The sequence below is a fragment of the Exiguobacterium sp. JMULE1 genome (genome assembly GCF_013337175.1).
GTDB classification, from domain to species: Bacteria; Bacillota; Bacilli; order Exiguobacteriales; family Exiguobacteriaceae; genus Exiguobacterium_A; species Exiguobacterium_A indicum.
Map to the genome: position 1 here is coordinate 2,892,514 of NZ_SGWC01000002.1, position 219,426 is coordinate 3,111,939.

General features: G+C 47.2%; 208 protein-coding genes, 3 tRNA genes, 3 rRNA genes, 1 other RNA gene, 2 pseudogenes, 4 riboswitches and 1 other annotated feature (1 of these 222 only partly in view). Of the genes and pseudogenes, 109 read left to right on the forward strand and 108 right to left on the reverse strand.

What is annotated here, in order from left to right; genetic code table 11:
* Both EXW93_RS15215 and EXW93_RS15220 read left to right on the forward strand, forming a co-directional pair.
* Window positions 1–54, forward strand: partial view of a GGDEF domain-containing protein gene (locus tag EXW93_RS15215; protein ID WP_174316702.1) — the 3' portion only. It extends 1,623 nt beyond the left edge of the window; only the last 54 of its 1,677 coding nucleotides appear in the window; its start codon lies off the left edge, out of view; it ends in the stop codon at window positions 52–54.
* Window positions 55–69: 15 nt separating this feature from the next.
* The gene (locus tag EXW93_RS15220) at window positions 70–852 is read left to right on the forward strand and encodes an alpha/beta hydrolase (RefSeq protein ID WP_055969591.1); all 783 of its coding nucleotides are present in this window, start codon (window positions 70–72) and stop codon (window positions 850–852) included.
* A gap of 58 nt (window positions 853–910) precedes the next feature.
* Here EXW93_RS15220 and trhO read toward each other — a convergent pair whose 3' ends face one another.
* Window positions 911–1,825, reverse strand: a complete 915-nt coding sequence (gene trhO, locus EXW93_RS15225) for an oxygen-dependent tRNA uridine(34) hydroxylase TrhO (RefSeq protein ID WP_023469680.1) — start codon at window positions 1,823–1,825, stop codon at window positions 911–913.
* 238 nt (window positions 1,826–2,063) lie between these two features.
* On the opposite strand from trhO, the gene EXW93_RS15230 reads away from it, so the two are divergent.
* From EXW93_RS15230 to EXW93_RS15245, 4 genes are all read left to right on the forward strand, one after another.
* Window positions 2,064–2,711 carry a TVP38/TMEM64 family protein gene (locus EXW93_RS15230; protein ID WP_023469681.1) on the forward strand — a complete coding sequence of 216 codons (648 nt, stop codon included), beginning with the start codon at window positions 2,064–2,066 and terminating at the stop codon, window positions 2,709–2,711.
* A gap of 263 nt (window positions 2,712–2,974) precedes the next feature.
* The gene (locus tag EXW93_RS15235; protein ID WP_023469682.1) at window positions 2,975–3,301 is read left to right on the forward strand and encodes a DUF485 domain-containing protein; all 327 of its coding nucleotides are present in this window, start codon (window positions 2,975–2,977) and stop codon (window positions 3,299–3,301) included.
* Entirely contained in the window at window positions 3,298–4,854 is a 1,557-nt protein-coding gene (locus EXW93_RS15240) for a solute symporter family protein (RefSeq protein ID WP_023469683.1), read from the forward strand. The genes EXW93_RS15235 and EXW93_RS15240 overlap by 4 nt, the downstream gene beginning before the upstream one ends.
* Window positions 4,855–4,968: 114 nt before the next feature.
* Window positions 4,969–5,826, forward strand: a complete 858-nt coding sequence (locus EXW93_RS15245; RefSeq protein WP_023469684.1) for a sulfite exporter TauE/SafE family protein — start codon at window positions 4,969–4,971, stop codon at window positions 5,824–5,826.
* A gap of 55 nt (window positions 5,827–5,881) precedes the next feature.
* On the opposite strand, the gene EXW93_RS15250 is transcribed toward EXW93_RS15245, so the two are convergent.
* On the reverse strand, window positions 5,882–7,258 hold the full coding sequence (locus EXW93_RS15250; RefSeq protein ID WP_174316703.1) for an alanine/glycine:cation symporter family protein: 1,377 nt from the start codon (window positions 7,256–7,258) through the stop codon (window positions 5,882–5,884).
* Window positions 7,259–7,402: 144 nt separating this feature from the next.
* Here EXW93_RS15250 and EXW93_RS15255 point away from each other — a divergent pair, with 144 nt between their 5' ends.
* From EXW93_RS15255 to EXW93_RS15265, 3 genes are all read left to right on the forward strand, one after another.
* A complete protein-coding gene (locus EXW93_RS15255; RefSeq protein ID WP_035395605.1) occupies window positions 7,403–8,620 on the forward strand; it encodes a PucR family transcriptional regulator in 1,218 nt (405 codons plus the stop codon).
* Between the two features lie 121 nt (window positions 8,621–8,741).
* Window positions 8,742–9,866, forward strand: a complete 1,125-nt coding sequence (ald, locus tag EXW93_RS15260; protein WP_029342897.1) for an alanine dehydrogenase — start codon at window positions 8,742–8,744, stop codon at window positions 9,864–9,866.
* A gap of 173 nt (window positions 9,867–10,039) precedes the next feature.
* Window positions 10,040–10,900 (forward strand): tetratricopeptide repeat protein, encoded by an 861-nt coding sequence (locus EXW93_RS15265; RefSeq protein WP_055969596.1) that lies wholly within the window; start codon window positions 10,040–10,042, stop codon window positions 10,898–10,900.
* Window positions 10,901–10,903: 3 nt separating this feature from the next.
* On the opposite strand, the gene EXW93_RS15270 is transcribed toward EXW93_RS15265, so the two are convergent.
* Window positions 10,904–11,551 carry a diacylglycerol/polyprenol kinase family protein gene (locus EXW93_RS15270; RefSeq protein ID WP_055969599.1) on the reverse strand — a complete coding sequence of 216 codons (648 nt, stop codon included), beginning with the start codon at window positions 11,549–11,551 and terminating at the stop codon, window positions 10,904–10,906.
* A 116-nt stretch (window positions 11,552–11,667) separates the two neighbouring features.
* Between EXW93_RS15270 and EXW93_RS15275 the strand changes: the two genes are divergently transcribed.
* Window positions 11,668–12,291 carry a DUF1836 domain-containing protein gene (locus tag EXW93_RS15275; RefSeq protein WP_023469690.1) on the forward strand — a complete coding sequence of 208 codons (624 nt, stop codon included), beginning with the start codon at window positions 11,668–11,670 and terminating at the stop codon, window positions 12,289–12,291.
* A 45-nt stretch (window positions 12,292–12,336) separates the two neighbouring features.
* Here the strand turns inward: EXW93_RS15275 and EXW93_RS15280 are convergent, their stop codons facing one another.
* Together EXW93_RS15280 and EXW93_RS15285 are read right to left on the reverse strand one after the other, a co-directional pair.
* Window positions 12,337–12,813, reverse strand: coding sequence for an LURP-one-related family protein (locus EXW93_RS15280; RefSeq protein WP_023469691.1), 477 nt, complete (start codon window positions 12,811–12,813; stop codon window positions 12,337–12,339).
* Between the two features lie 171 nt (window positions 12,814–12,984).
* Complete coding sequence (locus EXW93_RS15285) at window positions 12,985–13,512, reverse strand: restriction endonuclease (protein WP_023469692.1); 528 nt, start codon at window positions 13,510–13,512, stop codon at window positions 12,985–12,987.
* A 159-nt stretch (window positions 13,513–13,671) separates the two neighbouring features.
* On the opposite strand from EXW93_RS15285, the gene EXW93_RS15290 reads away from it, so the two are divergent.
* Complete coding sequence (locus EXW93_RS15290) at window positions 13,672–15,807, forward strand: ATP-binding protein (protein WP_023469694.1); 2,136 nt, start codon at window positions 13,672–13,674, stop codon at window positions 15,805–15,807.
* Window positions 15,807–16,871, forward strand: coding sequence for an SDR family oxidoreductase (locus EXW93_RS15295; RefSeq protein WP_254606222.1), 1,065 nt, complete (start codon window positions 15,807–15,809; stop codon window positions 16,869–16,871). Before EXW93_RS15290 ends, EXW93_RS15295 begins: the two co-directional genes overlap by 1 nt.
* A 51-nt stretch (window positions 16,872–16,922) precedes the next feature.
* Here the strand turns inward: EXW93_RS15295 and EXW93_RS15300 are convergent, their stop codons facing one another.
* Entirely contained in the window at window positions 16,923–18,314 is a 1,392-nt protein-coding gene (locus EXW93_RS15300) for a TrkH family potassium uptake protein (RefSeq protein WP_174316704.1), read from the reverse strand.
* Between the two features lie 160 nt (window positions 18,315–18,474).
* Between EXW93_RS15300 and EXW93_RS15305 the strand changes: the two genes are divergently transcribed.
* The 3 genes from EXW93_RS15305 to motB all read left to right on the forward strand — a co-directional run bounded on the left by EXW93_RS15305 (window position 18,475) and on the right by motB (window position 20,340).
* Entirely contained in the window at window positions 18,475–18,714 is a 240-nt protein-coding gene (locus EXW93_RS15305) for a hypothetical protein (protein WP_023469697.1), read from the forward strand.
* Window positions 18,715–18,812: 98 nt separating this feature from the next.
* Window positions 18,813–19,598: a flagellar motor stator protein MotA gene (gene motA, locus EXW93_RS15310; protein WP_023469698.1), complete on the forward strand. Its 786-nt coding sequence runs from the start codon at window positions 18,813–18,815 to the stop codon at window positions 19,596–19,598.
* Entirely contained in the window at window positions 19,573–20,340 is a 768-nt protein-coding gene (gene motB, locus EXW93_RS15315) for a flagellar motor protein MotB (protein WP_023469699.1), read from the forward strand. Before motA ends, motB begins: the two co-directional genes overlap by 26 nt.
* A 43-nt stretch (window positions 20,341–20,383) precedes the next feature.
* Here the strand turns inward: motB and EXW93_RS15320 are convergent, their stop codons facing one another.
* The 6 genes from EXW93_RS15320 to EXW93_RS15345 all read right to left on the reverse strand — a co-directional run bounded on the left by EXW93_RS15320 (window position 20,384) and on the right by EXW93_RS15345 (window position 26,116).
* Window positions 20,384–20,917 carry a DUF420 domain-containing protein gene (locus EXW93_RS15320; protein ID WP_023469700.1) on the reverse strand — a complete coding sequence of 178 codons (534 nt, stop codon included), beginning with the start codon at window positions 20,915–20,917 and terminating at the stop codon, window positions 20,384–20,386.
* 3 nt (window positions 20,918–20,920) lie between these two features.
* Complete coding sequence (locus EXW93_RS15325) at window positions 20,921–22,348, reverse strand: dihydrolipoyl dehydrogenase family protein (protein WP_023469701.1); 1,428 nt, start codon at window positions 22,346–22,348, stop codon at window positions 20,921–20,923.
* Window positions 22,345–22,722: a DUF1499 domain-containing protein gene (locus tag EXW93_RS15330; protein WP_023469702.1), complete on the reverse strand. Its 378-nt coding sequence runs from the start codon at window positions 22,720–22,722 to the stop codon at window positions 22,345–22,347. Before EXW93_RS15330 ends, EXW93_RS15325 begins: the two co-directional genes overlap by 4 nt.
* A 93-nt stretch (window positions 22,723–22,815) precedes the next feature.
* Window positions 22,816–24,201, reverse strand: a complete 1,386-nt coding sequence (locus tag EXW93_RS15335) for a sensor histidine kinase (protein WP_023469703.1) — start codon at window positions 24,199–24,201, stop codon at window positions 22,816–22,818.
* Window positions 24,198–24,890, reverse strand: a complete 693-nt coding sequence (locus tag EXW93_RS15340; protein ID WP_023469704.1) for a response regulator transcription factor — start codon at window positions 24,888–24,890, stop codon at window positions 24,198–24,200. The genes EXW93_RS15335 and EXW93_RS15340 overlap by 4 nt, the downstream gene beginning before the upstream one ends.
* Window positions 24,891–24,910: 20 nt before the next feature.
* On the reverse strand, window positions 24,911–26,116 hold the full coding sequence (locus tag EXW93_RS15345; protein ID WP_254606223.1) for a hypothetical protein: 1,206 nt from the start codon (window positions 26,114–26,116) through the stop codon (window positions 24,911–24,913).
* 178 nt (window positions 26,117–26,294) lie between these two features.
* Here EXW93_RS15345 and EXW93_RS15350 point away from each other — a divergent pair, with 178 nt between their 5' ends.
* Complete coding sequence (locus EXW93_RS15350; protein ID WP_023469706.1) at window positions 26,295–27,125, forward strand: Cof-type HAD-IIB family hydrolase; 831 nt, start codon at window positions 26,295–26,297, stop codon at window positions 27,123–27,125.
* 50 nt (window positions 27,126–27,175) lie between these two features.
* On the opposite strand, the gene EXW93_RS15355 is transcribed toward EXW93_RS15350, so the two are convergent.
* Window positions 27,176–27,835 carry a uracil-DNA glycosylase gene (locus EXW93_RS15355; protein ID WP_174316705.1) on the reverse strand — a complete coding sequence of 220 codons (660 nt, stop codon included), beginning with the start codon at window positions 27,833–27,835 and terminating at the stop codon, window positions 27,176–27,178.
* 80 nt (window positions 27,836–27,915) lie between these two features.
* Between EXW93_RS15355 and EXW93_RS15360 the strand changes: the two genes are divergently transcribed.
* Window positions 27,916–28,641, forward strand: a complete 726-nt coding sequence (locus tag EXW93_RS15360) for a WecB/TagA/CpsF family glycosyltransferase (protein ID WP_023469708.1) — start codon at window positions 27,916–27,918, stop codon at window positions 28,639–28,641.
* Between the two features lie 404 nt (window positions 28,642–29,045).
* Here EXW93_RS15360 and EXW93_RS15365 read toward each other — a convergent pair whose 3' ends face one another.
* Window positions 29,046–29,678: an NAD(P)H-dependent oxidoreductase gene (locus EXW93_RS15365; protein WP_023469709.1), complete on the reverse strand. Its 633-nt coding sequence runs from the start codon at window positions 29,676–29,678 to the stop codon at window positions 29,046–29,048.
* 146 nt (window positions 29,679–29,824) lie between these two features.
* Window positions 29,825–30,283 carry a MarR family winged helix-turn-helix transcriptional regulator gene (locus EXW93_RS15370; RefSeq protein ID WP_023469710.1) on the reverse strand — a complete coding sequence of 153 codons (459 nt, stop codon included), beginning with the start codon at window positions 30,281–30,283 and terminating at the stop codon, window positions 29,825–29,827.
* 171 nt (window positions 30,284–30,454) lie between these two features.
* Here EXW93_RS15370 and EXW93_RS15375 point away from each other — a divergent pair, with 171 nt between their 5' ends.
* Both EXW93_RS15375 and EXW93_RS15380 read left to right on the forward strand, forming a co-directional pair.
* A complete protein-coding gene (locus EXW93_RS15375) occupies window positions 30,455–30,715 on the forward strand; it encodes a hypothetical protein (RefSeq protein ID WP_023469711.1) in 261 nt (86 codons plus the stop codon).
* Window positions 30,716–30,732: 17 nt separating this feature from the next.
* Entirely contained in the window at window positions 30,733–31,686 is a 954-nt protein-coding gene (locus tag EXW93_RS15380; protein WP_023469712.1) for a LacI family DNA-binding transcriptional regulator, read from the forward strand.
* A gap of 54 nt (window positions 31,687–31,740) precedes the next feature.
* Here EXW93_RS15380 and EXW93_RS15385 read toward each other — a convergent pair whose 3' ends face one another.
* The 5 genes from EXW93_RS15385 to cbpA form a co-directional block, all read right to left on the reverse strand.
* A complete protein-coding gene (locus EXW93_RS15385) occupies window positions 31,741–32,394 on the reverse strand; it encodes a C40 family peptidase (RefSeq protein WP_055969605.1) in 654 nt (217 codons plus the stop codon).
* 217 nt (window positions 32,395–32,611) lie between these two features.
* Window positions 32,612–35,818: an efflux RND transporter permease subunit gene (locus EXW93_RS15390; protein ID WP_174316706.1), complete on the reverse strand. Its 3,207-nt coding sequence runs from the start codon at window positions 35,816–35,818 to the stop codon at window positions 32,612–32,614.
* 14 nt (window positions 35,819–35,832) lie between these two features.
* Window positions 35,833–36,390 (reverse strand): TetR/AcrR family transcriptional regulator, encoded by a 558-nt coding sequence (locus EXW93_RS15395; RefSeq protein WP_055969608.1) that lies wholly within the window; start codon window positions 36,388–36,390, stop codon window positions 35,833–35,835.
* A 211-nt stretch (window positions 36,391–36,601) separates the two neighbouring features.
* A complete protein-coding gene (locus EXW93_RS15400) occupies window positions 36,602–37,372 on the reverse strand; it encodes a pyrroline-5-carboxylate reductase family protein (protein ID WP_023469716.1) in 771 nt (256 codons plus the stop codon).
* Between the two features lie 60 nt (window positions 37,373–37,432).
* The gene (gene cbpA, locus EXW93_RS15405) at window positions 37,433–38,071 is read right to left on the reverse strand and encodes a cyclic di-AMP binding protein CbpA (protein WP_023469717.1); all 639 of its coding nucleotides are present in this window, start codon (window positions 38,069–38,071) and stop codon (window positions 37,433–37,435) included.
* Between the two features lie 341 nt (window positions 38,072–38,412).
* Here cbpA and EXW93_RS15410 point away from each other — a divergent pair, with 341 nt between their 5' ends.
* The 9 genes from EXW93_RS15410 to queF all read left to right on the forward strand — a co-directional run bounded on the left by EXW93_RS15410 (window position 38,413) and on the right by queF (window position 44,570).
* Window positions 38,413–39,030 (forward strand): DUF47 domain-containing protein, encoded by a 618-nt coding sequence (locus EXW93_RS15410; RefSeq protein ID WP_023469718.1) that lies wholly within the window; start codon window positions 38,413–38,415, stop codon window positions 39,028–39,030.
* Between the two features lie 16 nt (window positions 39,031–39,046).
* Window positions 39,047–40,051: an inorganic phosphate transporter gene (locus EXW93_RS15415; protein WP_023469719.1), complete on the forward strand. Its 1,005-nt coding sequence runs from the start codon at window positions 39,047–39,049 to the stop codon at window positions 40,049–40,051.
* Between the two features lie 131 nt (window positions 40,052–40,182).
* The gene (gene pdxK / locus EXW93_RS15420) at window positions 40,183–40,998 is read left to right on the forward strand and encodes a pyridoxine/pyridoxal/pyridoxamine kinase (protein ID WP_023469720.1); all 816 of its coding nucleotides are present in this window, start codon (window positions 40,183–40,185) and stop codon (window positions 40,996–40,998) included.
* Between the two features lie 61 nt (window positions 40,999–41,059).
* Entirely contained in the window at window positions 41,060–41,428 is a 369-nt protein-coding gene (locus EXW93_RS15425) for a YojF family protein (protein ID WP_023469721.1), read from the forward strand.
* A complete protein-coding gene (gene bshB2 / locus EXW93_RS15430; RefSeq protein ID WP_023469722.1) occupies window positions 41,425–42,075 on the forward strand; it encodes a bacillithiol biosynthesis deacetylase BshB2 in 651 nt (216 codons plus the stop codon). Before EXW93_RS15425 ends, bshB2 begins: the two co-directional genes overlap by 4 nt.
* Before the next feature lie 171 nt (window positions 42,076–42,246).
* Window positions 42,247–42,903: a 7-cyano-7-deazaguanine synthase QueC gene (gene queC, locus EXW93_RS15435; protein ID WP_023469723.1), complete on the forward strand. Its 657-nt coding sequence runs from the start codon at window positions 42,247–42,249 to the stop codon at window positions 42,901–42,903.
* Complete coding sequence (gene queD / locus EXW93_RS15440; protein ID WP_023469724.1) at window positions 42,900–43,355, forward strand: 6-carboxytetrahydropterin synthase QueD; 456 nt, start codon at window positions 42,900–42,902, stop codon at window positions 43,353–43,355. Before queC ends, queD begins: the two co-directional genes overlap by 4 nt.
* Complete coding sequence (queE, locus tag EXW93_RS15445; RefSeq protein WP_023469725.1) at window positions 43,352–44,068, forward strand: 7-carboxy-7-deazaguanine synthase QueE; 717 nt, start codon at window positions 43,352–43,354, stop codon at window positions 44,066–44,068. Before queD ends, queE begins: the two co-directional genes overlap by 4 nt.
* 13 nt (window positions 44,069–44,081) lie before the next feature.
* Entirely contained in the window at window positions 44,082–44,570 is a 489-nt protein-coding gene (queF, locus tag EXW93_RS15450; protein WP_023469726.1) for a preQ(1) synthase, read from the forward strand.
* A 55-nt stretch (window positions 44,571–44,625) separates the two neighbouring features.
* Here queF and EXW93_RS15455 read toward each other — a convergent pair whose 3' ends face one another.
* Window positions 44,626–44,907 (reverse strand): helix-turn-helix domain-containing protein, encoded by a 282-nt coding sequence (locus EXW93_RS15455; RefSeq protein ID WP_023469727.1) that lies wholly within the window; start codon window positions 44,905–44,907, stop codon window positions 44,626–44,628.
* Between the two features lie 257 nt (window positions 44,908–45,164).
* Between EXW93_RS15455 and EXW93_RS15460 the strand changes: the two genes are divergently transcribed.
* The 5 genes from EXW93_RS15460 (at window position 45,165) to EXW93_RS15480 (ending at window position 51,196) form a co-directional block, all read left to right on the forward strand.
* Window positions 45,165–46,832: a PTS transporter subunit IIBC gene (locus EXW93_RS15460; protein ID WP_023469728.1), complete on the forward strand. Its 1,668-nt coding sequence runs from the start codon at window positions 45,165–45,167 to the stop codon at window positions 46,830–46,832.
* 86 nt (window positions 46,833–46,918) lie between these two features.
* Complete coding sequence (locus EXW93_RS15465) at window positions 46,919–47,722, forward strand: endonuclease/exonuclease/phosphatase family protein (RefSeq protein WP_023469729.1); 804 nt, start codon at window positions 46,919–46,921, stop codon at window positions 47,720–47,722.
* A 169-nt stretch (window positions 47,723–47,891) separates the two neighbouring features.
* Entirely contained in the window at window positions 47,892–49,304 is a 1,413-nt protein-coding gene (locus EXW93_RS15470) for a sucrose-specific PTS transporter subunit IIBC (RefSeq protein ID WP_023469730.1), read from the forward strand.
* Between the two features lie 127 nt (window positions 49,305–49,431).
* Window positions 49,432–50,274 carry a PRD domain-containing protein gene (locus EXW93_RS15475; protein ID WP_231681717.1) on the forward strand — a complete coding sequence of 281 codons (843 nt, stop codon included), beginning with the start codon at window positions 49,432–49,434 and terminating at the stop codon, window positions 50,272–50,274.
* On the forward strand, window positions 50,261–51,196 hold the full coding sequence (locus EXW93_RS15480; RefSeq protein ID WP_055969611.1) for a carbohydrate kinase family protein: 936 nt from the start codon (window positions 50,261–50,263) through the stop codon (window positions 51,194–51,196). Before EXW93_RS15475 ends, EXW93_RS15480 begins: the two co-directional genes overlap by 14 nt.
* A gap of 107 nt (window positions 51,197–51,303) precedes the next feature.
* Here the strand turns inward: EXW93_RS15480 and EXW93_RS15485 are convergent, their stop codons facing one another.
* Window positions 51,304–51,999: an alpha/beta hydrolase gene (locus EXW93_RS15485; RefSeq protein WP_082487248.1), complete on the reverse strand. Its 696-nt coding sequence runs from the start codon at window positions 51,997–51,999 to the stop codon at window positions 51,304–51,306.
* A gap of 158 nt (window positions 52,000–52,157) precedes the next feature.
* On the opposite strand from EXW93_RS15485, the gene EXW93_RS15490 reads away from it, so the two are divergent.
* Window positions 52,158–53,429 (forward strand): purine/pyrimidine permease, encoded by a 1,272-nt coding sequence (locus tag EXW93_RS15490; protein WP_023469734.1) that lies wholly within the window; start codon window positions 52,158–52,160, stop codon window positions 53,427–53,429.
* Window positions 53,430–53,473: 44 nt separating this feature from the next.
* Here EXW93_RS15490 and EXW93_RS15495 read toward each other — a convergent pair whose 3' ends face one another.
* From EXW93_RS15495 to EXW93_RS15510, 4 genes are all read right to left on the reverse strand, one after another.
* On the reverse strand, window positions 53,474–54,967 hold the full coding sequence (locus EXW93_RS15495; protein WP_023469735.1) for a peptide MFS transporter: 1,494 nt from the start codon (window positions 54,965–54,967) through the stop codon (window positions 53,474–53,476).
* 239 nt (window positions 54,968–55,206) lie between these two features.
* Window positions 55,207–55,842, reverse strand: a complete 636-nt coding sequence (locus tag EXW93_RS15500) for a Rossmann-fold NAD(P)-binding domain-containing protein (protein WP_023469736.1) — start codon at window positions 55,840–55,842, stop codon at window positions 55,207–55,209.
* The gene (locus EXW93_RS15505; protein ID WP_023469737.1) at window positions 55,839–57,062 is read right to left on the reverse strand and encodes a glutathionylspermidine synthase family protein; all 1,224 of its coding nucleotides are present in this window, start codon (window positions 57,060–57,062) and stop codon (window positions 55,839–55,841) included. The genes EXW93_RS15500 and EXW93_RS15505 overlap by 4 nt, the downstream gene beginning before the upstream one ends.
* A complete protein-coding gene (locus EXW93_RS15510; protein WP_174316788.1) occupies window positions 57,059–57,388 on the reverse strand; it encodes a hypothetical protein in 330 nt (109 codons plus the stop codon). Before EXW93_RS15510 ends, EXW93_RS15505 begins: the two co-directional genes overlap by 4 nt.
* A 147-nt stretch (window positions 57,389–57,535) precedes the next feature.
* Here EXW93_RS15510 and EXW93_RS15515 point away from each other — a divergent pair, with 147 nt between their 5' ends.
* The 4 genes from EXW93_RS15515 to EXW93_RS15530 all read left to right on the forward strand — a co-directional run bounded on the left by EXW93_RS15515 (window position 57,536) and on the right by EXW93_RS15530 (window position 60,745).
* On the forward strand, window positions 57,536–57,979 hold the full coding sequence (locus EXW93_RS15515) for a hypothetical protein (protein ID WP_023469739.1): 444 nt from the start codon (window positions 57,536–57,538) through the stop codon (window positions 57,977–57,979).
* A gap of 86 nt (window positions 57,980–58,065) precedes the next feature.
* Window positions 58,066–58,239 carry a hypothetical protein gene (locus EXW93_RS15520; RefSeq protein ID WP_023469740.1) on the forward strand — a complete coding sequence of 58 codons (174 nt, stop codon included), beginning with the start codon at window positions 58,066–58,068 and terminating at the stop codon, window positions 58,237–58,239.
* Window positions 58,240–58,270: 31 nt separating this feature from the next.
* Complete coding sequence (locus EXW93_RS15525; RefSeq protein ID WP_023469741.1) at window positions 58,271–59,827, forward strand: ABC-F family ATP-binding cassette domain-containing protein; 1,557 nt, start codon at window positions 58,271–58,273, stop codon at window positions 59,825–59,827.
* Window positions 59,828–59,959: 132 nt separating this feature from the next.
* On the forward strand, window positions 59,960–60,745 hold the full coding sequence (locus tag EXW93_RS15530; RefSeq protein ID WP_035395579.1) for an alpha/beta hydrolase family protein: 786 nt from the start codon (window positions 59,960–59,962) through the stop codon (window positions 60,743–60,745).
* Between the two features lie 9 nt (window positions 60,746–60,754).
* Here EXW93_RS15530 and EXW93_RS15535 read toward each other — a convergent pair whose 3' ends face one another.
* Genes EXW93_RS15535 through EXW93_RS15545 form a run of 3 tightly spaced genes read right to left on the reverse strand, consistent with a single transcriptional unit; the run spans window position 60,755 to window position 62,531 of the window.
* A complete protein-coding gene (locus EXW93_RS15535) occupies window positions 60,755–61,333 on the reverse strand; it encodes a ferric reductase-like transmembrane domain-containing protein (protein WP_055969614.1) in 579 nt (192 codons plus the stop codon).
* Window positions 61,321–62,211: an FAD:protein FMN transferase gene (locus EXW93_RS15540; protein WP_055969618.1), complete on the reverse strand. Its 891-nt coding sequence runs from the start codon at window positions 62,209–62,211 to the stop codon at window positions 61,321–61,323. Before EXW93_RS15540 ends, EXW93_RS15535 begins: the two co-directional genes overlap by 13 nt.
* Window positions 62,212–62,222: 11 nt before the next feature.
* Window positions 62,223–62,531, reverse strand: coding sequence for a hypothetical protein (locus EXW93_RS15545; RefSeq protein WP_023469745.1), 309 nt, complete (start codon window positions 62,529–62,531; stop codon window positions 62,223–62,225).
* Window positions 62,532–62,632: 101 nt separating this feature from the next.
* Here EXW93_RS15545 and EXW93_RS15550 point away from each other — a divergent pair, with 101 nt between their 5' ends.
* The 3 genes from EXW93_RS15550 (at window position 62,633) to EXW93_RS15560 (ending at window position 64,965) form a co-directional block, all read left to right on the forward strand.
* Window positions 62,633–63,310, forward strand: a complete 678-nt coding sequence (locus tag EXW93_RS15550; protein WP_035395573.1) for a response regulator transcription factor — start codon at window positions 62,633–62,635, stop codon at window positions 63,308–63,310.
* The gene (locus EXW93_RS15555) at window positions 63,303–64,472 is read left to right on the forward strand and encodes a sensor histidine kinase (protein ID WP_035395571.1); all 1,170 of its coding nucleotides are present in this window, start codon (window positions 63,303–63,305) and stop codon (window positions 64,470–64,472) included. The genes EXW93_RS15550 and EXW93_RS15555 overlap by 8 nt, the downstream gene beginning before the upstream one ends.
* Before the next feature lie 79 nt (window positions 64,473–64,551).
* Complete coding sequence (locus EXW93_RS15560; RefSeq protein ID WP_023469748.1) at window positions 64,552–64,965, forward strand: DUF2231 domain-containing protein; 414 nt, start codon at window positions 64,552–64,554, stop codon at window positions 64,963–64,965.
* Window positions 64,966–65,031: 66 nt separating this feature from the next.
* Here the strand turns inward: EXW93_RS15560 and EXW93_RS15565 are convergent, their stop codons facing one another.
* The 5 genes from EXW93_RS15565 to EXW93_RS15585 form a co-directional block, all read right to left on the reverse strand.
* Window positions 65,032–66,312 (reverse strand): DEAD/DEAH box helicase, encoded by a 1,281-nt coding sequence (locus EXW93_RS15565; protein WP_174316707.1) that lies wholly within the window; start codon window positions 66,310–66,312, stop codon window positions 65,032–65,034.
* Window positions 66,313–66,416: 104 nt separating this feature from the next.
* Window positions 66,417–66,716: a DUF3817 domain-containing protein gene (locus EXW93_RS15570; protein ID WP_023469750.1), complete on the reverse strand. Its 300-nt coding sequence runs from the start codon at window positions 66,714–66,716 to the stop codon at window positions 66,417–66,419.
* Window positions 66,717–66,794: 78 nt separating this feature from the next.
* On the reverse strand, window positions 66,795–67,760 hold the full coding sequence (locus EXW93_RS15575) for a ring-cleaving dioxygenase (protein ID WP_023469751.1): 966 nt from the start codon (window positions 67,758–67,760) through the stop codon (window positions 66,795–66,797).
* Between the two features lie 119 nt (window positions 67,761–67,879).
* On the reverse strand, window positions 67,880–68,080 hold the full coding sequence (locus tag EXW93_RS15580) for a cold-shock protein (protein WP_023469752.1): 201 nt from the start codon (window positions 68,078–68,080) through the stop codon (window positions 67,880–67,882).
* A gap of 274 nt (window positions 68,081–68,354) precedes the next feature.
* Entirely contained in the window at window positions 68,355–70,745 is a 2,391-nt protein-coding gene (locus EXW93_RS15585; RefSeq protein ID WP_055969621.1) for an immune inhibitor A domain-containing protein, read from the reverse strand.
* Between the two features lie 256 nt (window positions 70,746–71,001).
* On the opposite strand from EXW93_RS15585, the gene EXW93_RS15590 reads away from it, so the two are divergent.
* The 3 genes from EXW93_RS15590 to EXW93_RS15600 all read left to right on the forward strand — a co-directional run bounded on the left by EXW93_RS15590 (window position 71,002) and on the right by EXW93_RS15600 (window position 74,610).
* The gene (locus EXW93_RS15590) at window positions 71,002–72,489 is read left to right on the forward strand and encodes an HD-GYP domain-containing protein (protein ID WP_055969624.1); all 1,488 of its coding nucleotides are present in this window, start codon (window positions 71,002–71,004) and stop codon (window positions 72,487–72,489) included.
* Between the two features lie 19 nt (window positions 72,490–72,508).
* The gene (locus EXW93_RS15595) at window positions 72,509–72,940 is read left to right on the forward strand and encodes a GyrI-like domain-containing protein (protein WP_023469755.1); all 432 of its coding nucleotides are present in this window, start codon (window positions 72,509–72,511) and stop codon (window positions 72,938–72,940) included.
* A 173-nt stretch (window positions 72,941–73,113) separates the two neighbouring features.
* On the forward strand, window positions 73,114–74,610 hold the full coding sequence (locus EXW93_RS15600) for a M4 family metallopeptidase (RefSeq protein WP_023469756.1): 1,497 nt from the start codon (window positions 73,114–73,116) through the stop codon (window positions 74,608–74,610).
* Between the two features lie 105 nt (window positions 74,611–74,715).
* Here the strand turns inward: EXW93_RS15600 and EXW93_RS15605 are convergent, their stop codons facing one another.
* The 3 genes from EXW93_RS15605 to EXW93_RS15615 all read right to left on the reverse strand — a co-directional run bounded on the left by EXW93_RS15605 (window position 74,716) and on the right by EXW93_RS15615 (window position 77,530).
* Complete coding sequence (locus EXW93_RS15605; protein ID WP_035395562.1) at window positions 74,716–75,582, reverse strand: SH3 domain-containing protein; 867 nt, start codon at window positions 75,580–75,582, stop codon at window positions 74,716–74,718.
* A 68-nt stretch (window positions 75,583–75,650) separates the two neighbouring features.
* Window positions 75,651–76,634 carry a YhdH/YhfP family quinone oxidoreductase gene (locus EXW93_RS15610; protein ID WP_174316708.1) on the reverse strand — a complete coding sequence of 328 codons (984 nt, stop codon included), beginning with the start codon at window positions 76,632–76,634 and terminating at the stop codon, window positions 75,651–75,653.
* 128 nt (window positions 76,635–76,762) lie between these two features.
* Complete coding sequence (locus EXW93_RS15615) at window positions 76,763–77,530, reverse strand: hypothetical protein (RefSeq protein ID WP_174316709.1); 768 nt, start codon at window positions 77,528–77,530, stop codon at window positions 76,763–76,765.
* Window positions 77,531–77,671: 141 nt separating this feature from the next.
* On the opposite strand from EXW93_RS15615, the gene EXW93_RS15620 reads away from it, so the two are divergent.
* A complete protein-coding gene (locus EXW93_RS15620) occupies window positions 77,672–79,309 on the forward strand; it encodes a glycosyl hydrolase family 28-related protein (protein ID WP_055969635.1) in 1,638 nt (545 codons plus the stop codon).
* Window positions 79,310–79,349: 40 nt separating this feature from the next.
* Here the strand turns inward: EXW93_RS15620 and EXW93_RS15625 are convergent, their stop codons facing one another.
* The 3 genes from EXW93_RS15625 to EXW93_RS15635 all read right to left on the reverse strand — a co-directional run bounded on the left by EXW93_RS15625 (window position 79,350) and on the right by EXW93_RS15635 (window position 82,175).
* Window positions 79,350–80,171, reverse strand: a complete 822-nt coding sequence (locus EXW93_RS15625) for a DUF1028 domain-containing protein (protein ID WP_035395554.1) — start codon at window positions 80,169–80,171, stop codon at window positions 79,350–79,352.
* 99 nt (window positions 80,172–80,270) lie between these two features.
* Window positions 80,271–81,674 carry a YfcC family protein gene (locus EXW93_RS15630; RefSeq protein WP_055969638.1) on the reverse strand — a complete coding sequence of 468 codons (1,404 nt, stop codon included), beginning with the start codon at window positions 81,672–81,674 and terminating at the stop codon, window positions 80,271–80,273.
* Window positions 81,675–81,893: 219 nt separating this feature from the next.
* Window positions 81,894–82,175, reverse strand: a complete 282-nt coding sequence (locus tag EXW93_RS15635; protein WP_023469763.1) for a putative quinol monooxygenase — start codon at window positions 82,173–82,175, stop codon at window positions 81,894–81,896.
* Between the two features lie 156 nt (window positions 82,176–82,331).
* Here EXW93_RS15635 and EXW93_RS15640 point away from each other — a divergent pair, with 156 nt between their 5' ends.
* From EXW93_RS15640 to EXW93_RS15660, 5 genes are all read left to right on the forward strand, one after another.
* A complete protein-coding gene (locus tag EXW93_RS15640; protein WP_055969643.1) occupies window positions 82,332–82,817 on the forward strand; it encodes a cupin domain-containing protein in 486 nt (161 codons plus the stop codon).
* A gap of 86 nt (window positions 82,818–82,903) precedes the next feature.
* Entirely contained in the window at window positions 82,904–83,794 is an 891-nt protein-coding gene (locus tag EXW93_RS15645) for an aldo/keto reductase (protein WP_055969656.1), read from the forward strand.
* A 13-nt stretch (window positions 83,795–83,807) separates the two neighbouring features.
* The gene (locus tag EXW93_RS15650) at window positions 83,808–84,740 is read left to right on the forward strand and encodes an aldo/keto reductase (RefSeq protein WP_055969659.1); all 933 of its coding nucleotides are present in this window, start codon (window positions 83,808–83,810) and stop codon (window positions 84,738–84,740) included.
* 83 nt (window positions 84,741–84,823) lie between these two features.
* Window positions 84,824–85,273, forward strand: coding sequence for an OsmC family protein (locus EXW93_RS15655; RefSeq protein WP_023469767.1), 450 nt, complete (start codon window positions 84,824–84,826; stop codon window positions 85,271–85,273).
* Window positions 85,274–85,399: 126 nt separating this feature from the next.
* The gene (locus EXW93_RS15660) at window positions 85,400–88,564 is read left to right on the forward strand and encodes a DEAD/DEAH box helicase (RefSeq protein WP_055969662.1); all 3,165 of its coding nucleotides are present in this window, start codon (window positions 85,400–85,402) and stop codon (window positions 88,562–88,564) included.
* Here the strand turns inward: EXW93_RS15660 and mutT are convergent.
* The gene (gene mutT, locus EXW93_RS15665) at window positions 88,539–88,943 is read right to left on the reverse strand and encodes an 8-oxo-dGTP diphosphatase MutT (protein WP_023469769.1); all 405 of its coding nucleotides are present in this window, start codon (window positions 88,941–88,943) and stop codon (window positions 88,539–88,541) included. The two genes, EXW93_RS15660 and mutT, sit on opposite strands and share 26 nt — an antisense overlap.
* Before the next feature lie 183 nt (window positions 88,944–89,126).
* Between mutT and EXW93_RS15670 the strand changes: the two genes are divergently transcribed.
* A complete protein-coding gene (locus tag EXW93_RS15670) occupies window positions 89,127–90,311 on the forward strand; it encodes a class I SAM-dependent rRNA methyltransferase (RefSeq protein WP_055969665.1) in 1,185 nt (394 codons plus the stop codon).
* Window positions 90,312–90,395: 84 nt separating this feature from the next.
* Here EXW93_RS15670 and EXW93_RS15675 read toward each other — a convergent pair whose 3' ends face one another.
* Window positions 90,396–91,394, reverse strand: coding sequence for a zinc-binding dehydrogenase (locus EXW93_RS15675; RefSeq protein WP_055969668.1), 999 nt, complete (start codon window positions 91,392–91,394; stop codon window positions 90,396–90,398).
* 109 nt (window positions 91,395–91,503) lie between these two features.
* Between EXW93_RS15675 and pepT the strand changes: the two genes are divergently transcribed.
* The gene (gene pepT, locus EXW93_RS15680; protein WP_055969672.1) at window positions 91,504–92,739 is read left to right on the forward strand and encodes a peptidase T; all 1,236 of its coding nucleotides are present in this window, start codon (window positions 91,504–91,506) and stop codon (window positions 92,737–92,739) included.
* A 38-nt stretch (window positions 92,740–92,777) separates the two neighbouring features.
* Here the strand turns inward: pepT and EXW93_RS15685 are convergent, their stop codons facing one another.
* The 4 genes from EXW93_RS15685 to EXW93_RS15700 form a co-directional block, all read right to left on the reverse strand.
* Entirely contained in the window at window positions 92,778–93,797 is a 1,020-nt protein-coding gene (locus tag EXW93_RS15685; RefSeq protein ID WP_174316710.1) for a WxLIP family cell surface protein, read from the reverse strand.
* 21 nt (window positions 93,798–93,818) lie between these two features.
* Window positions 93,819–94,514 carry a WxL domain-containing protein gene (locus EXW93_RS15690; protein WP_055969678.1) on the reverse strand — a complete coding sequence of 232 codons (696 nt, stop codon included), beginning with the start codon at window positions 94,512–94,514 and terminating at the stop codon, window positions 93,819–93,821.
* Between the two features lie 16 nt (window positions 94,515–94,530).
* Complete coding sequence (locus EXW93_RS15695) at window positions 94,531–95,232, reverse strand: hypothetical protein (protein ID WP_174316711.1); 702 nt, start codon at window positions 95,230–95,232, stop codon at window positions 94,531–94,533.
* A gap of 1,089 nt (window positions 95,233–96,321) precedes the next feature.
* Entirely contained in the window at window positions 96,322–97,191 is an 870-nt protein-coding gene (locus EXW93_RS15700; RefSeq protein ID WP_035395536.1) for a prohibitin family protein, read from the reverse strand.
* A gap of 299 nt (window positions 97,192–97,490) precedes the next feature.
* On the opposite strand from EXW93_RS15700, the pseudogene EXW93_RS15705 reads away from it, so the two are divergent.
* From EXW93_RS15705 to EXW93_RS15715, 3 genes and pseudogenes are all read left to right on the forward strand, one after another.
* Window positions 97,491–99,112 (forward strand): annotated as a pseudogene (locus EXW93_RS15705) (ABC-F family ATP-binding cassette domain-containing protein).
* Window positions 99,113–99,176: 64 nt separating this feature from the next.
* Complete coding sequence (locus tag EXW93_RS15710) at window positions 99,177–99,419, forward strand: NUDIX domain-containing protein (protein WP_174316712.1); 243 nt, start codon at window positions 99,177–99,179, stop codon at window positions 99,417–99,419.
* Between the two features lie 248 nt (window positions 99,420–99,667).
* Window positions 99,668–101,548, forward strand: a complete 1,881-nt coding sequence (locus tag EXW93_RS15715) for a PhoX family protein (protein ID WP_055969687.1) — start codon at window positions 99,668–99,670, stop codon at window positions 101,546–101,548.
* Between the two features lie 40 nt (window positions 101,549–101,588).
* On the opposite strand, the gene EXW93_RS15720 is transcribed toward EXW93_RS15715, so the two are convergent.
* The 6 genes from EXW93_RS15720 to EXW93_RS15745 form a co-directional block, all read right to left on the reverse strand.
* Window positions 101,589–102,056 carry an SRPBCC family protein gene (locus EXW93_RS15720; protein ID WP_023469781.1) on the reverse strand — a complete coding sequence of 156 codons (468 nt, stop codon included), beginning with the start codon at window positions 102,054–102,056 and terminating at the stop codon, window positions 101,589–101,591.
* A 77-nt stretch (window positions 102,057–102,133) separates the two neighbouring features.
* Window positions 102,134–103,081, reverse strand: coding sequence for an ATP-grasp domain-containing protein (locus EXW93_RS15725; RefSeq protein WP_023469782.1), 948 nt, complete (start codon window positions 103,079–103,081; stop codon window positions 102,134–102,136).
* Window positions 103,078–104,136: an LLM class flavin-dependent oxidoreductase gene (locus tag EXW93_RS15730; RefSeq protein WP_023469783.1), complete on the reverse strand. Its 1,059-nt coding sequence runs from the start codon at window positions 104,134–104,136 to the stop codon at window positions 103,078–103,080. The genes EXW93_RS15725 and EXW93_RS15730 overlap by 4 nt, the downstream gene beginning before the upstream one ends.
* Before the next feature lie 74 nt (window positions 104,137–104,210).
* A riboswitch (SAM riboswitch) is annotated at window positions 104,211–104,313 on the reverse strand.
* Between the two features lie 112 nt (window positions 104,314–104,425).
* Window positions 104,426–105,064, reverse strand: a complete 639-nt coding sequence (locus tag EXW93_RS15735) for a DUF975 family protein (RefSeq protein WP_023469784.1) — start codon at window positions 105,062–105,064, stop codon at window positions 104,426–104,428.
* A gap of 63 nt (window positions 105,065–105,127) precedes the next feature.
* Window positions 105,128–106,393, reverse strand: a complete 1,266-nt coding sequence (locus tag EXW93_RS15740; RefSeq protein ID WP_055969690.1) for a DUF2325 domain-containing protein — start codon at window positions 106,391–106,393, stop codon at window positions 105,128–105,130.
* Window positions 106,394–106,480: 87 nt separating this feature from the next.
* On the reverse strand, window positions 106,481–107,266 hold the full coding sequence (locus EXW93_RS15745; protein ID WP_023469786.1) for a DUF817 domain-containing protein: 786 nt from the start codon (window positions 107,264–107,266) through the stop codon (window positions 106,481–106,483).
* Between the two features lie 152 nt (window positions 107,267–107,418).
* On the opposite strand from EXW93_RS15745, the gene EXW93_RS15750 reads away from it, so the two are divergent.
* The 5 genes from EXW93_RS15750 (at window position 107,419) to EXW93_RS15770 (ending at window position 111,412) form a co-directional block, all read left to right on the forward strand.
* On the forward strand, window positions 107,419–108,084 hold the full coding sequence (locus EXW93_RS15750; protein WP_023469787.1) for a YczE/YyaS/YitT family protein: 666 nt from the start codon (window positions 107,419–107,421) through the stop codon (window positions 108,082–108,084).
* Window positions 108,085–108,238: 154 nt separating this feature from the next.
* Window positions 108,239–108,694: a MarR family winged helix-turn-helix transcriptional regulator gene (locus EXW93_RS15755; protein WP_023469788.1), complete on the forward strand. Its 456-nt coding sequence runs from the start codon at window positions 108,239–108,241 to the stop codon at window positions 108,692–108,694.
* 1 nt (window position 108,695) lies between these two features.
* A complete protein-coding gene (locus tag EXW93_RS15760) occupies window positions 108,696–109,331 on the forward strand; it encodes a nitroreductase family protein (protein WP_023469789.1) in 636 nt (211 codons plus the stop codon).
* Between the two features lie 52 nt (window positions 109,332–109,383).
* Window positions 109,384–110,019, forward strand: coding sequence for a nitroreductase family protein (locus EXW93_RS15765; RefSeq protein WP_023469790.1), 636 nt, complete (start codon window positions 109,384–109,386; stop codon window positions 110,017–110,019).
* Between the two features lie 76 nt (window positions 110,020–110,095).
* Complete coding sequence (locus EXW93_RS15770; RefSeq protein ID WP_055969696.1) at window positions 110,096–111,412, forward strand: NAD(P)/FAD-dependent oxidoreductase; 1,317 nt, start codon at window positions 110,096–110,098, stop codon at window positions 111,410–111,412.
* A gap of 21 nt (window positions 111,413–111,433) precedes the next feature.
* On the opposite strand, the gene EXW93_RS15775 is transcribed toward EXW93_RS15770, so the two are convergent.
* The 5 genes from EXW93_RS15775 to EXW93_RS15795 all read right to left on the reverse strand — a co-directional run bounded on the left by EXW93_RS15775 (window position 111,434) and on the right by EXW93_RS15795 (window position 116,488).
* A complete protein-coding gene (locus EXW93_RS15775) occupies window positions 111,434–112,870 on the reverse strand; it encodes a DEAD/DEAH box helicase (RefSeq protein ID WP_055969697.1) in 1,437 nt (478 codons plus the stop codon).
* Window positions 112,871–112,933: 63 nt separating this feature from the next.
* On the reverse strand, window positions 112,934–114,007 hold the full coding sequence (rlmN, locus tag EXW93_RS15780) for a dual-specificity RNA methyltransferase RlmN (protein WP_023469793.1): 1,074 nt from the start codon (window positions 114,005–114,007) through the stop codon (window positions 112,934–112,936).
* A 124-nt stretch (window positions 114,008–114,131) separates the two neighbouring features.
* Window positions 114,132–114,938, reverse strand: coding sequence for an ABC transporter permease subunit (locus EXW93_RS15785; RefSeq protein ID WP_055969700.1), 807 nt, complete (start codon window positions 114,936–114,938; stop codon window positions 114,132–114,134).
* Complete coding sequence (locus tag EXW93_RS15790) at window positions 114,935–115,816, reverse strand: ABC transporter ATP-binding protein (protein ID WP_055969703.1); 882 nt, start codon at window positions 115,814–115,816, stop codon at window positions 114,935–114,937. Before EXW93_RS15790 ends, EXW93_RS15785 begins: the two co-directional genes overlap by 4 nt.
* Window positions 115,817–115,828: 12 nt before the next feature.
* Window positions 115,829–116,488 (reverse strand): SAM-dependent methyltransferase, encoded by a 660-nt coding sequence (locus EXW93_RS15795; protein WP_081637345.1) that lies wholly within the window; start codon window positions 116,486–116,488, stop codon window positions 115,829–115,831.
* An 89-nt stretch (window positions 116,489–116,577) separates the two neighbouring features.
* Between EXW93_RS15795 and EXW93_RS15800 the strand changes: the two genes are divergently transcribed.
* The 3 genes from EXW93_RS15800 to EXW93_RS15810 all read left to right on the forward strand — a co-directional run bounded on the left by EXW93_RS15800 (window position 116,578) and on the right by EXW93_RS15810 (window position 119,725).
* Entirely contained in the window at window positions 116,578–116,898 is a 321-nt protein-coding gene (locus tag EXW93_RS15800) for a heme oxygenase (RefSeq protein ID WP_023469797.1), read from the forward strand.
* Between the two features lie 124 nt (window positions 116,899–117,022).
* Complete coding sequence (locus tag EXW93_RS15805; protein ID WP_174316713.1) at window positions 117,023–117,760, forward strand: uracil-DNA glycosylase family protein; 738 nt, start codon at window positions 117,023–117,025, stop codon at window positions 117,758–117,760.
* Between the two features lie 92 nt (window positions 117,761–117,852).
* Window positions 117,853–118,031, forward strand: a riboswitch (Lysine riboswitch).
* Window positions 118,032–118,141: 110 nt separating this feature from the next.
* On the forward strand, window positions 118,142–119,725 hold the full coding sequence (locus EXW93_RS15810) for a Na+/H+ antiporter NhaC family protein (protein WP_035395513.1): 1,584 nt from the start codon (window positions 118,142–118,144) through the stop codon (window positions 119,723–119,725).
* 275 nt (window positions 119,726–120,000) lie between these two features.
* Here the strand turns inward: EXW93_RS15810 and htpG are convergent, their stop codons facing one another.
* On the reverse strand, window positions 120,001–121,863 hold the full coding sequence (gene htpG / locus EXW93_RS15815; RefSeq protein ID WP_055969711.1) for a molecular chaperone HtpG: 1,863 nt from the start codon (window positions 121,861–121,863) through the stop codon (window positions 120,001–120,003).
* Between the two features lie 82 nt (window positions 121,864–121,945).
* Window positions 121,946–122,815 carry a PDZ domain-containing protein gene (locus EXW93_RS15820; protein WP_055969714.1) on the reverse strand — a complete coding sequence of 290 codons (870 nt, stop codon included), beginning with the start codon at window positions 122,813–122,815 and terminating at the stop codon, window positions 121,946–121,948.
* Between the two features lie 135 nt (window positions 122,816–122,950).
* Here EXW93_RS15820 and EXW93_RS15825 point away from each other — a divergent pair, with 135 nt between their 5' ends.
* On the forward strand, window positions 122,951–123,781 hold the full coding sequence (locus tag EXW93_RS15825; protein WP_023469801.1) for an SDR family oxidoreductase: 831 nt from the start codon (window positions 122,951–122,953) through the stop codon (window positions 123,779–123,781).
* A gap of 139 nt (window positions 123,782–123,920) precedes the next feature.
* Entirely contained in the window at window positions 123,921–125,093 is a 1,173-nt protein-coding gene (locus EXW93_RS15830; RefSeq protein WP_055969717.1) for a M20 family metallopeptidase, read from the forward strand.
* 66 nt (window positions 125,094–125,159) lie between these two features.
* Here the strand turns inward: EXW93_RS15830 and EXW93_RS15835 are convergent, their stop codons facing one another.
* Window positions 125,160–125,507, reverse strand: a complete 348-nt coding sequence (locus EXW93_RS15835; RefSeq protein ID WP_035395505.1) for a hypothetical protein — start codon at window positions 125,505–125,507, stop codon at window positions 125,160–125,162.
* Between the two features lie 85 nt (window positions 125,508–125,592).
* On the opposite strand from EXW93_RS15835, the gene EXW93_RS15840 reads away from it, so the two are divergent.
* Window positions 125,593–126,018: a DUF1801 domain-containing protein gene (locus tag EXW93_RS15840; RefSeq protein ID WP_055969720.1), complete on the forward strand. Its 426-nt coding sequence runs from the start codon at window positions 125,593–125,595 to the stop codon at window positions 126,016–126,018.
* A gap of 49 nt (window positions 126,019–126,067) precedes the next feature.
* Here EXW93_RS15840 and EXW93_RS15845 read toward each other — a convergent pair whose 3' ends face one another.
* Together EXW93_RS15845 and EXW93_RS15850 are read right to left on the reverse strand one after the other, a co-directional pair.
* The gene (locus EXW93_RS15845; RefSeq protein ID WP_055969723.1) at window positions 126,068–127,306 is read right to left on the reverse strand and encodes an MFS transporter; all 1,239 of its coding nucleotides are present in this window, start codon (window positions 127,304–127,306) and stop codon (window positions 126,068–126,070) included.
* Window positions 127,307–127,332: 26 nt separating this feature from the next.
* The gene (locus EXW93_RS15850; RefSeq protein ID WP_055969726.1) at window positions 127,333–127,788 is read right to left on the reverse strand and encodes a CBS domain-containing protein; all 456 of its coding nucleotides are present in this window, start codon (window positions 127,786–127,788) and stop codon (window positions 127,333–127,335) included.
* A 182-nt stretch (window positions 127,789–127,970) separates the two neighbouring features.
* On the opposite strand from EXW93_RS15850, the gene EXW93_RS15855 reads away from it, so the two are divergent.
* Window positions 127,971–128,393, forward strand: a complete 423-nt coding sequence (locus tag EXW93_RS15855) for a MarR family winged helix-turn-helix transcriptional regulator (protein ID WP_035395500.1) — start codon at window positions 127,971–127,973, stop codon at window positions 128,391–128,393.
* A gap of 68 nt (window positions 128,394–128,461) precedes the next feature.
* Here EXW93_RS15855 and mmuM read toward each other — a convergent pair whose 3' ends face one another.
* The 3 genes from mmuM to EXW93_RS15870 all read right to left on the reverse strand — a co-directional run bounded on the left by mmuM (window position 128,462) and on the right by EXW93_RS15870 (window position 131,908).
* Complete coding sequence (gene mmuM, locus EXW93_RS15860; RefSeq protein ID WP_023469808.1) at window positions 128,462–129,397, reverse strand: homocysteine S-methyltransferase; 936 nt, start codon at window positions 129,395–129,397, stop codon at window positions 128,462–128,464.
* Window positions 129,372–130,775: an amino acid permease gene (locus tag EXW93_RS15865; protein WP_023469809.1), complete on the reverse strand. Its 1,404-nt coding sequence runs from the start codon at window positions 130,773–130,775 to the stop codon at window positions 129,372–129,374. Before EXW93_RS15865 ends, mmuM begins: the two co-directional genes overlap by 26 nt.
* Before the next feature lie 77 nt (window positions 130,776–130,852).
* Window positions 130,853–130,954: riboswitch (SAM riboswitch) on the reverse strand.
* 36 nt (window positions 130,955–130,990) lie between these two features.
* The gene (locus EXW93_RS15870) at window positions 130,991–131,908 is read right to left on the reverse strand and encodes a ketopantoate reductase family protein (RefSeq protein WP_174316714.1); all 918 of its coding nucleotides are present in this window, start codon (window positions 131,906–131,908) and stop codon (window positions 130,991–130,993) included.
* Between the two features lie 182 nt (window positions 131,909–132,090).
* On the opposite strand from EXW93_RS15870, the gene EXW93_RS15875 reads away from it, so the two are divergent.
* From EXW93_RS15875 to ahpF, 6 genes are all read left to right on the forward strand, one after another.
* Window positions 132,091–132,807, forward strand: coding sequence for a GntR family transcriptional regulator (locus EXW93_RS15875; RefSeq protein ID WP_023469811.1), 717 nt, complete (start codon window positions 132,091–132,093; stop codon window positions 132,805–132,807).
* The gene (gene gntK, locus EXW93_RS15880) at window positions 132,800–134,341 is read left to right on the forward strand and encodes a gluconokinase (RefSeq protein WP_174316715.1); all 1,542 of its coding nucleotides are present in this window, start codon (window positions 132,800–132,802) and stop codon (window positions 134,339–134,341) included. Before EXW93_RS15875 ends, gntK begins: the two co-directional genes overlap by 8 nt.
* A gap of 24 nt (window positions 134,342–134,365) precedes the next feature.
* On the forward strand, window positions 134,366–135,712 hold the full coding sequence (locus tag EXW93_RS15885; RefSeq protein WP_174316716.1) for a GntP family permease: 1,347 nt from the start codon (window positions 134,366–134,368) through the stop codon (window positions 135,710–135,712).
* Window positions 135,713–135,732: 20 nt separating this feature from the next.
* Window positions 135,733–137,133, forward strand: coding sequence for a decarboxylating NADP(+)-dependent phosphogluconate dehydrogenase (gene gnd, locus EXW93_RS15890; protein WP_035395489.1), 1,401 nt, complete (start codon window positions 135,733–135,735; stop codon window positions 137,131–137,133).
* Between the two features lie 221 nt (window positions 137,134–137,354).
* Window positions 137,355–137,918: an alkyl hydroperoxide reductase subunit C gene (ahpC, locus tag EXW93_RS15895; RefSeq protein ID WP_023469815.1), complete on the forward strand. Its 564-nt coding sequence runs from the start codon at window positions 137,355–137,357 to the stop codon at window positions 137,916–137,918.
* Window positions 137,919–137,932: 14 nt separating this feature from the next.
* Complete coding sequence (ahpF, locus tag EXW93_RS15900) at window positions 137,933–139,462, forward strand: alkyl hydroperoxide reductase subunit F (RefSeq protein ID WP_174316717.1); 1,530 nt, start codon at window positions 137,933–137,935, stop codon at window positions 139,460–139,462.
* Between the two features lie 43 nt (window positions 139,463–139,505).
* Here the strand turns inward: ahpF and EXW93_RS15905 are convergent, their stop codons facing one another.
* Window positions 139,506–140,075 (reverse strand): hypothetical protein, encoded by a 570-nt coding sequence (locus EXW93_RS15905; RefSeq protein WP_055969741.1) that lies wholly within the window; start codon window positions 140,073–140,075, stop codon window positions 139,506–139,508.
* 250 nt (window positions 140,076–140,325) lie between these two features.
* On the opposite strand from EXW93_RS15905, the gene EXW93_RS15910 reads away from it, so the two are divergent.
* A complete protein-coding gene (locus EXW93_RS15910; protein ID WP_023469818.1) occupies window positions 140,326–140,868 on the forward strand; it encodes an ECF transporter S component in 543 nt (180 codons plus the stop codon).
* A gap of 45 nt (window positions 140,869–140,913) precedes the next feature.
* Here EXW93_RS15910 and EXW93_RS15915 read toward each other — a convergent pair whose 3' ends face one another.
* The gene (locus EXW93_RS15915; protein ID WP_174316718.1) at window positions 140,914–142,407 is read right to left on the reverse strand and encodes a malate:quinone oxidoreductase; all 1,494 of its coding nucleotides are present in this window, start codon (window positions 142,405–142,407) and stop codon (window positions 140,914–140,916) included.
* 193 nt (window positions 142,408–142,600) lie between these two features.
* Window positions 142,601–144,106 (reverse strand): glycosyltransferase family 2 protein, encoded by a 1,506-nt coding sequence (locus EXW93_RS15920; RefSeq protein WP_174316719.1) that lies wholly within the window; start codon window positions 144,104–144,106, stop codon window positions 142,601–142,603.
* A gap of 179 nt (window positions 144,107–144,285) precedes the next feature.
* On the opposite strand from EXW93_RS15920, the gene EXW93_RS15925 reads away from it, so the two are divergent.
* Window positions 144,286–145,815 (forward strand): cryptochrome/photolyase family protein, encoded by a 1,530-nt coding sequence (locus EXW93_RS15925; RefSeq protein WP_174316720.1) that lies wholly within the window; start codon window positions 144,286–144,288, stop codon window positions 145,813–145,815.
* A 40-nt stretch (window positions 145,816–145,855) separates the two neighbouring features.
* Here EXW93_RS15925 and EXW93_RS15930 read toward each other — a convergent pair whose 3' ends face one another.
* Window positions 145,856–147,223: an amino acid permease gene (locus EXW93_RS15930; protein WP_174316721.1), complete on the reverse strand. Its 1,368-nt coding sequence runs from the start codon at window positions 147,221–147,223 to the stop codon at window positions 145,856–145,858.
* 160 nt (window positions 147,224–147,383) lie between these two features.
* Window positions 147,384–147,461, reverse strand: a riboswitch (glycine riboswitch).
* A gap of 209 nt (window positions 147,462–147,670) precedes the next feature.
* On the opposite strand from EXW93_RS15930, the gene EXW93_RS15935 reads away from it, so the two are divergent.
* Window positions 147,671–148,210 carry a histidine phosphatase family protein gene (locus EXW93_RS15935; protein WP_174316722.1) on the forward strand — a complete coding sequence of 180 codons (540 nt, stop codon included), beginning with the start codon at window positions 147,671–147,673 and terminating at the stop codon, window positions 148,208–148,210.
* On the opposite strand, the gene EXW93_RS15940 is transcribed toward EXW93_RS15935, so the two are convergent.
* Window positions 148,202–149,176, reverse strand: a complete 975-nt coding sequence (locus tag EXW93_RS15940; protein ID WP_174316723.1) for a PD-(D/E)XK nuclease family protein — start codon at window positions 149,174–149,176, stop codon at window positions 148,202–148,204. The two genes, EXW93_RS15935 and EXW93_RS15940, sit on opposite strands and share 9 nt — an antisense overlap.
* Window positions 149,177–149,397: 221 nt before the next feature.
* On the opposite strand from EXW93_RS15940, the gene EXW93_RS15945 reads away from it, so the two are divergent.
* Window positions 149,398–150,621 (forward strand): MFS transporter, encoded by a 1,224-nt coding sequence (locus EXW93_RS15945; RefSeq protein ID WP_174316724.1) that lies wholly within the window; start codon window positions 149,398–149,400, stop codon window positions 150,619–150,621.
* Between the two features lie 41 nt (window positions 150,622–150,662).
* Here EXW93_RS15945 and EXW93_RS15950 read toward each other — a convergent pair whose 3' ends face one another.
* Window positions 150,663–151,184 (reverse strand): NUDIX hydrolase, encoded by a 522-nt coding sequence (locus EXW93_RS15950; RefSeq protein ID WP_174316725.1) that lies wholly within the window; start codon window positions 151,182–151,184, stop codon window positions 150,663–150,665.
* A 17-nt stretch (window positions 151,185–151,201) separates the two neighbouring features.
* Window positions 151,202–151,696 (reverse strand): LURP-one-related/scramblase family protein, encoded by a 495-nt coding sequence (locus tag EXW93_RS15955; RefSeq protein ID WP_055969757.1) that lies wholly within the window; start codon window positions 151,694–151,696, stop codon window positions 151,202–151,204.
* A 142-nt stretch (window positions 151,697–151,838) separates the two neighbouring features.
* Here EXW93_RS15955 and EXW93_RS15960 point away from each other — a divergent pair, with 142 nt between their 5' ends.
* Both EXW93_RS15960 and EXW93_RS15965 read left to right on the forward strand, forming a co-directional pair.
* Complete coding sequence (locus EXW93_RS15960) at window positions 151,839–153,446, forward strand: FMN-binding glutamate synthase family protein (RefSeq protein WP_174316726.1); 1,608 nt, start codon at window positions 151,839–151,841, stop codon at window positions 153,444–153,446.
* A gap of 107 nt (window positions 153,447–153,553) precedes the next feature.
* Window positions 153,554–154,549, forward strand: a complete 996-nt coding sequence (locus EXW93_RS15965; RefSeq protein ID WP_174316727.1) for a tRNA dihydrouridine synthase — start codon at window positions 153,554–153,556, stop codon at window positions 154,547–154,549.
* Window positions 154,550–154,594: 45 nt separating this feature from the next.
* Here the strand turns inward: EXW93_RS15965 and EXW93_RS15970 are convergent, their stop codons facing one another.
* The 5 genes from EXW93_RS15970 to EXW93_RS15990 all read right to left on the reverse strand — a co-directional run bounded on the left by EXW93_RS15970 (window position 154,595) and on the right by EXW93_RS15990 (window position 160,638).
* A complete protein-coding gene (locus EXW93_RS15970; protein ID WP_174316728.1) occupies window positions 154,595–155,107 on the reverse strand; it encodes an SF0329 family protein in 513 nt (170 codons plus the stop codon).
* 31 nt (window positions 155,108–155,138) lie between these two features.
* Window positions 155,139–157,898 (reverse strand): glycoside hydrolase family 3 protein, encoded by a 2,760-nt coding sequence (locus EXW93_RS15975; protein WP_174316729.1) that lies wholly within the window; start codon window positions 157,896–157,898, stop codon window positions 155,139–155,141.
* Between the two features lie 16 nt (window positions 157,899–157,914).
* Window positions 157,915–158,994, reverse strand: a complete 1,080-nt coding sequence (locus EXW93_RS15980; RefSeq protein WP_254606224.1) for an alpha/beta hydrolase — start codon at window positions 158,992–158,994, stop codon at window positions 157,915–157,917.
* A 176-nt stretch (window positions 158,995–159,170) separates the two neighbouring features.
* Window positions 159,171–160,358 carry a DUF4317 domain-containing protein gene (locus EXW93_RS15985; RefSeq protein ID WP_174316730.1) on the reverse strand — a complete coding sequence of 396 codons (1,188 nt, stop codon included), beginning with the start codon at window positions 160,356–160,358 and terminating at the stop codon, window positions 159,171–159,173.
* A gap of 82 nt (window positions 160,359–160,440) precedes the next feature.
* Window positions 160,441–160,638 (reverse strand): hypothetical protein, encoded by a 198-nt coding sequence (locus EXW93_RS15990; RefSeq protein ID WP_023469832.1) that lies wholly within the window; start codon window positions 160,636–160,638, stop codon window positions 160,441–160,443.
* A 192-nt stretch (window positions 160,639–160,830) separates the two neighbouring features.
* Here EXW93_RS15990 and EXW93_RS15995 point away from each other — a divergent pair, with 192 nt between their 5' ends.
* Together EXW93_RS15995 and EXW93_RS16000 are read left to right on the forward strand one after the other, a co-directional pair.
* Window positions 160,831–161,451, forward strand: coding sequence for an HNH endonuclease family protein (locus EXW93_RS15995; RefSeq protein WP_369792036.1), 621 nt, complete (start codon window positions 160,831–160,833; stop codon window positions 161,449–161,451).
* 15 nt (window positions 161,452–161,466) lie between these two features.
* Window positions 161,467–161,706, forward strand: coding sequence for a hypothetical protein (locus tag EXW93_RS16000; protein WP_174316731.1), 240 nt, complete (start codon window positions 161,467–161,469; stop codon window positions 161,704–161,706).
* A gap of 118 nt (window positions 161,707–161,824) precedes the next feature.
* Here the strand turns inward: EXW93_RS16000 and EXW93_RS16005 are convergent, their stop codons facing one another.
* Window positions 161,825–161,986: a hypothetical protein gene (locus EXW93_RS16005; RefSeq protein WP_174316732.1), complete on the reverse strand. Its 162-nt coding sequence runs from the start codon at window positions 161,984–161,986 to the stop codon at window positions 161,825–161,827.
* A gap of 161 nt (window positions 161,987–162,147) precedes the next feature.
* Between EXW93_RS16005 and EXW93_RS16695 the strand changes: the two are divergent.
* Window positions 162,148–162,340 (forward strand): annotated as a pseudogene (locus EXW93_RS16695) (IS30 family transposase); the annotation flags it as partial.
* Window positions 162,341–162,405: 65 nt separating this feature from the next.
* On the opposite strand, the gene EXW93_RS16010 reads toward EXW93_RS16695, so the two are convergent.
* Complete coding sequence (locus tag EXW93_RS16010; RefSeq protein WP_174316733.1) at window positions 162,406–163,467, reverse strand: PD-(D/E)XK nuclease family protein; 1,062 nt, start codon at window positions 163,465–163,467, stop codon at window positions 162,406–162,408.
* Window positions 163,468–163,646: 179 nt separating this feature from the next.
* Here EXW93_RS16010 and EXW93_RS16015 point away from each other — a divergent pair, with 179 nt between their 5' ends.
* Window positions 163,647–163,877 carry a MerR family transcriptional regulator gene (locus tag EXW93_RS16015; RefSeq protein WP_255343809.1) on the forward strand — a complete coding sequence of 77 codons (231 nt, stop codon included), beginning with the start codon at window positions 163,647–163,649 and terminating at the stop codon, window positions 163,875–163,877.
* Window positions 163,878–164,170: 293 nt separating this feature from the next.
* Here EXW93_RS16015 and rlmH read toward each other — a convergent pair whose 3' ends face one another.
* From rlmH to EXW93_RS16105, 18 genes are all read right to left on the reverse strand, one after another.
* Complete coding sequence (gene rlmH / locus EXW93_RS16020; RefSeq protein WP_023469837.1) at window positions 164,171–164,650, reverse strand: 23S rRNA (pseudouridine(1915)-N(3))-methyltransferase RlmH; 480 nt, start codon at window positions 164,648–164,650, stop codon at window positions 164,171–164,173.
* A 72-nt stretch (window positions 164,651–164,722) separates the two neighbouring features.
* Window positions 164,723–164,884 (reverse strand): CxxH/CxxC protein, encoded by a 162-nt coding sequence (locus EXW93_RS16025; protein ID WP_082487265.1) that lies wholly within the window; start codon window positions 164,882–164,884, stop codon window positions 164,723–164,725.
* Between the two features lie 144 nt (window positions 164,885–165,028).
* Entirely contained in the window at window positions 165,029–166,318 is a 1,290-nt protein-coding gene (locus tag EXW93_RS16030) for a S1C family serine protease (RefSeq protein ID WP_174316734.1), read from the reverse strand.
* A 106-nt stretch (window positions 166,319–166,424) separates the two neighbouring features.
* On the reverse strand, window positions 166,425–167,216 hold the full coding sequence (locus EXW93_RS16035; protein WP_023469840.1) for an MBL fold metallo-hydrolase: 792 nt from the start codon (window positions 167,214–167,216) through the stop codon (window positions 166,425–166,427).
* Window positions 167,217–167,226: 10 nt separating this feature from the next.
* On the reverse strand, window positions 167,227–168,063 hold the full coding sequence (locus EXW93_RS16040) for a two-component system regulatory protein YycI (protein ID WP_023469841.1): 837 nt from the start codon (window positions 168,061–168,063) through the stop codon (window positions 167,227–167,229).
* A gap of 6 nt (window positions 168,064–168,069) precedes the next feature.
* Complete coding sequence (gene yycH, locus EXW93_RS16045) at window positions 168,070–169,386, reverse strand: two-component system activity regulator YycH (RefSeq protein WP_023469842.1); 1,317 nt, start codon at window positions 169,384–169,386, stop codon at window positions 168,070–168,072.
* Window positions 169,383–171,233 (reverse strand): cell wall metabolism sensor histidine kinase WalK, encoded by a 1,851-nt coding sequence (gene walK, locus EXW93_RS16050; RefSeq protein WP_055969786.1) that lies wholly within the window; start codon window positions 171,231–171,233, stop codon window positions 169,383–169,385. The genes yycH and walK overlap by 4 nt, the downstream gene beginning before the upstream one ends.
* 2 nt (window positions 171,234–171,235) lie before the next feature.
* A complete protein-coding gene (yycF, locus tag EXW93_RS16055) occupies window positions 171,236–171,943 on the reverse strand; it encodes a response regulator YycF (protein WP_023469844.1) in 708 nt (235 codons plus the stop codon).
* A 440-nt stretch (window positions 171,944–172,383) separates the two neighbouring features.
* Window positions 172,384–173,676 carry an adenylosuccinate synthase gene (locus EXW93_RS16060; RefSeq protein WP_023469845.1) on the reverse strand — a complete coding sequence of 431 codons (1,293 nt, stop codon included), beginning with the start codon at window positions 173,674–173,676 and terminating at the stop codon, window positions 172,384–172,386.
* 211 nt (window positions 173,677–173,887) lie between these two features.
* Window positions 173,888–175,240 (reverse strand): replicative DNA helicase, encoded by a 1,353-nt coding sequence (dnaB, locus tag EXW93_RS16065; protein WP_023469846.1) that lies wholly within the window; start codon window positions 175,238–175,240, stop codon window positions 173,888–173,890.
* A 19-nt stretch (window positions 175,241–175,259) separates the two neighbouring features.
* Entirely contained in the window at window positions 175,260–175,703 is a 444-nt protein-coding gene (gene rplI, locus EXW93_RS16070; RefSeq protein WP_055969789.1) for a 50S ribosomal protein L9, read from the reverse strand.
* Window positions 175,700–177,685, reverse strand: a complete 1,986-nt coding sequence (locus EXW93_RS16075) for a DHH family phosphoesterase (protein ID WP_035395443.1) — start codon at window positions 177,683–177,685, stop codon at window positions 175,700–175,702. The genes rplI and EXW93_RS16075 overlap by 4 nt, the downstream gene beginning before the upstream one ends.
* A 134-nt stretch (window positions 177,686–177,819) precedes the next feature.
* A complete protein-coding gene (gene rpsR / locus EXW93_RS16080; RefSeq protein ID WP_023469849.1) occupies window positions 177,820–178,050 on the reverse strand; it encodes a 30S ribosomal protein S18 in 231 nt (76 codons plus the stop codon).
* Between the two features lie 44 nt (window positions 178,051–178,094).
* Window positions 178,095–178,613, reverse strand: coding sequence for a single-stranded DNA-binding protein (gene ssb / locus EXW93_RS16085; protein ID WP_023469850.1), 519 nt, complete (start codon window positions 178,611–178,613; stop codon window positions 178,095–178,097).
* A gap of 23 nt (window positions 178,614–178,636) precedes the next feature.
* Window positions 178,637–178,924: a 30S ribosomal protein S6 gene (gene rpsF / locus EXW93_RS16090; protein ID WP_023469851.1), complete on the reverse strand. Its 288-nt coding sequence runs from the start codon at window positions 178,922–178,924 to the stop codon at window positions 178,637–178,639.
* 120 nt (window positions 178,925–179,044) lie between these two features.
* Window positions 179,045–180,145, reverse strand: a complete 1,101-nt coding sequence (gene ychF, locus EXW93_RS16095; protein ID WP_023469852.1) for a redox-regulated ATPase YchF — start codon at window positions 180,143–180,145, stop codon at window positions 179,045–179,047.
* A 228-nt stretch (window positions 180,146–180,373) separates the two neighbouring features.
* Window positions 180,374–180,562, reverse strand: coding sequence for a DUF951 domain-containing protein (locus EXW93_RS16100; protein ID WP_023469853.1), 189 nt, complete (start codon window positions 180,560–180,562; stop codon window positions 180,374–180,376).
* Window positions 180,534–181,463, reverse strand: a complete 930-nt coding sequence (locus EXW93_RS16105) for a mechanosensitive ion channel family protein (protein WP_023469854.1) — start codon at window positions 181,461–181,463, stop codon at window positions 180,534–180,536. Before EXW93_RS16105 ends, EXW93_RS16100 begins: the two co-directional genes overlap by 29 nt.
* Before the next feature lie 133 nt (window positions 181,464–181,596).
* On the opposite strand from EXW93_RS16105, the gene yyaC reads away from it, so the two are divergent.
* Window positions 181,597–182,262 (forward strand): spore protease YyaC, encoded by a 666-nt coding sequence (gene yyaC / locus EXW93_RS16110; RefSeq protein ID WP_254606225.1) that lies wholly within the window; start codon window positions 181,597–181,599, stop codon window positions 182,260–182,262.
* A gap of 37 nt (window positions 182,263–182,299) precedes the next feature.
* On the opposite strand, the gene EXW93_RS16575 is transcribed toward yyaC, so the two are convergent.
* The 8 genes from EXW93_RS16575 to rpmH all read right to left on the reverse strand — a co-directional run bounded on the left by EXW93_RS16575 (window position 182,300) and on the right by rpmH (window position 189,789).
* Entirely contained in the window at window positions 182,300–183,064 is a 765-nt protein-coding gene (locus tag EXW93_RS16575; RefSeq protein WP_035395440.1) for a ParB/RepB/Spo0J family partition protein, read from the reverse strand.
* Window positions 183,065–183,102: 38 nt separating this feature from the next.
* A complete protein-coding gene (noc, locus tag EXW93_RS16120; protein ID WP_023469857.1) occupies window positions 183,103–183,945 on the reverse strand; it encodes a nucleoid occlusion protein in 843 nt (280 codons plus the stop codon).
* A 48-nt stretch (window positions 183,946–183,993) separates the two neighbouring features.
* Entirely contained in the window at window positions 183,994–184,710 is a 717-nt protein-coding gene (gene rsmG, locus EXW93_RS16125) for a 16S rRNA (guanine(527)-N(7))-methyltransferase RsmG (RefSeq protein WP_023469858.1), read from the reverse strand.
* Window positions 184,711–184,715: 5 nt separating this feature from the next.
* A complete protein-coding gene (gene mnmG / locus EXW93_RS16130) occupies window positions 184,716–186,605 on the reverse strand; it encodes a tRNA uridine-5-carboxymethylaminomethyl(34) synthesis enzyme MnmG (protein WP_174316735.1) in 1,890 nt (629 codons plus the stop codon).
* A gap of 43 nt (window positions 186,606–186,648) precedes the next feature.
* Window positions 186,649–188,031 (reverse strand): tRNA uridine-5-carboxymethylaminomethyl(34) synthesis GTPase MnmE, encoded by a 1,383-nt coding sequence (gene mnmE, locus EXW93_RS16135; RefSeq protein WP_305798091.1) that lies wholly within the window; start codon window positions 188,029–188,031, stop codon window positions 186,649–186,651.
* Between the two features lie 147 nt (window positions 188,032–188,178).
* The gene (gene yidC, locus EXW93_RS16140) at window positions 188,179–189,033 is read right to left on the reverse strand and encodes a membrane protein insertase YidC (RefSeq protein ID WP_023469861.1); all 855 of its coding nucleotides are present in this window, start codon (window positions 189,031–189,033) and stop codon (window positions 188,179–188,181) included.
* A gap of 104 nt (window positions 189,034–189,137) precedes the next feature.
* Window positions 189,138–189,488, reverse strand: a complete 351-nt coding sequence (gene rnpA / locus EXW93_RS16145) for a ribonuclease P protein component (RefSeq protein WP_023469862.1) — start codon at window positions 189,486–189,488, stop codon at window positions 189,138–189,140.
* Between the two features lie 166 nt (window positions 189,489–189,654).
* Window positions 189,655–189,789 (reverse strand): 50S ribosomal protein L34, encoded by a 135-nt coding sequence (rpmH, locus tag EXW93_RS16150; protein ID WP_012371910.1) that lies wholly within the window; start codon window positions 189,787–189,789, stop codon window positions 189,655–189,657.
* A 737-nt stretch (window positions 189,790–190,526) separates the two neighbouring features.
* Here rpmH and dnaA point away from each other — a divergent pair.
* From dnaA to guaB, 11 genes are all read left to right on the forward strand, one after another.
* The gene (gene dnaA / locus EXW93_RS16155) at window positions 190,527–191,918 is read left to right on the forward strand and encodes a chromosomal replication initiator protein DnaA (RefSeq protein WP_023469863.1); all 1,392 of its coding nucleotides are present in this window, start codon (window positions 190,527–190,529) and stop codon (window positions 191,916–191,918) included.
* A 191-nt stretch (window positions 191,919–192,109) separates the two neighbouring features.
* Window positions 192,110–193,243 carry a DNA polymerase III subunit beta gene (gene dnaN / locus EXW93_RS16160; RefSeq protein WP_023469864.1) on the forward strand — a complete coding sequence of 378 codons (1,134 nt, stop codon included), beginning with the start codon at window positions 192,110–192,112 and terminating at the stop codon, window positions 193,241–193,243.
* Between the two features lie 162 nt (window positions 193,244–193,405).
* A complete protein-coding gene (gene yaaA, locus EXW93_RS16165) occupies window positions 193,406–193,627 on the forward strand; it encodes a S4 domain-containing protein YaaA (RefSeq protein ID WP_023469865.1) in 222 nt (73 codons plus the stop codon).
* A 1-nt stretch (window position 193,628) separates the two neighbouring features.
* Window positions 193,629–194,783 carry a DNA replication/repair protein RecF gene (recF, locus tag EXW93_RS16170; RefSeq protein WP_023469866.1) on the forward strand — a complete coding sequence of 385 codons (1,155 nt, stop codon included), beginning with the start codon at window positions 193,629–193,631 and terminating at the stop codon, window positions 194,781–194,783.
* A gap of 10 nt (window positions 194,784–194,793) precedes the next feature.
* Window positions 194,794–196,707, forward strand: a complete 1,914-nt coding sequence (gyrB, locus tag EXW93_RS16175) for a DNA topoisomerase (ATP-hydrolyzing) subunit B (RefSeq protein ID WP_200864062.1) — start codon at window positions 194,794–194,796, stop codon at window positions 196,705–196,707.
* 27 nt (window positions 196,708–196,734) lie between these two features.
* Window positions 196,735–199,347: a DNA gyrase subunit A gene (gene gyrA / locus EXW93_RS16180; protein WP_055969794.1), complete on the forward strand. Its 2,613-nt coding sequence runs from the start codon at window positions 196,735–196,737 to the stop codon at window positions 199,345–199,347.
* 101 nt (window positions 199,348–199,448) lie between these two features.
* Window positions 199,449–200,492: an HD-GYP domain-containing protein gene (locus EXW93_RS16185; protein WP_023469869.1), complete on the forward strand. Its 1,044-nt coding sequence runs from the start codon at window positions 199,449–199,451 to the stop codon at window positions 200,490–200,492.
* Between the two features lie 346 nt (window positions 200,493–200,838).
* Window positions 200,839–202,400, forward strand: a 16S ribosomal RNA gene (locus EXW93_RS16190).
* A gap of 166 nt (window positions 202,401–202,566) precedes the next feature.
* Window positions 202,567–205,480 (forward strand): 23S ribosomal RNA (locus EXW93_RS16195).
* Window positions 205,481–205,528: 48 nt separating this feature from the next.
* Window positions 205,529–205,644: ribosomal RNA gene (rrf, locus tag EXW93_RS16200) — 5S ribosomal RNA — on the forward strand.
* The 16S, 23S and 5S rRNA genes sit together here, the layout of an rRNA operon.
* A gap of 151 nt (window positions 205,645–205,795) precedes the next feature.
* A complete protein-coding gene (gene guaB / locus EXW93_RS16205) occupies window positions 205,796–207,262 on the forward strand; it encodes an IMP dehydrogenase (protein ID WP_029343029.1) in 1,467 nt (488 codons plus the stop codon).
* 42 nt (window positions 207,263–207,304) lie between these two features.
* Here guaB and pdxR read toward each other — a convergent pair whose 3' ends face one another.
* Entirely contained in the window at window positions 207,305–208,708 is a 1,404-nt protein-coding gene (gene pdxR / locus EXW93_RS16210; protein WP_023469871.1) for a MocR-like pyridoxine biosynthesis transcription factor PdxR, read from the reverse strand.
* A 116-nt stretch (window positions 208,709–208,824) separates the two neighbouring features.
* On the opposite strand from pdxR, the gene pdxS reads away from it, so the two are divergent.
* The 8 genes from pdxS to EXW93_RS16250 all read left to right on the forward strand — a co-directional run bounded on the left by pdxS (window position 208,825) and on the right by EXW93_RS16250 (window position 214,219).
* Window positions 208,825–209,712, forward strand: coding sequence for a pyridoxal 5'-phosphate synthase lyase subunit PdxS (gene pdxS / locus EXW93_RS16215; protein WP_023469872.1), 888 nt, complete (start codon window positions 208,825–208,827; stop codon window positions 209,710–209,712).
* On the forward strand, window positions 209,706–210,284 hold the full coding sequence (pdxT, locus tag EXW93_RS16220; protein ID WP_035395406.1) for a pyridoxal 5'-phosphate synthase glutaminase subunit PdxT: 579 nt from the start codon (window positions 209,706–209,708) through the stop codon (window positions 210,282–210,284). Before pdxS ends, pdxT begins: the two co-directional genes overlap by 7 nt.
* Before the next feature lie 91 nt (window positions 210,285–210,375).
* Window positions 210,376–211,611, forward strand: a complete 1,236-nt coding sequence (locus EXW93_RS16225) for a D-alanyl-D-alanine carboxypeptidase family protein (RefSeq protein ID WP_075643184.1) — start codon at window positions 210,376–210,378, stop codon at window positions 211,609–211,611.
* 12 nt (window positions 211,612–211,623) lie between these two features.
* Window positions 211,624–211,831 (forward strand) — a binding site (T-box leader).
* Window positions 211,832–211,892: 61 nt separating this feature from the next.
* Window positions 211,893–213,170 carry a serine--tRNA ligase gene (gene serS, locus EXW93_RS16230; RefSeq protein ID WP_035395402.1) on the forward strand — a complete coding sequence of 426 codons (1,278 nt, stop codon included), beginning with the start codon at window positions 211,893–211,895 and terminating at the stop codon, window positions 213,168–213,170.
* 136 nt (window positions 213,171–213,306) lie between these two features.
* Window positions 213,307–213,397: transfer RNA gene (locus EXW93_RS16235), tRNA-Ser, on the forward strand.
* A gap of 40 nt (window positions 213,398–213,437) precedes the next feature.
* Window positions 213,438–213,528 (forward strand) — tRNA-Ser (locus tag EXW93_RS16240).
* 34 nt (window positions 213,529–213,562) lie between these two features.
* Window positions 213,563–213,652 (forward strand) — tRNA-Ser (locus EXW93_RS16245).
* Between the two features lie 102 nt (window positions 213,653–213,754).
* Window positions 213,755–214,219: a DinB family protein gene (locus EXW93_RS16250; RefSeq protein ID WP_174316736.1), complete on the forward strand. Its 465-nt coding sequence runs from the start codon at window positions 213,755–213,757 to the stop codon at window positions 214,217–214,219.
* A 73-nt stretch (window positions 214,220–214,292) separates the two neighbouring features.
* Here the strand turns inward: EXW93_RS16250 and EXW93_RS16255 are convergent, their stop codons facing one another.
* Complete coding sequence (locus EXW93_RS16255) at window positions 214,293–214,970, reverse strand: deoxynucleoside kinase (protein ID WP_023469877.1); 678 nt, start codon at window positions 214,968–214,970, stop codon at window positions 214,293–214,295.
* Entirely contained in the window at window positions 214,967–215,596 is a 630-nt protein-coding gene (locus EXW93_RS16260) for a deoxynucleoside kinase (RefSeq protein ID WP_023469878.1), read from the reverse strand. The genes EXW93_RS16255 and EXW93_RS16260 overlap by 4 nt, the downstream gene beginning before the upstream one ends.
* Before the next feature lie 108 nt (window positions 215,597–215,704).
* Here EXW93_RS16260 and tadA point away from each other — a divergent pair, with 108 nt between their 5' ends.
* The 6 genes from tadA to EXW93_RS16290 all read left to right on the forward strand — a co-directional run.
* A complete protein-coding gene (gene tadA, locus EXW93_RS16265; RefSeq protein WP_023469879.1) occupies window positions 215,705–216,211 on the forward strand; it encodes a tRNA adenosine(34) deaminase TadA in 507 nt (168 codons plus the stop codon).
* A gap of 48 nt (window positions 216,212–216,259) precedes the next feature.
* Window positions 216,260–216,526, forward strand: an RNA gene (ffs, locus tag EXW93_RS16270) — signal recognition particle sRNA large type.
* Between the two features lie 95 nt (window positions 216,527–216,621).
* Complete coding sequence (gene dnaX / locus EXW93_RS16275) at window positions 216,622–218,307, forward strand: DNA polymerase III subunit gamma/tau (protein WP_023469880.1); 1,686 nt, start codon at window positions 216,622–216,624, stop codon at window positions 218,305–218,307.
* An 18-nt stretch (window positions 218,308–218,325) separates the two neighbouring features.
* Entirely contained in the window at window positions 218,326–218,646 is a 321-nt protein-coding gene (locus EXW93_RS16280; RefSeq protein ID WP_023469881.1) for a YbaB/EbfC family nucleoid-associated protein, read from the forward strand.
* Window positions 218,647–218,664: 18 nt separating this feature from the next.
* On the forward strand, window positions 218,665–219,264 hold the full coding sequence (recR, locus tag EXW93_RS16285) for a recombination mediator RecR (RefSeq protein WP_023469882.1): 600 nt from the start codon (window positions 218,665–218,667) through the stop codon (window positions 219,262–219,264).
* A partial coding sequence (locus EXW93_RS16290) for a DUF2508 family protein (protein ID WP_174316737.1) occupies window positions 219,261–219,426 on the forward strand: 166 nt, incomplete at its 3' end. The genes recR and EXW93_RS16290, both read left to right, overlap by 4 nt.

Below are 219,426 nucleotides of genomic sequence, written 5' to 3' on the forward strand. Positions count from 1 at the left end.
GTCGGCGGAAAACACAATGGACGCAATTGTACCGCGCATTATGCAAACCTTTGAAAGGTCGTGACTCTATTGTCGATTACGGAAATTGAAATGACGCTACCGACATCACAAACTCACCGGACGATTCGGATTCATCGTCCGCCCCATTTGGATCCTTCTGAAGCGTTACCAGTGATTTATATGCACGATGGACAAAACGTCTTCAGTGGAGAAACCGCCTCGTTCGGAAAAGGCTGGGAGATTCATCTTGCGCTACAACAGACACAGATTCCGGCAATGGTCGTCGCGATCGACAGTCCAGAAGACGGAATGGATCGTTACGATGACTACGCTCCTTGGAGTGATGAAGCTTTATTGATGCGGACTGCTTATCCTTCGTACCGGAAATCAATCGGGGGAAACGGTAAGGTCTACATGGACTGGATCATCCGCGAGTTAAAACCATACATTGATGCCAACTACGCGACACGCCCTGACGATACGACGATGATCGGCAGCTCGATGGGTGGCGTCATCTCGCTTTATGGATTATTCGCATATCCGGAAGTCATCACGCGCGTCGCTGCCCTGTCGACGGCCGGATGGGCAAACTTCTCCTCACTCCTTGAATTCATCGAGCGCAGTCCGTCGCTGTCTACTGCCCATCGCTGTTATATGGATGTCGGGACAAAAGAAGTGAGTGGTCCGATGACCGAAACGGATTATTTACACACAAATGATGTCTTAGCGCGAGCGGTCGAACAGAAACTTACTCAAAGTCGCTATACGATCATCCCGGAAGCGATTCATCATGAAACCGCTTGGGCGAAACGTTTACCGGATGTTTTGCGTTTCTTGTTTCCTTCCTCGTGAATACACAAAAAGCCGGGCGATTTCTACTAAAGAAATCCTCCGGCTTTTTACGCGTGCCTTATACTAATTCTTCTTGTTGCTCTTTTTCATAACGGTTGCGCGGATGCTCCCGGCATTCATCGGAACACGAACGCATGACTTTTGGTTCGCATTCTTCACAGCAGAAGTGCTGTCGATTACATTCCGGGTTTGCACAATTAACGTAGCGTGTCTCCGGTTTTCCACAGTAGTAACATTCTGAGACGACAGAAGGATTGACGGCATTGACAGGAACCTGTACACGCTCATCAAAGACGTATAGTTCGCCTTCCCAGTCTTCTCCTTGCGTCTGTTCATCTTTTCCGTACATGACGACTCCGCCTTTAAGATGGAAGATATCATCACTCTGTTGCCGTTTACGGAAGTACGCCGTGAATTTTTCACAACGAACGCCACCCGTACAGTATGTGAGAACCTTTTTCCCTTCAAACAAATGCTCGTTCTCGTCAAGCCACTCCGGGAATTCCCGTGAAGCATCGACATCCACTTTTACAGCATTCTTGAAGTGTCCGAGGTCGTATTCATAGTTGTTGCGTACATCGAGAATGACGACATCATCTTGTTTCATCATTTCTTTCCACTCTGCTGGTTCAAGATACGCAGCGTGTTCTTCTGGTACGTTGAATTCATCCTCAAAACGCCATGTGACGAGTTCTTTTTTGTAACGGACGAACGTCTTTTTGAAGGCGTGCTCTTCGACTTCATCGATTTTGAATTCGATGTCAGCGAATCGTGGATCCGCCGTCAAGTCCTTCATGTATTGTTCCGTTTGTTCGACCGTTCCAGAGAGTGTTCCGTTGATTCCTTCTGGTGCGATCAAAATCCGACCTTTAATACCGAGCTCTTTACAATAAGCAAGATGCTCTTTCGTTAGCTGTTCCGCATTTTCGATCGGAACATACTTATAAAATAATAGTACGCGATAAGGTTTCATATTCCTCATTAGCCCCCATGTCAGTTTTTTGCAGTAAAACGAACGTTGGCAAACGAAGCGTCTAGCTATTGACTAGCTGGGAACGCCTGCAAAACGCACCCATTTAAGTATAATACCAACTCCCTTTCGAATGTACAATCTACAATTCCTGAATCCCTTTCAAGGAATTTCATTCCCTTTCTCAATCAGAAAGAGGTAAAATAAAACACAGTAGTACATCTTGCAAGGAGGATTCCGAATGCTCCATACACTTCGTGACTGGATCGAGCAGATGATTTTCTTTCTCCAAGACTTACCTGGAGGAGCTGCCACCGGTTTGATTGCCCCGTTTCTTGAGTCTCTATTTCCTTTCCTGCCACTCGTCCTGATCATTTCCGCGAATGCGGCAACCTATGGTTTTGGTATGGGTGTTCTCGTATCATGGGTCGGGAGCATGCTTGGATCACTCGTCGTCTTCGCTTGTATTCGATATCTATTTCGTCGTCCGGTCACGCGTTGGCTTGAAAAACACCATGCCGCGCAACAGTGGATCGAACGTGTTCGTCACATGAGTCCCATCTCACTCGGATTCTTTTTTTCGCTTCCGTTCATGCCTGCGTTCATCATCACGTCCATTTCCGCCATGATTCAACTATCGCTGCGGACGTATTTGATTGCTGCTGGTGCCGGTCGTCTGATCGTCGTCATCATCTTCTCGTTGATCGGAAAGGAATGGTCCACGTTCCTTGAACGTCCGATGCGTCTTGTCCTTCTATTTTTGATTTTACTCGCCATCTGGGGAGTCAGTCGCGGGACGGAAGAATGGTTGAAGCGTCGTGCGCTCTCAAAACGTGCGGATCATTTACGGGAAATCGAAGATAAGATCGAACGTCCATCTGAAAAATGACTCAAGCCTGTCTATGATTCCATAGACAGGCTTTTTAAGCTGTTCTCATTTTTTGCGGACTAGGTCTTTTGAATCATTTTCCAATGTAATTAATATATAAAAATAACGTTCAAACAATGTTCAATATTGCAAACGCTTACATTAAATTGGTATGACCAATATTAATATAATAATGAGCTTTTCCTCATAAAAATTAGGATAGCTTTTCCAGAAACGACATCCTTATAATGAATTTACATTCATTCCTTAAAGGAGGCGGCCTCATGCATCAAGTGTCCGAAGTTCAAAAAAATGAAGCGACTCAATCCGCTCCAGCAATCGTCGAGAGTGCTACCTTTCAACAATTGATGCGTCAAAAGAATGGCTTCATTCTTCCAGCCATCAGTTTCTGTCTTATTTTTTATTTTACGCTTCCGATTTTGACAAGCTACTTTACGATTTTAAATCAGCCGGTATTCGGTGATATTACGGGTGCTTGGATCTTCGCTTTTGCTCAGTTCATCATGACGTGGACGTTCTGCATGATGTATAGCAAAAAAGCACGTGCCTTTGATCGACTCGTCGAACAAATCAAGGAGGAGTCGAAATGAATTATACTGCCGTTGCTTTATTTGCGGCGATCGTCGGTTTGACGCTCGTCATTACATACTTTGCTGCCCGTAAAACAAAAACAGCTAACGATTTTTATACAGCGGATGGCGGTCTCACTGGTGCGCAAAACGGGATGGCGATTGCCGGCGACTATATGTCCGCTGCCTCGTTCCTCGGAATTGCCGGGATGATTGCCTTAGCTGGATTCGACGGATTCTTCTACTCGATCGGCTTCCTCGTTGCCTATCTCGTTGTCTTGTATCTCGTTGCCGAACCACTTCGGAACCTCGGGAAATACACGATGGCGGATATGATCGCTGCTCGTTTTAACGCATCAAAAGTTCGTGGAGTTGCTGCCATGAACTCGATCGCGATCTCGATTTTCTATATGATTGCCCAACTCGTTGGTGCGGGTGCCTTGATTGAATTGTTATTAGGAATTCCTTACACGACAAGTGTCATCATCGTTGGTATCTTGATGACCGTCTACGTCGTCTTCGGTGGTATGACAGCGACCTCATGGGTCCAAATCATCAAAGCGATCCTTTTGATGGCAGGAACAGCTGTCATCTCATTCATGGTATTCGCCAAGTTCGATTTTTCGATCTTCAAGATGTTTGCAGAAGTCAAACAAGCGACACCGCTCGGTGATTCATTCTTGAATCCCGGAAACAAGTTCAAATTACCGCTCGATACGATTTCATTGAATCTCGCACTCGTTCTCGGAACGGCTGGATTACCACATATCTTGATTCGTTTCTTTACTGTTAAGGATGCTCCGACTGCTCGTAAATCCGTCGTATATGCGACGTGGATCATCGGTGCCTTTTATATCTTGACGATCTTCCTCGGCTTTGGTGCCGCTGCTTTCGTCGGTTCTGAAGATATCATTGCTGCCAATGCTGCTGGTAACATGGCGGCACCACTTCTCGCCCAAGCGCTCGGTGGTGATTTACTCTTTGCGTTCGTCGCTGCAGTCGCCTTTGCGACGATCCTCGCCGTTGTTGCAGGACTCGTCTTATCCGCAGCATCCGCCTTTGCCCATGACTTCTACAGTCATATTCTACGTAAAGGACAAGCAACGGAAAAAGAACAGATGACGGCAGCACGACTCGCGTCCATCGCCGTCGCTTTGATTTCGATGGTACTGGCATTGTTCGCACAAACGATGAACGTCGCGTTTCTCGTTTCGCTTGCCTTTGCTGTCGCGGCAAGTGCCAACTTGCCAGTCATTCTCTTGACGATTTTCTGGCGCCGTTTCAATACTGGCGGAGCTGTCACAGGTATGGTCGTCGGGTTATTCTCTTCACTGATTCTCGTCGCACTCAGTCCAAATCTTTGGGCAGTCGACGGTTCAGCCTTGTTCGTCGGGGAAGCCCTCTTCCCGCTGACGAATCCAGGAATCGTCTCTATCCCACTTGGCTTCCTCGGAGCCATCGTCGGGACATTGTTGACGAAATCGAACGAAGTTGCCGGTAACTTCGAACGTATCTTAGTCAAGGCCAATACCGGTATCGATGCTGCTGCAGAAGTCGCCGCGTCAAAAGAATAAGTTCCCCTTAACGGCTCCTTCAACCCCCTTGAAGGAGCCGTCCCCTTTTACATTCTTCTCATTCATTGCCATACTAAGTGGATAATAGAGAAGAAAAGGAAAGGAAGACTGTACATGGATCTCGCTTTTTATTATTTCTTAATCCTCGGATTTTTCATTGGAATCATCTCCGGCTTTTTCGGAATCGGTGGCGGTATCATCTTGACGCCCCTACTACTCATTTTAGGATATGCTCCAAGCGTTGCGATCGCGACCAGTCTCATGTTGACTCTCGGATCAACGGTTTCAGGTACGATCTCTCACTTACGTCTTAAAAATGTCGTCTGGCGCGATAGTCTTGTCGTCGGGGGCGTTGGAATCATCGGTTCGACGATCGCGACACCACTCGTCCTTCGTTTAGAGGAAGTCAACGGTGCCCATCTCGTCATCTCAATCGTTTATATCGGACTCTTACTCTACTTCGCGAATAAGTTCTTACGTCCGAAAGCGACGACCGGTGAACAGACGGGTTGGAAAAATCGATATCTTGCTCTTGCCTTCACTGGTCTGTTCGCTGGATTCATCTCTTCGCTTCTCGGTGTCAGCGGTGGATTCATCATCACACCGTTACTCGTCGGGATCGTTGGCTATGAGTTGAAACGTGCAGTCGGAACGAGTATTGCTTCTGCGTTACTGATCGTCCTATCGGGTCTCGTCAACTATACGGTCGCGAGCACGAATATCGATATCCTCGTCGGGATCATGCTGATTGTCGGCGCCTTGCTCGGAGCACCGATTGGCGCGAAGCAGTTGACGCATTTCGAAAGTCCGTTCGTCAAAAAGTACCTCGGTATCTTCTATTTGACGGTTGCGGTCAGTGTGTTACTCGAGATCATCGGCTGGAACGTCGCTTCACTCTCCGTTCTCGTTGCGCTTAGTTTGATTTTCTTACTGACACTCCTCATCTACAGCCGTCGTCGAACGAATGGATGAATCGTCTCATCAGAAAAGCGGTGATGCCCCTATCAGGCATCACCGCTTTTTTCCGTTAAGCCACTCGTTTGTGACCGGCTCGTTCATAGTCTCTCGTTTGTTCAATGACTAAGTGCGACAAGAACAACATTCCAACCAAGTTCGGAATCATCATCAGCCCGTTCGCGATATCTGCGACAAGCCACAACGGTTCTAATTGCGCGACCGCACCATAACAGGCTGCGAGCGCAAAGAAAACACGATATCCTTTGTTGAAACGTGTCGTGCCGCTCAAGTACTCCAAGCACTTCTCTCCATAGACATACCAACCGATGATCGTTGAATAACCGAAGAAGAAGACGGAGAAGGCGACAGTCCATTCTCCAAATGATCCAAGGACACTCGCAAAGGCGGTTGCTGTCAGTGCTGCCCCGGAAAGATTCGCATCATGCGTCATACCTGAATGTAGCCCGCCTGACGGATCCCAAAAGCCTGTCGTCAGAAGGACGAGTGCCGTCATCGTACAAACGATCAAGGTCACGATGAAGGTACTCGTCATCGAAATCAATCCCTGTTCGACCGGACGCTCACTTTTCGCAGATCCGGCAATCAAGGCTGCTGTCCCAAGTCCTGCTTCGTTCGTGAAAATACCACGTGCTACACCGACTTGCATCGCCATCATGATCGATACACCGGTGAAGGCTCCTGCAGGCGCAAGCGGCTGGAAGGCGTACTCAAAGATTAAACCAAAGGCTGGTAGAATCTGATCCGCCTTCAATATTAAAAGGACACAAGCGGCACCGATATAAAGTAAGCTCATGATCGGAACAAAGATCGTCGAGATCGCACTGACGCGTTCAAGTCCACCACGAATCGATACATAGACCGCAATCGCGAGCAGAATGCCGAACAATAGCAGCGGCACACGGAACGATTGCTCAAGCACCGTTGCCATCGCATTCGCTTGCACCGTGTTCCCGACACCAAACGATGCGATTAAACCAAATACCGCAAACAGGATGGCGAGTAGTTTAAATTTAGGTCCTAGTCCCTTCTCGATATAATACATCGGTCCACTGACGGCTTCGCCGCGTTCGTTTCGACTTCTAAAGAGAATGGCAAGGAGGCTTTCTGCATATTTCGTCGCCATTCCAATTAAACCGATGACCCACATCCAAAAAACTGCGCCCGGTCCGCCCATCGTCAAGGCGACTGCGATCCCTGCGATGTTTCCGTTTCCGATCGTCGCTGCGAGGGACGTCATCAACATCTGAAAGCTACTGATTTCACCTTCACCTTGCCCTGATTTTTGAACAGATAATTGAAACGCTTGTTTTAAACGTCGAAACTGAAGACCACGTAAGCGGATCGTAAAGTATACTCCTGTTCCTACCAACAACATCATACTCGGAATCCCCCAGACCCAAGCCGATATCAGACGTAATACTTCCATGCCATTTCATCCTCTCTGTCTTTTCCGAGGCTTACCGTAGCATGTAGTTGTGTTTTCTTACAATACAAAAGAATACTTTTTGTGATTTTACACAATAGAAGATATACTAAAACTATCGAGCGAAAGAGAAAGAAGGGAAATCCCATGTTAGAAGCTTCATATCATTCTTTAGACGACTTAGCGGAAGCGATCGGTATTGCCTTGAATGCCCCGATTACGATTGAAGATCGCAATCACCGCCTTCTTGCGTATAGTACGCATACGGCTGATACAGACCCTGCCCGTGTCGCAACGATCATTGGTCGCCGGGTACCGGAATCGGTCATCGACCAACTCTGGAAAGATGAAGTCATCCAGAGCCTTGCTACACAAGATGATCCACTCATTATTTCCGCACGCACGGATGTCGGATTGAACGATCGTGTCGCCATTGCAATCAAGCAAGATTCAGAAATTCTCGGCTATATTTGGTCGATTGCTCGAAGCACTCCTTTTACTCCATCGGAACTAGCGGATTTAAAGAAAGGAGCATTGCTTGCCCAACGTCAGTTACTGGCGATCGACATGCAGAAAAAACGGAAGGAAGAGCAAACGGAACAGTTTTTCTTCGAGTTATTACATGAAGAATTATCCGAGTCGGAGATTCTGAAGATGTTCTCTAAGCTCCATGTCGCACCACCCGGTATTAGCCGTTTGACGGTCATTCGTTTTTCGGAAGCAATCACACCACGACTTGCGGATCGCCTGCGCTATTTATTGACGATTCAGCAGACAGTTCGTCCGTTACTTTACGCGTATGATGAAACAGATTTCATCTTGTGGATCAGCACAAACGACCGCGACGCAGAACAAGAGCGTCTGCAGTTCGACGCCTTCATCCAATCATTTCGACAATTGCTCGCGGAGCGGTTCGATTATACGGACTTCGTCGCAGCAAGTAGTGAAGTCTTCACGGGCGTCCAAGCGATTCCGGAGCGCTATGAAGAAGCTGGCATCGTCTTACGTTTAAAGGACGCCTTTCCATTTGAGCTGAAGAACGTCACTCGTTACGAACGCCTCGGCTTATTCCAGCTCTTACCGATTTTCTCGGAGCGTCTGCGACGGCGGACGGTTCGCTTGGAAGAAATCGAACGTCTGCGTGCTTACGATGTGAAACATGCCTCCTCCTTATGTGAGACGCTAGAGTGGTTTCTTCATTATGATGGGAACGTCAAACAAGTCGCTTCCCATCTCCATGTTCATCCGAATACGATCCTTTATCGGATGCGACGGATCGAGGAGGAAGCGGGCATTCGAATGGAATCTTTACCTGAACGCTCCTTACTTTATTTGTACCTAAAAGCAGACCGATATCCTTTGTGATTTTACACAAAGGATATCGGTTATTTTTGAAGACGCCGATAAAGTAGAACGCTTTCATTTCTCGTATACTGAAGAAGAAGAGAAATTGATTTGTTTATTTGCGAAAGGGGATCGCGTTCACATGATCATTGGAGTATTAAAGGAAATCAAAAACAACGAAAACCGTGTTGCATTAACACCTGCCGGGGTAGCAGCGTTACATGCACAAGGACATCGTGTCATCATTGAATCGATGGCAGGTATGGGGAGTGGCTTCACGAACGAAGAGTACGTCAAAGCCGGTGCTGAAATCATCGCGACTGCTGCTGAAGTCTGGGCAACAGCCGAACTTGCTTTGAAAGTCAAAGAGCCGATCGCTTCAGAGTACCAATACTTCCGTCCAGATTTGACATTGTTCACGTATCTTCACCTAGCGGCTGAGCCAGAATTGACACGTGCGCTTGTTGATTCGAACATCACAGCAATCGCTTATGAAACGGTTGAAAAGAACCGCACCCTTCCATTGTTAACACCAATGAGTGAAGTCGCAGGACGCATGGCATCACAAATCGGTGCACAGTTCTTAGAAAAACCACACGGTGGTATGGGCATCCTGCTTGCAGGTGTTCCTGGGGTTCGTCGTGGAAAAGTCACAGTCATCGGCGGCGGTGTCGTCGGAACGAATGCTGCGAAACTCGCGGTTGGTCTTGGTGCGGATGTCACGATCATCGATGTCAGCCCAGAACGCCTTCGTCAGCTCGATGATATCTTCGGTAACTCGATCAACACGTTGATCTCAAACCCGTACACGATTGCTGAAGCGGTCGCTGAGAGTGATCTTGTCATCGGTGCTGTCTTGATTCCAGGTGCAAAAGCACCGAAACTCGTCACTGCCGACATGGTCAAACGCATGAAGCCGGGCGCTGTCATCGTTGACGTTGCCATCGACCAAGGTGGTATCTTCGAAACGGTCGATCGTATCTCGACGCATGATGACCCAACATATGAAAAATTCGGTGTCGTTCATTACGCAGTCGCGAACATGCCAGGTGCTGTTCCACGTACGTCTACACTAGCATTGACGAACGCAACGCTTCCGTATGTCCTTGAGCTCGCGAACAAAGGCACACACCGTGCGCTTGCTGAAAACGATGCTCTTGAAAAAGGATTGAACGTCGCGCAAGGATTCGTCACGTACGAAGCAGTCGCACGCGATCTCGGATACACGTACAAATCCGTTGAAGATGTGCTTCACCTACACGCATGATCTTGAAAGTAGAAATAGTTGATGATTCCTTTTCGAGGAACCATCGACTATTTTTTATGAAAAGAAGGAATCCCAGGCGAATCTCTTCATTACTTCTTGAGGCACCACCCGGCTTGTCATATGATGAGAAACGAAGACTTATGATTTTGAACTAGTAGAGGGGATCTCATTACATGACACAAACCATAACCGCCCATTCTCATGAACTCCAGAGCCACGTCGCTGAAGTGGCGTTACTCGAAGCACTGACATCCGATACAGAAGAAAGCGTACGTATTGTCGCAACCGAGCGCTTACGTGTTCTTGTCCCATCTCATCCATTGCTCAACATTGCTACAGCCCATTCCCTTTATTTCAAGAACGAACACACTCAAGCGCGCCGGCTGATCGAAGAGACACATCAGCAACTCGGCGAGCATGTGCAAGGATACATACTCCTCGGTATCATCAGTGAAGAGGAAGGGTATATGCACGAAGCAGAACAGTTTTTCCTATCGGCCATCACACGCTTTCCTGAAGAGCCAGCAGGACATCGTTTCCTTGCCGTCCATTACAATCATCGTCAATTTTATGGGGAATCAGCCGTCCATGCGTTTACATATTTAAAGAAGGTTGGCGCATCTGGAATCGATACGCTGATGGCCATTGATTCCATCCAACAATTAGACGGTCATTCGATCGACATGTTGGAAGCACTCTATGCATTAATCCTTGGCGTATCTCATCTCGACAAAACCACCGTCTTTCATGCGACAGCTTCTGTCAATCAAAGCATTCAATATGAGAAGCTGCATGCTACATTGCGCGAAGACAGCGAGGAGACCCTCTACGCTAAGCTCGACGAATGCCTTTCCAACATGCTCGAGCATGGCTTGTTCGCAGCTGTTTACGACGATTCCGAAGAAAAGATCTATCGCCATGTCTTTCAGGATATGTGTCGGGATATGACCATCCGTCATGCAGGTTGGCGTGCGTACCCGGACTATATTCGATTACGCTTTCTCTATTTCAAACAATTGTTGTTACGCGACTGAAAGTCAAAAAGCAAACGCGACGAGTGCCGCGATCGTCCATGGCAAGATCAAGTTGTCGAGATCGCGATATGAGATGGCTTCGATCAAGGCTGCGATGTTCGCAAGCAAGAAGCCATAACTGACAGCGAGCCAAATCGGTTGTCCATAAAACAAGAACGTCACGGTCAACACGAGGAATGACGCCAAAAATAGGGCGATACTTCCTTCAAAGGATCGTTTCGTCTCACCACGGACGTAAAACGTCTTTCCGTAGCGTTTTCCGACGAGAGCAGCGAGACCGTCGCCCCAAGCAAGCACCATGCTTCCCGCAACGAGCGCCATCGGCTGTCGCTCGAAGAAGAACAAGACGAGTCCCGCTAGAGCGAGTGGATAATAGACCGTTCCGTAAGAAGGACGATCGACATCGTGCATCTGACCGATTCCTTTTCGTAGTGTCACTAGATTCACGACAGCAAAGAATAACAACGGTACGATCGCAACGTACCAGTGATCCAGCCAGAGCAGCGCAAGAAATACCCAGTGACCGACAGCAATATGAATCCATTTCCGAACCGTCTCGGGAGAAAAGTCGAAACGGCGTCCAATGACTTCCAGGATGACGAGAACTAGCCCGACGATTCCAATCGTGCCAAGAGCAGCTATCCATTCCATCGTCATTCCCCCCTTTCTTTCCTATTATTGTACGTTGTTTCAGTTGCCATTTGCCCTATTGAACCTTCATTTGATAACATAAGGTCAAATGACGTCCTAGAGAGGAAGTTTTGGAAATGTATGATGCTCAAGCAGTCCAAACATTATCAAGTTGTCTGCAACGCTTGAACGAAGGAAAAGGAATCGAACCCCTCGTCGCAACGGAAGGTACAGAATTACCGAAGGTCATCAATCGCTTGAAGCAATTCGATCCATTAAAAAATGGTCTATCCATCAATGAAATCGTTCATTTGGCAAATGCCCTGATCGGCGAACATATGTCAGCGACGACGATCCAGAACTGGACGAAACGTGAAGTCCGGGACATCATCGGCGTACCGCATCGCGGAAAGAAGTACTCGATCAATCAGGCTTCGATCATCTATCTACTGGATGATTTAAAACACCTCTTCTCGTTAGAAGAAACACGAGAACTGCTGACGATCGTCTTCAAGAATCCGAATATTGATGAGGATGATTTAATCAGTCCGCTTAATTTTTATCTCGTCTACACGCAACACGCGGAGACAAGTGGTCCGATCGAATTGACGGAGAAGCGTCTCAGACGCTCGCTCGAGCGCATTAACGCTTATCGCCCTGAAACTGTCCACGTTCTCCAACTGTGTCTCTATGCCCGTCGTGTATCGCATTTAACGCACGAAGCGAAACAACGTCTCCATCATGTTCTGCAAACGACATGATGAAAAAAAGATGCCATCCATGTCATGGAAGGCATCTTTTTTTATTTAGACGGCTGTCAGTGATTTATAGTGGACGTTGTTCGTCAGACTTTTCAAGACAGAGAGTAGTTCGTACATCGAGAGTTTGTCAGCATCCTTGACGAGACGGTACTCATCACCGTCTTGCAACAATTCAGCAACGACTTCTCCAGCTGCACTCCGTACGGAGAATTTTCCTTTTGTCAGGTCGAAGGAAATCGTGAATGTACCACGCTCATACACGTTGTACTCACATTTCTTCGAGAAGAGCGAAAACTTCTCACGCATTTGACCTACCTCTTGTCCATCATGGTTCATCACGACCCACTTCTTACACGTCGGAATGAACTTACCAAACGCTACCCCTCTACCTTCACCATTCATTACTTGAACACGACCATTCTCGTCGTGTTGAACCGCACCGATCATTTGGTGCGCTTCATCATAAATCGCGGCATGACCTTGCGAAAAAACGCAACCCTGCACATAGACAACTTTGCGCAACAGAAATTCTCCTCTCACTGCTAAAACGTGCTGGTTTTTCGTCCCCAGTTTATTTAGACATCCTGTATAGTTTAACTTTCTTTATCTGTATGATATTTCGTTAACGAAAATGATTATTGCACCGTTTCTCCAAATTGACAACCCCCTTTTGTCGACAATCATTCGACATGTTCAATGCAGGTTCATCTCCTTTGCAAATGCGAGCAATTCTTCCCGATCAATGAGGCGAACCTGATTTGGTTCCGCTAGCTGATATGCAGCTTCCGTAAAGGTCGAATTCGTAACGACCCACCCCTCGTCCATCCCATAGAATGGAACCGAGGCAGCGACCTGTTGAACCGCTTCGAGCCCTACAGCCGCACTATATCGCTTTGCCTGGATGGCAATCTTATACCCTCGTTCATCCTCTATCAACAAATCTGCTCCGAAGTCGCGTGAAGCAGGTGTCAACTCGACTCGATATCCTGCTGTTTCAAATAAATCGGCAAGCCATTCTTCAAATTCTCGTCCTTCCATTCGATCGAGTCGTTTTTCAAGCGACGGCGTTAAAATGGACAAAAGAAGAAAAAGGATACACCCTACTATACTGATGATTAAGATTAAAGGTTCCCAAGAACTCGAAAAAAAATAAGTTCCGAAAATTCCTATCATTGCAAACAAAGCTGCTAGTAACAATCGTTTTCGTTTCAATCGTTTCATCGTGCTTTTCTCCTCTACTTCGTCGTGACCTTTTTTTCACTATACTAAAATTCTTCGTCGGTTGCTTCCTTCAACAGGAAACACGCCTCATCTTGCAGAAGTAAGCTGAGGAAAGACTGTCTTAAAATCCATGGTCGAAGACCAGTCAGGAGGTAGCTCATGGCAGAACATTCATCCCCTTCATCGATACGAATCATTCACGCGACGATACGTGCTATGAAAGACCCCGTTCTTCTAGTCGATGCAAATGGAAAGATTCAATTTCATAATGACGCGTTTCAACACCAGTTCATGAACGCTCCGAATATCGAAACCATTCAGGAGCTGTTTCCCATCACGGATGATTTCTTTCCATTACAGAAGGAAGCCGTCATTTCAACGACATATCAATTAACAGTCACAGCGATTGAAGCGACGGACTATTTTCTTGTCCATGTCGCTCCCCTGAAAATCGAGGACTTATTCAATTCAACACTAGATACTGCTCTATTCATCACCGACTCGGAGTTTCGGATTCAAACTTGTAACGAGGTGGCAAGCACCTTATTTCGTTTCGAGCATGCCGAAGACATCATGGGTCTCCAAGCGACGGTTCTACATGATGCGAAGGAAATCACTACCCGCCGTCAACATCTCGAACAATTGAACTTAAAAGACTTATCGGACGCGCAACTTTTTTTATTGCATGGACGGGAAGCCGAAAATGAATGGACCTATCATCGTTTGGATGGCTCAACGTTCCATGGGCGTCTTTATATGACACGGTTACCAAACGATACGTACTTCCTGCTCATTCAGGACATCACACCGCAAAAACAAATCGAATGGCATCTGACGAAAAGCGAACGCCGCTTCCGACTCTTCTCGGAATCCGTCGTTGAAGCCGTCATCTTTCATGACCACGGAATCATCATCGATGCCAATCGCGCAGCAGAAGTCATTTTCCGGACGAAACTCGAGAAAATGAAAGGCAAGACGACGCTTGAATTGATTCATCCGGATCATCACGCGCGTGTCTTGCAACGCATCGAGGAGCATCGAGAAGAACCATACGAAGTTCTCGGTCAACGTGCCGACGGAACCTCTGTCGAAATCGAAGTCTTCCCGCGTGAAATCATCTACAACAATATCCGGATGCGTGTCGCCGTCGTTCGTGATATTACCGAACGAAAAAAGATTGAGAAAATGCTTGAGCGCGAAAAAAATGCCATCATGCGTCAGCGTGATATCACACAATCGATTCTTCAAGCATCCAATGAAGGTTTCCTACTGACAGAAGAGGATGGAAGTTTCATCTTCATGAACGTCAAAGCACGCAAATTACTCGATGTCCCAGGCATTGCACCAAGTAAGATTCAAGAACGAATCAGTCTGATTCCGAATCTCGATTTGAACACTCGATTCGAGATGCTCCGACAAGTAGAAGAATTACTCGCCGGAAAACATTCTGAACTATCGTTTCGTTTCACGTTACAGCGACCAAATGAGTCCAGTCCACTTTATTTCGAATTTTATGCGACTGCGATCAAAAAGGAGAAGAGCCGCATTTCTCGTCATGGCTTCCTATTTGTTTTCCGTGACCGGACAGAGGAAGCGAAGATGGATCAAGTAAAAGACGAACTCGTCAGTACAGTATCGCATGAGTTGCGCACGCCACTGTCCTCCATTCTTGGCTATATGGAATTACTACGATATAAAAAACAATCGGCTGATCGAATCGAACGGTATGTTGAGATCGTCCACGAAGAGACGAAACGATTGACGACGCTATTAAATGAGTTTTTAGACATTCAGCGTCTAGAAGGTGGAAAACAGGAGTATACCTTCACGTCGTTCTCGTTACGCGATCTTCTCGCATCAACCGTCGATGCCTATGGTGAGACCGTCGAAACACATCGGATTGATCTAGAACTGCCAAAGGATCCTGTTCTGATTTTTGCGGACGAGCACAAAATCAAGCAGGTGATCTTGAACTTGCTTTCGAACGCCATTAAGTATTCTCCACAGGCGAATCATATTCGAGTCATTCTTTCAGCCAATCCGGAACAAGCAACGTTCTCTGTGACGGATTATGGACTCGGTATTCCACAAAATGCTTTTGAAAAGCTCTTTACGAAATTTTACCGGGTCGATAACTCAGACATCCGGAAAATCGGCGGAACCGGCCTCGGACTTGCCATCTGTAAGGAAATCATCGAATCACACGGAGGTGCGATTTCCGTTGAATCAGAAATCAATGATGGTTCGACGTTCACCGTTGTACTCGAACGTGATCCAAGAAAGGAATGGAATTGATGCGGACCTACTTCATGACGGGTTTCCCCGGTTTTTTAGCGACCAAACTGATCGAACAACTGGCACGTGTTCCGGACCAAATCGCTTGTTTTCATTTGCTTCATTTACCGTCAGAACGAAACGCAGCTGTTAAGCGACGCCAGGATCTTCTAGAACGTACATCCTTACGATCGGAGCAACTTGTATTGCACGAAGGCGATATCACGGTCGAACAGCTTGCTTTATCATCAGAGGCGCGGATGATGTTGCAACAAGACGTCACACACATCTTTCATCTCGCGGCGCTATATGATTTAGCAACAGCATATGAACCCGCCTTTCGAATCAATGTGATCGGTACCGCGAACGTGACACAGTTTGCTCATACGTGTCGGACCTTAGAGCGTTACATCTACTTCAGTACAGCGTATGTCTCGGGTCTCCGTTCCGGAATGGTTCTAGAAGATGAGTTACAAGCAAGTGCCTTTAAAAATGCTTATGAAGAAACGAAATACTTAGCAGAGGTGCGTTTCCGTAAAGAAATCGGAACGATCCCCTATACGATCATCCGTCCTGGGATCGTCGTCGGCCATTCCGAAACGGGCGAAACACCGAAATGGGATGGGGTGTATTTCGTTTTGAACGCGATGCGTCTCCTGCAATCCTTTGCTCCTCTTCCGTATCCAGGTCGAGCAAACGCACTCGTCAATCTCGTGCCCTATGATTACGTCATTGAAGCGACCGCTTATCTCAGTCATGCACCGGTCGGAAGAAATAAGACCTATCATCTGACGGATCCATTCCCACATGGCGCACGTGCGATTTTTGAGATGTTACACGTCGCCTATTATGGCCGTTATCCGCGCGGAATCGTTCCGTTTCGACTCGTCAGCACAGCATTGACTCCAGCTGTCGCGAAACGATTTCAGATGCAACGTCAGACACTCGATTATTTCATTCATCCCGTTCAATACGACACGACATATGCCTTACGTGACTTACGGGACACTGGTATTATTTGTCCAGACCTTGCAGAAACGATGCCTCGGCTCGTCCAGTATTACCAAATACATGCGACACACTAAAAAAGTCCAATCGTTCTTCCTCAAGGGAAGTCGATTGGACTTTTTCATCGGTTACCCGATCAACATATTCTCTTTTGGATAACGAATCGTCCGGTCTCGCTGCGTCGCGAACGTGAACAGAATCGTCAAGGAACCGACACGTCCGAGTAGCATCATGAACATGATTAAAAACTTACCAAAGCTATTGAGCTCAGCTGTTACGTTCAAAGAAAGACCAACTGTTCCAAATGCCGAAACCGTCTCAAAGAATAAACCAATAAAGGAAATGTTCGGCTGGGTCAACGCCAGGAACGTCGTGATCAAAGCAATGAACAGTAAACTGAAGACAGCAATCGCATATGCCTTTTGAATCGCTTGCGTCTGAACGGTCCGACGCATCAAAACCGTTTCACGCTGTCCGCGTATATACGTCCAGACATTCTTCAAGATGACCGCTGCCGTCGTGACCTTGATCCCGGAACCTGTCGATGCGGAACCTGCCCCAATGTACATCAAGACCATCATCAAACCGATCGAGAGCGGCACCATCGTCGTTAAGTCAATCGTTTGGAAACCAGCTGTTCGTGTCGTGACGACTTGGAAGAACACGATATGGAGTGCACTAAAGAACGATTCGTCTTTTAATGAACCCAAGTTCGATACCCATTCATAGAGCATCATTGCTAAAACACCTAGTCCATTGATGACGAGTAGTGATAGCACCATCAATTTAGAATGGAGCGAAATTTTCTTGAAGTTTCGTTTACCAGCGATATCCGCGATGACCGTAAAACCAAGACCACCAATCATCAAGAGCGCTGCAATCGTCAGAATGAACGTCGTATCCTGTTGGAAACCGATTAAATTATCGCCCCAAAGTGCGAAGCCCGCATTGTTAAAGGCGGATACGGCATGAAACAGACCGTAATAGAGTGCTTTCCCAAAGGTATACTTATATTGAATGAATAAATCGAGCGCAATCAAAAACATGCCGACGATCTCGACGAGGACCGTCGTGACGATGATGTTACGGACGAGACGAATCGTTCCGCCCGGACTATCGAGATTGAACATTTCTTGAATGATGATCCGCTGACGAATCCCGATTTTTCGTCCCGTGACGCTCAGCAAGACGAGCGCGATTGTCATGAACCCAAGCCCACCGACCTGAATTAAAAGCATCATGATGATTTGACCAATTAAATTATAGGATTCGGCAATATTGATCGGTGACAGTCCTGTGACGGTTCCTGCCGATGTCGCGACGAATAGGCAATCGATGAAAGATACGTCTTGTCCCTCTTGTTGTGAAATCGGAAGCCACAATAAAAAACCACCCAGTAAAATCGTCAATGTAAAGCCCGTTGCGATGAAACGTGCCGGTTTATCGAATAGCTGATGATACATCAATTCACCTAAACGCCCGAAGCGTGCGAGTCGTGAACGTCTTTTATGCGAGAACATCTTACTCCCCCTAGATTGTTTTCAGACAGAATTGTCTTTATCATACTCCCTCGAATTAAGAAGTTCTATCGAAATATGCAATCGACTAAACGTTTTCGTATTTTTTTGGTAAACTAGATAAAAGTGGACGTGTAATCATTAAAGGAGGTTGAGGGAAACAGTGGACCCTAAGACGGCTGATCATTCGATTGAGGATGTCTGGCGAAGGCTGGAACGACAATCACAATGGATGCCTGCGCAATTGTATTATCAATTCGAGGAACTCTTATCATTACATTTGGAGCAACCGATTCTAAATGAATTGTATCAAGTGTTAAAAAAATACGACGTACTGACCGATATAGAGCGTGACGAACGAAACGAAAGCATTCAAATGCTAATCGACGAAAACGGCGCTTGATTCTCGGTTTTTGGATTTCCGAGCAGAAGAAGTGTCTTCTGCTCTTTTATTTTTCGTTCCTATACGAATTACATACAGAAAGGTGGCACACATCAATCATGGATATCGTGTCGATCATCGGGATCATTCTTGGTCTCATCACATTAGTCGGAGGTATGATCTTAAAAGGTGCGCCTCCCGTCGCTTTGCTTAACCCCGCAGCCCTTGTCATCATCTTCGTCGGGACAGCAGCTGCCATCATGATTTCCTTCCCGAAGGAACGATTGAAAGTCTTACCTGCCTTATTTAAAGTCATCTTATTCGAACAAAAGCTGATGACAAAACAAGTGTTGCTCGGACAATTTCTGACACTCTCGACGCAAGCACGTAAAGAGGGTCTGTTATCTCTCGAGTCAGCACTTGAAGAAGTCGATAATGCCTTCATGAAGCGTGGCGTCATGATGGTCATCGATGGACAACCATCCGAATATGTCGAGGACGTCATGACACGTGATCTCGAAAATATGACGGAACGCCATCATGCGAACGCGAACATTTTCACGCAAGCCGGTACCTACGCACCAACGCTTGGGGTTCTCGGTGCCGTTGTCGGTCTCGTTGCCGCCCTATCCGATTTATCGGATATCGAAAAATTAGGTCACGCCATTTCAGGTGCCTTCATCGCGACGTTATTCGGAATTTTCACCGGATATGTCCTGTGGTTCCCGTTCGCAACGAAGCTGAAGCAAAAATCAGCAAGCGAGATTCAGTTGTATGAAATGATGATTGAAGGGATTCTCTCGATTCAAAATGGTGAATCCCCGAAGAACTTAGAAGATAAGCTACTCGTGTACCTGACACCGAAGGAGCGTGCGAACTATGAAGCGGAAAAAGAAGCCGCATGACGAACATATCTCCGAAGGCTGGTTAATTCCCTACGCCGACTTATTGACCTTACTTCTGGCACTCTTTATCGTTCTGTTTGCTTCGAGTAGTGTCGATGCCGTGAAACTAAAAGCGATGTCTCAGTCGTTTAGCTCCGTCTTCAACGGTGGATCAGGGATGATTACGAACAGCTCGCTCTCTACTCAAGAAGAAGAGGAATCAAAAAAGCTAGACGCGCGGACAAAAGCACAAAGCTATGAAATTGCGGAACTCGAAAAAATCAAAGAAGAAGCCAATGAATACATTAAGAATGAAAAACTTGAAAAAGATATCAAGGTCGAAATTACGAATGAGGGTCTCGTCTTTACGATTCGCGACCGCGCACTATTCTCACCAGCTCAGGCAGAAGTAAGAGGACGCTCGCTTCAAATCGCAGAGGGGATGAGTGCACTGCTCGTCAAAGCAGGGCAACGTCAGATTCAAGTGTCTGGACATACAGACAATATTCCAATCAACACAGCACGGTATCCGTCGAACTGGGAACTGAGTGCGGACCGGGCGATCAGTTTCATGCGTGCTTTGCAACGTAATCCGAAGCTCGAACCAAAACGGTTCACCGTCAGCGGTTACGGAGAATTCCAACCGATTGCGTCCAATCAAACAGAAACCGGTCGTAGCAAAAATCGCCGTGTCGAAGTTTTAATTCGACCATTGATCGACTTAAAAGCGAATGTACTCGATGAAACAAAAGTTAAGTCCTGATCATCAAAAAGACTCCTTCGTGGTAGACACGAAGGAGTCTTTTTTAATAATACGGACGAATCATGATATAGACGATGACGCCCGTTAAGCTGACGTATAACCAAAGCGGCATCGTAAAACGTGTCCACTTTTTATGCTTCTCGAAGTTTTGATTCACAGCGTGCGCGAGTGACATCAAGACGAGTGGAACGATGACTGCAGCTAGGATGATGTGCGTAATCAGGATAAAGAAATAGACAGGACGAACGAACCCTTCGCCTCCGAATTTCGTCGATTCACTGACAGCATGATACGTGACGTACGAAATTAAGAATAAAGTCGTCGTCGTCATCGCACCACCAATGAAGCGACGATGATTCACCCGATTGCCACGACGAATGGAAATCCAAGCACCGAGCAACAGCATGAAGGTAAAACTATTGAAGATGGCATTCAAAAAAGGAAGCAACGTCCAATCGAATCCTGAATCGACTTGGACAGGTGGCGCAAAGAATAAAAGCGCCACGAGCAAGTTGATGACAAGCGTCAACAGGATGACGAGCGGAACGAAATTCCGTTTAGTAGCAGGTTGTTGCATGAATCATTCTCCTTGTTTCCAGTCGAAATAACGTTTCAACCATTTTGGGATCGGACCAGCGAATAGACGTTCACGCCAGTAGACATCAGCAGCACGCTGAACAGCAGCACCACGAATTGGGTACGGGTGGACGACACGCGACAATTGACCGACCTTATCTTTACGTGCCATCGCATAGACGACTTCTTGCATCCATTCACCGGCTTGTTCTCCGATTGCATGTGCTCCAATCAGTTTTCCACGCTTATCAGCGATGAGCTTGACGCGTCCTTCCGTCTGACCATTGATGACGAAACGATCGACTTCATCGAGACCGGTCTGATAGACCTTGATCTCACCATGTTTCTTGCGTGCCTCGTCTTCTGTCAATCCGAGATGGAACAATTCAGGTGTCGTGAATGTGACCCACGGAACCGCCCGATAATCCGGCTTCGTCCGTAGACCGAATAAAGCATTCGTGACGACCGTTTTTCCTTCCAGTCCTGCGACATGCGTAAATGGGAGCGAGTTGATCGTATCTCCGACCGCAAAGATGTGTCGCTGACTTGTTCGAAGTGAACTATCGACTTGGACGAATCCTTTCTCGACGTGTACGCCAGCTCGGTCGAGACGTAGTGCTTCGATGCGTGGCTTACGACCGACTGCGACAAGCACGGCATCCGTTTCGATGACACGTGATTCGCCGTTTGCTTCAACCGTCACTTCGATGCCCCCCGCCGACTTGCGGACGTGCGTGACCTTCGTATCGAGATGTAACGTCAATTCTTGTTCGAGCTGACGTTGAATGACTTCGACCATGTCGCGGTCTTCTTTTCCGAGTAACGTCTTCATACCCTCGATGACCGTGACTTCTGTTCCAAGATGCGCATATGCTTGCGATAACTCAAGACCAATCGCTCCACCACCGATGACGAGCAGTCGCTCCGGACGCTCCGTTAATTCGAAGATCGTCTCGTTCGTTAAATAATCAATCGTATCGAGTCCATCAATCGGTGGAATGATGGGTTGAGATCCCGTCGAGATCGCAAACTTCTCACCTACGACAAGCTGTCCCGCCACTTCCACTTCATGAGCACTGAGGAATGTCGCTTCTCCGATATAGACATCGACGCCAAGGTCTTCGAACCGTTTCGTTCCATCGTGCGATTGAATGATGTTACGTGCCCGATCGACGCTTGCTTTCGTTTTCGAATAGACCGCGTCCCCGTTCAGCGTCACGTTGTATTTTTCAGCCGTTCGCTTCATGACATGAACATCGTGCGCGGCTTCGATCAACGCCTTTGAAGGAACGCAACCGTAGTGGAGACAATCTCCGCCTAGGTGCGTATGCCGTTCGATCAGGGCGACGTGCGCGCCGAGACTTGCTGCACCAGCAGCAATCGTCATTCCGGCTGCCCCACCACCAATGACAACTAATTGATAGGTCTTCATCGCAAGCCCTCCTCGTAACGACGTGTGATGTCTTCCATCCGTTTACGGTTGACGCCCCAGTCGGAGTATCCGACACGCGATGCCGAACGGAAATGAATCACTTGTGCGGCTTCATCGAAGTAAAATTCGACGTCATCCTTGAAGCGAAAGACTTTACTCGTGAAGATGGCATGGATGTATGCCCCTTCCTCCTTAACAACTTTGACGCGGTCGAGGCTTTGTAGGATACGTAAGAGTTGGAACTTCGAATCTGCAAGCGTTCCTTTGAACGGGAGCGGACGCATTTTCATATCCTGTAGATCGGTTTGAGTAGATACCGCGTTCGGTTTTCCAGAGAGCGGTTGAAGCGTACCATTTGAAACACCAAGTGCCATGACTGATTCCTCCGTTTCCTATCATCTGATCCATTTCGTACTATAATCCACTTAACTTTACCAGTTTCTGTTTGACTCTGCCCGTCTCAGTGTTTACGCTTTCGTGACAGGTAGCAGAATCGTCGCAATGACGCCGCCTTCCGGCTGATTATCAATGAATAGCTTGCCTTCATGTGCTTCGACGAGTTCTCGACAAATCGATAGGCCGAGCCCTGTTCCACCCTTTCCTTTTTGCACTTGATAGAATTTTTCTGTGACGTGACGTAAGTGCTCTTTCGGAATCCCGGGACCTTCATCACTGAAGGAGAGGAACAATACACGCTCTGAACGAACGAGTCGAATGGTGATCGTGCCACCGACTGGAGAAAAGCGGATCGCATTATCAAGCAGGTTCAAGAAGACTTGTTTCAATCGGTTTTCGTCGTATAGACCGACGACTTGTGCCGGTAACTTCTGTACGATCTGGACATTTTTTTCTTCCAGCTTTTGACGCAGTTGCGCCGTCACGGTCTCGATGATTTCCGTCAAGTTGACTTCCTGACGGTATAAGACGAGCCGACTCGTCTCGAGTTTCGAGAAATCGAGTAACTGCTCAACGAGCGAAATCAAACGCTCCGTCTCCGAATGAATGATGCCCATCCCAAGCGACGCCTCTTCCGGCAACTGATCCTGTTCGACGAGTAACGTTTCACTCCAGCCTTTGATTGATGTCAGCGGTGTCCGTAATTCATGGGAGATACCAGAAATGAATTCATCTTTCAGCGTTTCCTGCTGTTTAATCTGTTGTCCCATATAATTGATCGTCCGCGCTAGTTCTCCAAGCTCGAACGAGTATTCCTCGTTCACCTTGACGTCGTAATGCTGTTTCGCGATTTGATCCGATGCACCGATGACTTCTTGAATCGGTCGGACGATCGACGAGACGAGACGTGAGGAATAGATGAAGGCAAGTCCCCAAATTACTGTACCCAGGAGGACGATCGCTAAACAAATTTCGATCACACGTCGATCGATTCGCTCAAGCGACGTCGTATAACGAAGCGCTCCCGTCGTCTGACCGAACGACACGACAGGTTCTGTTACTTCCAGTAAATGTTCTCCCGTCGCCTCATCGTCATATCGTTTCGTGACAGTCTGCCCCGCTCTTACTTGATTGATCGCCGCTCGCGTCAACTTACGTTCCGAGATGAATCCGGTCGAAGAGTAACGCGGAATCCCTGTCGCATCCAACACTTCGATCTCAGCGTCTGGATAAGCGTAAGAATCAAGTACGTCATGGATCGTCGCTTCTGAATCGGCGTAATCATAAGCAAGGCCACTATTCGCAAATAAGACAGCACTCGCATTCGCATGACGTTTCAAGACATCCGTCGCCGTCACGTAGTAATAGTTATAGGTCACGAACGAGAGGATCCCGATGACGAGTAAGACTGTCACCGTGATAATCGTCATGAACCGCATTAATATCTGGCGCTTCATTCTTCGTTACGCCACTTGTATCCATGTCCCCACAATGTCTCGATGAACTTCGGTTCCGCTGGATTTTCTTCGATTTTTTGACGAAGACGGCGAATGTTGACATCAACCGTCTTCCGATCACCAAAGTAATTCTCACCCCATACCGCATCGAGTAATTCATCTCGCGACATAACTTGATCTTCGTTTTTAATGAAGTGGCAAAGTAAATCGTATTCAGTTGGTGTCACTTCGACGTCGACACCTTCTTTTTGGACGCGCTTCGCGCCTAAATCAATCCGAAACGGTCCAGAGACGAGTTCACGTGGCTGTTTTCTGCGACGTAATGTCTCTACCCGTCGCAGGAGCGACTGGATGCGCGCGAGTAGCTCTGCTGGACTGAATGGCTTCGCGATGTAATCGTCTGCTCCTACGCTCAGTCCCATGACTTTATCCTCTTCTCGTGTCCGTGCTGTCAACATGATGATCCCGACGACTTCATCCTTTGCCCGCGCCTGTTCACAGACGGCAAAACCGTCGACTTCCGGCATCATGATATCGAGTAACAGAATATCGAAGGTTTGTTGATCAAACTGCGCAAGCGCTTCTTTCCCATTTTCCGCCTCGATGACATCATAGCCTGCTCGTTTCAAATTAATGACGATGAAACTGCGAATCGCATGTTCATCTTCGGCTACTAGTATTTTGGTCATTCTTTTCTCCCCCTGATTCTTTATTCCACGAGTGTGACACGATTGACGAACACTTCATAATCCTTCGTCGCATCAATCACATAGACATAATCGATACCTTCTTTGATTTTTCGTTTTTGGTCACTAGCAATGTATTGATTCTTCGGAATGACCTCTAATTCGAAATCAATCTGCTTCGTTTCTCGATTGATGAACCGAACACGATTTTCGCGTTTCTCGATCGTTTCACGCGTCGCCCAGTTGGCAGGGAACCGCATGACGAAATTGTATTCTTGATCGATGTACTGCTCTTCTCGCAATTCGAACCCACTCTCGAGAAATGGCGAATTATCTGACCCATTCCATGTGTAGTATGCCGTGATGCGTGGTTTCGGTTCACCCTCACGCCCTTTACTGCCTGCTGGCGTGTATTGATGACCAAACTCGATGATTCCGTCTTGATCGACATCTTTCGGGAAGGTATACATCGGTTCGACGATCTCATCGACCTGACCGAAACGAACCTGTTCCAATGTATCGTTCGCTAAACGGAATAATGCGATGTGCATTTTTGCATCTCGTGTATACGATACGATCAAGCCTTTATTCCGAGCGGCATTGATCGTATCGACTTCAAATAAATCATGTTCTGCGAATAAATCGCCATCCTGCGTTGAAAGTGTCGTCTCTTGGTGCTCTTTCGACAGGATGTCTTTATAATAGATCAAACGAGACGGACTGCCCTTTTGCAGAAGCACCATATCCCGCTCTCGATCTTGATTCAAGTCATCTACCGACAGACGATCATACCGATCGACTTTCGTGACGTCTCGTTGCTTCGATAGTAACTGTTCAATGATGTATAACGTATTTTCACCATAACTGGTAATACCGATGACCAGGTGGTTTTGTTTATGTCGTGCGTCAGTTATGACTTCGAGTCGATCGATGGCTCGACCGTCAGCTACCGTCTGTCGCGCCACGAGTCGCCATTTTTCGCCTTGTCGTTCATGGACGAGCAGATGAATCGTGAAGCGCCCGTCCTGCTCGCTACGGTAGAAGGTGATCGCTTCATCTTTACCGTTTCGATCTAAGTCGACGAGTTCGTATAGGCGGGATACCGCTTGATTTCGTGGCGCCACGATCTCTGCCTGTTTCGGCAAATCGCGGTCAATCCGTTCTTTCAACGACTGCTCCCATGCCGGAAGGGACGGATGTTCGAGTAGAGAGGCAGGATGTGGAAACATCGTACTGCATCCTGCTAATAATAGACTTGATATGATCATGAAGAGATATTTCATAAAGTTGGAATCCTTTCCGTACGGGCTCTGTTTCCACTTTATCATACTCTCTTCGAGGAGAGTATATTGTCGAATGGGACACAAGTTGTTACGATATACAGATAATTGAAAGGGGTTTGAATGTATGACGTATAAAATGATTGTTCTCGATTTAGATGATACCTTGTTGACAAGTGACCATACGATTTCACCACGTACGAAAGAAGCTTTACTCGCTGCGCAGCGACGCGGGAAGAAGGTCGTGCTCGCTAGCGGTCGTCCGACTTTTGCCATGCTCGACCTCGCAAAAGAACTGGAACTCGCTCGCTATGGCAGTTACATCCTGAGCTTTAATGGCGCTTCAATCATTGATTGTAAAACGAACGAATCGCTCTTCCTCAGCACGCTTTCCCCGGAGACGGTCCACCGCCTCGACGATTTGAGTAAACGGGAAGGTGTCTACATCCACACGTATATCGGAGATGAAATCCTGACAGAACAACCAAACGAGTATACGACGCTTGAAGGACAACTGACAGGCATGGAAGTCATCCCTGTCGCTGATTTTAAAGCCGCGATTCAAACACCTGTCGTCAAGTGTTTGATGATGGCAGAAGAGACGCACCTCGCGCGCGTCGAACAGACGCTTCAACAGGAACTTGCGGGTGAACTTGCAGTAGCTCGCTCGAAGCCATTTTTCCTTGAATTCACGGAAGACGGTGTGACAAAAGGAACAAGCCTTGCCTTACTGTCTGAAAAACTAGGAATCGCTCAAGAAGAAGTCATTGCTTGTGGAGACGGTAACAACGATCTATCGATGATTGAATGGGCAGGTCTTGGTGTCGCGATGGCGAATGCAGCCGATACCGTCAAAGAAAAAGCACAGTATATGACCGCTTCGAACGATGAAGATGGTGTTGCTCTCGTCGTCGAAAAATTCATGATGGATGAGGAACCGGCGATCTCAAGCCGCTAAGTAACTCAAAAAGCGTGTGTTCCGCATTCAACGGGACACACGCTTTTAATTTACGACAAACACCAGTCGATCGGCTCTCTTCCCTGCTCTTTCAGCCAAGCATTCGTTTGCGAATACGGTTTACTACCGAAAAATCCACGACTTGCGGACAAGGGACTCGGATGGACAGCTTCAAGAACAAGATGACGATCCGTATCGATCAGCGTTTTTTTACTCTTCGCATGATTTCCCCAGAGGATGAATACGATTGGTTGTGTCTGTGTTCCTAATACTTCGATGACCCGATCCGTAAACGGTGCCCAACCTTTTTTAGCATGGGATCCCGCTTTCCCTTCTTCAACCGTAAGCGACGTATTGAGTAAGAAGACTCCTTGTCGTGACCATGCTTCGAGATTACCGGATGTCGGAGTCGGACAACCGATATCCGAGACGAGTTCCTTATACATGTTTCGAAGGGATGGAGGGATCGGCACTCCGTCATGCACGGAAAAGCTGAGTCCATTCGCCTGACGTGGACCATGGTAGGGATCTTGCCCTAAGATGACGCACCGGACATCTTCTGGAGCGACCGCATCGAACGCATGAAAGATCCGCTCTTTCGGAGGATAGACGGTCGTCGTTTGATAGGCTTCCTTCAAAAAAGCCCACAGTTCTTGAAAATAGGGTTTTTCCTTTTCTTCTTTTAACACGGTTTGCCAAGATGGATGCACGTGAATCCGCTCCTTTTTCAGTCTCAAGTCGCTGTTCGTCCGTCTTGATTCTGCTATGATGGATGATGAGGTGGAAAACTATGATTCAGACAAAACAAGTATTCGGACTACCATTCGTCGATGCGACACCTTCGCAATGGTATACCCATATTAAAACAATCTTACACGAACGTGGAAAAGCCTTTCTTGTCACGGCGAACCCAGAGCTCGTGTTGCGTGCATTGCGCGAACCTTCTTACGATGCCATCTTACGACGGGCGACGTTCATTACACCAGACGGAATCGGTGTGACGGCTGCCAGTAAACGGATGGGCGCACCGCTCACTGCGACATTGCCAGGAATCGAGACCGCACGTGAACTATTGCGGACGGCAGACGCACTCGAGAAGCGTGTCTTTTTACTCGGTGGACGTCCGGAAGTCATGAAATCGTTGATTCGTCAGTTATCGATTCGGTTTCCGAATATCCACTTCGTAGGAACGTTTCATGGTTTTGGAAAGACAGAAGAAGCAACGCAAGCCATTACAGAAGCAGACGCTGATCTTGTTCTCGTCGCACTCGGTGCACCGAAACAAGAAGAATGGATCGCTTCCGTCTATGATCACGTCGATCATGGCATCTTCATCGGTGTCGGTGGTGCGTTCGACGTTTGGTCAGGACACAGTAAACGTGCGCCTAAATTATTTCGTCGACTGAAGCTAGAGTGGCTGTATCGCATCTCGACGCATCCTCGTGGTTTTGAGAAACTTAAAGACTTGTTGTTCTTCGTAACGCTTGTACTTCGCAAAAAATCAACGCTCTCTTGAGTGCACACAAAAAGGGCTGACTTAAAAAATGACGCGTCCTTTCACGCCCTTTCCTCAGGCGAGACACAAGCCAGTTTTTCCGCTTCATTCAAGCAGAAAAACGGGTCTTGTTTGTCTGCTGACAGCGCAAAATCGCGCTTTTCCTGTAGGAGTGGCGTATGACGTGTCATTCTTTTTATCTCTAGAAAAAGGATAATCAGAGAATCGTTTTGTTCACTCGACATCGCTTCCTAGGGAAAACAAGCAAGAGCGACCCTGCAACGAAGTGAAGCGGCGCGATGCTTGTCCCAGGAAAACGATGCGAGATGAACAAAAAAGCGCAATCTTTCTCGTTAAGAGAAAAATTACGCTTTGTCTCCAGTCTCAAGGCTCCCGACACGGCGGGAGCCTTTTTGACGCTTATCTTATGCGTTGACAGTCGAGAATGAACGACCGAGTTCTTTCGCTTTAGCGATTGCTGCTTCTTTGATTTCTTCTGCTTTTTCTGGGTTCATTGCCATACCTTCGATGAAGAGTGCATCGTAGTCTGTTACACCAGTGAAAGCAAGCGCTTGACGGAGGTAGTCATCACCGAAGTTGAGACCAGATCCTGTGTAGACGCCACCTGTTGCTTGGATGTGGAGTGCTTTTTTGCCTTCCATCAAGCCTTTTGGACCTTCTGCAGTATAAGCGAATGTTTTACCTGCAAGAAGAACGCTGTCGATGTACATTTTGAGACGCGCTGGGAAAGAGAAGTTCCACATTGGTGTGACGAAGACATACTCATCTGCTTCCATGTATTGCTCGAGATGTTTTGTCATCGTACCGACTTTTGCGATCTCCACTTCTGTTAACTCTTCGCCTGTTGCGAATTTGCCCCATGCGCTTAGAACATCTGTATCGATTTCTTGAACTGTTTCGTTATATAGATCAAGAACTTCTACTTCAGCTGAAGGATTCGCTGCTTTGTAGCTTTCGAGGAATGCTTCACCGACTTGAAGGCTGAAAGAGTGTTCTGTAGCTTTCGGGTTAACAGTTACATAAAGTAATTTAGTCATTATTATTTCTCCCTTTTATTTAAAGTAAATTCTGTAACTAAACATACCAACCACCTTTTCGTTTGTCAATTAGTTTGACTTCCAAACGAATAAAAAAAAGCTCAAGTCCGTGACCTGAGCTTTCTTGATCTTATGAGTGCTAATTCTTACACATTTTCGAGCGGCGTATAATGTTCGGCTCGTAAACCGATTCGTTTCAACTGATCAATCAACTGTTCCTTTTCAGAAACCGACAAATCGTTAAATAAGTCTGCTAAAAAGGCTTCATGTTTCGGGAATGTCTCTTCCATTAGTTCGCGTCCAGCTTCCGTTAATGTCCCAAACGTGACACGACGATCCGTCGCACATGATTTTCGCGCAATCAACCCACGCTTTTCAAGTTTATCCACGACATACGTCACACTTCCGCTCGTTAATAGAATCTTATCGCCAATTTGTTGTAGAGGCGTGTCCCCTTTGTGGTACAACAATTCAAGAACTCCGAATTCTGATAAATTCAACTGATGTGTTTTGATGTCTGCCTTCACTTGCTCCGTCACCGCATGCATCGTCCGAGATAGAACAACGAGCATTTTTAATGCCAGCTTCGAGTCTGTCGATTCCATTTTACGTTCGCCCCTCTTTGTGTTGTATCGTCACAATCATAGACTTCTTTGTCTAACTGGTCAATTCTTGCTGAATTTTTCCAATCGATCCATTGCTCAAAAATAGTTCTTGCCGTGAAACGCGTTTCATAGCCTATCGTCTTGATATACACTAAAAAGGAGGTAATCATCATGTCGATTCATACACGGTTAACACAACTGTTTAAACGAAATGTTGCTTTTGAGTGGGCCATCGAACAATTGCATACACCAGCAGGCTATTATTTGTGTCAGCACACGTTGGTCGATCAATACCCTGATTTGTCTCCTCAAGAAAAAATAAGACTGCTCTCAAAGATCAATGAATTGGCTGAGCAGACAGCTCCATTCTCGGCTCCTGTCTCTCGACAGGATTGGCGCCGACTTGAACGACGATTATCTCGTAAGATGTAATCCAGGAGGGATGCGCGATGACGAACATCCGAGACTTGGCACGTGAAGCCAACGTGTCCGTTACGACAGTCTCACGTGTACTAAATGATCATCCTTACGTTGCGAACGAGAAGCGACAAGCTGTTCGAGAAGCTATCGAAAAACTCGGATATATCCGTAATCAGACTGCTGTCCATCTATCGACGGGTATGACAAAAACGGTCGGAGTCATGCTTCCGTTCGTTGATCATCCATATCACGCTGCCATTCTTCAAGGCATCGCGCAAGCCGCCTTTGACGCGAGCTATCGGTTCTTGACGTGGCAAACGAATTATGTGGAAACGCATGAGCAACTGGCACTGGATGCGCTGGCGCAACAGGAAATCGACGCACTCATCGTCGTGTCGCACAGTCTTCCCTTATCAGCGATTTTATCGTATGAACAATATGGTCCGATCGTCTTTTGTGAACATCATGAAGATGTCGCTGCCGTCTATATCGATCACTATACGGCCTTTCAACAAGGACTTGCACATCTACGACAACAGGGACATACGAGCATCGGCATCTGTCTCGGACGACCGGACAGTACGAATAGCTTGGCGCGTAAACATGCGTATCAAGAGGTCGTACGTGACGAATTCGTCTATGAACAGACCTTGACGATTGAAGACGGTGCGACCGTCGCAAGACGCTGGATGCAACAAAAACAACGACCGACCGCGATCTTGACCGCAAGTGATCACGTGGCAGCGGGTCTCATCTTAGAACTCCGAAAACAAGGCTATCAGGTTCCTGGAGACCTGTCTGTCATTGGTTTTGATGGAAGTGAACTCGCTGAAGTCTTAGCGATGACGACGATCGCGATCCCTTATGCCACGATCGGGCGACATGCTTTTCAATTAACCGTCCGCGAAGATCTCGTTGCTCGTCCACAAATCGAAGTACCCTCGACGTTCATTGCTGGAACGACTGTTCTTCCTCATACTTGAATCCATATAAAAAAGCGACGAGTTCATCGATTTGAATTCGTCGCTTCGTTTTGTTTAAAGAGTTCCTGCCGCTACATACCGTGATCCCCAGTAGCCACCACGGAACGATTCTTTGACGACTCTTCCATAATACGAGTTCGCATTGATCATCGTACCACCATCGACAGCGATTCCAACGTGTTGAATCCCACTTCCATGTGTAAAGAAGACGAGATCACCAGCGCCTGGTGCCGTACGTTTTGTTGCTGAGTATTGAGCCGCTGCCGTACGTGGGAGTGATTTTCCTAGTGCTTGATAAACGTAGCGTGTAAATCCAGAGCAATCAAAGCTAACAGGACCTGTCGCACCAAAAACATAAGGACGTCCTTTGAGACCTTCTGCTACCGAAACGATCGTTGATCCTGTTTTACTAAGACCTTTCGTCGCTTTAGTGTTATATGCTTTCGTGTATGTAGAAGCGATATATGCTGATTTTCCTTGATGACGGATTTGATACCATTCTTTGACCTGACCTACGACGGTTACAGCTTGTCCAAGTTTCAATTGCCCGACTCGTTTACTCGATACAGCAGCTTTTGCACGAATATTTAGCACATCCACTGACACCACTACTTTTTTACTTGTTGCAGCTTGCGTTGATGCTGGGACGAGTGTCCAACTACTGATGAGTAACGTTAAGGTTAACAAAACACGAGTGACAGCTTTCATCGATTCATTCTCCTCTTATGTATGAATGTTTTTTACGTCTGAATTGTCAGATAATTTCTGTATTTATCCTATCATGTTCCAGATTTTCATCATGTTACAATTCTTTAACGCTAATTCTTTTTCGTAATACTTTTGTAACAAAAAAAAAACAGGCTGTAGAACGGCTTAGGATAGCCATTTCTACATACCTGTCAGTTTGAGTCATTTAATCGTTTTTTCAAGAATCAATTGACTTCTTTTTACGGAAACGTGCTAAGAATTCATAGACAATTGGCACGATGAGGAGTGTCAACAACGTCGAACTCGTCAGTCCACCGATGACCGTCACACCTAACCCTTTTGAAATCAATGCGCCACCTTCGAGTCCAAGCGCAAGTGGTGCAAGTGCACCAATCGTCGCAAGCGCCGTCATCAAGATCGGACGTAAACGTGTACCTGCTGCATCGAGTAGTGCTTCACGCGTCGATAAACCTTCCGCTTCTTTATGAATGACACGGTCGATCAAGACGATCGCATTCGTCACGACGATTCCGATCAACATCAACGCACCAATCAAGGATGACACAGAAATCGTCTCTCCTGTAATCAACAGGGCAACCAGTCCACCGATGATGGCGAATGGAAGTGAGAACAAGATGACGAGTGGTGTCAATGCTCCTCCAAACGTAATGACGAGGACAAGATAGACGATCGCTACAGCTGCTGCCATTGCTAGACCAAGTTGTGTGAACGACTCTTGGATCTGCTCCGTGACTCCGCCTTGCTCATACGAGACGCCTGTCGGACGATCAATGTTTTTGACGGACTTTTCAATCGCTTGAGAAGCCTCGGTTGCTTTATCCGTTTTTAGTTCTGCTGTAACGGTAGCGACGAGTTTTCCATCACGTTCGTTGAGCGAATCAGGAGTCGTTCCTTTCTTCACTTCAACAAAATCGGACAGTTTGCGCACGCCAAGCGGTGTCACGACATCCGTCTCTTCCAAATCTTGAACGGAATCGTATGTCGTTTGTTCGTTTGGAACGATGACATCGAGTTCCTTCCCATCTACCTTAATAGTAGAAAGTGGTTTTTCTTCTCCTTGGACATTAGCAATGCCCTGCGCAAGTTGTGCTGTTGAAACGCCGAATTCAGCCGCTTTTTGCTGATCGACTTCGAACGTATATTGCGTATACGCTTCTTTTAAATCTGTCGTTACTTTTCGAACATACTTCGACTCACCTTCGATAGCATCGACGAATTTCGGTGTTACTGCTTCTAAATCTTCAATATTATTCGCAAAGATAGAGTACGAGACGCCTGACGAAGCTGCGCCACCACTAAAGTCTTGCTCTTTCCATTCTCCTGTCGGAATGTCAGCATTCAGCTGTTTGATGGCTGTCTGTTTAACATCTGCAAAATCTTCCGTGTCTGGATCGTATTGGACGATGAAGACCCCTTGTTTCGTATTCCCTGGATTCAATGGATTTTCTCCACCGACAGTAAATTGAAGATTATCGATATTTTTTTGTTTGTTGAAATAATCTTCTGCTTGATCAGCTGCTTTTAACGAATCATCCAGCGTTTGACCAGGTTTTGGATTGTACGTGACGTAGAGTGTCTTTTCTCCTTCTTGATTCAAGAAGTTGACACCAATCGTTGGTACGAGAGCAAAACTACCGATCAATAGCAAGACTGAAAGACCAAAGACGATGAGTTTATGGTTGAGAGACCAATTCAGCATACGGCGATATCCATTCGCCAACTTTCCGCCCTCTTCTTTTTCCGGTTTTGGTGCTTTACCACGCTTAAAGAGCGAATCAGCGAACATCGGAACGACCGTAACCGCAACGATCAAGGACGCGAACAGTGCAAAGACGACTGTCAAAGCGAATGGTAAGAAGAGCTCACCAACGAATCCCGTAACGAACCCGAGTGGTAAGAAGACCGCGATCGTAACGACTGTCGACGAAGCGATTGGAATGAATACCTCTCGTGTTGCACTGATGATCAGTTCTTTTCCTTTTAACTTTTCCGTCGGATCCGTCAAACGGCGATAAATATTTTCGATGACGACGATGGAATCATCAACGACTCGACCAATCGCGACCGTCATCGCTCCGAGTGTCATGATGTTTAAGGAAATATCCATCTGCTTCAACACAAGAATGGCCATCAGAAGCGATAATGGAATCGAAATAACAGCGATGATCGTTGATTTAATGTTTCGTAAGAACAGCAAGATGATGACGATCGCAAATAACGCACCAATCAATGCTTTACTGATCATCGTCGAAACAGATTCCTCAATTGGTTTTCCTTGATCAAGTGTCACAGATGCATTGACCGAACCGTTTTCTTTTTCAAAGTCTTTGATTGTCTGCTTGACTGCATTGACGACATCGACTGTATTCGCATCTTGCGACTTCGTTACTTGAACCCCAATCGATCGTTCACCATTCGAACGCGAGATTGATTCCTCGATCCCTTTATCTTCAATCGTCGCGACTTGTGACAACGTGACAGTTGGTACTTGCGTTGGTGCCGTCTGTGTTGCCTGATCTGACGCCGCACCTGTCGATGGTGTCGTTTGGGATGCTGCAGGGGCTGACGATGGAGCTTGTCCTGCTTGTCCTGCTTGTCCTGCTTGTCCTGCTTGTCCTGCTTGTCCTGCTTGTCCTGCTTCAGGAGTATTCGATGCTGGTGGTGTATAGGGGAGACGAAGATCTTTTAATTCCTTGACCGTCGTTGCTTTTCCATCTAATACGACTGCTTGTTCCTTATCCCCCAACTCGTATAAGCCAAGCGCTAAACGGGAATCATTAGCTTGAATCAATTGTTTCGCATTCTCTTCGGTTAAACCGTAACGTTCGAGTTTTTTCTCATCGAAGCGAATTTCGATCCGGCGAATCTCTTGACCCGCGACTTGAACCGTCTGCGCCCCTTCGATTCCTTCAAGCTTCGGTTGAAGTTCATTTTCAACGAGTTTCGTCAACTCAGACAGGGAACGCTCCTTATCCGAAACGGCAAAACCGATGACCGGGAATGCATCAAAGGAAATCCGTGATACTTGTGGTTCCTGAACACCTTCCGGTAATTCGACATTTGAAAGAGCTTCTTTTACTTTTTGCTCGGCTTCTTCCATATCCGTACTGAAGTTATAGTCGATTTGTAGGTTCGATGCATTTTGGAAGGACGTCGAGCGTACAGTATCGACTCCTGATAAATTTTCGACCTTACTTTCAAGTTCTCGACTGACTTCATCTAGAACCTGTTCTGGTGTAGCACCTGGATAAATCGTCGTCACCGACACGGTCGGTGTCGTGATGTCTGGCAATGTCTCGAGCTTCATCGATGTTCCCGCATAAATACCGGCAACCGTGATGATGATCGTCATGAGCCAGAGGGCAAACTTATTGTTCACCGAAAATTGGATGATCTTTTTCATCGTATGGTTCTCCCTCACTCTTCAATTTGTTTATCTAGTCGTCGTGCACGTTCTATTAATTGCTGAATTAATCGTTGTCGCACATTTGGAGACGGTGCACCGAACTGAAAATGCTCCGACAATTTCAAACCGTCTAATGTAAAGCGAATCGACAATACTTCAACCGGATCCATCTGTTCTGTCAGTTGGCGAAAGAACTGCTCCGCTTGTCGCTTTCGTTCCTCGACGAACGTCGCATGATCCTTTAATAAGGACAACAAGTAAAGAAGCGCGTCCATGTCGAGATGGAACTCCTCTTGTTGCTGGATTTGCAACGTCACGAACGCTTCCATCGGTCCCATCGTCAACTGATGCTGTTCATATAGTTCAAATTGTCGTGCTTCTTGCGCCTCGATGACCCCCATTAATAAAGCTTCCTTCGAAGCGAAATGATACAATAGTCCACCTTTTGAGACATTTGCTTGTTTCGCTACTTCTTCAAGCGTCAATTGGGTGAATCCTTGTTGCAAAATGATCGTCGTCGTGGCTGCAAGAATCCGACGACGAGTCTCTTGCGCTTTTGCACTGGCCAATAGTCTCCCCCTTCCCTCATATTTACTGTACCGTCTGGACGGTTTCTTTTTACAGTGTACGAATTCTTATTTGAAGATGCAATCGCTTTGTTTATGTTTCACGTGAAACTTTCGTGAACGAAAAAAAAGACTGACTCAAATGTCAGTCTCTACAAAGATAAGGACGTGAAAAGACGCGTCATTCTTTTTGAGTCAGCCTCTTTTGAATCCATTATTCGTCTGCTTCGCGTGAACTCTCTCGTAGTGCCGCTTGCATCGTATCGAATAAGTGACGCTCTCGTAGCACTTGGACGCCACGATCCGTCGGTCCACCAGGTGCCGCAACATCGGCAATCAGACGATCCGTACTTGCGTCGGAGCGCATGAGAATTTCAGCTGAACCTTTCATCGCTTGAGCAACGATTCGACGTGCATTTCCTTCTTCAAAACCAGCATCCGTCAAAACCGGCACCATACCAGCTACGACTTCATAGAAGAAAGCAGGACTACATCCAGCTGCCGCCATGAATGCAGGCATCGTCGATTCATTTGCTTCCGCAATTTCTCCGACACGTCCAAATAATGCCTCGACTACACTTCGGATCTCTTCATTCACGCGTGAGCCGAACCATAGTCCAGTCATTCCTAAACGGTGTGCGACTGGGGTATTTGGCATGGCAGCAACTGTCGGACGTTTTGCCAACTGTTCGATTTCATATGGTGTAATATGTGCAGCAATCGAAACGATCGTCTGATTCGTCCATTGTTGATTCGCTACATAGTCGAGTACACCATCGGGTTGCATGCCCAGCATGACGAGATCGTATAAGGAGACGTCCTCCTGCTCGACCGTTTGAACGCCGTGTCGCGCTGCGACTTCTGTCAAGCGTATCCCGCCACTCCGATTCGTCATCGTGATATCTTCTCGTGCAAATCCAGAAGCGACCCATCCTTGAACGAGTGCCTCACTCATCGCACCGGCTCCTACTATTAATAGTTTCATCATCTATCCTTCCTTTCCCTCAAAAAAAGACCAGTCATGAACTGGTCTTGTGCGGGTCCATTATACACGAACGGCTAAATCTTCGACAGCAACGACTCGAAGTCCCTTATCGTCAAGTTTCTTAACGATTTTTTTCTTTGTCTTCTCGTCACAATCCGTCGGTAATGTAATCAATACACGACGCATGACGCTACTCTTCGCATCGAGTGTCATCAGACTCGCGACCGTTGAATATTTGTTGACGATCTTCGAGATCTTCTCAAGTGCCCCTTTTTGTTCACTTAGGGCTACTGTCAGGACGTAACTTCCAGAATCACGGTTCCATGCTTCTTCAAGCATTCCAAGCATTTTTCCGTGTGGCAGGATACCGAAGAAATGACCGTCATCATTTAAGACCGCGATATACGGTAATTCCTTGATTGAGAAGAAGACTTCAAAGAAATTACTTCCTGTATAGATGTATTTGGATGTATTCTTAATCAGCGACATGACGTTGTCGTCTAAGCTGCCACCATTCATCCCATGCCGATAGATGTGCATCTTATAGATGTTCCCTTTAAAGTCCTGTCCTGATTGGTCAAGGACCGGGACACAGCGGTATCCGGTTTTTTCAAGTGTGTCGAGTGCTTCACGAATCGTCGCTGTCTCGGAAATCGTGACACATTGATGCTTCGGAATACATAAACTTTGTACGAGCATAATAAAATCCTCCTCTTTTACCTAATTACGCAGACTTAATCATATCATTCGATTTTCATGCGCCATATCCTCTTTTCCCACTTCTGATGCGCTTTTATTCTTACAATCACAAGACAATCCCTTGCAATCACAACGTAATCCAACTCATTTCAATCAAGTACACTTCACTTTTACCATTGTCAGACAATTTATTAAATCTACAATCACTTCCGTATTAAGATTTATTAAGATTTCGTAAAGACGCTTCATAAATGTATTCTTTTACAATACCGTCTGCTACAATCGAACTCGTGAAGTTACTTCACTATTCTATTCTTGTTCTTAATATGGAGGCAGAAGAAATGTTTAGTAAAAAACAAGATCCATTCGCAGTGAAATTATCCGAAATCGCAGGACACTTAAAAACGACTTCGCAATTCTTCGTTGACTTTAAAATCAACGGCATCGCGGATGTAAAAGAATTTGCACATAAAGTAAAAGACTTCGAAACAGCTGGGGACGATTTGATGCACCAGTTGATCATCGACTTGAACAATGCGTTCATCACGCCGATCGACCGTGAAGACTTACTCGCACTTGCTAACGCACTTGATGACGTCTTAGACGGTTTTGAAGAATGTTCAGCGATCTTCGAAATCTACAATATCGTTCAAGCAGACGAGCACATGATAAAGTTCGTCGATGAAATCAACATCGCTGTCACAGAACTCGCGATGTCAATGGATCTTCTTGTTGCACGTAAATTGCAACCGATGCGTGAACACGTCATCAAAATCAAAGAACAAGAGACGATTTGTGATAACCTACGCCGTAAATCGATCAAAGCATTGTTCGCAACAGAAACAGATCCAATTAAAATCATCCAATATAAAGAAATCTATGAATCGCTCGAATCAATCGCGGACTACTGCCAAGATGCAGCTAACGTCATTGAAACGATCATCATGAAAAACGCTTAAGTGAGGAGCTAACGAGATGGATAGCCTGTTTATCATCACCGCCATAATCGTGATTCTCGCACTTAGCTTCGACTTCATCAACGGTTTCCACGATACAGCGAACTCGATCGCGACTTCGGTGTCGACTCGTGCGTTGAAACCACGTCATGCCATCATCTTGGCTGCATCGATGAACTTCCTAGGTGCAATCACGTTCACTGGAGTCGCAAAAACGATCTCTGGTGACATCGTTGACCCGTCAACACTTGAACATGGTAGCTACGTCGTTATCGCTGCCTTGATTTCAGCCATTGCCTGGAACCTTTTGACTTGGTACTTCGGTATTCCGTCAAGTTCTTCGCATACACTGATCGGTTCGATTGCTGGTGCTGCTGTTGCCTCTGTCGGATTCGGAGGAATCGAAGCAAAAGGCTTCTTGAAAATCGTTCAAGCCTTGCTCATTTCACCAGTGCTCGCATTCACACTCGGTTTCATCGTTTATGCAATCTTTAAAGTCATCTTCAAAAAAGGAAACTTGGCGAAGACGAATCGTCGCTTCCGTCATGTTCAAATTGCAACCGCTGCTTTGCAGTCGTATACACACGGTACGAACGACGCACAAAAAGCGATGGGGATCATCACGCTTGCTTTGATCTCATCTGGTTATCAAACAGATCACGAAGTTGCGACTTGGGTTAAACTCTCATGTGCGATCGCAATGGGTCTCGGAACATCTGTAGGTGGATGGCGGATCATCAAGACCGTCGGTGGTCAAATCATGAAAATCCGTCCGGTCAACGGGGTTGCAGCTGACTTAACATCAGCAGCGATCATCTTTGGAGCGACAGCGATTCATCTTCCGGTTTCGACGACACACGTCATCTCTTCTGCCATCTTGGGTGTAGGTACATCACACCGTAAGAAAGGTGTAAAGTGGGGAACAGCACAGCGCATGCTCATTACATGGGTCATCACATTGCCAATTTCGATGGCTTTCGCTGCCTTGATCTACTATATTCTCGACTTCTTATTCATTAAATAAGTACTTGCCCCGCCTACTCAAAACAGGTGGGGTTTTGTGTACGTCAGAAGCGTCGATAGTTGTTGTTTTTCCCATAATTCGCTATGATGAAGAACAAGAAGGATTGTCTATTTCTTTAGGAGGAATGCCCCATGACAAAACGTAAAGCCTTAACGATTGCTGGTTCCGACACGAGCGGTGGAGCTGGTATTCAAGCTGATTTGAAAACATTCCAAGAACTTGGTGTCTATGGAATGAATGCTTTGACGGTCATCGTCGCCCAAGACCCTGATCACTCTTGGCACCATGCGGTTTACCCAATCGACACAGAACTCGTCCGGACACAAATCCACACGGTCCTTGGAGGTATTGGTGTTGATGCGATGAAGACGGGTATGCTCCCGACTGTCGAAATCATTGAAGCCGTTGCTGAGAAAATCAAATCATCCGGCGTTCAAAACGTCGTGATCGATCCTGTCATGGTCTGTAAAGGCGAAGACGAAGTGCTGAACCCTGATACAGCAAACGCACTTCGTGATGTCTTGACACCACTTGCGACGGTCGTCACACCGAACGTCTTCGAAGCCGGACAACTGTCGGGTCTTGGTAAAACACCAGCAACGATCGACGAGATGAAACTTGCAGCAGCGCGGATTCATGAAAAAGGTGCGCAATACGTTCTTGTCAAAGGTGGCAGCAAGATTGACCATCCACAAGCAGTTGACGTGCTTTATGACGGAAAAGAGTTTATCCTGATTGAGGACGAACGAATCGAGACACCGTACACGCACGGTGCTGGCTGCACGTACTCTGCAGCAATCACGGCCGAACTCGCAAAAGGTGCATCAGTAGAAGCTGCTGTCCGTACAGCAAAATCTTTCATCACTTCCGCGATTCGTCATTCATTCCGTTTGAATGAATACGTCGGACCAACTGATCACGCTGCACATCGTACAGTCCAGTCTTGATCCGCTTAAGAAGTCCGCGATATCCGCGGACTTCTTTCTGTATAGGAGAGGAGAAAAGTTTATGCAAGCCATTGATGTACAAGAAATACAGCGTTATATCGACGAACATGCGAATACACCGTTATATGTACACGTCGAGACGACGAACGGTGCTTACGCGACGCACCAAGATCCAACTTTCCATAGCGCAGGGATGTTTTTCCGTAATGCGGAAATCACTTACGAACGTGGTCTGATCACAGGAAACGGACCTTACCGGATCGGTTTGAAACTTGCCCACGGCTGGTTATACGGTGAAGGATTGACTGACTTCGAATTTGCTGGGGAACAATTGTTGATTGCCGGTCACGATATCGAAGGACGTCTTGCGATTGCTTTTGAACTTAGCCCGACACCATTCGCTCAAGGTGCAGAGGAGGTAGACGCATGACACACGAAGATCATTTACTCGTCGTCTTCCCTCACCCGGATGACGAAGCTTTCAGTTCTGCCGGTACGATCATCGAACACGCTGAAAACCGTGGTCCTGTCACGTACGCTTGTCTGACACTTGGTGAGATGGGACGTAACATGGGACGTCCTGTCTTTACGAACCGTGAACAGCTCGCAACGATTCGTAAACGCGAGTTGATTGATGCTGCTGCAAAAATGAAGATTTCGGATCTCCAAATGTGGGGACTTCGTGATAAGACCGTTGAATTCGAGGATGAAGCAGCACTTGCTGACCGTATTCTTGCCTTGATTCAACAGACACGACCAACTCGTTTGATTTCGTTCTATCCGGGTTACGCGGTCCATCCCGATCATGAAGCGACAGCTCGCGCCGTCGTTCGTGCCCTTCGGATGATGGATCCTGCTGATCGCCCAGAGTTTCTTGCGGTCGCTTTCGCGAACAATACGAAAGAAGAGCTCGGGGAAGGAACGTTCATTCATGATGTCAGTGCCTATACGGATCAAAAGATCAAAGCACTCGAAGCGCATGCTTCACAAACAGGTGGTCTGATGAAAGTCATCTCGGAAGATTCGAACATTCGAGATCTACTCGTCAAAGAACGCTACTATCACTATCCACTTTAATCTTCTTGCAAGAGATGCGTACCGTCCGATCGACGATACGCATCTCTTTTTTTGTCTTCATCAGAAAACGTCGACTTTTTCAATGGCTTCTGCTAGTGTGAATAGTTGAGACTACGTCTCCGGAGTTCGTAACCTCCTCCGTTACAAAAACTAGGAATGGAAGTGTACATTATGAAAAACGAACGTGCTCTTGTCGTCTTTAGTGGCGGCCAAGACTCAACGACTTGTTTGTTTCAGGCACTGAAACAATACGAAGAAGTCGAAGTCGTGACGTTTAATTACGGACAACGTCATGCACAAGAACTCGAAGTCGCACGCGACATCGCCTCTGAGCTTGGTGTCAAACACCATGAGCTTGATCTCTCTCTTCTCAGTCAACTGACGAGTAACGCTTTGACTGACCACAGCCAAACCATCACGACGAATGAAGATGGTCTTCCTTCTACTTTTGTAGATGGACGAAATCACCTGTTTCTTTCGTTCGCAGCCGTCCTTGCGAAAGGACGCGGAATCCGTCATATCGTCACTGGCGTATGTGAAACGGACTTTTCCGGTTACCCTGACTGCCGTGATGCCTTCATCAAGTCACTCAACGTGACATTGAACCTTGCGATGGACTATCCATTCGTACTTCACACGCCACTCATGTGGCTCGACAAAAAAGAGACGTGGGCGCTTGCCGATTCGCTCGGTGCGTTTGATTTCGTTCGAAATCGCACGTTGACGTGTTACAACGGCGTCATTGGAGATGGTTGTGGCGAATGCCCAGCCTGTGAATTACGGAAAAATGGATTAGATGCATACATCAAGGAGGTTCAACACACATGACATTCAATTACGAAGCACCTGAAACGGTCGAGCGCCCGACTGGCGACTCGCTTATCTATACGAAATCCCGCGTCATGATCGTTAAAAAACTGACGTTCGACGCAGCACACCACCTATATGATTATGATGGAAAATGCCGTGCCCTTCACGGTCATACGTACCATGTCGATATGGGGATCAGTGGTTTTTTGGATCACCGCGGTATGACACTCGATTTTGGTGATCTCAAAAAAATCTTCAAAACACATCTCGAACCACTGTTGGATCACCGCTACCTGAATGAATCGTTACCATACATGAATACGACAGCTGAAAACATGGCGGCTTGGATTTTCGAGACGCTCGGACAACACCTTCCGGATGAGCGTGGACTTCGTGTCGAATTCGTCAAGCTCTATGAGACACCGACTGCTTTTGCTGAAGTCCGTCGTGAGTGGATGAACGAAGCATGAGTGCCTTAACGAAAACACCAAAAATTCCGGTTCTCGAGATTTTCGGACCAACATTTCAAGGAGAAGGACGATCGATTGGTCAAAAGACGATGTTCGTCCGGACCGGCGGTTGCGACTACTCCTGTTCGTGGTGTGACTCCGCCTTCACATGGGATGGTTCTGAAAAACCTGAACTCTTGACGGCAGAGACGATCATAGAACGTCTTGATGCACTCGGCTCTTACGGACATGTCACGATTTCTGGTGGGAACCCGTTACTTCATGCATCAATCGGCACACTGGTTGCGGCACTAAAAGAACGAAACATCACGATGTCCGTCGAGACACAAGGCTCCTACTGGCAAAATTGGTTGCTTGATATCGATGACGTCACACTTAGCCCTAAACCACCTTCAAGTGGGATGAAGATTGATTTCGATCGCTTGGATGTCTTTTTTAAACGTCTACCGGAACAACAGCGTGCCGTTAAAATCGTCATCTTTAATGAGGAAGACCTCGACTTCGCGGCGATGATTTCAGAACGATATGCGCTAAAGACGCTTTATCTATCGCTCGGTAATCCTGATCCGCACGAAGAAGGAACGATCGCTCCACGCATGCTACACGATTTAAAAACACTTTGGGAACGCGTCGCCCGTGATGAACGCTTCAATCATGCGCGCGTCCTACCACAACTACATGCCCTCGTTTTCGCGAACGATCGTGGCGTCTAAGGAGAAATGATTCATGCGACCTGAAGATTTAAACGACTTATCGTTACTCGGCCAAAAAGCCGTACCATATATTTTTGAATACCAACCTGAAGTTCTCGAAGCATTCCCGAATCGTCACCCAGAAAATGATTACTTCGTGAAATTCAACGCACCAGAGTTCACGAGTCTTTGTCCGATCACGAATCAACCGGACTTCGCGACGATTTACATCTCGTACATCCCAGACGAAAAACTCGTCGAATCAAAATCACTGAAGTTGTACTTATTCAGCTTCCGTAACCATGGTGATTTTCATGAGAACTGCATCAACGTCATCGGAAAAGATCTCGTGAAATTGATGGAACCTCGCTACCTTGAAGTATGGGGGAAATTCACGCCACGCGGTGGAATCTCGATTGATCCATACTACAATTACGGGAAGCCTGGTACAAAATACGAACAAATGGCAGAGCACCGTCTATTCAATCACGATCTCTATCCTGAAACGATCGATAATCGTTAAGACGACTAAAAGAGGAACAAGGGGAAATCCCCTTGTTCCTCTTTTTTGATGCTCATCAACTAGATGGAAGGTCGATCAAGGACGGGCTATCATGCTGACGGATGACCTCAGGTGGCCAGATATGCCGAATTAAGTGATCCGAAGGGACATGTAAGACACGGGCCAGTCGCTCAATCATTGAAAATGAGGGATGGGCAATGCTACTTTCAATACGCTGGATCATCTCAGGTGTCGTCTCAGTTAACTCTGCTAATGTATTTTGATCTAACTGATGACGTTCTCGTAATGTACGAATCCGCTGTCCGTACTGTCCGATCGGTTGAATCCCTTCTTTCATCCGCTTCAAACATCCTTTCTTCTTTTAAAACTAAACAACGTTCACTGTAGTCTTATTCCCACTTTTTTAAAATCTGAATACCTTTCCGAACTATCAATTTCTAATCAAAATAAAATTTCAAATATTTTTCTTGTAAAACACTAGCTTTTTAAAAAGTTATCGCTTACAATTCTATATGCAAACGGTTGCATTAATCGCTTACATTATTGCACTGTTCTTACACACATATTAGAGAAAAAGAGATACAAAAGGAGTGAATGATCTTGAAAAATGCTATTTCGTTCGATTTTTGGCAAAAACTCGGTAAAGCCTTGATGGTCGTCATCGCGGTTATGCCTGCTGCAGGAATCATGATTTCGGTCGGGAAACTGATCGGCATGTATGGAGGCGATATCGCGTTAATGCAAACGATTGCTCGAATCGTTGAAGATTTAGGTTGGGCCATCATTACGAACCTTCATGTCTTATTCGCCGTCGCGATTGGTGGGTCATGGGCAAAAGAACGTGCTGGTGGTGCGTTCGCAGCGTTACTCGCCTTCATTTTGATCAACCGTGTCACAGGAGCTATCTTCGGTGTCAACGCTGACATGATCGCGGACCCAAAAGCAACGGTCGATTCATTGCTTGGTTCTGAGCTCATCGTAAAAGATTATTTCACTTCAGTTTTAGGGGCACCTGCTCTCAACATGGGAGTATTCGTCGGAATCATCTCTGGTTTCCTTGGTGCCGTTCTCTTTAATAAATTTTATAACTTCAGTAAATTGCCAGATGCGCTTGCATTCTTCAACGGAAAACGTTTTGTACCATTCGTCGTCATTGGTGGATCAGTCGTTGCAGCATTCGCCTTATCACTCGTTTGGCCGTTCGTTCAAGGCTTATTGAATGACTTCGGTCGCTGGATTGCCTCTTCACGTGATTCTGCACCGATCATTGCACCGTTCGTATACGGTACACTCGAGCGTCTATTACTTCCGTTCGGTCTTCATCACATGTTGACTGTCCCGATGAACTACACGGAACTCGGTGGAACGTACAAAATCCTGACAGGTGCTGCTCAAGGATCGACGGTTGCTGGTCAAGATCCGCTTTGGTTAGCTTGGATCACTGACCTCGTTAATTTAAAACAAGCCGGTAACACACAAGGATACAATGACTTAATCAACAGTGTCGTTCCTGCTCGTTTTAAAGAAGGACAAGTCGTCACATCACTTGCTTCATTGATCGGTATCGCTGTCGCAATGTACATGTCAGTTGATGAAGATAAGAAGAAAGCATACAAACCTGTCTTCTTATCTGCTGGACTTGCAGTTTTCTTGACAGGTGTCACGGAGCCAATCGAATTCATGTTCATGTTCATCGCTCCTGTTCTTTACGTCATCTATGCTGTGCTCACGGGTGTTGCTTTCGCACTAGCAGATGTCATGCATCTTCGGATTCACGCATTCGGTGCGATCGAACTCTTGACGCGGATTCCATTGATTGCAAAAGCTGGATTAATTGGTGATTTAATTCGTTTCATCGGTGTCTGTGTGTTCTTCTTCTTCTTGAACTTCTTCACGTTCCGTTTCGTCATCAAGAAGTTCAACTATGCGACACCAGGTCGTAACGGGAACTATCTTGACGATATCAACGTATCTACAACTGAAGCTTCAGGTGAGGCTGCTGCGACATCAGCTCCTGCCGACGGTTCGCAAGCTTCACAAATCATCGATTTGCTTGGTGGACAGCAAAACATCGAGGACGTCGATGCCTGCATGACGCGTCTTCGTGTCACTGTCAAAGATCCAGCGCTTGTTGCAAAAGAAGCAGACTGGAAAGCAAACGGTGCACTTGGTCTGATCCTTAAGAACAATGGCGTGCAAGCCATCTACGGTCCAAAAGCCGATATCTTAAAATCAGATATCCAAGACCGGATCGGCGCATAAACCTGCGAGATTAGGGAACTACCTAAAGGTGAAGCTCTTTTATAAGAGTTTCACCTTTCTTATTTGAAAAATCAGGAGGACCACTCATGCGTCTACTCACACTAAACTGTCATTCGTGGCAGGAAGAACAGCCACTCGAAAAATTAAACCAGATCGTTCAACAAATTCTCGCTCAAGATTATGATGTCGTCGCACTGCAAGAAGTGAGTCAATTGATGGATACACCCATCGTCTATGATGATGTGCGCAACGATAACTTTGCCTATTTGATCCAGCAAGCGTTAAAAGAACAAGGTCAAACCTACTCCCTCGTCTGGGATTTTGCTCATATCGGCTATGATAAGTATGAAGAAGGACTCGCTCTTTTGACGAAACACCCAATCTTAAAATCGGACAGTTATTATGTCAGCCGCAGTCAAGATACATTCGATTGGAAATCGCGAAAAATCGTCCGTGCGACGATCCAAGTCGACGGTACACCGATTACGTTCAATACATGCCATCTTGGCTGGTGGGCAGATGAAGTCGAACCGTTCCAGGAACAATTCAATCATTTGATGGCCCGGATGGATCCACTCGAATGGACATTCTTCCTCGGTGATTTCAACAACGATGCCTTAGAACGAAATACAGGTTATGACTATATGATGCAACGAGGATTACACGACGTCTTTCTGCTAGCTAAGGAAACGGTCGGAATTGAGACGATCAATGGCAACATCGATGGATGGGAAGACAATCAACAAGGATTGCGGATCGATCTCGTCTTATCGAATCGGAAAATTGACGTCGAACGCGTCGGGGTCGTGTTCGATGGGATTCACGGTCCCGTCGTTTCCGATCACTACGGTGTTGAGGTCGATATTCAGATTCAAAAAAATGAACATTAAGTATTGACAACGCTTTCTTTTCTCCTTTAAGATGAAATCAAATCAATAGTGCGGATTGTGACAGTACGGCTGGCAAGACCGAAATGACACCTCGTTAGGAGAGGTGTTGTTCGGTCTTGCCTTTTTTTGTCTCATTCAGCACGTTTCATGAAAAAGGAGGACTTTTCCGATGGATTATCAACAAACTGCTAAACGTGTGCTCGAACTCGTCGGTGGACGCGAGAACATCATCACTGCTGCTCACTGCGCGACGCGTTTACGTCTTGTCTTGCATGATGAATCAAAGGTCGATCAAGCAGCACTTGAAGACTTAGATGGTGTCAGCGGCGCCTTCTCAAGTTCTGGTCAATACCAAATCATCTTTGGAACCGGTACCGTCAACAAGGTATTTGCTGCGTTTGCACCACTTGCCGGTGTAAAGGTCGATGGAGAAGAACCACTCGACGTTAAAAAGGCTGCATCGCAAAAATTAAATCCGTTCGCCCGTCTTGCCCGCTCGCTCTCGAACGTCTTCGTTCCACTCATTCCGGCAATCGTCGCAGCCGGTCTCTTGATGGGATTACTCGGTATGATCAAGGCCTTCGGTTGGGTTGACGGTGATTCACCGATCGTCCAACTACTGGATATGTTCTCGTCTTCTGCCTTCATCATCCTACCGATCCTGATCGGTTTCTCGGCAGCCCGTGAATTCGGTGCGAACCCGTACCTCGGTGCCGTCATCGGGGGGATCATGACACACCCGTCCCTCTTAAACCCTTGGACGCTCGGTAATAGTGATCCGGAAGTCATGAAGTTCCTCGGAATGAACATCGAGTTGATCGGTTATCAAGGAACGGTCTTCCCGGTTCTCTTAACCGTTTGGGTCATGGCAAAGATTGAACAACAAGTCCGGAAACGGACACCCGAAACGCTTGACTTACTCGTGACACCGTTCGTTACGGTTCTCGTCACTGGATTCCTGGCATTGATCGTCATTGGTCCGATCGGAACGTTACTCGGAAAAGGCATTTCATTCGTACTCGTCTTCTTCTATGAACAGTTCTCAGTCGTCGCCGGTCTTCTCTTCGGTGGACTTTATTCGACAATCGTCATCACAGGGATGCACCATAGTTTCCATGCTATTGAAGCAGGGTTACTTGCAGATAAGAGTATCGGAAAGAACTTCCTCTTACCGATTTGGTCGATGGCGAATGTCGCTCAAGGTGGTGCCGGACTTGCCGTTTACTTCTTGACGAAGAACGTTAAACTCAAAGCACTCGCCCTACCGTCTGCGTTCTCAGCATTTCTCGGAATCACAGAACCCGTCATCTACGGTGTCAACTTACGTCTTGGAAAACCATTCATCGGTGGTGCCATTGGTGGTGCGATCGGTGGCGGTTATGTCGTCTTGACACAAGTCGCTGCGAACGCTTATGGATTAACTGGAATTCCGATGATTGCGATCGTCGCGCCACTCGGTGCGTCAAACTTGATCAACTATCTCGTCGGGTTCGCCATTGCAGTCGTCACTGCTTTCATCTCGACTGTCGTCTTGATGCGTCTCGATGCACGGAAACAAAAAGAAACGGACGTTGCTGCTTAATCCTTCATGCGACCAAACCGAGTCCTCGGGCTCGGTGGTCGCATTTGTCGGTTCGCAAAGCGCTGAAGTTCGCTTTATAATAAAAGAAAAGATCGGAAAGGAGGACGTCAGGCTGATTATTCATAAGATCCTCAATAACAACGCTGTTGTTGTCAAAGAAAATGGACAGGAACGCATCGTCATGGGACCAGGCATTGCTTTTGGAAAAAAGAAAAAAGATCCGATTCAAGCGACGAAGATCGAAAAAATGTTCATCCCTTCATTTGAAAATGCAGAACAGTTCAAAGAGATTCTGACAACGACACCACTTGAGATCATTGATTTATCGGAACGCATCATCTCACATGCAGAAGGTGAGCTCCAAACGCCGTTTCATGACTATATTCACGTCAGTCTGACGGACCACCTTGCTCATGCCGTACGATTAGCACGTGAACAACTCGTCGTGCATAATCGATTGGCAGAAGAGATTCGCCTTTTGTATGGACCGGAGTATGCGATTGGAGAATGGGCAGTTCTTGAGATCGAGCGTGCCTTACAGGTCACGCTACCGAAAGAAGAAGCTGCGAACATCGCGCTTCACTTATACAATGCACGCCAAACGCATCCGAATATGGCCACTGCGTTGCAGACGGTTACGTTACTCAATGAACTACGTGAACAGATCGAAGTCTTTTTTGGACAAACGATCGAGACCTCATCGATGACGTATTATCGTTTCTTTACGCACATGAAATTGGTCCTCGCCCGGATTGAACAAGGAGAAACCTTACACGACATGGATGATGTGATTTTATCTGCCGTCAAAACACGTTATGCTGAGGCTTATGCCTGTGCGAGTCAAATGGGCAATTGGTTGACTGTCGAACTCGATACACGTGTACCTGAATCAGAAATCGGCTATATGGCTTTACACATCGAACGGATTCGTCCGGATCTTGAAAGGAGTTCTACGTATGAAAATCTTTAGTTTAGGGGAAGCATTGATTGATTTGATTCCTCTTGATGCTGAAAACATGACGTTTCAAAAAAATCCTGGAGGTGCTCCTGCCAATGTCTCTGTCGGACTCGCTCGATTAGGCGCTGATAGTTATTTTCTTGGAGCTGTCGGTGATGATTCGATGGGACACTTCTTGAAAGATACGTTACATCATTATGGTGTTCGTACCGATCATCTCGTCCACGATTCGACGCAAAAAACAGGACTTGTGCTCGTTACAAACGGTCAGGATGGAGAGCGGTCGTTCGAGTTCATCAACGCGGAGCGCGCTGATATGCAATTCCACGAAACACATGTACCGGAGGATTTCACGTCCGTCGATTTATTACACATCGGTTCGATCTCTTTGATTACTGGAGAATCCGTCAACGCGACACGAAAAGCCATCGCACGTGCAAAAGCGCACCAAGTACCAGTCTCTTACGATCCGAACTTACGAGAGTCGTTATGGCCGAATCTTGACGAAGCGCGGACGACGATCCGGTCTGTCCTACCGGATGCACAAATCGTCAAACTTGCTGAGGAAGAATTGACGTTTCTAACTGGACAAACGAATCTTGATGACGGGGCTGCTGAATTGTTAGCTGAATATCCGATTCGTCTTCTTGCCATCACGCTAGGAAGTGAAGGATCGATTCTCTATACGGATCGTGCGATGGCTGTCATCGATGCGATTACGGTCGACGCAATCGATACGACAGGAGCTGGAGATGCCTTCATGTCCGGTTTACTCTACCAGTGTGCGTTACGCGATTTTTCGTTTGATTGGTCTGAAGATGAACTTCGCGACATCGGTCGATTCGCAGCGATTTCAGGCGGACTTGCTGCTTCCGTCAAAGGAGCGATGGCTGCTTTGCCAACGCTCGACGAAGTCGCTCATCGCTTGAGTTGAATCGATAACTCAGTAGAAATAAGGATGGAGAGATTCCGGACCCAGTGCCAGAATCTCTCCATCCTTTTCATTTGATTGATGAGTCGTTTATTCACTAAGAGAATTGATTAAGGTGTATCGATAAATCGTTTGATTTCATCTAACGACTCGTCCTGTTGTTCTTTTGGCGTTAATGGGCTGCTGTTATCCCCTTTTTGTCGACCGTACATACCAAAGTTCGCATGGTTCCCTTGCTTGATTTCATGGAATACCGCATCTTTTCGAACGTCCTGTTTACTTTTTTCGATATCAGCGACTGGTAAGACACCATCTCGTTCACCATAAATCGTCAACGAGGGCACATCAATCGAATCAATCGGATAGGACGCGAGGAAAACGATCCCCTTAATTTTCGGATGTTGTTCGACGATCGTCGAAGCTGCGCTTCCACCGAGCGAATGCCCGATCAGATACCATTTTTTGACTTGGGGATAATCCTCGATGATATCGAGTCCTTCGCTTGAGTCAAGCAACGCAATCCGAAACGGTAGCTTTGGGATGACGACGAAGTGCCCGTCTTTCGCTAGTTGCTTGCCGTAATAACTGTAGGCCGCTGCATCAACTTTTGCCCCTTGATAAAAGATGAATCCAACGTCACTCGTCTTTTTTCCAAATGTCACTTCACGTGGTGTAGCTGTCTCCACGTAAGATATCGCTTGGGGAGATGCATCATAATCGAACTGCGCCCAGATCATGAATGCAAATACGAGCAGTGCCAACAGCGCAGCAATCGTTCCAATGATTCTTATACTCCATTTTTTCATTTCATTCCCTCCCGTTACCGTTATACCCAATATTATGTGTTAAATCACATATGAAAACAAATATTAGAATTTTCAGTTATTGTAAGCATCCCTATCGCTTTTTCATGAATTGGTTTAAGATGAAACCAATATTGTTTTTTCGAAAGGAGATTTACGTTTTGCCGCGTACCCTTGTGTCTACGATTCAATGGTTTTTATTCATCATCTGTACTAACATTGCCCCGCCCCTTGCCATCGCAGCATCGTTTGAACTCTCGGGTGCCGAGACGCTTTCCTTCTTATCTCGTTGTCTATTCGTATTTGCCATCTTAAGTCTCTTTCAAGTCCTGCTCGGACACCGTCTACCGATCATGGAAGGTCCTGCTGGAATTTGGTGGGGTGTATTTGCTCTTTATTCGTCGATTGGTGTCACATTGTACGGCAGTTATTCAAACACATTACAGTCGCTTGGATTCTTACTCCTACTCAGCGGTATCATCTGTATCGTCTTGACGATGACGGGTGTCTTACGGCGCTTAGTCCCCCTTTTTACACCGCAAGTCATCGGAGTCTACATGCTGTTGCTGTCGGCACAGCTGTCCGGATCCGTCATGAAAGGATTACTCAATATCGAGGATGGACGAATTCAAGTATTACCTGCCGTCATCTCGATTCTGACGGTCTTGATCTCACTTTATTTAGAACGAAGCGATCGCTTACGCCAGTACGCTTTATTAATCACGTTACTCGTCGGTTGGAGCATGTTTGCATTGATTGGTCGTGCCGAGATGCCAAGCTTCGACGGTCCACTGTTCACTTTACCGAGCTTGTTGCCGTTCGGCGGTATTCATGTCGACTGGAGCTTATTACCGACAGCTCTCATCATCTCGTTGTTGTTAATGACAAACGTCTTAGCAAACATCAAGGTCATCGAACGGATTATCAGTGCCAAGCGTGGTGAAACCGTCAAAGGACAAGTCGGAACAGCTGGTATCACGGCTGGTATCGGACAACTCTTCGCTGGTCTGTTCGGTACGGTCGGTCCTGTCGCCATTTCCGGAACAGCTGGTTTCATTGCCTCAACAGATAACACGGACCGCAAAGCGTTCGTCTATGCGAACATCACGTGCCTTTTCCTCAGTATCGTGACACCATTCGTCGGGTTGATCGCTAAAATCCCCGTCGCTGTCGGTTATGCGATGGTCGCACCGATTGTTGCCGGGATGGCGATCATCGGCGTCACGGAAGCAGCCCGCGACTTGAATCGTCAAACGGCGATGATCACGGTCGGTCTCCCGGTCCTCGTCGGCATCGGTGCGTTGTTACTACCAAAAGGGGCAACGGCCGATTTACCGCCACTCGTGACGACCTTGATGTCAAACGGTCTCGTCCTCGGAACATTGGTCGCCTTGCTCGCAGAAGGGTTACGCCATATTCGGACGAATGATTAATAAAAAGACGCTTTCTCGATTGAGAAAGCGTCTTTTTTCATGCATCAGCGAATACCGCGCATGTATTTTTGAAGTTTTGGTGCGAAAGCGAACAAGAGTAATCCGAAGATGACGGCAACGATACCTGTGATACCGAAGTACAAAATCTCCGTATCATTCGTGTAGTATTTAACGATTTGTGCGTTGACCGCTTGACCTGTTGCGTTCGTCAAGAACCACAGACTCATCGTTTGCGCTGAGAAGGCTGCCGGCGCCAATTTTGTTGTTGCCGATAGACCGACTGGTGACAAGAAGAGCTCACCGATGACGACGAGGAAGAAGCTCAGTGCAAGCCAGAGTGGACTAACTGACGTCTCCACACCGAACAGGATACCTGGTAGTGTCATGACGATGAACGAAAGTCCGGCGAACAGAAGACCAAACGAGAACTTTTGCATCGTCGTTGGTTGACGGTCACCGAGTTTGACCCAGAAGCTCGCAAAAACAGGTGCTAATACGATGATGAAGAGCGGATTCAACGATTGGAAGAATGCCGGTTGAATCTCAAATCCTAAGAATGAAAGGTTCGTCCGTTCACTTGCGAAGATCGAGAGGACGTATGAACCTTGTTCTTGGATTGCCCAGAAAATCGCTGCTGCGATGAACAACGGAATATACGCAATCAAACGTGAGCGCTCATCATCCGTGATCTTTGGACTACGAAGCATGACTGTGAAGTAAGCGATCGGAATCAAGATCCCGAGAATCGTGACCATTAAAGTAAAACGAGAAATTGTCAACAGTCCTGTCATCGATGCAACGACACCGAGTACCGCAACGACGACGACAACGATTGATGCGATCGTGATGAAGCGTTTTTTCTCGTCCCCTTTTAATGGGTTCAAGACATACGTACCCGCTTGACCAAGGTTTTTCTTTTTCGTCAAGACGAAGACGACAAGTCCTGCGAACATCCCGATGGCAGCGAGTGCGAAACCAGCGTGATATCCACCGCGGTCAGCCACTTCACCGACGACGAGTGGTGAGAGGAATGCCCCAGCGTTGATCCCCATGTAGAAGATACTAAAACCAGCATCGCGGCGGTTATCCGTCTTGCTGTACAAATCACCGACGATATTCGATACGTTCGGTTTCAAGAAACCAGTACCGATGACGATAAGTCCCATCGAGATGAAGAGGGCTGTAATGCCTGCTGGTAAAGCAAGGACGATATGCCCTAGCATGATCAAGATACCACCATAGAAGACGGTGCGTGACGTACCGAGTAAACGGTCAGCTACCCATCCCCCAATGATCCCTGACATGTAGACGAGCGAACCATAAACGGCCATGATTGACGCAGCTGTCGTCTTATCGATACCTAGACCACCGTTGGCAACTGAATCGTACATGTAGAAGATAAGGATGGCACGCATGCCATAGTAGGAGAAACGCTCCCAAAACTCAGTGAAGAAGAGGGTGAACAACCCTTTCGGATTCCCAAAGAATCCTTTTTGCGGAACGGTCTTGTAGACCTGATCGCGATCAAACTCTGCCATATGATCGGCTCCTTTCATCAATCCTAAATAAGTGCATAATCCATCATCTTTTCCCGCTTTCCCCAAACGATAAGCGTGACGAAACAGATAGGATACGAATACACTGTTTTGCCTGAATTGTCTCACTTCTTTTTTTATATATGAGACAGCACTTTACCATTCAACCGCAAATCATTTGACGAGTCAAATATTATTTACGTTACAAGAATAACAAAAAGAGCAGTCGACTACTCGACTGCTCAGGATTGCATCTGTTTCGATTCAATGATTGTAATTCCAGGCGGTGCATGTAACGTTTCACGGATCATCGCCGCAGCGACTTGACCAGCTTCGATCGGAGCAATGGCACTCCGCTTCAACAAGGGGCGTAAAACCGTCGAAATTTTCGCAGCCGCTTGTTCGCCTAAGCGGAATTCATCTCGATCCCCTAGCAACAATGACGGTCTAAAAATCAATAACGCGTCATATCCGAGTACACGTAATCCGTTTTCCGTGTCCCCTTTTACGCGATTGTAGAAGGTTTTCGCATTCGGATGGGCACCGAGCGCCGAAATCAAGGCAAATCGTGTCGCCCCGAGGTCTAACAATTCACGACCAAGTTCAATCGGATATGTGTAGTCAACCTGACGAAATGCCTCTTGCGATCCTGCTTGTTTGATCGTCGTGCCCAGTGCACAATAGACATGGTCGACGACAGGTAGTTCAATTTCTGTCACACGATCAAAATCAATCACCCATTCTTCCAATTTCGGATGAAAACGGCGCATCGGGCGGCGAACGAGAACATGTACCTCGCTATACGCATCTTCTGCCAACAAACGATCGACGAGTTCTTGTCCGACTAGACCAGATGCTCCTAAAATTGCTGCTCTCATACGTTTCTCCCTCCTTCATGCTGTCGACCAATTGGTACGAAATAGGAACGGTTTCCGGTAATCCGTTCTCCGGCACGTACACCAATCGCACTTGGTCTTCCTCCTAAAATAAAGACACCATACATATACGCGACTTCTCCCTCTTCCTGAAGTGAGTACGTCGGTAATTCTTGATACGCTTGATAAACAGCCGGTTGATCACGAAACGTATGCTGTTCATTCTTTAGCATGATATGTCCTTGTCCATCATGGACCGTCACGGTATCTCCTTCACGCCCGAAGATTGGTTTTTTAACGAATGATCGCTGGCTTGAAATGAATGGATCAGCGGATAAGTACGTCGGTAAAAAGTAACGCGTAATCGTCATATGGTCCGTTTCGCTCAAGTACGGATGATTGGCTTCATGCAACATCCAGATCAATGCAAGAACCGACTTAGCTTGCATTAAAAAGGCAGACGGTGGATTGATGATTTCGAGTCGACCCGTCTCGACGAGTTGCAGGAGTAATTGTCCTAAATTTCTTCCGTCCTCATCCCGGTCAAGTAAGGCCATCTCGATCGGAAAGGTTTGACGATATAAGATATCGATTCTTTTACCAGCCTCATCGTACAGACCTTCTTCCGGACGAATCTCTAATGCATGAAGTGGACAATAGGTCGCATCACTCCAAAACGACTGCAAATACTCAGCTGTCAATCGATCCTCGATGTGGTCACCATGTGAGGTGAAGACGACATGCGGATGCTGTTTCGTCCGATGTATCGCGGCTTCGATCGCGCGACGGACAGTTGCCTTCAGCCATTTGTTTTCCCCATCGTTGACCCGTTCAAAACCTTGTTTTTCCGCTACGACATCATTGACTTCAAATACTTCTTTAATGAAAGTCGGCGTATCCGCGTTCCATTCCATGAGTGAGATACGATCTGCCGTCGCAATGAAATCAAAGCGTCCGATGACGGTCAACGGTCGCATCGTCTCGAGTCGTAAAAAAGCGAGACTTTCAACTGGAAAGCCCAGCTCGAGCAGTGCCTCATCATCCATCGATCGAAGAATCGGAAGTACTTTTTCAAATATCTTGTAAACTTCTTGCGCCGCGATATGCAGTTGGTCGATTCGTTCTTCCGAGATGGGCATGATTTCCGTCACAGCGTACGGTTCCCCGTCTAGCACATCCCAAAAACGATCGATGTCTCCGTAAAAGGTTTGTCGTCTATTCATCCGCCGAAAAAGCCGGAAGATGAGCCTGTTCCGAATCCCTTTGTCTTCGTGTTATAATTCTTTACTTCTTTTGATTTCGGCGTATACCCTTTCGTTCGCATCGCACTATGCATCAAGGCACGTGATGCGAAATAACTACCACCCCAGTAATAGTATCCTGAATGGGTTGATGAACTATCATCACAGTACCAAACGCCTTCATCATTATCATACTCATAGTCATCACAATCCGGATCATCTGGTCGTTCCGCTCGTGCATCATCCGATCCACACCCACTCAGTGTCGTTCCGATCAACATTGTTGCAGCTAGTGTCGCTTGTTTCATCCAATTCACCGTCTCAGTCCCCTTTCCTTTTACTCTCGTTATGGATAGTATACGCTTTTTTGGAGAGAAAAGTTTCTTTGTTCTGTCGGAACTTTTTTTCCTTCAATGTGGTAATAGTATCTATAGAACGAAAAGGAGGATTTACGCATGTCACTTGCCTACTACGTTGAAGAAAATGGTGAATTCCATCCGATCTATCAATATGATCGTTATGCGATTGAACCGGAAGAGATCATCGCCCACCAACTCTGCGAATTTCATATCATCGAAGGACATCAATACGAGCTTCGTTCCAATGAGATGGCAGGTGATTACGATCAATTGATTGTCGATCATATCAAGGCATCACCGCGTGCGACAGAAGAACGCGTTTATCCACCGCATCAAATTCATATCGAGTTCAGAGAGTATTTATCTGACAGCGCGCAACCGCTCTTAAAGACATCAACGGTTCCGAATCACGTCCAAGCGATGCGTTTTTTGATCAAGGACAAAATTGAAGTCGAAGGACACGGTGTGTTTGAGCGTGACAGCTGTGAAATCGATATCGACCGAAATTGTTACGTCGTCTATCTTGCTGATACACTTTGAGATGTAAAATCAGGTCTCTTCATTTCCAAGAGACGTTTTTTTTGGCATACTAGAAAGTAAGAACGAATCAATCGAGGTGAACGAACATGAGTGAACAACCAAAAAAACTATCATTGCAAGAGGCAATGATCGAACGCTTGAAAGCAAAAAAACAAGCGCAAACAAAACGTCCGACTGGCTTACAAGGAACACAAACGAAACAATTGACGAGCCAACAGACGAAAAAAGCAAACAACCAGAAAAAACGGACAGGCGTCTAAGTCACAGGAATTCATGAAATAAGGAGTAATTATGAGTATTTTAACGGTATCTAACTTAAGTCACGGATTCGGTGACCGCGCCATTTTCGAAAATGTCTCCTTCCGCCTGTTAAAAGGCGAGCACATCGGTCTCGTCGGTGCGAACGGTGAAGGAAAATCGACGTTCATGAACATCATTACGTCGCAACTTGAGCCGGATGAAGGAAAAGTCGAATGGGCGAAGCATGTACGCGTTGGTTATTTGGATCAGCACGCTGTCCTTGAAAAAGGATTAACCATCCGCGATGCACTTAAAGGTGCATTCCAGTACATGTTCGACATCGAACAGGAAATCAATGATTTGTACGGTAAAATGGGCGAAGTCGAGCCAGAAGAACTGGAAAAGATGCTCGAAGAAGTCGGCGTCTTGCAGGACATTCTGACGAATAACGACTTCTATACGATCGATGCAAAAGTCGAAGAAATCGCGCGCGGTCTTGGGCTCGATGAGATCGGACTCGACCGGGATGTACAAGAGCTCAGTGGTGGACAGCGGACGAAAATCCTGCTCGCCAAACTCCTTCTTGAAAAACCGGACATTCTCTTACTTGATGAGCCGACCAACTATCTCGATGTCCAGCATATCGAATGGTTGAAACGCTACTTGAATGAATATGAGAATGCGTTCATCTTGATTTCGCACGATATTCCATTCCTCAATAGCGTCATCAACTTGATTTATCATATGGAAAATCAAGAATTGAATCGTTATGTCGGTGATTACGACAACTTCGTCACGATCCATGAAGCGAAGAAAAAGCAACTCGAGTCCGCGTTCAAGCGTCAACAGCAGGAAATCTCTGAGTTGAAGGACTTCGTTGCCCGGAACAAAGCCCGTGTCTCGACACGGAACATGGCGATGTCGCGTCAGAAGAAGCTCGATAAGATGGATGTCATCGAACTTGCGCAAGAGCGTCCAAAACCAGAGTTCCACTTCCTCCAAGCACGGACACCAAGTAAATTGATGTTCGAAGCAAAAGGTCTCGTCATCGGATACGATGAGCCACTTTCGCGCCCTCTTGATCTGACGATCGAACGTGGGCAGAAGATTGCGTTGCACGGTGCGAACGGAATCGGGAAATCGACGTTGCTCAAGAGTTTGCTCGGTGAAATTCCAGCTGTCTCGGGTGTCGTTGAGCGAGGCGAGAACTTGCATATCGGGTACTTCGAACAAGAAGTTAAAGAGAAGAACTCGAATACGTGTATCGAAGAGATTTGGAATACGTTCCCGTCTCTGACACAACAACAAGTCCGTGCTATGCTCGCGAAGTGTGGTTTGATGACGAAACACATCGAATCGAAAATCGAAGTGCTCAGCGGTGGGGAAAAAGCGAAAGTCCGTCTTTGTAAATTGATGAATACGGAATCGAACATCCTCGTACTCGATGAGCCGACGAACCACTTGGACGTCGAAGCCAAAGAAGAATTAAAACGTGCGTTACAAGAGTACAAAGGAACCGTCCTGTTGATCTCACACGAACCAGAATTCTATGAAGCTGTTGCGACAGACTTATGGAACTGTGAATCATGGACGACAAAAGTATTCTAAGCTACACCATACAAAAGATGGGATGCCCAGAAGGGTATCCCATCTTTTTAGTTCATACACTTAATCATTGCATGATCGTGCATCTTCACGCACACTAAGACTTAGAAAATGATTATGAAGGAGCGTGTTTTTTTGGAAACGATCACGAAAAAGGCAACACTATCCTATCTCCATGTTCCAAGCGGTGGTTCAGAACAGTTGATTGCCCGTCTCTATTCACCTGAACATACAGCGAATGCTCCACTGATTGTTCTCTTCCACGGATTTCCCGGGAAACAGTTGAACATGGACTGGGCAGTTCAACTTCAAAGTGCAGGGTACCATGTACTCGTCACGTCGTATCGTGGAACGATCGGGAGCCCTGGAACCTTCCGATTCCAACATGTTTTGGAAGACGCGACCGCGACACTACAGCACGTCTGCTCAGAGTCTTTCACTGCCGAACATGGCATCAAGGCGGATCAGATTACCGTCGTTGGTCATAGCATGGGCGGTTTCGCCGGTCTACATGCTTTTGCTGAGACACCAGAGGCTGCACATTATGTCGGAATCTCTCCGTTTAATTTTGGTCTCGTCGGTCAGCTCGTCCTCGAACATCCGGAATACGAAGCTGCGCTACACGGTGTACTCGAACGAGGAGCTGGTTTCCTAAATGGTGCCGTTGCTGACGCGTTACTCGATGAGTTGAAGCACCATCATACGACTTGGAATTTACTGACGCTAAAAGAACGTCTAGCCGATCGCTCGATGTTGCTTATGACGTCAGAAAGGGACGAAACATCGATCAAAGCACTCCATCATGACTTATTGCTATCCGACAGTCCGTTCGAGGAAGCGATTGTCGATAGTGATCACAACTATATCGAGAATCGGGACGCTGCCTTTAACGAATGGACAGCTTGGCTCGCCCGACAATGAAAAGAGCGCTCAGCGTACGACTGAGCGCTCTTTTGCTGAAGTTCGAGTCCGTTGCACAGGACGGATCCGTATCCGATAAAGGACGAGCGTAAACATCGTCAGTGTTGAGATAGCGTACCAGATCGTCGTGAACAGGGTTCCGGTATCCGTACCGATGAAAAGACCATGTGCCGTCATTAATAGCCAAGCAGGTAAGACCAGCCAGTGTGTCAATTTCCAAAGCGTCTTGCCTAACGTCTCCTTTAAGAAATCCGAAGTCACGAGAACGAATCCGAATAAGTAGAGACTGATCGTTCCTAGCGCATTCCAGAGTGGTTCATAAGAAGCTTGGCCCGGAATCAGGACTTCAAAGATCGTCAGTGGTGCGTATGAATCGACGATGATGAGCGTCGCATGAAGGACGATTGCGAGCAAACCTGCCCAGCCACTATATAAGTGCACGTGATGCAGTCGTGCTTTTTGTTTTTTGAGTGCCGGGTAGGAACCGAGCAATCCCGCTAAGACAGAAATCGTCATGAAGAAGTGCCCACTTAATCCACTCAACCGGATCATCATCCATGTTGAGAACAACCATTTCATCCAGTCCATGTCTCACTCACTCCCTTCTGTTCACTTCGCCATTCCCCAGCAGTATCCAAAATCAATAATCGTCCTTTTGGAAACCAACGAAACAGCTTTTCTTGACGTTCTGTCTCTGTCATCTGAAAGGCAAGCTTCGTCATGACTTCGGCTTCATAGAGTTGTGGCGCAGATGCCGTCACTTGAAGAATCGGACTTCTCGTCGGACGTCCTGTTCGTCCATCTAACAAATGATGATGCGTCTGTCCGTCCGTCTTCCACGATCGATAGACACGGTTCGATGTCGCAATCGCACCTTGTCGTAATTGCATGTCAGCGACGCGTTGTTCGGTCTCGGGATGCGTGATCGTGATATTCCATGGTTCCTCCTCGGACCAGACGATGACGTCACCTCCCGCTTCAATCAATCCACGACTCCAGCTTTTTCGTAGTCGCTGCGCTGCGATCATCGCGGCAGCTCCTTTTCCGATTCCACCTAGGTCGATAAAACCGCCTCCGACTCGCGTCACGTCACATCCTTCAATGATGAACGGGGCGATCTCTGGTGGAGCAATCTCTTCATAAGCGACAGCTTGTGTGAAGGGAAATGATTGGCGATAGCCATTGGCTTGTTGTTGCGCCAGCAGGAATGGGGAAAAATAACGTTCGGTCTGCTCGAAGTATCGCGTGGCGCGGGCCAGTAAGCGGGCTAACGGTAAGGACACAGATAACGTGTCGCCGATCCGTAAGCGATTCAATCGACTGACTTCACTTTGCTTATCAAAGCGTGACCACTGCCGATCCACATAATGAAAGAATCGGACAAGTTCCTCCCATTCTGCTTCATCGATCGGCTGATCCGTCACGAACCGCACCTGATTATGCATCGCATACAATTGTCGCTCCATCTTCCTCCTCCTTACCTCGAATGGCTAGACTGACCGTCACTTGATCCACCGGGTTGACTGAAGCCAGACGATTCATCACCTTGCCATTGATCATCATCGTCATCTTCGTAATATCCATCATCCCCTTCGTATTCGCCTTCATCATCGCTATACTGATTCCCTTGAGATGGTAGCGTCGTATCGTTCGAATACGTATCGCCTGTCGAAACAGGTGTCGTAGAGGAATCGTTCGAACTGACACTCAACTGACCAATCGCAAGTCCGATGAAGACGGAACTACTAAGCCCGACGAGCCATTTCGCAAATGGTTTTGGTTTCATCTGTTTCCTCTCCCTTCTTGTTACGTTTACTGTATCGAAAAAAACTGACAACTAACTGACGGCAACTATGGGATAATGAGAAAAAAAGAGGAGCGATGTGCATGCGCGTTTTGGTAGCAGAAGATGATCAGCGTCTTGCGAAGATGTTACGCCTCCATTTGGAGCGGGCAGGATATCAGGTAGATGTTGCGCAGGATGGAGTGGAAGCGCTCCTCCAATGTCAGACGTATCGCTATGACTTACTCGTTCTCGATTGGATGATGCCTCGTAAGAGCGGAGTCGAAGTCGCCGCTACCTTACGGCAAGAACAGTTTGAAGGCGGCATCTTGATGCTGACTGCTCGCGATACGGAAATCGATCTCGTTCATGGTCTCGATAGTGGAGCCGATGACTATCTCGTTAAACCGTTTCAATCGAATGAATTACTGGCACGACTGCGCGCGCTCAGTCGTCGTCAACAAAAGGCATTCGTGTCGACGGTTTCTTTCAATGGACTACTCCTCGATCTGTCCTCACAAACGATTTCTTACGAGCGACATCCAATCGATTTAACACGACGTGAATTTGAATTCCTTTCCTTACTGTTAAGACGACCTGAACAGGTGATGAGTCGTGAATTGATCATCGAAGTCGTGTGGGGGATCGGGGCGGATATTACGGATAACGCGCTCGATGCGCTCGTCCGACTCGTTCGAAAAAAATTAGATGCGGTCGGTGCTCCTAATTTGATTCGGACAGTTCGCGGATTCGGTTATCGTTTAGGTGATCCGCATGCTTGAATCGATTCGAAAACGACTGACCTTGTTATTCAGTGGCTCGTTTTTTCTTGTACTAGTCCTTATCCTGATTGGTGTGTATGTCACGAACGCTCAATTGCTGAATCGAATGGAATTGAATCAATTGAAGAGCGTATCTGATCGAGATATCTTCGAACGGATCGAGCATGGGGAGGATCACTTCATTCGAAATCCGATCTACTTCCAGTTACTCGATGGTTCAGGAAACGAACGCTATGCAAGTCTGCCGCCAGACGTCGAGTCCAAAACACTGCGCCGTTTTTTAAGCTCGAATGATACGACGCAACAAGTGGAATGGGATGATCGACACTTCTTGCTGTATCAACGGAGTACCGAAGAAGGACGGCTACTACTGATGAAGGACATCTCTCCGACCGAAGACACCTTACAGCGATTGATTGCCGTTCTGGCGGGGATCGCGGTGCTCGCAACGATTGTCCTGACGCTAGTCGGATATATCCTTGCTGGTCGAGCCGTCATTCCGGTGCAACAAGCATTCGATCGTCAACGTCGTTTTACGTCCGATGCTTCACATGAACTACGGACACCTCTGACAATCGTCTACAGCGGGATTGAATTGCTAGAAGCGGAATCACTTTCGAATGAAGGGCGTACGATTCTAGAGGACGTTAAAGCAGAAACGGCAGGCATGCAGTATTTAGTCTCTGATTTATTATTGCTTGCGCGAGAAGGACAACCTTCACCGAAACAGGAAGTTGACCTTAGTTCGCTCGTTCAAAAGACCGTCGAACGTTTTCAGCACGCCTACTCGGATCGCGTCATCCACGCTTCGATAATGCCTGACTTACGCATGAAGGGAGATACCCATCAATTGAACCGCTTATTGACGGTCTTTCTTGAGAATGCTCTTGTCTACAGCGATGACGTCATTGATGTCTCTCTCGAAGAAACTACTACAGAACGCCAGTTGACGATACAGGACCGCGGAATCGGTATCGCTTCCAATCAACAAACTAAAATATTCGAGCGTTTTTACCGGGGGGACCATTCGCGTCACGGAACAGGAACCGGTCTTGGGTTATCAATCGCTCAATCCATTGCGGAGCAACATGGCGGAACGATTTCCATTGATTCCACATTAGGTGAAGGTACACGGTTCATCATTCATTTCCCAACTCTTTAAAACGGTGTCAGTTAACTGTCAGATAAGCAGGGTAAAGTGAAATTATGCTTTACCATACTTATCCAAGGAGGTTTTTGATATGTTGGGGAACGTACCGCTTCATCCACTTCTTGTCCATGCACCGATTGCACTTTTATTATTTGCGACGATCCTATTACTCATCAGTCTGAAGTGGACACAATTCAAACTGTTTGCCCTTTTTACGTTAGTCGTCGGTCTGATTTCCGGAGTCGCTGCCTATTTGTCTGGAGACGGAGCAGAAGAGTATGCGGAAGCGAATTTAAGCAGCGTTACCCATGCTGCCATCGAAAATCATGAGCATTTCGCGTTGTTCAGTCTCGTTGCCTTTGGTGTCTCGCTGTTATTTCTTTTGTTAGGTTACCGCTCGAACAAAAAAATGTTTTTATTACTCAGTTTCGTTGTTGCCATCGTCGGTAGCGGACTACTTGCTTATACTGGTCATCTCGGTGGTCAGATGGTCTACGCCAAATAAAACAAGAGCCGGTCTATTTTCTCTTTTGATGAGAGAAGTAGACCGGCTCTTTTATCTTGTTTCTGTTTATTTACGATGTGCACGTCCCGGGCGACGGTTATTCGAACGACGTGTATTTCCACGTCCTTCTGTCGTCTTCCGTGATCCTTTACTTTGATCGTGCTGTGCGCGAATCGCTTCTTCAGACAATTCGACGACGATCGGCGTGACCGAGATGTTCAATTCCCGTTCCATATCACGGAACGTCCGACCATCTTTTGGTGTTACGATGGAAACGGCAATTCCGTCGTTCCCAGCACGTCCTGTCCGACCAATCCGGTGAACGTAGCTTTCCGCATCATCCGGTAAATCATAGTTAAAGACGTGTGTCACACCTGTCACATCAAGTCCACGCGAAGCGACATCTGTTGCGATCAGGAATTGTGTTTTTCCTTGATAGAACTTCGCCATCGCTTTTTCACGTTTCCCTTGCGTTAGTCCACCGTGCAATTCATCCGTCGGATACCCTTGCATCTGCATTTCTTCGTTCAATTTACTAACGCGACGTTGTGTACGACAGAAAATAATGGCTGCGTACGGACGCATCTCGTCAAGCATCGTCCGCAGTGTCGCTTGCTTGCGGCGATCCGTTGTTTCGACGACGAACTGTTCGATCGCTTCAACAGTAATGCTTTCCGCCTCCACCTGTACTTCGACTGGATTACGCAAATACGTTTTCGCCAGTTCCTCTACTTTCGGTGGCATCGTTGCAGATAACATGACGAATTGACGATCAACCGGTGCTGCTTCGATGATGTCTTCAATTTCTGGCAAGAAACCGATTTGCAGCATTTGGTCCGCCTCATCCAAGACAAGCGTCCGTAATTCACTTAAATCAAGTGTACCGCGACCGACGTGGTCAAGAATTCGTCCTGGTGTCCCGATGATGATTTGTGGCATCCGACCGAGGCGTTGAATCTGTTTAAAGACGTCTTGTCCACGTAATCGCCGAGCGCGTGGTCCACCGTGATGACGTAGGATGATGTTTGCGTATACAGCAAGCGCACGGTACTGTTCCGTGTTCCGAATCAGTTTATGCGTCTCATCGGCAATTTGACGCGCAAGTTCGCGTGTCGGTGCGACGATCAATGCTTGTACCGTTTGTGATTCGACATCGATTTGCTCAAGGATTGGCAAGAGAAACGCTAATGTCTTCCCTGTTCCCGTTTGCGCTTGACCAATCAAGTCGCGTCCGTCGAGTAATGACGGAATCGCCTGTTCTTGAATCGGTGTTGGTTCCTTGATGCCTTGTTTTTGTAATTTTTTTATCCACAGGTCACTGATGTGTAATGTTTCAAATGTTGACATGATATATCCTCCTAAAAATTATCCACAGAAAAAAGCTGTGGATAACCTGCTTCGCATAGACAAAAACAGTTATCCACAGCCGTGCTCTATTCAGTATACACAATTTACGCGTTTGTTGCTTCCTGTTTTAGCTTCCAGTCGAGCACGAACGTACCAAACGGGATGAATGATGCGATGAACGCAATCCCCGCTTTGACGATCGACCAATCGTATTTGAATTTCACGACCGCGAGCCAGAGTGCATACATGACGAACAAGACACCGTGAAGTGCACCCACGACCGAAACAGCTTGCGGAATATCCGCCATATACTTCAACGGCATCGCAATCAACAGTAAGACTAAAAACGAGATTCCTTCTAGTATCGCAATCATTCGGAATTGCCCAAGCGTAGTTCTTAACATCCCGTCACTCCTTTTTCTTGATTCCTGTTCTTAGTATACGGGATGGACGATCCTTCTGTGACCTGTGTCACAGGATTGTCAGATTTCAAGTGGACGTAACCGCGCTTCGATGGCAGCTCGCTTTGGTTCAAGAAATGGTGGTAACGCAAGCGTCTCCCCTAACGTTTCAACCGACTCATCCGTCGCGAATCCCGGTGTATCTGTCGAGAGTTCGAATAAGATATGGTTCGGTTCCCGGAAGTAAAGAGCTTGGAAATAGTGACGATCGACTTTACCAGAGTTCGGTAAGTGATAGGCATTCAGGCGTTCGACCCACTTTTCATATTCATCACTGTTCGGTACTCGGAACGCGACGTGATGGACGCCACCACGACCAAGACGTTCTCGGTCGAGATCTGGACGTGCCTCGATATGAACCTCTGCTCCGATACCACCTTCTCCCGTTGCATAGACTTCAATCGGTGCAAAGTCACCTGCTAAAGATGGATAAGAACCTACTTTTCGGAATCCCATGACTTCCGTCAGTACACGGATCGTCAACGTCGGATCGTTGACCGTCAATGTGACGGCTCCTAGTCCAACGATTGCATGCTCCGATGGAATTTCTTCTTGCGGCCATGGTACACCACCTGTGACACCTACCTCACCATCTTCTGCGACGAGAATCAAACGTGTTCCTTCCTGATCACGAAAGGCGAGTGTTCGACGCCCTGCTCGCTCGACGATTTCATCGTGATCCACACCTTTCGCTTCAAAACGTTGTTTCCAAAAATGAAGTGCAGCCGTTGTTTTGACACGAAGCGATGTCGAAGAGATACTCGATGCCCCCGGTACGCCCGTTCCAAGATGCGGAATATCAAAAAACGTCAAGTCCGTTCCTGGATTCCCTTCCGCATCTCCATAAAACAAATGATACGATGTCGTGTCATCTTGATTGACAGTCTTTTTGATCAGACGCATGCCAAGTATTTGTGTGTAGAATTGATAATTGCGTTCCGCCATGCCTGTTAAGATCGATACATGATGAATTCCGAGTAATTCCATCTTCCTCACTCCTTGTCAATGATTTGGTAATTGGAGTATATCTCACATTTATCTTGAATTCAAGATATTAGTCTAATAAAAAACCGCCCCTCCGAAAAGGGACGATTGAATAGTTGAAATTAAAGTTTTACGACGTTAGCAGCTTGTGCTCCACGTGCGCCTTCAGTGATTTCGAACTCAACTTCTTGACCTTCGTCAAGAGTTTTGAAGCCTTCACCAGTGATTGCTGAGAAATGTACGAATACGTCTTCTCCGCCTTCAACTTCGATGAAACCGAAACCTTTTTCTGCGTTAAACCATTTTACTTTACCTGTGTTCATGGGAACAACCTCCAAAAATAAATTACTTAATACATATGCTGGGCATATGAAAAGAATTCATTATTGTCCCGAAATACATGGAGCAACGAAAAGATTGTTCGTGACACGATGTGAATCCGTAATGACAATAACAATATTAAGCTAACGTAAGTATAGAATGGATGCGCTTTAAAAGTCAAGTTGTCAGACCAATGTTTTTTCCAATTGATTCCACTTCTTCTACATAACTAAAACAAAAAACAGGTTCAGCCGAAACTGAACCTGTTCTTCTGTTTTAACGGTGGATCCAGACAGCTCCAGCAGAGTTATCTTTTGCTTCACCGATGACTTCAATCTTCAAACCATTGTTCGGGAGTAGTTTCCCTGCATCCGGAATCAACTGGTTGATATACGATTTCGAATCATCGAACTTTGTCACACCTGGGAGACCTTTATAATCGTATGTTCCACGTGATGGCGAATCAATCAACCATGCAGGTGCTTTATCAAAGCTAAACGCAGCATCTGCGATTTGGTAACGTGTGCTTCCTGTCGTGACCGGTTTACCATTGAGTGTTCCGACGATTGCTTCAGGATGTGAGTCAACGACTCCAAGGAATCCTTCACCTGGGTGAACACCTACCCAGTTATCGTCAAAGCTCGAATCACCGTACCAGACGACAAGCCCTGTGTTATACTTCACGCCGCGTGCATGCTCGAGTGCTTTATCCGAGCCTGCATAGTTACGCCATTCGAGGTAGTATGCGTTATCTGCGTAAGAGAAACCGTCTGATGCGACGAAACCGTCAAGCGTGAATTTCGGCGTACCTTCTGCATCATCTTCAAAGACGACTTTACCGTCAACCGTTAGCTTCGCGTTATCAAGTGCGAATCCATCTAGCGCAAGACCAGCGTCTCCGACGTAATCAAATTTCAATGTCACTTTTTTACCCGCGAATTCGCTGAGATCGTACGATTTATCTACCCATGCTCCTTTAGTAGAATCAGCGCGCTGATCTCCATCTGTATCTTCATCACCGATTGTATCGATGACTTTTGATTGTCCATCCGCCGTCGCTGTAACAGTCAAGAAGTCGTAGTTATATTCAATATCATACAATGTTTTGAAGTCGAACTTCGCTTCTTTCGCATTCGTCAAATCAAACTCCGGGGATGTCATGGATGTATGCAAGTCGTTCCCTTTTGTGCTGTAGTAATACTTTTTACCAAATGCCGGTGCGATGCCTTTTACCGGTTTTTTCGGTAAGTTGACTTTGATGATTCCTGGATTTTTCGATTTCGTGACGCTCTGATCGAGGTACGAAGCTGTTCCTAGCTTATCTAAGGAATCAAAATCAACTTGTTGGATATTCGCCCAGTTTCCACCCATCACATTTTGGAAGAACTCTTTGTTTTGTGGTGAGAAACTTGTTGGTTCTGTTCCGGCGATATTTCCGTTCCAGCTACCACCACTCATGATGGACCATGAAGCGACTGGTTCACCTTGACCCGTGTACTTCGTATCGTACTCATCAGGAAGTCCAAGATCATGACCAAATTCGTGCGCGAAGACACCAACCGCACCATCTTCAGGCTGCACCGTGTAATCATAAGCAGCCATTTTTCCACCCCAGTAATCAACACTTGCTGTCGTATTTGCTACCGGATGAACACCATCTAACGTCCAGCGGTGTGACCAGATTGCATCGTCACCAAGAGTACCGCCACCTGCTTCTTGTCCCGTACCCGCATGAATGATCATCAAGTGATCGACGAGACCATCTGGTTCGTTCAAGTCACCGTCTCCATCCATATCGTACTGGTCGAACTTATCGTAATCTGCTAAGTTAATGCCGGCTTGGACAGCTGCCGCTAACGAATCCTTGACGAGACCACGTGGTCCTTTTGATCCCGGTAAGTTATCGTTTCCACCAGCAGGATTATCTGAACCGTAATCCTTCGCTGTACCAGGAACCGTCAACCAGTTCGATACCGTACCATCGACTGAATAACTACCACCTGATTGTTCTTCATAGTATTGTTTGAACGTCTTTACTTTGTCACCATTGAAAAGTTCGAATTCTTTATCACCAAACATTAAATCTTGGTAATGTTTTTGATTGAAGTCATCTGAGTACATATATCCAGGTTCTTGAACGACGTTGTTGTGCTTGAAGTCGCTGTACTCGACGAGGAGGACAAGGACTTTATCCGTCCGTGTTGCACCGTTATAGGCTGCCTGTTTCGCTTTATCTACTTTGACGAAGCCGTTTGGATTGCCTTTTTTGTAGTTTCCGTGTTTTTTCTTCAATTGTTTAGCAAGTTTTTCCTTTTGCTTTGTTAAGAAGTCTTTTGTCTTCTTATCAAATGCTGCTTCTTTACTGGATTCATGATCATGATCGTGATCAGCAGCCGGTTTTCCGTTCGCCTTTTTGTCCAGATACTTTTGAACGGCTTGTTGTTTTGCTTCTGTTGAAGCTGCTTTTGAAATGACCCCACGTTTTTCAAGCACTTTTGCTAATCGATCCTGATCGACCGTGTTTAAATCCATCGGTGCACCAGGTGCTACTTTTTCGGCTGCTTGTACGGACGTTACCTGCCCACCAGGTAACACCGGACCAACAGCAAAAGCAGCTGCCGTAATTCCAGATAGAACGGCTAGACTAAGCTGTTTCTTTTTCCCCACGTGAATTGACCCCCTATGTAGTAGTGAAAAGCATGTGATTACTATACTTTTCTGAATATTCAAATCATAGGTTATTTTATTTCGTTAATCAATCGCTTTTAAGATAATTAGTTCTTTTCGACCATACCTATTTTTTGGAATTTAAATTAATCAGTTATTTTAAAAATCACTCTCCTTTTTTGTAAAAATGACCGGATTTCTTCTTTTGTTTCACGGTACGCTGAAATCACTCTGATGATTACATAAGGAGGATACAATGAGCGCTATAAAACGTTTTGAACGTCATTTGCTTAGAAACTATTTAATTGGTTCATTTGTCGCTGTGTTCGGCGTCGGATGTCTATTTATTTTTGAGACACTGACTTTTACCGGTACAGAACAACTCATTCTAATTGGTATCATGTTTTTTTCTGTTAGTTTAATGGTTTTATTAGAATATCTCGTCTACTCAAAGCATGTTCGCTCTTTACGATACTTCTTTCAAACTGACTTTCCTTCGCTGTCTTCTTTTCAAAATGCTTATCGGACAGCGCATCGGTTTCCGGTTCTGACAGTTCAGCGAATCATGGGACCACACTTCTTAGGTCTCTCGGTTCCTTCGTCACTTTTAACGGCACTCGCGATCTCTCAAGGATGGTTACGAATGCCGTACTATTTGATCGGTCTCGCCTGTTTTGGTGCTGTCCTCGTCGCAATTCTCCACGCTTTGATCGAGTTTTTTCTGACTTATCGTGTCACGGAGCAGATGCTACTTACTTTAGAGAAACATGCTCTTGATCGCAGATTCGATGTTCCGAAAAAAACGACGGTTGTCACGTTAAGACACAAGATGCTCATCAGCACCTTGATCATCGGCGTTTTTCCGGTCATGCTGTTCGTTCTCGCCTCAGCTGTACAACTAACGGAAAATGAGAGCCTTCGTTCCTACTGGAGTTGGGCGACACTCATCTTAGTCGTCATCTTGTCCGTCGCGACGTTTTGTAGTCTTCTTCTTTATGAAAACATCCGAAAGCCGATTGCGATTCTCCAGCAAGGGATTCAAGATGTCGAAAATAATCGACTCATCTCGTTACCGAATCCCTATTCTGATGAATTTTCTCATCTCGTCTCCGGCTTTAACCTGATGATGGAAGGAATCAAAAAACGCGATGAACAAAATGAGCAATTGCTCGATAGTCTGTTTACGTTATTTGCGGCAACACTCGATGCCCGGGATCCTTACACGGCCGGACACTCGCTTCGCGTTGCTGCCTATTCCGTCGAAATCGCTACTGCTGCAAACCTGCCGCACGAACAAATCGAGTTGTTACGTAAATCAGCGCTGTTACATGATATCGGAAAGATTGGGATTCGAGATGATGTGTTGTTGAAAGAAGGACGCTTGACTGACGAAGAATTTCAGATCATCCAACAACATCCTGTCATCGGTGTGCACATTCTATCGCAAGTTCAGCTCCCAAAGACGTTACAACCGATTCTTCCTGGGGTAAAGTACCATCACGAACGCTACGACGGAAAGGGGTATCCGGAAGGTCTCGTAGGAGAAGACATTCCACTGTTCGGTCGAATCATGGCCATTGCCGATGCCTACGATGCGATGACATCCGATCGTCCCTATCGTAAGGGAATGCCTGTTGAGAAAGCTTTATCTATCTTAGAAGAAGGCATGGGTACACAATGGGATGCTACCTTTACGCGTCTTTTTCTAGACTTGAAACGTTCGCTAATCAAAGACGTGTCATAAATACGGAAAGGAGATTCTCATGCATCCGAAAATCGTGGAACGTCATGAATTTTATTTTGTTGGTCTTGGACTGACTTGCGAAGAAAACGAACTGCATACGTTGATGCCGGAACTCTGGCGTGAATTTTCAAGACGTTCACATGAGATTCCTGCAAAGCCAGATAGCTATCCGCTTGATATCTCACTCGAACGAAATGGAACCAAATACTCCCAATGTGTCGGGTATCCCGTCTCCTCACTCGATGGCATCCCAAAAGGAATGAAAGGTCACCGGATTCCAGCTGCACGTTATGTCTTCTGGAAGCACGAAGGACCGGATATCGAAATTTGGAAATCATTCGAGAAAATCCAACGCTTTGCTTCAAAGCAAGGAATCGAGCTTGATCCACATGATTTTAAAATTGATGAGACCCGAGATGACGTCCACCATCTCTACCAACGTATTCGCTGAACCATTCTCTTGAATGGTTCTTTTTTCGTCTTGAAATATCTTTTACAGTTAATAATTCAGTCCAGGTACTACGGACTATATTCAGAAAATTCGATTTAATTCGAATGACTTATTCTCGCTTCTCTGATTCTTTGGCATAGTTAGACTCAACCCAAACAAGGAGGCGATTTATTTTGAAAAAGTTTCTCGCTACATCGCTTGTCGCAAGTGTACTTGTTGTTCCTACAGTCGTAGGTGCAGAAGGTCTTCAGTCTGGTAAACTCACGAAAGCTTCGTCAGAACCAGCTGCAACGATCGTTAAAGATTTCGTGAACAAAAAAGGTGACTTTGCTGTTCAGAACGTCGAAAAAGACGGATCTTCACAGATCGTACGTCTCCAACAAGAAGTGGATGGCGTCCCTGTCTTTGGTAGTGTCGTCGTCGGGAACGTCGCGAAAGACGGTACTTTGAAAGCAGTCGTAAACGATGCGATCAACGTTAAAGGAAAACCAGGTCTCGCGAAAAAAGCAACGCTCTCTGAAAAGAAAGCGATCAAGCTTTATCAAAAAGCAATCAAGGCTTCTAAATTCGAAGTCGCTCCAAAAGCAGAACTCGTCATCTATCCAGTAAAAGATGATGCTGTGTATGCATACAAAGTCACATCGACTGTCCTCGCGGGCAAAGAGCCATCACGTTGGACATACTTCATCGATGCGAACTCAGGTAAAGTACTTAACAAGTTTGACCAACTCGCTCACGCAACAGGTACGACAGTACTTGGTACAAGCGCAACATTCAATACGACGTTGAGCGGTTCAACGTACTATCTTCAAGATACGACGCGTGGTAAAGGTGTCTACACATACGACGCGAAAAACCGGACATCACTCCCAGGAACACTCTGGGCAGATGCAGATAACGTCTTTAACGCGACATATGACCGCGCTGCTGTCAGTGCACACGTCAACGCTGCAAAAACATATGATTTCTATAAAAACACATATGGTCGTAACAGTTACGACAACGCTGGTGCACGCTTGAACTCAACAGTTCACTATTCAACGAACTACAACAACGCATTCTGGGATGGCACGAAGATGGTCTATGGTGACGGAGATGGCACGACATTCGTCGCACTCTCGGGCGCACTTGACGTCGTCGCTCACGAATTGACACACGCTGTCACAGAATACACAGCTGGTCTCGTGTACCAAAACGAATCTGGTGCGATCAACGAAGCCGTTTCAGATATCATGGGTACAGTAGCTGAGTATACAGTCGGATCGAACTTCGACTGGCTCGTAGGAGAAGACATCTACACACCTGGAGTTAGCGGTGACGCACTCCGTTCGATGTCGAACCCAGCTGCTTACGGCGATCCTGATCACTACTCAAAACGTTACACAGGTACACAAGATAACGGTGGTGTCCATATCAACTCTGGTATCATCAACAAAGCTGCTTACCTCCTCGGTAACGGTGGAACGTTCTACAACGTATCTGTCACAGGAATCGGTGTACCGAAACTCGGTGCGATCTACTACCGTGCCCTCAACACGTACTTGACTCCGAACTCGAACTTCAGCTCACTCCGTGCAGCAGTCATTCAATCGGCAAAAGACCTTTACGGTTCAACAAGTGCGGAAGCAACAGCTGCAGCGAAATCATTTGATGCAGTAGGCGTCTACTAAGAAAATCTCCTCCCAAAGGATTTTCATATTTCCTCCCGAGTGTCGGACTCGGGAGGTTTTTTGCGCAAAAAAGACGGATTCGCTTGAAGCGAATCCGCCGTTCATTCATTCTTGTCCAGGATCACGCGCAAGACGTAGACGCATCTTGCCGTTGTCCGGGAACACTTTTAGTTGTAAGGATTCTCCCTCGTACCATGTACCATAGCTCGTATCGACGACGGGTTCACCCAGTGTCGATAATCCACCAGTCGACGCATTCGTCCAGTCGATTGCTTCAATGATTCCGTCCGAGACAACAAGCAGATATCCAGCATTCGAGAAGTAGTACGTATTGACGGCATCCTTTTGTGTATTACCGACGGCACCGTACTTCTTTTCGAATTCAGCGATCGGTTTTCCGAGATACTGCTCCGGCTTGTCGATCGGTTGGTTGGCGACTGCTTGTGAGAGCGCCGCAAGAACGGCTTTGTCTGATGTCCCTTTTGGTGCTTCTAAACGAACTTCACTTTCCGGTAAGTACCCTTCGATACTGTCATTGAGTTTGAGATGAACCATGCCGTCCTTCGCATCTAACACCTCATAGACATCACCTAAATCTGCTTTGTAGATGACACTACTACGACTCGCATCGCTATAGACATTCGCGAACGGACGTGTCACCCAAGCCGCTTGCGCATACTCTGCTGCTTTTTTCTTTGATTTTTTCTTTTCTTTTTTCGCTTCTTTTTTATCTTTCGACGCTGCTGTTTCTTTCTTCGACTCATCGTTTTTCGTTGCTTGATCGGTCGTTTTCGGCTTCTCGAGCGTCGATGTTGCTTGAGAGGCGTCGTTGTTCGTCAACATATATAACCAACCACCGACGATGAATACCGTCGCGAGAATACCACCAAAGGCAATCCCTCGACGATTTCGTTTTTGTTTCCGTCTTTCTCGACGCGACTGTCGTTCTTGTTCTTGTTGGTGTTCACTCATGTATGGTTCCTCCTGAAAAAGTCGACACAGTTTTTCCCCACTATACCACCAATGTTTACTCGAAATATTTAAATTTCGATGACAGTTCGACCACGATGACGTGAAGTCAGCAAGGCTTCTGCGACTTCAGGTAAGTCGTTTAGTGTTTTGACGTCGACTTCTGACGCAAGATCGACCTGCCAGTCACTCGCTAAACGTTGCCATAGCTCTTCGCGATAGGTAATTGGTGTTTGCACCGCATCGATTCCGATCAAGCGGACGCCACGTAGGATGAAAGGATAAACTGTCAACGTCATTTCTGCCCCACCGACGTTCCCACACGTCGTGACGACACCACCATATTGTACGAAGCGAATGACGGACGCGAGCAATGGTCCCCCTACCGTATCAATGACACCGGCATAAAGCCCCTTTTTTAGAGGACGATCGGTTTCTTCTAGGAACGTAGCACGATCTAGTACCTCAGCCACTCCCTTTTCAAGCAACCGTTCTTGTTCTACTCGTTTTCCGGTCACGGCATGTACCGTGTACCCTAAGCGAATCAGTAAAGCAATCGCAACCGTACTAACGCCACCCGTCGCTCCCGTCACGAGGATCGGTCCTGCATCTTTCGAGACAACTCGCGACAATTCATCAACCGATTGCGCTGCCGTCAATCCAGCCGTTCCATATTGCATCGCTTCTAATGGATGAATGGATTCTGGAAGTGGCGTGACCCAATCAACTGGTACACGTATGTATTCTTGAAATCCGCCCGAAGTGTTCATCCCGAAATCAAAGCCATTGACGACGACAGCTTGACCGATGTGAAATCGTTCATCTGTCGTTTGTTCGATGTATCCTGCTGCATCAACGCCTGGTGTATGCGGATAGGATTTCGTCACCCCACGATTACCCGACATCGATAAAGCATCCTTATAGTTGACGCATGAGTGCGTGACACGAATCAGGACGTCTCCTTCTGGTAAATCATCGATGTGCTTTATCTCGATGTTCCCCTCATACGATCCATCGACTTCTCGAACGACGAATGCTGAAAAAGTGTGTTCCATAATCTCTCTCCTTTCGCTTGTGCTTCTCTATACCCTGTTGTTCCCATCGACACACTAAAAATCCCTGCCATTTCTCAAAGAAGCGACAGGGCATGAAGATTGTATACAACAGCAAGTCTCGAGCGTTTTCAATCAAACTGATGCATAAATGCTCCAAATTCTCCCTGAATCGTTTGCTTGTCCCTCTCCGATAACGTAGTAGCTTTTTCTGTGTATCGTTCTAAGAGATAGGCTTTTATTAAGAGATGAGAAGGTTGAAATCCGATACGCAGGAACCATTCCTGAAACGTCTCTGTATCATGCCGCTGTAAACGGACCGGTAGGATCTGATTGAACTGGATGAGCTGTTTGCGAATCCAGGCATCTGGTAGATTGATTTGTTCCTCTGTCAAAATAAAGTCATTATGGGGAGGCTGTACTTGGAGGTCAGTTTTTATCAGTTCTTCACTGTGCTTCTTGGTCTTTCGACGTTTCCGCCAAACGATATAGCTTATGATGAATAGAGGGAGAACAAGCAGACTCATCAGTAACATCGATGAGGACGATCCTCCTTTTTCATTCGTACCTCTCTTAGCATTTTCAACCCCTACAACGATCACCTTACTCTTTTTCGGTTTAAGATCTTTCTGTTTTTTTGGCTTTTCGTTCGTGTCCCAAACACGCAAATCTTCATCATTTTTCATCTTCTTTTTCGGCAACCACGAAAGAAAAGGAATGTTTAACAATTTTCCATTTTTATTGCAGTTCGGTTTACATGATCTATTCATTTCGATTCCAGACGTCTGAACCGCTTTTGGCTTCATTGCTTGAAAAGCCGCTTCTGTCAGTGGCTTACCGATTCCTAAGATTAGCAAAATCAGTCCGATACCAATTACGAGTCGTTTTCGAAGTGACATCAGAAGACCCCCTCTTTTAAATACCATTATAATCCATATTAAAAATTTTTGTGTATTTTTATGGATGTCTTGAAACGAGGAATGATTGTGTAAGGAGAGGGGAAAAGGTAGACAGACCTATTCAGAGAGGGGAACCATTTCATGTTAAAACTCGATCACACGCATGATCCGTATCAAAATGCGGCGTTGATTCAGGAATACGTTGAAACGTCAACCAACGAACAAGCAGTTCGACAAGCGGAGCAACTGCTACACGATAGTGCATTCATTGCACCACGACGCAATCCTAACCTCAGTCGAACGCTTCGTTCGATGATTTCACCATTATTTTTGACGAACCGTGATAAACATATTCTACCGCTGACACCCGCTTTCGTAACACCAAGCGATGAGGTTCGACCGAGTTGGTTCGGTCGTCTCAATCATGAGTTCGAACGTTTGATCAGCGATGTCGAAACCGTCGATGTTACTGCTTTTGGCGCAGTCGGTGATGGACAGACGGATGATACACAAGCGTTTATCGACGCGCTTGGTGATGGACATCGACAAGTCCATGTCCCGGCCGGTACGTACGTCGTTCAGGGGATTCGCTTACCTAGTTACACGATCTTAACGGGGGCAGGCAAAGGGAAGACAATCTTAAAGATGCACGATAAGGCACCAAAAGGCCGTCGTCTCGTGACGAATCAAAATTATCTTCTCGGCAATCATCATCTTCTTGTCGAGAAAATGACGCTCGATTGGAACATCAAACGCATCGGTGACGCGAAAAAAAGTAGCACATGGGGCAACCACTCCAGTTGTCTCACATATGCGCATGTCACCTATGCCTGGGTCTTTGATGTCGAGGCCGTCAACCCGGGGCTTCACTGTTTCGATATCTCGACGCCCTATTACAATTACAACGGGGACGGCGCCCGCGCGAACTTAAGTAGTTCATTCATCTGGTTCGACGGATTGACCGGTTCCGGATTCGGCGATGACGGAATCACGACGCACCACAGTGACCATCTTTTCATCTCGAACTGCTTCATGCATGACCCAAGTGGACGTGCCCATGCAGAAGGCTTCTCCAATTCAAATGGAATCGAGATCGATGATGGATCACGCGACGTCTGGTTGTTCAACAACGCAACAAGTCGGTGTTTCGGTGGACTCGAAATCAAGGCACATGCGACCTCTTCTGCTGCCTCAACCGTCAAAATCGTCGGTCACCTATCGATTGATGATCATCGCGCCTTTAACTTCCGACATATCGGTCACCATCAAGCGACTGATCCGACGTCTCAGACGGCTTATAATATCATCGCAACGCGTTTGATTGCTCAGACCCCCAAATATACGGAACTCTATGCGAATTCAAAACCGCGTGCGCTCGTCGTTTCCGCTTACCGTAATGTCGTCATACATGATTTTACGGTGCTCGGTGATCCGTATTATGACTATCAAGAACAACCGATGATCGGGATTCAATATAAGGCACGGAACGTCACGCTCAGTCAGTTGAAGATGAGCGGATTCCGACAAGCGAAAACGGACATCCAAATCTTTGGTGGAGAAAATGGAGCTGAAGACGTGCGCCTTCGTGATATCCGCATTGAGGATTCCGCCAAACACGGGATTACGATCGGTCCAGACATCACGCATGTCAAGCTGACGAACGTGGCATTAAAAGGAGACGGAACAGTTGGCTTGAACGCTAAATCGGAACCGGAAATGGAACGGTTCATCGCGACCGGATTCAAAATACCAATTCGCGCCCAGTCGTCACAAGTATGAACAAAATGACAGGATGGACCGCGGTCCACCCTGTCATTTTTCATTGGGATCGAATATACGCGAGAACGCGTGTATCAATCGCACGATCCGCTTGTTCGCGCATCTCGAAGTTTTCCGTATGCAGATATGTCCGAAACGCGTCTTCGAAATCACCCCGGTAGCCGAGCGCTAGTAATTTATCCATCAACTCTGACTCTAAGACATCATCGATCGGCTTGATTTCTTCCGGCTTACTCGGTTGCAGATACAGTGTATGCAGTTGATAGATACGTTCGAGCTCCTCAATCGGACTCGGATGATCGTCAACGCGTAAATCAATATAGCGGTCGTTGAATCCACCGTATCCGCCACCCTCCTTGACGACGAGCAGTGCCGCTGATTGCATTCCGCGTGAGTCCCCGCCTGCTGCTTGACCAGCTGCTAACGCACGCAACAAACGTTCTGCAAGCGGACCTTGCGTTGATTCAAAGACACGTGCCATCTCTTTTACCGTATTGCCGTCTACAAGAATATTCCCTTGCGCTGCAAAGTGTTTACCGGCAATCCCACCTGCCCAGTCGTTACATCCCTCACCCGTGAATGTCGCACTCTTGCCATTCGCATCGATGATACCGACCTGGCGATCCGCTCGTCCTTCATCTGCTTCCGTTAATCGACGTAGTACTTCGTCCGCTGAAGCGCCTTGTTCGATCATCCGCAATCCTTCAGGACCATACGTCGTGTTTGCAAACGATTGTGTTGCTACCGCACCCACTCCCGCCTTTGCAAATGGTACAGCACTCCCGACCGCTAAAAACTTCGACTGAACGGCAACGCCCCACGCTTGTTCTTTTTCACAATACCCAACGATTGAATATGTCACTTCAGTTCCCCCTTTAGTCATTACCTATTCCGTTCGTGATAACGCTTCCCGATTCCTGCAACTGAAAAACCTTCCGGACACCTGTCCGAAAGGTCGACTTCATTGAATACCAAGCGTCACGGCAAGTAATAAGGCAGCACATGCCAAGGCAATCCAAATCGCGAAAAGCTTCCAGACAAAACGAAGCCATTTTTCATACGGAATGCCTGCGATTGCGAGAAATGCCATCAAATGCGCGCTCGTCGGGAAAATCATATTCGTCAATCCATCTCCGTATTGGAATGCTAAAACAGCTACTTGACGCTCGATCCCGAGTAAATCGGACAATGGTGCCATGATGGGCATCGTCGTTGCCGCCTGTCCACTCCCGGATGGAATGAAGAAATTCGTAATCAATTGCACGGCGTACATCCCGATGACAGCAAAGAACGTCGGTAAATGTCCTACGGCATTCGATAAGCCGTAAATGACCGTATCGATAACACGTCCTTCTTCGAGAATGACGACGATTGCTCGAGCAAACCCAACAATCAAGGCGCCGAACGTCACAGCTTTCGCACCGTCAATCAAACTCTCGAACGTTCCGTTTACACCAAGCGTAACGATTCCCGCAATCATCCCGATGATCAAGAAGGATGCGGTTAATTCCGTCAAATACCATCCCCATTCAAAGATTCCGATTACATTGAGCGTAATTCCACCGATTAAAACCAGTAAGACGAAAGCATGACGTTTCGAAAAGCGTGAAATCGTTGTCGCTGCTTCTTCCGAGCGACGTTGTTCAAGATCATAAACCAGACTGCGCGCCGGATCATGTTTGACTTTCCGTGCGTAGTTCATGACATAAAGAATCGTCACTGCTAAAAATACGATATACACAGCCGTTCGGTACCCAAGACCACTAAAGAGCGGTACTTCCGCAATTGATTGAGCGACACCTACCGTAAACGGATTCAACATCCCGCCGGCAAAACCAACCGCCGCCCCTAGACTGACGATCGCGGCTCCTGTCATCGCATCATATCCAAGGGCACGCGCTAACATGATCCCAATCGGCACGAAGATGATCGTTTCCTCTGCCATCCCGATCGTCGCCCCGGCAATCGAAAAGACGAACATCGTCATCGGAATCATGATGTGCCCTTTTTGACCGAATCGGCGAATCAATTGATTGATTCCTGCTTCAATGGCGCCGGTTTGACGAATGATGCCGAAGACACCACCGACAAGAAAGATATAGAAGATGATCGCAGCACCCGCTTCCATGCCTTGCGGGATTGCTTCAAATAAACCAAAGAGATTGACAGGTGCAGACTCTACCGCGCGATATGTGCCATCGATGACGACGGTTTGTCCGTCTTGTTTTTCACGGTCGAATTGCCCTGCTGGAAGTGTATACGTCAAGATGACTGAGATGATGAGAATCGCCATGATGATGGCATATGTATGAGGCATCTTGAAGAATGATCGCTTCGACTCTGGTGCATTCGTTCGTTCATTCATGATAAAGGCCTCCTTTTTTGTGTCATTATAAGAATAATGCCCTAATCAGGGAAAAACTAACAGTTTCAATGAAATGTCATACGATTGTAAAAGAAAAGTGGAATACTTCTAACTTAAATAGAGGCTTTAATCGATCATATCGCATGAAACAAAAAAGGAAGATATGCTAGGTCATGAACCTAGAATACCTTCCTTATGTGTCATGTCAATCGCTTATGATTATGCTTGGAACGATTGAACGTCTAATGGTTTAGCGAGAGCCGTTTGTGCAAACGCAACGAACTGTCCGAAATGAGCACTTGTGTTGTGTGCTTCGATTGCAGCTTGGTCTTCCCATTTTTCAATCATCATGAAGACATTTTCGTCTTCTGTGCTTTGGAACAAGTCATAGCTGATGTTTCCTGCTTCAGCACGTGATCCTGCCACTAGTGTTTTAGTTGCTGCTAAAAATTCTTCTCGTTTTGCGGGTTGTACTTCTAATTTTGCTTCGATGGCGATCATCGGAAAGCCTCCTTTGTAATTTCATTAACTTAAGCATCTTAGCACCTACGAATTCGTTACGCCATAAAGATGCTCGGACGATTGATGATATTTAATTACGGGTAATTAAAGATGTAATTATTACTTTGTGCCACACCAGAGAAAGGAGCAACGAAGATGCGCGTTGAGGTATTTTATTTTGAGGATGACGGGCACATTCCGAACAACCCGACATTCCCCGTGTTGATTTATCGGCACGCATTTACAGAGCCATCACATATCGAACAGACCTTCCATGCACATGACTGGCGTAATAGCTGGGTGGATGGCATTTTTGACTTTCATCATTATCATAGTATCGCCCATGAAGTGATCGGGATTCTCGAAGGGCATGCAACCGTTCAGCTGGGTGGTCCGCTCGGTAAGACCTTCACTTTGACGAGCGGAGATATTCTTTTACTTCCTGCAGGTACGGGACATAAAGCACTTGATACAAGTCGACACTTTCGAGTGATCGGTGCCTATCCGGATGGTCAAGACTACGATACGCTGACAGGTCAAACAAGTGAACGCCCGGAAAATCTTCAACGTATTCGTCAGGTGATGCGCCCAACTCAAGATCCTGTATTCGGTGATCACGGTCCTTTGTTTGAGCATTGGTGACGTCTCCTTCTCTTGAAGAAGACGTTTTTGTTCGGAGTTCGCGTGGTAAACCCTACTATTGTCTCTCTACTAAAGGAGGAAGAACGATGAACGCAACAGAAAAGACGTTGATACTTGCTGCATTAAAGCAAAAAACGGTGACGTTTCCCGATCAGACGCATGTTCGGGCACTCGGACAAGGCACATGGCGAATGGGAGAAGAGTCGGAAAAGCACGAAGCAGAAATCGAAGCACTCCGTGTCGGTCTCGATAGTGGAATGGAACTCATCGATACGGCAGAGATGTACGGGGAAGGTGCTTCTGAAGAATTGATTCGCGACGCGATTGCAGATCGACGCGAGGAAGTTTTTCTTGTCTCGAAAGTCTATCCGCATCACGCTGGCGGAGAAGCATTGAAGCAGGCTTGTTCCAACACACTTGAACGCCTCGGCACCGATTACCTTGATTTGTACCTCCTTCACTGGCGTGGTGATATTCCACTCAAAGAAACGGTCGAAGGGCTGGAAGCTTTAAAACAAGAAGGCAAGATTCGCCGTTGGGGTGTATCGAATTTTGACGTATCAGACATGAAAGAACTGTTGGCACTGCCAGGTGGTGATCAATGCGCTGTCAATCAGGTACTCTATCACCTTGGATCACGGGGAATCGAGTATGAACTATTACCGTTACTACGTGAGCATGGAATTCCAGTGATGGCGTATTGCCCACTAGCAGAAGGTGGTTCATTACGTGATCAACTTCTGAATCATCCGACCGTCGAGGAACTCGCTGAGACACATGGTGTTGAACCGGCACAGATTCTACTCGCATGGGCGATGCGTGAAGGCGACGTCATCGCGATTCCTAAAGCCGGACAAGCACATCATGTCGAAGCCAACGGTCGCGCCGCGCTCCTGAATTTAACAAAGGAAGAGCTCGCTGCACTTGATCAAGCGTTCCCAGCACCAACAAAAAAAGAACCACTCGATATCGTTTAAGGAGGTCATTTTCATGACAAAACATGTTCAACTTGGTCAATCTAACCTATTCGTTCACCCCATCGGTCTCGGTACGAATGCTGTCGGTGGACACAACTTGTATCCGAATCTCGATGAGCAAACCGGACGCGATCTCGTTCGTGTCGCTTTGAAGCAAGGCATCAATTTCCTCGACACAGCCTTCATCTACGGACCAGAACGTTCGGAGGAACTCGTCGGTGAGGTCTGGAACGACACAGTCGCTCGAGAAGATGTCGTTCTCGCGACGAAAGGTGCGCATCAGTTCGTTGACGGAAACGTCGTCATGAACAATTCACCAGACTTTCTCCGTCAATCGGTCGAAGAGAGTTTAAAACGTCTTCAGACAGACTATATCGATTTGTATTACATCCATTTTCCGGATGAATCGACACCAAAGGATGAAGCCGTCGCAGCACTCGCAGAACTGAAGAAAGAAGGAAAGATTCGTGCAATCGGTGTCTCGAACTTCTCACTCGAACAACTGAAGGAAGCGAACAAAGACGGACATGTCGACGTCTATCAAGGGGAATACAACCTATTCAAACGAGATGCGGAAAAAGAGTTACTCCCGTATATCGTTGAGAACGGCATGTCGTTCGTCCCGTACTTCCCACTCGCTGCTGGATTATTGGCAGGGAAATATACGAAAGAGACGACGTTTGATGATTTACGAAAAAACGATCCTTTGTTCCAAAAAGATGTCTTCGAGGAAAACCTCGCAAAAGTCGATCAACTACGTCCGATCGCAGAAGCACATGATGCGGAAGTCGCACACATCGTACTCGCGTGGTATTTGGCACAAGACGGCATCGATGCCATCATCCCTGGTGCGAAACGACCGGATCAGGTGACGGATACGTTGCGTACGTTAGATGTTCAGTTGTCACAAGAGGATATCGAAAAAATCGACCAGATTTTTAGCTGATTGTTCTCTTCGTATGTACATGAGCAGAATAGGCGAAAAATCATGCTGAACTTCGTATGATGGAGGCATGGAGGCGATTGATCATGAAACACCATTTTCATTTAACCGCAGACTGGCCGGGCAATCGCAATGATGTCGGTCAAATCGAGACGGGTGAACTAAAAACAAAAATCTCAATTCCGGACGCCATGGATGGTCCAGGGGTTGGTACGAATCCAGATGAGATGTTACTTGGGGCTGCTGCTACGTGCTATATCATCACGCTTGCCGCGATGCTTGAGCGTAGTCACATTCCAAAAGTCTCGTTAACGATGGAATCTGAAGGCATCGTCGATGTCACGAACGGTGTCTTCACATACGACGCGATCATTCATCGTCCGAAACTCTTATTGCCATCCGATCTGTCGGATCGTGATCTGGAGAAGGCGCAACGTCTTGCTGAAAAAGCGGAAAGTTCGTGTATGATTACGCGGGCACTGGCTGGTAATGTTAAAGTATCGCTTGAGGCTGTTGTGGAGCGAGTCTCAAATTAACAAACTAAAATCATCGTTTAACTTTTTAGTTAAATGATGATTTTTTACTTTATTTAGCTATTTATTGGTATATTATTGATGATTTACTTATTATAAATACCATTTAATATCATTCGGAGGATAACCATGTCTTATTATGAAACACTACGTTCTTCAACTGAAGCTAACTCACAATCCGATACAACAAGTGTCTCTGTACCAGCACATGACTACACAACAGAATTACTTACGCACCTTAATCAAGTACTATATCAATCTTTAGACCATTTACAAAAACAAGATAAACCTGATCAAATGGTTGAAACGGTCAATGAATGGCTCCTGCATTTAAATCAACCTCCGATCGACTCGCCGCTTCATCGTGAACTCACTACTAGCACAACTCATGCTTTACCTACACAATATAAAAATTCTTTGCGTGCTTGGGAACTCATTGCTCCTGGCCAACTTGAACAAGAACAGTTATTGCATCACATCAATCAAGAATTATGGACAGCATCTGCTGCTGATTGGATGGTGAGTTTTACACGACATTCTGGAATTCAGACGCTTGTCCCAGCCTTAAAAGAAGCAGAAGCTCAAAACAAACCAATTCGTATATTGACTTCATTCTATATGAATATTACAGAAGCGAAGGCTATCCGACAGTTGATGGAATTCAGCAATATCGAAGTAAAAATTTATGAACCGATTAAAAAAAATCATGCGTTTCATCCGAAAGCCTATTTATTTTCTCGTCCTGATCAGTTGGATAGTGCTATTGTTGGATCTTCTAATTTATCAAAATCAGCTTTAACGAACGGCATGGAATGGAATATTCGTATACCTTCTACACCCGTCACAACATTAGTCACTCAAGCGAAAAACTTATTTGAACAGCTTTGGAACAGCCACGAAGCGACTATATGTACAGAAGAATTATTAGTTCAATACGAACAGTACCAACAAGAAACACCACCTATAAGATCATTTTCTATCCGCGATACAGTTGCCGAACCCGCTGTCGATTACACCGTTATTGAACCAAACCTCATGCAGATTCCAGCTTTAGAAGAACTGAATCGTTTGCGCGAGCGAAAAGAAACAAAAGCAATGGTCATTGCGGCAACAGGAACAGGGAAAACGTATTTAGCAGCATTTGATGTCCGTCAAGCTCACGCTAAAAAAGTATTATTTGTTGCACATCGTGGAAAGCTACTATCACAAGCTGAGCATACATTTAGGCAAGTTTTTTCAAATGAAAGTTATACATTTGGTAGATATTCAGGATCACAACAAATTCAAGATGCACAATTTACCTTCGCTACCGTTCAAACACTTTCAAAAGAGGTTCATCTTAATCAATTTTTACAGGATACGTTTGACTACATCATCATTGATGAATTCCATCACGCTTCATCTGCTTCTTACCAAAACATTCTTAACTATTTTACACCTCAATTTTTGCTTGGCGTAACGGCAACACCAGAACGAATGGATGGTCAAAATATCTTCCAGCTTGTTGACTATAATGTCGCTTACGAAGTTCGTCTGTATGATGCCTTAGCACAAGATTTACTTTCACCATTCCATTATTTTGGGATTCAAGATGATGAATCGATTGATTATTCTCTTATTCCTCAGCAAAACGGCTTTTATGTAGAACAAGATCTTGTTGTTGCACTCGAACGATCAACACGAACAGATTATATTGTTGAAATGATTCGTAAATTTGGGTTTAGTGGTAATCAGGCTGTTGGATTAGGATTCTGCGTCAATATCAATCATGCAGAGTTTATGGAGCAAGAATTTAAACGACATCAGATTGAAGCAATGGCCGTTACAAGTAAACAGTCCGAAGATGAACGCGAAGAGGCCATTCGCCGACTAGAGGACGATCAAGATCCACTGCAATATATTTTTACAGTTGACTTGTTTAACGAAGGAGTCGATATTCCAAAAGTCAATCTAATGCTATTTTTACGTCCAACGGAGTCTCCTACAATTTTTATTCAACAATTGGGGAGAGGCTTACGTAAACATAGCTCAAAAGAATTTGTTACGATTTTAGATTTTATCGGAAATAGTCAAAAGGCTTTTGTTGCACCGCTTGTGTTGTCTGGTCAACAATCGTTTCATTCTATTGATCGTTATAAAATTGCTACTGCTGTAAAACAGCATTTTCCGATTTTACCGGAAGGTTCTTTAGCCATTCTAGATTCAATTACAGAAAGATTTATTATTGAACAAATGAAAAAAATAGAGTTTTCAGCTAGCAAACAGCTCCGTGAAAGTTATCAAAGGCTGACACGCATGATCGGAAATCCTCCGAGTTTAAATGATTTAGTTACACATAAAGAGGCGCCAGCTGTTGAAAGTATTGTTCAGCAATGGAGAAGTACATTACGTCTTAAACAACTTGAAAAACATGCTACCGATGAAGAACTACGTTTATTGCTCGATGACACTACACGCAAAATTGTTGAACAGCTCGAAGGACTATTTCCAATTCGTGAGCCCTTCAGCTTACTAATTTTAAAACATTTACTGCATCACCCCTCTGCTTCAGTACAAGATATTGAACAAGAAGTTTTCAAAGAATTCGCCTTATCACCGAATCACTCTTTTTCAAAGCGACCAATTATTCATCATCTTTTTAAACGCTGGTCTACTGCGTTTAAAAATGATCGTATTCAATTGCTAGATGCTGTATCAGAAGAACGCTATCGCTTTTCAAATACAGTCGTTCAAGCACTTCAACAATTAACTGAATTACGTTCATATATGATGCATTTTATCCAAGCAGGTCTACTTGCATTTCACCAACTACCAGATCGAATTAATTGGTTGATCGAAGATCAGGCGTTTCTATTACATCAAACATACAATCGTTCTGTTATCCAACGTCTCCTATGTTCACCAAGTCAGGAAGGTTCTTGGCGTGAAGGCGTAGCTCAAGCTGGTGACGACTACATTTTATTCGTGAATTTACACAAAGATGAAGCCATTGATGAGCAACTAAAATATAACGATTATTTCTTAGATCAATATCGTTTCCACTGGCAGTCTCAAAGCAATGCAACCGCTACAGGTAAAGCGGGTACTTTATATCAAAACCATGAGAGCGAAGGAATTCGTATTCATTTGTTCATGCGCAAAGCAGATAAAGAACAAGGAAGAGCGCTACCGTTCACATACTTTGGCCAGTTAAAGCATCTTCAAAGTACAGGTTCTAAACCGATTAGTGTGACTTGGTCACTTCATTCTCCACTATCAATTGAACTGTTTAAGGAGTGGCAAACTCTTTCTTAATGTACTCAACTGCAGGAATATCAGCAGGAGCCCATTCAAGCTGATCAAGGTCTGAAACAGATACCCAGCGAAGCTCTGCATGTTCTACGGCAATCGGTTCTCCTGTTACGATTTCAGCTTCAAACGTATGCAGTGTAACAATAATAGCATCGTACTCGTACGTCGTTTTTTCGATTGGTTGTTTGACCTTAATGTTACATTTTAATTCTTCATTGATCTCGCGAACTAAAGACTGTGAAGGCGTTTCATGTAGCTCAATTTTCCCCCCAGGAAACTCCCATAAGTTGGGCAATGACATTTGGCTACTACGAAGTGCACACAATATTTCATTATGATCATTGCGAATGACAGCCCCTACGACTTGAATATGTTTTTTCATTTTTATGTTTCACTCCAAATCACTGTAGATTTTTCAGTTCTTTGCTTATCATAACAAAAACCGTTAGTCCTTTTACTTACATAAGGATTAACGGTTTTATTTATATCAAGTTATCCACATGTGGATAACTCTGTTTATGATATACTAATCACACTTATCCACAAGTAGAAATGAGGAAATTAGATGCCCCGTGAACTCTATCCGATCGTCGTCAAATCCGAATGGATTGAATTGATTCGAAGCGGTTATCCCGCGTTACGTAAAGAAATGTTTGAATCCTTGCAACATATTAAAGAAGCAGGTGGACTGCTTCATCTGATGACAGAACATAAAGAATACCTTGCAACTGGCTATTTTGGCAAGCAAGAAAAGGGTGTCGGTTGGACACTCTCGATGGATGAACAAGACACGATCGATGTTGCTTTCTTCAAACGCCTTTTCGAACAAGCTCTAGACAAAAGAAACGACTTTTTTGAAGAAGAGTCCGAAGCTTTCCGTATTTTTAATGGTGCAGGTGATGGTATTGGTGGACTGACGATTGATTGTTATGACCATCATTACCTCATCCTCTTCGAAAATGAAGGCATCTATACTTTTCGCCCGATGATTCTCGAGGCGCTTGAATCGCTCGTTCACTATAAGAGCATTTATGAAAAACGAGATTTTCTTATCGATCTTCAACCCGTCAAAGGCGACGATTTTTTAATGGGTGAACGCGGTGATTTTCCAGAAATGCTGCAGGAACATGGTGCACGGTATGCATACGACCTTGACGCTGGCATGCGGACTGGCTTCGATATCGCGCAACGCGAACTTCGTAAAGTTCTGATGGATTCAGTTAAAGAAAAGAACGTACTTAACCTCTTTTCTGATACAGGAACGCTGACGGTAACTGCCCTTTATGGTGAAGCCGCCCGAACAACAAGCGTTGATTTCTCGACACGTAGTCGAAATAAAACAACAGATAATCTTGTGTTGAACAGTTTTACTCCTGAAAAACAAAAGATTGTAGTTCAGGATGCGTTCGACTACATCGAACAAGCAGATAAAAAGACTCGTTTTGACGTTGTCTTGTTCCATCCGCCCGTACAAGTGAATACACGGACGCGTCAGTTTCGAACGGAACAGGATCTTTCTCCTTGGATCCAAAAAGTCATTCATCTGACGAATCGCGGAGGATTGCTTGCGATTACGACAGATAGTCCTGCTCTTGATGCGTCACAATTGAAAAAAGCTATCGAGCAGGCCTTCAACAAATTGCGTCAAAAATTTGAAGTCGTATGGGAGCAACCGGAGCAGAAAGATTTCCCGACTCCTCCTTCTATGCCGCAACTCGCTCAAAAAAGTATTCTTGTTCGCCGTAAATGATCTGTTATCTAAAAAATCCGCTACCGAAAATTTCAGTAGCGGATTTTTTATGTTTTTAACAGGAAATGTAAAATAAATGAAGAATCATTTTTTAAGACTTGGACGCACACTCACTTTACCAAAATGTGATGCTTGATCAAATCGTTGGTAGAGATCATTTAACACATCGCGCTCATAAGGAATCTGCTCTTCGATCCGAATCTCGATTGTGCCTTCTTTTACTAAATGAATAAGTTCTGCTAAGTGATGTTGCTGTCGCTTCATCTCATCTACTTTTCCTTTTAGCAAAGGAAGTGCGACGAACACAGCTTCAAGTGATAAGGCTTTACTATGCATCATCGTTAAATCTTGTGTCGTCCGTGTCGCGATCGAAATGATGCGTCCGCGTTCTTTAGCGAGTATGAACGATTCTTGTAAATGATCGCCACCCACCGTATCAATGATGACATCGAATCCGTCAAAATCCAGTCGTTTGAGCAATGCTTCAGCTGATTCTTCCTTATACCGATGAACGCGAATCCCTCTCGCTTCTAACCAAGCTGCCTTCTCGTCCGAAGAGGCGCTCGCTGTGACGTCGCACCCATAATGACGCGCAAGTTGAACAGTCAGGTGTCCCACTCCGCCCGTTCCACCTGCTACATACACACGAATTCCTGGTGTAATTACGATCCGTTCTTTTAAAATCTCCATCGCCGTTAACCCGATCACCGGTAAACAACCAGCAATCTCAGCTGAGACCTCTTTTGGTCGTAAGACTGCCATCTGTTCGGGCACAAGCATTTCCTCCGCTAGCGCACCGGCACGTGTTCCAAGCCCACCACCGAATGCGACGATGCGATCGCCGATAGAAAAAGACGTCACACCCTCGCCGATTTCAATGACTCTCCCCGTTACATCGCCCTGGAGAATTCCAGTCGTCGATGCTGCTGCCACGTGTCCGAAGAACATCTTCGTATCAAGTGGATTGATACTCGACCCCTCGACTTGAATGCGTAATTCGTACTTCCCCGCTTTTTCAGGTGTGACGTCTTTTTCTATAAGTGATGCGTCTTTTCCGTACTGATCGACTACGAATGCTCTCATGAAGAATTCCCCCTTTTTCATTATTAGTCTATCATGATTCAGAATTCTCTCACATTAGGTCTTCATGCTATGATGAAGGTATCTTATGACGAGAAGGGACGTTTTTGATTTGAAACAAGAATTGATTGATCGTCTAACTACATACGTGAAAATCGATACACAATCGAACTACGAGAGTACGACTGTTCCAACAACTGAAGGACAATGGACACTGGCTCGTTTGCTTGTAGAAGAATTAAATGCAATCGGTATGGAGGAAGTCACAGTCGATGACAATGGGTATGTCATGGCGACGTTACCTGCTAATACAGATGCAGACATTCCGACAATTGGTTTCCTTGCTCACCTGGATACAGCGACGGATTTCACGGGCACGAATGTCCGTCCGCAACTCGTGGAAGCATATGACGGAAATCCGATCACGTTGCGTGAAGCACCGTCTGTCATCCTATCGCCTACTGATTTTCCTGCACTTCACAACTATGTCGGTCACACATTGATGACGACGGATGGTGCGACATTACTCGGTGCCGACAATAAAGCCGGAATCGCAGAAATCATGACAGCCATGCACCATTTGATTTCGCATCCGGAAATCAAACATGGTCGCATTCGTGTTGCCTTTACGCCAGATGAAGAAATTGGTCGTGGACCACATCATTTCAATGTCGAAGCATTCGATGCAACGTATGCTTATACAGTCGACGGCGGTCCGCTGGGTGAACTCGAATACGAGAGTTTCAATGCAGCGGCTGCTAAAATCGTTTTCCACGGAACGAACGTTCACCCGGGAACAGCAAAAGACAAGATGGTCAATTCGCAGAAACATGCGATGGCATTTCACGATCGTCTTCCTGGAGAAGAGTCTCCTGAATTCACAGATGGTTTTGAAGGATTCTTCCATCTGATTTCGTTTGACGGTTCTGTTGAAAAAACGACGCTCGACTACATCATTCGTGATTTCGATCGTGAAGCATTTGAAGGACGGAAACACTTCTTATCTGCTCTCGTTGAGGAGTGGAACAAAAAGTATGGAGCAGGCAGCGTTGAAATCGACTTGCATGACCAGTACTACAACATGCGTGAAAAAATCGAACCTCACATGCACATCGTTGATATCGCTCATGCCGCGATGGAATCCCTTGATATCCGACCAATCATTAAGCCGATCCGTGGTGGGACGGATGGATCACAGCTTTCATACATGGGTCTTCCGACACCGAACATCTTTACCGGTGGCGAGAACTATCACGGCAAGTTCGAATTCATCTCCGTTGATAACATGGTAAAAGCGACGCAAGTCATCATCGCCATTGTTCAAGGGTTTGAACAAGCTGCTCGCTAATCAAAAAGCAGATTCTCAGCGCTGAGAATCTGCTTTTTTTATGCTTGGCGTTGCTGCTTTTTCAAACGATAGATATAATCGATTAATAAAAAGATGATTAAGGTCGATGCCATCATAAGTTCCTTCGACCATTCTCCGACAAAGGAGTTCGAATTTTTTTCGATATCCCGATTGGGTATCTGCTCTTTCATCTGATTTGCTTGACGCTTCGTAATCTTAAAGCTGTCTTTCCACTTCCACGTCTTGCCTTCTCCGTCAACGCGGATCTTAATGTGATACGTGCCGGGTTCTAAGATTCCTGTCGTTTCAATCGGTGTTTTCATATAAATCGATGGTGCGAATCGAACGTCCATTTGTTTTCGAACCACGACTTTTTTTCCTTTCGTGACGATTGCTTCGAATTTCATCGTTTTACTAATGGTCGGTGCTTGATTTGCTAATTTAACGAAAACAGTAGGTCTTGAAAAAGAGGATTTTGCCTGTACCCCCTCATATGTGATGATGGGTGCAGTCTCTTTGATTGAAGAACGGACTTTTAATCCAATGACATAAGCATGCCGATTTTGAATGCCGATGGTATTGTCGTTAGTCGTTTCACCTTCCGGCTTGCTCTCAATCCGAATACCGGCAAGCAATGTCCCATCCAACTCATTTGACACTTCAAGTGGTAAAGAAACGATTTTCGACTCTCCGCCTTTAATGAATGTTGATTGCGTATTCGGTTTAATGAGATCCGTCAACGAAGTCGACGCTAATGGAACGGATTTTTTCTGATCATAGACGATCAAACCGTTATTATTCGTTGTGGCATTTCGGATTGAAGTTAAAAACGTATGATCAGCGGGTCCGTGATTATAGATTCGAACTTGAAGATTCGTCTTTTGTTGCGCTGGCATCCTTAAATCGAAATAGGTTACACCGGAATCGACCTGATACGCATTCGGAACCGCTTCGACTGAAAAATTAACACGATCTTCTGCAAAACTGTCTGAAGGTGTCATCCAGACAAGTAATCCATAAAGCAAAACGATTAGACAACCGACTCCCCATCGTTTCATCTCTCTCCCCCCATTTTCTCATCAATTCACGACGTCAGAGAGCGTCCAATCGAGCGTAGCGGTATGTTTTCCTTCGACTTGAACACCGACAGGAACGTTCAGCGTAATGCGATCGTTATCTGTCCCGTTTCCCTTCCAATAAATTTGCCACGTTGAAAACGTTCCAGCAGCTGATGCTAAAATAACTTTTGCATCTCCCGGATTTCCAGGTGTTAAGGTAACATTTCCTGTCGTAGGTGCTGCATTAATTGGTAATCCAATCAAGGTTTGTACATCACCCGCATCGATCGTCAACGTGGATCCAGCCAAGGAATCTTTCCCACCGCTATCTTTAAAGGTACTGAGTTTTACTTTAACATCCCATTTCGTAGGGAGAATACGTCGATCCGTTACTTGTAAAAAAGGCTTTTGATCTTTTGCTTTGAAGAGTGCTTTATTAACAAGTACTTCGTTCGAGCCAAAATTGAAGTTAGGTGCATAATCGAGTGTGAGTGGTCCTGTGTTTCCGGTTGGCGTATTTCCTCCGTTATCCTGAGGTCTATAGGGAGTATTCGGATTAGGTGAGTCTGGATCGACGATGATCGGTGCTGCATTCGTCGTAAATGTGATTTCAGCCTTGGATGTTCCCGTTGAGGTATTCGCAGCCCACGCAGAGGTCGTTCCTAACATTAAAGCAGTACTTATCAAGATCGTTGAAAAAGCAAAGCGTTTTTTCATCTTTGTTCTCCCCTTTTCACGGTGCATCGACTAAACTCCATTGAATGTCTGCGCTATACGATAAAGGTTTCGGAAATTTTCCTGTTAAATCGAGAACGATGCCTTCATTTTCAGCGTACGTCAACGGTGTCTGATTTGAACTCGCCGACATCGTTCCCGTAGCCACTTCAATTGCGGTTGTTTGCAGTAATTGGGTTTTCGAAGCGGTCTTAAAATAAAGAACATCGGTTAAGACATCACCTGTCGTACTCGTCAAAGGGCGACTGAGACTCGCTTGTAACTTCCAGTTATATCCTGTGGCATTTTCGTGAGAAATCGCAATCGTCATTGGGGATACACGAGGAATAATCTTCTCTCGCCCCGTCAACTCATGACTACCAAAATCAAGAGTGGTCGGAGTCGTCAAACGAAGTGTTGAGCCAATCATTAAATCTGCTGATGCTGTACTATTACTTAAAATATTTAAATCAATCGCTTCATCGATGACAGCACTTTTGAAAGTGTATTGATTTGTAGAATTGATAGGTAAATTATTTATTTCGAAAACAAGTTTATATTCGATATTGTTTAATAACCCTAGCAACCCTACTGAAATAATCGAAGACGTATTCCAATAAATTAAATTATTTGTTTTATCAATGGTAACACTTTCCTTTTTAACAATATTTCCCGACTTGGAATATTCTAAATAAACACTCTCTGCTTTAATTTTATCCATGATACTTGGTGGAATGATAAAAACAATATATTGTTTATTAGAAAGCCCCAATCCTAGAAATGCGGAAAATCGATTCGTTAATTCAATCGTTTTTCTAGTACCGTCATTTTCAATTTGAACCTCTTGATAGCTTGCACTTAAGCTTGAAGTACCTAATAAGCTTATGGAAAGTAAGTTAGGAACTGCTGTATTTTTTCCTTTGTCTGACTTCGATGTTTCAGAATTAGGTGTACTTTCTTCGTTATCATCTGACTGAGGTTGCTCAATTACTGTTGTTTCATCTTCTTCAGTTGACGAAGTCTCAGATGTCGGTGGATCTTCACTCTCAGGTGGGGTTGTCTCGGATGTTGGTGGGTCTTCACTCTCAGGGGGAGTTGTCTCGGATGTTGGTGGGTCTTCACTCTCAGGTGGGGTTGTCTCGGATGTTAGTGGATTTTCGCTCTCAGGTGGGGTTGTCTCGGATGTTAGTGGATTTTCGCTCTCAGGTGGGGTTGTCTCGGATGTTAGTGGATTTTCGCTCTCAGGTGGCGTTGTCTCGGATGTTAGTGGATTTTCGCTCTCAGGTGGGTTGTCTCGGATGTTAGTGGATTTTCGCTCTCAGGTGGGGTTGTCTCGGATGTTAGTGGATTTTCGCTCTCAGGTGGGGTTGTCTGCTCTAGTTCTAAGAGTTCTTCGCATTGTATCCGTTCTTCTTTTTTTAGCAAGTCCTCTTTCGTTGGATCATTCAACGTCTCTTCACAAAACGATGACGTCAAAGGGCCTGGTATTTCTAGCTCGTCGGTCGTCGCATGACTGTGCGGAATCGAAAAACTTGTCGCAAATAGAATCATGAAGATAATAAATGTATTTGGTGATCGATTTTTATACAAAAATTATCCCCCCTATTTTTTGATACTTATTTTCAATTGAATAATGCTCTTTTACGTTCGTTTCCCTTCTAAATAAGGGAATTAAACCATAAATTTTACATTTAAAAAATATAAAATAAAAGTTTTTTTATCTCTATACTAAAATTAAATAATACATCTATCTTTAATCTACTGATTTATTATTACAGCATAAAAAATAGACCTATAAATTAGGTCTATTTTATTTCTTTTCTTCTGTTGTAGCATCTGGAATCGGTAATTGAACCATACTCCCCGATCCACTGACGAGTGGTGACTTCCCGTCCCATTTCTTGACAGCTTCGTATTGAATCATTTCTTCCGTCAATGTCTTCTGTAGTTCTTTTTGAGCTTTTGCCAACCCTTGAGCTTCGATCAAACGGGCATCAGCTGCTCCTTTCGCTTCTACGCGAAGACGCTCTGCTTCTGCTTTAGCGATTTCAAGATCCGTCTTCTTTTTATCGAGTTCCTGCGACGCTTTGACACGCGCATCGATCGCTTCCTGTGTCTTTTCATCTGGTTTCGGTGCACCGAGTGCGACATCTTCGATAATGAAACCGATGTCCTTGACGTCTTCTGCAAACTGCGTTTGAATGCTCGTTGAGACATTCCCTGATTTTTCACCGAATAGTTCAAGGACGGTGACTTTTGAGATTTGCTCACGCGATGCATCATAGAGACGTTGTTTCAGATATCCTTTTGCAATCTCATCGATTTCAATCGGTCCGAACTTATTGAAGACTTTCGTCACCTTATCCGGTGAGACGGAGAAGCTGTATGTAAAGTCAACGACGATGTTCTTTCCGTCCTTAGTCGCAAGCGTCATGTTCTCAAGCGCTTTTGTCTGTGTCCGAATCGGATACTCTGTCACCCGTGTGATCGGTGAAACAACATGCCAACCTTGCGATAACGTCTCATCTTTGACACCGCTTGACGGTGTATAGACGACCCCAACTTGTCCAGGTTCGATTTGTTCAACGATGAACGGTGTTGTTGCAAGCAACGCTAGTACGAGAACACCTGCGATGATCATCGATGGGCGAATTTTTTTCTTCGGTTTGATTTCTCTCATTCTGAATCTCCTTTATCGATCTTTTCTTGGATATAGCGGTAGAGTTCCATGCCAAGCAAAACGATGAGGGCGAAAAACAATAATGTGAAAAAGATGGCCATCTAACCCCTCCTCTAACGAATTCCTTACTTTGTTCTACGTATCCATCTGGAAAATGTTTCATTTTTTTAAATGTCCGGTTGCTTATTTTTAATTTCTGTCCTAATATGGAGGGAACTTTGCCTGCTCTACGACAGATCACGATTTGTGGTACACTCGAATGAGCACATCACTTACTAGAAACGAGGGTTCATCTCTATATGATTACAGTACAAAACGTCGGTCTTCGCTTTGCAGATCGAAAATTATTCGAAGACGTCAACATTAAGTTCACACCAGGTAACTGTTACGGTCTGATCGGTGCAAATGGCGCTGGTAAATCGACATTCTTGAAAATTCTCGCTGGTGACATCGAAGCACAACAAGGCGATGTCATCATCACACCAGGCGAACGTTTAGGCGTTCTCCGTCAGAACCATTACGAATACGAAGAATTCCAAGTCATCGAAACGGTCATGATGGGACACAAACGTCTCTATGAAGTCATGAAAGAAAAAGATGCCATCTATATGAAAGAAGATTTCTCGGACGAAGACGGCATGCGTGCTGCTGAACTCGAAGGTGAATTCGCTGAGATGAACGGTTGGGAAGCGGAGTCGGAAGCCGCAATGCTTCTTCAAGGACTCGGCATCAAGGAAGACCTTCACTCGAAGACGATGGCTGAGCTGACAGGATCGGAAAAGGTCAAAGTTTTGCTTGCGCAAGCGTTGTTCGGTAAACCAGACATTCTCTTACTCGATGAGCCGACGAACGGACTTGATTTGAAAGCCGTCAAATGGCTCGAAGAATTCTTGATCGGATTCGAGAACACGGTCATTGTCATTTCCCACGACCGTCACTTCTTGAACAACGTCTGTACGCACATGGCGGATCTCGATTACGGTAAGATTCAACTGTATATCGGAAACTACGATTTCTGGTACGAGTCAAGTCAGCTTGCTTCGCGTATGGCAAGTGACCAAAACAAGAAAAAGAAGAGAAAATCAAAGAACTTCAAGCCTTCATCGCGCGTTTCAGCTCAAACGCTTCAAAAGCGAAACAAGCGACGTCGCGGAAGAAATTGCTTGATAAAATCACACTCGACGACATTCGTCCATCGTCACGCCGTTATCCGTTCGTTGGTTTCACACCGGAACGTGAAATCGGAAATGACCTCTTGATGGTCGACGGCATCTCGAAGACGATCGATGGTGTCAAAGTCCTTGATAACGTCCGCTTCTCGTTGAACAAGACGGATAAAGTCGCGTTCATCAGTCAGAGCGATATCGCAATCACGACTCTCTTCAAGATCCTTATGGGTGAGATGGAACCGGATAGCGGTACGTTCAAATGGGGCGTAACAACTTCGCAGTCGTACTTGCCAAAAGATAACTCGGAATTCTTCGAAGGCTCGGACAAGACGATCCTCGATTGGCTCCGTCAGTACTCACCGGCAGATGAGAGCGATACGTTCCTCCGTGGATTCCTCGGTCGGATGCTCTTCTCAGGAGAAGAAGTCATGAAAAAAGCTTCTGTCTTATCTGGGGGCGAAAAAGTCCGTTGTATGCTTTCAAAAGCAATGCTCAGTGGTGCTAACGTCCTCGTCCTCGACGATCCAACGAACCACTTGGATCTCGAATCGATCACAGCACTCAACGATGGCTTGATTGCTTACAAAGGCGCGATGCTCTTCAGCTCGCATGACCATCAGTTCGTCGAAACAATCGCGAACCGGATCATCGAGTTGACGCCGAACGGTATCGTCGATAAAGAAACGACATACGATGAGTACTTGAACAATGATACGATCCAACAGCAACTAACAGCGTTATACGCGCAATGATTTTGAGGAGACCGGAACTGTCGTTTCGGTCTCTTTTTTGAACACGTTGAAGGAGGAATACGACATGAGGCACCGCGTATGCGCTGCGTTGATCGAAGAACAACAGATTCTAATGGTCGAATTACACACGCCTTCCCGGACATTTTGGACGTTACCGGGCGGAGGTGTCGAGAGTGGCGAAACAAAAGAACAAGCCGTCATGCGGGAAGTATTAGAGGAGACACACCTTCACGTCACAATCGAACGGCAACTCTACGAGATTTCAATTGATCAACAGAGACATGCTTTCTCGTCCGAAGTGCCTTAGGCAGTTCTGTACCTCGACTCGGGATTGATCCCGAACTCCCATTCGACCAACAAGAATTACGAACCGTCCGTTTCCGACCATTAAAGGAACTTCACGATGATCCACAGATTGCTCGTTTACTGACCTTATTGTAAAGGAAAGATTAACTAACTGAGATAAAACTGACCAGGCTTCTTTACACCCTCTACATAATCGACTGATTAAATGGAAATGTAGCAACAACACAAACTCATTTGGGGGAAACGAAAATGAAACGAACACTCATGGTTGGTCTATCAGCAGCGGTCTTGTCATCAAGTATGGTCCCGATGTTCGCGGATGCCCATAGTTCTTCTCATAGTACACGCAACATCAAGAAGGTCGAATTCTTGTCGATGGATGCACCGACGAAAATCGATCAGATGGTAAAAACCTATACAGAAGCAAAAGTTAAAGTCACGTATACGAACGGTAAAACAGAAGTGAAACCGTTGAACTATAATCAACTGTTCCTGTCGCAAGATAAAATCGTCGAAAACAAAGGAGAGATGATTGCAGCAGGTACACCAATCGATGCTATAGGTAATCCGATCATCGACCGCAGTGTACCGGACAAACCGGAAGCTTTCGTCTCAGATGCACCCGACTCGAACAGTCTGCTTGAAGTCCACGGAAAAAAATACATGGTTTCTCACTTCGAGTATGACTCGATCGACAACGCTGGTAATGAAGTCAAGGGACTTCCAGCATCGATGACATTAACAGAAGTCGTACAAGATAAAAAGACAGGGAAACTTGCTGTCAAAAAAGCCAGCAAGATTGATTTTGAGAACGTCAATGGACTCTGGACACCATGTAACGGTTCGACGACGCCATGGGGAACGCACCTTGGGTCAGAGGAATATGAACCAGATGCTCGTGCGTTTGAGTCAGACAAAACGTCAGCTGCTTATAAAGAAGTAAATGCCTTCGCTGAGCACTATTTCGGAACGACCGAAAAAGCAAATCCTTACTTCTACGGCTTCACACCGGAAATCTCGGTCGACCGAAAAGGGAAAGCGACAGCAGTCAAACACTACAGTACAGGTCGTTTCTCGCACGAGATGATGCAGATTCTGCCGGATCAAAAGACAGCGATCTTCGGTGACGACGGAAACAATACGATGATGTTCATGTACGTCGCGGACAAAAAACGTGATTTCTCAAAAGGAACACTTTACGCGGCGAAGTTCAAACAAACACGCGCAACAGAAGGCGGAGCGGGTGATCTCGAATGGATCAAGCTTGGTCATGCTTCCGATAAAGAAGTCAAACGCTTGATTGATAAAGGGACGAAGTTCAGCGACATCTTTGAGACAGCCGATGCGCCAACTCCGGGCTTTAAAGCGGTCAAAACAGCTGCTAGCAAAAAAGTCGAATACTTGAAGCTCAAGCCTGGTAAGGAAAAAGAAGCTGCCTTCCTTGAATCACGCCGTTATGGTGCGTTGCTTGGCGCAACATCAGAATTCAACAAGATGGAAGGCATCACGGTCAACGAGCAAGACAAAAAAGCCTACATCGCCTTGTCTTATGTGTCAGGCAGTACCGAAAAACAAGAAGGTGCTGTCCAAGACGACATCCAGCTTGAAAAACGCGAATCGGGTGCAACATTCGAAATCGATCTTGGCCGTGCAACAGGCATCGACAGCCGTTACGTACCAACGAATATGCAGGCACTCGTCATTGGTGAAGATTTGAAGAAGCCGGATGCTTACGGCAACACAGCGAATCCGGATCTCGTCGCGAATCCAGATAACCTCGCTTATTCCGCGACATCTAATACGCTCTTTATCGGTGAAGATAGCTCCTTGCATACGAATAACTTCGTTTGGGCCTATAATCTGAAGACGAAGAAGCTTTCACGGATTCTGTCCGTTCCAGTCGGAGCGGAAGCAACTGGTCTCCGTTCACTCGATCATGTTGGTGGGTATAGCTATCTCTTGAGCAACTACCAGCACCCAGGTGAAGCATTGACAGGGAAACAAATCACGGCCGTCGATCCAAAAGCGCTCGAACAAGCGATGAAAGACGGCATCGGGATTCAAAAAACAGGTGGTGTCGGTTACCTCTCTGGTTTACCGAGCGGTCATAAATCGTATACGCATCGATAAGATACTAAAAACGGATTCCCAAGCGCGGGAATCCGTTTTTTTATGCGTTGTTCTTCTTTTGTTTTGCTGCCTCTTCTTCCACACGTTGCAGCAGTCCATGAACGATTTTCTCGTTCTCCCGCTCGCCACCGAGTGACAAGAGACTTTTTCCAACAAAGTTCGCCCCCTCATTTTTTCCCGTATAGATCAACAGACAGCGATCATGGTCGATCGGTTTGAGCGTAAAGGTCATCTCGATCTTGAATATTTTAGCCAATGTGAATCCAATCGTATTTTGCTTGAAGTCCGGCTCGTTCGTATAGGCTAAATCGGTCACGATATAGGTTTCGAGTCGATTGCCCTGCATATACGTTTGGCGATAGGTCGAACCGACGACACCCGGTTTTCGTTCAATCACCTCGTGCTGGACGACATTTGGAATCAAACGCTGCAGTCGCGTGTGATCAAACAAGTGCCATGCTTCTTCAATCGGAATATCGAGCTGTCGTTCTTCTCTCCACGTAATCATACACCTGCCCCCTTTTTCTATAGAAATACCCTGTCATCCGGTCTTGTAACGTCCGGCGACAGGGCGAGAGCAGATTCTTATTTTACTGTGCTTGTTTCAAGGGCTGCACCGAGGAACTTCGCTAGTTCGAGCATACCGTAGCGTCCTGCAGCTGCCTCAGCATCCGAATTATAGTTCGTATTCGTATTGACGTCATACGTATAGATCGTACCTGACGTATCCTTAATGAACTCGATACCGGCGACCGCGATTTGGTTCGCTTGGAGGAATGCTTCATATTTTTCAATGATTGGGTCATCGAAGCCTTCAACGATTTGGAACTTCATCGGCGTTTGTGGCGCTTCTTCACCGACTGGGCAGAACAAGTCGTCGATCACACATGCATCCGCTGGGCAAAGCTCAAAACCTTCTGACGTATCGACTCGAACCGCATAGACGAATTTTCCACCCACGAACTCACAGCGCGTGATGTACGGTTCAGGTGCTTGAATATACTCTTGAATCAACGTGATGCCATCGACTGGTTCGTCGAATGTCGGACCGTCGAGATAAGCTTCAAGTGCTTCAATCGAGTGGAATAACTGGACGCCGAGACCTTTCCCAGCCCGGTTATGTTTCGTGATGAATGACGAAACGCCAATTTCTTTTGCTGCTTGTACGATTTGATCGCGTCCGACGGCAGCCGTCGTCTTCGGTACACGAATCCCAGCCTTACGCAACGCCGTGTATTGATTGACTTTGCTGACTTCTAAACGAAGCGCACGCGTTCCATTAAAGACAGTCCGGTCATGCTCTTCTAACCAAGCGAGCACTCCTTCCGTCAACTCCGGCGCGTAACGGTGCCCCCGCGTATGCGAAGAGGCACTCATGCGGCTGTAAAAGACGCCTTCTGGCGGCAGTTCATCCAGCGGAACAATCCCTTCATTCAAGTGCCACTCTTCATACGGTAACTCGAGTTCTTCGAGACGTTTGATGAGATGGTCCGTCCATTCTTGGTTTTCGTGGAGAATATGAATTTTTGTCATGATTGTTGACCTACCTTTCGTTTCGCTTCGACCAGTGGCATTACGTCACGGGCAAAGCGTTCCATTTCTTCGAGTTGTGGTGAGAATTGTAATAAGAGTAACGTGACACCAACAGCTTCGAATGCCAGAATGCGTTCAGCAATTTGTTCTGGTGTTCCGATTAAATTCGGACGTAGACCACGGTTCGAGACGGAATAATCGTTTCGTTCGACCTGTTGCTCCAGTTGCGATTTACTGATGAAATCCTGATAACCGGCATAACCAGCGCTGTCTTCCTTAACGTCCGTGATGCGTTGCCATTCAAGAAGTGCTTCTTCTTCCGTATCCCGACAAATGATGTAGGCAGCAAGACCGAAGCTCTCAAGCGGCGTTTGTCCCGTCGTTTCCCGGCGTACTTTCATGTCATTGATTTTATGGGCTACTTCTTCAACAGTACCCCCATGCATGACATAAGCGTCACAGTGTTCGACGATCGTCCGTTTTCCAGCTTCACTCTCTCCACCGGCGTAGAGCTTGATCCCTGGACGCTGGACTGGCTTCGGATGGAGTTCTGCTTGCTCGATCGTGTAGTGATGACCGGAGAAGCTATACGGTGACGCATCTGCCCATAGTCCCTTCATGACCGTGACGAACTCTTCCGTCCGAGCATAGCGTTCATCGTGTGCTGTGAAGATACCATTGTATTGTTTCGCTTCCTCTGCCCACCACGCTGAAACGACGTTGAGCGTAAAGCGTCCACCACTCAACTGATCGATGTTTGCCGCCATCTTCGCTGTCGTCGCTGGATTATGGAACCCGGGACGAACCGCTGTCATGATCTCAAGGCGTTCCGTCGTTGCAGCAATCGCTGCTGCCGTCGTCCATGCCTCAAGACTCGGTTCCTTGATGCCTTTGATATCATTCAAGTTCAATTCCGCAATCAACGTCGTCGAGAAGCCGATCCGTTCTGCTGTTTGTGCGACTTGTTTCGCATAATCGAAGGTCGGTGGCATCTGTTCATCCTCGACGTTACGTAACCATCCCCCAAAAATCGGTAACCAAAAACCATACTCCACTCCATCGTCCCCCTTATCATAAAAAAACGCTCTTTTCGAAGTTCGAAAAGAGCGACGGTATCTTGTCCTGTCCGCTCTTATCTTCGGAAGGTATCCCTTCCTGGAAGTAGCACCTTCCGCCACGGCGGGGTTGCTGAAGTGTCTTCGGGCCAGTCCCTCGACTTCTCTAGATAAGATGTGTTGCATTCATCGTACAAAATTCACTGAACTAAAGCAACCATTAAACCGTCTTTTCCAATCGGAATTATTTCGAGCATAAAAAATCCCGACATCGTGTCGGGATCCGGTATTAATATGGTGCGACGAAATCTGATGTTGGCTCTGGCGTTTGTTCACCACGAACACGATCATAGAATTTTGCAAAGGTAACACTGAAATATGGTGTAATCCACAAGAATGCTAGGCCGAGGGTAACGATTCCTAAAAGAGCCCAACCAATAAACGACAGTAGAAGAAGGAATGCTTCCATTTTATGCCCGTCCATCATTTTTCGGGAGCGTGTAATGGCCTCTAAGATACCAATCGATGGTTCATCTCGCAAAATATAGAACGTTAGCATGTAAGAAAATGATTTAATGATTCCCGGTACGACTAATAGCAGTAACCATAAGAAGATAAAAAAGAGTTGTACGATGGCTAGACCAATCACTTTGAAAAACATACCATATGGTTCAAATAAATCCGTCACTTTCGTTTCTTCTCCGCGAGCAATCGACATCGCAATCCAAGTCCAACCGACTCCGACCGGGATCAATAAAATCGATACCAACGATACGACGAGATCCATCGTATTAGCTGGTTCATCTATATCTGATCCAAATAATCCAGGCACACCTTGAATGATACTAAACAGAATAACTGTTAGGACTGCGAATCCCCAACGACCGCTGAGCGACTCCTTCGCTGCTTTTTTTAATTGAGATGACATGAGTAAGGTCCTCCTTGAAAAATAAGTTCTCACCTTACTCTACGGCTAATAACTTCTAATGTTTCACTGATTTTTCAATAATTTCCCCTCTTGTTTCTGTTTCAACCAAGCGCGCTCAAGTTGCCGCTCACACGCTGTATATAACGAACGTCGACCGTCGAGGCGTTCCATCGCGAATGGAATACCATGCTTTTTCGCCTGAGCGATGACATGTGCACTCGCTGCATGAGAGACACGGCTCGTCACGACGACGATCGCGTCCGTCTTTTTGGCGAGACAAGCAATCTTTTTCGCGGACTGTGCGTCCCCTGCTAGATGAATTAATTCGATCCCCGTCGGCACAAAGAACTCACGATAGACAGCGGTCTGTTGTTCGTTTCCAACGATAACAAGACGCATGCCTGTGAAGCGCGTGAAATCTAACGGTGTCTTATCAACGAAATCCATCAATTGTCCCGGTACGGCTGTTGTTACGATCGGTTCAATCGTTTGCTCTTTTGGCATACGGACGCGACGCTGCGCTTTTTTAGCTTTCGGCACTGGTTGCCGTTTCATTTTTCGTGCATACCGATTTGACTTTTTTGTTGTCACAGGCGTCTTCACTACCTGTTGTTCTATCGCTGACGGACGGTTGGATGATGCGTTGACGATCGGCTCTTCATACGTGAACGGATGCTTCCAAGCAATCGTTAATGTATCCTTCCGCCCCCGCCACATGACGAGATCGACAAGTTGCCCTGCTTCTAGTCGGAAATAGCGCATGTCTTCTACCGGTACAACATAATAGAACGATCTGCCCGACTCATCTTGCAGTGGACCATTCACCGTTTCCTCAATGATTCCATGTGCTTTGACGATTGCTTGTTCAAACACGACACGTTCCGGATTCTCTCTCATTCGCTCCGTCGAGACGACGGCTTCGATACGGCATATCTTTTTTTGATCATCCTGACGATCGACACGGACCCGAACTTCCATGCCGTGCTCGAGATTCCAATCGCGGACGTCTCGTTCAGAAATATGACTGCCCGACCATTCTAGTAAAGTACCGCCTTTTAACCCCCGCTGAAACGTATAGGCATAACGTTGCTTGCGTACTGGCTCGACCGGTACTTGCGGTGGAATGACGATGGTCTGCTCTAGCTCTATTGCTTCATCGATGACCAATGTTTCTTGAACGTCGCGCGGTGCATAATACGCTGACATCTTGACCCATTCATCGATTCCGTTTACTTCGTCGAGCCAGAGTTGCCAATCTTCATACCGCTCCACGGCCGCTAATTTCATCTGTACCAATTCAGTTGCTCGTTCCATCACCTGTTGCATCATCCATGACCACTTCCTTTGCGTTTTTTTCACTATAGCAACGAAAAAACGCGGAAGTAGTTCAAAAAAACAGCCTGGTTGTTTTTTTGTTTAGGTACGTTGTTGAATTTCCACAGCCGGATCCTGACGCTTATATTTTGCGACGATGACGATCAAAACCGTAATGATCACAAGCAGGAACCAAGAAGACAATTTTCCAAGATCAACGACTGCCCATCCGCCTTCTTGATGCGGATAGACCCATCCTTTAAAGAACGTTACGATGTTCTCCGCGATCCAAATGAAAAAGGCGATCAATAAAAAGGACAGGACGAGCGGCATCCGGTAGATCGTTTGCTCGATCGTAAAATGAACCCATGACTTATAGAAGACGAGAACGACGAGGACCATCAATAGCCAGCGTGCATCGAAGATCCAGTGGTGGGTGAAGAAGTTGAGATAGACGAGACTCCCGACGCTGATCGCAAGCCAAGGTGGTGGAAATGCTATAAATCGTAAATGAAATCGCCGAAACGCCTGGCAGACATAACTCGCAACGCTTGCGTACATGAATCCTGCATACAAGGGAACACCAGCCACTTTCGTCAAAGCGTCTTCCGGATAACTCCAAGATCCGACGTTCACTTTAAACAGTTCAAGGGCTAGACCAATGACGTGAAACAATAAGATCAGTTTGAATTCTTCCATCGTTTCATAACGCGTGACGAGTAAGACGATTTGGACGAGAATACACCAAAGCAACAAAAGATCATATCGAGCAACCGGTTCAGTAGGAAGATAACGTGAAAGAGCAAGCGCCGCAAAAATCATCACGGGAAAGACGCAACAGATGGCTTCTATGTATGTAAAACGAATCAGGTGCCGGATCGCTTTCATTTTTCTCCCTCCTTTTTCTTCAGTATACGTTTCTCTTTTATCCTTCCCCTCCTACTTAGGATGTAAAAAACGGAAAATTTCGTCTTTCTTCTTCCACTTTCCTCATGATACAGTTAACAAATCAATTATTTTTAAGAAATGAGGTGCCAGACATGACGCGTCATCGTGCTTCCTGGTTGTTACGCGCTACGTTAAAGTGGGGGCTCTTCCTACTTGGTTTATTTTTACTCGCCCTTGGCTCATCGATGATGATCACAGCTGAACTCGGTGTCTCGACGTGGGATGTATTGCATCTCGGTCTCCAAAAAAAGACGCCGCTATCCGTCGGAACGATCATCTTGCTTGTCGGTCTATTACTCGTTTTCGTTAAGTACGCATTAGACCGCGTCACACCGCAAATCGGAACGCTCGTCAACGCGATTTTCGTTGGTGTCTTCATGAATCTTGTGCTTGGTTCTCATCTCTTACCCTCTTTTGAATCGATCTGGTTGAATACGCTCTGGCTGATTTTCGGTATCTTCATCATTGGGATGGGCGCTGGTCTGTATGTCGCTGTCGGATACGGGGCTGGTCCACGTGATGGGTTAACGCTGACACTTGCAGAGCGCTTCGGAACGTCGATTCGTCTGATGCGGACGATCATGGAAGTCACGGCATGCGGCATCGGTTGGTTGCTTGGGGGACCTGTTTTCTTCGGTACGATCCTCTCGATTTTCCTGATTGGACCGTTTCTGCAATTTTGGTTGTTTTATTTCCGCCGGATCATTGCAGCGATTGATGCAAAAGGAATTCCAGCGTCTGAACGCCAAATTAGCTAAGTCGCCTGACTCGATATCATTCTGCGTGAATGATATCTTTTTTTATGTCAGAAGCAGATAAGTTGCGCCATCAAAATAAACAAGTTATATTCGTTTACATATCAATCTTTGATACGTCAAAGGTTTCTTCGAACGAAGGGAAGGATGTGATGGATTGAGTATTTCCTGCACCGAAAAAGGACGTTTGATCTATGCACTCGTCTCCGTCAATAAGACGATTGCTCAAAAATTCGATCTCTGTACGGATGGTTTCAGTCAGACTCGAATGGACCTACTTGCTCAACTACAAGTCGATCAAACGATCAGTCAAAAAGAATTGCAAAAACGCGTCAATGTCGATCATGCAGCAGTGACCCGTCATCTCAAACATCTGGAATCGACCGGGATGATTGCTCGCGAGCGGTCAGCCGCTGACAATCGGGTGATTCTTGTTTCCTTAACGGAACAAGGGGCGACGCGCATTGCACGATTACGCGAACAAAAAGATGAGTTCCTCGAGAACTTACTCGAAGGATTCTCCGCTGAAGAACAACGGACGCTAGCTGAGATGATTCAACGCATCGAAGCGAACGCCGACACATTACCTAAATTAAAAGAGGAGTCGATTTAATATGGCAACGCAAACTCAAACAGACTTCATGGAAATCGTCAAAGGACGTCGCTCGATCCGTAATTACGATACAGACGTGAAGATCTCAAAAGAAGAAATGACACAGATTCTTGAAGAAGCAACACTCGCACCTTCTTCCGTCAACATGCAACCATGGCGTTTCCTCGTCATCGATAGCGAAGAAGGCAAAGCAACACTTGCACCACTCGCGAAATTCAACCAAGTCCAAGTCGAGACATCTTCTGCTGTCATCGCGGTCTTCGGTGACATGAACGCTGTTGATCAACTCGAGAACATCTACGATACAGCTGTCGCAAAAGGACTCATGCCACAAGAAGTACGCGATCGCCAAGTACCAGCGATCCAAGGGATGTACAGCAGTGTATCGGCGAACGATTTGAAAGACAGCATCTTGATTGACTCGGGTCTCGTCTCGATGCAATTGATGCTCGTCGCTCGTGCACACGGATATGATACAAATCCAATTGGTGGTTACGAGAAAGATCAAATCGCGGAAGCATTCGGTCTTGAAAAAGATCGTTATGTACCGGTCATGTTGCTATCGATCGGTAAAGCGGTGGACGCTGGATATCCATCAGTTCGCCTACCAATCAACGACATCGCAGACTGGAAATAAGTTTTTTTACACTATAAAAAAAGAAAACACACACAAGGGAGATTGAATAATTATGACTACTCAAACAACAACGGACTTCATGGAAATCGTCAAAGGACGCCGCTCGATTCGTAACTACGACACAAACGTAAAAATTTCAAAAGAAGAAATGACACAAATCCTTGAAGAAGCAACACTTGCACCATCTTCAGTTAACATGCAACCATGGCGTTTCCTCGTCATCGATAGCGAAGAAGGTAAAGCGACACTCGCACCACTCGCAAAATTCAACCAAGTTCAAGTCGAGACATCTTCTGCTGTCATCGCCGTCTTCGGTGACATGAACGCAGTCGATAGCATCGAGACAATCTATGATATGGCTGTGGAAAAAGGTCTTATGCCGCAAGAAGTACGTGATCGCCAAGTACCAGCTATCAAAGGGTTCTACCGTCCAGAAGACGTTGAAACATTACGTGATAGCATCTTGATCGACTCAGGTCTCGTTTCGATGCAATTGATGCTCGTTGCTCGTGCACACGGTTACGATACAAACCCAATCGGTGGTTACGAAAAAGACCAAATCGCAGAAGCATTCGGTCTTGAAAAAGAACGTTACCTCCCAGTCATGTTGCTTTCAATCGGTAAAGCAGTGGACGCAGGATACCCATCGGTTCGTCTACCAATCGCTGACATCGCAGAGTGGAAATAAGCGATTTCACCTAGTCCGGATTCCTTTCATAGGAATCCGGCTTTTTTGTATACTCAAAGAAAAGGAGGTGTCAGCGATGTATGATGTGACGATTATCGGAGCTGGTGTAGCAGGAATTTTCCTCGCCCATCAGCTCGTTGAAGACGGACAACGCGTCCTACTGCTCGATGCCGGAAAACCGATTCGCGAACGAACAGCAGAAGATGCGTATCTTGGATTCGCAGGGCTTGGCAAATCAGAAGGAAAGTTTAATTATGCGACGGGATTCGGTGGAGAACTCGTCTCAAAAATCGGTGAAGAGACGACTCGACGACTGTTCCAAGAAGTCGATGATCTTTTATGTACATATGGTGGAGGTACAGTTGAGACCTATTCGACGCATTCCCCTATTGTAGCGTCTCGCGCCCGCCGCGCCGGTCTACATTCGGTCGAGACGACCGTCCGTCATTTAGGCACAGTACGGACAGCTGCTGTCTTCACGGCGTTTGAGGACGCCTTATTACCGCGTCTCGATGCCCGATTCGAAACGACAATCGAGCAGATCACGAAGTCGAAGTCGTTTACGATCAAAACAGCGGACGAGACCTTCGTCAGTCAACGGATCGTGTTCGCGACAGGTCGTTCAGGTGCAGACTTTACGTTGCACCAGTTAGCGACGCTTGGTGTCACCCCACAGCGAACTCGACTCGATCTCGGGGTGCGAATTGAGACGGATGAGGGACTATTTCGGACATTGTTACAGGAGACGTTCGAGACGAAGCTCGGTTACGACTCGCCTTACGGTCAAGCCGTCACCTATTGCATGAATCCGCGCGGACGGATCATCCGCAAATATCAAGAAGGACTCGTCATGCCGGACGGTCAAAACGTCCACGAGACGGCAGACGGCTCGACGAATCTGAACTTTACACTATTTCTCCCGCGGTATTTTTCGACACTAGCGAAAGCGAATGCGTATGCCGCGCGCATCATTGGCGGAATCAACCAAGGTGGTGATCGCATTCTCATTCAGCGACTCAGTGATTTCCGAACATCGCGAGCGACGGCACACGATCAATTGAGTCGTAACACGGTCATCCCTTCCCTAACCGCGTCTCCCGGTAATTTGCATGCAGAAGTACCTGCAGAAGACCTGCTTGTCTTAGAAGCGTTTTTAGAGCGCCTTGAGCAACTCCTTGAAGTGGAACTTCCAGGAGATACGTTGCTTTACGGATTAGATGGCAAGTTTTACGCACCGATGCTTGAGACGTCAGAGACGTTTGAGACGACATGTCCCGGTGTCTATGCGATTGGTGATTGTTCCGGTGCGACACACTCGCTTGCCCAAGCAGCTGCTAGCGGACTCCATCTTGGCTATGCCTTGACGCAAAACAGCCGGTCCCTCTTCGCTTAAGCGGAGAATGACCGGCTTGTCTTATTTCTTGAATGCTTCGTACACTTTCAATTGTTTCCCTTTGACCTTCGTCGTCTTCATCGCCCGGAGGACAAGCGGACCTTTCCCGTTGAGGATATCCACATACGTCAACGTATCCTGAATCGAGATGATGCCGATGTCGTCTGCCGTGACGCCTTCAATCTTAGCAATCGTTCCAACAAAGTCGACGGCACGGAGTTTTTTCTTTTTCCCGCCGTTAAAGAATAATTTCATGATGTCCGCATCAAGCTGTTCCGTTTTCGAAGAACGCGTATCTTCCGTCGCCATCTTCTCCTCGAATGCATCCGCTGTCCGCATCAAGTCCTTTTCTGTCGGTGCTTGGCGACGTGTCAGCTTCCCGTGATACTGCTCGATTTCCTTTAGGCGACGTTCGTCTGCCGGCGTGACGAGACTGATTGCTTGTCCTGCTGCTCCTGCACGCCCCGTCCGACCGGTCCGGTGAACGTAGCTTTCTCGTTCGACAGGGAGATCATACTGGATGACGTGCGTGATGTTCTCGATATCGATCCCACGTGCTGCGACATCTGTTGCGACAAGAATTCGGAACTTCCCGGCACGGAAGGCTTTCATCGCATCGAGTCGATCGTCTTGTTCCATTCCACCGTGAATTGCTTCAACCGGGTAGTCATGGGCGCGGAGACCATTCGCGACGAAATCGACGTGTTCTTTCGTCCGACAGAAGATCATGCAGCGATCCGGGTTTTCAGCGACGAGAACATCTTTCAAAATCGCGAATTTCGTCTTATCCGTTACCGGAATATAACTATGCGCAATCGTCGAGACGACGGTCTCACCCGCTTCGATTCGTTTTGGTGCATCCATGTAGCGGTTGCTCAACTGTTCGATATCTTCCGGGAAGGTCGCAGAGAACAACAGTGTCATCCGCTCTTTTGGTAACTCGGACAAGATGGCATCGACTTGATCGAGGAAGCCCATGTTCAGCATTTCATCCGCTTCATCTAAAACGACGTAACGGACTTTCTCAAGTGATAACGTGCCCCGCTCGATATGATCGCGTACGCGTCCCGGTGTTCCGACGACGATGTGTGTCTTTTGTTTGAGCTCCGTGACTTGCCCGCGGAACGGTTGCTTGCCGAAGACGGCTGTCGCTTTGATCCGCTTATAGCGTCCGATGTTCATGATATCTTCTTTGACCTGCAAGGCAAGCTCACGTGTTGGCGTCAAGACTAAGACCTGTGGTTTATTTTCTTCCCACTCGACGAGTTCACACAGTGGAATCGCAAACGATGCCGTCTTTCCGCTCCCCGTCCGTGATTTGACGATGACGTCTTTTCCGGATAATACGACCGGAATGACCGATTGTTGGACTTCGGTTGGTGTCGTGTAACCGAGTTGCTCGATTGAATCGAGAATCGGTGTGCTTAAGTTAAAATCATTGAATCGTGTACGTGTCATAGAATGTCCTCATTTCTTATCGTAAAAAAAGCTTCCCACCGAAACGATGAGAAGCCCAACGAATTATTTGGATGCTACTTTATCTTTTTTGATTTGCTTACTACGTAATTGACCACACGCCGCATCGATGTCTGTTCCGTGCTCAAGACGAACACCACAGTTCAAGCCGTTCTTTTTCAACGTATCGTAGAACGTCGTGATATCTTCAGACGTACTGCGCTGATATTGACCGTGCTCATCGACCGGGTTGTACGGAATCAAGTTGACATACGTCAAGTGACGTTTGTCTTCGAACAGTTTTGCGAGTTCGACTGCGTGTTCCTTTTGGTCGTTGACGCCACGAAGCAAGATGTACTCGATCGTGATTTTACGGTTCGTTGTTTGAACGTAATAATCGATTGCTGGCATCAATTTCTCAAGCGGGATCGCCCGGTTGATTTTCATGATTTGCGTACGCAATTCATTGTTTGGTGCGTGAAGCGAGATCGCCAAGTTGACTTGGAGTTTCAAGTCAGCGAACTTGTAGATTTTATCTGCCAAACCACTTGTCGAAACCGTGATGTGACGCGCACCGATTGCAAGACCATTGTGGTCCTTGATGACGTTTAAGAAGTCGACCATGTTGTCGAAGTTATCGAACGGTTCACCGATACCCATGACGACGACGTGGCTGACACGTTCTTCGTTACCGACTGCATCGAGGTGATGCTGGACGTTCATGATCTGCTCAACGATTTCGCCTGCTGACAAGTCGCGGCTCTTCTTGATCAGACCACTTGCACAGAAGCTACAGCCGATGTTACAGCCGACCTGTGTCGTAACACAGACAGAAAGACCGTACTTATGACGCATTAGGACCGTTTCAATCAAGTTGCCATCATATAATTTGAAAAGGAACTTGATTGTTCCATCTGCTGATTCTTGCTTGACCGCTTCTGTCATCGAGTCAATCGTAAAACTCTGATCTAACAACTCAAGGCAATCCTTGTTGACATTCGTCATTTCCGCGAAAGTCGTGACACGTTTACGGTAGAGCCAATCCCATACTTGTTTGGCACGGAATGGTTTGTGCCCTTGATTCGATAACCATTCTGTCATCTGCTCAAGCGTTAATCCATAAATGGATGGTTTATTCATTTCGAAAGACCTCATTTCTTTTTCCAGAACTACAACATTCCTTTATCTTAGTAAAAATCAGCGCATGACGCAACGTTCAAATCCTAAATGTTCACTTTCTGTAAAGTTTTTGCGCCACTTTCGATCAAATCGACAGACTCCGACGTCCGAATTGAACGACTGCTCCAGTCAAGAACACGAGACAGAGGACAAGTAAAAGAATCGAATGAAGAAGAAAATGATTCGTTCCTTCTAGTAATTGCGTCGTGTTAAATAAGGAGAAGACGGATAGATAACGGAGCCACTCCGTCTTGTCACTTAGTTCCGACAGAATCGTCAAGACGATCGATAGGACAAGCACACTACCAGCAAGCGAAAAAGCACGACGTTCTTCGTCAAATAACGTCGCAACGAATAACGTAAAGGCACCGATCGCCAAGAGTAACAATAGCGCATTGAGTTGAATCCGCCATAAGATGACGTCATTGATCGAAATATCTGTCATCCACCAGTCGGATACCATCAAGACGAGTCCATTCAGTCCTACGAGAACCATACTTGCGATACCCATGACGATCGCGACAGCAAACGTATACGCATTCCGGGTGATCGGGGCTGCGAGATAGACAATCAGCTCTCCATTGTCGATTGGTCGCGCAACGAGTCGCGCTGCTAATGAGAGCAAGAATAGACTCGCAATGACTTGAAAAATCAGTCCGTAATAGTTTCCCCCGAGCAGATCCAGTACATTCTCGAACCCTGTCACCTTATCGTATTGAAATGCTTTTAAGACTTCCGGAGGTAACGCTTCTAGTTTTGCTTCTAGTAAACCGGTCTTCATCATCGATGGATATAGCAACGCAAGCATCAATAAGTAGAGACTCGTTCCAATCGCATAAGCAAGCACGGGCTTTCTGACCTGCTTGAATAAAGAGCGGATCAGCAATATCACGACGATTCCTCCTCCCCATAATAATGCAAAAAGACCTGTTCTAAATCATCTGCTGACGGACGAATCAGCCGTACATCATACTGGGTTAAATAAGCGATCACCTGATTTAAGCTCAGCGTCTCGTCCGTTTGAAAACTGACTTCCAGCCGCTTCGGTTCAACACCGACTTGCATCGCGAACTGTGCCGCCTCCACCTCTGTTCGGAAGACGATCGTGTACGTCTTTCGACTCGATCGAACCAACTCATGAATATCCGATTCGACGATGATGCGCCCTGCTTTGATTAAAGCCGCTCGATCGCACGATTTTTCCATCTCCGGAAAGTGATGTGAACTCATCAGAATCGCTTTTCCAGCATGCTTCTCCTGTTCGATCCACTCTAAAAAACGCTCTTGCATCAAAGGATCGAGTCCACTGGTCGGCTCATCAAGTAGATAGACGGGTGCATCCTTCATGAAGCAACCGACAAGTGCCAGTTTTTGTTTCATTCCCTTTGACATCTTGCGGATTTTCGTCTTCGTCTCAAAAGGAAATCGTTTCAACAACAGTTGTCGTCGTGCCGGATCGCTACCGTGTAGTCGTTGCATCAAATCCAGCATGTCTGCTCCCGTCATGTCTCCAGGTAAACTAATCTCCCCCGGCAAATAACCGACCAATTTCTTCACTTCTTTACTTTGCTTCCAGCAATCAAAACCGCCGATCGTCGCCTTTCCACCGTCCGCAGCCAGTAGTCCCATCAGATGTCGGAGTGTCGTTGATTTTCCAGATCCGTTTGGTCCGATGAAACCGAATATCGTCCCCGGATCAACTGTAAAACTGACATCGAATATTCCACGCCCCGGTGCAAACTCTTTCGTGACATGCTCTAAACGGATCATCATCCGACCTCCTTATCTTTTATTTCTTTCCTCACTGTATTCATACCCGTTTTGAAGCAGTTTGTTCGGATCAAAGCGATAGATGACGAACCGCTCGTCATGATTTTTTTCATAGAGGTCTCGTAATCGAATCTCATCGACTTGCTCGAATACGGTATGACGCTCCAGGTACTCCCGGTATTCATCGGTCGGGTAATACAAGATGAGATCAACCGAACGCGGGGAACGTTCGACCGAACTTAAAATGTGATCAATCACTTTCATGAAAATTTGTGAAGAGAATGGATTGAAGAAATAAAACTTATTCGTCTCATCCGGAATGGCATACTGCTCGGCATACGTCTGTTCAAATCGCAAACTTCCGGAACGCCGCTTCCGTCGACTTTGGTAGTTCGCCATATTCCGGAGTGCGTCCTCGTAAAATTGTCCGTTCATCTCGATTCCGATGACGGAACAATCGAATCGGTCGTGTAAGTAAAAGTTCAAACGCCCTTTCCCACACCCGAAATCAATGACCGTGTCCTGTTTTTGAAACAAATACGTTTCGCATAATTCGTCTAGTGCCGCATAAGGCGTTGGTTCATATCGATTGTAGTGACTAAACACACCATAGAGGTGTTGCATCTCAATGGTCTCGATTCGTAATCGTTGATCGTATTCCTGTTCATTCATTGTCGTTTGTTCCTTCTTTCCGGCATTCTTGCCTTCATCGTACTATACTGAAGAAGTACGTTACTCGTTTTTTGAAAGGGGATTTTATGATGATCGTCGTTACGAACCGGATTAAAGTCAAAAAAGGGATGGCTGCAGCTCTCGCTCCTCGTTTTACGCGTCCAAGTGGACTTGATACGATGGACGGATTCATCCGCGTCGAGGTCTTATTGACGCAAAACATCGAAGAACATGATGAAATGAACGTCAACATGTATTGGGAAGACATGAAGAGTTTTCAAGCATGGCGGGAGAGTGACGATTTCAAAGCGTCACATAGTCGACCTGCGAGTAGTGAGGCAGGAGAATCGCCAATGCTCGGCAGCGAGATTCTGACATATGAAGTTGCTTCGGTCAAAGAACGCGCATGATGCACGAAAAGGACTCGTCTCGAGTCCTTTTTTATATACCTATACACAAATAGTGAAAGGGTGTAATTGTCTCAAATGGTATTATTTGTTATTATAGTGCCAATACAGAGAGAGAGGGTTCTTCATGAATTCATTAACTATATTTGAACAAGCCATTCGTAGCTTACCTGATGATCGTACGTTACGACGTGATGAATTATGGACGGACGATTTTTTATTGCAACAGGAGAACGAGCTGACCGTCTATTACTCTCCGATTGGCGAATATGTCAATACTGAAGCAAAAGTCGTCATCATCGGGATCACACCAGGTTTTGAACAGATGCGAATCGCTTTCGAAGAAGCAACGGATGCCCTCCATCATGGGGCTTCACTAGAAGGGACGGCACGCATCGTCAAATATACAGCAAGCTTTGCTGGAACGATGCGACGTAATCTCGTCCAGATGCTTGATACACTCGAGCTTCCAGCATTACTCGGAATTGAGACGGCTACTAGCTTATTCCATCAACATCAGAAATTATTGCATCCAACATCACTGTTAAAGCAACCCGTCTTTTATCGCGAAAAGAATTACTCGGGTCATCAACCGAAAATTAGTCGTAGTCCTTTATTGAGGCACTACGCGGAAGAACACTTCGTCGCTGAGATCAATCAGTTACAAAAACCAGCGTTATTAATTCCACTCGGTCGGGTCGTCGAGACGCAAGTCCGTGGATTGATTCAGGATGGACGAATCGAACAACATCAGCTTCTTTCCAACTTCCCCCATCCATCTGGCGCGAACGGTCATCGAAAAAAACAATTCGAAGAAAACCAAGCCTATTTGATGAAACAGCTCATTCAACATTTTGCCGAATGAGCAACTTTGTCTTAAATTATCAGAATATATGGTTGAATCTTTTTTGAAATACGTGATAAAGTGTCCATAAGAACAGAATATGACTATTCTATCGATGAGGTAGAGGCGCGATTTCAATCAGTACTTGGTCCGAGGATGACAACGAAGACGACTACAGGAAAGGTGACATCGCCGAAATGACAGTATGCGTCGAGCATACCGTCGTTGGTCGATTCGGGAAATACCCGATCGATTGCCATACATAACAGTTGTATGGAGCGCTCCAATTCGGCTAAGAAAGACGCATCCAGCGAGGGTGTCGGCTTTGTTGCCGGTGCCCTTGCTTTTTTTGTGCCGCGGGGTCTCATCTTTAAGCCATTTTTAAAGAGGAGGATATTTTTCATGGTCAACTATTCAGATTCCATTATTGCCCTTGTACCTGCTTTACTAGCTATCTTATTAGCCATCTTTACCCGAAAGGTCGTTCTTTCGTTAGGTGTCGGCATTCTCGTCGGTGCCCTGTTACTTCACCGTTTTAACCCGATCGATACGGTAACCTATCTCGGCAAGAATATCTTTAGCCTCTTTTGGGCGGATGGTGCCTTGAACGAGTGGAACGTTTTATTACTTGTTTTCTTGTTATTGCTCGGTGTCCTTTCCACATTAATTCAAACATCTGGTGGCGCTCGCGCCTTCGGTGAATGGGCTTCTACACACGTCAAGACAGCGCGTGGTGCACGCTTAGTCGCCTTCGGTCTCGGTATCTTGATTTTCATCGATGATTACTTCAACAGTCTCGCTGTCGGCAATGTCAGTCGTCCGCTAACGGATCGCCGTGGTGTCTCACGTGCGAAGCTTGCCTATTTGATTGACTCAACAGCTGCGCCTGTTTGTGTCATCAGTCCGCTTTCGAGTTGGGGCGCATTCATCATTTCCATCATCGCCGGTATCTTAACGACGCACTCGATTACGGATTACTCAGCGTTTAGTGCTTTCATGATGATCGTTCCAATGAACTTCTATGCGATTTTCGCGTTACTTTTAACACTTTACATCGCTTACTCTGGCGTCTCTGTCGGACCGATGAAACAGCATGAACGCCGCGCTGCGAATGGTGAACTTTTTGATGCGTCAAAAGGAACACCGATGGGGATGGCAAAAGAGGTCAACGAACATACGAACGGAAAAGTCCGGGATCTCGTCGTTCCGATCGTCGTTCTCGTCATTGCTACGATCAGTGCGTTACTCGGGACAGGTGCTCAGGCACTTGCAGCCGACAACCGTCCGTTTACTTTAATTGGAGCATTTGAGGCAACAGACGTCACACGCTCACTTGTCGCAGGTGTCGTCATCAGTTTAATCGTCGCTTTCTTGATGCTGATCGGACGAAAAATTCCGGGTCGCGATTACCGTGCAAGCATCGTCGCTGGTATGCGTTCGATGTGGCCAGCAGTCGTGATTCTATTATTTGCTTGGACGATCATCGCTGTTATTGGTGATATGAAAACAGGCGATTATCTCGCAAGCTTCATCAGCAACTCGATTTCTGCTTCGTACTTGCCGTTCTTATTATTCTTGATTGCCGGCTTGATGGCATTCTCGACAGGAACAAGTTGGGGCACATTCGGGATCATGTTGCCAATCGGTGCGGATCTCGTCATGGCTGTCGATGCCTCACTCTTATTACCGACGCTTGCTGCTGTTCTTGCTGGATCTGTCTTCGGTGACCATTGTTCACCGATTTCCGATACGACGATCCTCAGTTCGACAGGGGCTGGATCCCATCATATCGATCACGTTACGACACAGTTACCGTATGCGCTAGTCGGTGCCGTCACTGCGGCAGTAGGTTATTTAGTCATCGGTTTCACGGAGTCTTCGGTCTTCGGTTTCATCGGAGCTCTTGTCACATTCGTACTCTTCGTCGTCGTCTTGAACGTTCTCTCGAAAAAAGGCGAAACTGCTTCGGATTTACAAACGGATTGATGAAATGAAAAAGGGACTGACTCAAAAAAGAATGACGCGTCTTTTCACGCCCTTTCCTCAGGCGAGACACAAGCCTGTTTTCCTGCTTAAATGAAGCAGGAAAACGGATCTCATTCGTCTCTGACAGCGCATAAATGCGCTTTTCCTGTAGGAGTGGCGTGTGACGCGCCATTCTTTTTGTTACGAGATAAGGGTGGCAGATCATCATTCTGCCACCCTTATCTTTGTAGAGACCAACTTTGAGTCAGCCCCTTTTTTCGACTTCATGTCATGTCTTATACCATAAGTTCACACACATCATTCGCGAACGCTACCGGATCCTCGAGTGGAAGCCCTTCGACAAGTAATGCTTGTTGATACATCAGTTTGGTATAGCGCTCGAATTTCGAACGATCGTTTTGATACGCTGCTTCAAGAGATTGGAACACCGCGTGTGACGGATTCAATTCAAGAATCTTGACCGCTTCTACCCCTTCGTTATTCGGCATCGCCTTCAAGATTTTCTCCATCTCGATCGAGACGGCGCCGTCCGTCGCAAAACAGACGGGATGCGATTTTAGACGCGTTGATGCTTTGACTTCCTTGACTTGTCCACTTAACACTTCCTGCATTGCTTGGAACATCTCCGCTTGTGCGTCCGTCGTCTCTGCCGCTTCTGCTTCAATCCCTAGATCGCTACTCGTGACTGACTTGAACGTCTTCTCGTTATATGTCACGAGCATCTGGATCGCGAACTCATCGATCTCTTCGGTGAAGTACAAGATGTCGTACCCTTTATCACGCACAAGTTCGGATTGTGGTAACTTGTCTAAACGATTCGTACTCTCACCAGCGGCGTAGTAAATATGTGCTTGATCTTCCGGCATCGCTGCGACGTATTCCGCAAGCGTGATCAACTTCTTCTCCTTCGCTGAGTAGAAGAGGATGAGGTCCTGCACCTGTTCTTTATGCATGCCGTAATCATTGTACATACCGAACTTCAGCTGACGTCCGAACGCTTGATAGAACGTTTCGTACTTCGTGCGATCCTCGCGCAGAAGTGCTTCGAGTTGTGTCTTGATCTTACTTTGGATGTTTTTCGCGATCAATTTCAATTGACGATCGTGCTGCAGTAACTCACGCGAGATGTTGAGCGATAAGTCTTCCGAATCGACCATCCCTTTGACGAAACTGAAGTGATCCGGCAACAAGTCGCTGCATTTTTCCATGATCAAGACACCATTGGCATAGAGTTCAAGACCCTTTTCAAATTCCTTCGAATAATAATCGTACGGTGCTTGCTCCGGAATGAATAAGATCGATTGATAACGAACAACGCCGTCGACACTGATATGAATATGTTTCGCCGGTGTGTCGAAACCATACCGCTTCTCTTGGTAGAAGTTCGTATAGTCTTCGTCTGTCAATTCCCGTTTATTCTTCCGCCAGATCGGCACCATGCTGTTGATCGTCTTGACGACTTCGACCTCTTCCGTCTCGTCACTGCCTTCGATCGGCTGACGTTCGAGTTCCTTCATCTCGATCGGATAACGGATGAAATCCGAGTATTTTTTGATGATGCTACGCAGACGATATGTCTCGAGGTATTCATCATACGATTCTTCTTCCTCGTTCGCCTTGATGTGGAGTGTAATCTCCGTTCCGACGGTTTCCTTGTCGACTTCCTCGATCGTATAACCTTCGACACCACGCGATTCCCATTTATAAGCGACCGCACCGCCGAATGGTTTCGTAACAACAGTGACGACGTCTGCGACCATAAATGCAGAATAGAATCCGACACCGAATTGACCGATGATATCATGACCATCTTGTGCTTCGTTTTCTGCTTTGAAGGCAAGCGATCCACTCTTCGCGATCGTACCGAGATTTTCTTCTAGTTCTTCCTTCGTCATTCCGATTCCCGTATCACGAATGATGAGTTGACGCGCTTCTTTATTTGGTTCGATCGTAATTTTGTAGTGTTCCTTTTCGAACGAAATCGTCTCGTCCGTCAATGCTTTGTAGTACATCTTATCCATGGCGTCACTTGCATTCGAGATCAATTCGCGCAGGAAAATCTCCTTATGCGTATAGATGGAATGAATCATCATCTCCAGCAATCGTTTTGATTCCGCCTTAAATTGTTTCGTTTCCATGCTCATTCTGCCTCCCTTTTTTAGCACTCAATCATACAGAGTGCTAATTCATCTCCTATTATTAGGGAGTTCGAAATATCTGTCAATCACCTTTTTCACTGTATGTCACGACTTTTTCACGGACGATTTTTCCGATTTGACGTAAGTGTTCTGCTGACCCATAGGTGCCATGGCTGACACCGTTTTCATCCTTTCGATTACCGAGACCGATGAACTGCTCACTCGGTTTGAAGTGGAGTCCGACGACGGATACCTGAAATCGTGACGAGAAGCCGATTTGAAAAATCGCGTCCGGATAATCCGTTGGTCGATAGGTCGTCCAAGCGATGTCTGGTTCGAGCTTCGCAAATCGTTCCGTGTGTTCCTTACCGAGCAGGATGATTCCTTTTATCGAGAACAGTTCAAGCAGGCGTAACAAAAATGTCTGACCGAACGGACTATCTTCCAACACGCTGCGTTCTTTGATCGCTCCCATGTAGTGGTGTGTCGGAAACGGGAAAAAATCCAGATGAATGACCGGATCAAACGTCGTCTCGTAAAACGACGCACCGAGTCCGTTCAAGAATCCTTCGAGCTTACCGCCACCTGGTCGACCGAACCAGGTTCGGTACACATTTGGTTGTTTGAAGTAACGATTGAAGCGTCGGATCGATTCCGTCAATGTCTCTTCTTGTAAATACGCATTCCACGTCATGGATTGTGGACGTATGAAAAGTGGACCGTGCTCGTCAAATCGTAATGCACCTGTTCGGTCTAAAAACTGCGATCGGGATGGGTTCGTCGCGATCGTCACCCAACTGCTACGCGTCGCATCACCAAACCAGAGGACAGGTGTCGTTTGGTCGATCAATTCACTTGCAAATGCACTCTTCTCGAGTGTCATTTGGTACTGGACGGCTTCGTGTAATAATTTTTTGGCAAGTTGCCATTGATCGGATGTCAGCGTTCTCATCTCCCTCTATACAGCGATTGTGCTGTTGTAGATGTACCCCCTATCCTCTAACACTAGACGCATCGATGGGTTTAATCTCCATTTCTCCGGGAATGTTTCATAAGGTGAACGATACGACTTAGGAGGGATTTAATAATGGGTAGACTCGATCAAAAAGTAGCTGTCATTACCGGCTCGGCAACAGGGATTGGACAAGCGACTGCACTTGTCTTCGCAGAACAGGGAGCAACGGTCGTCTGTGCCGATGTCTCACTTGAAAAAGCACAACAAACAGTAGAACAGATTACACAACAAGGTGGGAAAGCGGAAGCCGTCCATGTCGATGTCTCAGACGTCGAGAGTGTCGAGCAACTTGCGAAGCACGTCAAAGAGACATACGGTACGATCGACGTCCTCTTCAACAATGCCGGAATCGATGAACAAGGCGGGAAAGTCCACGAGTATCCAATCGATCTCTTCGACCGGATCATCGCGGTCGACTTGCGCGGTACATTCCTCGTCAGTAAATTCTTGATTCCACTCATGCTTGATAACGGTGGTTCAATCATCAATACGTCATCGATGTCTGGTCGCGCAGCTGACTTGAACCGATCCGGTTATAACGCAGCGAAAGGTGGGATTGCGAACTTCACGCGCGCGATGGCAATCGATTATGCGCGTCATGGCATTCGTGTCAATTCGTTATCACCAGGAACAATCGAAACACCACTCATCGATACACTCGTCGGTGAAAAAGAAAAAGAGCAAGGCAAACAGTTCCGCGATGCGAACGCTTGGATTACACCACTCGGACGACTCGGTAAACCACGCGAGATGGCAACAGTCGCCCTCTTCCTCGCTTCTGACGACAGCTCATATGTTACAGGTGAGGATATCACAGCAGACGGCGGCATCATGGCTTATACATGGCCGGGAGAGATGTTAATCGATTCGAAGTGGAAAGACGAAGCAGAAAAAAGTGAATGAGTAAGGTACGGTGTAACCTTCTGGTTGCACCGTTTTCTTTTATCTCAAGACGTTCAGCTCCGTAAATTATTTTCCGAATTCGTTTACCTCCCTGAAGTATTTTTATCAGGGTACAGGATAGGTAAAGGAGGAAATACTTATGCAAACAGCAATTACTTACTTACAACGATGTCTTCAAATTCCAAGCGTTAATCCGACGGACGGAGAGGAAGCCGTCGCACGTTATGTGTACGATGTACTGATTGATCATCACATCTCGACAGAATGGATCGAAGTCTCACCGAAACGGATTTGTCTCGTCGCGACCGTTCCTGCGAGTGAAGAGGTTTCACGCCCTTCCGTACTCGGGCTATCTGGTCATCTCGATACGGTTCCGGTCCAAGGAGACGGCTGGACGAAAGATCCATACGGTGGTGAAATCGAAGACGGACGCATTTATGGTCGTGGGGCTTCGGATATGAAATCAGGTGTCATGGCGATGGTGCAAGCGCTCATTCAATACAAGGAACGTCAAGACCGTCCGAACACCGTCAAACTTCTGATTACATCCGATGAAGAGAATGGCATGACGGGTGCTCGTCATTTGACCGAACAAGGACACGCGGATGATTTAGATGCTTTACTGATCACAGAACCAACGAGCGGGATGATTGGATATGCACAAAAAGGAGTCGTTGGGATTGAAGTGACGTGCCGCGGGAAAAGTGCGCACAGCTCTGCTCCGCAACTCGGTCGTAACGCGATTGATGACGTGTATCGCATCATTCAAGAAGTGAAGTCAGAACGTTTCTCGATCACAACGAATCATCACCCGGCACTCGGTCCGGTCGTCGCGTCAATCACATCCATAAAAGGAGGCGAAGGACCGAATGTCGTTCCGAGTCAGGCTTCGTTTTATATGGACATCCGGACGATTCCTGGATTCGGTCGGGCGGACGTTCTTGCTGCCTTTACGGATATTGAGCGTCGACTTGTTGCAGAAGATCCTAACTTTGACATGAGCGTGACCGTCATCAAGGATATTCCTTCTTGTGAAACCGATGAACAAGCGCCTTTCTTGCAACAGGTCGCAGATACGATGGAGCAGGTCAGCGGCGTGACACCACGAAAAATCGCCATCCCAGGTGGAACGGATGGTGCGATGTTCAGCCAAGCGAAAAAGTCATTTCCGATTGCAATCGCTTCTTTCCATGATTTCCGCCTTGCGCATCAAGTCGATGAGTCAATTCTGTTATCCGAGTATGAACAAACGATTGCGTTTTGCTTTAACTTGATCAACACACCATTACATCAATCGCTTCCATCACTTTAAATAAAAAAGGGACGACTTTCGGGTGCAATACCCAGAGTCGTCCCTTCTACTTTTACTGTGTTTAGTTTAGTACACACCAAGCTGTGCCAACGCCTCACTTAAATAACTTTGATCACTGCGAAACTGATGACTCGTTTGTCCGTCAGACCAACTGATGAAGACACGACCAAGGCGGTCATATCGTAAACGGAGACGAATCACGCCCTGCTCGAATACGACTTCACCGTATAACGACTCATGGACGCGAGCAAAGTTACGGATGAACGCATCATATTGATTAAATGTAACTGAAAACTCGTGTTCACTATCTTCTCCCGTCATTTGAATCGTTAGTTCCTCTTGCTTTGGATATACGTGTAAGATGTCCCACGATACGCTGCTTTCTTCTCCTCGAAACACGATGCGATGCTTCATTCGATTTCCTCCTTTATGTACAAGGATTTTCGCTTTCTTTTCTCGAAAGTAACCGATATCTTCTTCATCCGAAAGGAGTCTGCTTATGTCTGATACGCCAAAGACAGGTCCTACTGAACAGTCCGTTGATGCCTTTCTGGCACAAGTCGAACCGCCACTACGTCAAGCAGATGGTATCACGTTACGTCAGTTCTTCGAAGATGTCACGGGATACGAAGCCGTCATTTGGGGGTCTTCCTTGATTGGTTTTGGTTCCTATCATTATCACTATGCCTCCGGTCACGAGGGCGACAGCTTTTATGTTGGCTTTTCTCCGCGCAAGACGAACCTCGTCCTTTACCTCGCGCTTGGTGAAGACGATGTATCGGAACGACTGCTTGCCACTCTTGGTACGCATCGACGTGGTAAATCCTGCCTCTACGTAAAACGACTGACTGACATCGATTTAAACGTCCTTCGGGAAATGATTGAGCACTCGATTCGCACGTTAAGAGACATGTACCCGTCTTGATTTCAATCAAAAACAGCCGAAGCGGATTCGCTTCGGCTGTTTTTTGAAATTAATGTCCGCCTTCTGTCCGATCGATATGGCGAATGTGTTTGAGATTGACCCCGATGATGATGACGGATAAGAGGACAAAGCCACTTCCGACATAAAACGGTAAGTTTGCGTTGAAGATTTCAGCCAATTTACCGGCCATGAATGGCGCAATGGCTGCCCCGAGAAAACGTAGGAAACTGTATGCCGCAGATGCTGTCGAACGTTCAACAGGTGCTGCGTCCATGACAGCTGTCGTGATGAGCGTGTTGTTATTCCCAAGCACGGCTCCCGCCAAAATGACACAGACGATGACGACGGCTGGTGTTTCCGTAAAGATCCCCATTAACAGAAGCAAGATTGCGAATATGATCAACATCATGACCATCGCTTTGATTGTTCCGAACCATTGTTTCAGTTTCGGAGCCGTTAAGACCGATGTGATCGCAAGCAACATTCCCCAGCCGAGGAAAACGAATCCGAGTCCTTGCGCTGGTAGTTTCATGACGAATGGTGCATAGGCCATGATCGTAAAGAACCCAACGTTATAAAGTGCCGCTACGATTCCGAGCGTCAAGAGCGAACGATGCTTCATCGCTTGGAACGGTGCTTTTAATGATAACTTCTGTTTCGGTGCTGCAGATGCTGCTGGTTTTGGCATCAAGAAGAGCAAGACGAGAAACGCGATGACCATGATTGTCGCAACACCCATGAATGGTGCGCGCCATGTGATCGAACCGAGTGTTCCGCCTAATAGCGGTCCAATCGAAATCCCAAGACCAACGGCTGCTTCATACAAAATGATGGCTTTTGCTGTTCCGCCTGACGACAGCGAAACGATCGCAGCCAGTGCGGTTGCGACGAACAAAGCGTTCCCAAGTCCCCATCCACCGCGTAACGCGACGAGCGTCCAAATGCTGTCTGCTTGTGAAGCAAAACCAGCAACGGTTGCGATGACGGCAATCCCGAGCATCAATGTTCCTTTTTGACCAATCCGTGATGAGATCGCGCCTGTAATTAACATCGCGAATGCCATGACGGCGTTATAACTTGTAAATAAGAGCGTTACTTCACTTTTTGACGCTTCTAAATTCTCGGCAATCGTCGGTAAGACGGGATTGACGAGACCCATTCCCATGAATGCTGTAATACTGGCGAAAAAGACTGCCCAAACAGCAACCGGTTGATGGAATAATCCCTGTTTACTTTCTGCTAATACCGTTTCCGGCTCAAGCGTCGTTGTTTTTTCAGCAAGTGCCATAGTGTCCCTTCTTTCTATTGAATGTGTTACATGAACTGTTTAAACGAATGGCGAATGACGTCGCCTCGACTAATGATCCCAACAAGCCGTCCTGCTTTCAGGATCGGAAGCTTTTTGATCCGTTTTGCGCCAAGTGTCGCCGCAATCTCTTCTATTTCTGTTTCAGCGTCCGCTGTTACGACTTTCCGACGTGCCAGTTCCATGACAGGTCGATTCAAGATATGACGAATCCGATCTTCGTAATCTTCTTCGTCTCCTTTGATGACATCTACATATAAGAATGTATCGACGATGATGTCCTTGTGTTTTCCAATCGCGCGCATGATATCTCCGTCACTGATATACCCGACGACCTCTTGCTCAGCATTAATGACAGGTACGCCGCTAATACCAGATTGAATGAATCGTTCGATGACCGTACGAATCAGATCTGTATCGTTTACTGTGATGACCTCTTGTTTCATCGACTCATAAGCTTTCATCTGAATTCTCCTTTGTCGTTCGTTTCTCATATGAAAAAGTTGTATGATACAATTAAAAGAACAAAAATGATTGTATAATACAACTACAACTCTGTCAAGCCTCCTGCTTTTCGCATTGACAGCTTATCCACATTGGGTAATCATGAGGGACAGAGAGACCTTATTGAAAGGGGAGATACCCGATGTCTCAACAAGCACTCGAAACCATTGAATTAGAGTTAGCAATTCTGATCCGGCGCTTGACGACAGCGACGGCAGACAATCGTAATTTGGATCGTGCTTCCTACCTTTTACTGCGACAACTAGCGGATTCCGGCAACGTCGGTGTCAAAACACTTGCTCGTGAACTCCAGCTTGATGTCTCGACCGTCAGTCGCCAAGCTGCAGCGCTCGATCAGAAGCAACTTGTGGAAAAAGTAAAAGATCCGACAGATGGTCGTGCCTTCTTCTATCATATTACGGATAAAGGACAAGAAGAGCTCACGATTTACCGGACAGCGCGCCTCGCGAGCATCGAACGTCTACTGACGGACTGGCCATCGGATGATGCCGAAGATTTTGGACGTCTATTGCAACAATTCAACCGTGCCTTGCGCGAGCGGTAACGAAATCACACCATTTAAAGGAACGGACGCGAAATCAATCGATTTCGCGTCCGTTTTTTCATCATTATTCATGATGTATGAGAAACCTGACAAACCGAACGAATTTGTGCGATATGTTCAGGTGACGTTCGGCAACAACCACCGATCAATCGTGCCCCTGCCTCATACCATGTCTTCGCGACGGTTTGGAACGATGTACACTGATTCGTACCTGACCACGTTTTTGCGACCGGATCATAGACCTCACCAGAGTTCGGATAGACGATGATTGGCACATCCGTCAACGCCTTGACGTGACGGATAAAGTCGGTCGCGTAAGATGCCGGAAAACAATTTGCACCGATTGCTGCGAGCTGTGGATGTTGTCCGACCGTTTCAATACACGTCGCAAGTGCCGTTCCTTCACTAATGTGTGTCGCATCTTGAAGCGAGAACGTCAGCCAAGCAGACACTTCCGGATACGCTTCGAGAATCCGGAACAACACGACAGCTTCCTCGAGCGACGGAATCGTCTCAAATGCCAGCAGATCAGCCCCCGCTTCAATCAATGCTTCGATCCGTGGTCTGTGGAAGGCTTCTAGCACATCTGCTGACACCCCATAATGACCGCGATACTCAGAACCATCTGCTAAGTAGGCACCATAAGGACCCACTGATCCTGCGATTAATGCGTCACGCTTTCCGCTACGCGTGCGTGCGTTTTGCGCCAAGGTGACCGTTTGTCGAATCAGCGCCTGTGCTTCCTCTGTCGTGATATGACGTTGCTTGAACCCTTCGATACTTGCTTGATAGCTTGAAGTGATGGCAACATCAGCACCTACTTCAAAGTAGTCACGATGGACGTGTTCGATTTGTTCCGGTGCTTCGATTAAGAGACGTGCTGACCAAAGCGGATCGTTCAGGTCGAATCCCTTCTGTTCAAGTTCGGTTGCAAGGGCACCATCTAAAATGAGAAAGGGAACTTCCTGTAATCGTTGATCAACTGGATTTTTGATTCGGGACATCTTCAACACTCCGTTTCTGAGAAGAATTCGTGAACGCATGTACGACATAACAGATCACGATGAATGGAATACCACAGTACAAGGCGATTCGTTGTGTCGGATCAAATCCGATACCAATCAGGGAAATCAAACAGACGACGAAAGCGGCGATTGGCACGAATGGAAAGAGTGGTGTGCGATAGACCAATTCGTCGACCGTATGCCCTTCGCGGAGAAATTGTTTCCGGAAGCGATACTGAGCAATGCTGATACTCATCCAAACGACGACGACAGCGAGACCGGAAATCGAGACGAGCGCGATATAGACACTCCCTGCTGCATAGATGCTAGACAGCAAGGCAAGTCCTCCGCCAAGCATGCTGAACAATACAGCTCGAAGTGGAACCCCACTTGGTGTCACTTGGGCGAAGAAGCGTGGAATCATACGTTCGTTCGCAAGCGACCAGAGCATCCGAGAGGCGGCGTAAAGTCCAGAGTTCGCTGCCGACAAAATCGCTGTCAAAATGACGAAGTTCATCACGTCTGCTGCGTAGGGAATTCCGATCCGTTCGAACACGGCGACGAACGGACTTTCGAGTACACCTTTCCCATCCGTTGGCAATAAGACGGCTAACACGATGATCGTACCGACGAAGAAGAGGACGAGTCGCAAGATCGTCGTCCGGATCGCAAGCGGAATCGTCCGTTTCGGATCGACTGCTTCACCCGCTGCGACACCGATCAGTTCCGTTCCCGAGTAAGCAAAATTCACGGCAAGCATCGTCATGAAGATGACGAAAGCACCATTTGGGAATAATCCACCTTCCGTTAAGGAAGAAAAGAATGGGGCTGGGCTACCATCTTGCAGTGGAATGAAGCCGACGATCGCTCCCGCACCAAGTAAAATGAACGCAATGATCGTCACGACCTTAATGGCGGAGAACCAAAACTCGACTTCAGCGAACACGCGAACCTTCAAGACGTTGATACCAAGGATCATCGCAGCGAATAAGGCACTGAACACCCAAACCGGAATCGATGGGAACCAACGTTGCATCAAAATGCCTGCTGCCGTGAATTCTGAACCAAGGGCGACCGTCCACGTCAGCCAGTAGAGCCAGGCTACTGTATAACCGGTGCCAGGTCCAATGTACTTCGTTGCGTACTTATGGAATGATCCGGTTTCCGGCATGTGCACGGCGAGTTCACCGAGACTTAACATGACTAAGTAAACGACGACGGCTCCGATCAAATACGATAAAATCGTTCCGACACGTCCTGCTTGTTCCAACGTATAACCTGTACTTAAAAATAATCCTGTTCCAATGACACCACCTAACGACAGCATGATCAGATGACGTGATTCCATCTTGCGTCGAAATGCTCCGCTCGTTTTCATGAATCCATTTCCTCCTCGTTCCACCTATTTCAAACAAAAAACGCATCCTCACGGATGCGTCGGTCGACAATTCGGAAATCTTATCGATCGGGTGCAGCACCCGCAGGAATTAGCACAGTATCTTTCGACCTGTTGCTGAGGTTTCATAGGGCCAGTCCCTCCACCTCTCTGGATAAGTATGTAATTGTTCCTAACCATATCAGAATGCAGATAATTCAGTCAACAGGCATTTCCCGATTTTTTTGATAGATCCATAAATTAGATTCAATCAGTTGAAGATGACGTGAAGAGCGTGTTTCGAGCAACGTACTAAAGAAATGTTTCACTTCGACGGGCTGACCCTTTTCCATGTCCCGTAACATTGACGATTTCATCGTGTCTTCCATTGCATGCATCTGCTTCAGCAAGACCGCTTCTACATCGTCATTAAAGACTGCGCCTTGTTCTTCCATCGCTTGCTTCGCTTCCTTCATGACGTCTTGAATCATCTGATGACCAATTGGGTCCTTGCGAATTGGACCGATGGCAGAGCGAAATAGTGTCGTCACGCCCGCAAATGTCGAAATGAAGAGGTACTTTTGCCACATGTCATCCATGATATGCATCGAGTACGCCATCGGTGCCTTCGCTTTCGCAAAACGTGTTGCAATCTCCTCTAAACGCGCTGTTGGTTTACCGGTTCGTGAACCAAACAATAGCCGATGCGACGGGCTTGTCTGTACAATACGCCCTTCTGCATCAAGCGTCGATTCAATGAAGCAAAGCCCGCCCAGTACTCGATCTTCTCCGAAGACTTCTGTTAACCGTCGTATATGCTGCATGCCGTTCAACAAAGGAATGATGTACGTCTCGCTCGAAACAAATGGCGCAAGATCCTGTAGGACATCATCCAAGTGATAGGCTTTCGTCGAAAGTAAGACGACATCAAATGTGTGATTCAGTCGCATGTCTCGTGTCACTAACTGAGGCGTGATCATAACATCACCATGAGGACTAGTGATCTGTAACCCTGTCTTTTGTAATTGTTCATAGCGCTTCGGACGAACAAGGAATGTCACCTGTTCCCCTTGCTCAGCAAGACGTCCCCCGAAATAACCTCCAACTGCTCCGGCACCTACGACTAAAACATGCATATGCATTACCTCCTTTTTAACTAATCGATTCGTTACTTACTCCTTCACCCTAACATATCGGAAACCATTTTCCTGATTCCTGCTTGAATCACTAAAATGTAAGTTAAGCGTTTGCATTTTAGAAAAAAACGTTTATACTAACTTGTATACAAGTATACTCACTTTAGAAATCAGGTGATTCCATGTCAGAACTGTTATACCCCTTGAAGTGGTTAGCAAAAGCTTCCGCTGGAGATCGTGTCGCACACGAGCTACGGATGCGCATCATTTCAGGAAAGATTGAAAGCGGTACCATTTTATCCGAAAACAAATTAGCCTCTGATTTTTCAGTCAGTCGCTCGCCCGTCCGTGATGCGTTAAAGGTCCTTGCATCCGAACAATTGATTCGTCTCGAACGAATGGGAGCGGTCGTCGTCGGTTTGTCTGAGCGCGACATTCAGGAAATCTATGATGTCCGGCTACTCATTGAAACGTTCGTCTTCGAACGACTCGTCAAAATCGAACGGGCAGAACTCGTCCGTGAACTCAGTAAAATTCTCGAAATGATGAAAGTTGCCATCAAATACAAGGATGCCGATGAATTCTCCTTCCAGGACGTACTGTTTCACGAAACGATCATCCGCTCGATTGATCATGGATATGTCAGCATGATTTGGCAAAATCTCAAACCGGTCATGGAAAGTTTCATCCTCCTATCGATGCGGGTACGATTCGAGGAAGACATCGAAGACTTCGAACGCATCCTCGCGAACCACGCCTTGTACATCGAAGCGATCGAGACAGGGGACCGTGAACGGATGGTTGCTTCCTTACATCAGAACTTTGATGACGTCCAGGAAGTCGAAGATCTCTGGAAAACGCAACAAATGATGTCGAAAGGAGTCGATTCACATGACTGAATACATGTTAGGCGTCGATATCGGAACGACGAGTACGAAAGCGGTCTTATTTACGACAAAAGGAGAGGTCATCGGACAAACGAACGTCGGTTACCCGCTCCATACACCAAATCGCTCGACGGCGGAGCAGGATCCGGAAGAAATTTTTGATGCTGTACTCGAATCGATCCGCTTGATCACGAAACGTCATCCGATCATGCCACCAAAGTTCGTCGCGTTCAGTAGTGCTATGCACAGCTTGATCGCAATGGACGCACAGCATCAACCATTGACTGCCTGCATCACGTGGGCAGACAGTCGGAGTGAAGCATGGTCGAACAAGATCAAGGAACAATATGGTCTATCGATCTATCACCGGACCGGAACACCGATCCATCCGATGTCACCGCTCAGCAAAATCAGTTGGCTCGTCGAAGATCGTCCGGAGCTCCACGCTCAAACGAAAAAATATGTCGGGATCAAGGAATTCGTGTTCCAAAGACTGTTCGGCAGATATGTCATCGACCACTCTCTCGCTTCAGCGACCGGTCTCTTCAACATTCATGAATTAGGCTGGGATACGGGCGCGTTACACGTCGCAGGGATCGATGCAAGCTACTTATCGGAACCCGTACCGACGACGACGACATGTACCGGACTGAACGCTGATTACGCACGACAAATGGGACTCTCCGCCGATACGCCGTTCCTAGTCGGTGCCAGTGACGGTGTCCTTTCTAACTTAGGTGTCAACGCGATTCGCAAAGGGGAAATTGCGATCACGATCGGAACGAGCGGTGCCATCCGAACAATCATTGATCGTCCGCAGACCGATGAAAAGGGACGGACGTTCTGTTACGCGCTGACCGAGGACCACTGGGTCATCGGCGGACCCGTCAATAATGGTGGAATGGTCTTACGGTGGATCCGAGACGAACTCGCTTCAGCCGAAGTCGAGACAGCAAAACGCCTTGGCATCGATCCGTACGCTGTTTTGACGAAGATTGCCGAACGCGTCCGTCCTGGATCCGACGGGCTATTGTTCCATCCTTACTTGTCCGGTGAACGAGCGCCGCTCTGGAATCCGGATGTCAGCGGTTCGTTCTTCGGTTTGACGCTCTCACACAAAAAAGAGCATATGATCCGGGCGGCACTAGAAGGCGTCATCTACAATCTCTATACCGTCTTCCTTGCTCTGATTGAGTGCATGGACGGTCCCGTGACACGGATTCAGGCAACGGGTGGGTTTGCTCGGTCCGAAGTCTGGCGCCAAATGATGGCGGACATCTTTGAATCGGAAGTCGTCATTCCGGAAAGTTTTGAAAGTTCATGTCTCGGTGCGTGTATTCTCGGACTGTATGCGACGGGGGAAGTCGATTCGTTCGAAGTCGTCTCCGAGATGATCGGGGAAACGCATCGTCATGTACCAAATGAAGAAGCGATGCATGAGTATCGTCAGCTCTTACCGATTTTCATTAGTCTAGCGCGGACGTTATCCGCGGATCATAAACGAATCGCTACGTATCAACGGAGCTTGATTCAAGAAGAAAACTAACTTAATCTTTTGGGGGAAGTCATCATGCCTTTAGTCATCGTAGGAATTGGGATCGTCGCGTTGCTCGTTCTCATCATGGGGTTGAAATTAAATACGTTCGTCTCACTCATCATCGTTTCCTTTGGCGTTGCACTACTGCTCGGCATGCCGCTCGATCAGATCGTCAAAACGATCGAAGCTGGTATCGGAGGAACGCTTGGTCACCTCGCATTGATCTTTGGTCTTGGTGCCATGCTTGGAAAGCTGATTGCTGACGCCGGGGGGGCGCAGCGAATCGCCATGACGCTTGTCGCCCGATTCGGGGAAAAGAACATCCAATGGGCAGTCGTCGTCGCTTCGTTCATCATCGGGATCGCCCTCTTCTTCGAAGTCGGACTCGTTTTGTTGATTCCAATCGTCTTTGCGATTTCACGTCAACTTCGTGTCTCGATTCTATATCTCGGGATCCCGATGGTCGCTGCCCTATCCGTCACGCACGGATTCTTACCACCTCACCCAGGTCCGACCGTCATCGCTGGTGAGTATAAAGCCAATATCGGGGAAGTCTTATTGTATGGTTTCATCGTTGCTGTTCCGACCGTCATCATCGCCGGACCAATTTTTACGAAAATCGCGAAACGACTCGTACCTGAATCGTTTACACGGACAGGAAACATCGCGTCACTCGGGGAACAAAAAGAATTTGATTTAGAAGAGACACCAGGCTTCGGTATCAGTGTCTTCACGGCGATGCTACCGGTTCTTTTGATGTCGGTCGCAACGATCTTCACGCTCTTACAAGAAACACTCGGTTGGGGTGAAAACAGTGTCATCTCGGCGATTGAATTCATCGGGAACGCTTCAACGGCGATGTTGATTTCATTACTCGTCGCGGTCTACACGATGGGGATCGCGCGTCAGATTCCGATGCAAACGGTCATGGAATCGTGTACGACGGCGATCGCCCAAATCGGGATGATGCTATTGATCATCGGTGGTGGCGGTGCCTTCAAACAAGTCTTGATTGACGGTGGTGTTGGGAAATACGTTGCGCACTTATTTGATGGATCAGCGTTATCCCCAATCCTACTCGCTTGGTTGATTGCTGCGATTCTGCGGATCTCACTCGGTTCCGCAACAGTCGCTGCCCTTTCGACAGCAGGTCTCGTCATTCCGTTACTGGAGCAATCCGACGTCAACTTAGCGCTCGTCGTTCTCGCGACTGGTGCAGGTAGTCTGATCGCTTCACACGTCAATGATGCAGGCTTCTGGATGTTTAAAGAGTATTTCGGATTATCATTAAAAGAAACGTTTGCGACATGGACTGTGCTTGAGACGATCATTTCCGTTTGTGGACTTGGGTTCGTTCTTCTCCTCAGCCTCGTCGTCTAAGAAAAGGAGTCGTTCTACTTATGCAACATTCTATCGGAGTCATCGGGCTTGGCGTCATGGGACGCAACCTGGCACTGAATATGGCAAGTCATCAAGAAGAAGTCGCCATCTATAACTACACACGTGATTTAACAGACGATCTCGTCGCACATGATGAAGGACTACCCCTTCATCCGTACTACGACATTGAAGCATTCGTTCAATCACTCGCTCGCCCACGTAAAATCTTCATGATGGTCACGGCTGGTAGCGCGATTGATTCAGTCATCGAATCGTTGCTTCCGCATCTCGAAACAGGCGATATCATCATGGATGGTGGGAACTCTCACTTCCTCGATACAGAGCGTCGTTTCGACGAGTTACAACGCCATGGGATCGAATACATCGGCGTCGGTGTATCGGGTGGTGAAGTCGGTGCGCGGACCGGTCCTGCGATCATGCCTGGTGGATCGAAAGAAGCTTACGAACATGTCGCACCGATCTTGACGAAGATCGCCGCTCACGTCGAAGGAGATCCATGTTGTGTTTATATTGGTCCGAAAGGCGCTGGTCACTTCGTCAAGATGGTCCATAACGGAATCGAGTATGCGGACATGCAACTGATTGCTGAAGCGTATAGCTTCCTCCGTTTCCGTCTTGGACTCGACGTCACGGAAGTCGCGGATATCTTCGCTGAATGGAACGAAGGTGAACTGAAAAGTTACTTGATTGAGATCACAGCGGATATCCTCCGAAAAACGGATGACGAGACAGGGCAACCGTTGATTGATGTCATTCTCGATCAAGCCGGTCAAAAAGGAACTGGAAAATGGACGAGCCTGCAAGCCATTGATAATGGGATCGCCTCTTCGATCATTACAGAAGCCCTGTTCGCGCGTTACCTTTCAGCTATTAAAGAAGAACGCGTCGCAGCGTCTGCTGTCCTAAAGGGACCAGAAGACTTGTCAACGCTTGAGCGAGACGCGTGGGTCGAACGGATTCGTCAAGCGCTTTATATGGGGAAAGTTGCCGCATACGCGCAAGGCTTCACCCAGTACCGAACGTCGTCTGAGTTGTATGACTGGAACTTACGCCTCGAGGAAATCGCCTTGATCTTCCGTGGTGGATGTATCATCCGGGCCGACTTCTTGAACGTCATCAGTGAAGCGTTCAAAAATGATGCGAACCTCTCGAACTTGATGCTCGCCCCGTTCTTCGCTGAGAAAGTACAGGCGTATCAAGAATCGTTACGTCACGTCGTTGCCGAGGGTGCATTATCTGGTTTTGCACTCCCATCTCTATCGACGTCACTGACGTATTACGATAGCTACCGGACAGCGAATTCGAATGCCAACATGTTGCAAGCACAACGCGATTATTTCGGTGCTCATACGTACGCTCGGACAGACCGCGAAGGGATCTTCCACACGGACTGGCAATAAAGAATACAGCTCCCGACTCCTGTTTCATTTAGGAGTCGGGATTTCTTTTTTTGTTCACACAATCTTTCCTGAAATAAGAAATTGCCGATTATACCTTGACAAAAGTGTTGGTCTATATGAAATTAGTATTAGATTAGAATTATTCTAGTGTGATAAATACAGATTCCTTGTATGCACTAGAACAGATTCTAAAAATAGAACCCTTGAGGAGGATTTTTATCATGTCTTTAATCGGAAGTGAAGTAAAACCATTCAGTGCATCAGCATTCCACAACGGAGAATTCGTTGACCTAACGGATGCCAACCTTCGCGGTAAATGGAGTGTCGTATGTTTCTACCCTGCAGACTTTACATTCGTTTGCCCGACAGAACTCGAAGATCTTCAAAACCAATACGAAACACTCAAAGCGCTTGACGTTGAAGTTTACTCTGTTTCAACAGATACGCATTTCACACATAAAGCATGGCACGAAACATCAGAAACAATCGGTAAAATCGAGTACGTCATGATCGGCGACCCATCACACGTCATCTCACGTAACTTCGAAGTCTTGAACGAACAAGATGGTCTTGCTGACCGCGGTACGTTCATCATCGACCCAGACGGCGTCATCCAAACAGTTGAGATCAACGCAGGCGGTATCGGTCGTGATGCGAGCACCCTCGTCAACAAAATCAAAGCGGCACAATATGTACGTAACAATCCAGGCGAAGTCTGCCCAGCGAAATGGGAAGAAGGCTCTGCAACACTCACACCAAGCCTTGACCTCGTCGGAAAAATTTAAGGAGCGGATTCGCGATGGCTTTAGCACCAGACATTAAAGCACAACTCGCGCAATACCTCGAGCTTCTCGAAGGCGATCTCGTCCTAGCGGTTAGCGCTGGGACAGACGCCGTCTCGCTTGAGATGAGCGCACTCGTCGAAGAGATCGCAAGCATGACACCACGCATCTCCGTCGAGCAGGCAAGCCTTCCCCGGACACCAAGTTTCACAGTCAACCGTGTCGGTGAGACAAGCGGAATCACGTTCGCGGGAATCCCACTCGGTCATGAGTTCACGTCCCTCGTTCTCGCTCTGCTACAAGTCAGCGGTCGAGCACCGAAGGTCGATGCGGAAGTCATCAAGCAGATTCAAGGCATTCAAGAAACGTACCACTTCGAGTCGTACATCAGCTTGAGCTGCCACAACTGCCCAGATGTCGTACAAGCATTGAACGTCATGAGCGTCCTCAACCCGAACATCAGTCACACGATGATTGATGGTGCGGCATTTAAGGAAGAAGTCGAACAAAAAGAGATCATGGCTGTTCCGACGGTCTTCGTCAATGGCGAAGCGTTCGGTAACGGACGGATGTCACTTGAAGAAATCTTGGCGAAGCTTGGCACAGGTGCCGATGCTTCTGATTTCGCTGATAAAGATCCATACGATGTCCTCGTCGTCGGTGGTGGTCCAGCTGGATCGAGTGCTGCCATCTATGCAGCCCGTAAAGGTATCCGGACAGGAATCGTCGCAGAACGCTTCGGTGGACAAGTCATGGATACGATGAGCATCGAAAACTTCATCAGCATGAAGTACACGGAAGGACCAAAACTCGTCGCAAGTCTTGAGGAGCACGTCAAGGAATATGGCATCGACGTCATGAACCTACAACGGGCAACTCGCCTTGAGAAGAAGGACCTCCTTGAGCTCGAGCTTGAGAATGGTGCTGTCTTGAAAACGAAGAGTTTGATCCTTTCAACAGGTGCACGCTGGCGTAACGTTGGTGTCCCAGGCGAACTCGAATTCAAGAACAAAGGCGTCGCCTACTGCCCACACTGTGATGGTCCGTTGTTCGAAGGAAAACGTGTCGCAGTCATCGGTGGCGGAAACTCAGGAATCGAAGCAGCCATCGATCTCGCAGGAATCGTCAAGCATGTCACGGTCCTTGAGTTCGCACCGGAATTAAAAGCAGACGCTGTTCTTCAAGAACGCCTCGCTTCACTTCCGAACGTCACGGTCGTCGTCAACGCACAGACGAAGGAAATCACAGGAACGGACAAAGTGAAAGGTATCACGTACATCGAGCGCGAAACGAACGTCGAACGTCACGTCGAGCTCGAGGGTGTCTTCGTCCAGATCGGTCTCGTACCGAACACAGACTGGCTCGGTGAAACGGTGAACCGTAACAAGTTCGGTGAAGTCCAAGTCGATCGCCACGGCGCAACGAACGTACCAGGCGTTTTTGCTGCAGGAGACTGCACAGATAGCGCGTATAAACAGATCATCATCTCGATGGGATCTGGTGCAACAGCTGCACTCGGTGCTTTCGATCACTTGATCCGGAATTAATGAAAAAGAGCGGAACTCAAACGAGTTTCGCTCTTTTTCTGCCTCAATAGTAGATTTCACCGTACCATGAACAATGATATTCTTTCGTGATGTGATGTCTTGTTAAGATGCCTTGCTTCGCGTATGTACCACTGACCGTTACGACCATCGTTTGCAAAGCATCGATTGGAGTACCGGAGAATCCGGTTTGCATCCACTTTCCACCATCGATCGCAAGAGACGTCATCGAAAAGACATCGGATAATCGTTGGCGTTTACTCTGTTCCAAGAGTTCCGTCTCGAAATTTCCGATGATCCGGACATCGTTTCCACGTTCCGTACGTTCAAGCGTTCGTTCACTATCCCACTCTAAGCTCGTTTGGACACGTAGCGGCTTCAACCGTTCGAGTGCCCGTTCTTGAAAACGTTCCGGCGAAACCCAGTCCTCGTCTGCGAATTGATTTGCTGCAAGCAACGTGACGTCCGCATTTTCATGTGTCCGATTTATGTTTTCCACGATTTTTTCATATGCTGCGTAATAACGTTGGTGTTGTGTCGTCTGGTCCTTTGCCTCTGATGTGACTGATGACAATGAAGCGAATAAAAAAACAGCTGTCGCAATCTGATATTTCACTGACTTCCCCTCCCTTTCGCTGTTCATTGTACGAAAAAAACGAGGAATAGATTCGAAAACGACAACCGTTTTATGGATTTTTTCATTCAAGAGTGTATCAATAGATCGTACTCTTATGGAATTAAGAACAGATCAAGATTTGTATTCAAAACTGACCCCTATAAATAATTCAAAGTTGACACTTTTGACTAGTCCAGTCATCTGATAGATTGAAGATATCTTAAAATCTATCATAAAGAAGGTTAGCCACATGCAAAAAGCAGCACCGTATTCTAGCACTCGTACCCGCCAGCTCGTCATCACTGCGATGTCAATCGCACTTGTTCTTGTTGCAACGATGTTCATCAATATTAAATTACCCATCGCTCCAAACGGTGGTCTCATTCATATGGGAACAGCGATGCTCTTTCTTGTTGCCATTTTATTCGGTCCACGGACAGCATTGATTGCCGGTGCTGTTGGAATGGGCTTATTTGATCTTCTATTGGGCTATACGATTTGGGCCCCTGGTACGATCATCGCACGTGGACTTCAAGGGCTGATTGTTGGTTACATCGCGTGGTCAGGTGGTCGCAACGGAACGAATGTCACATTCAACTTGATCGGGATGATCGCTTCCGCTCCTGTCATGCTGCTCGTCTACTTCGTACATGAAGGGATTATGTTCAGCAACTGGGTCGCACCATTCGGTTCCATTACAGGAAACATTATTCAAAACGTCCTCGGAATCCTTGTCGCGATTCCAGTCGGGATCGCACTGAAGAAAACACGCTTCTTCCGTAACTTCCGCTAAATCAAAAAAACCGTCCGGCTCCTCTTAGAGTCGGACGGTTTTCGTTTAGCGAATCGGTTGACCTTGTTCGAGTTCGAGCGTTTTTGCTGTTTCGGCATGGATCTGTTCGAACAGCTCCGGATGTTCAACGAGTGAGATTCCGTAAGACGGAATCATCTCCTTGATTTTTGCTTCCCACGCCGGTAATTCGGACGGGAAACATTTTCCGAGTACTTCGAGCATGACTGGAACCGCTGTTGAGGCACCTGGTGACGCCCCGAGTAAGGCAGCGACAGATCCGTCGGCCGCACTGACGACTTCTGTTCCGAACTGGAGTGTCCCTTTTCCTTGTGGTGTATCCTTGATGACTTGGACACGTTGACCAGCGACGACGACATCCCAGTCTTCTGTCTTCGCATTCGGAATGAACTCTCGTAATTCGTTCATCCGTTGTTCCGTCGACAAGAGGACTTGTTCGATCAGATACTTCGTCAATCCCATCTCTTTAGCTCCCGCAGCAAGCATCGTCAAGACGTTGTTCGGTTTGACGGACGCGATCAAATCCAGATTTGATCCTGTCTTGAGGAACTTCGGTGAAAAGCCAGCGAACGGTCCGAAGAGGAGTGATTTCTTCCCATCGATATATCGTGTATCCAAGTGCGGTACTGACATCGGTGGTGCTCCGACTTTCGCTTTTCCGTAGACTTTCGCATGATGCTGTTCAATGATTTCAGGATTTTTACAGACGAGGAACAAGCCACTGACTGGGAAACCACCGATCTGCTTCGATTCCTCGATGCCTGTTTTTTGGAGCAATGGTAAACTACCGCCGCCACCCCCGATGAAGACGAACTGAGCCGTATGATGCTCGATCCGGTGATCGCGCTCATTCTTCACTTTGACTTCCCAACCTCCGTCAACACGTTTCAAATCCTCGACACCGTGCTGATAGTTGATCTCTACATCGTGCTGTTCGAGATATTCAAACAGGATTCGTGTCAACGCACCAAAGTTGACGTCCGTTCCTGAATCGATTTTTGTCGCAGCGATCGGCTCAGGTGACGTCCGACCGTTCATGATGAGTGGAATCCACTCGGCTAATTTCGTTGGATCCTCTGAATATTCCATTCCCGCAAACAACGGATTCGCTGATAGCGCTTCCAATCGTTTTTTCAGAAATTCGACGTTTTCTGTTCCTTCAACCATACTCATATGTGGAATCGGCATGATGAATTCTTTCGGATTCGGCAAGACACCTTCCTTGACGAGATGCGACCAGAATTGACGTGACAGTTGGAACTGTTCGTTTACTTTGACCGCTTTACTGATATCGATCGAACCATCAGCATTTTCCGTCGTATAGTTCAGTTCGCATAATGCGGCGTGACCTGTTCCTGCATTGTTCCACTCGTTCGAGCTCTCTTCCCCGGCACTCGCGAGTTTCTCGAATACCTTGATGTTGATCTCAGGCGCGAGTTCTTTTAATAAGACCCCTAACGTCGCGCTCATGACTCCGGCACCAATTAAAATAACGTCTGTTTTTTTAGGCATACTGCTCATGATATCCTTCCTATCCCCGTTGATATTATGGACTACCTGTCATGAAAAACTTCCCCCTCATGACGACAACTTACCTTTCCATTATAACCCTATCATAGCTTGCGCAGAAAGGAACTTCTTTTACATTCAGAAATGTGCCGAGGCAGCTGATTTTACAAAATCGTCTGCCTCTTTTCGAAGCAGACGATTCCGCTCATTTGATGCGTAATCCTAAGTTTCCTTTAATGGTTTCATACCAACGATAGGTGTGATAGCTTTTTTGAATCACTGGCTCCTCCATCGAAATAGCCATTACCTGCTGCCCATAGTCATCAAAGCGTAGATAAACAAGATAACTCCCCCGCTCCATTTGTTTGGGTAGCTCTACCCGCAAGCGATAATAATGATTTTCAAGATCTATGACATCTGTCTTTAAAAGATGCGTTTCTTCCATCCAATTACGATGTTGTAACGAAATCCCTTCTACACGAATTCGACGATCTCCAAGTGTTTGAACCGTTAGCTCGAGTCCCTTTTCTGTCAGTTCTAATTCGTGCACCTTCACATATAGAGGGAGAGCTAGCATTTGTTTCTGACCACTGCCTAATGGAATACTCCAGTAAGGTTGATCATCCACCCATTCGATTTCCTTTGTTTCTTTCGATTTCGACCACTTGACAGCATCCATGAAATCATCAAAACGTCCGGTGTTCCAGTAATGATACAACAGACGATTGAACGGCTTTTCAATCAATGAATCGATGGGATAGGAACGGTGTTGCGTAAATAAGGCAACGACGCGCGCAAACATTTGATGATAGGTTGACGGATCATGACTTTTGAGAAAGTGCTTACGATCATATAAGCGTGTGATGCAGTCAAACTCAATCAGTCGATTGAGGATGAGACGTTCCTTTTCAACAGGTAATTTATATTCCAACACACGTCGTAAGACGATAAGATTCGTTTCCATCTTTTCCATGATATCAGTCTGCTTCGTTAATGAGTCATTTTCCTCGAGACGGTTCAAATAATAGATGGGAGCAGTGACCGTTGATATCGCATCCGTTCGTATTAAGACATCGATAAAAAATTGTTTATCTTCGGCGAATTTCATCGAAGGAAATTGAATCGCATGACGTAGCAGAAAGTCTCGACGCATCATACGGGCACGTGGACCGAGATGATAAAACGCATGCTTTAACGTATAAGGAGAAACGTGATCACGATTACGATTCGATTCGTGAACACCGATGATTCGGTTCGGTTGATTCGTAGACACTTGAATCGTACGTCCGACGGCGTAGTCCACTCCGGTTCGATCCATCGTCTCATTCAAAATTCGTAATCCATCATGCGCTAACCAATCGTCCGCATCCAAAAACGTAACATATTTCGATCGTGCAAGAGCCAAACCTAGATTACGTGGCATCGCAGGCGTGCCCGTATTGTTTTTCAGCAGTATGCTGACAAGTTGAGGATATAAGGAAGATAAGCGTCTTAACAGACGGCGTGAGCCATCTGTGGATTTATCATCTACCGCAATGATCGTCACGTTTCGAATACCGATCGTCTGTACTAAAACGGAGTTAATCGTTCGTTCAAGATAGATAATCGCGTTGTACACTGGAATAACGACTGTAACAGCAACATGACGTCTTAGACGTTTTGCATTTAAAACCTCATAGTCTTTTGGTACTGATGAAATCTTTGACCTCACTTGATTCACTCCTCATCCTCAAAGGTGATTCAATTTATCAACTATATTGGTTTTTAATGTAAAATACTTATAGTATAAACAAAATTTAATTGTCCTGCAAGTATCGTTTGGAACACACACGAACGTATGAATTTATTCAAAAACGGTAATCATATAACAAAGATAAAGGAGGGACTCTCATGGCGACACGCTGGATATTTGGTAATCAATTGAATCACGATCTCCCCTTATTGCAGGAAGCAAACAAACAAGATGACGTCATCCTAATGGTCGAAGCGTCCTCACGCTCCAAATGGAAGACGTATCATAAACAAAAACTTGTCCTCGTCTTCTCGGCGATGCGGCATTTCGCGGAAGAACTACGCGAGAAAGGCTTCACCGTTGATTACCGGGAAGCCGAATCGTTTGATCAGGCATTCAAGGCGCACCGGAAAGATCATGATCCGGATCATGTATTCTATACGGCGATTACGGACGAACCGATGCGCAAGGCAATGCACAAGTGGCAAGACGCCTTACCGAAGAAGATCACGGTCGAGGTCTGTTCTGACGTTCCGTTGTTTTTACTGACACAGGAAGAAGCGATTGAAGCAATCGGCGACAAACCATACAAGATGGATCGGTTTTATCGCAAACTGCGTAAGGAACGAAACGTTCTCATGAACGGCTCTAAACCGATTGGTGGAAAGTGGTCGTTTGACGCCGAGAACCGGAAACCGGCGAAGTCGGGGACGACGTTTCCGGATCCCGTTCAGTTTCGTCCCGATCGCATCACAAAGGACGTCATCGACAAGGTCGAGCGTGATTTTTCCGATCATCCGGGAGCACTTGATTCCTTCCATTGGCCGGTTACGCGAAAGGAAGCGACGCGGGCTCTCCATCGTTTCGTCGAAGAACGACTCGAGACGTTCGGGACATATCAAGACGCTATGCTGACCGGTGAAGATACGTTATCGCACTCACTCTTGTCAGCAGCAATCAATCTCGGCTTGCTGACACCGGAAGAAGTCATTCGTCAAGTCGAATCCGCCCTCGAAGATCAAGATGCTCCGCTTAATGCAGTCGAAGGTTTCATTCGGCAAATCCTCGGCTGGCGTGAATACATGCGCGCTGTTTACTTAGCCGAGATGCCGGACTATGCTTCCGTCAATACGCTACGTCACGAAGCGGATCTACCGGACTTTTTCTGGACCGGGAAAACGAACATGAACTGTGTCGCAGAATCGTTACGTCCCGTCGTCGAGCATGCCCACAATCACCATATCCAACGCTTGATGGTGCTCGGGAACTTCGCTAATCTGTTTGCGATCTCGCCGCAACAGACGGCAGATTGGTTCAACGAGATGTACATCGATGCCTATGACTGGGTCGTCTTACCGAACGTCCTCGGGATGGCGCTTCATGCCGATGGGGGAACATTATCGACTAAACCGTACATCGCTTCGGCGAATTACATCCATAAGATGAGTGATTATTGCAAAGGATGTCCGTTCCATCAAAAGGACATGCTCGGAGAGGATGCCTGTCCGTTTAACGCTCTGTACTGGGACTTCATCGACCGGCACGAAAAACGGTTCGCTGATAATCCGCGGATGTCGATGATGTATCGGCAATGGGGAAAGCGCGATGCGGACAGCAAACGCGATATTCGAAAGAAAGCGAAAGCACTCCGGAAACAGTTACAGGACGGTGCTTTTGATACACCATAAAACAAGCCGCTCGGATTAAATCCGACCGGCTTGTTTTGGCTTACGCACTTTTTTGATTAGCTGCTTGTTGTTTCTTTTTCCGGAGGTGATACAGTCCGAATAGTCCGAGGAACCAGACCGGTGTCAGCAACAAGGCAGGACGTGTATCGTCAGCAAACAGCATGACGACGAGAATGACCGCAAACAATCCGAGCACGAGGTAATTGACGAGTGGTGTTAATGGTGCTTTGAATGTCGACGCCGCATGTAATTCCGGATTTTGTTTCTTGTACCGGAGATGACAGACGAGGATGACACCCCAGACCCAGATGAAACAGATCGCACTGATCGTCGTGACGATACTGAACGCTTGTCCTGGTAACAGTTTACTGAGCAAAGCACCGACTGAGACGACGATCGTCGAGACGAACAAGGCGTTTGCCGGAACATGGTTTTTGTTCAACTTCGAGAACTTTTTCGATGCTTGCTGTTGATTTCCCAGGTTATACAGAATCCGGCTCGTCGAGAACATTCCGCTGTTACATGCAGAAGCAGCAGACGTCAGTACGACGAAGTTGATGATTCCTGCTGCGAGCGGAATCCCGATCAGACTGAACGTCTTGACGAACGGACTTTCTGTCGCACTTAATCCTGTCCATGGGTTGATCATCAAGAGGACGAGTAAGGCACCGACATAGAAGAATAAGATCCGAAGCGGAATCTTATTGATCGCGGATGGAATGTTCTTCTTCGGATCTGCTGTCTCTGCTGCGGATACCCCGACGAGCTCGACGCCAACATAAGCGAAGACGACCATTTGGAACGATAGCAGGAATCCTGTAATTCCATTTGGCATCCAGCCGCCATGTGACCAGAGATTCGAGACCGTCACGGGACCCGCGTCTGTTTTAAACCCAATCGCGAGCAGGACGATTCCGACACCAATCAAGGCAAGGATCGTCACGACCTTGATCAAGGCGAACCAAAACTCGAGTTCACCGAACAATTTAACGGTTAATAAGTTAAAACCAAGTAAAATCAAGAGAGCAAGAACGGCTGGAATCCATTGCGGGATATCAAACCAATACTTGACGTACACACCGACGGCGATGATGTCCGCCATCGCTGTCATGATCCAACAGAACCAGTACGTCCAACCGGTCACGAATGCGGCACGTGGTCCGAGATAATCTTCTGCGATATCCGTGAGTGACTGATAACCTGCTTTTGACAATAACAATTCCCCAAGTGCGCGCATGACGAAGAAGATCGCGATCCCGACGAGTAAGTAGGCAAAAATGATCGATGGTCCGGCGAGTTGGATCGCTTTTCCTGATCCTAAAAACAAACCCGTTCCGATCGTTCCACCAATGGCAATCAACTGTACATGACGATTCGATAAATCCCGCTTTAATCCTTGCTGTTCCAAACCTGAACTCCTCCTTATGATGGCTTCTCTACGCTTCAGACCGTTCTGTCGGTCCTGAAAAAGAAAAAAAGAGACTGGACGAATGTCCAATCTCAACAAAATCAAAGGAATAACCCATACACGCCACTACGACATTCCATGAATGCCCGTCGCTGCATGTGATTACTCTTCTGTCCGTTTGCCTGAGATTGTGAACCCTTCGGCGCCGTGTCGACACGGTCTCTCCAGAAGCTGCTCCTGCCATAGTGTGACCCATGACAATCATAGCTTTCTCTTTATTTGATTATCCGATGCGTCGCTGCATCGATGAATTGTTTCTAATTCTAGTAATCTCTAAAGCGTTTGTCAACGCCTTTTTCAAAATGATTTTTCAACTTATGAAAAGGACTTTACCATCTTTTCCAGAAATCATACAGTACCACTTGATCACGAAAGGATGGAACATTCATGTCGACGATTTACTTGATTCGTCATTGTGAAACGACCGGTCAGGCACCCGATGCCTCGTTAACACCTCGTGGGGAGGAACAGGCGCAACGACTGTGTACGCAGTTATTTGAGCTTCCGATCACACATCTTATTTCGAGCCCATATCGCCGTGCGCTCGACTCGATTCAACCACTTGCGACTGCTTTGAAACTTCCCGTTGCACAAGAAGAAGACTTAAAAGAACGACGGTTAAGTGCTGTTCCACTTGACGATTGGCAGGACCATCTTCGTCGAACGTTCATCGACCCCGATTATACGTGTCCTGGTGGTGAATCCAGTCGGGTAGCGACGCGGCGTATCACACGCGTCGTTGAAAAAGCGTTGCAACAGCATGATGGAGCCATTCTCGTGACGCACGGGAATCTGTTATCTTTATATCTACATTCGATCGATCCAACGTTCGGATTCGAAGAAAGTTTACAGCTGAAAAATCCGGATCTTTTTAAGGTGACGCAAGTAGATGATGTAATATCTTTTCAATCGATCGATCTATACTGACGGAGCCTGATTCAAATATGCATAACGCTTCAATTCGAATACGGTTTGTTCAAAATTAACTGTTTGATCATCAAAGACTTGTATGTAATCGGGGCGTTGTGCAATCGTCATCGTTTTTCCGCTACGAACACTTTTCGGTCGACTTAAATTCAAATCATTTTTTTGAGAATACTCCAATAATGCTTGCATGCACTGATCCCGATACGCTCTCATATTTTGACTGTCAGCAGCTTCTATCTTAGCTTTTAACGTTGATTCTTCTAACTGCCAATAGTGCGGTTGACTATCATCTCCCTTCCACCAGAATGCCCAAAATCCACCGCGGGCATTTTCCACACGCCCCCAGTTTCCGTGCTTCAATTCTTTTTGCAGATCTCTAAAGAATCCTTGCCAAGAGAAATTGCTCCATTCCGTGAGAGGTAATGATTTATAGGATTCGATCGAGGTGTCAATCTGCTTGAGATACTGAAGATAATCATTCAAAATATCATTTCTCGTCGAAGCAGGAAAGCCGCTCAGTACTTCAATCATCTTCGTTCGCGTAAATACTTGATATCCTGCTCCTGTCACGCCGGAGTAGTCGCCTTGTTCTACGATTTTGTAATAAATCGGTATCGGCTCCAAATACCATGTTTCAGGATGCGTTTTGACCATATCAAGATATCGCTTTAATTGGTTGGAATGATGTTTCGTAAAGACTTTATCCTCGATCAAAATGGCATATGTCTCATTAATGATCGCTAATATATCTAGACTATTGAACTGTCTTCTAATACGGACACTGTGAATAGGCTCCGGCAATGAGCAATCATGAAGGTAAAACATTTCGCGTACGAATCCATTCGCAATCGTATGGAGTTGCGGATCGTGACTTCGTGCTCCTTCTTCCGCCCACTTCAATAACCAACATAGAAAAGCATCTTGTGATAGCTCACTTGTGGCATAATCAAAAATATTAGGTTTCAAATGAATACCTCCTTTTATTACAATTATAACCATTTAATTTCCTTTTATTATTCATTTGAAGAATAATAACGAACTCTACTCATTCAATTTGATTATAGATTTCATAAGAACTATCTATTTTACTTCCCTTTGGAACGGCTTTATATTGAATGAATTGATAATAAAGTTAAGTAGTTTTCGATTCAGGTATGAAGCGGAACTTCAGAAAAGAAGGGATTTTTATGTCTACCACAAAAAAAGGCTATTTCATGATGATCGTCCTCTGGTTCGCCTATGCGACCTTCGCCATGAACTGGGTCGCGGGTTCATCGTTGACGCCACAAATCACGGCGCATTTCTTCGGTAATCAGACCGTTGACCCCCTCATCTCACAACTCGTCAACTATTCGATTACGACGGCGCGTGTCTTCGCGAACATTCTCGCTGCGCTCATCTTGATGAAGCTCGGTCCGAAAAAAGCACCGTTGCTCGCATTGTTGTTCCTGATGATGTCGATCGTTGCCATCTATCTGCCGAACTACTGGGCGTATACGGTCGCTCGCATGGTCATGGGACTCGGTGGTTCGATGGTCATCGTCTACATGAATCCGGTCGTGACACGTTACGTCCAAGATCCGGCTGAAAAATTACGGATCAACGCCTTCAACACTGTTTCCTATAACGTCGGTGCATTCGTCGTGTCACTCTTGTTCACCTTGTTTGCCGATCAATTCGTCAGTGACTGGAAACTGACGTTGACGATTTTCGCGAGTCTGACAGCGATTCTCTTCTTCGCATGGTGGATTGGTAGTGAGTCGTTCGAGTTGAACGATGCTACGGACGCGGACGAAACGCCTTACGGTTACGGAGATGCTGTTCGTGATCCATTCCTCTGGAAATATGCGGTTGCTTTCGGCGGTTTCCTGACGCTCTATATCTTATCGCTCGTTGGCTTGAAACCTGTGTTCGATACGTACACGCAGTTGAACGGTTCGCTCGTCAATCTGCTAGTCTCCGGTGCCGGAATCGTCGGAACGTTCGTTGGTCTACGGATCGGTAACAAAGGAACACCTCGTAAACCGATTCTGTTGATCAGCGGGACGGTCATGATCGCGAGTTTCCTCGTCACGGTCTTGTTCGGAAACATCTCGCCACTCGTTTCGTATGTCTTTGCGTTCATTTCCGGATTTGCGATGTACATCCAGTATCCGATCTTCATGAACTTGGCACACGAACGAAAAGGGATGACACCGCAAAAGATTACCGTCTTATTCGGTCTCTTCTGGGCAATCGCTTATGCGACGCAGACGATCTTTACGATCATTTGGAGTTACGCACTCGGCCATGCGGGATATACGGTCTCGATGATCGTCTTCTTCCTCTGCTGTTCCGTGTATCTGTTCTTTACGTTCTTCTTACCAGAAACAAAACCAAAACGGACGAATGCACTTCGCAAATCCGCTTAATCAAGCAACAAGCCCTTCCGAATTACCGGAAGGGCTTGTTTTTATGTCTCGTTATGCGCGCCGTAACTATGGCGAAGGGCAAATAACAGCCGAATCAATGATTCATGATAACCGATGAACCATCCTTCTTCGATTCCGTTGACGATGGCTTCTTCTGTCATCCAAGCGACGCGTTGGACTTCTTCTTCCTGCAACGTCAGCGTCGTCAAATCCACTTCCTGCTCGACGAGATAATAATCATCAAAACCGATTTCAAACGGAATCGTCAGATGAGGACGAATGCCTGTGAAATCGATATCGAGTCCAAGCTCTTCCAACAGTTCCCGTTGCGCTGCCATCTGACTCGTATCCCCGCTGATTGCACTGCCTCCGACCGTCACATCCCACATGTTCGGCCAACCGGATTTGAACGGTTGCCGTTGTTGGACGAGCATCTCTCCTTTGGCGTTAAAAACACAGACGTGAATCGTCATGTGATAATCGCCGGCTGTATGTGGCGTTCCCCGTGTCCAGAGCCGTCCTGTTTTCTTACGATCTGCTGTGTATACGTCCCACTGTTCCATCCTAAATCATGCCCCTTTTAATCAATGAAAGATGTAGAGTTTGAACTTTCCTCCGCCTTGACGCAATCAATCGCGACGACGAGGGCGATCAACAATTCTTCCATTGCTTCATCTTCGACTTCAATGATGTACTGATCGGTCCAAGAAATCCATTTTTTCTGCACGCGACCAATCCGTTGTCCCTGTTGTAGAACTTCAAAATCGACATCCCACCAGTCACCCGTCACTTCGAACTGATCCGAGTTAATCGTATAGCGGTCCTTGAAGAACGTGAGCTCTTTAATAATTTCAAATGATTGCCCTGCTGCTTCGACATAAAAGACCGGTCGGAAACTGAACGTTTTCTTCTCGATTTCGGCGACGACTTCTCCGTTTCGGTTCGTTACGGTAAAGGTCTTCGGTAATTTCATAAAACTACCCTCGATGTGATAGGCATCGTGCCCTACCTCGTCTTGAATCGAGAATCGTCCACGTAAACTGAACGCTTTTTCTTTCATATAGAGTGTATGCATACCGGTCTCCTCCTTTAGTGTATAGTCTCATTTACGCGATCATCGACGGAAAAGATTCAATATCTGGAAATTATCGTTTGTGTCCGGAATTTCGGTGGTATCAACTTACATATCACGAATCTACGGGAAAGAAGGAATTTTGATGTCTATCGATACGATTGTTCTCTTCATTTTACTCGCCATCGCCCTGTTGATCATACTTGTCCCACCGCTTCTCTTTTGGCATGTCTGGCGCGCCGATCGTCGTCAGCAAGAACACGCGGTCCTGCGAAACTTCCCTGTCCTCGGAAAAATGCGCTATATCCTCGAGAACATGGGACCGGAACTCCGCCAATACTTATTTCTCAACAATAACGAAGGGAAACCCTTCTCCCGTAATGAATACAAGACGGCCGTCCTTTCCGGCAAATATCAAAGTCGGATTCTCGGTTTTGGATCGGAACGTGATTTTGAAGAAGCTGGTTTTTATGTACAAAACGCCCTCTTTCCAACGAATCGTCAGGAATTACGCATCGACCAGTCGGAACGTGTCGACACACACATCTATCAGATTGACCGCGATGAACTATTTACACGTAAAGAACATCTCGTTGCGAAGCAAATTTCACCATACCTCTTAAAAGAGGAGGATGCTCCGGTCATTGGCGCGACGACGTGTCGGCATCCCTATCAAGTGAAAGGACTGATCGGTCAATCCGCGATGAGCTTCGGGGCACTCGGTGACCGGGCGATCACTGCGCTCTCGATCGGACTGGGTCGCGCTAAAGGCAGCTGGATGAATACCGGTGAAGGTGGGCTATCCGATTTTCATCTAAAAGGTGACGTCGACATCATCTGTCAGATTGGTCCCGGTCTGTTCGGTGTCCGAACGGAAGACGGTGACTTTTCGTTCGATGAGTTCCAGAAAAAAAGTGAGTTACCGCAAGTCAAAGCCTTCGAACTCAAGCTCGCCCAAGGGGCTAAGACACGCGGTGGTCACCTCGAAGGATCAAAGGTTACGGAAGAGATTGCTGCTGTCCGGAAGGTCAAAGTCGGTGTCGGCATCGATAGTCCGAACCGCTTCAACGAATTCACGACACCAGAGACGATGCTCGACTGGGTCGAACGTCTACGTGAGATCGGCGGGAAACCGGTCGGAATCAAAGTCGTCGTCGGTAATCTTGAAGACATGCGGCAGTTGATTGCTTATATGAAAGAATCCGGACGTCATCCGGACTTCATGACGGTCGACGGAGGTGAAGGAGGAACAGGCGCGACGTTCCAAGAACTCGCGGATGCTGCCGGTCTACCACTCTTTTCCGCCTTACCGTTCGTCCACCAACTCCTGACGGAAGCTGGTTTACGCGACAAGGTCAAAGTGTTTGCGTCCGGTAAGCTGATCAGTGCCGATAAGATTGCGATAGCTCTCGCCCTCGGTGCCGACTTCGTCAATATCGCACGTGGTCTGATGTTTAATGTCGGCTGTATCCAAGCGCAAGTCTGTCACACGAATCACTGTCCGGTCGGTGTCGCGACGACCGACCCGAAGCTGCAAAAGGCGCTGATCGTCGACGAAAAAAGTTTCCGCGTGACGAACTACATCATTTCGTTACGAGAAGGTCTTTATAACCTGACGGCGGCAGCAGGACTCGTCTCGCCGACGGAACTTCGCCCAGAACACGTCATCTACAAGGACGAAGCCGGACACCTGATTCCGGGACCGGACTGGATGACACGGCATATGATGGATCGCTCTCTTTCCTCACGGTAACGAATAGCACTCACTTGCACTTTTTAGCCAGAGCGCTTAAAGTGTATAGTTGATGAAATTCTTTAACCACACATGTGCATTACCTTAAGGAAAGGGTTTAATATACTATGAAAAAGAACTTTTGGCAGGACTTACCACGACCATTTTTCGTCTTAGCACCGATGGAAGACGTCACCGACGTCGTCTTCCGCCACGTCGTCGCAAAAGCGGCGCGTCCGGACGTCTTCTTCACGGAATTTACGAATACAGAAAGCTATTGTCATCCGAAAGGCAAGCAGAGCGTCCGCGGACGTCTCGAGTTCACGGAAGATGAACAACCAATGGTTGCTCACATCTGGGGCGACAAACCAGAATATTTCCGCGAAATGAGTATCGGCATGGCAGAGATGGGCTTTAGCGGGATCGACATCAACATGGGCTGTCCCGTCCATAACGTCGCCGTGAACGGAAAAGGCTCCGGCTTGATCAATCGTCCGGAAGTCGCGGCTGAACTGATCCAAGCTGCAAAAGCGGGCGGTCTCCCAGTCAGCGTCAAAACGCGTCTTGGCTACACGAAGGTCGAAGAGTGGTACGATTGGTTGCGTCACATCCTCGAACAAGATATCGCGAACCTCTCGATTCACCTCCGGACACGTAAAGAGATGAGCGCCGTTCCAGCGCACTTCGAATTGATTCCGGAAATCAAAAAGTTACGCGATGAGATCGCACCACAGACGTTACTGACGATCAACGGGGATATCAACGATCGCCAGCACGGGCTTGAACTCGTCGAGAAATACGGTGTCGACGGTGTCATGATTGGTCGCGGGATCTTCCACAACCCGTTTGCGTTCGAAGTCGAGAAAAAAGAACATTCGAGCCAAGAACTCCTCGATTTGTTACGTCTCCAGCTTGATCTGCACGATCATTACTCGGCTCAATTCGAGCCACGTCTCTTCAAACCATTACGCCGGTTCTTCAAGATTTACGTCCGCGGATTCCGCGGCGCGAGTGAACTGCGGGTCAAATTGATGGAGACGAACTCAACAGATGAAGTACGTGCCTTACTCGACGCTTTCGTTGAAGAAGAAGGAATTCACGAGGTCAACTCGTTTTCAATTTAACAGCAAAGCACGCCTCCTCGTCTCGAGGAAGCGTGCTTTTTCGTGTCACCAGTGTTCGACGGTTTGCCGCGTATCCGCACACCACTGTTCAAAGTCAGACTGATGCGTCAGCAACAGGAAGCGCCGTTTACCGAGTCGTCGGTCGAGACGTGCGATGCCGCGGATGAAAGGATGTGGATGAACAAGCGCTTGTTCGAACGCGAGGTTCGGGTACTGCAACAAGTCCTGTTGCATCTCGTAGTTCTCCATATACCCGTCTTGTTTGACCTGTCGTTCAATCTCAGCGGATAACGCATGCGACTGCTTCAACCAGTCGGACTGCCATAACGATCCGGCTGGTTTTTCCGGTAGCTGTGCAGCTTGTAATGCATAACGCCGCTCGACTTCCCGCTCGAAGTGAAAGTCGTCTGCTCCGAGAATCTCTTCTCCGTCAAACGTCACCCAGACGCGACTAGGACTATCTTGAATCCGGTAGACAGCTACATGAAAAGCAATCCGTCCCTGTAACGACGGGGCAAGCAGTTGCTCGACCCGTTTTTTGATGATGGAAAACTGCACGCAATCCGTCCTTTCCGTCCGGCTAATCTAATCAGCCGTTCTTCATATGAAACGATTCCGCAAGCGTAAACGTCAACTCTTTTAACTCGAGACCACCGAGTGCAAAGTAGAGTTTCAGATAGTTGTGTGGGTTGAAGACGAAGACGTCCTTCGTCTGACTGACCCACTCGCCGTTCGTTCCGTTGAAGGTGAAGGTCGCGACCGGCATATTGTTCGCAAACAGCGTCACTGGCATCTGCGCCAGTTCACCAGCATTCGAACGCGCCGTCAACGTGACCTGATACATCCCTGTCTCTTCTGCCGTGACAGCGAAGACATGACTACTGCCTGTCGTCGTCGTGACGTCCGTTAACGGGAAGGCATCTCCACTGACGAGACGCTGGTGTGAGACCGCTTGCTCTTCGAGCGTCTCTTCTTCGACCGGTGCCCCGAGAACTTCGACCGGTGATCCTGTTCCCATCACACGATCCATGACCGGTGAGCGTAACAGGAACTGACAGATGTTCGCAGCACTCCGCAGTAACTCGGAACGTCGAAGTGTTCCGTCAGCGAGAGCCGTCAACGTATCATCCTCGAACGGATTCGTTCCTGGTTCGCCGACGACCATGTAGAGGTCGTTTTGCGAACGGATCATCGTCGCCGTTTGCTGACGGTTTGCTTCCAAACCTTCCGCATTGATTTTCGCCCACCAGTCGGTCATGACGATTCCGTCAAAGCCCCACTCATCGCGCAAGATGCGTGTGTTCTGATCGTACAAGCCAGCAGTCCAGATTCCATTGACGGCACCATACGTCGTCATGATCGAGTAGGCTTTTCCGTCCTTGACTGCCATCTCGAATCCTTTCAAGTACAACTCACGTAACGCCCGTTCTGATACGATCGAATCCAGATCGTGCCGGTGGAACTCTTGGTTGTTGGCACTGAAGTGTTTCAATGTTCCCGTCACACCAACCCGGTGCATCCCGTCGAGCTGTGCCACGGCCATTTTTCCAGTCAGATACGAATCTTCCGAGAAATACTCGAAGTTCCGTCCGTTGAGTGGATGACGGTGGAGGTTCATCCCGGGTCCAAGCAACGTATCAATCTCGTTCTTCCGTAACTCAAGACCGGTCATCTCAAATAGATCGGCAATCAACGTTGTGTTGAACGTCGAAGCAAGCAACGTTCCGTTCGGTAACGAGAAGGCTTTCGTCCCGATGTCCATCCGGATTCCAGATGGACCATCTGCACAACAGCCTGCTGGAATGCCGAGTGCTTCGAGTTCTGTCGTCACGCCACCGAAGGCGCCCGCCGTTCCCGGTGTGACGCGCGGTGAGTTCATCCCTTCCCCCCGGACGATCGCCGCGAGATCCGCATCCGTCAATTGATCGAGGAACGTCTCGAGCGTAACACGCTCTTCTTTGACGTCGCGTAACTTCCAACCGGCATCTTCCGTCTGCATCCGTTCAACAGGACGCTCCTGTTGACGACGTTGTTTCGGATCGATCGTCCGCAGTGGTGTCGCTTCATACGTCACCGTATATCCCGTTTCGGTCGCTTGCGGTTTGATACGTTCAAACGCCGTCACCGGTGCCATGTTCTCCGTTAAGACGTCCGTGACGTCAAGCGTCTCGACGGAATGGCTTGCGACTAGAATCGCCGACCGGACGTCCGTTCCGAAATACAACTGATACGTGCCAGGTTCGATGACATAAGACGATTTATGCCCGGTGACACCACTATCGTCATAACTCGCAAACGAGGCGAACGGTACGACGAGTGTGAGAGATTCTTGCTCGCCTGGTGCGAGTTCTTTTGTCTTGCCGAACGTAACGAGTTGGCGCGTCGGGTTCCCGAGTTGTCCTTGTGGTTTCTCGAGGTATCCTTGTACGACTTCCTTCCCACTCGTCTGACCGGTATTCGTCACCGTCGCCGTAACCGTCCAAGCATCAGCTGACGTCGTCACATCTGTCGTCAGGTTGAACGACGTATACGATAATCCATACCCGAACGGATACAAGACCGCTTCCGGTGCGAACGTCTCGAAATAACGGTACCCGACATAGATGTCTTCTTGATACAGCGCACGATCCGCATGACCGAAGTGTGGTGTTGACGGATAATCATCGAGTGAACGGACGATCGTATCCGGTAGTTTTCCGGACGGCGAGACGCGGCCGAGCAAGAGATCACTCAGTCCAGTTCCGCCTTCCATCCCTCCTTGCCACGCGTAGAGGACAGCACTTGGCGCCGTCTCTTCGACCCAGCGCATATCGATGATATTCCCGACGTTCAAGACGACGACAGTTTGTTTGAAGTGTGTCGTCACGAGTCGGAGCATCTCCTGTTCCGTCTCCGTTAAAAAATAACTCCCTGGATCCGCTGTATTGTCGCGGTCTTCCCCAGCCGTACGACCGATCATGATCAAGGCAACATCGGAGTCAAGCGCTGCTTGCTGAACGAGTGTCGCGTCAAGCGGCATCTCTTCTTGCGACCACGGCTCGGCTGCCCAGCCTTCGCCTTGGTCAAACGGATGGTCTTCAAGCCAGTTCTCGTATGCCTTGAGGACGTCTGCGTTCAGCGTCACGTCTTCGCGCAGCATGTCGAGCGGACTGACGACGTTCGTGACGTTGACCATCCCGCCTGATCCTGTTCCACTTTTATAGTAGTTGAACTGATTACGTCCGAAGACAGCGACCGTCGATGCGGGTTGCAACGGGAGCACACCATCATTTTGTAAGAGGACCGCCCCTTCCGCGACGGTTTGTCGTGCGAGTTTTGTATAGGCTTGCCAATCGAGCGTGTATGTCATGCGTCATCCACCTTTGTTAGTTAGTTTGAGAAAAAAGTCGTTTTAAGTCCTTCGCGATTTCGTCTAAGCTGTCTTCGGCTTGCGGATACAGACCGAGTTTATCAAGAAAGGCATGTTCCATCCCGCGGTACTGGAGATAACGAGTCTTGACGCCGGCGCGCGCCAGTTTTTTCGCATACGCTTCCCCTTCAAGACGTAAGTAATCAAACTCTCCCGTAATGACGAGTGCCTCTGGTAGATCATCGAGCGTCGCGAACAACGGTGAGATCCGTCGATCCTTCGAATCACTTGCTTGAACGTACCATTGCTCGAGGACACCTTCTTCATCTTGAAGCGACAAAATGATCCGTTCGAGTAGCTCCGATTCCGTTTGTCGGTCATACGCTTCAAGCGTCCAGTCATATTCCGAATTCGGATGTTCCCCGACATTGACGACTGGATAATACAAGACTTGATAGCGGATATACGGTGTCGGACGCTCGCGGTCGAGCAAACAACAGACCGTCGCTAAGTTCCCACCGGCACTATCACCGGCAACAGCGATTGCACCTGGATCAATCCCAAGTCGATCAGCGTGCTCGACTGCCCAATCGATCGCTGCATGACAATCCTCAAGTCCTGTCGGAAACGGATGCTCTGGCGCCAATCGGTAGCCGACCGACAAGACGGCGACGTTCCCCTTATCGGCTAATGCCTTACATGGATTCTCGACCGTCTCAAGCGTGCCACCGAAAAAACCACCGCCATGGAAATAGACGACGAGCGGGAGCGGACGCGCCGCTTCCGGACGATACAGCCGTGCTTCGATCGTGGTACCGGGTCTTGGGATCGCGATGATATCCGTCGCAATCTGTCGGGTCGTCACGTCTTCGTTGTCCCAGCCCATGCCGGCACGTGCCAGTTCAACTGGCGACGCCTCTTCTGGAATCGAGACCGATGGACGCTGCGTGAGGACGACCTCACGGACACGCGGATCGAGTGTCCCTGGAGTCGAGACATCAGGAATCGGCTTATCGACGATTTCGAGTCCGTCTTGATGGATAGATGAACGATTTCGTAACGTCCGCAGTAAATCTTGCATCGATGCGGTAGACAAGTGGATCGCTTCCTTTCTAGTCAAACCGTTATCGAAAGCGCTTTCGATAACAGTTAAAAAAATTTCGAATGCCTCTTTTCCAAAAAAGAGACCGCTTACATCACAATATACCTGTCTTTGACAGGAGAAGCAAATGTTTCACCTAAAAAAACCAGCGCAGTCGCCTGCGCTGATCCTCATCGTAATTGTTCTTGGGAAACGATCGTAAAGCCATCGATGACCGTGTCTTCCTCGACCTCGATCAACAGGCATCGTTTCCCTTGATAGTTGACTTGTTTGACGTACTTCAAGTCTTGCGGACTGATCGCGATATTTGCGACCTTCGTATTGATTTTAATCGATTTCGCTTCATAGTTCGGGACGATGTTACTTGCCTTCATCTCGTATGTTGGATCGTCAACGACCGTCTTGAATGCCCGTTCGACTTGTTCTGTACTGACGTCTTCGACACCGCTTGCCTTGAGGACACGCTCGACTTCCTGAACGTCGAGCATCGGTACTTCTTCTTCATCCTGATCCTCTTCGACGACGATCAACTGGTTGATGTTTTCATAGACACCGGCTAATGTCTTCGTATCCATCGATTCACCGACGACTGATTTGACGATTTCCTCGAAGATCGCTTTATCCTCATCTGCCGTGACGATCGGTTGACCGTTCAAGACATTTTCAAGGAACCCAAAATCCGGTTTATTCGGTTTGCCTGCCGCATACAAGACATGATTGACGTCTGCTGCATTGTCGGTGAAGGTCGGGAAGAGGAATCCACCGATCGGCGACGCCAGTTTGATGACCGGATTGATGAATAAGTTCGACTTGAATTCGCGTTCGACAAAATCAAAGACGAGTGATTGTTTCGGTAACTCCGTTAAGTTAAGGCTACCGAGGATGAACGGCGTCGTATAGACGTCGTCATTCGGATCGATCTCTGTCTCATCCGCTTGGCGCTTCGTCGTTTTATAGTATTGTCCGCGAATAAATGTGACGACAAGGTCGTTCTCGTACTGGACGTCCTGAACCATCTTCAACGCCATCGTCTGCATCTGTTCGACCCAGTCCTCCGGCTCTTCCGCATACAGTCCTTCGTAAAGGAGCTGTTGTGTATGACCCGTCTCTTCTTCTTCCGGATGCGTGAACTTGACCTCGAACAGCTTGACGTCGAGTTTTCCACCTAGTACCTTCTTGAAGTTCGCAAGGAACAGCTCCTGTTGTTCCGGATCAAGCAACGGAAACGGTCGGGCTTCCTCATGATAGATTTCGCTCGTCTCTTTTCGAATATAGACGTTGTAGATTTCATGGATTTTTAGTAAATCGGCATCCATCTTGAAGTGACGACGGATGTCGGCGATGTCTTTTTTATTCATGCATACCAGCTCCTCGAATCATTAAAATCCTGCTTCCTGAAAAGCGTACCATATGCGAGATGACCCGACATCTTTTAGAAAATCAATGCGCACGGAATGAATACGCGCGTGTGACAGGATTAACGATCTCATATTCATATTCTTGGTGGGCAGCGCGAGCTTGCGCGATGCAATTATCTAGTTCTTTTGTGTTGAAATAACGTTGCGCTTCCGTCAACGTACCACTTACGACTAAAAATACGCCGAACACGATCAACCATCCTCTAATTCGTTCGTTCATGATGTAGTCTCCTTTCTTCTCCACCTAAATCCTAACATCAGACCCTTCTATATAATGACAAAAGTTTAATTTTAATAACATTTACACGATATTCATTTTTTCCTAAATAAGTGATGCCATACTAAAAATTGTGAAGGGTGTCTTCACATCATCTCGTCTCATACATAGGAGGAATGACACGTGTTCAAAGCCATCAAGTCCATCGTCATCACTACGCTCGTCTGCCTGACCGCTTTCCAATTCGATACGACATCTGTTTCCGCGTTACCATCGGGCATCTCATCGAAAGCGACGGCCCAGTCTCAACTCGATGCCTTAACGGTTAAAACAGAAGGCAGCATGACCGGTTATTCACGTGATTTGTTCCCGCACTGGAGCAGTCAAGGAAGCGGGTGTGACACACGACAAGTCGTCTTAAAACGTGACGCCGATTCATATGTCGGATCGTGCCCCGTCACATCCGGTTCTTGGTATAGTTACTATGACGGACTGACATTTACGAATCCGTCTGACCTCGACATCGATCACGTCGTACCGCTTGCCGAAGCATGGCGCTCAGGAGCAAGCAGCTGGACGACGACGACACGTCAAGCATTCGCAAACGATTTGACAGGTCCACAATTGATTGCTGTCTCTGCAAGCTCGAACCGTTCAAAAGGGGATCAGGATCCGTCGACATGGAAGCCGACACGGGCAGGTGCGAGCTGCGCCTACTCGAAGATGTGGATCAACACGAAGAGCCGCTGGAACCTCAGCTTACAGTCGAGTGAAAAAACAGCCTTACAAACGATGTTGAACACATGTACATACTAAAAAGGAGTCGATTCGATGGAAACGAAAACCTCTATCTTTACCGCCACATATGGTGTCATGACGCAAGAAGTTGGTGTCATCAGCGGTGAACTCGAACTCCGAACGACCTGTCAGGAGGACGGAACGTTGGAACTGAAGATTGCTTACGTCGGAGCAATAGACGTCTATACGTTACCCGGAAGTTATCGTGTCCACGATGTCCGGGATCATGACGTCATCCATCAGATGCTCGTCAATGTACTAGAGCGAACATAATGAAAAACAGACACCGTCCAAGTTAATGGACGGTGTCTGTTTTGTTCTCAACTATTTTAAATGAGATTGTTATTATTTGGTTCATCACCATAACGCTTGGTCGTTAATTTAACGACCCTCAAGGCGCTGCATCCAGAAAGACAGAAGTGACTGCTTTCGCCATCCCGGGTGCAAAATCACTGACGATAGAACGAACACCTCCCAGTACATCTTGGAGCACAGCCGTAATCGCCGATGCGTCCCGGTCCGAGACGATGTATAGAAGACGTCCACTTGGCATCAAGAATGATTCTCGTATGGTGTCCTTTTCTCGTGGCGAACTCATCGACAAGGATGTGTGTCACCTGTCCCACTGTATCGACTGAAGCGTACTGATAAAACAACCGTTCCATAGTCGTATAAGGGAGTTCATATTCACGTGCTACATCTGAAATCGTCCAAACATGGCAATGTGGCAGCAATGAGAACGTCGATGACCTTCTGCATGAATTCTTCCCAAAAGAAACGAACTTCGGATAGTTGACTTAGAGAACTAGATCACGCACTCTCTCGAATCAACAATCGTCCACGAAAATGTCTCAATTGGAAAACAGCATATGAGGTCTTTTCTGAAAAAGTGTTGCGCTTAATTTGACAAACCATCTTAATAAAAAAGTAGATGGTTTTGAAATCCATCTACTCACTTAGCATCACTTCGTCTTACTCGACCACAATCCAATTCAATTGTGACAAACTTTGCTTGAGTTCATTCAATTTTTTCAACCTTTGAATGAAAAATATCTCAATCTCATCTATGTGGTCTTGTGCACTTAAGAAATGCGTCAAAGATTGGTCAGTGCGCAACATAAACCAGTCATTTCGCTCTTCTGGCGCTTCATAAATCCATCCTTCATTCACTTCTGCGAATTGTTTGAATGCATCCATCAAAATTGATCTGTGTTTACTGTTCGGGTGAACCTCTATATAGACAGACACTTCTGGATAATCAGCTTGTTCAAAACTAAATCCACAGCCGATAAATTTCCAATCACTTTGATCATTTTGAATGACGTACCGATTATAATCACGAAGTTCAATCGTACGATTTCCCCATGGTTTCGGCTTTCCAAATAAATTCGTAAACGTGTGCATCGTCTCTTCATTGAGACATTGATCTAACATCGAAATGGTTCTTCCTAAGTTTTGAATCGCATACACATCTTGAGGTAGGAATGTTCTTGATTTATTCAATTCAATATCCTCCATATATTTGAGTACTTGTTTGTAGTACAAATCCTGTTTGTTATTTTCCTGCAGCATCATGTAAAGTTGAAACCATTGCAATTGAAAGAACTTGGTTGAGAATGTAGCAACTTGTTTGGGATCAAAATATTGAGTGATATAAAACAGGTATGTCGAAAATCCTTCTTCTTCACTTTGCTCAAGATGTTCTCGATAACGTTGCAATTGATGATGTCCTTCGCCGCTACCTAACTTATTCTCGATAAATACAATGTGTGGAGTTTCCCTTTCACTAAACGTGATGACGAGATCGGGTCGACTGTCGGTATCATGTGTGTGTAGTTTATTATACGTTTTTTGTGTATATGCCTTCACATGACTAATTTCATACAAATCCACATTTGCAAACCGTTTAAAAAAATTCGTCAATAAATCCGGTTGTTCGAAAATCGGAGCAATGATTTCGGTCAAATAATCTTCGTAGGGATTAGATTCAGATTGACGTAACAGGTTATAGATTTTCGAATACGATGACAACATCAGCTTCGCTCCCTTCGCAGAGTTTTAGCATTTTACCAACATATATTAAAACATTTTTCAAAAATCTTTACCGTTAGTCCTTTAGAATACTGATACATTATATATTTCAAAAATACATATTCATTTAATCCATTTTATTCTATGGTAATCCAGAAAGGAGAATAACGTCGGACTATTCCATTAGTCAAGCTACCAAAACGAATAATTCATCCATTTCTCAATTACGCTATTATGATAATCAAGGACTCTTGCCTTTTCTAAAGCGTATCCCAAAAGGAAATCGTATCTTTGATGAAGATGCTATGATTAAACAACACGAAACCAATGTTATCCGTAAAATGCGTGAAACAGAAGAGTGCTTAAAAAATCCAAGTAAAATCACCCGGCTAGAAAAAGAATTAGATAAGTAAGTATGTTGTCCCCCCTAAGCTACATTGCTTAGGGGGGACAGTTTATATGTGTTCAACAAAACTAGCTTGTCACATTTAATCTATTAATCTTACTTAAATTAGGGCAAGCTCATTGTATTTGATTTAAGTGATATGGTCCATTTCTATACTCACTTCATTTTTCCTTACATCTTCATTTGAATAGGAGATAGAATTCAATCCAATTAATTCAATACCATTCTTTCTTTAAATAAAATTTAATAGATCTGTCGAATAGTAATCATAATGATGCTTCCTGACTTTTGTTTAGAAATTTACTTATGATACGGCTCATTCCGATTAATCCGGTACGCCCGATAAATCTGTTCACAGAGGATCATCTTCATCAACTGATGCGGGAATGTCATCTTCGAAAACGAGATTGTATCATTTGCACGCTGCATCACTTCTGGTGCAAGACCGAGTGATCCACCGATGACGAAGGCAATCTTGCTCTTGCCGTATGTCGCGAGTTGATCGAGTTCTTTTGCGAACTGTTCACTCGTCCGTTGTTTTCCTTCGATAGCAAGTGCGAGGACATGAACGTCTGGTCCAATCTTCGCTAAAATCCGTTCGCCCTCTTTTTTCTTCACTTGCGCCATCTCCGCTTCACTCAACTGCTCCGGTGCCTTTTCGTCCGCGACCTCGATTTCTTGGATCGAACAGTAGGCGCCGAGACGCTTCGTATATTCGGCGATGCCTTGTTTCAAATACTTCTCTTTTAGCTTTCCGACCGTAATGATGGTAATTTGCATCTTTTTTCTCGCTTTCTGACAGAAAATTCAGGAGTTATCCACAGAGTTATCCACAAATCCACATGTTGATATTTATTTTTTGCTTGACACAAGATATGTTGCCGGTGCCTCGCAGTATTCACAGATGATGTTTTTTTCTGGATTTAGCTGATCGAGAATCGGGTATTGTTCTGTTTCATCTACGATTTCGTCAAGCGCAAGCTCGACATGTTCTAAGCAAACGTACTTATCCACAGGTTGTCTCCTCCTTTCACTTATCCACATTTATCCGCTTCCAGTATAACAAATATCGACCTTCCTGACCGAAAAAGCCGCAGGTTTCCATACTCAAAAAAACCATCCACAGGTCGGACCTGTGGATGGTTTTTAGGTGATACCTTACTGAACGGTTGGCGACTGAGCCGACAACTTCACATCTGCTGTCTGTTTTTCACCGCCACGGTAGAACGTGACTTTGACCGTTTCGCCAACTTTTGCATCCCGGTAGAGAACACTTTTTAGATCAGCGAACGATGCGATCGCTTTTCCGTTGATCTCGACGATGACATCATTTGCCTTCATACCCGCTTTTTCGGCTCCACTATTACGGGTTAGACCAACGACGACGATTCCTTTCGTGACATCATCCGGTAATTTCAGACGATCTTCGCGGTATCCGCTTGGGAATTCCTGCACGTCACGAATCTGAATCCCAAGCTGTGGACGAACGACTTCACCATTTTGCTCAAGATCACGCATGATTGGTAACGCTTCGTTGATCGGAATCGCAAATCCGACGCCTTCGACACTTGCTTCCGCAATCTTCATCGAGTTGATCCCGATCAATTGACCGGCAGTATTGATGAGCGCTCCACCGGAGTTCCCTGGGTTGATCGCTGCATCGGTTTGGATGACTTCCGTGTTGAAGTCTTGCTGTCCATCCTTGTTCGTATCGACTGGAACTGTCCGTTCCTGCGCACTGATGACACCGCGTGTGACGGAGTTCGCGAAGATTCCGAGTGGGTTTCCGATCGCAAGCACCGTTTCACCGGCACGTAACGTATCCGAATCCCCCAGTTTTGCGACTTGTGTCACTTTCGATGAATCAATCGACAGGACGGCTAAATCGTACGTCGGATCTTCTCCAAGGACTTTTGCCTCGAGTGCTGTTCCGTCGGATAACGTGACAGACAAGCGGTTCGCCCCTTCAACGACGTGGTAGTTCGTAACGACGTAGGCTTTATTGCCGTCTTTTTTATAGATGACGCCGGACCCTGCACCCGTTTCCTGATCGGTTCCTTGGAACGAGCTCTGAAGGTTCGTCACGCTCACGACGGCTTCCTTCGTCTTACCGACCGCACCGACGATGTCGGCTTCATCCTCTGTCGTCTGTGTCGCAGTCTGTTCCGCTGTCGTCGATGAAACCGGAGTCGGACTCGTCATCTCATCGCGGACGAACGGCCACGCGACGAGGGCGATCAACAAGGCTCCGACGATTCCGCCGATCAGACCGACGAAAAAGGCTTTTCCGGCACCGCGACGACGCGATGGTTCTGGTTGTTCTTCATATGGTTCACGATAAGGGCTGACCGGTTCGCTCGTTGCCGGTTGACGGGGCGGGAAGCCGCTCTCATCGGATGACTGTTCGTATCGTTCGGATTCGTTCCGTGGTTCTTCGGGTCGATCCATCGACATACGCCTCCTTTATGACTCTCTTTACACAAGTATACCCCCATCACGTGGCAAGTGAGCCAAATGTGGGGGTCTTTTGAGCATATTCAGTAATTTCCCATAATCAAAGCTTTAGGAGCGGTGTCGGAATGACCGGATCCGTGTCGAGAAGCTGAATCTTACTCAGATCGACGTCACGGCTCGCGAGCGTCTGGGAGACGCTCATCCGGGCGAGTTCCTTCATGTTGTTGTCCTTGCTCAAGTGGGCCATGTGGATACGTTTCGTCCGGTCATCGAGGACCTCGCTCATCGCGATTGCGGCGTCCTCGTTCGAGACGTGTCCGTAATCCCCGAGGATCCGTCGTTTGACGCTCCACGGGTAATGTCCCATCTGGAGCATACCGATATCATGGTTCGCTTCGAAGATATAGGCATCAGCGCCCCGAATGACACCTTTCATTCGGTCCGAGACGTATCCGGTATCGGTGATGTGTGCCAACCGTTTTCCTTCATGGGCGAACTGGAAGAACATCGGATCGGCTGCATCGTGACTAACGTTGAATGATTCGACTTCGATGTCACCGAACTGCTTGACCTCTCCGACTTCCCAGAGGAACTTCAGCGCCGGATCAATCTTACCGATCTTCGCTTCCATCGCTGCCCATGTCTTTTCATTCGCATAGAGCGGGATATTGTACTTCCGCGCCATGATGCCGACGCCTTTGATATGGTCGGAGTGCTCATGGGTGACGAACAGACCATCGATGCCATGTGGCGACCGGTCGATCTGGTCGAACAAGGCGAGCATCGCCTTGCCGGTCAATCCCGCATCGACGAGCAAGCGGGTCTGTTCACTTTCGATATAGAGGGCGTTCCCCGTCGAGCCACTGGCCATGACGCTGTAGTGTAGGCTCATCGTGCATTCCTCATTTCTCTGAGACTGTATCCAATCGTTCGACGGTCTGGACACCGCCATCAATCGCATTGACGAAATAGACTTCTTCATTATCGAGCTCGATTTGCCACGTCGGCGGCAGGATTTGGACCGATTCCGTGCCTTCCGTGACGAGACAGAAATAACCGAGCTTGTGACTCGTCAACCGCTTCGATGCCGGGAACAAGCCTTGCTCCGACAACTGGACGATTGCTTCACTTGCCGATAACAACGTCACGTCCTGCGCTTGCCGGACGACCTTGTTCAAGTGGCGTTGTTTGTAGCTGACGATTTCCTTCGCATCGTTGAGCTGCAAGACGAGCAGGGACGGTCCGATCATCGCATCGTCCTCACGCGACTGCTGTGGTGTCGAATAGAGCGGCTGTCCCTTATACGTCTGAACGAATGTCATCTCCTGATACTTACTATCATACTTCCAAAATGTATATTCGGCACCATATCGAACTGATGCTTGAACGAACGATGAAGCAGAATCCCGCATCGTCTTCGCATCGAGTCGATACGGTTTCGTCAACCGGACCGACCACTCGACATCGTTCTTGACGGAGGCGACCGCGTCACGAATCGGTGAACTCGCGAGTGGCGCTAGCGTCCGCGCATCGACTTCGGCTGTTAAATAGCCGATGTCTCGCGTAACCGGTTGTAGCTTTTTCTCATCGATTTGACGATCCTTCAAGATCGATTTACCGGTCGCACTCGTCGCGACGATCCGCGGCTCGACCATCCGGTCCATCAATTGAATGGCGAGGTAGACGTTCAGGATCAAAAAGGTCAGCATCAATAAGGTCTTCGCTTTACTCCAGTCCATTCATCCTCACCCCTCATTCCCGACAGCTTGATTGATCGATTGCCAGACACCGTCGATCTTAATGAACCACGTCGGCTCAAAGACGGCATAGCGGCTCGTTGAAATCTTATACGTCATCTCATATCCAATCCGGATTCCACTGATCTCTTTTAAGAGATCAGCACGGCTCAGACGTTCGAGAACCGTTTCAACGGCTGGCACCGTCTCTTCCCGAAGGATCAATTTCCGCTTCGCCCGAAGCATGCTACGGCTGAGCGATCGGACTTGGTTCTCCTCATACATGATCTTCAGTGTCGCGAGATCGAACTTCGTCTGTTCGAGTAGCGGACCACTCTCCCCAAATACCGGATATCGGTTCAGATACAATCGGAACGTCGCCGTCTGTTCCTCACTCTTTTTACTCATCTGATCAAAGTAATACCGGAAACCACTACGCTGGGTATCTTGATCGAGCCAGCCCCCATGAATGTTGACATAGCTGACGAGCGTGCTGTAATCGACGGTCGAGCTTTGGGTATTCGGCGATAACGTGTTGAAGCGATAGACATTGTAGTTTCGGTCATACGTCGAAACGCTGACACCGTCCGTCAAGACGTCAAGATCATCCCGACTCTTGATTTGCTGGACGTTCGAGTTCTCGGCAAAAAAGGCACTCCGGATGCGATCGAGTGGTTTTGGCGATTGCCCGACCTCGTCATAGACGAAGACTTGCTCTAGTCGCGTCGTACCGCTCGCGACATACGTATAATCGCCACCTTTGAGTTCGACGCGTGTCATCGGTTTTTTCTTATCATGCGCGAACAGTCGCTTCAGAACCGTCTCATCGCCGACGAGCTTGAAGTCCTTCAGGCGACCGGTCGCCGACTCAAGACGGAGGATTGGTCCATCATAATCGAGTAAATAAAGCCGTTTGATTGGTTCCGAGAAGGCGATTTGTTTTTCGCCGAGTAACTCTTCAAGAATCGTCGCACTGATCGGTGTCGGGAAAATCATCTCGACACTCCGGTCACCGACCGGGATGTTATTCGCTTTATCCGTCAAGACGAGGACACCGATGTTAAACGACGCACCGATGCGGTTAAGGAAGGTCCGACCGATGATTTGTGTCTGATAGATCCCTTCCTGGTCCGAATAGACGAGTAGTTCCGGGTTGATCAGTTGGTTGCTTTCAATCGTCTTTGAGGCATCGATCTCGTTGAACGAGACCTGTTCCCGCTCGATTGATTCACTGCTTGGATGATAGGTCCAGAGCATCGCTGTCTGAGCGATCGAACCGGCGACAAGCAGGACGAGTAACAGCGAACTCCAGTGTTGTTTCTTCATCCGGCATCCACCTCTTCGATCACCTCATACGGAAGCGTGAAGTAAATCGTCGTGCCGCGTCCCCACTCACTTTCTGCCCAGATGTCGCCACCATGTGCCGAAACGACGTCTTTTGCAATCGACAGACCAAGACCGGTGCCGCCAATTTTACGGGCACGGGCTTTATCGACACGATAGAAGCGTTCGAAGATTTTTTGGAGATTCGCTTTCGGGATTCCGACACCTTCATCCTTGATGCTGATGACGATCCGTTTTGCCCGGAGCATCGTCCGGACGGTGATCGTTCCGCCTTCCGGTGAGTACTTGATTGCGTTCGTCAGGATGTTGTCTGCGACTTGGATCAATTTATCCTGATCCCCACGGATATAGACTTTCCGCTTCATGATCTTACGACGGAAACGAATCCGTTCCGGCTTCGTCATGTCATGGCGATCGAGAATCTCATTCAGGAACTGAATGTAATCGAAGCGGACCTTGTTCATTTTGTATTCCTTACTGTCCATCTTCGACAGCTGTAAAAGATCGGTGACGAGGCGGATCATCCGCTCCGTCTCGTTTTGTGTCGTCTCAAGGAAACGCGGTGCGAGTTCCTCGTCCTGATACGCTCCTTCTGCCAAGGCTTCGAGATAGCTGCGCATCGTCGTCAGCGGTGTCCGGAGCTCGTGACTGACGTTCGCGACGAATTCGCGACGATCCTGTTCGACTTGCTCCTGTTCCGTGACGTCATGCAGGACGACGATCATCCCGGTAATCGGACCACTGTGTTTCTTGACGGGCGAGAAGAATGCCCGGACGAGGAACAGTTCATCCTCACTGCTGAAATCAAGCAGACGCGGTGGCATCGTACCGTCTTCCGGAATCATGAAATCGTCACCAAGTGCCAGTAAGTCCTTCAAGTTCGTGCCGACGACGCTCGCATCGTCCGCACCGACGATATCTTTCGCTTGATCGTTCATCAAGATGACGCGCAGCGTCCGGTCCGTCGCGATGACGCCATCGGTCATGTTCTCAAGGACGCTCGTCAACTTCCGCCGTTCAGCTTCCGTCGTCGCGTTCGCTTCGAGCAACTCATCCGTCAATTCGTTGAAGGAACGAGCGAGTTGCCCGATCTCATCGTCCGAATAGACCTTAACCTTCCGCGAGAAGTTCCCGCGTCGCATCTCGATCGCTTGACGCCGCATATCGGAAATCGGGCGCGTGATCGTCCGCGACAGCAAGACACCAAGAATCGACGTGATAACGAGAGCGATGACCGTTCCGGTCGCAAGAATCCGCGTGACCTGTTGCATCTGCGAATAGATCGACTCCATCGAGGCGCGGACATAAATCATCCCGGTCGTGACGCCATCTCGTTCCGAAGTGACCGGTACGGCAAAGATTCGGATCTTATCCTCTGATTCCGGATCAAGCACGGTGTCCGTCCGGGTCGAGCTCGTTGCCTGTGCTTTTTTAATCAATGAATTCGTCGCCCGTTGTCCGACCGCCGACTGGTTCTCGTTATCCGATGTCGCCTGGATGATCGAGTCCTGGTCAATGATTTGAACTTCGAGGATGTCGTTCCTTGAGGTGGAGCCATTACTAAACTCAGACAGCAGTTGCCCTAGTGATTGGGACAACTGCCGTTTGGAGGCTTCATCATCGCCTGTTTTATCGAATTCCTTCCCGACGTTATAGGCGACAAGACCTGCCCGGTCCTCGACCGACTTCGAGAAGTTCGTAATGTACTGCTTTTCAAGGGAACGAACGAAATAGACGCCAATGACCTGCATCGCCACTAAGATCAATAAGGCATAGATGACGACGAGTTTCCATTGGATGGATTTAAAGAAGTTCGTTCCTTTTAACATCGTTATTCATTCTCCCCGTCTTGGAGATAGTAGCCGACCCCACGACGCGTCATGATATAGACCGGCGTACTTGGGTTGTCTTCGACTTTCTCACGGAGACGACGTACCGTTACGTCGACTGTCCGGACGTCACCGAAGTAGTCATAGCCCCAGACCGTCTGCAACAAATGCTCACGTGTCATAACTTGACCGATGTTTTTCGCGAGGTAGTGCAACAATTCGAACTCACGCTGCGTCAGCTCGATCTTTTGATCCTTACGTGTCACCGTATGCGAATTCGTATCGATATATAGTTCTCCGACTTTGAGTGGACCTGGTCCAACGGGTTGTGGTGTAGCTTCCGGACTCGTGTTGCGTAAATGGACTTTCACGCGGGCAAGTAACTCGCGCGAGCTAAATGGCTTCGTCACGTAATCGTTCGCGCCAAGCTCAAGACCAAGTACCGTATCGATTTCGGAATCCTTCGCTGTCAACATGATGATTGGAATCTTCGACGTCTTCCGGACTTCCCGGCAGACTTCCATCCCGTCCATCAGCGGAAGCATGATGTCGAGTAACATCAAATCCGGTTTGAACTCCTCGAATTTCTCTAATGCCTCCACGCCGTCATTTGCGATCGCGACCTGGTAGCCTTCTTTTTCTAATTTAAACTTGAGTATATCTGCAATCGGTAACTCGTCATCGACGACTAGAATTTTGCGTTCCGTCACTGGGTGTGCCCCCTTAAAAATTTCTATTCAATCTATTTTACCTGTTTTTTCGGCATATAGAAAGGTGGCGACGGAAACTCCCGGCGCCACTCTCTCTGCTGTTCGTCGTCTCACGAGAGAGGTTCCACGTGAAACACTGTATTTAGTATACCTGTTTTTGCTTCCGTTTGTGAACCATTTCGCACAAAAAACGGTGCTGACTCAAAAGTCAGTCTCGACAAAGATAGGGGTGGCAGAATGATGATCTGCCACCCCTATTCCGTAATAAAAAGAATGACGCTCACACGCCACTCCTACAGGAAAAGCGCATTGATGCGCTGTCAGAGACAAACAAGACCCGCTTTCCTGCTTAAATGAAGCAGGAAAACTGGCTTGTGTCTCGCCTGAGGAAAGGGCGTGAAAAGACGCGTCATTCTTTTTTAAGTCAGTCCTGTTGAGACTTATGCTTCTTCGTAGAGATCACGCAAGACGACTGTCTGTTCACGACCCGGTCCGACCGAGAACGTGACGAGCGAGATACCTGTGAGATCCGCAATCCGCTTAACGTAGTTCTGTGCGTTCAACGGTAGATCTTCAAAGCGACGGACACCTGTGATGTCCTCTTTCCAGCCCGGCAGTTCTTCGTAAACTGGAACACATGCTTCGAGATCACGGAAGCTTGCTGGGTACTCATCGATCTGTTTACCGTTGAATTCGTACGATGTACAGATCTTCAACGTGTCGAGTCCTGTCAAGACGTCGATCGAGTTGAGCGCAAGATCCGTCAATCCACTTGTACGGCGCGAGTGGCGAACGACAACAGAGTCGAACCAACCGACACGACGCGGACGTCCTGTCGTTGTTCCGTATTCACGACCGACTTCACGGATTTGGTGCCCGATGTCATCGAACAATTCCGTTGGGAACGGACCGTCACCGACACGTGACGTGTACGCTTTACAGACACCGACGACGTGGTCAATCCGAGCTGGACCGACACCGACGCCTGATGCGACACCACCAGCAGATGCGTTCGATGATGTAACGAACGGATACGTTCCGTGATCAAGGTCGAGTAAGACACCTTGTGCGCCTTCGAACAACACTTTTTCGCCGTGATCAAGGCTATCGTTGACGACGACAGATGTATCGCAGACATATTTCGCGAACTCTTGTCCATACGCATAGTACTCTTCGAAGATATCGTCGAACGCGATTGGTTCAGCGTCATACATCTTCGTGAACATCCGGTTCTTTTGGTCGAGAACGATCTTCAACTTCTCAGCGAACGTTTCTTTGTCGAGTAAGTCTGCCATCCGGATACCGATTCGTGCGGCTTTATCCATGTAACACGGTCCGATTCCTTTTAGCGTCGTTCCGACTTTTGCGTCGCCCTTCGCTTCTTCTTCTAACTGATCCTGCAACTGATGATACGGCAAGATGACATGCGCCCGATTCGAAATTAACAAGTTATCCGTTGAGACACCACGATCGTGCAGATACTTCAATTCCTTGACGAGTGATTTCGGGTTGACGACGAGACCGTTCCCGATGACACATTTCTTATCCGAGTAAAAAATACCTGATGGGATCAAGTGCAATTTGTACGTCTCGTTATTGAATACGATCGTATGTCCTGCATTGTCTCCACCTTGATAACGTGCTACGACGTCGGCTTGTTTCGAAAGAAAATCGGTGATTTTCCCTTTTCCTTCGTCGCCCCACTGTGTTCCGACTACTACTACTGATGACATCTTATCATCCACCTCCACGTACGATTCAAAACCACGACTAAGTGTAACGCGATAAAAAAGAGAAGTCAACCAAATACCGAACAATTAATTGTTACAATTCTCTTTCGTTCGTTTAATTATCGTTTTTGGTGAACAAACTGAGAATCTTTAGGTGAAAATAAAAAAAGCTACGTTTTATCTCCGATTGATCGAAGACAAAACGTAGCTTGGATTAAGCTGGTGGCGCGTACGAGTTGCTTGGCTCGAGATCCACGAACTTGTTGAATTCTTTTCGGAAGGCGAGCTTGACGGTACCGGTTGGACCATTCCGCTGTTTTGCGATGATGATCTCAATCGTATTCGCATCTTCCGTTTCTTTATTGTAGTAATCGTCACGATACAAGAAGGCGACGATATCGGCATCTTGCTCGATTGCTCCCGATTCCCGGATATCCGACATCATCGGTCGCTTATCTTGACGGCTCTCAACCCCACGGGAGAGCTGCGATAAGGCGATGACGGGGACTTCGAGTTCACGCGCGAGTGATTTCAAGGAACGGGAAATTTCCGAAACCTCTTGTTGACGGTTGTCGCTGGAGCGACCATTCCCTTGAATCAGCTGCAAGTAATCGATCATGATCATCCCAAGACCGTGCTCCTGCTTCAAACGACGGCACTTCGCCCGGATATCGTTAACCCGAATACCTGGTGTATCGTCGATGTAGATGCCGGCTTGAGACAGGTTACTCATCGCAAGCGATAACTTGCCCCAGTCCTCTTCCTCGAGTTGACCAGTCCGCAGACGCTGCGCATCGACGTTTCCTTCGGCACAGAGCATCCGCATGACGAGCTGTTCGGCACCCATCTCAAGACTGAAGATGGCGACGTTCTCGTCAGCGCGTGTCGCGACGTTTTGCGAGATGTTCAAGGCAAACGCCGTCTTCCCGACCGATGGACGTGCTGCGACGATGATTAGATCGTTACGCTGGAAGCCGGCCGTCATCTTATCGAGATCCTGGAAACCGGTCGGAATCCCCGTCGTCTCGCCGCTTTGCTTATGCAATTTATCAATCGTTGCATAGGCACTCGTCAAGACGTCCGAGATCGGGATGAAGCTCGCGCTCCCTTTTCCTTGTGATACTTCGAGAATCTTCCGTTCTGCCTCATTCAGCAGGACATCGACCTCGTTTTGCCGCTCGTATCCGTCAGTGACGATTTCACCCGCCGTCCGAATGAGACGCCGAAGCGTCGACTTCTGGTCAACGACGTTGACGTAGTAATTGATGTTGGCTGCGGTTGGTACACCTTCCGCTAGTTCCGCTAGATACGGTAGACCACCGATCTCATCTAGGATGCCAAGCGTACTCAGCTCGGCTGTGACCGTGACGAGGTCGATCGCTTCGCCTCGGTCGGACAGCACGAGCATCGCTTCGAAGATCCGTTGGTGAGAGGCACGGTAAAAGTCCTGCGGTAACAGACGTTCTGATGCACTGATCAAACGATCCGCATCAATCATGATCGCCCCTAGGACGGCTTGTTCTGCCTCGATACTTTGGGGAGGCATATTTTGCATGACTTCACTCATCACCGTTCCCCTTTTCTACTCACGCCTCTTTGACCTGAACGTTCAGCGTCGCTGTCACTTCGTTGTGTAGCTTCAATGGTACCTTCGTAAAGCCGAGTGCCTTGATTGGGTGCTCGAGCTCGATTTTACGTTTGTCGATTTTGTAACCCATGCTCTTGAGTGCTTCCGCGATCTGTTTGCTTGTGACAGAACCGAAGACACGACCGCCTTCACCGGCTTTCGTCGAGACGATGATCGTCTCTTTTTCGATTTTCTCTTTTAACGCTTGCGCGTCAAGCAAGTTCTGTTTCGCTTCTTCTGCTGCTTTACGTTCATGTGCTTCATGTTGCTTCAAGTTGCCAGTCGTCGCAGGACGCGCCAACTTTTTCTTGAAGAGTACGTTATTTGCATAAGCATCGGCCACGTCTTTGACGTCTCCTGCTTTACCTTGTCCTTTTACATCTTGTAAGAAAATAACCTTCATTCTGATTCCTCTCCTTTTGTCTCATCTTCTAGATATTGATCGATCGCTTTACGCAACGCATCCGCGACCGTGACGACCGATTCTGACATCTGTGTCGCCGCGTTCGTCAAGTGACCGCCGCCTCCGAGCGTCTCCATGATCAACTGGACGTTGACTTCTCCGAGTGAACGGGCACTGATCGCTGTCCGTCCGTCTTGAAGTTCCGCAATGACGAAGGCAGCACGAATGCCTTGAAGCGACAACAATTGATCAGCCGCTTGTGCGATCAAGACTTGATCGTGAATGACGCCAGGTTCTGCTGTCGCAATCGCCATCCCTTTCGTATAGACCTCGGACCGCTCGAGGATATGTGACTGCTCAACGTACGTCTCAAGATCCTGACTGAGGAACTCTTGCACGAGCACCGTGTCAGCACCTTGTGAACGCAAGTAAGAGGCAGCATCGAACGTCCGCGAGCCGGTCCGAAGGGCAAAGCCTTTCGTATCGACGATGATTCCGGCAAGTAACGCCGTCGCCTCAAGCATCGATAGCTTCTGATTCGTCGGCTGGTACTCGATCAACTCGGTGACGAGTTCTGACGTCGACGATGCGTAAGGCTCGAGATAAACGAGGACCGCATCTTCGATGAAGTCCTCCCCACGCCGGTGATGATCAATCACGACCATATGCTCGAATCGATCGAGTAACGTCGGCACGACGACGAGCGACGGTTTGTGGGTATCGACGACGACGAGTAACGTCTGATCGTCAATTAACTGATCGGCTTGAAACGCATTGACGAACCGTGTCTCGAGTTGTGGTACTTCAGCGATCTCGTCCATCATCCGGCGAATCCCACGACCGATTTCTTCTGGCGGTAAAACGATATGCGCTTCCTTATCGTTCATTTCCGCAAGCTTCAAAATGCCGATCGCTGATCCGAGTGCATCCATATCCGGATTCTTATGCCCCATGATCAGGACACGGCTCGATTCCTGCATTAAGTCACGAAGCGAGTTGGCAATGACACGTGCTCGGACACGTGTCCGTTTTTCTGTCGGATTCGTCTTGCCGCCATAAAAGCGGACTTTTCCATCGCGTTTGATGACGACTTGGTCGCCTCCCCGTCCTAATGCGAGATCGAGACTCGACTGAGCCATCAGACCAAGCGCCGGAATCGGGTCACTTCCGCAACCAATTCCGATCGATAACGTCAACTGGACACCACGCTGACTCGTCTCTTCGCGCACGGTATCGAGAATCGTGAACTTCGATCGTTCGAGAATCCGAAGATTCTCTTCTGTCGTGACGATGAAGTACCGATCAGATGCGGTTCGTTTGATATACGTTCCGTGTTCGGCTGCCCAGTGATTCAACAGTTGCGTAACTCGGCTGTTCAACTCACTGCGCAACTGATCTTCGATACCTTGTGTCATCTCATCGTAGTTATCGAGATAGATAACGCCGATGACTGTCTGATTATCGACGAGTTGTTGTTCGACTTGTGCTTCTTCTGTCATATCGAACAGATAGAACGTCCGATTCTCATGATTTGAAAAGACGCGATATACCGCATCACCGATTTCAAGCGTCGCTTGGTCCTCGTTCGTCGCGACCATTTCGATGAATAAGGGATCGAGCTCATTGAGCGTCTGTCCCATCGCTACATCATCAAAGATCTCCCGCATCGGATCATTGAACCAGGTGACGAGGGTTTCCTCATCGTATAACAAAATCCCGATTGGCATGTTCGTCAACGCATCTTGTCCCGTCTCCTCGACTTGCATCGAGATTCCGGCGACGTATGCCTCCCATGCCCTGCGTGCACGGCGTTCTTCGAATAGGTGCAATCCGAAGAGGAGGGCAGTCACGACGGCTCCGATAGCAGAGATGATCGGTTCACGTACAGCGACGACGAGAAGCAGACCGACGATTAATAGATACGGAATGAAGCGAACGATGCGTCGTTCTCGTTCCGGTGATACTTGTTGACCTGACTCCATCGTGTCCTCCTTATATGCTCTATAGGGTTCATTTAAATTTTTAGTAACTTGTTTATTATAACCGAAAAGCAGGAGGGGATGAAAGGGAAGCGAAAAAAAGCACCATCCTCACGCATGAGGATGGTGCTACGAAATCAGTCAGCCACGTATGGGATTAAAGCCATTTGACGTGCGCGTTTGATTGCGATTGTAAGTGGACGTTGGTATTTCGCTGAAGTACCAGTCACACGACGTGGAAGAATCTTACCGCGTTCCGAAATGAAACGTTTGAGAAGTTCTACGTCTTTATAATCGATATGAGTGATGTGGTTCGACGTGAAGTAACATACTTTACGACGACGTTTTCCACCTGGACGACGTGCCATGTGATTAACCTCCTTTTTAACTTGGATTTTTCAGGACGATTTCCTTAGAACGGGAGATCGTCGTCTGAAAGGTCGATCGAACTACCGCCGCTGAACGGATCAGCGCCGAAGCCCGAATTCGATGAAGCGGGTGCTGGCGAGGAAGAGTTGTTCTGCTGTTGCTGTGAACCCCATCCTGCAGCATTCCCGTTTCCACCAGTAGATGAAGCGTAGCCTTCGCTACCATCCGAAGAACGGCTCGCGTTACGTGACTCAAGGAAGCGGACGCTATCAGCGACGACTTCCGCACGATAACGGCGTTGCCCTTCTTTATCGTCGTAGCTGCTAATCTGGAGGCGACCCTCTACACCAGCAAGACTACCCTTCTTCAAATACTGAGCAACGTTCTCTGCTTGCTTGCGCCAAACGACGCAATCGATGAAATCAGCTTCTCGCTTCCCATCTTGCCCTGTGAAAGGACGGTCACATGCGAGTGTGAATCGCGTTACCGCAATCCCGCTCTGCGTATAACGCATTTCCGGGTCACGAGTTAACCGACCGACTAAAACGACGCGGTTAATCATCAGAATCACTCTCCTGTTTCAGCTTATTTCTCGTCTTTTGTGATCATTAAGCGAACGATATCGTCACTGATCTTCATGAGACGGTCAAGTTCTTTTGTAGCTGCTGGTTCAGCAGAAACGTTAAGAAGAACGTAGAACCCTTCACGCATATCATTGATTTCGTAAGCGAAACGACGTTTACCCATTTCAGTTGTTTTATCAACTGTACCACCGTTATCAGTGAGGACTTTGTTGAAACGCTCCACTGTTGCTTTGCGTGCTTCCTCATCAAGTTCCGGACGGATGATGTAAAGTACTTCGTATTTACGCATATCTGTCACCTCCTCTTGGACTGGCGGCTCGAATGTTCGAGCAAGGAGCAATAATTCATTACTCACATTCGTTAATACTACCAAAGTATTTTGCTTTATGCAATAACGATTCGATTTCGATTAGACGTTGAAGCGGAATGTGACGACATCGCCGTCTTGGAAGACATATTCCTTACCTTCTGAACGGTAACGTCCTTGTTCCTTGACTGTAGCCATGTTGCCTGCTGCTGCTAAATCTTCGTACGAAACGACTTCTGCACGGATGAATCCACGTTCGAAGTCCGAGTGGATGACACCCGCACATTGCGGAGCTTTCATCCCTTTTTTGAACGTCCAAGCGCGTACTTCTTTTTCACCTGCTGTGAAGTATGTCGCAAGACCAAGCGTGCTGTATGCTGCATGGATCAATTGATCAAGACCTGATTCTTCGATTCCGAGATCGACGAGGAACTCTTGACGTTCTTCTGGCTCAAGCTCTGCAATCTCTTCTTCAATCCGAGCACAGATGACGATGACTTCAGAACCTTCTTTTTCTGCGAATTCGCGTACGAGACGGACGTTTTCGTTATTGTCCGCGTCTGCGACTTCATCTTCGCCAACGTTTGCAACGTAAAGCATCGGTTTCATCGTCAACAATTGGAAGTGTTTGACGAGAGCTGCTTGATCTTCGTTCAATTCAGCGAGACGTGCTGGTTTCTCGTCTTCGAGTAATGCTTGCACGATTTCAAGTGCTTCGAGTTCAGCCGCTGCGTTTTTATCGCGTGACTTGACTTGTTTTTGGACACGCTGAATCCGTTTTTCGACTTGCTCGAGGTCTGCGAGGATCAATTCGAGGTTGATCGTCTCGATGTCATCGATCGGTGAGACTTTTCCGGCCACGTGTGTGATGTTTTCATCGACGAAACAACGCACGACCTGACAGATCGCATCTACCTCACGAATGTTCGCGAGGAATTTATTTCCGAGACCTTCCCCTTTAGACGCGCCTTTTACGATACCTGCGATATCCGTGAATTCGAATGCTGTCGGGATCGTCTTTTTCGGGTTGACGAGTTCCGTCAATTTCCGAAGACGTGCATCTGGTACTTCAACGACACCGACGTTCGGGTCGATCGTTGCGAACGGGTAGTTCGCTGCCTCTACACCTGCTTGTGTGATGGCGTTAAAAAGTGTTGATTTTCCTACGTTTGGTAAGCCAACGATTCCTGCTGTTAATCCCACTTGGAATTCCTCCTTTTCGGTATTTCCTAGGAAATCCGTGCTAGCGGCCGCAGTGGGTAGAATGATTACACCACGTCAGCACATCTTTCACAATTATAGATAGTTCAATTTTTTTAAGCAAGGAGCTCGACCGTCTTTTTTACTCACGTCCTAACCGAACGCAACCGCTCCACTTAAGCAAGACAACAAAAAAGCGAATCTAATCACGAGGATCAGATCCGCTTTTCATTACTCTGGTAAGACTTTTTTCAATCGTTTATCAAAATCACGACGTGGCATCAAAATGCTTGCCCCGCAACCTTGACATTTGATTCGGATATCCATGCCGACCCGAATGATTTGCCATCGGTTCGTACCACATGGATGCTGCTTCTTCATCTCAACATAATCATGGAGTTGATACGTTTTTGGAATCATCCGTTTGTCCACCATTCTTTTGTTCTGGATTCATCATGACCATCCGTGGATACGGGATCTTGATGTTTTCTTCTTCTAGTCCTTGCTTCAATTCCTTCCGGATTAGACGACCGGCTTGGAAATGTTGCATCGGTGGTACTTCTGCCATCAAACGATAGACGACTTCAGAAGGACCAAGCGTCTGGACGCCAAGCATCTGAATCGGTTCGACGAACATATCGACATACTTCTTCGTTGTCCGGTCCGCGATCTCATGCAAGACTTGTTCGACCCGTTCGAGATCTTCGTCATAGGAGACTTGAACATCAACGAGCGCGAAACTGTTGTCGACCGAATAGTTCGTGACTTGCAAAATCTGACCGTTCGGGATGATGTGGATCTCCCCGTTGAGTCCTTTTAGTTTCGTCGTCCGGATTCCAAGTTCCGTGACGACTCCTTCGATCACACCGACGCGTACATAATCTCCGACTTTGAACTGGCGTTCGAAGATGATGAACGCTCCGGTAATGATATCTTGCACCAAGTTCTTCGCACCGAACGAAATCGCAAGACCGGCAATCCCCGCACTGGCGACAAGACCGGTGATGTTGATTCCGAACTGACTGAGTACCGTCAACAACATGACGATTCCGAGTACGTAACGAATCGCATTTTGGAGCAACTTCAGTAATGTCTCGTTCTGACGTTGCGCCAAGTAGTCCTGTTCATTGATTTTCCTAATCGTAAAGAGACGCGAGACTGCCCCAGTCAAAACGCGCGTTAACACATAGAACGCCGCGATGATGATGAGCGCAATCAGTAGTTTCATCCCAAAACGAATCCACATATCCGCATCCATTACTTGATTGATTAGTTTATCGACTTGGGCGACGGATTCTTGTACATCTTGATTGGTAGCCATTCTCTCATCCTTTCTTGTTCTCTCTATTACGACAGTATACGTGATTTTAATTGAGTTTCAACCAAAGAGCCGATTTTGACGTTAGATTTTTGGAAAAACCGGGAAAGGAAAATCATCTAAGAACCCTTCACTCTTGCCAATCCACCACGACACCGACACCAAGAGAAGAAGAGATGATTTCGATGAATTTCCGCTTTCATTCGCACGAGCCCAAGCCCTATTCTTTCTTTTAGAATATACGGAACCGTTCGCGAAAGAACGCTTAGCCGAACAATTATTCGAACAAATCTCCGCAGTCCAGGAAAAACGACCAATCGTACTCGTCTGCATTGGTTCTGATCGTTCGACGGGCGACTCACTCGGTCCACTTGTCGGAACATTCCTTGAAAAACAAGCACCTACTCATCTCCACGTTTACGGTACACTCGCTAAACCCGTCCATGCACTGAATCTCGCTGAAACGATTCACTCAATCCAAACGACCCATTATCGTCCACTTGTCATCGCAATCGATGCATGTCTTGGTCGACTTTCAAGCGTTGGGCACGTCTTCTTCTCGGAAGGTCCACTCGCACCCGGTGCCGGCGTTCAAAAAGAATTGCCAGCGGTCGGTGACTTCAACATCAAGGCTGTCGTTAACGTCAGTGGCTTCATGGAGATGATGATTCTCCAAAATACACGGTTACACCTCGTTTATGAATTAGCAGAACTCGTCGCGAACAGTTTCCACATGCTCGATGCGAAATTATCCGCTGAGTCGACACGGACGACGATTTCCTTTACGCCACGCTCGATGTAATCAAAAAGAAGCGAACCGTCACCGGAACGCTTCTTTTTCATTGATCCGATTCAGGTAATAACAAGTCGAGCAACCGATTGAGGTCGTCTTCATCTGCAAAATCAATCTCGAGTTTCCCTGCTTGTTTGCCTTGTTTGATCCGTACCGTCGCCCCGTATTTTTCGCGAAGCGACTCTTCGACGAATTGGACAGCAGTCGCTTGTTGCGGACGAGTGGATTCTTTCCGTTCTCGAAGCGCCTGCTCTAATCGACGGACGTTCCAATTTTCCGCCATGACGCGTTCTGCCATCTGCTCGATTTTCTTTGGATGCTTTAGCGACAACAGGGCACGGGCATGTCCCATCGATAACCGCTCATCCATCACCGCTTGTTGAACGAGTAGCGGCAATTGTAGTAACCGAAGACTGTTCGTGATGTGCGAACGACTTTTGCCGACACGCTGCGCAAGCTCTGCTTGCGTGATGCCGAATTCCTCGATCATCTCCGCATACGCCATCGCCTCTTCAATCGCGGATAAATCCGCCCGTTGGATGTTTTCGATCAAAGCGAGCTCCATCACGCGTGTCTCGTCTGCTTCGATCACGAGGACCGGTACACGTTCGAATCCTGCGCGACTCGCTGCTTGATACCGTCGTTCGCCGGCGATGATTTCATAATAGCCATCACGTGGTCGGACGACGATCGGTTGGATCATCCCGTGCCGAACGAGTGATTGGGCTAACTCTTCTAATGCTTTTTCATTGAATCGTTTCCGGGGTTGAGTCGGATTCGGGCGAATCGCCCGAACAGGTAATTCGTTCACTTGCCTTCTCTCCTAAACGTAGCGGAAGGCACGACCGCTTATTCCGGACGTGCCTTCACGATGCGAATCCGCACCTCTACATATTCTTCACAATCGACTTCTTCTTTTTCAATCGTCAATCCGGTTTGCTCGATCATATCGACGGAATCGCGAAGGGTATTTAACGCAATCCGTGTATCGCGAGCAAAGCTCTTATGACGTTTTTTCTTCGGTGGCTGTGGTGTCATCAATCGTTCCACCCGGCGCTCCGTCTCCTTGACGTTCCATTCCCGTTCCAGAATTTCAGCGAGTACCGTTACTTGTAGCGCTTCATCCTTGAGCGGTAATAACGCACGGGCATGACGCTCCGTGATCGTCCGTTGCTTCAACGCTTCCCGGACATCCGTTGGCAATCGAAGCAAACGCAATTTGTTAGCAATCGTCGATTGACTACGTCCGAGCTTACGAGCTAACACTTCTTGCGTGATGTCTTGTAACGCAAGCAAGCGCTCATAGGCTTCTGCTTCTTCGATTGGTGTCAAATCTTCGCGTTGCAGATTTTCAATCAATGCCAGTGAAGCAGTCGTCTCGTCCGTCATCTCTTTGACGATGGCAGGAATCGTTTCCCAACCAAGCGAGCGCACTGCCCGGTATCGTCGTTCTCCCGCAATGATTTCGTATCCTGTTCCTTGTTTTCGAACGACGATCGGCTGGAGTAATCCATGCTCTTCGATCGTAACGGCTAGCTCTTCAATTCGGTCCCCATCAAACACTGTCCGTGGTTGGAACTGGTTTGCGACAAGTTCTGTCAATGGTAATTCCTGAACCGTCTCTTGTGGGTCAAGCTCGATCGTAGCAGGTTGCCCTCCCTTACCGAGCAGCTTGGCAATTGCATTTCTCACGTTGGCGCACCTCACCTTTATCAGTCATCGTTTCACGTGAAACGGTGTTTAGCTTAATGGATCTTTTGCAGGCGTACCCGCTTTACGCGGATATTTCCCGGGTGTTGTTCGTTTTTTATCTACAATAACGATATTACGCTCACTTTCCTCGCCTGGCAATTGGAACTGGAAACTTTCCCGTAAATTCCCACCGAGTACTTTTAAGGCAATCGCACCATCCTCGAGCTCTTCACTGACTTTCGCTGCCTTCAAGGCAACGAATTGACCCCCGACTTTCGCAAGCGGTAGGCAATATTCCGCGAGAACGGACATCCGGGCGACCGCACGTGCTGTCACGACATCAAACCGTTCGCGGAATTGTTTATTTTTACCGAACTCTTCGGCGCGTCCATGATGGAACGCGACACCTTCGAGTCCGAGTTCCGTCGCCAAATGATTGAGGAAGCCGATTCGTTTGTTCAGTGAATCGACAATCGTCACTTGGAGATGGGGGAACATGATCTTGATCGGCAGACTTGGGAAACCAGCGCCCGCTCCGACATCACAAACCGTCGTGACCGTCGTGAAATCGAAATAGAATGCTGCTGTGATCGAATCGTAGAAGTGCTTGAGATAGACATCTTCTTCGTCCGTGATCGCTGTCAGGTTCATCTTTTCATTCCACTCGACGAGCAGTTCATAATACCGTTTGAATTGATGCAACTGATGTTCTGAGACTTCAAGTCCCTGTGCTGCCAATGCTGTTACGAATTGCTGTTGGTTCATCTCGTTCACTCCGCAGTCAATGCGTATTGGCCTTGCTCGATGTAGACAAGCAGAATCGAGATATCAGACGGGTTTACCCCTGAGATCCGGGATGCTTGTCCGATCGAGAGCGGACGCACTTGGTTTAGTTTTTGTTTCGCTTCAATCGCTAATCCACTGATCGCATCGTAATCGAGACGATCCGGAATCCGTTTTTGCTCCATCCGCATCATTTTTTCGACTTGATCAAGTTGTTTATCGATGTAGCCGGCATATTTGACTTGGATTTCGACTTGTTCTGCTGCTTCTGCAGACAGTGGTGTTTCCGGTGGTGTCATCTGCGCGATCATCGCATACGTAATTTCCGGACGTTTCAGCAACGTGATCGCATGCAGCGCTTCCTTGAGTGGTGATGCACCAATTGCTTCTAGCTGTGCATTCACGTCCGCTGTCGCTTTGATGACGACCTTCTCAAGACGTTTCATCTCAAGACGGATTTGTTCTTGTTTATCGAGCAACTTCGCTTGGCGCTCTTCCGAGATCAATCCGAGTTCATGTCCGATTTCCGATAGGCGAAGGTCCGCATTATCATGACGGAGCAACAACCGGTACTCGGCGCGTGACGTCAAGAGACGGTATGGTTCGTTCGTACCTTTCGTGACGAGATCATCGATCATGACACCGATATAGCCTTGTGAACGTGACAAGATAAGTGGTTCTTTGCCTTGGACTTGTAGTCCGGCATTGATCCCTGCCATGATTCCTTGCCCCGCTGCTTCCTCATACCCACTTGTTCCGTTGATTTGACCCGCTGTGAATAAACCCGGAACCCGTTTTGTCTCGAGCGTTGGCCAGAGTTGTGTCGGAACAACGGCATCGTACTCAATCGCATAACCAGGACGCATCATTTCTGAATTCTCAAGCCCTGGAATCGAGCGGAGAATATCGTGTTGGACGTCTTCCGGCAAGCTTGTTGATAATCCTTGCACGTAGACTTCTTCCGTATCGCGACCTTCTGGCTCAAGGAAGATTTGGTGACGCGGTTTATCGTTGAACCGGACGACCTTATCTTCGATCGATGGGCAATAACGTGGACCTGTTCCTTTGATCATCCCAGAGAACATTGGTGAGCGGTGCAGGTTCGCATCGATCAACTGATGCGTATACTCCGTCGTATACGTCAACCAGCATGGGATCTGTTCCGTGATCATCTGAGTCGTTTCATGACTAAATGGAAGTGCTACTTCGTCACCTGGTTGAATCTCCGTCTTCGAGTAATCGATCGTTTTCCCGTCGATTCGCGGTGGTGTACCTGTCTTGAAACGTGCGAGCTCAAATCCGAGTTCTTCAAGATGTTTCGATAGATTGATCGATGGCATCTGATTGTTCGGACCACTCTCGTACGACAATTCACCGATGATGATTTTTCCGCGCATGAACGTTCCTGTCGTGATGATGACCGCTTTCGCCCGGTACTCCGCCCCTGTATTCGTGACGACACCGACGCAACGTCCTTCGTCGTTAATCAATAACCGTTCGACGAGCGCTTGACGTAAGAGCAGATTCGGTTCATCCTCGAGCGCTTTTTTCATTCGGTTTTGGTATTCGAATTTATCCGCCTGTGCCCGTAGTGCTCGCACGGCAGGACCTTTTGATGTGTTTAACATTTTCATTTGAATATACGTTGCATCGATCGCGCGTGCCATTTCGCCACCGAGCGCATCGATTTCCCGGACGACGATTCCTTTTGCAGGACCACCGATCGACGGGTTGCAATACATGAATCCGACCATATCGGGATTCATTGTCAACATGACCGTTTTCGAGCCCATTCGTGCCGCAGCAAGAGAGGCTTCGATGCCGGCATGTCCGGCTCCGACGACGATGACGTCGAATTCACCTGCTTGATAAGCCATAGTACTGGTTCCTCCTTCTTATTCAACACGCAGTCGTCTCGAATTATTTCCCGAGACAGAACTGCGAAAACAACTGATCCAATAAACTATCCTGTGCTGTATCACCATTGATTTCGCCAAGCGTATCCCACGCTCGTCGTAAATCGATCTGTACCATGTCGATCGGCATCGCTGCTTCTGCTGCACCGAGAGCATCTTCAATCATTTGACTCGCTCGTTTGATGAGCTGGATGTGACGCGCATTTGAGACGTACGTCATATCCTGACTTTCGACACCCTGTTCAAAGAACAGACTCGCAATCGCTGCTTCAAGATCGTTGACGCCTGCTTCTTCGAGCAAGGATGTCGTGACGATTGGTCGACCATCAGCAAGCTCCGTGACACGCGCTAAGTCAATCTGTTGCGCCAAGTCACTCTTGTTGACGATGATGATCGCGTTCATTCCTTTGATTGCTTCAAACAGCAAGACGTCCTCATCCGTCAGAACATCATTCCCGTTGAGGACGAGTAAGATTAAATCGGCCGTCTTCAAAGCCTGACGCGACTTTTCAACACCCATCCGTTCGACGATATCTTCCGTCTCGCGAATCCCTGCCGTATCAATCAACTTCAACGGTACACCGCGAACATTGACGTACTCCTCGATCGTATCGCGTGTCGTTCCCGCGATATCCGTGACGATGGCCTTTGCTTCTTGCACCAATGTGTTGAGCAAAGACGACTTTCCGACGTTCGGACGACCGATGATCGCTGTGGATAACCCTTCGCGCAAGATTTTTCCTTGGCGTGCCGTTGTTAATAACTCTGCCAAAATCGCGCGGACAGCACCAGCATCACGTTCGACGATCTGTTGCGTCATCTCTTCTGCATCGTATTCCGGGTAATCGATGTTGACTTCGATCGCAGCAATCGTCTGTAACAATTGTTGACGTAATTCTTGGACGAGTTTCGAGAGACGTCCTTCAATCTGACTGACGGCGACATGCATCGCTCGGTCCGTCTTCGCCCGGATCAAATCCATGACGGCTTCCGCTTGTGACAAATCGATGCGTCCGTTCAAGAACGCGCGTTTCGTAAATTCACCAGGTTCCGCCAGCCGGACTTCCGGTTGGGCGAGGATGAGTTCGAGGACACGATTGACCGCGACGACTCCTCCATGACAATTCAATTCGATGACATCTTCACGTGTAAACGTCTTTGGTGCGCGCATGACACTCACCATTACTTCATCGACGACACGGTCCGCCTCATGGTCGACCAATTTCCCGTAATGAATCGTATGGGTTGGTACTTCCGTCAAGCGGTTGCTCCCTTTGTAAACACGGTCGGCTACAGCGACTGCATCAGGACCTGATAAGCGCACGATTGCAATCGCCCCTTCTCCCATCGGCGTCGAAATCGCGGCAATCGTATCAAATTCCATCATCCGTTCTTCCACCTCGTTTTTCTTCTGTCTTTTTATGAGTATTTAATCCTTAATCGTTGCAATGGGTATAACGAAACAACTATACACGAAATGACGCAAAAGAAAAAGAGCGACACTCTGTCAAAACAAAGCGTCGCTCTTCACGTATTAGCGTTTCTTTTTCGATTTTTTAGGAGCCGGAGCTGCTTGTGCTGCTTCTTTTTCACGTTTAGCAGCCATTGTCGCTTCCGTCTGCAACTTAATCTTTTCACGCATTGGCTTCATGATGACGATCGTGACGATGATCGAGAAGATGTAACCGACGACCCAGTAAAGCGAAAGGGCAGATGGGAGTGTAACACCCATGATGAAGATCATGATTGGGAAGACGTAAAGCATGATTTTCATTTGTGGGTTGTCTTCTTGACCTGCCATCGAGATCTTTTGTTGCAGATATGTTAGTACCGCAGACATGATCGGCAAGATGAAGAATGGATCCGGTTTCCCAAGGTCGAACCAGAGGAACGTGTGTTGGAAAATAGCTGGTGTATAAATGATGGCATTGTAGAACGCGATCAAAATCGGCATTTGGATCAAGATCGGTAAACAGCCTGCAAGTGGATTGACGTTGTGCTCTTGATAGAGCTTCATCATTTCCTGTTGCAATTTCTGTTGTGTCTCTTGGTCTTTTGAGCTGTATTTCTCACGAAGCTTCATCATTTCTGGTTGAATGACTTGCATTCCACCCATACTCTTCGTTTGTTTAATCATCAATGGAAGGATGACAAGACGAACGAGAAGTGTCGTAATGATGATTCCGATACCGTAATCACCGCTAAAGAACTGTGAAATCTCACGAATCAACCACGCCATCGGCCAAACGAAGTAATGTTTCCAAAAACCTTCTGTGTCTGCTGTGATCGGTTCACCAGTACCATACGAACTAGGTGTACAGCCGGATAATACGATCGCGAGCACGGACATGAGTCCGAGAGTTAACCAAATCTTAGTTCTCTTGTTCATAATTCCTCCTAGAAATTGTTTACGCTTTGTCGAACGCCATCTTCTTCTATAGTAAGGCAAGGAAAGGGAGCGCCGTACAAATCAACAGGATGCATTGCTACGATTCATTTTTTTGATCGCATCCAGACACCGGAACGTTTGAGCACGTGACGGAGACTGTCAGCCACTTCTTGCGCGGTCATCTTCGCGGCCGGATTGCGCGCGATGATCACCAAATCATAATTCGGGGCAATCGAGGCTTCATGCTGCTGGCATGCTTCCCGAAGATACCGTTTTACCTGATTCCGGACGACGGCATTCCCGATTTTCTTACTGACGGATAAACCAACCCGAAAGTGAGTCTGTTGCTCCTTTTTCAAGGCATACACGACAAATTGCCGATTTGCGACAGAGGCTCCTTTAGTAAACACCGCTTGGAACTCCTTGTCTTTCTTGACGCGGTATTCCTTCTTCACCTTATTCACACTCCATCCTGACACTACGAAAATTCGTCGTCTCTCATCATATCATAGAATAAACATGCGACGCGATAGGGCGCATGTGACAAAAGCACGAACACACGAAAAAACATAAAAAAAAATCACCTCGGATCATGCCCGAAGTGATGGATGCATCAATGCATTAGACAGTCAAGGCTTTGCGGCCCTTAAGACGGCGAGCAGCCAAGATACGGCGGCCACTCTTCGTAGCCATACGCGCACGGAATCCGTGAACTTTTTTACGCTTACGGTTGTTTGGGTTGAAAGTTGGTTTCATTCGTCTGCACCTCCTTTAAAAGATCTTTATAACCAATTGTTATTTTCTACTTTAAGGCAGTCTTGTACATTATATAAACTGATTGTGGCATTGTCAATGAAAGTTCAGAAGATTTCTTGTCCTGCTTAAGGGAGTTCTAGTTTGAAAACAGGCAATAGGATTCGACTGTGCAAACTCTATTACGCGATAGAATACATATGGATCATAGAGGGGATGTGTGTAGACTTATCCACCTATCCACAGACTTATCCACATTATCCACACTTTCCGTGGATAACTCTTCACTTTGTCTACGATAGTATTTTTTAAAATCGACGTCAATCCTCGATTTTGGATTTCCTTTTTCCACTTCTTTTGTATTTTGTGAATAACTCTTTTTCAACGCTTCCTCTTTCGAAAAGTTATCCACCTCTTATCCACAATTTATCCACACTATCCACAGCTTGTGGGTAACTACCTGTGGACGGTTTAATTTACTTGTGGATAAATCATTCCAACCATTGCCAGGGCTCATTTCTTTTGATACACTAATTGTGCATAACATGATCCTGATCGTTCAGGACAAAACAAGTTATACACACCCTGTGGATAACTTTATACACAGATTCAACTGCCTGTGGATAACGTTATCCACAGTTTTTACGTTATGGGGATAAGTCGAGTTTCTTCATTAACTTTGTCTGTGTATAAGCCTGTGTACAAAAATTTTCTATCTTGATAAAAAAAGGGGGGTATTTATGAAAAACGCTGCCGAACTTTGGCATAATGTCTTATCTGTGATCGAGGAAGAGGAACGAACACCGAAAGCTAGTTATGATATGTGGTTGAAATCCACAGAAGGCGTCACGCTAAATGGAACGACACTACTCGTTTCAGCACCAGCTGCGTTTACGGTGACATGGCTCGAGCGCCAGTACTTATCTTTACTCGAAGACACAGTTGAGGAAGTAACAGGAAGCCGACTCGATATTCAGTTCATTGAAGAGGGACAAGCGAAGAAAATGCTCGATCGACAAGAAGAGGAACGTGTTGAGGCAACACCGACTCCGAAATCGCGTCCATCGAACATGCGGAGACCAACAGAGGAACTGACGATGAGTGAACTCGGACAATTGAATGAGAAGTATACGTTCGATACATTCGTCATCGGATCGGGGAACCGTTTTGCGCATGCCGCTTCACTTGCTGTTGCGGAAGCGCCTGCTAAAGCATACAATCCGCTTTTCATCTATGGTGGCGTTGGTCTTGGCAAAACCCATCTGATGCATGCCATCGGACAGTACGTTCAAGATCAAAATCTCGGGACACGGATTGCCTATGTCTCTTCTGAACGCTTTACGAATGACTTCATTAACTCCATCCGTGATAATAAGACGGTTGAGTTTCGAAATAAATACCGTAACATCGATGTCCTCTTAATTGATGACATCCAGTTCCTTGCGGGCAAAGAACAGACGCAAGAAGAGTTTTTCCACACATTCAATGCCTTGCACAACGACCAAAAACAAATCATCATCTCAAGTGACCGACCACCAAAAGAGATTCCAACGCTTGAAGATCGGCTTCGTTCTCGTTTCGAATGGGGATTAATCACCGACATCACGCCACCGGATCTCGAGACACGGATTGCGATTTTACGGAAAAAGGCGAATGCGGAGCAACTTGACGTCTCAAACGAAGTCATGCTTTACATCGCAAGTCAAATTGATACGAATATTCGTGAGCTCGAAGGGGCGTTAACCCGCGTTATCGCTTATGCGAATCTCGTCGGACGACCAATCGATCCAAATGTTGCTGCGGAAGCCTTGCATAACATCATGCCGGTCGCTGAACCTCGTAAAGTTACGATTCGTGACATCCAGGAGTCGGTCAGTAAGCACTTCAATTTGCCATTTGATGATCTGAAGGCGAAAAAACGGACGAAATCGATTGCCTTCCCACGTCAAATCGCGATGTATCTCTCACGGGAGATGACGGAGAGCTCTTTACCGAAAATCGGAGAAGAATTCGGGGGACGCGACCATACGACCGTCATCCATGCCCATGAAAAGATTAGTATGTTGATCAAATCGGACGGGGAAACGGGAAAAGTCATCGAACAAATCAAACATGAATTGAAGCATTCATAAAACTGTGGATAAACATGTGGATAAAGTAGGGTGGTTATCCACAACTTATCCACACCGTTTTTGGCTTTATATCAAGTTATCCACCGACTTATCCACACTATCCACAGCCCCTAAGACTATTATTAAAAAAATATATTATTATGTTATGATGGGCGCATGCCCATTATTTTCGAGAGGAGTCTAACGACGATATGCATATCACCATTCAACGCGAAGCTTTAATTCAAGCAGTACAAGATGTAGCCAAAGCGGTCTCATCCCGCACGACGATTCCGATTCTGACAGGAATCAAACTCGAAGCTCATGGAGATGGTATGACGCTGACAGGAAGCGATACAGAAATCTCGATTGAACGGACGATCTATGCAGAAGAGAATGGAACATCTTATGTCACGGTTCACCGTGCAGGTAGTGTCGTCTTGAATGCCCGCTTCTTCGGCGATATCGTCAAAAAGATGCCAAAAGACGAAGTCACACTTGAAGTCTCACCGAACTTCATGACACGGATCCAGTCAGGAACAGCGGAATTCCATTTGAACGGTCTTGATCCAGATGAGTTCCCACGCCTTCCGCAAGTCGATGGGGGACAACGTTTCCGCTTACCGGCTGATCTCTTACGTTCGATGATTCGCCAAACAAGCTTTGCTGTCGCTGTTCAAGAAACACGTCCTGTTCTGACAGGTGTGAACTTCTCAGCCGATAAAGGCATCTTGACATGTGTCTCAACAGATAGTCATCGTCTAGCCCTTCGTCGTGCACAGTTCGAGACAGATACAGATATCTCGTTCCAGAACGTCATCGTTCCTGGTAAGAGCTTGAATGAATTATCGAAGTTGCTTGGGGATGGTCATGTGGATATCACGATCACGAACCAACAAATCTTGTTCAAGATGAAGCACGTCCTCTTCTTCTCGCGTCTACTCGATGGAAACTATCCGGATACATCACGTTTGATTCCGGAAGAGTACCGGACAGCTGTCCGCATGAACGCAAAAGAATTGCTCCAAGCGATCGATCGCGCGTCACTGCTTGCACGTGAGGACCGTAACAACGTCATCAAGTTCGCAGCTGAAGGAACGACAGCGGTCGAGATCTCTTCGCATTCTCCAGAAGTCGGGAAAGTCTCGGAGCAAGTCAGCATCCTTTCGCTTGAAGGAGAAGAGCTGAAAATCTCGTTCAACTCGAAGTACATGATGGACGCCTTGAAGGCACTTGACGCGACAGATATCGAAATCCAGTTCACGGGTTCGATTCGTCCATTCATCTTGCACCCAGTCGATCAAGATAACGTCCTGCAACTGATTCTTCCAGTCCGGACGGCGTAAGCATAAACACGAAATACGTGATAAGACGGGTTCGATCGTTTCGACATCGGACCCGTCTTTTTCGTATACCGTATATACGTTCGGGGATTTTGCTAAATCGCTCAATGTTTAGTACAATAAAGAGTACGTCATTTATAATATGTAGGTAGGAGGAGTCAATCCATGCAAGAAATCAGAATTACAACGGAATACGTCACATTAGGGCAGTTCCTGAAGCTATCGGATATTATCTCAAGCGGAGGACAAGCCAAACCGTTTTTAGCAGAGGTACCGATTCTAGTCAACGGCGAGGTCGATCAGCGACGTGGTCGTAAATTACGGGATGGAGACATCATTGATGTAGAAGACTACGGTCAGTTCATCATCAAGAACGAGGGCAACTAACGTGCGGCTGGATTCAGTCCGACTCAGTCATTATCGCAACTATGACGCACTCGAACTGTCATTCTCCGAAAAAACGAATGTCCTGATTGGTGAAAATGCACAAGGGAAGACGAACTTACTGGAAGCGATCTATGTTCTTGCTCTCGCGAAGTCGCACCGGACGACGCATGACAAGGAACTGATCGGTTGGGACCAAGAAACAGCGCGCGTCGAAGGACGTGTCGTCAAGCGGACCGGCTCCCATGTCCAAGAGATCGTCATCTCGGGTCGCGGGAAAAAAGCAAAGCTGAATCATCTAGAGCAACGACGCTTGAGTGATTATGTCGGGGCACTGAACATCGTTTTATTCGCCCCGGAAGATTTGCATATCGTCAAAGGCAGTCCACAAGTCCGCCGGCGATTTCTCGATATGGAGATCGGTCAAGTCAGTCCGGTCTATCTGCATGAATTGAGCCAGTACCTGAAAGTGTTGAAGCAGCGGAACGCATTGCTGAAACAACTGTCCATGAAGGGAGGAGACGAGACCTTCCTTGATATCTTGACGGAGCAAATGATTACGCTAGCCGTTAAAATCGTTCAGCGCCGGCATCATTTCATGGCCCAGCTCGAAAAATGGGCACGACCGATTCATGACGGAATCAGTCGTGGACAGGAAGAACTCGCGCTCATCTATCGTTCGGACACATTCGGCGACGAATTACTCGATGTCGAAGGAATGACTGCGTCCTACACGCGGAAGTTTGGTAAAATAAAAGAAAATGAAATCCGAAGAGGAGTTACGTTGTTTGGACCACATCGCGATGACTTCGAGATGGAAGTCAATGGACGAAACGTCCAAACGTATGGTTCACAAGGACAACAACGGACAGCAGCCCTCTCGTTAAAGCTTGCGGAGATCGAATTGATTCATGAGGAAGTAGGGGAATATCCACTTCTTCTGCTCGACGATGTCTTATCCGAGCTTGATGATCATCGTCAAACACATTTGCTCGATACGATGCAACAAAAGGTCCAGACGATCCTGACGACGACAAGCGTCGACGGGATTGCGCATGAAACGATCAACCAAGCGAAGTTGTTCCACGTGAAACAAGGGACGGTCGATTTGGAAGAGACATCATATAAAGAAACAGTAGGTGAGAAAACCGATGAGTAATCATGAAGATATGGAATTGGAACAAGGGTACGGTGCCGATCAGATTCAAGTACTTGAAGGATTAGAAGCAGTTCGTAAACGTCCAGGGATGTATATCGGCTCGACGGCATCAAAGGGTCTCCATCACCTCGTATGGGAGATCGTCGATAACTCGATTGATGAGGCGCTCGCAGGATACTGTGACACGATCAAGGTGACGATCGAACCAGGGAACTCGATCTTAGTCGAGGATAATGGACGCGGTATTCCAGTCGACATTCAAGAGAAGATGGGTCGTCCTGCCGTTGAGGTCATCCTGACAGTCCTCCACGCCGGTGGTAAATTCGGCGGCGGCGGATATAAAGTATCGGGTGGACTACACGGTGTTGGGGCTTCGGTCGTTAACGCCCTGTCGACGAAACTTGAAGTATTCGTCAAACGGAACGAGAAGCTGTATTACCAAGCGTATCATCGCGGTGTACCAGCGCAAGATCTCGAAGTCATCGGAACATCAGAAGAGACAGGAACGACGATTCGTTTCTTCCCAGACGGTGAGATTTTCCAAGAGACGCTCGAGTATGACTATGATTTGCTAGCGACACGCCTGCGGGAACTTGCTTTCTTAAATAAAGGCTTGAAGATCATCATCACGGACGATCGTGCGGATGAGCCGATGACGCGTAGCTTCCACTACGAAGGTGGGATCAAATCCTACGTCGAACACTTGAATCGTTCAAAAGAAGTCGTTCATGCGGAACCTGTCTATGTACACGGAACAAAAGACGGCATCGAAGTTGAAGTCGCGCTTCAGTATAACGACGGATTTGCGTCAAACATCTACTCGTTCACGAACAACATCCCGACGCATGAAGGTGGTACGCACGAGACCGGCTTCAAGACGGCTTTGACACGGGTCATCAATGACTACGCGAAGAAGTTCGGTTTGATGAAGGATGCAGACGGTACGTTATCCGGTGAGGACGTACGTGAAGGAATGACAGCGATCGTTTCCGTCAAACACCCGAACCCACAGTTCGAAGGTCAGACGAAAACGAAACTCGGGAACTCCGACGCGCGTACGGTTACGGATTCACTCTTCTCTGGTGCATTTGAGCAGTTCATGCTCGAAAACCCGACGAATGCACGCGCAATCGTCGAAAAAGGGATGATGGCGTCACGCGCCCGGATGGCAGCGAAACGCGCCCGTGAACTGACACGCCGTAAAGGTGTTCTCGAAGTGAGCTCGCTTCCAGGTAAACTGGCCGACTGTTCGTCACGTGATGCCTCGATTTCCGAATTGTACATCGTTGAGGGTGACTCGGCGGGTGGTTCTGCGAAATCTGGACGTGATCGTCATTTCCAAGCAATCTTACCGATTCGCGGTAAAATCTTGAACGTTGAGAAAGCACGTCTTGATAAGATTCTCGGAAGCAATGAGATTCGGACGATCATCACGGCACTCGGAACAAGTATCGGTTCTGAGTTCAATATCGAAAAAGCACGCTATCACAAAGTCATCATCATGACCGATGCCGATGTCGATGGTGCCCACATCCGGACACTCTTGTTGACGTTCTTCTACCGTTACATGCGTCCGCTTGTCGAGCATGGGTATGTCTATATCGCTCAGCCACCGCTATACGGGATCAAACAAGGGAAGAACATCACGTACGTGCATAACGAACGTGAATTGACAGAAGCGCTTGCAGCGCTTCCTGAAAACGCACGGTACGACATTCAGCGCTACAAAGGTCTTGGGGAGATGGATCCAGAGCAACTTTGGGAAACGACGATGGATCCAAGTGGTCGTCAAATGTTACGTGTCGAGCTTCAAGATGCGATCGAAGCGGATGAAGTCTTTGATATCTTGATGGGAGATCAAGTCGAACCACGACGCGACTTCATTCAATCACACGCACATTACGTCAAGAACCTGGATATTTAACGCTGAACAGAGAGGGTGGCCAGAAGCATGTCCGAACAAAATCACGGAATCATCAAGGATATTAATATCAGTCAAGAGATGCGTACGTCCTTCATGGACTACGCGATGAGCGTCATCGTCGCACGTGCTCTTCCGGACGTACGGGACGGCTTAAAACCCGGACACCGCCGGATTCTCTATGCGATGAACGACCTCGGTATTCGTGCCGATAAACCACATAAAAAGTCTGCCCGTATCGTCGGGGAAGTCATCGGTAAGTATCACCCGCACGGGGATTCTGCCGTCTATGACACGATGGTCCGCATGGCGCAAGACTTCAGCTACCGTTACGAACTCGTCGATGGACACGGAAATTTCGGGTCTGTCGATGGAGACTCGGCGGCAGCGATGCGATATACGGAAGCTCGTATGTCAAAAATCGCGATGGAGATCGTTCGCGATATCAACAAAAACACAGTCGATTTCAAAGATAACTACGATGGTTCGGAACGCGAACCGGAAGTCTTACCGTCGCGCTTCCCGAACTTACTCGTCAACGGTTCGAGCGGGATCGCGGTCGGGATGGCAACAAACATTCCACCACATCAGCTTGGCGAAGTCATCGATGGTGTCTTAGCCTTGTCGCACGATCCAGAAATCACGATCCAAGAACTGATGCAGCACATTCCGGGACCTGATTTCCCGACAGCTGGTGAAATTCTTGGTCGGAGTGGGATTCGTCGCGCTTATGAAACAGGACGTGGCTCAATCATCGTCCGTGCGAAAGCAGAAATCGAACAGACGAAGAAAGACCGGGAACGGATCATCGTGACGGAGCTGCCTTATCAAGTCAATAAAGCCCGCCTCGTTGAAAAGATTGCCGATCTCGTTCGCGAGAAAAAGATTGAAGGCATCACCGATTTACGGGATGAGTCAGATCGCCGCGGTATGCGCATCGTCATGGAAGTCCGTCGTGACGCCAATGCGAGCGTCATCTTAAATAACTTGTATAAACAGACGTCGATGCAAACGACGTTTGGTGTCAACATGCTAGCGATCGTCGGCGGACGTCCGAAAACATTGACGCTCAAGGAAATGCTCTATCATTACCTCGAGCATCAAAAAGAAATCGTGCGTCGTCGGACACAGTTCGATCTCGAAAAAGCAGAAGCACGTGAACACTTACTCGCTGGTCTACGGATTGCACTCGATCATTTGGATGAAGTCATTCAAATCATTCGCGGGAACCGGACAGCAGACGCAGCACGTGAACAGTTGATGGAGCGTTTTGCGTTATCCGAGAAACAATCACAAGCGATTCTCGATATGCGCTTGCAACGCCTGACAGGTCTTGAACGGGAGAAGATCGAAGCAGAGTATGACGAAATCATGCAATTGATCGCGGAACTGAACCGCATCCTTGCGAGTGAGGAAGTTTTGCTTGATTTAATCCGGACAGAGCTCGAGGAGTTAAAAGAACGTTTCAACGACGAACGTCGGACGGAAATCCGCATGGACCACATCGAATTCGAAGATGAAGATTTGATTCCGGAACAGGATATCATCATCACGTTGACAAGCAGTGGCTACATCAAACGGATGACGACGGATTCGTACCGGACACAACGCCGCGGCGGACGTGGGGTTCAAGGAATCGGAACGAATGACGAGGATTACGTCACGCGTCTCTTATCTTGTTCGACGCACGATACAATCCTATTCTTTACGAACCGCGGAAAAGTCTACCGGATTCGTGGATATGAAGTACCGGAGATGAGCCGGACATCAAAAGGTGTACCGATCATCAACCTCATCCAAATCGAACGCGACGAAAAGGTCGAGACGATGATTCCAGTCAACTTCAAACGTTATCTCGAGGAGCAACAAGCAACTGAAGCACCTGTCGAGGTGATTGAGGGAGAGATTGAAGAGACGGAAGAAACGCTCGAAACGGAAGAAGTCGTTCAAGATGAGCAAAAATCATTGATCTTCATGACACGTAAAGGACGCGTCAAACGTTCACCGTTGTCTGCGTACGCACGGATCAACAAAAACGGTTTGATCGCGATTCGATTGTTTGAAGACGACGAGTTGACATCGGTTCGTCTCGCATCGACGGACGATGAAGTCTTTGCTGTTTCAACAAGTGGGAAAGCGATTCGTTTCCCAATCACGAATGTCCGCTCGATGGGACGTGGCGCTCGTGGTGTCAAAGCGATGACGTTACGTCCAGACGATTTCGTCGTCGGGATGGAACTTGCACGTGATGCCCAAGATGTTCTTGTCATTACGGAAAAAGGATTCGGTAAACGGACACCGATGACCGAGTTCCGTAGCCAGTCTCGTGGTGGTAAAGGATTGATCGCGAGTAAGGTGACGGAACGTGTCGGTCAAATCGTTGCCATGCGCATCGTTGATGTCGACGATGACATCATGATCATGACAGAGAGCGGGATCGTCATTCGGACAGACTCGCAATACATCTCACGTGTCGGCCGGAATACCCAAGGGGTGAAGGTCATTCGAATTGAAGAAGGTGACCGTGTTGCAACGGTTGCCAAACTGAAACGAGAAGAGACTGATGAAATGGAAGAAGACACTGACATCGTGTCTGAAGAGAATGTAGTCGAATCGGATGCTCCAGAAGAAGCGGAAGAGTAAGCAAGACGTCAGCAAGGAAGCAGCAGAGTGATACTACTCTGCTGCTTTTATCTACATATATAGATAGAAAGAAAATAAAATAAAAAAGGAGACGAAACGATATGCGAGTGGCAAGTAATCAATTACGCATCGGGGATCGTTTAACGGAACCCATCTATTTACATACAGATCATCCAATCGTAGAAGCAGGTAAAAAGATAGGAACGGATGAGTTACGGCGGATTCAACGATTTTTGATTAAAGAAGTCGTCATCGAAGATCGACCGGATTTAATCGAGAGCGAGGAGGCGCAAACTGAAACCGTAGCGGCTCATACAGAAAATCCGTTTGAAGCATTCATTCGTTCTTACAATAAAGTCTTCATGTCATGGGAACAGGGAATAAAGCCGAATGTGTATGAAGCATTGAGCTGGGTCAAACAGTCCGTTCCAGAACGGATTACGAGACAAGATGTCTTACCATTCTTCCTCGAGCGAGGAACGGAAGCTTATACCGTTCGACATGCCATCTATCGAGGGGCAATTGCGCAAATGCTTGCTGAAGCAGTCGGAAAAGATCGGAAATTAATCCATGAGTTATGGACAGCTTCTTATTTTGCTGACTACGGTCTCGCGCGAATCATGGAATGGCGTCATACGAAACGCTATGAAGCAATGCAACAAGAAATCTTCCACCGGCACCCCGCAATGGCATATCAAGCATTGCAAAAGGAGACGATCATTTCAGATACGGTCAATCGCTTGATTGTTCAACATCATGAACGACTAGATGGAACGGGTTATCCTTTAAAGGTAAAGGGAGATAAGATTACGGATCATAGTCGACTTTTTATTGTGGCAGATGTCTTTGCTGCGATGACAAGTTGGCGTCCATATCGAGAAGCATATACACCGTTTGATGCATACCGTCATTTAAAAGCACGACCGATGCAATATTGCTCGAAGTATGTCCTATTGCTCGGACAGTTACTTTTACCAATCGAAGTCGGTGATCGTGTCCTGATGAGTAATGGAAAGATTGCAACGATCGTTCGAAAGAATACAATTTTTGATCGACCTGTTATTTCATATGAAGAACAAGGACGGATGATAGTCATTGATTTAATGGAAGAACGGCAACATAGCATCATTCAGTTGATGGATTAATAGGAAATACGTAGCCTCTTGAGCCGGAATCGTAAGGTTCAAGAGGCTTGTTCATGATTTTAAAAACAATTTTAAAATAAGTGTTGCACAATAATAAAACGCATGATATATTATTACATGTCCTTAACAACGACAAGCGCTTGAAACAAACAAAAAAACAATTTCAAAAAAGTTGTTGACTTCTTGTTTCAAACTTGGTATTCTAATTGAGTCGCCAAAACAGGCGCGGACGAACTTTGAAAACTGAACGATGAGGCAAAAATCGTATTCTACGGAATACAAAAACGAATGAAGCGCAAGCTTCGTCAATCGTGACTTCGGTCACAACAACGAGCAAGTCAAACACTTCATGGAGAGTTTGATCCTGGCTCAGGACGAACGCTGGCGGCGTGCCTAATACATGCAAGTCGAGCGCAGGAAACTGACGGAACTCTTCGGAGGGAAGGCAGCGGAATGAGCGGCGGACGGGTGAGTAACACGTAAGGAACCTGCCTCAAGGATTGGGATAACTCCGAGAAATCGGAGCTAATACCGGATAGTTCAACGGACCGCATGGTCCGCTGATGAAAGGCGCTTCGGCGTCACCTTGAGATGGCCTTGCGGTGCATTAGCTAGTTGGTGGGGTAACGGCCCACCAAGGCGACGATGCATAGCCGACCTGAGAGGGTGATCGGCCACACTGGGACTGAGACACGGCCCAGACTCCTACGGGAGGCAGCAGTAGGGAATCTTCCACAATGGACGAAAGTCTGATGGAGCAACGCCGCGTGAGTGATGAAGGTTTTCGGATCGTAAAACTCTGTTGTAAGGGAAGAACACGTACGAGAGGAAATGCTCGTACCTTGACGGTACCTTACGAGAAAGCCACGGCTAACTACGTGCCAGCAGCCGCGGTAATACGTAGGTGGCAAGCGTTGTCCGGAATTATTGGGCGTAAAGCGCGCGCAGGCGGCCTTTTAAGTCTGATGTGAAAGCCCCCGGCTCAACCGGGGAGGGCCATTGGAAACTGGAAGGCTTGAGTACAGAAGAGAAGAGTGGAATTCCACGTGTAGCGGTGAAATGCGTAGAGATGTGGAGGAACACCAGTGGCGAAGGCGACTCTTTGGTCTGTAACTGACGCTGAGGCGCGAAAGCGTGGGGAGCAAACAGGATTAGATACCCTGGTAGTCCACGCCGTAAACGATGAGTGCTAGGTGTTGGGGGGTTTCCGCCCCTCAGTGCTGAAGCTAACGCATTAAGCACTCCGCCTGGGGAGTACGGCCGCAAGGCTGAAACTCAAAGGAATTGACGGGGACCCGCACAAGCGGTGGAGCATGTGGTTTAATTCGAAGCAACGCGAAGAACCTTACCAACTCTTGACATCCCATTGACCGCTTGAGAGATCAAGTTTTCCCTTCGGGGACAATGGTGACAGGTGGTGCATGGTTGTCGTCAGCTCGTGTCGTGAGATGTTGGGTTAAGTCCCGCAACGAGCGCAACCCCTATCCTTAGTTGCCAGCATTCAGTTGGGCACTCTAGGGAGACTGCCGGTGACAAACCGGAGGAAGGTGGGGATGACGTCAAATCATCATGCCCCTTATGAGTTGGGCTACACACGTGCTACAATGGACGGTACAAAGGGCAGCGAGACCGCGAGGTGGAGCCAATCCCATAAAGCCGTTCCCAGTTCGGATTGCAGGCTGCAACTCGCCTGCATGAAGTCGGAATCGCTAGTAATCGCAGGTCAGCATACTGCGGTGAATACGTTCCCGGGTCTTGTACACACCGCCCGTCACACCACGAGAGTTTGCAACACCCGAAGCCGGTGAGGTAACCGCAAGGAGCCAGCCGTCGAAGGTGGGGTAGATGATTGGGGTGAAGTCGTAACAAGGTAGCCGTATCGGAAGGTGCGGCTGGATCACCTCCTTTCTAAGGAAAACGTCCCTTACGGGACATGCCCATCGTTCAGTTTTGAGAGCTCGTCTCTCAGTCTCGAAAGAGACACTCGCACCTTGAAAACTGAAGACATCAACAAGACATCAAAACTTTTAATTAACCATGTCATTAGACGTGTGTTCTTAGAATACCAACGCTAGATCAAGGTATGAAGGGCGTACGGTGGATGCCTTGGCACTAGGAGCCGATGAAGGACGCGACGAACAGCGATATGCTTCGGGGAGCAGTAAGTATGCTTTGATCCGAAGATTTCCGAATGGGGGAACCCACCATCTGTAATGGGATGGGACATGTTACATGAATACATAGTGTAGCGTGAGGCAGACCCGGGGAACTGAAACATCTAAGTACCCGGAGGAAGAGAAAGCAAATGCGATTCCCTGAGTAGCGGCGAGCGAAACGGGAACAGCCCAAACCGGAGAGCATGCTCTTCGGGGTTGTAGGACACTCTACACGGAGTCAAAAAGGAAGACAGTAGGTGAAGGACCTGGAAAGGTCGGCCGAAGAAGGTGACAGCCCTGTAGCTGAAACTGTTTTCCCTCCAGAGTGGATCCTGAGTACGGCGGGACACGTGAAACCCCGTCGGAATCCGGGAGGACCATCTCCCAAGGCTAAATACTCCCTAGTGACCGATAGTGAACCAGTACCGTGAGGGAAAGGTGAAAAGCACCCCGGAAGGGGAGTGAAATAGATCCTGAAACCGTATGCCTACAAGTAGTCAGAGCCCGTTAACGGGTGATGGCGTGCCTTTTGTAGAATGAACCGGCGAGTTACGATAACGCGCGAGGTTAAGCCGATGAGGCGGAGCCGTAGCGAAAGCGAGTCTGAACAGGGCGTTCAGTGCGTTGTCGTAGACCCGAAACCAGGTGATCTACCCATGTCCAGGATGAAGGTCAGGTAACACTGACTGGAGGTCCGAACCCACGCACGTTGAAAAGTGCGGGGATGAGGTGTGGGTAGCGGTGAAATGCCAATCGAACCTGGAGATAGCTGGTTCTCCCCGAAATAGCTTTAGGGCTAGCCTCGAGGTTGAGAGTTCTGGAGGTAGAGCACTGATTGGACTAGGGGCCCCCACAGGGTTACCGAATTCAGTTAAACTCCGAATGCCAGCAACTTATACTCGGGAGTCAGACTGCGAGTGATAAGATCCGTAGTCAAGAGGGAAACAGCCCAGACCGCCAGCTAAGGTCCCAAAGTGTATGTTAAGTGGAAAAGGATGTGGCGCTGCCTAGACAGCTAGGATGTTGGCTTAGAAGCAGCCACCATTCAAAGAGTGCGTAATAGCTCACTAGTCGAGTGGCGCCGCGCCGAAAATGTAACGGGGCTAAACATACCACCGAAGCTGCGGATTCCGTAAGGAATGGTAGGGGAGCGTTCCAAACCGCTGCGAAGCTGTACCGGAAGGAGCAGTGGAGCGTTTGGAAGTGAGAATGCCGGTGTGAGTAGCGAAAAGAGGGGTGAGAATCCCCTCCGTCGAAAGCCCAAGGTTTCCTGAGGAAGGCTCGTCCGCTCAGGGTTAGTCTGGACCTAAGCCGAGGCCGAAAGGCGTAGGCGATGGATAACAGGTTGATATTCCTGTACCGCCGATCCACCGTTTGAACAATGGGGGGACGCAGGAGGATAGTGACGCATGCGGATGGAAGTGCATGTGCAAGTTTCAAGACCGTCTGATTGGCAAATCCGTCAGGCATCAAAGTCAAGGAACGACGCGGAGTCCCGTAGGGACGTAGGTCACGATTTCACACTGCCAAGAAAAGCCTCTAGTGAGGGGGAAGGCGCCAGTACCGTAAACCGACACAGGTAGGCGAGATGAGAATTCTAAGACGCGCGGGATAACTCTCGTTAAGGAACTCGGCAAAATGGTCCCGTAACTTCGGGAGAAGGGACGCTCTACATGAGTAGAGCCGCAGTGAATAGGCCCAAACGACTGTTTAGCAAAAACACAGGTCTCTGCTAAATCGCAAGATGACGTATAGGGGCTGACGCCTGCCCGGTGCTGGAAGGTTAAGGGGATGGGTTAGCGCAAGCGAAGCTTTGAACCGAAGCCCCAGTAAACGGCGGCCGTAACTATAACGGTCCTAAGGTAGCGAAATTCCTTGTCGGGTAAGTTCCGACCCGCACGAAAGGCGTAACGATTTGGGCACTGTCTCAACGAGAGACCCGGTGAAATCATAGTACCTGTGAAGATGCAGGTTACCCGCGACAGGACGGAAAGACCCCATGGAGCTTTACTACAGCCTGATATTGAGGCTTTGTGCATGATGTACAGGATAGGCGGGAGACGTCGAGCCCGGAGCGCCAGCTTCGGAGGAGTCACCCTTGGGATACCGCCCTTCATGCATAGAGTCTCTAACTCGCAGCCGTGATCCGGCTGGAGGACCGTGTCAGGCGGGTAGTTTGACTGGGGCGGTCGCCTCCTAAACAGTAACGGAGGCGCCCAAAGGTTCCCTCAGAATGGTTGGAAATCATTCGTAGAGCGCAAAGGCAGAAGGGAGCTTGACTGCGAGACCTACAAGTCGAGCAGGGACGAAAGTCGGGCTTAGTGATCCGGTGGTTCCGCATGGAAGGGCCATCGCTCAACGGATAAAAGCTACCCTGGGGATAACAGGCTGATCTCCCCCAAGAGTCCACATCGACGGGGAGGTTTGGCACCTCGATGTCGGCTCATCGCATCCTGGGGCTGGAGTAGGTCCCAAGGGTTGGGCTGTTCGCCCATTAAAGCGGTACGCGAGCTGGGTTCAGAACGTCGTGAGACAGTTCGGTCCCTATCCGTCGTGGGCGCAGGAAATTTGAGGAGAGCTGTCCTTAGTACGAGAGGACCGGGATGGACGCACCGCTGGTGTACCAGTTGTTCCGCCAGGAGCATCGCTGGGTAGCTACGTGCGGACGGGATAAATGCTGAAAGCATCTAAGCATGAAGCCCCCTCCAAGATGAGATTTCCCTTTGAGTAATCAAGAAAGACCCCTCAGAGACGATGAGGTAGATAGGTCACGGGTGGAAGCATGGCGACATGTGGAGCTGAGTGATACTAATCGGTCGAGGCCTTGTTCTAGCAGATGCATTGTTGATGACTTCAGTTTTGAGGGCGCGAGCCCGATCGTCTGGTGACGATAGCCAAGTGGTCACACCCGTTCCCATGCCGAACACGGAAGTTAAGCACTTGAACGCCGAAAGTAGTTGGGGGCTTCCCCCTGTGAGGATAGGACGTTGCCAGGCACTTGACCGATCTGCAGATTGCAGATCGGTCTTTTTGTGTTATGTGAAACTTCAGACTGTTCTGATTATTGGTCGAGTCATTGACATGACACCCTCTGCTTGTTACCATAACATCAATATTCTTTTATAAAAGAGAAAGCGAGTGGATAACATGTGGGAGAACAAATTTGCTAAAGAGGGTTTGACGTTTGATGACGTCTTACTCGTACCCCGTCGTTCGAGTGTCTTGCCGCGCGACGTTGATTTATCTGTCACGCTATGTGAAGGGATCACACTTAATATTCCGTTGATCAGTGCTGGGATGGATACCGTCACAGAAGCACCGATGGCAATCGCAATGGCACGTCAAGGTGGTCTTGGTGTCATTCATAAGAATATGTCAATGGAAGAACAAGCAGAACATGTCGATCGCGTCAAACGTTCTGAAAATGGTGTCATCACGAATCCGTTCTATTTGACGCCAGAGCGTCAAGTCTACGATGCTGAGTATTTGATGAGTAAGTACCGCATCTCTGGTGTTCCAATCGTTAATAACGAAACAGAGCGTAAATTAGTAGGGATTTTGACGAACCGTGATCTTCGTTTCGTCAAGGATTACTCGACTGTCATTGAAACGGTGATGACGACAGAAGAACTCGTGACAGCAAAAGTTGGTACGTCCCTTGCTGAAGCAGAACAGATTCTCCACAAACATCGCATCGAAAAGTTACCACTCGTTGATGAGAACGGTGTATTAAAAGGGTTAATCACGACAAAGGATATCGAAAAAGTCGAACAGTATCCACATGCTGCGAAAGATCAGTTCGGACGTTTACTCGTCGCAGCAGCTGTCGGCGTAACGAAAGACGCTTCGACACGTGCAAAGTTCCTTGTCGATGCAGGTGTCGATGCACTCGTCGTCGATACGGCACACGGTCACTCAGAAGGTGTTCTTCTCAAAGTACGTGAACTTCGTGAAGAATATCCAAACTTACCAATCATTGCGGGTAACGTTGCGACGGCAGAAGCAACACGCGATTTAATTGAAGCCGGTGCATCTGTCATCAAAGTTGGTATCGGACCTGGTTCAATCTGTACGACACGTGTTGTCGCAGGCGTCGGTGTACCACAAATCACAGCCGTCTTCGATTGTGCGACAGAAGCACGGAAACATGGTGTCTCAATCATCGCTGACGGTGGCATCAAGTATTCTGGAGATATCGTAAAAGCACTTGCTGCTGGCGGTCACGCTGTCATGCTCGGAAGCTTACTTGCAGGAGTAGAAGAGAGCCCAGGTGAGATGGAAATCTACCAAGGACGTCAATTCAAAACGTACCGTGGTATGGGTTCTGAAGCATCGATGAAACGCGGTAGCCAAGATCGTTACTTCCAAGAAGCAGACAAGAAGTTCGTTCCAGAAGGAATCGAAGGACGTGTCGCTTACCGTGGTAAACTCGGCGATTCGGTGTACCAACTCGTTGGTGGTATTCGTTCAGGTATGGGATACTGTGGCGCTGCAACGTTAGAAGAATTGCGTGAAGAGACACAGTTCATCCGTATGACGGGCGCTGGTTTGCAAGAGAGCCACCCGCACGATATTCAAATTACAAAAGAAGCATCGAACTATACACGTCAATAAACAAAAGCCTCGTCTTTCTCTAGTAGAAAGGCGAGGCTTTTTTCATGATGATTTATGCAAATCCCACGCGTCCATCAACAATCGTAATCCTTCCATCAACTCTTGCTCAGAGAGACTCGCAAATCCAAGTACGATTTGAGGTGTACCAGAGAGAAGCGGTAACTGGGCATATTGAGAAAGACCATATACTTGGATGCCTTGTTGTTGTGCCCGCGTTACGAGCTCCGGCTCCGTCATCCCGTTCGCTACGGAAACGACGACATGGAGTCCCGCACTTTCGCCGGTCAATCGTAAGGCAGGAATCCGGCGAAGTGATTGGATTAAGACGTCGAGCTTGCGACGATAGACTTTACGCATCCGGTTGAGATGTCGTTCAAAGTCGCCCTCTTTCATGAAGCGCGTCAAGATCGTTTGATCGAAGCGCGAGACACTACAGGTATAGTGTGATAGTTCTGTTTGATACCGAGCGCGTAAGACTTCGGGTAAGACCATATAACCGATCCGTAGTGAAGGCATGAGTGATTTTGAGAAAGTACTCATGTAAATGACACGATTGCTGTCCATGTTGTGTAAAGACGGAATCGATTTACCGCTGTAGCGGAATTCGCTATCATAGTCGTCTTCGATGATAAAACGGGTCGGATCCATCGCCGCCCAGTTCAACAACTGATGTCTTCGGTTGACGGATAAGATGCTACCGGACGGAAATTGATGTGCCGGTGTGACATACATGACATCGACGTTTGATTCCTGTAAGTGATCAATCCGTAATCCATTCGCATCAACACGAATCGGTTCAATCATGCGTTCATGATTTTCAAGTAAGAGGCGTGTCGTATGATAACCGGGATCCTCGATACCGTACGTGACGTCGCGTCCCAGTAAGAAGAGGACGAGCGGCAACAATTGCTCGACACCTGAACCGACGACGATTTGTTCAGGAGAACAGACGACACCACGGGAATGATAGAGATAGGTCGCAATCTCTTCGCGTAGCGCTAGATCGCCTTGCGGATGACCGAGTGAGACAAGTGGGTGGTGATCGGTATCGATGATATCTTTGGCATACTTTCGCCAACGAGCGAACGGGAAAGAGATCCCTTCAATCTTACTTGGATGAAAATCATATGTGATGATTGGTTTTTCTTTAGTGACACGTGGTTCGATGACGGGTGAGGTTTTAACGTAAGCGAGTTCCTCATAGGCAAGAACGAAGTAACCTTTACGTGAGATGGATTCGACATATCCTTCTGCGACGAGTTGTTGGTAAGCAAGCTCAATCGTCGTTTGACTTAAGTTCAAAAATTGACCGAGTTTTCGTTTAGATGGTAATTTCGTGCCGTATGCTAAACGACCGGCAATGATTTCATTTCGGATCTGTTGATAAAGTTGTTCATAAAGTGGTTTTTCCTGATTACGCGTGAGTTGAAATGATAGCATGTCCATCTCGTCTGACTCCTTCTTCGTAAACTGACCTGTTGAAATCATCATAAACTGATACTTTTAAAAGTGTCAACGTTCCGTATACTAAAGGAGTGAAAGTCAACCAAGGGGGAATGGATATGGAACGTCAACAAGGAACGGATCGTGTCAAACGTGGAATGGCTGAAATGCAAAAGGGTGGCGTCATCATGGATGTCGTCAATGCGGAACAAGCGAAGATTGCGGAAGCAGCAGGTGCTGTTGCAGTCATGGCACTTGAACGTGTCCCGTCTGATATTCGTCGTGACGGAGGCGTCGCACGAATGGCAGATCCATTGATTACGGAAGAAGTACTCGGAGCGGTCTCAATTCCCGTCATGGCAAAATGCCGGATTGGTCATATCGTCGAAGCGCGTGTTCTCGAATCGATGGGGGTCGATTTCATTGATGAGAGTGAGGTCCTGACTCCGGCAGATGAACAATATCATTTACTGAAGTCAGAGTTCACTGTGCCGTTCGTCTGTGGCGCACGTGATCTTGGGGAAGCCGCTCGTCGCATCGCCGAAGGAGCCGCGATGATTCGGACGAAAGGTGAACCTGGAACTGGGAACGTCGTCGAAGCTGTTCGCCATATGCGACAAATTCAAGCACAATTGAATCAGATTTTACATGTCAGTCCAGATGAATTGATGACATTTGCGAAAGAATGGGGTGCTCCGTACGAAGTATTACGTGATATTCGGACACAGGGACGTCTACCGGTCGTCAACTTTGCAGCCGGGGGAGTCGCGACACCAGCTGATGCCGCACTCATGATGCACCTAGGGGCAGATGGTGTCTTCGTCGGATCAGGGATCTTTAAATCAGAACATCCAGAACGTGTCGCTCGGGCGATTGTCGAGGCCGTGACGTACAAAGATGATTTTGAACGGATCGCGTCTTTATCCAAAGGACTCGGAACAGCAATGAAAGGAATCGATGTCACATCGATGCCGTTTGAGGAACGGATGGCGACACGCGGATGGTAATCGGTATTCTTGATGTTCAAGGTGCGGTCCGTGAACATCGACAGCAGCTGGAAGGTCTTGGTGTCGATGTCGTTCTCGTCAAACAAGCGAGCGATCTCGAGAAACTGGATGGACTTGTCTTACCAGGAGGCGAATCGACCGCGATGCGTCGATTGATCGAACGCTATGAATTACTGGAACCGCTTCGGGAAAAAGCGGCGACGTTACCGATGTTCGGAACATGTGCCGGAATGATTCTACTCGCAACCGCTATCGAAGCAGGACAAAGCCATCTCAACGCGATTTCGATGACGGTCCGTCGGAATGCTTTCGGTCGACAAATTGATTCATTTGAAGGATTGCTATCGGTTGAAGGAATTGAGGAACCAATCGAGGCAGTGTTCATTCGAGCACCATTGATTCTGTCTGTCGGGGAAGGAACACGAGTGATTGCGAAAGTCGAAGAGCAGATCGTTGCTGTCGAGACATCGCTACACCTCGCGTGCTCGTTTCATCCTGAATTAACGGAAGATAATCGTTTACATCAGTATTTTTTACAAAAAATCAAACAGCGGCAATCCGTCCGTTCATAAAGCGTGGAAGCATCTGACAGTCTCTACTGTCGGATGCTTCTTTTGTGCTACACTATTCGTACAATGAATGATTAAGTGAGGGAGAGACACGATGAAGCGAATCTTGCTACTCTGCTTGAGTATACTGATGCTCACAAGTTTTCCTATGACGGGACAAGCAGCACCTTCGATTCAAGCAGAGTCTTACATATTGGCCGATGCGGTCACAGGGAAAATCCTCCTTCAATCGGAAGCGGATGTTTCTCTACCACCAGCTTCGATGACGAAGTTGATGACGCTTTACCTCGTCCGGCGACAAATCGAACTCAAAAAACTGACGTGGGATCAAAAAATCATACCAAGCAAGAAAGTCTTAAAACTAGCAAAAACGTCTGGTATCACTCGTGTACCAGTAAAACCAAAAACATATACGGTTCGCGAAATGTATAATGCGGCGTTCATTCAATCAGCTAATGATGCAGCGGTCATGCTAGCCGAAACCGTCGCTGGTTCAGAAGCGACGTTCGTTGAAAAGATGAATGAGACAGCAAAACAGTTCGGAATGAACGACACGGAGTATGCGAACGCGTCTGGACTTGATGCTGTCGATGCGACCCTTCCAGGAACGAATTTGATGACAGCGACCGATATCGCGTTACTTGTCATCCGTTATATCAAGGATTACCCGGATGTCCTCGATGTGACGAGCAAAGCACAGATGAAACTCGATGGAGAAGTCTTGAACAACTCGAATAAGATGCTAGCGAAGGAAAAATTCGCATATGCTGGCATGCGAGGAATGAAGACGGGAATGACCGATTTAGCTGGTTACTGTTTTGTTAGTGTGACGACACGAGATAACATGACGCTTGTTACAGTCGTGATGCGAACGGATTCGGATCAAGCCCGTTTTCGGGAAACGAAAAAACTACTCGATTATGGCTTTGCGACGTTCGAACCACTAACGTATTACGGAAAAGGAGAACGGATTAAAGACGTTCTTCCGATTAAAGGGGCAACCGTCCGTAAGCTAGATGTCGTCACGGAAGGCTCATTGTATGTGACGGTATCGAAGCGAGCATCGACACGGGAACCACGGTTTGATTTCTCTAAAACGACGGCACCCGTCACAAAACAAGAAGTCGTCGGAACGGTGCAAGTCGCGGATGACGGTATATATCTACCTGGTTTTGAAACACCACGCGTGAATTTGTATAGTGCAACTGCCGTTCAACTCGCAAGTGTACCGACGCGTCTCGTCCGCGCTTGGACGGCTTGGTCGAAGCGAATTGAGCAAGCGATTCAACAATCGGCTCTTGTCAACCTCCAAGGCGATGGTGTAAAGTAAAGCTAATCTCATAAAGATGCTATGAACGGACCAAGTAGATATATCGATACTGTTAAGAGAGCTAGTGGGTGGTGTGAACTAGTCAGATCGATGGATTGAATCGAGCCGGATCGCACACCTTGCGAACAAGGTGCGGGTACGCCCGTTATCGCGTCTTAAGTTGGCTAGATGTGTCTAGCAATGAGGGTGGCAACGCGGATCCAGGTGATTCGTCCCTTTTCGGTAGGAATACCGGAAAGAGACGAGTCGCCTTTTTTTATGACATAAAGGAGGAATTACAGATGATTGATATTAAACGATTACGCCAAGATTTTGACGCCATTCAAGAAAAGTTAGCGCACCGGGGAGAGGACTTGACGGACATGAACCGTTTCCTCGCACTTGATGAGAAACGCCGAGAGCTGATTGCTCAGACTGAAGTCTTGAAAGCAGAACGAAACGAAGCGACGAAAAAAATCGCTGAACTGAAACGTAATAAGGAAAATGCAGATGAAGCGATCGCTGCGATGCGAAGTGTCGGAGACGAAATCAAGACGCTTGACGACGAGTTACGTGAAGTCGAAGCGACATTGAACCAGCTGCTCCTTGGTATCCCGAACATTCCACATGACAGCGTACCAGTCGGTTCTTCTGAGGACGATAACGTCGTCGTGCGTGAAGTCGGGGACAAACCAGCGTTTGATTTCGAAGCAGTTCCACACTGGGATTTGATGGAGCAATTAAAAATCGTCGACGTCGAGCGTGCCGGAAAAGTCACAGGTAGCCGTTTCGTCTTTTACCGCGGAGCGGGTGCGCGTCTTGAGCGGGCATTGATTAACTTCATGATGGATCTTCACCAAGATCAGCACGGCTACACAGAAATCTTACCACCACTTATGGTCAACCGTGACTCTATGACAGGAACAGGACAATTGCCGAAGTTCGAAGAGGATGCATTTAAAGTCGAAGAAACGAACTACTTCCTCGTACCGACAGCAGAAGTTCCGGTGACGAACATGCACCGTGAAGAAATCCTAACAGCTGATCAGTTACCGATTGGTTATGCAGCGTACAGCCAATGTTTCCGTTCAGAAGCAGGTTCTGCCGGACGCGATACACGTGGATTGATTCGCCAGCACCAATTCAATAAAGTTGAGCTCGTTCGTTTCGTCAAGCCAGAAGAGTCTTACGAACAACTCGAATTGTTAACGGGACAAGCGGAAACAGTCTTGAAAAAGCTGAAGCTGCCGTATCAAGTATTGAGCATGTGTACAGCTGATCTCGGGTTCACGGCTGCGAAGAAATACGACATCGAAGTCTGGATGCCAAGCCAAGGCGTCTACCGTGAAATCTCTTCTTGTTCAAATTTTGAAGATTTCCAAGCACGCCGGGCGCAGATTCGTTTCCGCCGCGAAGCGAACGCAAAACCAGAATTCGTTCACACGTTAAACGGTTCTGCCCTTGCAGTCGGTCGGACAGTTGCTGCGATCTTAGAGAACTACCAGCAAGCGGATGGATCAGTTGTTATTCCAGAAGTGCTTCGTCCATACATGGGTGGTCTTGAAGTGATTCAAGCTTAAGTCAGAAGGGGGAGTAATCCCCCTTTTTGTATTTTAAAAAGTTTTTTTAGAAAAGGTCTTTACACGTTAAAAGGCAGATGCTATCATAATTAATGTCAGGAAAACAACCGAGTCATAACATTGTTATGAGAAGTACGGAGGCGTACTCAAGTGGTTTAAGAGAACGGTCTTGAAAACCGTCAGGCGGCGAAAGCCGTGCGTGGGTTCGAATCCCACCGCCTCCTCCATTTTTATTTTTTGGGCAACGACATGCACGTTTTATAGCTTGGAGGCGTACTCAAGTGGTTTAAGAGAACGGTCTTGAAAACCGTCAGGCGGCGAAAGCCGTGCGTGGGTTCGAATCCCACCGCCTCCTCCACTTCTTTTTTTTACCCAAAAATAAATATAATCATGGAGTCGTACCCAAGTCCGGCTGAAGGGGACGGACTCGAAATCCGTTAGGGGTCGCAAGGCTCGCGTGGGTTCGAATCCCACCGACTCCGCTTTTTATGAAGCATCTCAATTCTGAGGTGCTTTTTTGTTGCATCGATTTCTTCGTGCGTGCTATGGTTGCCTACGTGAAAAACGAAGAAGAGGTGGACGAAATGAACGAACAAACAAAAGAATCGTTGCTTTCGCATTATGCGATGACGATGACATATGTAAAAGACTTGGAACAGATTTCAGAAGAGGCATGGCGAACATCGTATGCAGAAGGTAAATGGACGATTGCTGAGATCATCGGTCACTTATCACCATGGGATCGCTTCATGGTCGCAGAGCGCATCCCGTACTTGCTCGCGGGGGAACCATTCCGTGTCGCACCAGATAGCCAAGCGGTCAATGAGGAAGCAGCGAAGATGAGCCGTGAGCAGCAACGGATCTTGACGATTGATGAGTTTTTAGTCAGCCGTGACTTGTTGCGCCGTGCAGTCGAATTGATTCCGGAAGAACGCCTGCAGGACAAGGTCGTCATGAAAGACAAAGAACTGACAATCGGTCAGTTCCTCGGAGCAATGGCTCAACATGATCTACACCATATGGAACAAATCAATCAAGTGATTGGTTAATGCGAGGGAGATGCGACACGCGTCTCCTTTTTTTGCGCAAAAAAAGATCCGCCTAAGAGGCAGATCTAATCAGTTAGCGTGTATTGGCAATACGAGCGACTTCAAGCTGTTTTTCGATCTTCGCGAGAATCCGGTCAATGGATTCTGGCTCGTTCAGTAAATCGTATTCGTCGATCGACAAACGAAGTACCGGGCAGATCGTGAAGTTATTGATCCAGTTCGTATAGCGCTCATACATCTCTTCCCAATATTCGATGGGTGTCTGCTGCTCCATCTCACGTCCGCGAAGACGAATTCGTTCAAGCACTTGTTCGAACGAACCTTCAAGATAGATCAAAAGATCCGGATGTGGGAAGAACGGTGTCATGACCATTGCGTCAAACAAACTTGAATATGTTTCATAGTCCGTTGGAGACATCGTTCCTTTTTCAAAATGCATCTTAGCAAAGATCCCTGTATCTTCATAGATTGAACGATCTTGGATGAAACCACCACCGTATTGGAAAATCCGCTTTTGCTCCTTGAAGCGTTCAGCGAGGAAATAGATTTGGAGGTGGAAACTCCAACGCTCGAAATCATGATAGAATTTATCCAAGTAAGGGTTCGTATCGACTTTTTCGAGTGACGTCCGGAAACCAAGGGCATCGGCTAATCCGTTTGTGATCGTTGATTTCCCGATCCCGACCATACCGCCGATCGTAATGACGGCATCTGCCGGGATGTTGTATTTTTCACGTAGCTTCAAGTTCATGCGTGGTTCGCTCCTTCATATAATTCGTTCCGGATCGTCGTCAAGACGTACTCGAGATCTTCTGGTCGCTTGACGAAGTCGAGAGCATCTCCGTCGAAACGGATGATTTTGACTTCCGGATGTTTGACTTGGTATTCCGTGACGAATGTCTCGTAATCCTCGGCTAATTGTTCGAGATAGGCACGTGACATATTTTCTTCGATTTCTCGTCCGCGCAGCGCAACACGTTTCATCAAGGTGTCGATACTTGCGTTCAAGTAGATGACAGCATCTGGTTTTGGCATGTCCGTCGTCAGGATCGAATAGATTTGTTCATACTTCTCAAGATGCTCTACCTTTAGAGAGCGGTGTGCAAAAATCAAGTTCTTAAAGATATGGTAATCAGCAACGACAGAGCGTTGTTTACTGAGGTAATGACGTTCGATATCATCGAGTTGTTTGAAGCGATTGCACAAGAAGAACATTTCCGTCTGGAAGCTCCATTCTTCGATATCTTCATAGAACTTTCCAAGAAAGGGATTTTCTTCGACGATTTCGCGTAACATAGAAAAAGAGAAATGGTGACTGATGGCGTTCGCAAGTGATGTTTTGCCTACACCAATCGGTCCTTCAACCGTTATGAACATATACAATGACCCTCCGTTCAGCAAAGTGCAATTTATATTTTAGCACAAAGAAGTACGACTTGCTGAAGTTTCAAAAGGAGAATTTTTTTAGAGTGAGGAGTATCGTCAATGGAACGACAGGAACACTATATGCGCCTTGCAATTGAAGAGGCGAAAAAGGCAGAAGCAATCGGTGAAGTTCCGATCGGATGTGTCATCGTCAAAGGCGATGAAGTCATCGCGACGGGGTACAATCACCGGGAAACGGATCAACAGGCGACGGCACATGCGGAGTTGATCGCAATCGAGGAGGCTTGCCGAAAGCTCGGGAACTGGCGACTTGAAGGGTGCGAGTTATACGTGACACTCGAACCGTGTCCGATGTGTGCGGGAGCCATCATGCTGTCGCGAATTGAACATGTCATCTTTGGTGCCGTTGATCCGAAGGGTGGGTGCTGCGGAACGCTGATGAACCTAGTGCAAGACGATCGGTTCAATCATGTCTCAGAGTTGACGAGCGGTATATTAGAAAAAGAGTGTGGTGAGATGCTAACGACGTTCTTTCGGGAACTGCGCGCGAAAAAGAAAGCGCGAAAGCGGGCAATGGGTTGCATCGCACCAGATGAAACAGTATAATGAAAAAGCACTGAAACAAGGTGCCACTAAAAATCGATAAACCATTTGCCGTGCTAGGTGGGGATGTAGCGGTTCCCTGTCACTCGCAATCCGCTATAGCGAGACTGAATTCCATGTCGAGGGATATGATTGGTGTGGTCTGCCTCACGTAAGTAGCGTTGACGTTTGAGTCCTACGCAACAGATACCCATGAACCAGGTCAGGTCCGGAAGGAAGCAGCCTTAAGTGGTGCTCTCTGTGTGTTGTAGGGGTGCTTGGACTGAGCAGGCTGCGTGAGTAACGCATGTTGAACATATTTCAGAATATGGTGCGCGGCAGTTTAATTTTTAAAGACAAGTCTACAGCCGGTTTCGGTTGTAGACTTTTTTAGGTAAAATAGAATGAGGAACTTAAAAAGAGGAGGCGCAAACTTGGCCTATCAAGCACTATACCGCGTGTACCGTCCGCAACGATTCGACGAAGTCGTTGGACAAGCGCATATCACCCGTACGATCCAAAATGCATTGATGGAGGGACGGATGTCCCACGCCTATCTATTTTCGGGTCCTCGTGGAACAGGAAAGACGAGTCTTGCCAAAATCATCGCTAAAGCGATCAACTGTGAGCATGCACCGGTCAAAGAACCGTGTAATACGTGCCCGACGTGTCTTGCGATCACAGAAGGATCAAGCCCGGACGTCTTCGAAATCGATGCCGCTTCCAATAACGGCGTAGATGAGATTCGGGAAATCCGGGATAAAGTCAAATATCCCCCTTCAGAAGCAGCCTATAAAGTCTATATCATTGATGAAGTGCATATGTTGTCGACAGGTGCCTTTAATGCCTTGCTCAAAACACTAGAAGAACCACCGGCGCACGCCATCTTCATCTTAGCAACGACTGAACCACATAAAATTCCGGCGACGATCATCTCGCGTTGCCAACGTTTCGATGTGAAGCGGCATGAAGTCGATCAACTCGTAGAGCGGATGCAATATATCTTAAAAGACCAATCGATCGAGTATTCGGATACGGCATTACGATTGATCGCCCGAGCGGCGGATGGTGGTATGCGTGATGCGCTGAGTCTACTCGACCAAGCGGTTGCTTTTTCGAATGGTGATCTAAATGATGCGGCTGTTCTTGAAGTAACAGGAGCAGTAGAAGATGAAGCATTACTGAACATTGCCCGTGCCTTACATGAACATCAAGTCGATCAGTTGTTACAGACGCTTGAAACGATGCAGCGAGCGGGGAAAGACTTAAAGCGTTTCGTTGAGGATCTCGTCTTCTTTTACCGAGACACGTTGTTGTTGAAAGCCTCGCCTACAGCTGTCGATTTGCTAGAGCGTGCGCGCCCGACGGATGAGTTCAAACAATTCGTTGAATCGATTGAAGCGGAGACGTGCTTTACGATCATTGATCAGTTACATGACTGCCAACAACAGATGCGGTTGACGAATCATCCGCGAGTCCTCGTTGAGATTGCCTTCATTCAAATTGCGGAACAAGGGAGAACAACGGGACAGATCGTCCAATCGTTGCAACAGGAAGTCCGCGAAATGAAAGAACAGATGCACCAGTGGAAGTCAAATGGTGTTCCAGCACAAGAAGCGGCTGCACCACAAGCGCAACCGAAGCGGAAACAAGGACGACCAACCGTTCGAATCGCCAAAGAGCGGATTCGCCAAATGCTAGAGCGAGCAGAGAAAGCGCAATTGCGCGAGATTCAAGAACGCTGGGATCACATCTTAAAATGGATTTTAAAAGAAGATGGCCCCATCTACTCGTTACTCCATGAGAGTAAACCGGTTCTTTGTTCAGCGGATACGTTGCTGATTGAATTCGATGACGGTAAAGGATGGCACTTTGAGCAGGTCATGACGAATGAACGAACACGTTTCGTGATTGAAGAAGCGCTGTATGAAGTATGCGGCGTCAAACGCGAAATTTTAGCGATTCTCTCAAAGGATTGGCATGAACTGAAGGCAGAGTTTGTTGCTAAGCGAAATAGTAGTAGTATAGAAGAGAAGGAAACAAAACAAGAATCGGAGAGCGATCAGTTATTGTCCGAGACGCTTGGTCGTTTTGGTGATATCGTAGAGTTCGAAGATTAAATTCGAGGAGGAATACAGATGCGCGGAATGGGAAACATGAACAATATGATGAAGCAGATGCAGAAGATGCAAAAGGATATGGCGAAAGCACAAGAAGAACTAAAAGACTTAACAGTGACAGGTACAGCAGGCGGAGAAATGGTCTCAGTCGTCGCTGATGGTCATAAAAATATCGTAGATGTCATCATTAAAGAAGAAGTCGTTGATCCAGATGATGTTGAAATGATTCAAGATCTCGTCTTAGCCGCAACAAACGATGCTTTGAAGAAGGTCGATGAACTCGTAGCAAGTAAAATGGGGAAATTCACACAAGGTATGAATCTGCCGGGAATGTTTTAATTCGTAGGAGGAAACCACTTGCAATATCCTGAAGCGATTAGTCGTTTGATCGAAAGTTTTACGAAACTGCCGGGGATTGGTCCGAAGACAGCAGTTCGTCTAGCGTTTCATGTCCTTGATATGGAAGAGGACGATGTCTTGATGTTCGGAAAGGCATTGGTCAGCGCGAAGCGCGACATTGCCTACTGTAGTGTCTGCGGGAATATCACGGATCAAGATCCTTGTTATGTATGTACAGATAAACACCGAAACCGTACGATTGTCTGTGTCGTCCAAGATTCAAGGGATGTCATTGCAATGGAAAAGATGCGAGATTACCAAGGGTTGTATCATGTCTTGCATGGAGCAATCAGTCCAATGGAAGGAATCGGTCCAGAGGATATCAATGTATCTAGCCTACTGACACGTCTTCAAGCGGACGAAGCGATTACGGAAGTCATCTTAGCAACTAATCCGAATATCGAAGGAGAAGCGACAGCGATGTATCTATCGCGTCTCTTAAAACCGACGGGTATTCGGATCACTCGAATTGCCCATGGTCTTCCGGTTGGCGGAGATCTTGAATACGCAGATGAAGTGACGTTATCTCGTGCAATGGAGGGACGTCGCGAACTATGAGTTGGTTTCGAAAGAAGATTCGCAGTGAGTACGACCAGCGTTTGTTAGAAGAATTAGCAAAAGCAAAAGAAGATTATTTGATGAAGCGTCATCTCTTAGAAATCAGCTATGATGACTATGGTGATTTAGAAGCACAAATGAAGTTAGCGGAATCACTGTATT

Coding starts and splice junctions, on each gene's coding strand:
- trhO (WP_023469680.1), bottom strand. CDS start 1,825: ATGAAACCTTATCGCGTACTATTATTTTATAAGTATGTTCCGATCGAA.
- EXW93_RS15230 (WP_023469681.1), top strand. CDS start 2,064: ATGCTCCATACACTTCGTGACTGGATCGAGCAGATGATTTTCTTTCTC.
- EXW93_RS15235 (WP_023469682.1), top strand. CDS start 2,975: ATGCATCAAGTGTCCGAAGTTCAAAAAAATGAAGCGACTCAATCCGCT.
- EXW93_RS15240 (WP_023469683.1), top strand. CDS start 3,298: ATGAATTATACTGCCGTTGCTTTATTTGCGGCGATCGTCGGTTTGACG.
- EXW93_RS15245 (WP_023469684.1), top strand. CDS start 4,969: ATGGATCTCGCTTTTTATTATTTCTTAATCCTCGGATTTTTCATTGGA.
- EXW93_RS15250 (WP_174316703.1), bottom strand. CDS start 7,258: ATGGAAGTATTACGTCTGATATCGGCTTGGGTCTGGGGGATTCCGAGT.
- EXW93_RS15255 (WP_035395605.1), top strand. CDS start 7,403: ATGTTAGAAGCTTCATATCATTCTTTAGACGACTTAGCGGAAGCGATC.
- ald (WP_029342897.1), top strand. CDS start 8,742: ATGATCATTGGAGTATTAAAGGAAATCAAAAACAACGAAAACCGTGTT.
- EXW93_RS15265 (WP_055969596.1), top strand. CDS start 10,040: ATGACACAAACCATAACCGCCCATTCTCATGAACTCCAGAGCCACGTC.
- EXW93_RS15270 (WP_055969599.1), bottom strand. CDS start 11,551: ATGGAATGGATAGCTGCTCTTGGCACGATTGGAATCGTCGGGCTAGTT.
- EXW93_RS15275 (WP_023469690.1), top strand. CDS start 11,668: ATGTATGATGCTCAAGCAGTCCAAACATTATCAAGTTGTCTGCAACGC.
- EXW93_RS15285 (WP_023469692.1), bottom strand. CDS start 13,512: ATGAAACGATTGAAACGAAAACGATTGTTACTAGCAGCTTTGTTTGCA.
- EXW93_RS15290 (WP_023469694.1), top strand. CDS start 13,672: ATGGCAGAACATTCATCCCCTTCATCGATACGAATCATTCACGCGACG.
- EXW93_RS15295 (WP_254606222.1), top strand. CDS start 15,807: ATGCGGACCTACTTCATGACGGGTTTCCCCGGTTTTTTAGCGACCAAA.
- EXW93_RS15300 (WP_174316704.1), bottom strand. CDS start 18,314: ATGTTCTCGCATAAAAGACGTTCACGACTCGCACGCTTCGGGCGTTTA.
- motA (WP_023469698.1), top strand. CDS start 18,813: ATGGATATCGTGTCGATCATCGGGATCATTCTTGGTCTCATCACATTA.
- motB (WP_023469699.1), top strand. CDS start 19,573: ATGAAGCGGAAAAAGAAGCCGCATGACGAACATATCTCCGAAGGCTGG.
- EXW93_RS15320 (WP_023469700.1), bottom strand. CDS start 20,917: ATGCAACAACCTGCTACTAAACGGAATTTCGTTCCGCTCGTCATCCTG.
- EXW93_RS15325 (WP_023469701.1), bottom strand. CDS start 22,348: ATGAAGACCTATCAATTAGTTGTCATTGGTGGTGGGGCAGCCGGAATG.
- EXW93_RS15330 (WP_023469702.1), bottom strand. CDS start 22,722: ATGGCACTTGGTGTTTCAAATGGTACGCTTCAACCGCTCTCTGGAAAA.
- EXW93_RS15335 (WP_023469703.1), bottom strand. CDS start 24,201: ATGAAGCGCCAGATATTAATGCGGTTCATGACGATTATCACGGTGACA.
- EXW93_RS15340 (WP_023469704.1), bottom strand. CDS start 24,890: ATGACCAAAATACTAGTAGCCGAAGATGAACATGCGATTCGCAGTTTC.
- EXW93_RS15345 (WP_254606223.1), bottom strand. CDS start 26,116: ATGTTTCCACATCCTGCCTCTCTACTCGAACATCCGTCCCTTCCGGCA.
- EXW93_RS15350 (WP_023469706.1), top strand. CDS start 26,295: ATGACGTATAAAATGATTGTTCTCGATTTAGATGATACCTTGTTGACA.
- EXW93_RS15360 (WP_023469708.1), top strand. CDS start 27,916: ATGATTCAGACAAAACAAGTATTCGGACTACCATTCGTCGATGCGACA.
- EXW93_RS15365 (WP_023469709.1), bottom strand. CDS start 29,678: ATGACTAAATTACTTTATGTAACTGTTAACCCGAAAGCTACAGAACAC.
- EXW93_RS15370 (WP_023469710.1), bottom strand. CDS start 30,283: ATGGAATCGACAGACTCGAAGCTGGCATTAAAAATGCTCGTTGTTCTA.
- EXW93_RS15375 (WP_023469711.1), top strand. CDS start 30,455: ATGTCGATTCATACACGGTTAACACAACTGTTTAAACGAAATGTTGCT.
- EXW93_RS15380 (WP_023469712.1), top strand. CDS start 30,733: ATGACGAACATCCGAGACTTGGCACGTGAAGCCAACGTGTCCGTTACG.
- EXW93_RS15385 (WP_055969605.1), bottom strand. CDS start 32,394: ATGAAAGCTGTCACTCGTGTTTTGTTAACCTTAACGTTACTCATCAGT.
- EXW93_RS15390 (WP_174316706.1), bottom strand. CDS start 35,818: ATGAAAAAGATCATCCAATTTTCGGTGAACAATAAGTTTGCCCTCTGG.
- EXW93_RS15400 (WP_023469716.1), bottom strand. CDS start 37,372: ATGAAACTATTAATAGTAGGAGCCGGTGCGATGAGTGAGGCACTCGTT.
- cbpA (WP_023469717.1), bottom strand. CDS start 38,071: ATGCTCGTACAAAGTTTATGTATTCCGAAGCATCAATGTGTCACGATT.
- EXW93_RS15410 (WP_023469718.1), top strand. CDS start 38,413: ATGTTTAGTAAAAAACAAGATCCATTCGCAGTGAAATTATCCGAAATC.
- EXW93_RS15415 (WP_023469719.1), top strand. CDS start 39,047: ATGGATAGCCTGTTTATCATCACCGCCATAATCGTGATTCTCGCACTT.
- pdxK (WP_023469720.1), top strand. CDS start 40,183: ATGACAAAACGTAAAGCCTTAACGATTGCTGGTTCCGACACGAGCGGT.
- EXW93_RS15425 (WP_023469721.1), top strand. CDS start 41,060: ATGCAAGCCATTGATGTACAAGAAATACAGCGTTATATCGACGAACAT.
- bshB2 (WP_023469722.1), top strand. CDS start 41,425: ATGACACACGAAGATCATTTACTCGTCGTCTTCCCTCACCCGGATGAC.
- queC (WP_023469723.1), top strand. CDS start 42,247: ATGAAAAACGAACGTGCTCTTGTCGTCTTTAGTGGCGGCCAAGACTCA.
- queD (WP_023469724.1), top strand. CDS start 42,900: ATGACATTCAATTACGAAGCACCTGAAACGGTCGAGCGCCCGACTGGC.
- queE (WP_023469725.1), top strand. CDS start 43,352: ATGAGTGCCTTAACGAAAACACCAAAAATTCCGGTTCTCGAGATTTTC.
- queF (WP_023469726.1), top strand. CDS start 44,082: ATGCGACCTGAAGATTTAAACGACTTATCGTTACTCGGCCAAAAAGCC.
- EXW93_RS15455 (WP_023469727.1), bottom strand. CDS start 44,907: ATGAAAGAAGGGATTCAACCGATCGGACAGTACGGACAGCGGATTCGT.
- EXW93_RS15460 (WP_023469728.1), top strand. CDS start 45,165: ATGATCTTGAAAAATGCTATTTCGTTCGATTTTTGGCAAAAACTCGGT.
- EXW93_RS15465 (WP_023469729.1), top strand. CDS start 46,919: ATGCGTCTACTCACACTAAACTGTCATTCGTGGCAGGAAGAACAGCCA.
- EXW93_RS15470 (WP_023469730.1), top strand. CDS start 47,892: ATGGATTATCAACAAACTGCTAAACGTGTGCTCGAACTCGTCGGTGGA.
- EXW93_RS15480 (WP_055969611.1), top strand. CDS start 50,261: ATGAAAATCTTTAGTTTAGGGGAAGCATTGATTGATTTGATTCCTCTT.
- EXW93_RS15485 (WP_082487248.1), bottom strand. CDS start 51,999: ATGAAAAAATGGAGTATAAGAATCATTGGAACGATTGCTGCGCTGTTG.
- EXW93_RS15495 (WP_023469735.1), bottom strand. CDS start 54,967: ATGGCAGAGTTTGATCGCGATCAGGTCTACAAGACCGTTCCGCAAAAA.
- EXW93_RS15500 (WP_023469736.1), bottom strand. CDS start 55,842: ATGAGAGCAGCAATTTTAGGAGCATCTGGTCTAGTCGGACAAGAACTC.
- EXW93_RS15505 (WP_023469737.1), bottom strand. CDS start 57,062: ATGAATAGACGACAAACCTTTTACGGAGACATCGATCGTTTTTGGGAT.
- EXW93_RS15510 (WP_174316788.1), bottom strand. CDS start 57,388: ATGAAACAAGCGACACTAGCTGCAACAATGTTGATCGGAACGACACTG.
- EXW93_RS15515 (WP_023469739.1), top strand. CDS start 57,536: ATGTCACTTGCCTACTACGTTGAAGAAAATGGTGAATTCCATCCGATC.
- EXW93_RS15520 (WP_023469740.1), top strand. CDS start 58,066: ATGAGTGAACAACCAAAAAAACTATCATTGCAAGAGGCAATGATCGAA.
- EXW93_RS15525 (WP_023469741.1), top strand. CDS start 58,271: ATGAGTATTTTAACGGTATCTAACTTAAGTCACGGATTCGGTGACCGC.
- EXW93_RS15535 (WP_055969614.1), bottom strand. CDS start 61,333: ATGGACTGGATGAAATGGTTGTTCTCAACATGGATGATGATCCGGTTG.
- EXW93_RS15540 (WP_055969618.1), bottom strand. CDS start 62,211: ATGGAGCGACAATTGTATGCGATGCATAATCAGGTGCGGTTCGTGACG.
- EXW93_RS15545 (WP_023469745.1), bottom strand. CDS start 62,531: ATGAAACCAAAACCATTTGCGAAATGGCTCGTCGGGCTTAGTAGTTCC.
- EXW93_RS15550 (WP_035395573.1), top strand. CDS start 62,633: ATGCGCGTTTTGGTAGCAGAAGATGATCAGCGTCTTGCGAAGATGTTA.
- EXW93_RS15555 (WP_035395571.1), top strand. CDS start 63,303: ATGCTTGAATCGATTCGAAAACGACTGACCTTGTTATTCAGTGGCTCG.
- EXW93_RS15560 (WP_023469748.1), top strand. CDS start 64,552: ATGTTGGGGAACGTACCGCTTCATCCACTTCTTGTCCATGCACCGATT.
- EXW93_RS15565 (WP_174316707.1), bottom strand. CDS start 66,312: ATGTCAACATTTGAAACATTACACATCAGTGACCTGTGGATAAAAAAA.
- EXW93_RS15570 (WP_023469750.1), bottom strand. CDS start 66,716: ATGTTAAGAACTACGCTTGGGCAATTCCGAATGATTGCGATACTAGAA.
- EXW93_RS15575 (WP_023469751.1), bottom strand. CDS start 67,760: ATGGAATTACTCGGAATTCATCATGTATCGATCTTAACAGGCATGGCG.
- EXW93_RS15580 (WP_023469752.1), bottom strand. CDS start 68,080: ATGAACACAGGTAAAGTAAAATGGTTTAACGCAGAAAAAGGTTTCGGT.
- EXW93_RS15590 (WP_055969624.1), top strand. CDS start 71,002: ATGAGCGCTATAAAACGTTTTGAACGTCATTTGCTTAGAAACTATTTA.
- EXW93_RS15595 (WP_023469755.1), top strand. CDS start 72,509: ATGCATCCGAAAATCGTGGAACGTCATGAATTTTATTTTGTTGGTCTT.
- EXW93_RS15605 (WP_035395562.1), bottom strand. CDS start 75,582: ATGAGTGAACACCAACAAGAACAAGAACGACAGTCGCGTCGAGAAAGA.
- EXW93_RS15610 (WP_174316708.1), bottom strand. CDS start 76,634: ATGGAACACACTTTTTCAGCATTCGTCGTTCGAGAAGTCGATGGATCG.
- EXW93_RS15615 (WP_174316709.1), bottom strand. CDS start 77,530: ATGTCACTTCGAAAACGACTCGTAATTGGTATCGGACTGATTTTGCTA.
- EXW93_RS15620 (WP_055969635.1), top strand. CDS start 77,672: ATGTTAAAACTCGATCACACGCATGATCCGTATCAAAATGCGGCGTTG.
- EXW93_RS15630 (WP_055969638.1), bottom strand. CDS start 81,674: ATGAATGAACGAACGAATGCACCAGAGTCGAAGCGATCATTCTTCAAG.
- EXW93_RS15635 (WP_023469763.1), bottom strand. CDS start 82,175: ATGATCGCCATCGAAGCAAAATTAGAAGTACAACCCGCAAAACGAGAA.
- EXW93_RS15640 (WP_055969643.1), top strand. CDS start 82,332: ATGCGCGTTGAGGTATTTTATTTTGAGGATGACGGGCACATTCCGAAC.
- EXW93_RS15645 (WP_055969656.1), top strand. CDS start 82,904: ATGAACGCAACAGAAAAGACGTTGATACTTGCTGCATTAAAGCAAAAA.
- EXW93_RS15650 (WP_055969659.1), top strand. CDS start 83,808: ATGACAAAACATGTTCAACTTGGTCAATCTAACCTATTCGTTCACCCC.
- EXW93_RS15655 (WP_023469767.1), top strand. CDS start 84,824: ATGAAACACCATTTTCATTTAACCGCAGACTGGCCGGGCAATCGCAAT.
- EXW93_RS15660 (WP_055969662.1), top strand. CDS start 85,400: ATGTCTTATTATGAAACACTACGTTCTTCAACTGAAGCTAACTCACAA.
- mutT (WP_023469769.1), bottom strand. CDS start 88,943: ATGAAAAAACATATTCAAGTCGTAGGGGCTGTCATTCGCAATGATCAT.
- EXW93_RS15670 (WP_055969665.1), top strand. CDS start 89,127: ATGCCCCGTGAACTCTATCCGATCGTCGTCAAATCCGAATGGATTGAA.
- EXW93_RS15675 (WP_055969668.1), bottom strand. CDS start 91,394: ATGAGAGCATTCGTAGTCGATCAGTACGGAAAAGACGCATCACTTATA.
- EXW93_RS15685 (WP_174316710.1), bottom strand. CDS start 93,797: ATGAAACGATGGGGAGTCGGTTGTCTAATCGTTTTGCTTTATGGATTA.
- EXW93_RS15690 (WP_055969678.1), bottom strand. CDS start 94,514: ATGAAAAAACGCTTTGCTTTTTCAACGATCTTGATAAGTACTGCTTTA.
- EXW93_RS15695 (WP_174316711.1), bottom strand. CDS start 95,232: ATGGATAAAATTAAAGCAGAGAGTGTTTATTTAGAATATTCCAAGTCG.
- EXW93_RS15700 (WP_035395536.1), bottom strand. CDS start 97,191: ATGAGAGAAATCAAACCGAAGAAAAAAATTCGCCCATCGATGATCATC.
- EXW93_RS15710 (WP_174316712.1), top strand. CDS start 99,177: ATGAGGCACCGCGTATGCGCTGCGTTGATCGAAGAACAACAGATTCTA.
- EXW93_RS15715 (WP_055969687.1), top strand. CDS start 99,668: ATGAAACGAACACTCATGGTTGGTCTATCAGCAGCGGTCTTGTCATCA.
- EXW93_RS15720 (WP_023469781.1), bottom strand. CDS start 102,056: ATGATTACGTGGAGAGAAGAACGACAGCTCGATATTCCGATTGAAGAA.
- EXW93_RS15725 (WP_023469782.1), bottom strand. CDS start 103,081: ATGACAAAAATTCATATTCTCCACGAAAACCAAGAATGGACGGACCAT.
- EXW93_RS15735 (WP_023469784.1), bottom strand. CDS start 105,064: ATGTCATCTCAATTAAAAAAAGCAGCGAAGGAGTCGCTCAGCGGTCGT.
- EXW93_RS15740 (WP_055969690.1), bottom strand. CDS start 106,393: ATGATGCAACAGGTGATGGAACGAGCAACTGAATTGGTACAGATGAAA.
- EXW93_RS15745 (WP_023469786.1), bottom strand. CDS start 107,266: ATGAAAGCGATCCGGCACCTGATTCGTTTTACATACATAGAAGCCATC.
- EXW93_RS15750 (WP_023469787.1), top strand. CDS start 107,419: ATGACGCGTCATCGTGCTTCCTGGTTGTTACGCGCTACGTTAAAGTGG.
- EXW93_RS15760 (WP_023469789.1), top strand. CDS start 108,696: ATGGCAACGCAAACTCAAACAGACTTCATGGAAATCGTCAAAGGACGT.
- EXW93_RS15765 (WP_023469790.1), top strand. CDS start 109,384: ATGACTACTCAAACAACAACGGACTTCATGGAAATCGTCAAAGGACGC.
- EXW93_RS15770 (WP_055969696.1), top strand. CDS start 110,096: ATGTATGATGTGACGATTATCGGAGCTGGTGTAGCAGGAATTTTCCTC.
- EXW93_RS15775 (WP_055969697.1), bottom strand. CDS start 112,870: ATGACACGTACACGATTCAATGATTTTAACTTAAGCACACCGATTCTC.
- rlmN (WP_023469793.1), bottom strand. CDS start 114,007: ATGAATAAACCATCCATTTATGGATTAACGCTTGAGCAGATGACAGAA.
- EXW93_RS15790 (WP_055969703.1), bottom strand. CDS start 115,816: ATGATCCGTTTAGAGCATGTCACGAAAGAGTTTGCACCGGGGCGTGGA.
- EXW93_RS15795 (WP_081637345.1), bottom strand. CDS start 116,488: ATGAATGAACAGGAATACGATCAACGATTACGAATCGAGACCATTGAG.
- EXW93_RS15800 (WP_023469797.1), top strand. CDS start 116,578: ATGATCGTCGTTACGAACCGGATTAAAGTCAAAAAAGGGATGGCTGCA.
- EXW93_RS15805 (WP_174316713.1), top strand. CDS start 117,023: ATGAATTCATTAACTATATTTGAACAAGCCATTCGTAGCTTACCTGAT.
- EXW93_RS15810 (WP_035395513.1), top strand. CDS start 118,142: ATGGTCAACTATTCAGATTCCATTATTGCCCTTGTACCTGCTTTACTA.
- htpG (WP_055969711.1), bottom strand. CDS start 121,863: ATGGAAACGAAACAATTTAAGGCGGAATCAAAACGATTGCTGGAGATG.
- EXW93_RS15820 (WP_055969714.1), bottom strand. CDS start 122,815: ATGAGAACGCTGACATCCGATCAATGGCAACTTGCCAAAAAATTATTA.
- EXW93_RS15825 (WP_023469801.1), top strand. CDS start 122,951: ATGGGTAGACTCGATCAAAAAGTAGCTGTCATTACCGGCTCGGCAACA.
- EXW93_RS15830 (WP_055969717.1), top strand. CDS start 123,921: ATGCAAACAGCAATTACTTACTTACAACGATGTCTTCAAATTCCAAGC.
- EXW93_RS15835 (WP_035395505.1), bottom strand. CDS start 125,507: ATGAAGCATCGCATCGTGTTTCGAGGAGAAGAAAGCAGCGTATCGTGG.
- EXW93_RS15840 (WP_055969720.1), top strand. CDS start 125,593: ATGTCTGATACGCCAAAGACAGGTCCTACTGAACAGTCCGTTGATGCC.
- EXW93_RS15845 (WP_055969723.1), bottom strand. CDS start 127,306: ATGGCACTTGCTGAAAAAACAACGACGCTTGAGCCGGAAACGGTATTA.
- EXW93_RS15850 (WP_055969726.1), bottom strand. CDS start 127,788: ATGAAAGCTTATGAGTCGATGAAACAAGAGGTCATCACAGTAAACGAT.
- EXW93_RS15855 (WP_035395500.1), top strand. CDS start 127,971: ATGTCTCAACAAGCACTCGAAACCATTGAATTAGAGTTAGCAATTCTG.
- mmuM (WP_023469808.1), bottom strand. CDS start 129,397: ATGTCCCGAATCAAAAATCCAGTTGATCAACGATTACAGGAAGTTCCC.
- EXW93_RS15865 (WP_023469809.1), bottom strand. CDS start 130,775: ATGAAAACGAGCGGAGCATTTCGACGCAAGATGGAATCACGTCATCTG.
- EXW93_RS15870 (WP_174316714.1), bottom strand. CDS start 131,908: ATGCATGTTTTAGTCGTAGGTGCCGGAGCAGTTGGAGGTTATTTCGGG.
- EXW93_RS15875 (WP_023469811.1), top strand. CDS start 132,091: ATGTCAGAACTGTTATACCCCTTGAAGTGGTTAGCAAAAGCTTCCGCT.
- gntK (WP_174316715.1), top strand. CDS start 132,800: ATGACTGAATACATGTTAGGCGTCGATATCGGAACGACGAGTACGAAA.
- EXW93_RS15885 (WP_174316716.1), top strand. CDS start 134,366: ATGCCTTTAGTCATCGTAGGAATTGGGATCGTCGCGTTGCTCGTTCTC.
- gnd (WP_035395489.1), top strand. CDS start 135,733: ATGCAACATTCTATCGGAGTCATCGGGCTTGGCGTCATGGGACGCAAC.
- ahpC (WP_023469815.1), top strand. CDS start 137,355: ATGTCTTTAATCGGAAGTGAAGTAAAACCATTCAGTGCATCAGCATTC.
- ahpF (WP_174316717.1), top strand. CDS start 137,933: ATGGCTTTAGCACCAGACATTAAAGCACAACTCGCGCAATACCTCGAG.
- EXW93_RS15910 (WP_023469818.1), top strand. CDS start 140,326: ATGCAAAAAGCAGCACCGTATTCTAGCACTCGTACCCGCCAGCTCGTC.
- EXW93_RS15915 (WP_174316718.1), bottom strand. CDS start 142,407: ATGAGCAGTATGCCTAAAAAAACAGACGTTATTTTAATTGGTGCCGGA.
- EXW93_RS15925 (WP_174316720.1), top strand. CDS start 144,286: ATGGCGACACGCTGGATATTTGGTAATCAATTGAATCACGATCTCCCC.
- EXW93_RS15935 (WP_174316722.1), top strand. CDS start 147,671: ATGTCGACGATTTACTTGATTCGTCATTGTGAAACGACCGGTCAGGCA.
- EXW93_RS15945 (WP_174316724.1), top strand. CDS start 149,398: ATGTCTACCACAAAAAAAGGCTATTTCATGATGATCGTCCTCTGGTTC.
- EXW93_RS15950 (WP_174316725.1), bottom strand. CDS start 151,184: ATGGAACAGTGGGACGTATACACAGCAGATCGTAAGAAAACAGGACGG.
- EXW93_RS15955 (WP_055969757.1), bottom strand. CDS start 151,696: ATGCATACACTCTATATGAAAGAAAAAGCGTTCAGTTTACGTGGACGA.
- EXW93_RS15960 (WP_174316726.1), top strand. CDS start 151,839: ATGTCTATCGATACGATTGTTCTCTTCATTTTACTCGCCATCGCCCTG.
- EXW93_RS15965 (WP_174316727.1), top strand. CDS start 153,554: ATGAAAAAGAACTTTTGGCAGGACTTACCACGACCATTTTTCGTCTTA.
- EXW93_RS15975 (WP_174316729.1), bottom strand. CDS start 157,898: ATGACATACACGCTCGATTGGCAAGCCTATACAAAACTCGCACGACAA.
- EXW93_RS15985 (WP_174316730.1), bottom strand. CDS start 160,358: ATGAATAAAAAAGACATCGCCGACATCCGTCGTCACTTCAAGATGGAT.
- EXW93_RS15990 (WP_023469832.1), bottom strand. CDS start 160,638: ATGAACGAACGAATTAGAGGATGGTTGATCGTGTTCGGCGTATTTTTA.
- EXW93_RS16000 (WP_174316731.1), top strand. CDS start 161,467: ATGGAAACGAAAACCTCTATCTTTACCGCCACATATGGTGTCATGACG.
- EXW93_RS16005 (WP_174316732.1), bottom strand. CDS start 161,986: ATGCCAAGTGGACGTCTTCTATACATCGTCTCGGACCGGGACGCATCG.
- EXW93_RS16010 (WP_174316733.1), bottom strand. CDS start 163,467: ATGTTGTCATCGTATTCGAAAATCTATAACCTGTTACGTCAATCTGAA.
- rlmH (WP_023469837.1), bottom strand. CDS start 164,650: ATGCAAATTACCATCATTACGGTCGGAAAGCTAAAAGAGAAGTATTTG.
- EXW93_RS16030 (WP_174316734.1), bottom strand. CDS start 166,318: ATGGATCGACCCGAAGAACCACGGAACGAATCCGAACGATACGAACAG.
- EXW93_RS16035 (WP_023469840.1), bottom strand. CDS start 167,216: ATGAGCCTACACTACAGCGTCATGGCCAGTGGCTCGACGGGGAACGCC.
- EXW93_RS16040 (WP_023469841.1), bottom strand. CDS start 168,063: ATGGACTGGAGTAAAGCGAAGACCTTATTGATGCTGACCTTTTTGATC.
- yycH (WP_023469842.1), bottom strand. CDS start 169,386: ATGAAGAAACAACACTGGAGTTCGCTGTTACTCGTCCTGCTTGTCGCC.
- walK (WP_055969786.1), bottom strand. CDS start 171,233: ATGTTAAAAGGAACGAACTTCTTTAAATCCATCCAATGGAAACTCGTC.
- EXW93_RS16060 (WP_023469845.1), bottom strand. CDS start 173,676: ATGTCATCAGTAGTAGTAGTCGGAACACAGTGGGGCGACGAAGGAAAA.
- dnaB (WP_023469846.1), bottom strand. CDS start 175,240: ATGAGTGAAGTCATGCAAAATATGCCTCCCCAAAGTATCGAGGCAGAA.
- rplI (WP_055969789.1), bottom strand. CDS start 175,703: ATGAAGGTTATTTTCTTACAAGATGTAAAAGGACAAGGTAAAGCAGGA.
- EXW93_RS16075 (WP_035395443.1), bottom strand. CDS start 177,685: ATGGAGTCAGGTCAACAAGTATCACCGGAACGAGAACGACGCATCGTT.
- rpsR (WP_023469849.1), bottom strand. CDS start 178,050: ATGGCACGTCGTCCAGGTGGAAAACGTCGTCGTAAAGTATGTTACTTC.
- ssb (WP_023469850.1), bottom strand. CDS start 178,613: ATGATTAACCGCGTCGTTTTAGTCGGTCGGTTAACTCGTGACCCGGAA.
- rpsF (WP_023469851.1), bottom strand. CDS start 178,924: ATGCGTAAATACGAAGTACTTTACATCATCCGTCCGGAACTTGATGAG.
- EXW93_RS16100 (WP_023469853.1), bottom strand. CDS start 180,562: ATGATTCCAAAAACGTATCAACTCCATGATTATGTTGAGATGAAGAAG.
- EXW93_RS16105 (WP_023469854.1), bottom strand. CDS start 181,463: ATGGCTACCAATCAAGATGTACAAGAATCCGTCGCCCAAGTCGATAAA.
- rsmG (WP_023469858.1), bottom strand. CDS start 184,710: ATGAACCAACAGCAATTCGTAACAGCATTGGCAGCACAGGGACTTGAA.
- mnmG (WP_174316735.1), bottom strand. CDS start 186,605: ATGGCTTATCAAGCAGGTGAATTCGACGTCATCGTCGTCGGAGCCGGA.
- mnmE (WP_305798091.1), bottom strand. CDS start 188,031: ATGATGGAATTTGATACGATTGCCGCGATTTCGACGCCGATGGGAGAA.
- yidC (WP_023469861.1), bottom strand. CDS start 189,033: ATGAACAAGAGAACTAAGATTTGGTTAACTCTCGGACTCATGTCCGTG.
- rpmH (WP_012371910.1), bottom strand. CDS start 189,789: ATGAAACCAACTTTCAACCCAAACAACCGTAAGCGTAAAAAAGTTCAC.
- dnaA (WP_023469863.1), top strand. CDS start 190,527: ATGAAAAACGCTGCCGAACTTTGGCATAATGTCTTATCTGTGATCGAG.
- dnaN (WP_023469864.1), top strand. CDS start 192,110: ATGCATATCACCATTCAACGCGAAGCTTTAATTCAAGCAGTACAAGAT.
- yaaA (WP_023469865.1), top strand. CDS start 193,406: ATGCAAGAAATCAGAATTACAACGGAATACGTCACATTAGGGCAGTTC.
- gyrB (WP_200864062.1), top strand. CDS start 194,794: ATGGAATTGGAACAAGGGTACGGTGCCGATCAGATTCAAGTACTTGAA.
- gyrA (WP_055969794.1), top strand. CDS start 196,735: ATGTCCGAACAAAATCACGGAATCATCAAGGATATTAATATCAGTCAA.
- EXW93_RS16185 (WP_023469869.1), top strand. CDS start 199,449: ATGCGAGTGGCAAGTAATCAATTACGCATCGGGGATCGTTTAACGGAA.
- guaB (WP_029343029.1), top strand. CDS start 205,796: ATGTGGGAGAACAAATTTGCTAAAGAGGGTTTGACGTTTGATGACGTC.
- pdxR (WP_023469871.1), bottom strand. CDS start 208,708: ATGGACATGCTATCATTTCAACTCACGCGTAATCAGGAAAAACCACTT.
- pdxS (WP_023469872.1), top strand. CDS start 208,825: ATGGAACGTCAACAAGGAACGGATCGTGTCAAACGTGGAATGGCTGAA.
- pdxT (WP_035395406.1), top strand. CDS start 209,706: ATGGTAATCGGTATTCTTGATGTTCAAGGTGCGGTCCGTGAACATCGA.
- EXW93_RS16225 (WP_075643184.1), top strand. CDS start 210,376: ATGAAGCGAATCTTGCTACTCTGCTTGAGTATACTGATGCTCACAAGT.
- serS (WP_035395402.1), top strand. CDS start 211,893: ATGATTGATATTAAACGATTACGCCAAGATTTTGACGCCATTCAAGAA.
- EXW93_RS16250 (WP_174316736.1), top strand. CDS start 213,755: ATGAACGAACAAACAAAAGAATCGTTGCTTTCGCATTATGCGATGACG.
- EXW93_RS16255 (WP_023469877.1), bottom strand. CDS start 214,970: ATGAACTTGAAGCTACGTGAAAAATACAACATCCCGGCAGATGCCGTC.
- EXW93_RS16260 (WP_023469878.1), bottom strand. CDS start 215,596: ATGTTCATAACGGTTGAAGGACCGATTGGTGTAGGCAAAACATCACTT.
- tadA (WP_023469879.1), top strand. CDS start 215,705: ATGGAACGACAGGAACACTATATGCGCCTTGCAATTGAAGAGGCGAAA.
- EXW93_RS16280 (WP_023469881.1), top strand. CDS start 218,326: ATGCGCGGAATGGGAAACATGAACAATATGATGAAGCAGATGCAGAAG.